The 230686-nt window shown below is 44.4% G+C and carries 209 protein-coding genes, 8 pseudogenes and 1 riboswitch (2 of these 218 only partly in view); of the genes and pseudogenes, 158 read left to right on the top strand and 59 right to left on the bottom strand.

Features of this window, described 5'->3' with window-relative positions:
• The 7 genes from MHB49_RS20695 to MHB49_RS20665 form a co-directional block, all read left to right on the top strand.
• On the top strand, positions 1-377 hold the 3' portion of the coding sequence (locus MHB49_RS20695) for a dihydrolipoamide acetyltransferase family protein (protein ID WP_405152821.1). Its footprint begins 937 nt before the window's first position; 377 of the gene's 1314 nt are visible here — the last part of the coding sequence; the start codon falls outside the window, past its left edge; its stop codon occupies positions 375-377.
• Positions 378-380: 3 nt separating this feature from the next.
• Complete coding sequence (gene lpdA, locus MHB49_RS20690) at positions 381-1796, top strand: dihydrolipoyl dehydrogenase (protein ID WP_247898002.1); 1416 nt, start codon at positions 381-383, stop codon at positions 1794-1796.
• A gap of 468 nt (positions 1797-2264) precedes the next feature.
• Positions 2265-3059 carry a thymidylate synthase gene (gene thyA, locus MHB49_RS20685; RefSeq protein WP_090899835.1) on the top strand — a complete coding sequence of 265 codons (795 nt, stop codon included), beginning with the start codon at positions 2265-2267 and terminating at the stop codon, positions 3057-3059.
• 55 nt (positions 3060-3114) lie between these two features.
• Positions 3115-3603 (top strand): dihydrofolate reductase, encoded by a 489-nt coding sequence (locus tag MHB49_RS20680; protein ID WP_405152820.1) that lies wholly within the window; start codon positions 3115-3117, stop codon positions 3601-3603.
• A gap of 622 nt (positions 3604-4225) precedes the next feature.
• Positions 4226-5713 (top strand): glutamate synthase subunit beta, encoded by a 1488-nt coding sequence (locus MHB49_RS20675; RefSeq protein ID WP_110001192.1) that lies wholly within the window; start codon positions 4226-4228, stop codon positions 5711-5713.
• 315 nt (positions 5714-6028) lie between these two features.
• On the top strand, positions 6029-6496 hold the full coding sequence (locus MHB49_RS20670; RefSeq protein ID WP_024633997.1) for a Fur family transcriptional regulator: 468 nt from the start codon (positions 6029-6031) through the stop codon (positions 6494-6496).
• A 125-nt stretch (positions 6497-6621) separates the two neighbouring features.
• Positions 6622-8961, top strand: coding sequence for a DNA topoisomerase 3 (locus MHB49_RS20665; RefSeq protein ID WP_405152819.1), 2340 nt, complete (start codon positions 6622-6624; stop codon positions 8959-8961).
• A gap of 112 nt (positions 8962-9073) precedes the next feature.
• Here the strand turns inward: MHB49_RS20665 and MHB49_RS20660 are convergent, their stop codons facing one another.
• Positions 9074-9838 carry an HAD family hydrolase gene (locus MHB49_RS20660; RefSeq protein WP_405152818.1) on the bottom strand — a complete coding sequence of 255 codons (765 nt, stop codon included), beginning with the start codon at positions 9836-9838 and terminating at the stop codon, positions 9074-9076.
• A 43-nt stretch (positions 9839-9881) separates the two neighbouring features.
• Positions 9882-10802, bottom strand: a complete 921-nt coding sequence (locus MHB49_RS20655) for a helix-turn-helix transcriptional regulator (protein WP_247897996.1) — start codon at positions 10800-10802, stop codon at positions 9882-9884.
• A 201-nt stretch (positions 10803-11003) separates the two neighbouring features.
• Here MHB49_RS20655 and MHB49_RS20650 point away from each other — a divergent pair, with 201 nt between their 5' ends.
• From MHB49_RS20650 to MHB49_RS20630, 5 genes are all read left to right on the top strand, one after another.
• Positions 11004-12203, top strand: coding sequence for an MFS transporter (locus MHB49_RS20650; RefSeq protein ID WP_405152817.1), 1200 nt, complete (start codon positions 11004-11006; stop codon positions 12201-12203).
• Positions 12204-12286: 83 nt separating this feature from the next.
• The gene (locus tag MHB49_RS20645) at positions 12287-13012 is read left to right on the top strand and encodes a phosphonate ABC transporter ATP-binding protein (protein ID WP_405152816.1); all 726 of its coding nucleotides are present in this window, start codon (positions 12287-12289) and stop codon (positions 13010-13012) included.
• A gap of 126 nt (positions 13013-13138) precedes the next feature.
• Positions 13139-14353: a hypothetical protein gene (locus MHB49_RS20640; RefSeq protein WP_247897992.1), complete on the top strand. Its 1215-nt coding sequence runs from the start codon at positions 13139-13141 to the stop codon at positions 14351-14353.
• On the top strand, positions 14346-15044 hold the full coding sequence (locus MHB49_RS20635; RefSeq protein ID WP_063562821.1) for a response regulator transcription factor: 699 nt from the start codon (positions 14346-14348) through the stop codon (positions 15042-15044). Before MHB49_RS20640 ends, MHB49_RS20635 begins: the two co-directional genes overlap by 8 nt.
• Positions 15041-16546, top strand: a complete 1506-nt coding sequence (locus tag MHB49_RS20630; RefSeq protein ID WP_405152815.1) for a sensor histidine kinase — start codon at positions 15041-15043, stop codon at positions 16544-16546. The genes MHB49_RS20635 and MHB49_RS20630 overlap by 4 nt, the downstream gene beginning before the upstream one ends.
• A 102-nt stretch (positions 16547-16648) precedes the next feature.
• Here MHB49_RS20630 and MHB49_RS20625 read toward each other — a convergent pair whose 3' ends face one another.
• The gene (locus tag MHB49_RS20625; RefSeq protein WP_405152814.1) at positions 16649-17875 is read right to left on the bottom strand and encodes a glucose-1-phosphate adenylyltransferase; all 1227 of its coding nucleotides are present in this window, start codon (positions 17873-17875) and stop codon (positions 16649-16651) included.
• A 194-nt stretch (positions 17876-18069) separates the two neighbouring features.
• Between MHB49_RS20625 and glgB the strand changes: the two genes are divergently transcribed.
• From glgB to MHB49_RS20610, 3 genes are all read left to right on the top strand, one after another.
• Positions 18070-20091 carry a 1,4-alpha-glucan branching protein GlgB gene (gene glgB, locus MHB49_RS20620; RefSeq protein ID WP_405152813.1) on the top strand — a complete coding sequence of 674 codons (2022 nt, stop codon included), beginning with the start codon at positions 18070-18072 and terminating at the stop codon, positions 20089-20091.
• A complete protein-coding gene (gene glgA, locus MHB49_RS20615; RefSeq protein WP_405152812.1) occupies positions 20088-21530 on the top strand; it encodes a glycogen synthase GlgA in 1443 nt (480 codons plus the stop codon). The genes glgB and glgA overlap by 4 nt, the downstream gene beginning before the upstream one ends.
• Positions 21531-21812: 282 nt before the next feature.
• Positions 21813-21998, top strand: a complete 186-nt coding sequence (locus MHB49_RS20610; protein ID WP_405152811.1) for a hypothetical protein — start codon at positions 21813-21815, stop codon at positions 21996-21998.
• Between the two features lie 276 nt (positions 21999-22274).
• Here MHB49_RS20610 and MHB49_RS20605 read toward each other — a convergent pair whose 3' ends face one another.
• On the bottom strand, positions 22275-24026 hold the full coding sequence (locus MHB49_RS20605; protein WP_405152810.1) for an alpha-glycosidase: 1752 nt from the start codon (positions 24024-24026) through the stop codon (positions 22275-22277).
• A 243-nt stretch (positions 24027-24269) separates the two neighbouring features.
• On the bottom strand, positions 24270-25445 hold the full coding sequence (locus MHB49_RS20600; RefSeq protein WP_405152809.1) for a M20 family metallopeptidase: 1176 nt from the start codon (positions 25443-25445) through the stop codon (positions 24270-24272).
• Positions 25446-25626: 181 nt separating this feature from the next.
• Here MHB49_RS20600 and MHB49_RS20595 point away from each other — a divergent pair, with 181 nt between their 5' ends.
• From MHB49_RS20595 to MHB49_RS20585, 3 genes are all read left to right on the top strand, one after another.
• Positions 25627-27084 carry an ABC transporter substrate-binding protein/permease gene (locus tag MHB49_RS20595; RefSeq protein WP_405152808.1) on the top strand — a complete coding sequence of 486 codons (1458 nt, stop codon included), beginning with the start codon at positions 25627-25629 and terminating at the stop codon, positions 27082-27084.
• Entirely contained in the window at positions 27071-27793 is a 723-nt protein-coding gene (locus MHB49_RS20590) for an amino acid ABC transporter ATP-binding protein (RefSeq protein WP_405152807.1), read from the top strand. Before MHB49_RS20595 ends, MHB49_RS20590 begins: the two co-directional genes overlap by 14 nt.
• Positions 27794-28078: 285 nt before the next feature.
• A riboswitch (cyclic di-AMP (ydaO/yuaA leader) is annotated at positions 28079-28274 on the top strand.
• Between the two features lie 2 nt (positions 28275-28276).
• Entirely contained in the window at positions 28277-28930 is a 654-nt protein-coding gene (locus MHB49_RS20585) for a 3D domain-containing protein (protein ID WP_247897983.1), read from the top strand.
• 132 nt (positions 28931-29062) lie between these two features.
• Here MHB49_RS20585 and MHB49_RS20580 read toward each other — a convergent pair whose 3' ends face one another.
• The gene (locus MHB49_RS20580) at positions 29063-29851 is read right to left on the bottom strand and encodes a polysaccharide deacetylase family protein (protein ID WP_405152806.1); all 789 of its coding nucleotides are present in this window, start codon (positions 29849-29851) and stop codon (positions 29063-29065) included.
• A 153-nt stretch (positions 29852-30004) separates the two neighbouring features.
• Between MHB49_RS20580 and MHB49_RS20575 the strand changes: the two genes are divergently transcribed.
• The 5 genes from MHB49_RS20575 (at position 30005) to MHB49_RS20555 (ending at position 32935) form a co-directional block, all read left to right on the top strand.
• Positions 30005-30349 carry a hypothetical protein gene (locus tag MHB49_RS20575; RefSeq protein ID WP_405152805.1) on the top strand — a complete coding sequence of 115 codons (345 nt, stop codon included), beginning with the start codon at positions 30005-30007 and terminating at the stop codon, positions 30347-30349.
• Between the two features lie 129 nt (positions 30350-30478).
• On the top strand, positions 30479-31150 hold the full coding sequence (locus tag MHB49_RS20570; RefSeq protein ID WP_090899779.1) for a PspA/IM30 family protein: 672 nt from the start codon (positions 30479-30481) through the stop codon (positions 31148-31150).
• A 95-nt stretch (positions 31151-31245) separates the two neighbouring features.
• Complete coding sequence (locus MHB49_RS20565) at positions 31246-31647, top strand: DUF350 domain-containing protein (protein WP_090899776.1); 402 nt, start codon at positions 31246-31248, stop codon at positions 31645-31647.
• A gap of 23 nt (positions 31648-31670) precedes the next feature.
• Positions 31671-32177 carry a DUF4178 domain-containing protein gene (locus MHB49_RS20560; protein ID WP_247897980.1) on the top strand — a complete coding sequence of 169 codons (507 nt, stop codon included), beginning with the start codon at positions 31671-31673 and terminating at the stop codon, positions 32175-32177.
• A gap of 11 nt (positions 32178-32188) precedes the next feature.
• Positions 32189-32935 carry a DUF4247 domain-containing protein gene (locus tag MHB49_RS20555; protein ID WP_405152804.1) on the top strand — a complete coding sequence of 249 codons (747 nt, stop codon included), beginning with the start codon at positions 32189-32191 and terminating at the stop codon, positions 32933-32935.
• 117 nt (positions 32936-33052) lie between these two features.
• Here MHB49_RS20555 and MHB49_RS20550 read toward each other — a convergent pair whose 3' ends face one another.
• Positions 33053-33343, bottom strand: coding sequence for an HNH endonuclease (locus MHB49_RS20550; RefSeq protein ID WP_405152803.1), 291 nt, complete (start codon positions 33341-33343; stop codon positions 33053-33055).
• A gap of 172 nt (positions 33344-33515) precedes the next feature.
• On the opposite strand from MHB49_RS20550, the gene glp reads away from it, so the two are divergent.
• Both glp and mobB read left to right on the top strand, forming a co-directional pair.
• Positions 33516-34784 carry a gephyrin-like molybdotransferase Glp gene (gene glp, locus MHB49_RS20545; RefSeq protein ID WP_405157198.1) on the top strand — a complete coding sequence of 423 codons (1269 nt, stop codon included), beginning with the start codon at positions 33516-33518 and terminating at the stop codon, positions 34782-34784.
• Between the two features lie 7 nt (positions 34785-34791).
• Positions 34792-35316 (top strand): molybdopterin-guanine dinucleotide biosynthesis protein B, encoded by a 525-nt coding sequence (mobB, locus tag MHB49_RS20540; protein ID WP_405152802.1) that lies wholly within the window; start codon positions 34792-34794, stop codon positions 35314-35316.
• 215 nt (positions 35317-35531) lie between these two features.
• On the opposite strand, the gene xerS is transcribed toward mobB, so the two are convergent.
• The gene (gene xerS, locus MHB49_RS20535) at positions 35532-36638 is read right to left on the bottom strand and encodes a tyrosine recombinase XerS (RefSeq protein WP_247897976.1); all 1107 of its coding nucleotides are present in this window, start codon (positions 36636-36638) and stop codon (positions 35532-35534) included.
• A 159-nt stretch (positions 36639-36797) separates the two neighbouring features.
• Here xerS and MHB49_RS20530 point away from each other — a divergent pair, with 159 nt between their 5' ends.
• Together MHB49_RS20530 and MHB49_RS20525 are read left to right on the top strand one after the other, a co-directional pair.
• The gene (locus tag MHB49_RS20530) at positions 36798-37286 is read left to right on the top strand and encodes a GNAT family N-acetyltransferase (protein ID WP_247897975.1); all 489 of its coding nucleotides are present in this window, start codon (positions 36798-36800) and stop codon (positions 37284-37286) included.
• Between the two features lie 153 nt (positions 37287-37439).
• Positions 37440-38333 carry an aldo/keto reductase gene (locus MHB49_RS20525; RefSeq protein ID WP_405152801.1) on the top strand — a complete coding sequence of 298 codons (894 nt, stop codon included), beginning with the start codon at positions 37440-37442 and terminating at the stop codon, positions 38331-38333.
• A gap of 504 nt (positions 38334-38837) precedes the next feature.
• On the opposite strand, the gene MHB49_RS20520 is transcribed toward MHB49_RS20525, so the two are convergent.
• Complete coding sequence (locus MHB49_RS20520; RefSeq protein ID WP_405152800.1) at positions 38838-39716, bottom strand: aminoglycoside phosphotransferase family protein; 879 nt, start codon at positions 39714-39716, stop codon at positions 38838-38840.
• Between the two features lie 350 nt (positions 39717-40066).
• Here MHB49_RS20520 and MHB49_RS20515 point away from each other — a divergent pair, with 350 nt between their 5' ends.
• The 8 genes from MHB49_RS20515 to MHB49_RS20480 are packed head-to-tail and all read left to right on the top strand — an operon-like array spanning position 40067 to position 47719.
• Entirely contained in the window at positions 40067-40342 is a 276-nt protein-coding gene (locus MHB49_RS20515) for an acyl carrier protein (protein ID WP_405152799.1), read from the top strand.
• Entirely contained in the window at positions 40323-41720 is a 1398-nt protein-coding gene (locus tag MHB49_RS20510; RefSeq protein WP_405152798.1) for a hypothetical protein, read from the top strand. The genes MHB49_RS20515 and MHB49_RS20510 overlap by 20 nt, the downstream gene beginning before the upstream one ends.
• Before the next feature lie 23 nt (positions 41721-41743).
• Positions 41744-42850 (top strand): hypothetical protein, encoded by a 1107-nt coding sequence (locus tag MHB49_RS20505; protein WP_405152797.1) that lies wholly within the window; start codon positions 41744-41746, stop codon positions 42848-42850.
• Positions 42822-43997 carry a radical SAM protein gene (locus MHB49_RS20500; protein ID WP_405152796.1) on the top strand — a complete coding sequence of 392 codons (1176 nt, stop codon included), beginning with the start codon at positions 42822-42824 and terminating at the stop codon, positions 43995-43997. Before MHB49_RS20505 ends, MHB49_RS20500 begins: the two co-directional genes overlap by 29 nt.
• 60 nt (positions 43998-44057) lie before the next feature.
• Complete coding sequence (locus MHB49_RS20495) at positions 44058-45041, top strand: ATP-binding cassette domain-containing protein (protein ID WP_405152795.1); 984 nt, start codon at positions 44058-44060, stop codon at positions 45039-45041.
• Positions 45038-45847, top strand: a complete 810-nt coding sequence (locus MHB49_RS20490) for an ABC transporter permease (protein WP_405152794.1) — start codon at positions 45038-45040, stop codon at positions 45845-45847. The genes MHB49_RS20495 and MHB49_RS20490 overlap by 4 nt, the downstream gene beginning before the upstream one ends.
• Before the next feature lie 24 nt (positions 45848-45871).
• Positions 45872-46663, top strand: a complete 792-nt coding sequence (locus MHB49_RS20485) for an ABC transporter permease (protein WP_405152793.1) — start codon at positions 45872-45874, stop codon at positions 46661-46663.
• A gap of 12 nt (positions 46664-46675) precedes the next feature.
• Positions 46676-47719: a hypothetical protein gene (locus tag MHB49_RS20480; protein WP_405152792.1), complete on the top strand. Its 1044-nt coding sequence runs from the start codon at positions 46676-46678 to the stop codon at positions 47717-47719.
• Between the two features lie 87 nt (positions 47720-47806).
• Here the strand turns inward: MHB49_RS20480 and nrdF are convergent, their stop codons facing one another.
• Genes nrdF through nrdI form a run of 3 tightly spaced genes read right to left on the bottom strand, consistent with a single transcriptional unit; the run spans position 47807 to position 51242 of the window.
• Positions 47807-48769, bottom strand: a complete 963-nt coding sequence (nrdF, locus tag MHB49_RS20475) for a class 1b ribonucleoside-diphosphate reductase subunit beta (protein ID WP_247897964.1) — start codon at positions 48767-48769, stop codon at positions 47807-47809.
• 42 nt (positions 48770-48811) lie between these two features.
• Positions 48812-50896 carry a class 1b ribonucleoside-diphosphate reductase subunit alpha gene (gene nrdE / locus MHB49_RS20470; RefSeq protein WP_405152791.1) on the bottom strand — a complete coding sequence of 695 codons (2085 nt, stop codon included), beginning with the start codon at positions 50894-50896 and terminating at the stop codon, positions 48812-48814.
• Positions 50883-51242 (bottom strand): class Ib ribonucleoside-diphosphate reductase assembly flavoprotein NrdI, encoded by a 360-nt coding sequence (nrdI, locus tag MHB49_RS20465; RefSeq protein WP_247897962.1) that lies wholly within the window; start codon positions 51240-51242, stop codon positions 50883-50885. The genes nrdE and nrdI overlap by 14 nt, the downstream gene beginning before the upstream one ends.
• A gap of 370 nt (positions 51243-51612) precedes the next feature.
• Between nrdI and MHB49_RS20460 the strand changes: the two genes are divergently transcribed.
• The 12 genes from MHB49_RS20460 (at position 51613) to cydC (ending at position 64719) form a co-directional block, all read left to right on the top strand.
• Complete coding sequence (locus MHB49_RS20460; protein WP_405152790.1) at positions 51613-52341, top strand: response regulator transcription factor; 729 nt, start codon at positions 51613-51615, stop codon at positions 52339-52341.
• A gap of 28 nt (positions 52342-52369) precedes the next feature.
• Positions 52370-53221, top strand: a complete 852-nt coding sequence (locus MHB49_RS20455) for a sensor histidine kinase (protein WP_405152789.1) — start codon at positions 52370-52372, stop codon at positions 53219-53221.
• Complete coding sequence (locus tag MHB49_RS20450) at positions 53218-53871, top strand: response regulator transcription factor (protein ID WP_247897959.1); 654 nt, start codon at positions 53218-53220, stop codon at positions 53869-53871. Before MHB49_RS20455 ends, MHB49_RS20450 begins: the two co-directional genes overlap by 4 nt.
• 153 nt (positions 53872-54024) lie before the next feature.
• Positions 54025-55410, top strand: coding sequence for a nitrous oxide reductase family maturation protein NosD (locus tag MHB49_RS20445; RefSeq protein WP_405152788.1), 1386 nt, complete (start codon positions 54025-54027; stop codon positions 55408-55410).
• Entirely contained in the window at positions 55407-55976 is a 570-nt protein-coding gene (locus MHB49_RS20440) for a nitrous oxide reductase accessory protein NosL (RefSeq protein WP_247897957.1), read from the top strand. Before MHB49_RS20445 ends, MHB49_RS20440 begins: the two co-directional genes overlap by 4 nt.
• A 25-nt stretch (positions 55977-56001) precedes the next feature.
• Complete coding sequence (locus tag MHB49_RS20435; protein WP_405157197.1) at positions 56002-56823, top strand: ABC transporter permease; 822 nt, start codon at positions 56002-56004, stop codon at positions 56821-56823.
• The gene (gene ccmA, locus MHB49_RS20430; RefSeq protein WP_405152787.1) at positions 56816-57529 is read left to right on the top strand and encodes a heme ABC exporter ATP-binding protein CcmA; all 714 of its coding nucleotides are present in this window, start codon (positions 56816-56818) and stop codon (positions 57527-57529) included. The genes MHB49_RS20435 and ccmA overlap by 8 nt, the downstream gene beginning before the upstream one ends.
• A gap of 32 nt (positions 57530-57561) precedes the next feature.
• Positions 57562-58092 (top strand): redoxin domain-containing protein, encoded by a 531-nt coding sequence (locus MHB49_RS20425; RefSeq protein ID WP_405152786.1) that lies wholly within the window; start codon positions 57562-57564, stop codon positions 58090-58092.
• 616 nt (positions 58093-58708) lie between these two features.
• Entirely contained in the window at positions 58709-60073 is a 1365-nt protein-coding gene (locus MHB49_RS20420) for a cytochrome ubiquinol oxidase subunit I (protein WP_405152785.1), read from the top strand.
• On the top strand, positions 60070-61083 hold the full coding sequence (locus MHB49_RS20415) for a cytochrome d ubiquinol oxidase subunit II (RefSeq protein ID WP_405152784.1): 1014 nt from the start codon (positions 60070-60072) through the stop codon (positions 61081-61083). The genes MHB49_RS20420 and MHB49_RS20415 overlap by 4 nt, the downstream gene beginning before the upstream one ends.
• Before the next feature lie 67 nt (positions 61084-61150).
• Positions 61151-62989 (top strand): thiol reductant ABC exporter subunit CydD, encoded by a 1839-nt coding sequence (gene cydD / locus MHB49_RS20410; protein WP_405152783.1) that lies wholly within the window; start codon positions 61151-61153, stop codon positions 62987-62989.
• The gene (cydC, locus tag MHB49_RS20405) at positions 62986-64719 is read left to right on the top strand and encodes a thiol reductant ABC exporter subunit CydC (protein ID WP_405152782.1); all 1734 of its coding nucleotides are present in this window, start codon (positions 62986-62988) and stop codon (positions 64717-64719) included. Before cydD ends, cydC begins: the two co-directional genes overlap by 4 nt.
• 198 nt (positions 64720-64917) lie before the next feature.
• On the opposite strand, the gene MHB49_RS20400 is transcribed toward cydC, so the two are convergent.
• A complete protein-coding gene (locus tag MHB49_RS20400; protein ID WP_405152781.1) occupies positions 64918-65361 on the bottom strand; it encodes a hypothetical protein in 444 nt (147 codons plus the stop codon).
• Between the two features lie 906 nt (positions 65362-66267).
• Here MHB49_RS20400 and MHB49_RS20395 point away from each other — a divergent pair.
• Positions 66268-67506, top strand: coding sequence for a saccharopine dehydrogenase family protein (locus MHB49_RS20395; RefSeq protein WP_090899692.1), 1239 nt, complete (start codon positions 66268-66270; stop codon positions 67504-67506).
• 1 nt (position 67507) lies between these two features.
• On the top strand, positions 67508-68635 hold the full coding sequence (gene nspC, locus MHB49_RS20390) for a carboxynorspermidine decarboxylase (RefSeq protein WP_247897949.1): 1128 nt from the start codon (positions 67508-67510) through the stop codon (positions 68633-68635).
• Positions 68636-68729: 94 nt separating this feature from the next.
• Here nspC and MHB49_RS20385 read toward each other — a convergent pair whose 3' ends face one another.
• Positions 68730-69503 (bottom strand): SDR family NAD(P)-dependent oxidoreductase, encoded by a 774-nt coding sequence (locus tag MHB49_RS20385; RefSeq protein ID WP_405152780.1) that lies wholly within the window; start codon positions 69501-69503, stop codon positions 68730-68732.
• Positions 69504-69612: 109 nt separating this feature from the next.
• On the opposite strand from MHB49_RS20385, the gene MHB49_RS20380 reads away from it, so the two are divergent.
• The 3 genes from MHB49_RS20380 to MHB49_RS20370 all read left to right on the top strand — a co-directional run bounded on the left by MHB49_RS20380 (position 69613) and on the right by MHB49_RS20370 (position 72186).
• Complete coding sequence (locus MHB49_RS20380) at positions 69613-69969, top strand: MerR family transcriptional regulator (protein WP_405152779.1); 357 nt, start codon at positions 69613-69615, stop codon at positions 69967-69969.
• A 125-nt stretch (positions 69970-70094) separates the two neighbouring features.
• Complete coding sequence (locus MHB49_RS20375; protein ID WP_405152778.1) at positions 70095-70967, top strand: YitT family protein; 873 nt, start codon at positions 70095-70097, stop codon at positions 70965-70967.
• 316 nt (positions 70968-71283) lie between these two features.
• A complete protein-coding gene (locus tag MHB49_RS20370; RefSeq protein ID WP_405152777.1) occupies positions 71284-72186 on the top strand; it encodes a cation diffusion facilitator family transporter in 903 nt (300 codons plus the stop codon).
• Positions 72187-72280: 94 nt separating this feature from the next.
• Here the strand turns inward: MHB49_RS20370 and MHB49_RS20365 are convergent, their stop codons facing one another.
• The gene (locus tag MHB49_RS20365; protein WP_405152776.1) at positions 72281-73144 is read right to left on the bottom strand and encodes a helix-turn-helix domain-containing protein; all 864 of its coding nucleotides are present in this window, start codon (positions 73142-73144) and stop codon (positions 72281-72283) included.
• 232 nt (positions 73145-73376) lie between these two features.
• Here MHB49_RS20365 and MHB49_RS20360 point away from each other — a divergent pair, with 232 nt between their 5' ends.
• From MHB49_RS20360 to MHB49_RS20330, 7 genes are all read left to right on the top strand, one after another.
• Entirely contained in the window at positions 73377-74600 is a 1224-nt protein-coding gene (locus tag MHB49_RS20360) for an MFS transporter (protein ID WP_405152775.1), read from the top strand.
• Between the two features lie 235 nt (positions 74601-74835).
• On the top strand, positions 74836-75315 hold the full coding sequence (locus tag MHB49_RS20355) for a DUF6530 family protein (RefSeq protein WP_405152774.1): 480 nt from the start codon (positions 74836-74838) through the stop codon (positions 75313-75315).
• A 1-nt stretch (position 75316) separates the two neighbouring features.
• Entirely contained in the window at positions 75317-76525 is a 1209-nt protein-coding gene (locus MHB49_RS20350) for an MFS transporter (protein ID WP_247897941.1), read from the top strand.
• A gap of 20 nt (positions 76526-76545) precedes the next feature.
• Positions 76546-77676 carry an AAA family ATPase gene (locus MHB49_RS20345; protein ID WP_405152773.1) on the top strand — a complete coding sequence of 377 codons (1131 nt, stop codon included), beginning with the start codon at positions 76546-76548 and terminating at the stop codon, positions 77674-77676.
• 8 nt (positions 77677-77684) lie between these two features.
• Complete coding sequence (locus MHB49_RS20340; RefSeq protein WP_405152772.1) at positions 77685-78767, top strand: vWA domain-containing protein; 1083 nt, start codon at positions 77685-77687, stop codon at positions 78765-78767.
• Between the two features lie 40 nt (positions 78768-78807).
• A complete protein-coding gene (locus MHB49_RS20335) occupies positions 78808-79167 on the top strand; it encodes a GIY-YIG nuclease family protein (RefSeq protein ID WP_247897938.1) in 360 nt (119 codons plus the stop codon).
• Between the two features lie 102 nt (positions 79168-79269).
• Positions 79270-79749 (top strand): DUF6530 family protein, encoded by a 480-nt coding sequence (locus MHB49_RS20330; protein WP_113054430.1) that lies wholly within the window; start codon positions 79270-79272, stop codon positions 79747-79749.
• 93 nt (positions 79750-79842) lie between these two features.
• Here MHB49_RS20330 and MHB49_RS20325 read toward each other — a convergent pair whose 3' ends face one another.
• On the bottom strand, positions 79843-80256 hold the full coding sequence (locus tag MHB49_RS20325; protein WP_247897937.1) for a MerR family transcriptional regulator: 414 nt from the start codon (positions 80254-80256) through the stop codon (positions 79843-79845).
• 181 nt (positions 80257-80437) lie between these two features.
• On the opposite strand from MHB49_RS20325, the gene MHB49_RS20320 reads away from it, so the two are divergent.
• Together MHB49_RS20320 and MHB49_RS20315 are read left to right on the top strand one after the other, a co-directional pair.
• Entirely contained in the window at positions 80438-81478 is a 1041-nt protein-coding gene (locus MHB49_RS20320; protein WP_405152771.1) for an NAD(P)-dependent alcohol dehydrogenase, read from the top strand.
• A 303-nt stretch (positions 81479-81781) separates the two neighbouring features.
• A complete protein-coding gene (locus MHB49_RS20315) occupies positions 81782-82075 on the top strand; it encodes a hypothetical protein (RefSeq protein ID WP_405152770.1) in 294 nt (97 codons plus the stop codon).
• Between the two features lie 77 nt (positions 82076-82152).
• Here the strand turns inward: MHB49_RS20315 and MHB49_RS20310 are convergent.
• From MHB49_RS20310 to MHB49_RS20280, 7 genes and pseudogenes are all read right to left on the bottom strand, one after another.
• Positions 82153-82777, bottom strand: a pseudogene (locus MHB49_RS20310) (SDR family oxidoreductase).
• A gap of 42 nt (positions 82778-82819) precedes the next feature.
• Positions 82820-83215 (bottom strand): cupin domain-containing protein, encoded by a 396-nt coding sequence (locus MHB49_RS20305; RefSeq protein ID WP_405152769.1) that lies wholly within the window; start codon positions 83213-83215, stop codon positions 82820-82822.
• A 21-nt stretch (positions 83216-83236) separates the two neighbouring features.
• A complete protein-coding gene (locus MHB49_RS20300; RefSeq protein WP_099856187.1) occupies positions 83237-83554 on the bottom strand; it encodes a carboxymuconolactone decarboxylase family protein in 318 nt (105 codons plus the stop codon).
• 36 nt (positions 83555-83590) lie between these two features.
• Positions 83591-84322, bottom strand: a complete 732-nt coding sequence (locus MHB49_RS20295; protein WP_405152768.1) for a dihydrofolate reductase family protein — start codon at positions 84320-84322, stop codon at positions 83591-83593.
• A 291-nt stretch (positions 84323-84613) separates the two neighbouring features.
• Positions 84614-85444, bottom strand: coding sequence for a carbohydrate ABC transporter permease (locus MHB49_RS20290; RefSeq protein ID WP_076289194.1), 831 nt, complete (start codon positions 85442-85444; stop codon positions 84614-84616).
• Position 85445: 1 nt separating this feature from the next.
• Positions 85446-86318 carry a carbohydrate ABC transporter permease gene (locus MHB49_RS20285; RefSeq protein ID WP_405152767.1) on the bottom strand — a complete coding sequence of 291 codons (873 nt, stop codon included), beginning with the start codon at positions 86316-86318 and terminating at the stop codon, positions 85446-85448.
• Positions 86319-86386: 68 nt separating this feature from the next.
• Complete coding sequence (locus MHB49_RS20280) at positions 86387-87694, bottom strand: ABC transporter substrate-binding protein (protein ID WP_405152766.1); 1308 nt, start codon at positions 87692-87694, stop codon at positions 86387-86389.
• 212 nt (positions 87695-87906) lie between these two features.
• Between MHB49_RS20280 and MHB49_RS20275 the strand changes: the two genes are divergently transcribed.
• From MHB49_RS20275 to MHB49_RS20260, 4 genes are all read left to right on the top strand, one after another.
• Complete coding sequence (locus MHB49_RS20275) at positions 87907-89670, top strand: sensor histidine kinase (RefSeq protein ID WP_405152765.1); 1764 nt, start codon at positions 87907-87909, stop codon at positions 89668-89670.
• An 18-nt stretch (positions 89671-89688) separates the two neighbouring features.
• Positions 89689-91212: a response regulator gene (locus MHB49_RS20270; protein ID WP_405152764.1), complete on the top strand. Its 1524-nt coding sequence runs from the start codon at positions 89689-89691 to the stop codon at positions 91210-91212.
• 91 nt (positions 91213-91303) lie between these two features.
• A complete protein-coding gene (locus MHB49_RS20265) occupies positions 91304-91819 on the top strand; it encodes a GNAT family N-acetyltransferase (protein WP_405152763.1) in 516 nt (171 codons plus the stop codon).
• Between the two features lie 158 nt (positions 91820-91977).
• Positions 91978-93111, top strand: coding sequence for a serine hydrolase domain-containing protein (locus tag MHB49_RS20260; protein ID WP_405152762.1), 1134 nt, complete (start codon positions 91978-91980; stop codon positions 93109-93111).
• 126 nt (positions 93112-93237) lie between these two features.
• On the opposite strand, the gene MHB49_RS20255 is transcribed toward MHB49_RS20260, so the two are convergent.
• On the bottom strand, positions 93238-94182 hold the full coding sequence (locus MHB49_RS20255; protein ID WP_405152761.1) for a DMT family transporter: 945 nt from the start codon (positions 94180-94182) through the stop codon (positions 93238-93240).
• 129 nt (positions 94183-94311) lie between these two features.
• Here MHB49_RS20255 and MHB49_RS20250 point away from each other — a divergent pair, with 129 nt between their 5' ends.
• Both MHB49_RS20250 and ppsA read left to right on the top strand, forming a co-directional pair.
• On the top strand, positions 94312-94497 hold the full coding sequence (locus MHB49_RS20250) for a hypothetical protein (RefSeq protein WP_405152760.1): 186 nt from the start codon (positions 94312-94314) through the stop codon (positions 94495-94497).
• A 136-nt stretch (positions 94498-94633) separates the two neighbouring features.
• On the top strand, positions 94634-97249 hold the full coding sequence (gene ppsA, locus MHB49_RS20245) for a phosphoenolpyruvate synthase (protein WP_405152759.1): 2616 nt from the start codon (positions 94634-94636) through the stop codon (positions 97247-97249).
• Positions 97250-97348: 99 nt separating this feature from the next.
• On the opposite strand, the gene MHB49_RS20240 is transcribed toward ppsA, so the two are convergent.
• A complete protein-coding gene (locus MHB49_RS20240) occupies positions 97349-97774 on the bottom strand; it encodes a MaoC/PaaZ C-terminal domain-containing protein (protein WP_405152758.1) in 426 nt (141 codons plus the stop codon).
• 326 nt (positions 97775-98100) lie between these two features.
• Between MHB49_RS20240 and MHB49_RS20235 the strand changes: the two genes are divergently transcribed.
• The 10 genes from MHB49_RS20235 to MHB49_RS20190 all read left to right on the top strand — a co-directional run bounded on the left by MHB49_RS20235 (position 98101) and on the right by MHB49_RS20190 (position 106755).
• Positions 98101-99090, top strand: coding sequence for a LacI family DNA-binding transcriptional regulator (locus MHB49_RS20235; protein ID WP_405152757.1), 990 nt, complete (start codon positions 98101-98103; stop codon positions 99088-99090).
• The gene (rbsK, locus tag MHB49_RS20230) at positions 99083-99964 is read left to right on the top strand and encodes a ribokinase (RefSeq protein WP_247897924.1); all 882 of its coding nucleotides are present in this window, start codon (positions 99083-99085) and stop codon (positions 99962-99964) included. Before MHB49_RS20235 ends, rbsK begins: the two co-directional genes overlap by 8 nt.
• Positions 99961-100362 carry a D-ribose pyranase gene (gene rbsD / locus MHB49_RS20225; RefSeq protein ID WP_405152756.1) on the top strand — a complete coding sequence of 134 codons (402 nt, stop codon included), beginning with the start codon at positions 99961-99963 and terminating at the stop codon, positions 100360-100362. Before rbsK ends, rbsD begins: the two co-directional genes overlap by 4 nt.
• A 15-nt stretch (positions 100363-100377) precedes the next feature.
• Positions 100378-101859, top strand: a complete 1482-nt coding sequence (locus tag MHB49_RS20220; RefSeq protein ID WP_405152755.1) for a sugar ABC transporter ATP-binding protein — start codon at positions 100378-100380, stop codon at positions 101857-101859.
• A gap of 1 nt (position 101860) precedes the next feature.
• Entirely contained in the window at positions 101861-102832 is a 972-nt protein-coding gene (locus MHB49_RS20215) for an ABC transporter permease subunit (RefSeq protein WP_024633200.1), read from the top strand.
• A 14-nt stretch (positions 102833-102846) separates the two neighbouring features.
• Positions 102847-103776, top strand: coding sequence for a ribose ABC transporter substrate-binding protein RbsB (gene rbsB / locus MHB49_RS20210; protein ID WP_405152754.1), 930 nt, complete (start codon positions 102847-102849; stop codon positions 103774-103776).
• Between the two features lie 190 nt (positions 103777-103966).
• Positions 103967-104335, top strand: coding sequence for a hypothetical protein (locus tag MHB49_RS20205; RefSeq protein WP_405152753.1), 369 nt, complete (start codon positions 103967-103969; stop codon positions 104333-104335).
• Positions 104336-104460: 125 nt separating this feature from the next.
• On the top strand, positions 104461-105033 hold the full coding sequence (locus MHB49_RS20200; protein WP_405152752.1) for a TetR/AcrR family transcriptional regulator: 573 nt from the start codon (positions 104461-104463) through the stop codon (positions 105031-105033).
• A gap of 307 nt (positions 105034-105340) precedes the next feature.
• Positions 105341-106096: an SDR family NAD(P)-dependent oxidoreductase gene (locus tag MHB49_RS20195; protein WP_405152751.1), complete on the top strand. Its 756-nt coding sequence runs from the start codon at positions 105341-105343 to the stop codon at positions 106094-106096.
• 251 nt (positions 106097-106347) lie between these two features.
• Positions 106348-106755 (top strand): NUDIX domain-containing protein, encoded by a 408-nt coding sequence (locus tag MHB49_RS20190; protein WP_405157196.1) that lies wholly within the window; start codon positions 106348-106350, stop codon positions 106753-106755.
• Between the two features lie 187 nt (positions 106756-106942).
• Here MHB49_RS20190 and MHB49_RS20185 read toward each other — a convergent pair whose 3' ends face one another.
• Positions 106943-107554 carry a TetR/AcrR family transcriptional regulator gene (locus MHB49_RS20185; protein WP_405152750.1) on the bottom strand — a complete coding sequence of 204 codons (612 nt, stop codon included), beginning with the start codon at positions 107552-107554 and terminating at the stop codon, positions 106943-106945.
• 176 nt (positions 107555-107730) lie between these two features.
• Here MHB49_RS20185 and MHB49_RS20180 point away from each other — a divergent pair, with 176 nt between their 5' ends.
• The 5 genes and pseudogenes from MHB49_RS20180 to eis all read left to right on the top strand — a co-directional run bounded on the left by MHB49_RS20180 (position 107731) and on the right by eis (position 113577).
• Complete coding sequence (locus MHB49_RS20180) at positions 107731-108468, top strand: SDR family NAD(P)-dependent oxidoreductase (RefSeq protein WP_405152749.1); 738 nt, start codon at positions 107731-107733, stop codon at positions 108466-108468.
• A 290-nt stretch (positions 108469-108758) separates the two neighbouring features.
• Positions 108759-111337, top strand: a pseudogene (locus tag MHB49_RS20175) (glycosyl hydrolase).
• A gap of 161 nt (positions 111338-111498) precedes the next feature.
• Positions 111499-111936 carry a ribonuclease gene (locus MHB49_RS20170; RefSeq protein ID WP_405152748.1) on the top strand — a complete coding sequence of 146 codons (438 nt, stop codon included), beginning with the start codon at positions 111499-111501 and terminating at the stop codon, positions 111934-111936.
• Positions 111937-111951: 15 nt separating this feature from the next.
• A complete protein-coding gene (locus MHB49_RS20165; RefSeq protein WP_405152747.1) occupies positions 111952-112230 on the top strand; it encodes a barstar family protein in 279 nt (92 codons plus the stop codon).
• Between the two features lie 132 nt (positions 112231-112362).
• Entirely contained in the window at positions 112363-113577 is a 1215-nt protein-coding gene (gene eis, locus MHB49_RS20160; protein WP_405152746.1) for an enhanced intracellular survival protein Eis, read from the top strand.
• A 195-nt stretch (positions 113578-113772) separates the two neighbouring features.
• Here eis and dapA read toward each other — a convergent pair whose 3' ends face one another.
• Entirely contained in the window at positions 113773-114669 is an 897-nt protein-coding gene (gene dapA, locus MHB49_RS20155; RefSeq protein WP_405152745.1) for a 4-hydroxy-tetrahydrodipicolinate synthase, read from the bottom strand.
• A gap of 111 nt (positions 114670-114780) precedes the next feature.
• Here dapA and MHB49_RS20150 point away from each other — a divergent pair, with 111 nt between their 5' ends.
• Positions 114781-115653: a LysR family transcriptional regulator gene (locus MHB49_RS20150; RefSeq protein ID WP_405152744.1), complete on the top strand. Its 873-nt coding sequence runs from the start codon at positions 114781-114783 to the stop codon at positions 115651-115653.
• 40 nt (positions 115654-115693) lie between these two features.
• A complete protein-coding gene (locus tag MHB49_RS20145; RefSeq protein WP_405152743.1) occupies positions 115694-116305 on the top strand; it encodes a DUF4304 domain-containing protein in 612 nt (203 codons plus the stop codon).
• A gap of 154 nt (positions 116306-116459) precedes the next feature.
• Here the strand turns inward: MHB49_RS20145 and MHB49_RS20140 are convergent, their stop codons facing one another.
• Both MHB49_RS20140 and MHB49_RS20135 read right to left on the bottom strand, forming a co-directional pair.
• Positions 116460-118766 carry an MMPL family transporter gene (locus MHB49_RS20140; protein WP_405152742.1) on the bottom strand — a complete coding sequence of 769 codons (2307 nt, stop codon included), beginning with the start codon at positions 118764-118766 and terminating at the stop codon, positions 116460-116462.
• 48 nt (positions 118767-118814) lie between these two features.
• Complete coding sequence (locus MHB49_RS20135) at positions 118815-119438, bottom strand: TetR/AcrR family transcriptional regulator (RefSeq protein ID WP_247897906.1); 624 nt, start codon at positions 119436-119438, stop codon at positions 118815-118817.
• Between the two features lie 224 nt (positions 119439-119662).
• Here MHB49_RS20135 and MHB49_RS20130 point away from each other — a divergent pair, with 224 nt between their 5' ends.
• Entirely contained in the window at positions 119663-119905 is a 243-nt protein-coding gene (locus tag MHB49_RS20130) for a hypothetical protein (protein WP_405157311.1), read from the top strand.
• Here the strand turns inward: MHB49_RS20130 and MHB49_RS20125 are convergent.
• Positions 119856-119984, bottom strand: coding sequence for a helix-turn-helix domain-containing protein (locus tag MHB49_RS20125; protein ID WP_405152741.1), 129 nt, complete (start codon positions 119982-119984; stop codon positions 119856-119858). The two genes, MHB49_RS20130 and MHB49_RS20125, sit on opposite strands and share 50 nt — an antisense overlap.
• 138 nt (positions 119985-120122) lie before the next feature.
• On the opposite strand from MHB49_RS20125, the gene MHB49_RS20120 reads away from it, so the two are divergent.
• The 5 genes from MHB49_RS20120 to MHB49_RS20100 all read left to right on the top strand — a co-directional run bounded on the left by MHB49_RS20120 (position 120123) and on the right by MHB49_RS20100 (position 127128).
• On the top strand, positions 120123-120509 hold the full coding sequence (locus MHB49_RS20120; RefSeq protein ID WP_405152740.1) for a DUF3888 domain-containing protein: 387 nt from the start codon (positions 120123-120125) through the stop codon (positions 120507-120509).
• Between the two features lie 189 nt (positions 120510-120698).
• The gene (locus tag MHB49_RS20115; RefSeq protein ID WP_405152739.1) at positions 120699-121625 is read left to right on the top strand and encodes a helix-turn-helix domain-containing protein; all 927 of its coding nucleotides are present in this window, start codon (positions 120699-120701) and stop codon (positions 121623-121625) included.
• Positions 121626-121720: 95 nt separating this feature from the next.
• Positions 121721-123625 (top strand): class I mannose-6-phosphate isomerase, encoded by a 1905-nt coding sequence (locus MHB49_RS20110; RefSeq protein ID WP_405152738.1) that lies wholly within the window; start codon positions 121721-121723, stop codon positions 123623-123625.
• 40 nt (positions 123626-123665) lie between these two features.
• Positions 123666-124589 carry an ROK family protein gene (locus MHB49_RS20105; protein ID WP_405152737.1) on the top strand — a complete coding sequence of 308 codons (924 nt, stop codon included), beginning with the start codon at positions 123666-123668 and terminating at the stop codon, positions 124587-124589.
• A gap of 25 nt (positions 124590-124614) precedes the next feature.
• On the top strand, positions 124615-127128 hold the full coding sequence (locus tag MHB49_RS20100) for a glycoside hydrolase (protein ID WP_405152736.1): 2514 nt from the start codon (positions 124615-124617) through the stop codon (positions 127126-127128).
• 203 nt (positions 127129-127331) lie between these two features.
• On the opposite strand, the gene MHB49_RS20095 is transcribed toward MHB49_RS20100, so the two are convergent.
• A complete protein-coding gene (locus MHB49_RS20095; RefSeq protein WP_405152735.1) occupies positions 127332-128105 on the bottom strand; it encodes a hypothetical protein in 774 nt (257 codons plus the stop codon).
• A 159-nt stretch (positions 128106-128264) separates the two neighbouring features.
• Between MHB49_RS20095 and MHB49_RS20090 the strand changes: the two genes are divergently transcribed.
• Positions 128265-128981, top strand: a complete 717-nt coding sequence (locus MHB49_RS20090) for a response regulator transcription factor (RefSeq protein ID WP_405152734.1) — start codon at positions 128265-128267, stop codon at positions 128979-128981.
• A 1-nt stretch (position 128982) separates the two neighbouring features.
• On the top strand, positions 128983-130446 hold the full coding sequence (locus MHB49_RS20085) for a sensor histidine kinase (RefSeq protein WP_405152733.1): 1464 nt from the start codon (positions 128983-128985) through the stop codon (positions 130444-130446).
• A 231-nt stretch (positions 130447-130677) separates the two neighbouring features.
• On the opposite strand, the gene MHB49_RS20080 is transcribed toward MHB49_RS20085, so the two are convergent.
• Positions 130678-131538, bottom strand: coding sequence for an AraC family transcriptional regulator (locus tag MHB49_RS20080; RefSeq protein ID WP_405152732.1), 861 nt, complete (start codon positions 131536-131538; stop codon positions 130678-130680).
• A gap of 127 nt (positions 131539-131665) precedes the next feature.
• Here MHB49_RS20080 and MHB49_RS20075 point away from each other — a divergent pair, with 127 nt between their 5' ends.
• The 6 genes from MHB49_RS20075 to MHB49_RS20050 all read left to right on the top strand — a co-directional run bounded on the left by MHB49_RS20075 (position 131666) and on the right by MHB49_RS20050 (position 139023).
• On the top strand, positions 131666-134131 hold the full coding sequence (locus MHB49_RS20075; protein WP_405152731.1) for a glycosyl hydrolase 2 galactose-binding domain-containing protein: 2466 nt from the start codon (positions 131666-131668) through the stop codon (positions 134129-134131).
• A 110-nt stretch (positions 134132-134241) separates the two neighbouring features.
• Entirely contained in the window at positions 134242-135135 is an 894-nt protein-coding gene (locus MHB49_RS20070) for an ABC transporter permease (RefSeq protein WP_405152730.1), read from the top strand.
• A gap of 1 nt (position 135136) precedes the next feature.
• A complete protein-coding gene (locus MHB49_RS20065; protein WP_405152729.1) occupies positions 135137-136033 on the top strand; it encodes a carbohydrate ABC transporter permease in 897 nt (298 codons plus the stop codon).
• A 76-nt stretch (positions 136034-136109) separates the two neighbouring features.
• Positions 136110-137741, top strand: coding sequence for a hypothetical protein (locus MHB49_RS20060; RefSeq protein WP_405152728.1), 1632 nt, complete (start codon positions 136110-136112; stop codon positions 137739-137741).
• 209 nt (positions 137742-137950) lie between these two features.
• The gene (locus tag MHB49_RS20055; RefSeq protein ID WP_247897891.1) at positions 137951-138172 is read left to right on the top strand and encodes a DUF896 domain-containing protein; all 222 of its coding nucleotides are present in this window, start codon (positions 137951-137953) and stop codon (positions 138170-138172) included.
• Positions 138173-138384: 212 nt separating this feature from the next.
• On the top strand, positions 138385-139023 hold the full coding sequence (locus MHB49_RS20050; RefSeq protein WP_405152727.1) for a sugar O-acetyltransferase: 639 nt from the start codon (positions 138385-138387) through the stop codon (positions 139021-139023).
• 100 nt (positions 139024-139123) lie between these two features.
• Here the strand turns inward: MHB49_RS20050 and MHB49_RS20045 are convergent, their stop codons facing one another.
• Positions 139124-140476 carry an MATE family efflux transporter gene (locus tag MHB49_RS20045; protein WP_405157195.1) on the bottom strand — a complete coding sequence of 451 codons (1353 nt, stop codon included), beginning with the start codon at positions 140474-140476 and terminating at the stop codon, positions 139124-139126.
• 170 nt (positions 140477-140646) lie between these two features.
• On the opposite strand from MHB49_RS20045, the gene MHB49_RS20040 reads away from it, so the two are divergent.
• The 5 genes from MHB49_RS20040 (at position 140647) to MHB49_RS20020 (ending at position 145353) form a co-directional block, all read left to right on the top strand.
• A complete protein-coding gene (locus MHB49_RS20040) occupies positions 140647-141327 on the top strand; it encodes a TetR/AcrR family transcriptional regulator (RefSeq protein ID WP_247897889.1) in 681 nt (226 codons plus the stop codon).
• A gap of 274 nt (positions 141328-141601) precedes the next feature.
• Positions 141602-142492, top strand: coding sequence for a helix-turn-helix domain-containing protein (locus tag MHB49_RS20035; RefSeq protein ID WP_405152726.1), 891 nt, complete (start codon positions 141602-141604; stop codon positions 142490-142492).
• 159 nt (positions 142493-142651) lie between these two features.
• Positions 142652-143716: a Gfo/Idh/MocA family protein gene (locus MHB49_RS20030; RefSeq protein WP_405152725.1), complete on the top strand. Its 1065-nt coding sequence runs from the start codon at positions 142652-142654 to the stop codon at positions 143714-143716.
• Between the two features lie 174 nt (positions 143717-143890).
• Positions 143891-144385: an RNA polymerase sigma factor gene (locus MHB49_RS20025; RefSeq protein WP_247897887.1), complete on the top strand. Its 495-nt coding sequence runs from the start codon at positions 143891-143893 to the stop codon at positions 144383-144385.
• Complete coding sequence (locus tag MHB49_RS20020) at positions 144382-145353, top strand: hypothetical protein (RefSeq protein ID WP_405152724.1); 972 nt, start codon at positions 144382-144384, stop codon at positions 145351-145353. Before MHB49_RS20025 ends, MHB49_RS20020 begins: the two co-directional genes overlap by 4 nt.
• A gap of 229 nt (positions 145354-145582) precedes the next feature.
• On the opposite strand, the gene MHB49_RS20015 is transcribed toward MHB49_RS20020, so the two are convergent.
• Positions 145583-146047 carry a VOC family protein gene (locus MHB49_RS20015; RefSeq protein ID WP_405152723.1) on the bottom strand — a complete coding sequence of 155 codons (465 nt, stop codon included), beginning with the start codon at positions 146045-146047 and terminating at the stop codon, positions 145583-145585.
• 107 nt (positions 146048-146154) lie between these two features.
• On the opposite strand from MHB49_RS20015, the gene MHB49_RS20010 reads away from it, so the two are divergent.
• Together MHB49_RS20010 and MHB49_RS20005 are read left to right on the top strand one after the other, a co-directional pair.
• On the top strand, positions 146155-147069 hold the full coding sequence (locus MHB49_RS20010) for a YafY family protein (protein WP_247897884.1): 915 nt from the start codon (positions 146155-146157) through the stop codon (positions 147067-147069).
• A 36-nt stretch (positions 147070-147105) separates the two neighbouring features.
• Complete coding sequence (locus MHB49_RS20005) at positions 147106-147621, top strand: AAA family ATPase (protein ID WP_405152722.1); 516 nt, start codon at positions 147106-147108, stop codon at positions 147619-147621.
• 232 nt (positions 147622-147853) lie between these two features.
• Here the strand turns inward: MHB49_RS20005 and MHB49_RS20000 are convergent, their stop codons facing one another.
• On the bottom strand, positions 147854-148816 hold the full coding sequence (locus MHB49_RS20000; protein ID WP_405152721.1) for a helix-turn-helix transcriptional regulator: 963 nt from the start codon (positions 148814-148816) through the stop codon (positions 147854-147856).
• 107 nt (positions 148817-148923) lie between these two features.
• Between MHB49_RS20000 and MHB49_RS19995 the strand changes: the two genes are divergently transcribed.
• From MHB49_RS19995 to MHB49_RS19985, 3 genes are all read left to right on the top strand, one after another.
• Positions 148924-149403: a GyrI-like domain-containing protein gene (locus MHB49_RS19995; protein ID WP_405152720.1), complete on the top strand. Its 480-nt coding sequence runs from the start codon at positions 148924-148926 to the stop codon at positions 149401-149403.
• An 18-nt stretch (positions 149404-149421) separates the two neighbouring features.
• On the top strand, positions 149422-149886 hold the full coding sequence (locus MHB49_RS19990; RefSeq protein WP_405152719.1) for a phage tail protein: 465 nt from the start codon (positions 149422-149424) through the stop codon (positions 149884-149886).
• 182 nt (positions 149887-150068) lie between these two features.
• Positions 150069-151148, top strand: a complete 1080-nt coding sequence (locus MHB49_RS19985) for an NAD(P)H-dependent flavin oxidoreductase (RefSeq protein WP_405152718.1) — start codon at positions 150069-150071, stop codon at positions 151146-151148.
• 191 nt (positions 151149-151339) lie between these two features.
• Here MHB49_RS19985 and MHB49_RS19980 read toward each other — a convergent pair whose 3' ends face one another.
• Complete coding sequence (locus tag MHB49_RS19980; RefSeq protein ID WP_405152717.1) at positions 151340-151867, bottom strand: DinB family protein; 528 nt, start codon at positions 151865-151867, stop codon at positions 151340-151342.
• Positions 151868-152016: 149 nt separating this feature from the next.
• Complete coding sequence (locus MHB49_RS19975; RefSeq protein ID WP_405152716.1) at positions 152017-154032, bottom strand: ATP-dependent DNA helicase; 2016 nt, start codon at positions 154030-154032, stop codon at positions 152017-152019.
• A 170-nt stretch (positions 154033-154202) separates the two neighbouring features.
• On the opposite strand from MHB49_RS19975, the gene MHB49_RS19970 reads away from it, so the two are divergent.
• Positions 154203-156467 carry a glycoside hydrolase family 3 N-terminal domain-containing protein gene (locus tag MHB49_RS19970; protein WP_405152715.1) on the top strand — a complete coding sequence of 755 codons (2265 nt, stop codon included), beginning with the start codon at positions 154203-154205 and terminating at the stop codon, positions 156465-156467.
• A 96-nt stretch (positions 156468-156563) separates the two neighbouring features.
• On the opposite strand, the gene MHB49_RS19965 is transcribed toward MHB49_RS19970, so the two are convergent.
• Positions 156564-157130, bottom strand: a complete 567-nt coding sequence (locus tag MHB49_RS19965) for a GNAT family N-acetyltransferase (protein WP_247897876.1) — start codon at positions 157128-157130, stop codon at positions 156564-156566.
• 197 nt (positions 157131-157327) lie between these two features.
• Between MHB49_RS19965 and MHB49_RS19960 the strand changes: the two genes are divergently transcribed.
• Both MHB49_RS19960 and MHB49_RS19955 read left to right on the top strand, forming a co-directional pair.
• The gene (locus MHB49_RS19960) at positions 157328-158950 is read left to right on the top strand and encodes a helix-turn-helix domain-containing protein (protein WP_405152714.1); all 1623 of its coding nucleotides are present in this window, start codon (positions 157328-157330) and stop codon (positions 158948-158950) included.
• A gap of 22 nt (positions 158951-158972) precedes the next feature.
• On the top strand, positions 158973-160718 hold the full coding sequence (locus MHB49_RS19955) for a sensor histidine kinase (RefSeq protein ID WP_405152713.1): 1746 nt from the start codon (positions 158973-158975) through the stop codon (positions 160716-160718).
• A gap of 116 nt (positions 160719-160834) precedes the next feature.
• Here MHB49_RS19955 and MHB49_RS19950 read toward each other — a convergent pair whose 3' ends face one another.
• The 3 genes from MHB49_RS19950 to MHB49_RS19940 form a co-directional block, all read right to left on the bottom strand.
• On the bottom strand, positions 160835-161725 hold the full coding sequence (locus MHB49_RS19950; protein WP_247897873.1) for a carbohydrate ABC transporter permease: 891 nt from the start codon (positions 161723-161725) through the stop codon (positions 160835-160837).
• Positions 161726-161743: 18 nt separating this feature from the next.
• Positions 161744-162634, bottom strand: coding sequence for an ABC transporter permease (locus tag MHB49_RS19945; RefSeq protein WP_405152712.1), 891 nt, complete (start codon positions 162632-162634; stop codon positions 161744-161746).
• A gap of 89 nt (positions 162635-162723) precedes the next feature.
• On the bottom strand, positions 162724-164325 hold the full coding sequence (locus tag MHB49_RS19940) for a hypothetical protein (RefSeq protein WP_405152711.1): 1602 nt from the start codon (positions 164323-164325) through the stop codon (positions 162724-162726).
• Positions 164326-164583: 258 nt separating this feature from the next.
• Here MHB49_RS19940 and MHB49_RS19935 point away from each other — a divergent pair, with 258 nt between their 5' ends.
• Positions 164584-165048: an NUDIX domain-containing protein gene (locus tag MHB49_RS19935; protein WP_247897870.1), complete on the top strand. Its 465-nt coding sequence runs from the start codon at positions 164584-164586 to the stop codon at positions 165046-165048.
• A 148-nt stretch (positions 165049-165196) separates the two neighbouring features.
• On the opposite strand, the gene MHB49_RS19930 is transcribed toward MHB49_RS19935, so the two are convergent.
• A complete protein-coding gene (locus MHB49_RS19930; protein WP_405152710.1) occupies positions 165197-165544 on the bottom strand; it encodes a winged helix-turn-helix transcriptional regulator in 348 nt (115 codons plus the stop codon).
• Positions 165545-165678: 134 nt separating this feature from the next.
• On the opposite strand from MHB49_RS19930, the gene MHB49_RS19925 reads away from it, so the two are divergent.
• Both MHB49_RS19925 and MHB49_RS19920 read left to right on the top strand, forming a co-directional pair.
• Complete coding sequence (locus MHB49_RS19925; protein WP_405152709.1) at positions 165679-166593, top strand: DsbA family protein; 915 nt, start codon at positions 165679-165681, stop codon at positions 166591-166593.
• Between the two features lie 136 nt (positions 166594-166729).
• The gene (locus MHB49_RS19920; RefSeq protein ID WP_247897867.1) at positions 166730-167305 is read left to right on the top strand and encodes a hypothetical protein; all 576 of its coding nucleotides are present in this window, start codon (positions 166730-166732) and stop codon (positions 167303-167305) included.
• A 503-nt stretch (positions 167306-167808) separates the two neighbouring features.
• On the opposite strand, the gene MHB49_RS19915 is transcribed toward MHB49_RS19920, so the two are convergent.
• Complete coding sequence (locus tag MHB49_RS19915; RefSeq protein ID WP_405152708.1) at positions 167809-169317, bottom strand: alpha-N-arabinofuranosidase; 1509 nt, start codon at positions 169315-169317, stop codon at positions 167809-167811.
• 209 nt (positions 169318-169526) lie between these two features.
• Here MHB49_RS19915 and MHB49_RS19910 point away from each other — a divergent pair, with 209 nt between their 5' ends.
• From MHB49_RS19910 to MHB49_RS19890, 5 genes are all read left to right on the top strand, one after another.
• Positions 169527-170459, top strand: coding sequence for an ArsR/SmtB family transcription factor (locus tag MHB49_RS19910; protein ID WP_405152707.1), 933 nt, complete (start codon positions 169527-169529; stop codon positions 170457-170459).
• A 229-nt stretch (positions 170460-170688) separates the two neighbouring features.
• A complete protein-coding gene (licT, locus tag MHB49_RS19905; RefSeq protein WP_405152706.1) occupies positions 170689-171537 on the top strand; it encodes a BglG family transcription antiterminator LicT in 849 nt (282 codons plus the stop codon).
• Between the two features lie 152 nt (positions 171538-171689).
• Complete coding sequence (locus tag MHB49_RS19900) at positions 171690-173627, top strand: beta-glucoside-specific PTS transporter subunit IIABC (RefSeq protein WP_405152705.1); 1938 nt, start codon at positions 171690-171692, stop codon at positions 173625-173627.
• Positions 173628-173714: 87 nt separating this feature from the next.
• The gene (locus tag MHB49_RS19895) at positions 173715-175181 is read left to right on the top strand and encodes a glycoside hydrolase family 1 protein (protein ID WP_405152704.1); all 1467 of its coding nucleotides are present in this window, start codon (positions 173715-173717) and stop codon (positions 175179-175181) included.
• 225 nt (positions 175182-175406) lie between these two features.
• The gene (locus MHB49_RS19890) at positions 175407-176480 is read left to right on the top strand and encodes a phosphotransferase enzyme family protein (protein WP_405152703.1); all 1074 of its coding nucleotides are present in this window, start codon (positions 175407-175409) and stop codon (positions 176478-176480) included.
• A 100-nt stretch (positions 176481-176580) separates the two neighbouring features.
• Here MHB49_RS19890 and MHB49_RS19885 read toward each other — a convergent pair whose 3' ends face one another.
• Positions 176581-177432: an AraC family transcriptional regulator gene (locus tag MHB49_RS19885; RefSeq protein ID WP_405152702.1), complete on the bottom strand. Its 852-nt coding sequence runs from the start codon at positions 177430-177432 to the stop codon at positions 176581-176583.
• Positions 177433-177608: 176 nt separating this feature from the next.
• Here MHB49_RS19885 and MHB49_RS19880 point away from each other — a divergent pair, with 176 nt between their 5' ends.
• Positions 177609-179015 carry a glycoside hydrolase family 4 gene (locus tag MHB49_RS19880; RefSeq protein WP_405152701.1) on the top strand — a complete coding sequence of 469 codons (1407 nt, stop codon included), beginning with the start codon at positions 177609-177611 and terminating at the stop codon, positions 179013-179015.
• A 90-nt stretch (positions 179016-179105) separates the two neighbouring features.
• Here the strand turns inward: MHB49_RS19880 and MHB49_RS19875 are convergent, their stop codons facing one another.
• The gene (locus tag MHB49_RS19875; RefSeq protein WP_405152700.1) at positions 179106-179993 is read right to left on the bottom strand and encodes a LysR family transcriptional regulator; all 888 of its coding nucleotides are present in this window, start codon (positions 179991-179993) and stop codon (positions 179106-179108) included.
• Positions 179994-180146: 153 nt separating this feature from the next.
• Between MHB49_RS19875 and MHB49_RS19870 the strand changes: the two genes are divergently transcribed.
• The 3 genes from MHB49_RS19870 to MHB49_RS19860 all read left to right on the top strand — a co-directional run bounded on the left by MHB49_RS19870 (position 180147) and on the right by MHB49_RS19860 (position 182784).
• The gene (locus MHB49_RS19870; protein ID WP_405152699.1) at positions 180147-180893 is read left to right on the top strand and encodes an acetoacetate decarboxylase; all 747 of its coding nucleotides are present in this window, start codon (positions 180147-180149) and stop codon (positions 180891-180893) included.
• 14 nt (positions 180894-180907) lie between these two features.
• Positions 180908-181942, top strand: a complete 1035-nt coding sequence (locus tag MHB49_RS19865; RefSeq protein ID WP_405152698.1) for a ketopantoate reductase family protein — start codon at positions 180908-180910, stop codon at positions 181940-181942.
• Positions 181943-182133: 191 nt separating this feature from the next.
• The gene (locus MHB49_RS19860) at positions 182134-182784 is read left to right on the top strand and encodes a hypothetical protein (protein ID WP_405152697.1); all 651 of its coding nucleotides are present in this window, start codon (positions 182134-182136) and stop codon (positions 182782-182784) included.
• 251 nt (positions 182785-183035) lie between these two features.
• Here MHB49_RS19860 and MHB49_RS19855 read toward each other — a convergent pair whose 3' ends face one another.
• Positions 183036-183950, bottom strand: coding sequence for a phosphotransferase (locus MHB49_RS19855; RefSeq protein ID WP_405152696.1), 915 nt, complete (start codon positions 183948-183950; stop codon positions 183036-183038).
• A 188-nt stretch (positions 183951-184138) separates the two neighbouring features.
• Here MHB49_RS19855 and MHB49_RS19850 point away from each other — a divergent pair, with 188 nt between their 5' ends.
• Positions 184139-185404, top strand: a complete 1266-nt coding sequence (locus MHB49_RS19850; RefSeq protein WP_405152695.1) for an IS110 family transposase — start codon at positions 184139-184141, stop codon at positions 185402-185404.
• A gap of 489 nt (positions 185405-185893) precedes the next feature.
• Here the strand turns inward: MHB49_RS19850 and MHB49_RS19845 are convergent.
• A pseudogene (locus MHB49_RS19845) lies at positions 185894-186199 on the bottom strand (IS1595 family transposase); the annotation flags it as partial.
• A gap of 496 nt (positions 186200-186695) precedes the next feature.
• Between MHB49_RS19845 and codB the strand changes: the two are divergent.
• A complete protein-coding gene (codB, locus tag MHB49_RS19840; RefSeq protein ID WP_405152694.1) occupies positions 186696-187976 on the top strand; it encodes a cytosine permease in 1281 nt (426 codons plus the stop codon).
• Entirely contained in the window at positions 187945-189213 is a 1269-nt protein-coding gene (locus MHB49_RS19835; protein ID WP_405152693.1) for a cytosine deaminase, read from the top strand. The genes codB and MHB49_RS19835 overlap by 32 nt, the downstream gene beginning before the upstream one ends.
• Positions 189214-189373: 160 nt before the next feature.
• On the opposite strand, the gene MHB49_RS19830 is transcribed toward MHB49_RS19835, so the two are convergent.
• Complete coding sequence (locus MHB49_RS19830) at positions 189374-190834, bottom strand: PLP-dependent aminotransferase family protein (RefSeq protein WP_405152692.1); 1461 nt, start codon at positions 190832-190834, stop codon at positions 189374-189376.
• A 163-nt stretch (positions 190835-190997) separates the two neighbouring features.
• Between MHB49_RS19830 and pdxS the strand changes: the two genes are divergently transcribed.
• Entirely contained in the window at positions 190998-191882 is an 885-nt protein-coding gene (gene pdxS / locus MHB49_RS19825; protein WP_247903204.1) for a pyridoxal 5'-phosphate synthase lyase subunit PdxS, read from the top strand.
• 151 nt (positions 191883-192033) lie between these two features.
• Here the strand turns inward: pdxS and MHB49_RS19820 are convergent.
• Positions 192034-192627 (bottom strand): annotated as a pseudogene (locus MHB49_RS19820) (HTH domain-containing protein).
• A gap of 106 nt (positions 192628-192733) precedes the next feature.
• Between MHB49_RS19820 and MHB49_RS19815 the strand changes: the two are divergent.
• The 15 genes and pseudogenes from MHB49_RS19815 to MHB49_RS19745 all read left to right on the top strand — a co-directional run bounded on the left by MHB49_RS19815 (position 192734) and on the right by MHB49_RS19745 (position 206658).
• Positions 192734-193213: a GyrI-like domain-containing protein gene (locus MHB49_RS19815; RefSeq protein ID WP_405157194.1), complete on the top strand. Its 480-nt coding sequence runs from the start codon at positions 192734-192736 to the stop codon at positions 193211-193213.
• Between the two features lie 63 nt (positions 193214-193276).
• Positions 193277-193415: pseudogene (locus MHB49_RS19810) on the top strand (phage tail protein); the annotation flags it as partial.
• Positions 193416-193448: 33 nt separating this feature from the next.
• Positions 193449-193844: a VOC family protein gene (locus MHB49_RS19805; RefSeq protein ID WP_405152691.1), complete on the top strand. Its 396-nt coding sequence runs from the start codon at positions 193449-193451 to the stop codon at positions 193842-193844.
• Positions 193845-194106: 262 nt separating this feature from the next.
• On the top strand, positions 194107-194436 hold the full coding sequence (locus MHB49_RS19800) for a PadR family transcriptional regulator (protein WP_079349093.1): 330 nt from the start codon (positions 194107-194109) through the stop codon (positions 194434-194436).
• A 14-nt stretch (positions 194437-194450) separates the two neighbouring features.
• Positions 194451-195314, top strand: coding sequence for a pentapeptide repeat-containing protein (locus MHB49_RS19795; protein ID WP_405152690.1), 864 nt, complete (start codon positions 194451-194453; stop codon positions 195312-195314).
• Positions 195315-195326: 12 nt separating this feature from the next.
• A complete protein-coding gene (locus MHB49_RS19790) occupies positions 195327-196088 on the top strand; it encodes an ABC transporter ATP-binding protein (protein ID WP_405152689.1) in 762 nt (253 codons plus the stop codon).
• Positions 196089-196856, top strand: a complete 768-nt coding sequence (locus MHB49_RS19785; protein WP_405152688.1) for an ABC transporter permease — start codon at positions 196089-196091, stop codon at positions 196854-196856.
• A 265-nt stretch (positions 196857-197121) separates the two neighbouring features.
• Complete coding sequence (locus MHB49_RS19780; RefSeq protein WP_405152687.1) at positions 197122-197862, top strand: LytR/AlgR family response regulator transcription factor; 741 nt, start codon at positions 197122-197124, stop codon at positions 197860-197862.
• A gap of 1 nt (position 197863) precedes the next feature.
• Positions 197864-199162: a GHKL domain-containing protein gene (locus MHB49_RS19775; RefSeq protein WP_405152686.1), complete on the top strand. Its 1299-nt coding sequence runs from the start codon at positions 197864-197866 to the stop codon at positions 199160-199162.
• A gap of 113 nt (positions 199163-199275) precedes the next feature.
• Positions 199276-201327, top strand: coding sequence for a serine hydrolase domain-containing protein (locus MHB49_RS19770; RefSeq protein ID WP_405157193.1), 2052 nt, complete (start codon positions 199276-199278; stop codon positions 201325-201327).
• 183 nt (positions 201328-201510) lie between these two features.
• Positions 201511-202887 carry an FAD-binding oxidoreductase gene (locus MHB49_RS19765; RefSeq protein WP_247897852.1) on the top strand — a complete coding sequence of 459 codons (1377 nt, stop codon included), beginning with the start codon at positions 201511-201513 and terminating at the stop codon, positions 202885-202887.
• Between the two features lie 275 nt (positions 202888-203162).
• Positions 203163-203636: pseudogene (gene tnpA, locus MHB49_RS19760) on the top strand (IS200/IS605 family transposase).
• A gap of 400 nt (positions 203637-204036) precedes the next feature.
• Positions 204037-205119: an ABC transporter substrate-binding protein gene (locus tag MHB49_RS19755; RefSeq protein ID WP_405152685.1), complete on the top strand. Its 1083-nt coding sequence runs from the start codon at positions 204037-204039 to the stop codon at positions 205117-205119.
• A 140-nt stretch (positions 205120-205259) separates the two neighbouring features.
• A pseudogene (locus MHB49_RS19750) lies at positions 205260-206087 on the top strand (glycoside hydrolase family 32 protein); the annotation flags it as partial.
• Positions 206088-206532: 445 nt separating this feature from the next.
• A complete protein-coding gene (locus MHB49_RS19745; RefSeq protein WP_247897844.1) occupies positions 206533-206658 on the top strand; it encodes a YjcZ family sporulation protein in 126 nt (41 codons plus the stop codon).
• A gap of 138 nt (positions 206659-206796) precedes the next feature.
• On the opposite strand, the gene MHB49_RS19740 is transcribed toward MHB49_RS19745, so the two are convergent.
• The 4 genes from MHB49_RS19740 to MHB49_RS19725 all read right to left on the bottom strand — a co-directional run bounded on the left by MHB49_RS19740 (position 206797) and on the right by MHB49_RS19725 (position 211040).
• Positions 206797-207660 (bottom strand): cupredoxin domain-containing protein, encoded by an 864-nt coding sequence (locus tag MHB49_RS19740; protein ID WP_405152684.1) that lies wholly within the window; start codon positions 207658-207660, stop codon positions 206797-206799.
• Positions 207661-207964: 304 nt separating this feature from the next.
• Positions 207965-208675, bottom strand: coding sequence for a DUF421 domain-containing protein (locus MHB49_RS19735; RefSeq protein WP_405152683.1), 711 nt, complete (start codon positions 208673-208675; stop codon positions 207965-207967).
• 201 nt (positions 208676-208876) lie between these two features.
• Entirely contained in the window at positions 208877-210391 is a 1515-nt protein-coding gene (locus MHB49_RS19730; protein ID WP_405152682.1) for a DHA2 family efflux MFS transporter permease subunit, read from the bottom strand.
• Between the two features lie 31 nt (positions 210392-210422).
• Complete coding sequence (locus MHB49_RS19725; RefSeq protein WP_405152681.1) at positions 210423-211040, bottom strand: TetR/AcrR family transcriptional regulator; 618 nt, start codon at positions 211038-211040, stop codon at positions 210423-210425.
• A 691-nt stretch (positions 211041-211731) separates the two neighbouring features.
• Here MHB49_RS19725 and MHB49_RS19720 point away from each other — a divergent pair.
• Together MHB49_RS19720 and MHB49_RS19715 are read left to right on the top strand one after the other, a co-directional pair.
• Positions 211732-212046: a helix-turn-helix transcriptional regulator gene (locus MHB49_RS19720; protein WP_163756837.1), complete on the top strand. Its 315-nt coding sequence runs from the start codon at positions 211732-211734 to the stop codon at positions 212044-212046.
• The gene (locus MHB49_RS19715) at positions 212043-214544 is read left to right on the top strand and encodes an FAD-dependent oxidoreductase (RefSeq protein ID WP_405152680.1); all 2502 of its coding nucleotides are present in this window, start codon (positions 212043-212045) and stop codon (positions 214542-214544) included. The genes MHB49_RS19720 and MHB49_RS19715 overlap by 4 nt, the downstream gene beginning before the upstream one ends.
• Before the next feature lie 211 nt (positions 214545-214755).
• Here MHB49_RS19715 and MHB49_RS19710 read toward each other — a convergent pair whose 3' ends face one another.
• Positions 214756-215115 carry a MerR family transcriptional regulator gene (locus tag MHB49_RS19710; RefSeq protein ID WP_247897828.1) on the bottom strand — a complete coding sequence of 120 codons (360 nt, stop codon included), beginning with the start codon at positions 215113-215115 and terminating at the stop codon, positions 214756-214758.
• Positions 215116-215216: 101 nt separating this feature from the next.
• Here MHB49_RS19710 and MHB49_RS19705 point away from each other — a divergent pair, with 101 nt between their 5' ends.
• Positions 215217-215927 (top strand): SDR family NAD(P)-dependent oxidoreductase, encoded by a 711-nt coding sequence (locus MHB49_RS19705; RefSeq protein ID WP_405152679.1) that lies wholly within the window; start codon positions 215217-215219, stop codon positions 215925-215927.
• Between the two features lie 120 nt (positions 215928-216047).
• On the opposite strand, the gene MHB49_RS19700 is transcribed toward MHB49_RS19705, so the two are convergent.
• Complete coding sequence (locus MHB49_RS19700) at positions 216048-216602, bottom strand: GNAT family N-acetyltransferase (protein WP_247897826.1); 555 nt, start codon at positions 216600-216602, stop codon at positions 216048-216050.
• A gap of 418 nt (positions 216603-217020) precedes the next feature.
• Here MHB49_RS19700 and MHB49_RS19695 point away from each other — a divergent pair, with 418 nt between their 5' ends.
• From MHB49_RS19695 to MHB49_RS19655, 9 genes are all read left to right on the top strand, one after another.
• Positions 217021-217488 (top strand): hypothetical protein, encoded by a 468-nt coding sequence (locus tag MHB49_RS19695; protein ID WP_405152678.1) that lies wholly within the window; start codon positions 217021-217023, stop codon positions 217486-217488.
• Positions 217485-218561: a CehA/McbA family metallohydrolase gene (locus MHB49_RS19690; RefSeq protein WP_405152677.1), complete on the top strand. Its 1077-nt coding sequence runs from the start codon at positions 217485-217487 to the stop codon at positions 218559-218561. The genes MHB49_RS19695 and MHB49_RS19690 overlap by 4 nt, the downstream gene beginning before the upstream one ends.
• Positions 218558-219310 (top strand): glycerophosphodiester phosphodiesterase, encoded by a 753-nt coding sequence (locus MHB49_RS19685; RefSeq protein WP_405152676.1) that lies wholly within the window; start codon positions 218558-218560, stop codon positions 219308-219310. The genes MHB49_RS19690 and MHB49_RS19685 overlap by 4 nt, the downstream gene beginning before the upstream one ends.
• Positions 219295-220359: a LacI family DNA-binding transcriptional regulator gene (locus MHB49_RS19680; protein WP_405152675.1), complete on the top strand. Its 1065-nt coding sequence runs from the start codon at positions 219295-219297 to the stop codon at positions 220357-220359. Before MHB49_RS19685 ends, MHB49_RS19680 begins: the two co-directional genes overlap by 16 nt.
• Positions 220335-221159 carry an ABC transporter permease gene (locus MHB49_RS19675; RefSeq protein WP_247897821.1) on the top strand — a complete coding sequence of 275 codons (825 nt, stop codon included), beginning with the start codon at positions 220335-220337 and terminating at the stop codon, positions 221157-221159. The genes MHB49_RS19680 and MHB49_RS19675 overlap by 25 nt, the downstream gene beginning before the upstream one ends.
• A gap of 42 nt (positions 221160-221201) precedes the next feature.
• Positions 221202-222242 carry an ABC transporter ATP-binding protein gene (locus tag MHB49_RS19670; RefSeq protein WP_405152674.1) on the top strand — a complete coding sequence of 347 codons (1041 nt, stop codon included), beginning with the start codon at positions 221202-221204 and terminating at the stop codon, positions 222240-222242.
• A 14-nt stretch (positions 222243-222256) separates the two neighbouring features.
• On the top strand, positions 222257-223423 hold the full coding sequence (locus MHB49_RS19665) for an extracellular solute-binding protein (protein ID WP_405152673.1): 1167 nt from the start codon (positions 222257-222259) through the stop codon (positions 223421-223423).
• Positions 223420-224259 (top strand): ABC transporter permease, encoded by an 840-nt coding sequence (locus MHB49_RS19660; RefSeq protein WP_405152672.1) that lies wholly within the window; start codon positions 223420-223422, stop codon positions 224257-224259. Before MHB49_RS19665 ends, MHB49_RS19660 begins: the two co-directional genes overlap by 4 nt.
• Positions 224260-224526: 267 nt before the next feature.
• On the top strand, positions 224527-225327 hold the full coding sequence (locus tag MHB49_RS19655) for an HAD-IIB family hydrolase (protein WP_405152671.1): 801 nt from the start codon (positions 224527-224529) through the stop codon (positions 225325-225327).
• A gap of 28 nt (positions 225328-225355) precedes the next feature.
• Here MHB49_RS19655 and MHB49_RS19650 read toward each other — a convergent pair whose 3' ends face one another.
• The gene (locus MHB49_RS19650; RefSeq protein WP_405152670.1) at positions 225356-226234 is read right to left on the bottom strand and encodes a helix-turn-helix domain-containing protein; all 879 of its coding nucleotides are present in this window, start codon (positions 226232-226234) and stop codon (positions 225356-225358) included.
• A 55-nt stretch (positions 226235-226289) separates the two neighbouring features.
• On the opposite strand from MHB49_RS19650, the gene MHB49_RS19645 reads away from it, so the two are divergent.
• The 4 genes and pseudogenes from MHB49_RS19645 to MHB49_RS19630 all read left to right on the top strand — a co-directional run bounded on the left by MHB49_RS19645 (position 226290) and on the right by MHB49_RS19630 (position 228611).
• Entirely contained in the window at positions 226290-227732 is a 1443-nt protein-coding gene (locus tag MHB49_RS19645; RefSeq protein ID WP_405152669.1) for an MATE family efflux transporter, read from the top strand.
• A gap of 59 nt (positions 227733-227791) precedes the next feature.
• Positions 227792-227971 (top strand): annotated as a pseudogene (locus MHB49_RS19640) (maltose acetyltransferase domain-containing protein); the annotation flags it as partial.
• 228 nt (positions 227972-228199) lie between these two features.
• On the top strand, positions 228200-228421 hold the full coding sequence (locus MHB49_RS19635) for a DapH/DapD/GlmU-related protein (protein WP_405157192.1): 222 nt from the start codon (positions 228200-228202) through the stop codon (positions 228419-228421).
• Between the two features lie 19 nt (positions 228422-228440).
• The gene (locus MHB49_RS19630) at positions 228441-228611 is read left to right on the top strand and encodes a hypothetical protein (protein ID WP_247897813.1); all 171 of its coding nucleotides are present in this window, start codon (positions 228441-228443) and stop codon (positions 228609-228611) included.
• Between the two features lie 169 nt (positions 228612-228780).
• On the opposite strand, the gene MHB49_RS19625 is transcribed toward MHB49_RS19630, so the two are convergent.
• The 3 genes from MHB49_RS19625 to MHB49_RS19615 all read right to left on the bottom strand — a co-directional run.
• A complete protein-coding gene (locus MHB49_RS19625; RefSeq protein ID WP_405152668.1) occupies positions 228781-230013 on the bottom strand; it encodes an exo-alpha-sialidase in 1233 nt (410 codons plus the stop codon).
• Between the two features lie 20 nt (positions 230014-230033).
• Positions 230034-230402, bottom strand: a complete 369-nt coding sequence (locus tag MHB49_RS19620; protein ID WP_247897811.1) for a hypothetical protein — start codon at positions 230400-230402, stop codon at positions 230034-230036.
• A gap of 205 nt (positions 230403-230607) precedes the next feature.
• Positions 230608-230686, bottom strand: the final stretch of a protein-coding gene (locus MHB49_RS19615; protein ID WP_405152667.1) for an SDR family oxidoreductase. 851 nt of this gene lie beyond the right edge of the window; 79 of the gene's 930 nt are visible here — the last part of the coding sequence; the start codon falls outside the window, past its right edge; its stop codon occupies positions 230608-230610.

The raw sequence follows: 230686 nt of genomic DNA, 5'->3' as shown, positions 1-230686 counted from the left end.
TTCCTGTTATCAAAGATGCTGATCGTAAATCCATCTGGATGATCGCTGATTCAATCCGTGATCTGGCTGCTCGTGGCCGTGATGGCAAATTGAGCGCCAATGAAATGAGAGGAAGCACAATCTCCATCAGTAACATCGGTTCTGCTGGCGGTATGTTCTTCACTCCAATCATCAACTTCCCTGAAGTTGCTATTCTGGGAACAGGACGCATCAGCGAAAAAGCGGTTATCAAAAACGGCGAAGTTGTTGCAGCACCTGTAATGGCTCTTTCCCTGAGCTTTGACCACCGTATCATCGATGGCGCAACAGCACAAAACTTTATGAATTACATTAAACAGCTGCTCGCTAACCCTGAGCTGCTTGTTATGGAGGTGTAAGATATGGTAGTAGGCGACGCTTCTCTCAATATCGACACATTAGTAATTGGTGCAGGACCTGGCGGCTATGTAGCTGCCATCCGTGCCGCTCAACTGGGCCAAAGCGTATTGATCGTAGACAAATCAGAACTGGGCGGCGTTTGTTTGAACCGCGGATGTATTCCATCCAAAGCTCTGATCTCTGCTGCACACCAATACGAGTCTGCACTTCACGGCGATGCTTTCGGTATCTCCGCTGAGAACGTAAAAGTAGACTTCAGCAAAACTCAAGAATTCAAAAACGGCGTTGTTAAGAAAATGACTGGCGGCGTAGCTGGTTTGCTCAAAGGCAACAAAGTTGAAGTTTTCAATGGTGAGTGCATGTTCATCAATGAAAACGAAGCTCGTGTATTTAACGATCACGAGTCACCACGTTACAAATTTAAAAATGCAATCATTGCAACAGGTTCCCGTCCAATCGAACTGAAACCTTTCCCGTTTGGCGGACGCATTCTGTCTTCGACAGAAGCATTGAACTTGCCTGAAGTGCCGAAAAGTCTGATCGTTATCGGTGGCGGTTATATCGGTGCTGAGCTTGGTCAAATGTACTCCAAATTCGGTGCTAAAGTTACCATCATCGAAGGTTTGGATACGGTACTGCCAGGTTTCGATAAAGACATGACTAGCCTCGTAGCTAAAAACATGAAGAAAACAGGCATCGAAATCGTAACGGGTGCAAAAGCAGAAAGTGCTGAGCAAACGGATAAAGATGTAACTGTTAAATATTCCGTAAATGGTGAATCCAAAGAAGTAACTGCAGATTACCTGCTCGTTACGGTTGGACGTCGTCCAAATACAGACGGAGAGCTGGGTCTGGACCTGATTGGCGTAGACGTTGACGAGCGTGGATTCGTTAAAGTTGATCACCAAGGCCGTACTAGCATTCCTCACATCTTTGCAATCGGTGATATCGTATCCGGTCTGGCACTTGCCCACAAAGCTTCTTATGAAGGTAAAGTGGCTGCTGAAGCGATCGCAGGACAACCATCTGTAGTTGACTACAAATGTATGCCTGCAGTTGTGTTCACAGATCCTGAGTGCTCCAGCGTAGGTTACACGGAGAAAGAAGCAAAAGAAAAAGGCTACAAAGTAAAAGCTGGCAAATTCCCTTATGCGGGTAATGGCCGTGCTGTATCTTTGAACCATGCTGAAGGCTTCGTGAAAATCGTTGCTGACGAAGAAAGCGGCCTCGTATTGGGTTGCCAAATCGTTGGTCTGGAAGCTTCCAACCTGATTGCTGAGCTTGGTCTCGCAATTGAAATGGGTGCTACTCTGGAAGATTTGGCGCTGACTATTCACGCTCACCCTACTTTGGGCGAAATCGTGATGGAAGCTGCGGAACTGGTTATGGGTCACCCGATCCACATCATTTCCCGCTAATATCGTCTAAGCTTCGGATTCGTCCGGCATTATACGTAAATCAGAAGAGACGAATGACGTTAACGCGTTGTTCGTCTCTTTTTTCTGAGTAAAAGCCGAGAAATTCAAGATACTAGTGTATATGATATGATGAAAAGTTACACACTCAAAAGTTTTAGTAATTGATTTTATCCCACAACTCAATTGTGGTACACTGTAGTAATGATCAGTTATGATGTGGCTCCAAGCCAATCGCGGTCTATATATTTAGTATTTAAGTTAGTAAACTAACCTTTTACACGAGAACGTAGAGAACAGAAAAAACCTGTAGAAGCGGAGCGTTCGCCTTTATCCCCGGATTTTATACTTTTGGAAAAGGAAATCAAAAAAATCTGGGGATAACAGTGATCGGAAGGTTGTTCTGTCATCGGAGTGGTAAGTGTAAATATCTTTAGTTTAGTATGAAAAAAAGTGGGAGGGGAATATAATTTGAAAAACTATCTCGATTTATTACAGGATATCTTGGATACAGGCGTGCATAAGGGAGATCGCACCGGAACTGGAACACAGTCGGTATTTGGCAGACAGCTCCGTTATGATTTGTCCGAAGGGTTCCCGCTGGTAACAACCAAACGAATCCATCTGAAATCAGTCATTCATGAGTTGTTGTGGTTTTTGAGTGGGGATACGAACATAGCCTATCTGAAGGAAAACGGTGTGAAGATCTGGGACGATTGGGCCGACGAGAATGGCGACCTGGGTCCGGTATATGGATCACAATGGCGTACTTGGGAAGCACCTAACGGAGAGAAGATCGATCAGATTGCTGCTGTTATTGATTCGATCAAAAATAATCCGGATTCACGGCGTCACCTCGTTAGCGCCTGGAATGTGGCGGAGATTAACCACATGAAACTGCCTCCTTGTCATTTCGCGTTTCAGTTCTACGTGGCTGAGGGTAAACTATCATGTATGCTTACCATGCGTTCTGTAGATACGTTCCTCGGACTGCCATTTAACATTGCCAGCTATGCGCTGCTGACACATATGATTGCACAGCAGTGTGATCTTGAAGTGGGAGAGTTCATCTGGTCCGGTGGGGACGTTCATATCTACTCAAACCATGTGGAACAAGTGAAAACTCAGCTGGAGCGCGAGCCATTTGCGCTGCCTAAGTTGGTAATCAAGCGTAAGCCGGATTCCATTTTCGATTATACGTTTGATGATTTTGAGTTTGAGAACTATCAGCATCATCCGGGTATTAAAGCTCCGATTGCAGTATAAGTGCGTGATTTGGAGTAACCTCTAAACAGACACGGATTGAAGGAGTGTGTAATCTTTGAGCATTGAACTTGTATGGGCGATGGGCGAGAATGGTGTCATTGGTTTGAATAATTCCATTCCGTGGCGTTTGCCTAAAGATATGGCCTTTTTCAAGCAACGTACGTTAAACAAAACAATTATTATGGGACGCAATACATGGGAGTCTTTTGGGGGAAAACCGCTTCCTCAACGCCGGAATATTGTCGTAACCAGAGATCTGAACTACAAAGCAAATCAGGCTGAAGTGGTGCATTCGATTGAAGAGGGTCTGGAAGTTACAAAAGGCGAAGAGCTTTGCGTCATTGGTGGCTCCCAGGTCTATCGTGAGTTTTTGCCGCTCGCAGATCGTCTGGTGGTGACCAAAATCCATGAGGATTTTGAGGGGGATACCTTTTTCCCGGAAGTGGATTGGTCGGAGTGGGTGCTAACCGAACAGATTGAAGGCGAGCAAGATGAAAAAAATGTTTATGCGTATACGTTTGAGTTCTATGAACGAAAACAGTAAAAGGGACATAAACTGAAGTAGAAGGGCCCCAACATACGTCATTTACGAAATAGAAGGGCGCTGATTTGCGAAACATTCGTGAACAGCGTTTTTTCTTTTAAAATTTTAATAAGATTACGAAATAACATATAAATAACATAAAGATGACGCTGTATTAACGAAAATATGAATATAATACATAGCCTCTGAAACACTCTGTGGTAAAAAAGTATAAAAAATGTAGGGTTTCACCGTTGTAAAGTCCTAAAATGAGATATTATTCGGATTTTCTAGCGTGAAACAGCATAAACTGTTGTTTTTAATGACAAATTACCTCACATTCAAATGACGTTTCAATCGTTTTTTCATTAAATAAACGCTTAATTTCATATAGCCATACCATAGAAATAACCATTTTAAGGGTATTGACCATGGGTAGACTTGGACGATATGATGTATAAAATACAAATAATTATTCGGATAATCCATTTAATATTCAGCATGCAAAGTGCTACTATAATTGAAATATCTTCGAGAAGATTTTGTGATACAATATACAAAAACTCAAACATGAGTAATCCATTTCATATAGAACCATGCAGATGAAGGGATTAAGACAAGAACGGATGGGGGAAAACGTAAGATGTCTACACCTACTGGATTTATGGAATACAAACGGCAGCTGCCTGCGGACCGCCAACCAGCGGAGCGGGTTAAGGATTGGGAAGAGTTTCATAAACATATGGCTGAAGAAGAGCTCAGAACACAAGGTGCACGATGCATGGATTGTGGTACCCCGTATTGCCATACAGGTATAGATATGACTGGCGGAACGTCGGGCTGCCCTGTGCACAACCTGATTCCAGAATGGAATAATTTGGTATATCGTGGATTGTGGAGAGAAGCACTTGACCGTCTGCACAAAACGAATAATTTCCCTGAGTTTACAGGTCGTGTCTGTCCTGCTCCTTGTGAAGGATCATGTACAGTGGGACTTATCGGTGAACCTGTAACCATCAAAACAATTGAAGAAGCGATTATTGAAAAGGGTTTTGAAGAAGGATGGGTGGTTCCTCAGCCTCCAGAGAAACGTACAGGTAAACGTGTAGCAGTTGTAGGTTCAGGTCCTGCGGGACTGGCTACCGCAGCTCAGTTGAACAAAGCAGGTCACTCGGTGACGGTATACGAGCGCTCCGACCGTGTGGGCGGTTTGCTGATGTATGGTATCCCTACGATGAAATTGGACAAAAACGTCGTTCAGCGTCGTGTTGATTTATTGGAAGCAGAAGGCATTCAATTTGTAACGAACACGGAGATCGGTAAAGATATTGCTGCGCAGCAACTGGTGGATGATTATGATGCGGTTGTTCTGTGTGGCGGTGCAACCAAACCACGTGAGTTCAACATTGAAGGCAGTGACTTGAAAGGCGTACACTATGCGATGGATTTCCTGAATGGCAGTATCAAAAGTTACCTGGACTCCAATCTGGAGGATGGAAACTATCTGTCAGCACAGGACAAGGATGTTATCGTTATTGGTGGCGGGGATACTGGTTCCGACTGTGTAGCTACATCGCTTCGCCATGGTTGTCGAAGCATTACACAATTTGGTACACATACTCAGGCTCCTATGGAACGTGATCGCATTAATAACCCTTGGCCGCAATTCCCGAACGTATATACTCTTGATTATGCACAGGAAGAAGCGAAAGCATTGTTCGGTGACGATCCGCGTGAGTTCTCCATCATGACGACCAAATTTGTGGGTGACGATGAGGGTAACCTCAAAGAACTTCACACCGTTCAAATTGAGCGTATTGTAGATGAGACAGGACGTAAAATCTATCAGCCGATTCCGGGTACAGAGCGCGTCTTCCCAGCTCAAATGGCCATGATTGCTATCGGTTTTGACGGACCGGAACAGACTTTGGTGGAACAACTTGGACTTGCAACAGATCGTCGTACCAACGTTAAGGCACGTTACGGCAAATACAATACCAATGTGGATAAAGTATTTGCAGCAGGTGACATGCGTCGTGGTCAAAGTCTGGTTGTATGGGCAATTAATGAAGGCCGAGAAGCTGCCCGTGAAGTGGACAAATACTTGATGGGTTCTACAGTTCTCGTATAACGAGTGGATAAGAGGCATGCATGGACTTGCATCAGCAACACTTGAGTAACAAGAATAAAAATATGAAATTGATAAAGTGAAACCCTCGCATTATGCGGGGGTTTTTGTTGTTTTGACAACATTCGGAGACGAATTATCAACGATTATTTTAGGCAAGTGTGAGGTAGAGCATTGCTTTTTAACTCATAAAGATTTATTATTAGATTATAATAATTATAAATAAGAAGTGTAATGTCAATTAATCTACAACTACACGAATGGTGAAATTATAATATCCGGAGGTGCAACCTTATGGCAAGTAACCGGGGCAAATGCATTTCAGAACAAATTGATGACATTAAGAAACAATTGGTTGCAAAAGGTTATAAGCTGACACAGCAACGAGAAGTGACGGTACGTGTGTTACTTGAACATGAAAAGGATCATTTTAGCGCAGAGGAAGTATTTCTGTTGGTCAAGGAACAATTTCCCGAGATAGGTCTGGCTACTGTATATCGTACACTTGAACTGCTTAGTGATCTTCAGGTTGTGGAAAAGATTAATTTTGGGGACGGTGCTGCGCGTTTTGACCTGCGAAGTACGGATGGCTCACATCACCATCATCATTTGATTTGCACAGAGTGTGGCACTGTGGAAGAGATTATGGAAGATGGATTGCTTCGTTTGGAACAACAAATCGAGCGTCAGTACGGCTTTGCCGTTACAGACCATCGGCTTGATTTTCAGGGCGTATGCAAAGAGTGCAGAGCGAAGCAGGCTTTGAATGAACAGGCAGCAGGGTAAATCCAATAGGGAGGATGCTCCCGCAATCAAAATCTGATATAATAAGTTTCAGAAGCAAGGGGCTTCCGTGGGCGGAAGGCCCCTTTTTGCCGTCATGTGGACGGTGAAGGAGGAGAGATGGACGGATGAAGACACTGGTTATTGCGGAAAAGCCCGACATGGGACGAACCATTGCCGCCGTCATAGAACCAAGAGCCAAGAACAATCGCAGTTATTTGGAAGGTGAGCATTATATTATCACCTGGGCGATTGGTCATCTATTGGGACTTGCTGAACCGGACGCCTATGATTCAAAGTATAAGCGCTGGAATATCGGCGACCTGCCAATCATTCCGGATCAGTTCAAGATTGTACCCAACCCCAGAACGAAAGATCAACTGAAAATAATCGGAGAACTTGCGAAAAGGGCATCGGCCATCGTTAATGCTTGTGATGCGGGGCGAGAGGGACAGTATATTTTTGCCTTAATTCAACAACAGTTGAAGCTGCGTCAGCCGGTAAAACGCCTGTGGATATCGGATCTGACGGCAGAGAGTATTAAACGTGGTTTTGACGGTTTGAAAGATGCGTCTGAATTTGAGAATTTGACTCATGCTGCCCGGGCTCGTAGTGAAGCGGATTGGCTCATTGGCATGAATGCATCCCGGGCTTTTACCACCCGACACAATGCTTTGCTCTCTGTAGGCCGGGTGCAGACTCCGGTGCTGGCCTTGATCTATGATCGGGAAATCGAAATTGAAGCGTTCCAGTCCCAGACCTTTTATGAAGTAGCCGCATGGTTTCGTCAAGAAGGAGTGGAGTACAGGGGTTTGCGTCAAGGGGACAAGCTAACCGACCCCGCCGTTGCTGAATCAATTGCGACCAGCGTGAAGGGGAAGACGGGACAGATTACCAAGTACGAAGCAAAACAGACCAAGGAGTATCCATATCGGTTGTATGATCTGACCCTTTTGCAACGTGAAGCAAATGCCAAGTATGGATATGGGGCGAAGAAAACGTTGGATATTGCACAGGCACTTTATGAGAAACATAAGGTGATCTCTTATCCTAGAACCAATTCGAACTATGTTACGGAACAGAATATTGAAGGTATGCACAAAACGCTGAATTTGCTTAAGAATGGATCATACAGTGAACTGGCGCAAGGAGCGAAGCCTGAACTCGTTCATAAAAATAACAAGGGTGTATGTAACCCGTCCAGAGTTGAGGATCACCATGCGATTCTGCCTACATTGAAACGACCGGGTACGTTATCCAAGGATGAACAGAATATTTATGATCTGATTGTAAGGCGTTTCTTATCCCATTTCTATCCGCCAGCAGAGTATAAGCAGCATACCGTGCTCACTGACGTTGAGAAGCACCAGTTCAAAACATCTGTGAAAGAGCTGCTGTCACTGGGGTGGAAGGTGGTACTGGGCTCGTCAGATCAGGAGCAGACAGGCAAGAAAAAGACAAAGAAGAACAGCAACGAAGAAGAGGAAGCGGAGGAATGGACGGACAAGGCATTTGCCGTTCAACCTGAATTGCCTGTTCAATGTACCAAAAGTGAATTCAAGGAGAAGGCGACACAGCCTCCCAAGAGTTATACTGAGGGAACGTTGTTAAAAGCAATGGAGAGTGCAGGGAAACAGATTGAGAATGAAGAGCTGCGTGATGCAATGAAAGACAGCGGACTGGGTACACCGGCGACTCGTGCAGCAACAATTGAAAGACTTAAAAACGTGGGTTACATTACGATGCAGGGTAAAAAGATGCAGCTGACGTTAAAGGGCCGGACAGCCATTGAACTAATCCGCAAGGCAGGCGTTGATCTGCTAACTTCGCCTGAGATGACGGGCCAATGGGAAAGAAGATTGTACCAAATCTCCAAAGGTGAAGCGGGTCAGGATAAGTTCATGGAGAACGTCAAGAAATTTACGATGTCCATTATTGATAAAGTACGTGTGCAGGCACCGGCACCAGCGGACGCTTTTGGGGAAGACACGCGGGGTAAAGGTAAGGGAGCCAAAGCCAAGAGAACCAGTTCAAGAGCAACTTCTGCTAAAACATCAAGTGCTGGCTTGGGTACCCATGCAGGTTCGAAGACTTCACGTCAAACGTCGGGAGCTTCATCCAGAACTGGTAGTGTTGCGAACTCGACGGCGCAAAAGCAATCTTCGAATTCGGGCCAACCGGGCGTTCGTGAAACGCTGGCATCTTGTCCATCACCGGGCTGCACCGGTCAGATTATAGAAGGCAAAAAAGGTTACGGCTGCACACGTTTCAAGGAAGGCTGCGGATTTGTCATTTGGAAAGAATACATCGGCAAGAAAATTACCAGTACAATGTTGAAAGCGTTGATTGAAAAAGGAAGTACTCAGGTATTGGCTTTTAAACGAAAAGACGGAAGTACGGTAAAGGCGCGTATTATTCTGCAAGATAAGACAACAGGCAAACTATCTGCCGAGAAACAAGAGGCATGATTTACAGGTGTTTAGGGTTAAATAAAACACGAAGAACGAAAAACAAAAAAACGCGAAGTTTGATGTACAAGCAGTTCAATTATTTTATAATTAAACAATAAGAAAGGGACCCTTAACTCAGGGTCCTTTGCTGTTGCTGCTGTTGTATATTTTCATGGATGACCTTCGGCACCTCTTCCAGTGCAGTGATCGTATACATCGATGTCTCGGGATTAGGTTGAAGCTCCACCATATTGTATTGCCATTCGTTCGGCTGTTTGATATAAATGCTATGGATTCCTGCCGTCACTGCTGGCATGATGTCTGTACGCAGTGAGTTTCCAATCATCCAAGTTGCACGACGTTCAAATGGGCCAGTAGAGAGAATGCCTTCAAGCGCTTCAACATTCTTATGTTGCCGAATGTAGATCCGGTCATCAAAATAGACTGAGAGCTTCATCTGGTCAATCTTACGCTGCTGGATTACGGTTTCTCCTCCAGTGTACAAATAGAGGGCATGTCCTGCTGATTTCAGGTTCTCTAGCGTTTCAACCATATGAGGATAAGGCTCAACCTCTTGGTCATATACACTCATTCCCAATTTGGTGAGGTAAGTCTCTTCTTTGCGAGAGGTGGGCTTTGCGAACTTTTGGGAAAAGAAACGATAGGTATCAATAAGGGATTGCGGGAAATGGTGACTTGCAAATCCCACTTTGTCTACCCCAGTTACATCAATCTCCAGCTGTTTCTCCCTAATTTGTTGAACCGTTAGGGCGTGTCCATCAAACCACTCCTGCATGTTCTCGAAAAATTCGCCAAGCACCAGGTTGAAATATTTGTTGCAATATACCAGCGTGTCATCAAGATCAAACAAAATATGTTGTTTTATAATTTTCATATCCAATTCACTCCTTGCAGCCAACAGCACAGTTGTTCATTATTTATATTCGAATATAGGATTCCAGAAACATGTTCAATTCAGATACGCCATCTGGCCGAATACTGTATTTCTCTTTGCGATTACTGCCGAGCAGATGGGTTCGCAGCAGTCCGGCGATGCGCAGTGCCATAACTTGATCTTTAACCATATCCTCGTCTTTGCCCAGCTTTTCACACATTTCAGCAAGCGACTTCGGTTCACCTGAAACGTAACGGAGCAGACGAAGTCTCTCGGGATCAGCCAGAGCATGTGTAAAACGAAGCAGACAGGTTGGGGGTTGGTCCTCATCCTCTTCTGGTGCATCCACAGGATACTGCATGATCATCATGCCTTCATAGAAACAGTACATATTAATGGGGCGGTTGTGAACGGTTGGAAACAGGATTACTTCATCCAGTCCAGGCATTGGTTCAACCAGAACCCCCGCAGTAGCGTATTCAATAAGGAGTTCAGGACCCATTTTGTTAAGCAGTATGCGTTTCTCTTCAGCGTCTTCTTCGAGCCAGATACGATAATCCTCACTCATTTGCTGGCAGTAATGCTGATCCCAGAGCCGCAGCAGTGGCACATAGCTATCCCGAATCCGTGTAGATTCCTCTATTGTGAGATGGGGCAGCAGAACAGATACGCGGGCGAACAACTCCTCAGGTGTCAGTCCAGCCAGCATATCCAGAAAATCAATATTCTCATTAGAAGCGTTTCGATAGGCTGCCCATGCAAACAAAACGTCAAAGTCATCAAAAGGCCAGGTGGCAGCAGGTGCGAGCGCTGCTCGAACATTGGAACTTAGTTTGCCTTCGACCTCAATAATCCATTCGGGGCCAACGTCCAAATGTTGAATCCACTTCTTCGTTACATATACCAAGAAGCTGTTTAGCATTTCATATATCGGTGAAACATCGATTTTAACATGATAAGCCATATGATGCAGAATCCTCCCGTCACATCTAAATGTACGCAGCGACTTAAGTACTATTATGGCTTGTTTTGCAGGGTGTTGTCCACTATAATGTTCAAGTCCAGGGCAAAGCCCTTGGCGTAACCATGCATGATCAATTGAATCTTTATAACATGCGAAAGGTCGTCAGTCATGGCGATTTTTCTTTGTATGCTTGCAGGAGGAATGATTTTTGTGTCATCTGTAATCACCCCAAAATTATCACATTCTACCACAAACTATCTCGTTCTGATTACTGTTATTGTTGTGGCTGGGATCAGCCAGGGGCTCTTATTGCCAGTGCTATCCATTTTTTTGGAGCAAAAAGGAGTTTCACCTGGTTTAAATGGATTGAATGCAGCCGCATTGTACGTTGGGTCTTTTGCGATGACCTTGGTAGCGGAACGACTGCTGGGAGCGGTTGGTTTCAAAAAGCTGATTATTGGCGGACTGTTATTTGTCATGATTCCCCTAATTTTGTTTCCTTATTTTCCGGATATCAAAATTTGGTTTATTTTGCGTCTCGTCGTCGGAATTGGTGATAGTGCACTTCATTATTCTGCCCAGTTATGGGTACTTCTGGTGACTGCACCAGAAAAACGTGGACGCTACATCTCTTTATATGGCATGTCCTATGGTTTAGGATTCAGTATCGGCCCGTTGGGAATCAAGCTGCTCGGGTTTGGGGATGCCGTTCCATTCTGGGTATTGTTTGTTTGTATGGCCGCAGTACTTATCCTTGTATTAATGAAGCTTCCGGATACGAAGCCGGAAAAGGCCGAACATGGACAACTCCCTGAACGTCGCTTCCGTCGTAGTCTAACCTGGGCATGGTATGCACTGTTGCCTGCATTATTGTACGGATACATGGAAGCCGGGATGAACAGTAATTTTCCGATATACGGGCTGCGTATTGGTTTGGATGCGAATCAGATATCGTCCTTGCTGCCTTTTGTCGGAATCGGTGGTCTGTTCCTGCAGTTGCCTCTAGGCATGTTGAGTGACCGTTATGGACGTAAGCAAACGTTAATGTTTGCAGGGATTACTGGGGGCATTATCTTCATGTTTGTACCAGTGGCAGGCACACATTTTTGGTGGACGCTTGTGCTATTGACCTTAGCAGGAGGTCTTGTAGGTTCATTTTTCTCGCTTGGCCTGGCCTATGCCGCAGATATTCTGCCCAAAGCGCTGCTGCCCGCAGCGAATGTGGTGGCCTCATTTCATTTTACGATCGGAAGCATTATTGGACCGAATCTTGGCGGGCAAGTGATTAACTGGATTTCACCAGGAAGCATGTTTATTTTGCTTGGATTCATGTATCTGCTTTTTGGTGCAGCAGGTGTATTATTTCGTCGTAAACCTATGCTTGAATCTGTGGTAAAATAGAAGCTGGTGTTCGCATGGAAATTGATGTCCATTTCCGAGTACACTAGTAGTAGGGAAAAACATGGACAAGAGGAGACATCGCGATGATCAGAGTTGAGGGTTTAAGCAAATCCGTAGGAGCGGACCGGGTTCCGGTTCTGCGAGATATACAATTCGATATGCAACAGGGAGAAATGATCGGCGTAGTGGGCTCAAGTGGCAGCGGGAAAAGTATGCTGCTTAAATGCCTAGCGATGATGGAGAAATGGGACAGCGGTCGATTTACGGTGGACGGAACCGAGATTATAAAAGAAGGTTGGTCCGGGAAACGGAAAATTAAACGGGAATGGGCATACTTGGAACAGAATCCGCAATTGTATCCGAGACGTACAGCTTTGAAAAATGTATTGATCGGTCGGTCTGGTCAAACCCCTTTATGGCGAATGGTAACAGGCATGGTTCGATCCGATGATTATATGGGCGCAATGGATTACCTGGAAGGGCTAGGATTGCTGGATAAAGCGCACCAGACGGCAGAGAAGCTCAGTGGTGGAGAGAAGCAGCGTGTTGCGATTGCCAGAGCGCTTGCACATGGTGCGAAAGTTGTTTTGGCGGATGAACCTGTAATTGGGCTTGATCCCCATACGGCAGATACGGTGCTTGAAACGCTGCGCAAATTGTGCGAAGAGGAACGTGCTACCGTGATTGCGGTATTGCCAATTGAAATGGCAGAGAAACATGCAACCCGCATCTGGGGACTTGCAGAAGGCAAGATTGCTTTTGATATACGTGGACGTCGGTTGACACAGCAAGAAAAAAATATGATTTAACTATTGAAAAGAGTGATGAATTTGCTTAATTCACGGTGGGGGCGCCTCTTAGCGGGGGGAGCAGTAAGTATCTTGCTCGGTTCAGTCCTTAGCGGATGTACTGTTATAAGCGACCCTAAGGGTTTGATGAGAAAACCAATGATGTCTACAGACAAGGAAAAATTATTAAATGTGGTTCAGCGGGAACAGCCACCCGAAAGCAAATTGATTCGCCCCAAAGACATGAATAATACCAGTATGATTCGTGTTGAAGACCTGAATGGAGATGGTACTCGGGAAGCCATCGTTTTCTATGAGACCCCGAATGAGAACGTGCGAATTCATGGCATGTTATTGGAGGAGCAGGGAGATTCATGGGTTAAGAAGTTGACATTCGATGTTCCGGGAAATGAACTGCAATCGTTCAAAGTATTGGACATTACCAATGATGGGAATCCGGATATTATCTTGGGCGTAAGTTTACAGGAACAGAAAGCGCTAACTGCCTATTCTTATAAAGCTGGAGCACTTGAACAAGTGTTGGGTGGTGTTCCTTATAATCAATATATTATAGATGATGTTCAAGGGAACACCCTCGATCTAAACGGGGACAAGAAAAATGATTTCGCAATCGTATCCCTGAACAATAGCGGATTTGCATCTATTGCGTTATATCAGTACGACGACGGAAGTTTTAAGGAAGTTGATAGAATGCAGACGGACTACACTGTGAAAGAGATATATAATGCTCTCGGTGGTCAGATTGCCAAAGATAAAGTGGGTATTGTACTGGATTCAGAGCTGGATGACCGAAGTACATTTTCACAGATCATATACGTAAAAGATAATAAGTTAGTGAATGCTTTTAAATCGCCTGATCAGACCTACAGAGATGACAAAATTTTAAGCGGTGATGTCGACAATGATGGTATTATTGAGTTTGGCTTGAAGGAAACGCCTAAAGGCTGGGAGCATTACGTATTTGATTCCCGGATGTGGTTCTATACTTTTTATCAATGGGATGGCAAGGATGATAAGAAATTTGTCTCATTTCAATATCGGGATGATGCTGATTTATTCCACTTGAATCTAAAGGCGGAGTGGTATGGGAAGATTACCATTGATACCAAGTCAGAAAAAGAAAAATACATCCGTTTTAAAATGATTGATACCGATGAAACCGTAGGTGAAATAAAATATTTCACGCTTTCTCAGTGGGAACAGGAAAAAGGAAAAAGTTGGAAAGAGATTACCCGGACGAATGATCGGGTCATTGCTTTCCGCGGTGCACAACTGGATGCCGATGGTGGATTGCTTGACAATATACCGCAACTGAATAGAAAGGAAGAACTTAATGAGTAAAGTACTTATTCTAGAGGATGAAGAATCCATCCGCAGTTTTATTGTTATTAATTTGAAGAGAAACGGGTTCGAAGTACTCGAAGCAGGAGATGGACACGAGGCGCTTCGTATTTTGCAGTCCGTACCAGATATCGACTTGGCTTTGCTGGATGTTATGGTTCCTGGAATTGACGGATTCGAAGTGTGTCGTCGAATTCGTGAAACGAATGAACGTTTGGGGATTATTTTCCTTACAGCCAAAGTACAGGAGCAGGACAAGGTATATGCGCTGTCCGTTGGAGCAGACGATCATGTAAGTAAGCCGTTTAGCCCAACCGAGCTGATTGCACGTATACAATCTTTGCTACGCCGGGTGAACGTTCACCGGGAGACAGCTGCCAAGGTTACATTCCAATCTGGTCCATTTTCTTTGGATCTGATTTCCAAGCAATTCAAGAAGCAAAATGAATTAATTGAGCTAACACCAACTGAATTTTCTTTGATTCAATTTTTTCTGGAAAAAGAAAATACACCGCTTAGTCGAGATGTGCTGCTGGACCACGTATGGGGCAAAGAATATATGGGTGATCCCAAAATCGTGGACGTAAACATTCGCCGCTTGCGCCAGAAAATTGAGAACAATCCTTCCGAACCTGAATACCTGCAGACTGTGTGGGGTCACGGTTACAAATGGAAGGGCCGGGATCAATGATCAAAAAAGGCATCACACGGCAGATTGTACTACATTACTTCATTGTAGTTTTTCTGGCTCTGCTGTTGGTGGAATTCGTATTTATGCTGGCGGTGCAACGATATTATTATGAGAGCATCTACAATACAATCAGTACCCATATCTCCAATTCGAAGGATTTTTTTGAGCCTCTAGCTCGTGAGAGTAATTCGGAAGATGGGAATAATCTTTCCAGACTACTTGTTAATTTGGAATTATCTAATACAGAACTTGAGATTCTGGATCTGAAAGGTCATGTGTTAGCGAGTTCGACTGCTTTTGAATCTGACCGGGCCGTGCTGCAAACGAGTGATATTCAACAGGCGTTGAATGGCAGTATGGGACGTTGGGTAGGCAGACAACCAGGTACAGGAGAGCAGGTCATGGCCGTTTCCCACAAGTTTGATCTGGGCGGCGAAAATACGTATGTTATTCGATACCTAACATCACTCGAAAATGTGAATTCCAAGTTATTGTTCATGGGGATGCTTGCGATTGCAGTAGGTGTTGGCGTACTGGCAATTGTCTTGATCATCAGTATAGGTATGGCCAATTCCATTGTACGACCGATTAACAACATTACGGCGGTGTCCGCTCAAATGGCTCGAGGACGTTTGGATGTGAGAGTTAAGGGCAACTACAAACATGAATTAGGTGAACTGGCATCTACTCTAAATTTTATGGCACATGAAATTGTGCGCAGCAATCAGATCAAAGACGATTTTATTTCTTCCATTTCTCATGAATTGCGAACGCCCCTGACCAGTATTAAAGGTTGGAGTGAGACGTTGGACTCCGGTGGATACGATCCGGATGAAACGAGAATTGGAATGAGTATTATCTCTAAAGAAACGGAGCGTCTGATCGGACTTGTAGAAGAGATGCTCGATTTCTCCAAATTGCAGCAAAATCAGATGAAGTTGGTAAAAGGAACCGTCAGCATTCGTGAGATTGTTCAGGAAACCATGTTAAATGTTTGGGCAAAAGCTGAGCAAAAACAGATACATCTCAAGTTGGAAAGCGATGAAAATCGGGCTTTCAATGTTTTTGGGGATGGTAACAGACTTAAACAAGTCTTTCTTAATCTGGTTGATAATGCGATTAAATTTTCTCATGAAAATTCGTGGATTTTCCTTTCTGTTAAAGAAGAGAAGGGGCAGATCATAGCTGCTGTCCAGGATACCGGTATTGGAATCAGTGAAGAACATCTTATCAAAGTACGTGACCGGTTCTTCCAGGTGAATCACCAAAACGGGGGAACAGGGCTGGGTCTTGCCATTACGCAGGAACTTGTGGAACTGCATGAGGGTACAATCACAATTCAGAGTGAGCTTGGATCGGGAACGACGGTTACCGTTTCTCTGCCAGCATTACCTGAGGAAGAGGCAGTGACAGGTGAAGCTCCCAAGCATGATAGTGACTCTAAAGAAGTACAGGAGACACAAGAACATCAGACAAAGTCCGATAAGGAAAAAGAAATATAATCCCTTGTTGGCAACGTTAAGGATCCGTATAGCGTTTAAAATAATATCGAGATCTAACACACCAAAAAGGCGAGCCATATATGGCTCGCCTTTTCTTAATAATTATGAAGAGAGTTCACCTGCGCGAAGACGCCCGCTTTTTTCATAAACATCTTTCAGCATACGTACAGGTTGTGTGCGTACAGCAGGTTTGGCGGAGACAATTTCATTAGGTCCGACAACCATGATTTCATCCGCCGTGCCTTTGACAATGGCACCGTCTTTAATAATGGCACCTTCACCGATAATGGCGCGTTCGATATGAACACCGCGACCCACACGAGCATTTGGCATAATCACGCTGTCTTTTACCTCAGAACCTTTACCAACTTCGGCTCCGCAGAAAACAACAGAACGTTCAGCACGGCCATCAATGGCGCAAGATTCATGGATCATGGATTGCAGAAGCTCACCACGCGTCTGACGTGCTTTATAAGCACTCGGTTTAGTTCTCCAGTCACGAGTAAACATCGGCCAATCTTCTTTGTGTAGACTCCAGTTTTCATCGTTATGAAGCAGATCCATGTGTGCATCCCATAAGCTCTTCACGGTACCCACGTCTTTCCAATAACCATTGAAGTTATATACGAAGAGAGGGGTATTCTCATTCAACATTTGTGGAATCACATCTTTGCCGAAGTCATGGCTGGAATCCGGATTGGCGGCATCTTCAAGCAGGTGGCGCTTCAGGTATTCCCATTTGAACATGTAAATGCCCATGGAAGCGAGATTGCTTTTCGGTTCGGCCGGTTTCTCGGCAAATTCGGTAACTCTTAGATTCTCATCAGCTGCCATAATGCCGAAGCGATGCGCTTCCTCCCAAGGAACCTCCATAACGGAAATCGTCGCTACGGCTTCATTAGCTGTATGAGCTTCCAGCATTTCACGATAATTCATATGATAGATATGGTCGCCCGACAAAATTAGAACATTTTCGGGGTTTTGTTGGTCAATATAGTCCATATTTTTATAAATAGCATCCGCAGTTCCCAAGTATTCGTCATTTCCTGTATGATAAGATGGAAGTAAGGAAATTCCTGCCTCACTTGAAGTACCATGTCCCCAAGGTTCTCCTCCACCAATGTGATCATGTAATGAATCAGCTTGATACTGCGTCAGAACACCTACGGTGTCAATTCCTGAGTTTACGCAGTTGCTGAGAGGAAAATCGATAATCCGGTAGTGCCCGCCAAACGGTACAGCGGGTTTTGCGATACTTGAGGTTAAAGGGTTTAATCTTTTCCCTTCTCCTCCCGCCAACAGCATAGCGATGCAATCTTTCTTAAACATAATCGTTTCCCTCCCAAAATTTTTGTGCAGTGTAGTACATACTTAACGCAATGCGGAGCTATTGAAACGATGTATATTGTGAAAATCCTGAAAAATTACAACATTTTTTTACACACCGCATTTTTCTTTTCAACTTGGCTAGAATGGGGTAATGGTTACTGTTATATCTATTTTCTGGAGAAGAAGGTGATCTCTTGGCCATTCAACCATTGACAAACCCGGAAATATCGCCGGAGCATATTTATTTGTATCATGAAGGAAACCTTCATCACAGTTATCGAATATTGGGCGCACAGCCTGCGATCGAAGATCATCGTCAGGGATATCGCTTTACCGTGTGGGCTCCGAATGCCAAAGAAGTCGGGTTAGCGCTTGATCGTAATGATTGGAAAGGTGAACAGGAACCATTATATAAGATACCCGATTCTGGATTTTGGAGTCGTTTTATTCCGGAAATTAGTGAAGGAACTTTATACAAATTCCGTATATTAACGGAAGACGGTACCGAATTGCTAAAAGCCGATCCTTATGCTTTCCAGGCGGAAGTTCGTCCGCGTACGGCATCTGTCACCAGCTCCATAGAAGGTTATAAATGGAATGATGGCGCCTGGAGACGCAAACAACGAGGTGTGTATAACAAACCTCTACATATTTATGAGATGCATGCTGGAACCTGGAAACGGAAAGAAGACGGTACACTCTACAATTATCGTGAACTTGCGGACTTGCTTGTTCCTTATTTATTGGAGATGAATTATACCCATGTTGAGATGATGCCCCTGAGCGAACATCCTTACGACCTTTCGTGGGGGTATCAAAACACAGGATTTTATGCTCCAACCAGCCGTTACGGACATCCTAAAGATCTGATGTATCTGGTGGATACCCTTCATCAAGCAGGAATAGGCGTATTGCTTGATTGGGTCCCTGCACATTTTGCCAAAGATGCCCATGGTTTGCGATTATTTGATGGAACACCTTTGTATGAATATGCAGATCCGCTGTTAGCAGAGAGACCAGGATGGGGTACACTCAGCTTTGACTATTCCAAACCCGAGATTCGTTCATTTTTGATCTCTAATGCGTTGTACTGGATGGAGATGTACCATTTCGACGGACTTCGGGTCGATGCCGTAACCAGTATGCTTAAGCTGGATTTCGAAAAGCAGCCAGGACAATATCGTACGAATAACGAAGGTGGCCTGGAAAACAAGGAAGCTGTTGCTTTTTTGCAGCAGTTGAATGAAACGGTCTTCAAGTACTTTCCCTATGCACTGATGATGGCAGAGGAATCCAGTGCATGGCCGATGGTTACTTCGCCAGTAGATCAGGGTGGATTGGGATTTAACTATAAATGGAATATGGGTTGGATGAACGATACACTTGACTACATGAAATCGGATTTTCACGAGCGCCCTTCCAAACATCATTTGCTGACATTCCCTGTCGTATACTCCTTTGCTGAAAATTACGTGCTTCCTCTGTCACATGACGAGGTCGTTCATGGCAAAAAGTCGCTCCTGGACAAGATGCCTGGAACATACGAGCAGAAGTTTGCCGGCATGCGTGCCTTCATGGGGTACTTTATGACATTCCCAGGCAAAAAACTGCTGTTTATGGGTGGAGAATTCGGCCAGTTTATTGAATGGAAAGATGAAGATCAACTGGACTGGTTTTTGCTGAACTACGACAGTCACCGTAAACTCCACAAGTTTGAACGGGATCTATCTGGGTTATACTTGGGCGAAAAAGCTTTATGGGAGCTTGATCATTCCTTTGATGGTTATGAATGGATCACTCCGGATGATCAGGCCCAAAGTGTCATTTCATATGTGCGCAAAGGAAAAAAACCTGCGGATACACTCCTTGTGCTCATTAACTTTCAGCCGGTCAAGCGGGAGCGTTACCGGATTGGTGTCATGCGTCCCGGTATGTATACCGAAGTTCTGAACAGTGATCATTCCGATTACGGCGGATCAGGCATTATCAATGATATGCAGCTTACTACAGAAAAGATTCCTTTTCATGGGCAACCACATAGTCTGGAAGTTGTTTTGCCACCGCTAAGTGTAGTTATTTTAAAAAAGAACACACGTCGGAAAACGGATGTATTGCCCCTTGAAGCTCAATCCGTTAAAGCAAAAGCCAACACAACTAAAACCAGTAAAACAAAAGATAGCACAACAGTAAAACCCAAAAGGAGGACGAAGGCATGAATATTCTATTTGCTGCGGCTGAAGTACATCCATTTATCAAAACAGGAGGTCTTGCTGACGTCATCGGAGCATTGCCACAAGCATTAAAGAAAAATGGGGCAGATGTTCGTGTTATTTTACCCAAATACAAAAGCATACCGGATGAGTATAAAGCGGCGATGGACCCTGTCATCACGACAGATGTCCCTCTTGGCTGGCGCAGACCTTATTGTGGAATAGAGATGCTGGTCCATGACGGGATTCCTGTCTACTTTGTAGACAATGAATACTATTTTGGCCGGGATGGCGTGTATGGGTATATGGATGACGGGGAGCGCTTTGCCTTCTTTAATCGTGCTGTTCTCGAAGTGTTGCCGCAAATTGAGTTCAAGCCAGATGTACTGCACAGTCACGATTGGCATGCAGGAATGATTCCTTTATTACTGGAGGCTCACTATGCTCATAATGCCTTTTATAGTGAAATGAGAACGGTTTTTACGATACATAACCTGTTATATCAAGGTGTGTTTCCACATGATTTATTCAGTGATTTGCTTGAGCTGGATGATCGGTATTTCACGGCAGATGGGGCAGAATATTATGGCAATGTCAATTTCCTGAAAGCAGGAGTGGTTTTTGCGGATCATGTAACGACCGTGAGTCCTACCTACGCCAAGGAAGTACAAACCTCCTATTATGGATATGGTCTGGATGGATTGCTCAGTTCATTGGGGGATCGTTTTAGCGGGATTGTCAACGGTATTGATACCAAGAGTTACAACCCGGCAGCGGACAATAAAATTGCAGTAAAATACAGAACCAGCCTGTCCAAGAAAATCGAGAACAAGATTGAGCTGCAGAAAGAATTAGGATTGCCTGTACGTCCCGATGCTCCACTTATGGTGATGGTTACAAGGCTTGTGGATTCCAAAGGTCTGGATCTGGTATGTCGTGTATTGGATGAATTATTGTACTATGATGATATTCAATTTGCAGTATTGGGTACGGGGGATCCGGCTTATGAGCACTGGTTCCGTGAGGCGGCTAATCGTTATCCGTTGAAAATGTCTGCCCAGATTACATTCAATGATGGGTTATCCCGCCGATTCTATGCAGGCAGTGACCTGTTCCTGATGCCATCGAGGTTCGAGCCATGTGGCATTAGCCAGTTGCTTGCACTCCGTTATGGCAGTGTACCCCTTGTCCGGGAAACAGGGGGTCTGAACGATACGGTGCAGGCATACAATGAATTCAGCGGTGAGGGGAATGGATTCTCTTTCACAAGTTTTAATGCCCATGACATGATGAACACCATTCGCCGTGCTGAGGGATTTTACCGTCAGCCAGAACACTGGAAAAAGATCGTGAAAAATGCAATGAGCGGAGACTACAGCTGGAACGTCTCAGCTGAAGAGTATATGGATATTTATCGCCGCATAACGCTTGAATCTGTGAAATAGATTTGCACAAATCAGCCGCAGTATATTCGTACTGTGGCTTTTTTTGTACGATCATAAGGAGGAGGCGAATTTAAAATGAACAACATTAATTTTTACCTCTACTTACAATCCTAATTTGCAGGCTTTAAGCAGTGCCGACGGGTGTCATGCTGTCAAAATGAATGAAATGTTTGGCCAGATCATGGGTAATATCGCCTCTGTGCGATCCACCTTGACAGACAGGCTTAAGGAATTTTGCTCCCGGAGATGGAAGCGATCAGACAGCACAGATCAAAGCTTTTTTTGACTCGGCAGAGGAATCCCGCTCGAAATGTCGTCATAAGAAACAATAAGCTTCATCACTTGGGAGAAGAGCCGATTGCAGTTCGGAGTCATTTGGTTTTTGTGGTGATTCGTGAGAATGACTGTTACCGCTATCTTGGGGATGGCACCCTGGTCAAGGGAACATGGCGGACAACAGGTAAATAATATGTCTACAGTCGGTGTATCGGTTTTGAAGGCGCATTTGTAATCTCCAATGTATTTAAGGATATTAAACTTACGTCTGTTATGTCAGTATCTTTCCTTCCTTCCCAATATAATCCTAACTGCCGGAGAGAAACATCATAAGAGATAACATGCTGATGGTTGCAGCAAGTGCGACGGGATGTTATCTCTTTGGCGCAAGTCCCTTTACAAATGGGAAAAACATATTCGTTATCAATCAAAGGGTCATTTAATATTTCAGGAATTTTCTGGCGCGTATTAACATGGTTCCAATTGTCTATACAAAATACGGTATCCATAAGGATCAAGTTTAATATTCATCATGCCATTGGTGGGAACAACAGCATCTTCGGTTAAGGCATCCTTCCAGTCCTTGGTTTCCATTGGATGTGACAGGGTACGTTCTTGCGGAGTATTGTTCATCCACACCGTAAAGTGAAGAGTGTCATCCATACGTTCATATATGATGCATGGATCGTTGTGATCGGCCTTCAGAAAACGGAAGCGGCCTTTGCGCAGAGCCTCATTACTTTTCCGCAAATCAATCATCAGACGGTAGAAGTCATAAAGCTCCTGATCTTGCTTGGCAGGATCCCATTGCATGCATTTACGACAATCCGGATCACCTTCTCCACGTATACCAACCTCATCCCCATAGAATATACAGGGCGTACCAATATAAGTGAAAAGAAACACAACCGACAATTTTAATCTGCGTTTGTCTTCTCCAGCCCGAGTAAGCAGACGTGGGGTGTCATGACTGCACAGCATGTTGAAGATGACTTCATTGGTTTGTTGAGGGTAACGCATAATGAGCGATCCCATTTCGTTAGCGAAGTTATAACCATCCATAGAACCACAGAAGAACTCAAGCACCTTGTCAGCAAAAGGGTAGTTCATCACGGAATCAAATTGATCTCCCATGAGCCAGGTCAGGGAATCACTCCATACTTCACCTACAATATAGGCCTCTGGATTAGCACTTTTGACTACTTTGCGGAAGTCACGCCAGAAATGGTTATCCACCTCATTTGCAACATCAAGTCGCCAACCGTCGAGTTTAATCTCCTTGATCCAGTATTCAGCCACATCAAGCAAATAGTCTTTTACTTCGGGATTGGCGGTATTGAACTTCGGCATATTGCCATAAAACCCAAATGTATCGTAGGTTGGAATACCATCCTTGATCTGTACGGGATATTCATTGATATGGAACCAGTCTGCGTATTTGGAATTTTTACCGTTCTTCAGTACATCCTGAAAAGGAGGGAAGTCTTCGCTGCAATGGTTAAAAACCGCGTCAAGCATGACCCGGATTCCACGGCGATGACATTGTTCCGCCACTTCTTTGAGTAGCTCATTATCCCCGAAATGAGGATCAACTTTTTTATAATCAACGGTATCGTATTTATGGTAGGAGTTTGCTTGAAACAGAGGAGTAAAGTAAATGGCATTAACACCGAGCTTCGTCAGATCATCCAGGTGATTGAGCACCCCCTGCAGGTCTCCGCCAAAGTAGTTATCCAGTTCAGGTTTACCACCCCATTCCTGGGTTCCTTCAGGATTCAGGTCGGGATTGCCATTGGCAAACCTTTCGGTCATGATTTGGTAGAACACGGCTTCTTTGGCCCATTCCGGAACCTTAAATACATCAATTTCATGGATGTAGGAAAATTCATAATATCCTCCGGTAGGATATGGCTGAGCATAGTGAATTCCGTTATCAGCCAGATATATATTGTCGGTGCCAGCGGTAATGCGGAAGATGTAAGTCAGGCGCTTGTATTTGGGCTTAACAGCAGTTTCCCAGTAATCAAACATACTGTCGGAAGCCGCTTTCTCCAGTTGAATTTCCTTATAGGTTCCATTCCAATCATATTTATCACCAGTCAGTGCAGTCACATATTGCACATCGTTTCTCTTCGTTCGTACACGCAGGTGAATCGTCGAGGGATTATAAGCATAGGCCCATTTATCGCGGGGAACGTGATACATCGCTTCGAGCAGCATGACAACACCTCCTGAACTCAAGATACAGTTATAGCTATAAATAACCAAGTTAGAGAGCATATGAACCATAAGTACGGCCGCTAAATGTAAGAATTTCAACATTTTTCAATGTTTTCTTTTCACAGCATCTCCAGCTTGTGTCCGTATATACGTACTTATCAAAACAAAAAGGATGCTCCTCAGGACCTGAAAAGCAGGTTAAGAGGAACACCCTAGATGAATATACAGCAGTTTACGAAAAACTTAGCGACTGGCTTGCTTAAACTCTGTTTGAATGGTTTGCAGCAGCCCAGGCTGTGTAAGAACATCATAAGCAGTTGCAGCAATTGCCTTGGCTCCAAGGATCATACCATCCAGGGCCCGTTCCTGAAGCGCCAGATCACGGAATTCAATGGAATGAAGCGTATGAACTTCGTCCACAACACGGATATACGGATGGATTGCAGGACATCGCAAGGATACGTTACCGATATCCATGGAACCATGGTCGTTGCCACTGACGATCTCCTCTTGTGAAATGCCAAGTTCAAGCAGGTTAGCACTGAAAGCAGCGGATAACGATTCATTCGTGACCATCTCATCATAGGATGTCTCGTAATTGGATGTCACAAGCCGGCATCCGGTTTGCAGAGCAGAACCTTCCGCAATCTGAATTACACGTTGAGTGAGAATATTCAACTCTTTTCTCGTCGAGGCACGTACATAGAATTGAGCAGAAGCGTAGTCAGGAATGATGTTGGCTGCCTGTCCTCCGCTATTGATAACCCCGTGGATACGAACCGTACTTTTCACTTGTTGACGGAACGCATTAATACCATTAAACGTCTGGATAACCGCATCCAGGGCATTGATGCCTTCATGTGGACTTGCGGCAGCATGCGAAGATTTCCCATGGAATTCAAATTGTACGGCATCAATAGCCAGGGAGCTGCCAGATTTCTCATACGCGTAATACGGGTGCGCCATCAGTGCGATATCACAGTCATCGAATAAACCCGCTTCAGCCATAGGCACTTTGGCGCCACGCGTTTCTTCCGCCGGTGTACCAAACACTTTCAATGTTCCGCCCACTTCATTGAGTATGGACTTCAGACCTACCGCAGCTCCGAGGCTCATCATGCAGATCAGATGGTGCCCACAAGCATGACCGATTTCTGGTAGTGCATCATATTCACATAACAGGGCAATCGTCGGGCCTGGCTTGGATGCAGCATACGTACCAATGAATGCGGTCTCCAAGCCAAGAACAGGAGCTTCTACGGAAAAACCATGGTAGGCGAGTTCTTCTTTTAACCGTGCAGAAGCAAGGTATTCTTCATTCCCAAGTTCGGGATTCGCACCAATGTATGATGAAATCTCTTTAAAACGGGAAGCATATTGATCAATTACAGTTAAAATTTGTGTTTTGGTATATGTCATGGTGGACTCCTTAAGCAAAAATGAAAATAATTCAATAATTATATCATAGTTGCGGTTATTTTTCAGAAACTAGTCAGGATTTGTAATGTCGAAATGCATTGCATAATCATGCATTCTACTTTATAATGACTCAGGCATCAACAACAGAAAGCATACAAAGTATTATAAGGGGAGAACAGGGTTGAAATTGATTAGTCGTTACACCATGATGCTGCTAGCTTTTGTGGTATTGCTAACTACGGTTGCTCCTGTTGCGTTGGCAACGGGAACTACAGGCAATTCAGGCAGTAAAAAGCTGGTGCTCGGTACAAGTGCCGATTTTGCACCATATGAATTCCATAAAGTCATTGATGGTAAAGACCAAATCGTCGGATTTGATATTTCGATTGCTAAAGAAATTGCTGCCGATCTTGGCGCAGAACTTGTAATAGAGGATATGGGTTTTGACGGACTTCTTCCTGCGTTGCAGAGTGGTCGTGTGGATATGGTCATCTCGGGTATGACACCAACGGATGAACGTAAACAAAGCATCGACTTCTCCGATACCTATTATAAATCAAAGCAAGTCATCATGATTCGCAATGCGGATAAAGATAAATATCCAACCATGGCTGATCTGGAGAATGAAAAAATTGGAGTACAAAAAGGCTCCATTCAGGAAACGATTGGTCAGGGAATCCCAGGGGCAAAACTGACAGCACTGGATAAAATATCCGATATCGTGCTGCAATTGCAAACCAATCGTGTAAATGCTGCGATCGTTGAAGATACGGTAGCTGCCGGTTATCTCGATGATATTATTGGACTAGCTCCGGCTATTCCGGATGAAGAGCAGGCCGAAGCGGCAATCGGGATTCGTAAGGGCAATACAGAATTGCTGAATGCAGTGAACGGAACGCTCAAACGTCTGAAAAGCGAAAATAAAATCGATCAGATGGTCACTGAAGCAAGCCAGTTGATGGCAGAGAAGAGTAAACAAAACATTTTCGAAGTATTCTGGCAGTACAAAAGCTTCTATGCAACAGGTGTGGGCTACACCCTCTTACTGTCTGCACTGGGTGTAATCTTCGGGGTCATTATCGGTTTGATCATCTGTCTGTTCCGTCTGCATGACATCGCCATTTTGCGCTGGATCGGAACAGCTTATGTTGAGGTCATTCGTGGTACGCCCATGCTGGTGCAATTGATGATTATCTATTACGGTGTTTCATTGACTTTTGGGATTAATTTCTCGGCTCTTCAGGCGGGGATTATAACACTGTCCATTAATAGTGGTGCCTATCTTGCCGAGATTTTCCGCGCTGGTATACAGGGTGTGGATCGCGGCCAACTGGAAGCAGCTCGTTCACTGGGGATGGGAAGAGGTGCGGCCATGCGTTTCATCGTGCTCCCACAGGCGTTCAAAGCGGTGTTGCCGGCGATCGGTAATGAGTTCGTGACCATTATCAAGGAATCCTCCATTATCTCGGTTATCGGTATGGTGGACATTATGTACCAGGCAAGTGTGGTCAAAAATATTACGTATCAAGGGATGAATCCATTCCTGATTGCGGCAGCCATCTACTTTGTGCTGACGTTCATTTTGTCCAAACTGCTGGGTCGACTGGAAAGGAAGTTGGGTGCAAGTGATAGACGTTAGACAATTATATAAATCCTATGATAAGAACGAAGTGCTCAAAGGCATTAACGTAACGATTGGAAAAGGCGAGGTTGTCGTGGTCATCGGTCCGTCCGGATCGGGGAAAAGTACCTTTTTGCGTTGTCTGAACTTACTGGAACAGCCTACTTCCGGTGAGATTAACTTTGAGGGAGTTTCGATCACTGACCCGAAACATAACATTAATGAAACTCGTGAAAAAATGGGGATGGTATTCCAGCATTTCAATCTGTTTCCGCACAAAACGGTGCAGCAGAACATTACGATTGCTCCGATTAAAGTGAAGAAACAGCCTGCACACGAAGCGGAACAAATCTGTGCAGATTTGCTCAAGACGGTTGGCCTCTCTGACAAAAAAGACGCCTATCCAAATCAGCTGTCCGGCGGACAAAAACAACGGATCGCTATTGCAAGAGCTCTTGCGATGCAGCCGCATGTCATGCTGTTTGACGAGCCTACCTCTGCACTGGACCCTGAAATGGTCGGCGAAGTACTGGATGTCATGAAGCGGCTTGCAGAGGGCGGAATGACCATGGTAATTGTAACGCATGAGATGGGCTTCGCACGCGAAGTGGGTGACCGCATCCTGTTTATGGATGGCGGGGTTATTGTAGAGGAAGGAACGCCTGCTGAAGTGTTCGGTGAGCCCAAGCATGCACGTACACGTGACTTCCTCGCTAAAGTGCTCTAATACATCCGAGTTATTAAGGATGAAGATCAGGATGAAATTGCAAAATCTGTACTTTGGATGAGAATTTCATCCCCTCAACCATCCCTGTCGACAGCCCGTCGGCAGGGATGGTTTTGTTATGTAAGGATACGCACAGATTTACATAAAAAGTAACGTTTCTGTCATCAACGATATAAGCTTAAATAGACATTTTTTTGAAAAAAACCGCTTAAATTCAGCCTAAATTTGAAATGAATTAGCCAGATGGTAACATTTACTACGACTCTTGGTTACAAAATTGTGATATATTTGTTCCTGCCGAAACTTCCGGAGTTGGGAGTGTGGGGGATGTAACGATGCAGAGTGTGCTTGGGGAAGAATCATTTGCACACGGCTTGGGGTGAATTAGGGCTACATAATTTTTAATGTAATTGAACCTATAGGGTGGTTTCCTCCATCCGAATCCGACAACTAACTTCGCAGGCATAATGAGGGAGGAAGACCATGATTAACAAGAAACGTATAGCCAAAACAGCAACAGCTTTGCTGACAGCAGCAATGCTCATTCAGGCCGTTCCGGCTCATGCCGATTCAGTTCATGTGGCCAAAGAAGGGGATACCTTCTACACCTTATCCAAACAATATGGAGTCGGGCTTAACGCACTTATTAAAGCTAACAATGACATTTCTGCTTACAACATTTATGGTGGTTTGAAAATTACGATTCCAGGTAAAACAACGAATACAGCTTCTGCTGCAGCTAAAACGGTAACCGCCGCAAGTCTTGATGTAAATTCGGATAGCAAGGTTGTACAGGCATGGGGAAAAACGTTTGATTACAGCAAAACTGTCGATGTAAAGGCAACAGCATACTCTTCTGATGCTTCCGAAAATGGAGGATGGGGTGCTGTGGATTACTTCGGTAATCCGCTTGAATTGGGTACCATTGCGGTAGACCCAAGTATCATTCCATTGGGTACAAAGGTACTTGTGACTGGTCATACACATCCAGGACTGCCAAAGCAGGCATTTGTCGCTACGGCCCGTGATGTGGGCAGCGCCATTAAAGGTCACAAGATCGATATCTTTATTCCTGGCAGCAAGCAATCTGTGAGCACATTTGGTATTCAGGATGTTGAACTTTACATTTTGAAATAAAATTAAAATGGAGCTGCACATTATCATAAGTGACTCCAATTAAATCTAAATTAAACACAAAAGGGTGTTCTCCAATCATGATTATGTGATTGAAGAACCCCCTTTTTAATATCCGCATTCTGGCATCTGATTCTATTTACCCTTTGGCAGTTCCAGCATTTCGTCCAAAGTTACCAGCTCGTACCCGCGGTTTCGCAATTCTTCGATGACTTCAGGCAACGCCTCGATAGAGCCACTCAGCTTCGAGCCGACACCGCCCCCTGCATGCTGCAGAACAATGGAACCTGGTTTAACAGCCGAGAGGATGTTTTTTTTAACTTCTTCTTTGGAGAGGCCCTTCCAGTCCAGAGAATCGACGTTCCAGTTCACGATGCTGTAATGTTGTTTGGCCGCCCATTGCAGCTGCTGCTCGTTAATATCGCCATAGGGTGGACGAATCATTTTGGGTGTGTAACCCGCCAGATTACGAATAATATCCCCGGTATGTAAGATCTGTTTGCGAAATGCATTCATGGACAGCTTACTGAATTCCGGGTGATTGTAGCTGTGATTGCCAACAATGTGCCCTTCCTTCACCATGCGTTTCACCAAATCCGGATGTTTCTCAGCGCGATGTCCCACAATGAAAAACGTAGCCCGTACCTTATATTTTTTTAAAATATCCAGTACCTGCGGGGTGAACCGAGGATCAGGTACGTCATCAAAAGTCAGTGCGACCTTTTTTGTTGAGGGACCATTGGTTTTAAATGTATCCGCATATTTCTGTCTGAGCTGTCCCAGTGTCAGCTGTTCCTCGTCGGAAGAATTAGACTTCGAAGCAGGTTCGGTTTGAGGGCTTGAATAAGCCCATAATTGAGCAGGAGCGTAACTTCCTCCCAGAAGCATGACCATGATGGATAACATGATGAGGCGTATACGCATGTTAGTGCCTCCTTTTCCCAAATTGCGTTCTCTTTGGTATGCCCGCGTCTTTCCGTATTTATGCATGATGTGAGATGTTTCATTGCTGACTCATCAAATCGGAGCCATAATTCCACCATATATATTACATATCAAAAGGACAGGTGGAGCAGGATGAGTACATACAACTTAAATTCCGTTCGTTTACAGGTGATTGAGGCTGGAGAAGATAAAGTTTTTATGATAACTGGAGGAAGATCACATATTGGGGCAGTAGCGACATTTTATCCGGATCGTGAACGGGTGAATGGGGCTACGGTGCATATTCCAGGGCATAAAGAGCAAGAACTGTGTGAGAGACTCGCACGCAGGGCTGCCTTGCATTTGAAGGTAACGGTAACAGTAATCATGGGAATTCACTTTGATGCCATTACGCGGATGCAGATTGATGAGATTGTGCAGACTTCAGAGAAGCTGCTTGATGAGGAGTTGTTCCAAACGGGTCGACTGATTCAATAGTTTAATTTGCGTTAAGTAGGCTTAAATCGTTTTTTATAATTTTTTTTGTTAAAATTGAAACGAGTAGAACACTGCCACGTATGTATGATTATATACAAGGATGAACTATCGACTAGGAGGAATACCATAATGTCCATTTTCAAACGATTACGCGATTTAACAATGTCTAACATTAACTCCATTATTGACAAGGCAGAAGATCCGATCAAAATGACGGATCAATACATCCGGGATATGCAGGAAGATCTTGAAGATGCGGAGAAAGCTGTAGCTGCACAGATCGCCATTGAGAAGAAATTCAAGCAGCTGTTTGAAGAACAGGAAGCCCTCGTGAAGAAACGTGAGGAGCAAGCACATACAGCAGCGCGTGCACAGAATATGGATTTGGCCCGTCGGGCACTGGAAGAGAAAAAAGTGGCTGAAGAGAAGATGGCCGAATACAAAACAAGCTATGACCAAAACAAGGCTTCTGCCGATAACCTTCGTGGCAAGCTGGACGAAATGCGCAAACAATTGACCCAAATGAAAAACAAACGTGAAACATTGGTTGCGCGCTATAACGCTGCAAAAGCCCAAACCGAAATCAACAAGGCGCTGAACGGATTTAGCTCCGATACAGCAAGTGCCGGCATGAAGCGTATGGAAGAGAAAATGATGCAGATGGAAGCTCAGGCCGAAGCCAGCAATGAGATGTCGTCCAAAGGTAAATCGCTGGATGATGAGTTCGAGAAGCTGGGCAAGGATCAGGCTGTTGAGGATGAACTGGCGGCATTGATGAAGCAATACGAAAATAAGAACTAAACCTTGTAAGCAAGCAGGGGCACCAGCGGAGGAGAGACCAGCGTTTCTCCTTCGCTTTTAATTGCGGTTCATGTTGAAATGTGGGGGCTATGTAGATGGATTTGAACATTTTGGCAATGCTGGTCTGGACGTTATCGGGTTCGGTTTTGCTGTTTGTCTTGATGTATGTGGATTCTTTATTCACAAAGTATAAGGATTTTGCCGAAGTGAAGGCTGGCAATATGGCCGTTACGACACGTATGGTTATGAAGCTGTTTGCTCAGGGATATGTACTCGCGACCTCCATATCGACAGCGGGTCACCTTGGAGAAGCGTTGCTTGTATCCGTTGTTTCCTTTGTCATTTTGCTGATTCTGGAGAGTGTGGTTCACTTTATGATTCGGAGATGGGCCAACCTCGATCTGGATACGGGAATACAGCAGGGTAAGACGGGTTACGGATTGTTCTCGGGTGCACTTCATATCGTTGGCGCATTAATTATTGCAGCTTGTTTATAAGATAAGGAACAGGAGTAATGGGCATGAGTATGTGGAAACGGATTAAAGGAATAATAGCCAAACCTGAACCGCCCCAGGTAGAGAAAACAATGCTTCAGCTGGCACCTGGTGATATCTGTGAGGTATCGCTGGTCACCTATGAAGTTGTTGGACGGGTACATCATCGAACACGGAATGCAGCTGTCCTCACGTTGCAGGATGGTACGGCAATCCGACATTTGCATATTGAAGAACGGGAAATGACCCGGTATGCCCTCTATACACCAATTGATGGTCGTCTCGATGCACCAGACGAGGTGCCAACGTTGCTGGATCTGGATGGACGTGCGTATCATTTGGAGGAAGAATACGGAGGAATGGTAACCACTGCAGGCAGGACACCCTATGGTCAGGCTGGGGAACAATTAGTATGGCAATATCAGTCTGATGATCACATGCTTTTACGTGTGGAGTGGCAAGACAGAAGATTTACGTTGTATGAGGGTGAGTCCATCCTTCCTGCGGATATCAAAGTGATTCGTTCGAGCTAGGAGAGGTTCCAATGGAAAAGCGCTTGGCACATGGATTAAAATTAATGCTTGTCCTCAGCCTTGTGATGTCGCTGCTGTCCGCGTGCGGAGCACCTTCGGTTCAGGACACATATCCGCTTGAATCGGTCAGCGGCAGTGGTAACACGACATCCTATGTGTATCGAGCTGCCGATCGTACCGTTCCAGAGGTCGCTCGGGAATTATCTGAACAGCGGAAACCGGACCAGATATCGGCGGAAAATACAGAGCGGATGTTCCTGGTGTATCAGGATCAGTATTATCATTTGCAGCAAGACCCGAATAAAGCGGAAGATACTTTGGTTGAGGTGGATTCCAAGGAATATGTTCGGCAGAATTATGATTCGTCCTTTTTGCAAGGGTACTTAACCGCAACATTGATTGGGAATTTGTTTGATTCTTTTGGAGGTAGAGGTTCTGGTACGTATCGGGGTTATACGAACAAGGACACATACAAACCAAGGGAAGGTTCCTATCGGACACCGACGAGCAGCGATAAAAAGGCTGCTCCGCCGATAACCGTTGACCGGAAGGGATCGATTACCCGGCGTGGCAGTGACAAGGATACGAGCGTTGGCTCGGGCGGAGGGCTATTCAGCCGAAACAAGGAACAAAGCAAAGGCACAATTGATCGTAATAAAAGCAGTGGTGGCCTTGGAGGATTGTTTGATTCACCGAAGAGCTCTTATAAAAAGCCAAAGACGAGGGTTGGCGGCGGCAGAATTATGAGGCGTAGATAGCAAGCACTACGCATGAATGAGGCCGCAATATTAAATCATTCGCAGAAGAACAGTGAAAAGGTATGGTGGAGAGCAAGCTCTGCCATAGAAATTACCTTGGACGCTGTTCTTTTTGTTTTAGGATTTGCGGACATGATGGGACTTTCGAACACGAGGAATGGTTGAAGCAGGTTGTTTGCGAATCCAGCGGATATAAGGAGCGATGCGCTCATCCTGCCTTAGAGCCTGTACCTCAGTTAAACCTAAGGTTATAATATCGCGATTGTTATAGAGAGAATGAATTTGTTTGTGGCAAGGGATACAGAGATCGGCAGTAGGCATATGCGTTCCACCCATTTCTTTCGGTGTCAGGTGATGGACTGTGGTTTCGACAGGTTCCCTTCCACACAATTCGCATCGTTGATTCATGAAGGTCATCTCCTTTTCTCTTACATATTGTGGTCTGCCAAGCCGTCTTTCATGTGGGAGGTAAATTGGTGAGTACTTGTCATGACATAGCTTTCGGGCTACACTTTCTAAAACGATCAAATGTCCCAGGGAGGTTCTATTACTATTGAAAATACATTCACATGCAACGGATATGACGACTGCGAAATTTAACCGTAAGGCTATACAAGTATCGGATGCGCAGGCGAAAGTTGCGGCTCATGTCAGCTCGGGTTCAATTGAAAAAGTAACACTTGAGGAAGCACATGGTCGAACGCTTGCTGAGACGATATATGCTCCTCATCCTTACCCATTCTTTCGTCGATCCGGAATGGATGGGTTTGCGATTCTAAGTTCGGATACGATTGAAGCATCCAGCGAGAAGCAGATTTGGCTCCGTATCATTGATGAAATTCCTTGCGGGTATACATCGGATCAACCGATTACATCCGGTACAGCTGCTCGGATCATGACAGGAGCTCAGGTGCCGGAAGGCGCTGATGCTGTTGTTATGATGGAAATGACTGAAAGCAAAGAAGAGCATGGGGAACAATGGATTGCTCTGAAGCGCCATATTCAGCCGAATGCCAACATTACACCTATTGGATTGGAAGTTCAAGAGGGACAACTGCTGCTTGCAGCAGGAACAATCATTCACGCAGGTGAACAATCCGTGCTGGCAACATTCGGTGTAGGCCAAGTGCCAGTATACAAACGCCCCAAGGTAGCCATTTTTGCAACTGGTACAGAATTGTTGGAAGTGGACGAGCCGTTGCAACCTGGGCGTATTCGGAACAGCAACAGCTATATGCTTCGTTCTTTGGTCGTTGAAGCGGGGGGTGAGCCAGTTATGTATGGTTCGATTGCTGATAATGTGGATACCGCACGTACGAAGCTTGCAGAAGCGCTTGAACATAATGATATAGTGGTCACAACAGGCGGAGTATCGGTTGGGGATTATGATATTATGGGTGACCTCGTTCGGGAAGGGAATATGGAGATGCTGTTTAATAAAGTGACGATGCGTCCCGGCAGTGTTACGACGGCTGCTGTGGTCAATGACAAGCTGCTATTTGCGCTTTCGGGTAATCCCGGAGCTTGTTTTGTCGGCTTTCAGTTGTTTGTTCGGCCAACGATTCGTACGATGCAGGCAGATGCTCATCCATATTTGGAAGAATGGACAGCCATATTGGAAGATGATTATACAAAGGTTAACAATTTCACACGATTTGTACGCGGACGAACAGAGATACGTAACGGAATGGTGTATGCTAAACCTTCTGCTGCGCGAGTGGACGAATCCAGTGTCATGATTACGATTAAAGACAGCGATTGCCTGATCGTGATTCCACCCGAAAAAAAAGGCATTTCTGCTGGTGAACAGGTTCGAATTCTCAGACTTCCCACGGGTCATGGCAGGTAGGTCATACATGGCTGAAATCAGCAGCACTTCACCACATATCATGCAGATTGTTGGATATAAAAACACAGGAAAAAGCACCTTAATTGCTGCACTTACCCGGTCCCTTACCTCTGCTGGACGAAGAGTGGCTGTAATTAAACATGATGGACATGATCATTTTGAGATGGATCACGAAGGAACCGATTCCTACAGCTTTGCTCAGGCGGGAGCCGATGCAGTCGTTGTGATGTCAGAGAAACGTACTGCACTCATTGAAAGACAAGCGACGTCGTTGGAGAACATGATCAACTATCTGTCAACGTATGACTGGATTCTTATTGAGGGATACAAACAAGCTCCATATCCCAAATTGGTCACGGTCCGTGAAGAGAAAGATCTTTCTCTAATAAAGACGTTACAGGATGTAGTTGGAATTGTTTCATGGCTGACGCATGACAAGAGGGGAAGCTTGGAGAAAAGTGGGGATCTCGTCTGGCATTCTGTTCATAAGACAGAGGAAATAGCAAGATGGCTGGTCTCACTTGAGCGTTAGGAAGAGAAAAGAACATTATGACGAAATAATTATTATGTAAACTGAATGATGTGAAATGTAAGGAAAAAAGTATGTTTTCATTAATTTTGCGAATGAATTAAAAAATAGAAAAAGCGATCCTTGCAGGACATTTTCCTGAAAGAATCGCTTTTTTTAAGTTCGTTTGATATCTTGTAAAGATTTGATTCAATGTTGAGTGAAAAGCAATAAGTAGGCTACATTCCATCGTCAGCGCGACGTTCAATGGCTTCAGACATCGTTTTATCCGTGAGGTGTGCGTAAATTTCGGTTGTTTCCGTAGAAGCGTGTCCAAGCTGTTCTTTGGTTTTATAGATATCATTTTGCAAATAATAGTCGGTCGCAAAAGAATGGCGCAATTTATGCACAGTCAGGTAAGGCTTGCCAAATTGTTTGGCGTATTTCATGATCATGGCTTGTATGGCTCGTTTGGTCATCCGACTTCCTTCGGAATCTCCATTACGAAGTGCAATAAACAGCCCTTTTTCCCGTTTGGGTGTGCGGTAACGTGACTGGCGCAGATTGATATAGGTTGCGAGTTCATCTTTGGCTTGTTCTCTAAAATACACAGGCGTCTTAAACGTCTCATCATTATTACCTTTGCGATATACATACAGCAGCTTGTTATTCAGATCCAGATCATCCACGTTCAGGTTCACCACTTCAGATACACGCAAACCCGAATTCAGAATGAGGCTGGCGATGCAGGCATCCCGTTCTTTGTTAAGCTCGTGCGAGTAAAGTGCTTGTTTGTTCTTTTCCATATCCACGGCGTATCCTTCAAGGATGTATCCGATAAACTCCAGTAACTCTTCTTCTTCCAGAAGTTTACCCTTTAGTTTGGCAGCTGTATCTTTGGGCTTGTGGGTACGTTTAATCTCAATTTTCGCCATAATGTTTCGTTTCAGCAGGGGGTAGAAGTCTTCGTCCTCTGCAATCTGACTCAAATAATGAAAGAGTGAACGCAGCGATGAAAGCTTACGGGATACCGTGATTCTGGAGTTGGCGCCTTCACGCTTGGTGGCCAGAAATAATCGATAAGATGTTACTGATTCCATTCGAAGTACTTCTAGCTCAGTCAATGTAACTTCCTTATTGGAGCTTGCCTCGGATAATCCTTCCGCGCGCAACCAGCCAAAGAAAGCTTCGTAATCCCTTAAATATTCAAGCAGAGTAGAAGGAGATAAGTCGGGTAATTTATAGTCAATGAATTGCTGAACGAACCAGGGCATGGAAGGCAGTTTGTCATCCAGCTTGCGTCGGTCGATCTCTTTTTGCACATTGGTCAAGTTCGGCACCCCCATGTTAAAATTATTTCTATAATATGCTATATCCTAGTTTACCATATTTAGATCGTCACAGCCTGTTCACGGAACCGGAATAAGCAGATTCATGCTTCCTTGCCCTTGGCGGTGTAAAGCTTTAAAGTATGAGTTATAAGTAGAGCAGAGGAGGTGAACCGGATGAATATAAAAATAGAGCTGGTTCCCCGGGAACGCAGTCAGGTGATTCGGCACTTAATGCAATTTTATCTGTATGACTTTACCAAATATTTGAATATTGATGTGGATAGTAACGGTATTTTCCCGGAATATCCCGGATTGGACGCCTTCTGGTCAGAGGAGGACCGTAAGTTTCCTTTTTTGATTACGAGTGATGAGGCACCGGCCGGGTTTGCGTTGATAGAGCGATGTGAACCAGGCAGCAAAGATAATGACTACTATTTGACCGAGTTTTTTGTAATGCAGAAATACCGGCGTAGTGGAGTTGGCACCCGGGCAGCTTATGAACTGTTTGAACGTTTTCCGGGAAGGTGGAAAGTAACCCAGGTTCGCAACAATGTCATTGCTCAGGCGTTCTGGCGAAAAATCATAGGCGAATACACAGGAGGCCGCTTTCGTGAGAAATTTCATCCTGAACTGGGGAACCCGAGTCAGTTTTTCGTAACCTGATTCAACGGATGTATCGGTGATGGAGGATATAAAGTAAGATGAACAAGTGGGTGTAATACCCAACATAAGGGTAATACATACCGAGGACTACTTTGTACTATATGAACTTTCATTATCTGTAACCAAATTCACGAAGCTTGGAGGAATTGATCCATGGAACTGCGTAATTACGGAAACACTGGCATGAAAGTAAGTACACTAGGGTTTGGTGGAGCGGAGATCGGCAGGAACGTATCCAAAGCAGATGTAGAAATATTGCTTAACAGTGCGCTGGATGCAGGATTAAACGTCATTGACACGGCTGAATGTTATGGGGATAGTGAAGAGTTAATTGGAGATGTGTTATCACATCGAAGAGACGATTATTATTTGTTTACCAAATGTGGACATGCCGCTGGGGTAGATGGCCCAGATTGGGACGCCAAAGTATTAGAGGAAACGATTGACCGTAGTCTTAGAAGACTTAAAACGGAATACGTTGATGTAATCCATCTTCATAGTTGCTCAGAAGAAGTACTTCGGCAAGGAGCGGTCATTGAAGTGCTGCAACGAGCCAAGGAAGCTGGGAAAACAAGGTTTATTGGATATAGCGGCGATACAACGGATGCCCTCTATGCCATTCAGACAGGCGTGTTCGACAGCTTGGAAACCTCGCTGAACATTGCCGATCAGGAAGCCATCGATCTGACGCTGCCTGAAGCGAGAAAGAGAAATATGGGCGTTATTGCTAAACGGCCTATTGCCAATGCGGCATGGACGTATGACTCGCTTCCGGAAGAAGCATATCCCTTTGTATACTGGAAACGCTTGAATGAACTTGGTTATGGTTTTCTGAGCGAAAATGCACAAGCAGCCGTTGAAATCGCATTACGTTTTACGCTCAGTACAGAAGGGGTAGATACGGCAATTGTGGGTACAGCCAAACCTAACCGTTGGCAGCAAAATGCTGACCTGGTCGCCAAAGGAGCTCTGAGTAAGGAGTTATATGACGAAATTAGAGAACGGTGGAAAGAAATTGCGGGAGCTGACTGGACTGGACGAACTTGATTCTTCCAACTAAAAAATAGCTTGAAATTATGCCAAAGTCGCCTTAAAGGCGGCTTTTTTATTGGCAACAACCTTATATTTTCAATATATGAAAAGTTCACAACAGTAAAAGCGTGCTGGCGATGTCCATGAAGAAGCATATGCTTCCACCATATTTCCATCCAAGAATGAAGGGAGAATTTTATCGAGTAGCCCCAAAAGTTATTCATCTGCACCTCTCTTCGTACACCATATTATTATTTCAATATATGAAAAATTCACAATAGAAAGAGCAATTTACGCTCCCCTGTTCATACCTGCATCTACACTACGTCATCTCACCAACCCGTTATAACGAACTGCTTTGTCCTAAGCTCAATGTCAACACTGATTTGTATTTAATATTGCAAGATTTAGAGGTTAAATGGGATGGCTAAAATAAAACGCATAACAAATCTACGGATAAGCAGAAAGAAATCCCAACACGGGACTATGCACCCGTTGGGATTGGATAGATTCGTAAGCTTATAGCGATTTATAGTCACGAATAATGACATCTAATACATGCTTTCCCCAATTCGAGGCTTCCGAGCCTTGTTCGTTCCAATCGTAAGAGATGAGTGCTTTCCACAAAGCCCAGCCACGTGCACGATCAACCGTATCTTGGTCAACATTCATGCAGCATAGGAATATCTCACGACTCACATCATCAAAAAAGTTCCATGCCATCACAAGATCACTAGAAGGATCACCTACGCCCATCGTTCCAAAATCAATGACTCCGCATAGCCGTCCATCTTGCACGAGCAGATTACCTACTGCTACATCACCATGGAGCCATAACGGTGACGCTTGAAATTTCGTTGCAAGGGCAAGCTCCCATATTTCAGTCAGGAGCTTTGGATCGTACTGGCCGGATACCTTTTCAATGACGGTCCTTGTATCTGTATCATAAACCGCCAAGTCGCCGCCGCGATGAAAATTTTGAATACCTGCCGGAATCCCATGGCTAGCATCGATGGCTTCCAGCTCTCTCAGAAATTTTGCGAGGTCTTCGGCAAATACACTTAGATCAAGTACGTTGGCATACGAGACAGTCTCGCCTTCAATCCATCGGTTGACCGACCAGGGAAGGGGATATTCGTCCGAAGGCTCGCCTTGTTCAATGGGAGCTGGAATGGGCAAGGACAGCAGAGGTTTGAAGATGGGAAGCCACTTCAGTTCTTTTTCAACAGCAGAGGCGTAACGTTCGTGACTCGGTAAACGAATCGTCATTTCGTCACCCAATCGATAAGTGCGGTTATCGTGCCCACTTTTTTCCACGGGTGTTATTGTTAAACCTTTCCACTTCGGAAATTGACTATCGATTAATTGACGTACCAATTCAATCGTAATTTCAATCATGTGCTCGCCTCATTTTCTATAAAATGTATGGGTTCTAACGTTAGTACATAAATTTTAACAATTTGTCTTGATTTGATCAAAGGGAGAAAATCGTCCAAAACGAAATGAGAAAGGCCGCCGCTGGGAAGCCGCTAAAATAGCGGTTTTTTAGTTTCTGGAAGGCTTGTTGGGAATGCGAAATCACTGGTTTTTATCCCTTGACATAAAATGTCATTATAAAGATAATAATTGTAAATTTGGAATCGAAGAGGAGGGGAGAATTCCAAACAGCTTTGTTTTGAATGGTCTCTGTAAGCGTAATAAGTTCGGTTGCACCCTCACAGAATTATCACTTTATAAGGAGTGTAGTTATGTACGATAAAATCGTAGATATTTTGTGCGCTATCAAAGAAGACCAACCGGAACTGCGCCAATCCCTGTCCCCAGCAACGGAGCTAAATAATGATATTGGTCTCGATTCTCTGCAAATGATTCAATTTATGCTCAAAGTCGAGGATCAGTTAAACGTAATCATTGACTATGACGAATTCGATTATGAACATCTCCAGTCGATTGACACATTTATAACCTTTCTGAAAAGCTGCCAGTCGCATGAGCAATTATTGTATGAAGATGCCCAGAAGTGAGGCCATGGGGATTCCAGCGATCGTCATGGGGACATTTGATCCAGAAACGCGATGGAGGGACCCGAACTTAGCCAAGTTACCGGCTATGCCTGATAAGGAGAGGGAAACCATTGTCTTATGTATGGACGAGCTGTTATTTCCATTTTGCGGGCCTGACGATATCCTCTACACCCGCTGCAAAATCAATCCAAAGCTGTACGAGTATCTGAACGGGTTAGGTTTTTCCTTTCGTACCCGTTATCACTTTGATTTGAACGATGAAGAGGGGTCCTTACCCGAACCGGACACTTTCAAGCAGTGCATGTTCAGTCTTGTTTCAGACAATCAACAGCGTGAAGAGAGCTTGACCCAGAACGTCAAATATCTCTCACCTTATGCCATTACGGCTGATATGGAGGAATACTTGCATGCCGAAGGATTGTTGGGTTCTTTGCCCAACCTTGAGACGGTTAAGCATGTAAATTCCAAATTGTACTCCAACCGACTCCTGACCAGGATCGGAGAGAAGTGTTATGGCACGGAAGTGAACAGTGCAGGAGAAGTGCAGGCTGTCGGAAATACGCTGCTGAAGCGAGGGGCGTATTTGCTTAAAGATCCATTCGGTGTTTCCGGCAAGGGCAACATGCTCATTGAAAATGAAGCCATGCAACGAAGGATAGCAGAGCACCTGGACAAGCAGGAGAGGAGAGGACTGCGCTCGCAATTCCTGCTGGAACCACTGCTAAGAAAAGCGATCGATTTCAGCTCACATTGGTTCATTCATAAGAGCGGTGAGAGAGAGTTTCTTTCGGTTCAGCGTATGTTGAATCAGCAGCAGAATTACGGCGGTTCTATTAGAGCAGATGAGTCTTTGCTCCTTCTGCTGGAGAACGAGGGTTATTTTGATACGATGGAAAAGGCACTTCAGGTATTATTCGAGGACGGGTACCATGGTTTCGTTTGCTTCGATTCCATGATTCTGGAGGACGGGGTTATCGTGCCCATTGTAGAGATTAACGCGCGAAAGTCTATGGGTCTCATTAATGCTTATCTCGATAAAGGCTGGGAAGCGAACGGCCATAGCGGCCTGCTTACCTTTCTATCTCTCGGTCTACCTGAAGGCTTTACGTTTGGAAGTTTACTGGACGCTTTGCAGGTATCCGGTCTTCTATTGAGAGGTCAAGGTGAGTACGGAATTATACCTATTTCATCTAACACTGTAATGGTGAACAGTATTATGGCCTCTCAACGTATTTCCGAGGGAATCCAGAGTCACCGTGGTATGCCCAAGGGACGGTTGTATATCTCGGTCGTGGGCCGTGACGACGAACATCGCAGTGAACTGATCGTGAGCCTGAGGCAGGTACTCGCTGACTTGTCCATTAAAGTGTACAACTAAATTCTGGAATGCGGAGGCTGCGCATGAACTCATCTTCGGTTACCCTGCTTGCATCGGGCAATTCGCTTGGTGCATATATTCCGGCTATGCATCTGCACACCTACCTGCAAGATAGAGGTGTTAGAACGGACGTTCACGTTCTGGAGAACCTGTACCATGAAGAAATCAGATGCAAGATTCATTCCACCAAAAAAGCATTCCATGCCGACTTCTCCGTTGCCCTTATGGGCCATAAACTGGCCAAGCCTGTAGACTCTTCCCTGAATGAAGAGGAAGTCCAGTTCTTGTTGGAATCCTGGTTACGTAAGGGTATATCTCATTTTGCTGTGTTTACCGGTTTTTGGCTGCCGATCCTGGAGCGGTACAAAGCCCTTGCGCACAAGCCTCTGGATATTCAGCTAATTCGTATGGATGTGTGCGATACGCCATCGTTTAAAGTACACAAGTCCTTGTATCCGGACTACGATAACGTCTGGCTTTACGAGTCTTCAAGGTTGTCTCCAGACTGTTATATTGCCTCAGATGAAAAAGAATTCCTCCCATATGGACAGCGTGACGGACGCATTCTGATCCATGGCGGCGGCTGGGGAATTGGGACGTACGCGGCAACGATTGCAGAGCTTCGTCAACTCGGTTATCCGCTGGATGTGATCGTCTACGATCTTTCCGAGGTGGAGGAGGACGATGGGAGGACACGCTATTTCGGAACGGAGGCATCATGGAATCCGTGGAGTCGGGATGCCCAGGGGCGGCATTCGTTTCCACCAATGATCCGTTATGTGCGTGAAGATGGCATTCTCCGGGCCATTCCGCTCCGAGATTACTCTGTTTACACGGACCTTATGCGCAATTGCGCTGCTATTATTAGCAAGCCGGGAGGAGCGACACTGAACGATTCGCTGTCCTACGGGATACCTTTTGTCATGTTAGAGCCTTTCGGCGATCATGAGCTTCAGAATTCAAACTATTGGCAATCCTGTGGTTTCGGTATCCGGTTCGCGGAATGGAAGGCCCTAGATTACTCGGAACAACATCTCGAAGAAATGCACAGACGTTTACTGGAGCAGCGATCAAAAATCAATCATTTGGGGAGGAAAACGTATGCAGCCGAAAACAGCAGTTACGTTTGATAAGCTGACATTCCAAAATATGAAAAGAACCCTCGTTCCGCTCGCAGAAACGGGAAGGAAACGCCGGGAGGACCCGACGTATGCCGCACCCGTGCCTTATGAGATCGGAATCAAGCTTAATAACGGCTGTAACCTGCGCTGCAAGCATTGCTTTGAGTGGAATCCAGATGGCTTCCATCACGGCTTTGCCAGTGAAGTAAAGAGAGACGAAATCGAGATTCCCGTCGTTGAGAAATTGCTCGCCGAAACGAGAGAACGCAAATCTCGTGTGTTCCTGTGGGGCGGAGAACCGCTATTCTATTCCAAGTTCGATGAACTGGCAGAGCTGCTAGCGAAGGAAGACCGGCATACGACCATTTGCACAAACGCGATTCTCATTGAACAAAAGCTGGATTCCATTTTGAAAATGTCTAAGAATTTAGTTATGCTGGTCAGCCTGGAAGGATTCGAAAAAGAGAATGACGCGATTCGGGGCAAAGGCACGTTCAAAAAAGTAATTCACGCTATACAGCTGCTGCTGGATTTGCAAAAGCAGGGCTTATACAAAGGTAAAGTGTCCGTAGCTCTGACCGTAAATGACCAGATGGTGGACCAGCTGTACAGCTTGATGGAATTCTTTGAAGAGTTGGGCGTTGATTCCGTGTACTTCTGCTTCCCATGGTACATCCCTTCCGATACGGCGGAAAAAATGGACACCTACTTTGATGCCCACTTTCCGCACCTTGCCTCCCGCTTTGCAAGTGATCACAAGAACAGCTGGCACTCATTCACGTTCCATATCTCACCGGACCGCTTCGAAACATTAATCGAGGAATTTAAACGAGTTAATTCACGTGTGTGGAATGTACGTATCCGCTATCAGCCTGCGCTGGAGCCCGAAGAGGTAGAAGGTTTTATACGGGGGAGCGAAAAGCCGGCCATGAATCGGACCAAGTGTTTCTCGATCTCGAACCGGATGGACGTCATGCCAGACGGTAAAGTCAATCCATGCAAATTTTTTCCAGAGTTCAGTGTCGGTAATTTATACGAAGAAAGTGTGGCAGATATTTTCCATGGTGAGGATCTGCGAAAACAACGCGAGGTTCTGGCCTGCGGCCTGACACCAATTTGCTCCAAATGCGTGCTTCTGTATAACAACGGAGTTTAATCGCTTTAACTTTAATCCGCCCAATATGGGAAAACATGCAATCATTCAGGAGGAGCGGGGATGGACTTTATCCGTGTACGGGAACTGCACAAATCATTTGTATATTACCGGAAAGAAGCAGGACTCAAACATTCACTGAAAAACTTGTTTGCTCGCAAATCACTTGTGAAGGAAGCGGTCAAATCTGTTTCCTTTGATATCGGCCCTGGAGAGTGCGTTGGATTTCTGGGTCCGAACGGAGCAGGCAAAACCACAACGCTCAAAATGTTATCAGGCATCCTTTATCCCACAAGTGGAGAAGCCGATGTACTTGGCTATGTACCTTGGGAGCGAAAGAACGAATTCAAACGGCTGTTCTCCATTGTAATGGGTCAGAAAAATCAACTTTGGTGGGACCTTCCGGCCAGTGATTCGATTTATTTGAACAAATGTATATATGACATCGAGGATGATATCTATCGTCGAAGTCTTGCCGAACTGTCGGAAATGCTTGATGTGCAAGACCTGCTGGATGTGCAGGTTCGCAGGCTGTCCTTGGGTGAACGTATGAAAATGGAGCTAATCGCCGCTCTGATCCACAGGCCCAAACTGCTGTATCTCGACGAGCCAACGATCGGCCTGGATTTCCCCTCTCAGAAGAGGGTGCGGGAATTTCTGAAATACTATAATGAGCAGTTTGGCGCAACAATCCTGCTGACGAGCCACTACATGAAAGATGTGGAGGATCTGTGCAAGCGGACAATTATCATTAACGAAGGAAGTCTTCTGTATGACGGGAATCTTCACAAGATTAACGATCTGTTTGGTGAACACAAAATTGTGAAATTGCGATTCTCGGAGCCGGTGGCCGAGCAGCGGCTGACCAAATTCGGGAAAGTAATCAGCGCAGACGAGTACAGCATTGTTCTGGAGCTGCCCAAACACCGCCTAAAAGAAGTGTCGCGCGCTGTGCTCGATTCGTTTCCGATCGTTGACTGGACGATCGAGGACGTTCCAATCGAGGAAAGTATTTCCATGCTCTACGCAAAGGAATCGGTCGGATGAATGGACGCAAATTGTATACGGCTGTTTTTTCGATGGGTGTGCAGCAATCGATGGAATACCGATTTCACTTCTTTCTCGGTCTACTCGGAGCTGCGTTTCCCATTCTTGTCCAGTATTTTATATGGACAGCGGTGTACCAACATTCTGGAGAAGCAGCGCTGTTCTCGTATTCATACAATCAAATCATATTGTATACCATCTTGGCAGGCTTGGTATCCAAACTGATCGCTACCCAGTTCGAGCATCAGATTGTCGACGATATCAAAAACGGAGGTCTCAACAAGTATTTGATCAAACCGGTCAGCTACTTCGGGTATCGGCTAGTTTCCTTTTTTGGACAGAAGGCGATCTATTACGGCGTTACAGCGATGCTGTTCGTCGCAATTATCTGGATTTCATCTGCCGGAGGTGTGCTTGAGTTCCAGATCATACGGCTGGTCTTGTTCGTTGTCTCGCTGTCGGGAGCGCTTTTGCTCAATTTCTTGATCTCCTACTGCATTTGTGCAAGTGCTTTTTATCTGAACGAAATCTCTTACTTTTTCGTTATTACGAGCCTACTGGTGAATATTCTGAGCGGAGGCATGTTCCCATTGGAGATTTTCGGGGATTCAATTGTGGGGGCACTTCAGTACACGCCGTTTCCGTATACGATTTATTTTCCGGTTAATGTGCTCAGCGGCAAAACGGAAGCGGCAGCGATGTATCAGGGATTGCTCATCCAGTGCGGGTGGATACTCCTGTTCTTATGGCTATCCCGTTTAACGTGGCGGATATCCATGAAGAAATATTCAGCGGTTGGGGGGTAGCGGGGATTCCATATGTTTAGAACCATGAGAAAATACGTGCATTTATACGGCATGTTCATCAAAAATTGTCTCATTGCCCAGATGGAGTTTCGAGGCAATTTCATGATGAGCCTGCTGGTGGAATCCGTCTACCTGCTCGCCAAACTGTTATATGTACTCGTTGTGTTCCGCACCGATCTTCATGTCGACGGCATACCGCCAGAAGGACTGCTTCTATTTATAGGCATGCACACCGTGGTGACAGGAATATATGTCGGACTGTTTTTCACCAATTTTACGAAAATTCCGGAATATATTAAGGACGGCTCACTTGATCTAATGTTAACGAAGCCGGTTTCTCTTCAATTTATGGCTTCCTTGCGTTATGTCGATCTGGCACTGCCAATCCCTGATATTTTGGTTGGTTTCGTCATGATTGGCATTGGCTGGCATGCCATGGACATACCCCTGACGTTTCTCCAGCTAGCCGGGTTTATGCTGCTGTTATTTGTCTCCGTTATCATCACATACTGTCTAATGATTATCCCTGCATTGCTGTCATTTCGGTTCGTTCAGACGGGCTCTGCGTCGGAGATTGCCCATTCCGCCTGGGACGCCAACAATTTTCCAATGGCGATATACCCAACTTGGGTCCGGCGGATCGGTACCTTTGTCATTCCGCTGTTCCTGATTACCAATTTCGGACCGATGTTCCTGCTGGGACAGCTCAGCTGGTTCTATACAGGACTTACACTGGTTGGTTCGCTCATACTTTTCACAATGATACGATTGCTCTGGAAACAGGCTGTGAAGGGATATAGCAGTGCAAGCAGTTAAGGGGGAAAAAGAATGAATGCTGTTCAACTGCCCGTGTTAAATCCGCCGCTTAAAGGATTTTTGCGATGGGCTTACACACTTTCAATTACCAGTGCACATGAAGAAACAATCCCTTGGTACTACAGCAATTTCATTCAGTTGTCCTGCAAGAAAACCTTTCTGGAGGATGGCAGACAGTTTTATATCGATTTTTTCCGGGGCAAACCCAACGAACTGAATTTCAATAATCCATTTCTACTCACATGCTCTGTGAATTATACGATTCTGGAGCACTTGGCGCTGGACGCCTGGCCTCAATTTTTCGCAGATCAGATTCGCAGCGGTTATTATTGCGTTGTGTTTTTGGATGAAGCTCAGCTGCCGCCAGCGGCGGCTTATCAGCAAGAACCTTTTCCTCATCATCTTTTTCTATACGGTTTCGATTGGGATAAACGTGTTTTTGATGCTTCTATGTTCGACCATACAGGCGTTTACCGCAATGTACAGATTTCGTTCACAGATTTCCTGGATGCTGTCCATTCCATGAGACATCTGCTGAGAGAGGGACTCACCGCAGATCATCATACGTATTTTTACAAATACGAACCGCATTCCCCGTATCCTTTTGATCGAATTGTAGCGCTCGACCAGCTGCACGACTATCTGAACGGAGAGACCCATCTGAACCGCATCAATTACATTCCTGACGAAGAACAGGCTTTTGGCATTAACGTCTATGACTATTTGCAAGTGTACTATGATGCCGTAGAGAGCAATGATCCCCGGCTGGGTGACCGTAACGATGTGAGGCATCTTCATGTACTCTGGGAGCACAAAAAAATGATGAGTGAACGGATTGCCTACTTGATAGATGAGGGGATAATCCCTTACGACGAAGAACTTGTGAATGGTTATCAGGATATAACCACTAGGGCAATGAAGCTAAGGGATCAATACATTCGTCATGAAATTCGTGAAGACAAGGGTGTGTTTGCGAAGGTAAGACTTCGGTTGGAGCAGTTCCGCAAGGAAGAGCCTGTTCTGCTGCAAAGACTAATTTCATTGCTCGAAAAGTAACTAAAGAAGGCTATTCCTCTGGGAGGAACAGCCTTCTTTAGTTATATTCATAGGCAACACGCTAGCCTTATTATGATTCTTTACGACTTATTCAAACTTGAAATCCTCATCCGTCAGGGGTTCCACATTCAATGTGCGAATATAGCCATTGCCTTTCTTAGAGAAAAAGTCATGCTGCTTAGTATGTGTACTGATTCCATTTAACACAATCGGATTAACCTCCTCGTCTTCAAATAATGGCTCAAACCCGAGGTTCATCATCGCTTTGTTAGCGTTATAACGAAGGAAGGTTTCCACTTCTTCAGTCAAATGAATAGGCGTATATAATTCCTGCGTATATTGCAACTCATTTTGATGAAGAAGCTGTACTAGATCAACCAAACCTTGATATACATCGTTCCGCTGCGTTTCATCAAAGCTTGCGTATATTTCCTGAGCTAACACACCCACATATACACCATGTATACTTTCATCCCGCAGAATCAAATCAATGATCTCACCACTGCAGGTGAGTTTACCTTGTCCAGCTAAATAGAGTGGATAGAAGAAACCGCTGTAAAACAAATAACTTTCCAAAAGAACAGAGGCAGCCATTGCCATATAAAGATCTTTTGAAGTTTCAATATTCATGTAATACTGACGTATAATCGTCGCTTTGGTTTGTAGATATGGATTTTCTTCAACCCATTTGAATACACTGTCAATTTCTTCGGTGGATGCCAACGTGGTAAAAATACTGCTGTATGATTTCGCATGAATTTGTTCCATCATCGCCATAAAACTAAGGACGGCCTTGCGCTGCAGTCCATCGACATGCTCCATAATCTGCGGCATACCTACACCGCCCTGAATGGTATCCAGAAGGGTTAGACCTCCCAAAACTTTCATATAAGCGTCTTTCTCTATATCACTGAGCATGCTCCAGGTCATTTTATCATCGGATAAAGGAATTTCGTCATCGGTCCAAAATTGCATAATATTCTGATTCCAGAACATTAGGGTGAAATCATCATCTGCTCGATTCCAGTTCACAGCTTGTATTGCTGGCATGGTATATCAAACTCCAATCGTAATACCCAAAAGGGAATATGTTTATATTGAACAAGCAATGCATTCTTCCATCGTCAGCTTGTTGGTTCTTGTGTAATACAGAGATTTCAACCCTTTATGAGCAGCATACAGGTAGCATCGTGCCAACTCTCGTGTGGATACATCACTGTTTACATGAAGAATGGTGGAGATGCCTTGGTCTACATGCGGCTGAATCTCTGCAATCAAATCAATCACCTTGAATTGATCCATTTGATACGCCGATTTGTAATAGAAGACGTTGTCCTTTTGCAGATAGGGCATTGGATAATACGTGGTTGAATTGGCATAGGTCCGTGTCTCAATTTGTTCCACGATGGGCATTACACTGGATGTTGCGTTTTGGATATAAGAGATGCTGGCCGTTGGAGCAATAGCCATGCGATAGGCATGATAGAGGCCATTTTCCATCACTCTAGATTTAAGCAGCTTCCAATCCTCGGGCGACGGAACATCAATTCCGTTAAACAGTTCTTGTACTTTCGATGTGTTAGGACGGTAATCTGTGGTTACATAACGATCAAAATATACGCCAGTTGCATAATCCGATTGCTCAAATCCATAGAACCGCTGCCCCGTCTGTACTGCAAACTCCATACTTTTCACCAAGGAGTGATAATTCATGGTCATAAAGAAGGTGCGTACAAAATCCTTGGCTTCCGGGCTCTCATAAGCAATCCTGTTTTTGGCCAAGTAACCGTGCAGATTCATGGCACCCAAGCCCACAGAATGCATTTCGGAATTGGCTTTGGCCACACCGGGAGCATTAGCAACATGTGTCATGTCGCTGACGGCGGTCAGTGCGATCATGCCCTCATGAACGGATTCCTTGATCTTACCACTCTCCATAACATTAACAATATTAAGGGAGGCCAGGTTGCAGCTAATATCTTTACGGATAATATCCGGTTGACCATAGTCTGTAATTTCAGAAGTCTCCTGAAGCTGGAAGATCTCTGTGCAGAGGTTGGACATCTTGACTTGTCCTACGTTTTTCAAGGCATGTGCTTGATTGGCATTGGTTTTATTAATGATGTAGGGATAGCCGGATTCAAGTTGAGTCATTGCTATTTTGGTCAGCATATCCCGTGCGCTGAGCGATTTTTTCTTCTTCACCCGGTCGTCAGCCAGCAAGGTATCATACATCACATCCAGATCCATATCATCCAAATGTGTTCCATACGCCTTATAGACACTATAAGGTGCGAAGAGATACAGAGGCTCATTATCTTGAGCCAGCTTATAGAAACGATTAGGAACAATAAGTCCGATAGAGAGAGTTTTCAGCCGGATTTTTTCGTCCGCATTGATCTTTTTGCTATCCAGCAGTTCCATAACGTCCCAACCGAAAATATTATAGTATGCTGCACCAGAACCCTTACGTTGACCCATCTGATCAGCGTAGGAGAAACCATCTTCCATCAGCTTGAGAACCGGTGTAATTCCTTTAGCAGCCCCTTCGACACCTTTAATGACTTCGCCACGAGCACGCAACTTCGACAGATTGACAGCCACTCCACCACCGATTTTGGATAACTGCATGCAAGTGTTTAGTACATAGTTTATGGAGTTCAGTGAATCGTCCATTTCAAGCAGGAAGCAGGAAACCAGTTCACCGCGCCGACTTTTTCCCGCATTCAGAAATGTGGGGGTTGCGGGTTGAAGGCGCTGTTCCATCATCGAACGGGACAGCAAACAAGCCGTATCAAAGTGTCCACGACCCAGATGAAGTGCAACGGCGGCTACCCGATCTGCATATTGCTCAAGGTATGTTTTGCGGTCATATGTTCTCAACGCATAATCAGTATAGAACTTGGACGCTGCCATATAGGAAGGAAAGTGATATTGATAGCCACGCGTAATTTCAAATACGGTTCTAACTTGGTCAGCTGTATAGGAAGCATAGAAATCCTCGTAATAATCATGATCAATCATGAATTGGACTTGATCATCAATGTTGGCGAACGCCATACTTTTATTTTTGATTTCTTTCATAAACTCCTCTACAGCCTCTTTATCCTTATGTAACTGGAAGAAGCCATCAGAGTCGCGCTTTAACAGCATGTTATTCAGTTCAATATGACGCAATACGGTTCACCTCCTGTTCAAAATACTCCACATCTCGTTTGGAACCCGATAATTCAAATTTACTAATCACCGGGACGTTATACGATGCAGATATCAAATCAGCACTTTTGGCAAAACGCTCACCCCAGTTACGGTTACCGCTGGCGGCCACGCCAATCAGGTATTGAGAGTTTTTTTGCAAAAAAGAAGACACCTTATCAGGTATCTGTCCAAAACCTGTTGTATATGTCACAAGTACGTACGGTTCATCAATCGTCATTTGATTTTGAATCTGAACAGCCGGCAGTTGAAGCTTGGAAATAAACCTCTTAACATTCCCGGTTATAGAATCATACACAATTAGCACTATCATATCCTCCTTGACAAATGAAAGGTGATCAAAAAGAAACACTATATATAGATTATATTTTTAATTTTATATCAATATATAGCTTTGTCAAATGCTAATCCGTATCGATTTTGTGAAAAAACCTGATGAATGGGCTCTATGACTAGGTTGAAAAAAACGGGGGCTTAGTAGATATCCATATTCGAAGTCAAGCTATTTGGTGCATGGAGAAATGGGGAAAGGACATTGAGATAAGCCTGAACATAATCGTTCATAGATTGTCTACAATTCAGAGATAGATTATAAGAGGCATGGCTCTATGGAGTCATGCCTTTTGAGTACGTTGAAGGTTATGCTGATTACATATCGCAAAGATTGGAGGTAAGCCATGAACGGGACCCTGCAGCAAAATAGAATATTGATTGTAGATGATGATAAACGGGTCCGAAGACTTCTTCGAAAGTACTTAGAGAAAGAACAATTTATCGTAGAAGAGGCTTCGCTGGGTTGGGAAGCGCTTGGGCAGCTTCATCACGGTTCTTATGCCTTGATCATTCTTGATTGGATTCTCCCTGATATCAAGGGGATTGAAATATGCCAGTATCTTCGAACAAACTTAAGCATACCCGTCATGTTTCTGACAGCCAAGTCAGAAGAAGGGAACCGGCTTGAAGCTTTCAAAGCCGGGGCAGATGACTTTGTCATGAAACCATTTAGTCCGAGGGAAGTTGTTCTCCGTATCAAAACCATAATGGCTCGTTATAATGGATTGGTTGATCCTCCGCCAAAAGATCATTCAGCGAGCGAGGTACTGATTGCCTCCATTTTAATCAATCCAACGTCACGAAGGGTCACAATAGAAGATTTGGAAATTCATATGACTCCCAAAGAATTTGATTTGCTTTATCATCTGGCGACACACACGGAAATAGCCTTCTCCAGGCAGGAGTTGCTGAGAATTGTTTGGAAAGTAGGGCATGATGAAGATCTGGATTATCGAACTGTAGATACCCATGTGAAACGGCTGCGTGACAAACTATCCGAGCATATGCCGAATCGGGAAGATCTGATTCAAACCCTGTGGGGGTTCGGTTATATTCTTCGTTTGCCACACTGAATCTTATCTTAATGTGTAGGAGGAGCATATGTCTTACAAACAAATCAAATGGATGATCCTGCTCATTCCTACCTTAACTGTTGGACTCTGGGAATATGTAAGGCATCAGTTTCTACTCCCCTATATATCGATGGATTTGGGCAACTGGCTTACGCCTGTCATTGTATATGTTGTGAGTATAACGTTGTTAACTCGACTGTTTCTCATGTTGGAACGTATTCAAAAAGAACTGGAGCAAGAGCGTGAAGCCAAAGCCGCATTTGAATCTCGCGAAAAGATGGCCAAGGAACTTCATGATGGAATCGCCCAATCTCTTTTTTTATTATCGGTGAAAGTCGGACGTCTGGAGGAGCAAGCCAAACAGGATCAACAGCTGGACAATTTGTATTCGATCAAAAAAACGGTTCATGAAGTCAATCGTTATGTGCGTCAGGCCATTGCAGATTTGCGTTATGATCCTTACGTTGATCAAGCTCAAGCCTTGGCTATGAACGAATCGGGCACACTGTTTGGTCAAATTCGAAGAATTGCCAAAGATATCCCTGTCCGAATTGAATTGGATTGGGCCATCCCGGATGATACATTTACTGACAAAGAGAAGGTAGAACTGCTCGCTTGTATTCGGGAAGCTCTTTTTAATATTCAAAAACACGCATCTGCTTCCCAAGCATGGATTCGGGGAAACGGAGACAAAAAGTGCTGGAATATCACGATTCGAGATAATGGAAAAGGATTTGAGATGAATCCCTTTGAACGAAAGGATCGATATGGACTGAAAATTATGAGAGAGCGGATGAATGAACTGAACTTTACCATGCAATTCCGAAGGGAGCAGCAGTTTACTGTTGTCGAATTTTCAAAGGATGGTGAGATGTTATGAGCCATACTCGCGTACTTGTTGTAGACGATCACGCTCATGCGAGGGAAGCCATATGTGAGATTTTATCCATGGATTCCGGCTTCGAAGTAATTGGCGTCGTATCGGACGGTCAACAGGCGATTGATTATACAGAACAGTGGCTTCCCGATCTGATCCTCATGGACATTCAGATGCCGGTGATGAACGGTCTTGAAGCAACACAACGGATCAAATTGGCCTTTCCTTATGTGAAGATAGTCATGATTACCGTCTCGGATGATGTACTTCACCTTCTGGAAGCGTTGAAGCGGGGAGCTCAGGGCTATCTTCTCAAAAACCTTGAACCGTCCATGTGGCTGGAGTATCTTCATTCCATCGTTACAGAAGAAGCTCCTTTGAGCCGAGAAGTGGCTTACCAAATCCTGAAGGATGTCTCGCTCACGGAGAAAAAAGAGCCTGATGTCCCATTAACCACAAGAGAAAAGGATATTCTCTATGGTGTGGCTGCAGGGTGGACCAACAAAGAAATCGCTGCGAATTATACGATTTCTGAGTATACCGTCAAAAATCATTTGAAAAATATTTTGCAGAAACTGCAGGTTCAAAATCGCGTTCAACTGACACGTTATGCACTGGAACAAGGGCTTATTACAGACCACAATCGTCTGTAATAAGCTTTTTTACTATATTCCTGGGGTACTTTCTGTGTAGTGGGATGTCATTCGTTTTGCTTTTAACTACATTGACCTCACAAATTGGACACAAAACGTCCAGCTCTATAGCCAGTTTGAGCTATATGGTAAAAATTTGTTTTTATGTACACTATGAGCAGTATGTTCATGAAGGAGGTTATGATGTTAAACGGACGGATTGTCCTGGGTATGTTGCTGCTTATAGGGATACTGGCGATCCCGCTATTTTACCCGCTTGACACTGCAAAGGCTGCTCCTGAAATCAAAGATGCTATCCCACTCCAGCCATTCATTGATGGTTCTGAATCTGGAGAAGTGCTCGTGCTGGAGCCGGGGATTTATTCTGGTCCCGTAATGATAGACAAGAATATATCCATTCGAGGGGACTCATCCGTAACCGTATTGAATACGGAAGCTGAATCCGCGATCACCATTCGTTCAGATGGAGTGACTTTGCAGGGTTTCACGGTTCAACACTTGACGAACGAACCCACTGCTGCGATTCAGGTTGAAGGAGATCGTGTAGAGATCACGGGCCTGGATATTCAGAGTCAAAGTTTCGGAATTGTGCTGCGGGGTTCTGTCGATGGGCTCATACATAGCAATACCATTTCATGGGCTGGACCGAAGTCTGCTACCAGTGGTCAGAAGGGGAATGGCATTGATTTGTACAATTCCCATCGTACCCAGATCGAAGACAACCAAATGACCGGCATGCGGGACGGCATCTATCTGGAGAACAGTCGCAATCTTACGGTTAAGGGTAACACGCTGCTGCATAACAGGTACGGCATTCATTGCATGTATATCGATGGTTCTTCTGTCGTGGACAATGTGGGGGAGAACAACAGTACCGGGGCCATGGTCATGGGCGTCAAAAATACGGTTGTATCCGGAAATTCCTTTCGTAAACAGAGCGAAAATGTGCACTCACAAGGGATTTTGTTGTATGACGTACAGCTGTCCAGGATTCAAAACAATGTGGTGGAAGGTAATCGGGTTGGCATGAACATTGCCGAATCCTCGGGAAATGCAATTCGCGGCAATGCGGTGCTACGCAATTTTATTGGTATCCAGCTCGTTCTGGCAGAGGACAACCAGTTTACCAGAAACCAATTTGTTTCGAATGTGATTGAAGCTTCGGCGATGGACAGCCAAAACAATGAGATGAACGAGAACTACTGGGATTCCTTTCAGGGTCTTGACCTGAACGATGATGGAATCAGTGAACTCTCCTATGAGATTAATCCTTTTTATGAGCAAGTGGTCAATCGGAATTCGGCTTATCAGCTTTTCTTTCAATCTCCAGGCATGCTCTTCATGAGCAGTTTGTTTACGGAAGGCAAGGAAGAGTGGACAACCGACAGATCGCCGTTAATGAGCATGAAAGCGGAATCACTGACGGCGGAAACAGGTGCACAATCGGTGAAAGAGACAACTGAGGTTTGGATCATCGGATGTATCCTGCTGGGCATGGCAGCTTTTATTATGATCTATACGGGGGTATTACGAAAATGAAAACACATTTGAGAACAGTCATGGTGCTTCTCTTTGGGGTGCTGTTATTAACCGCTTGCGGCAAAAATTACGAGGCATTACCTATCAATGAAGACGTGGATATCTGTGCCATATGCAAAATGCAGGTGAAAGATGATGCCTATGCCACGCAGCTTACGACGAAAGACGGTAAAAATTATAAATTTGATGACATTGGTTGTATGCACCAGTGGAAAGAAGAGAACGGAACAGATAACATCGGGATGGATTTTGTTCGTGACTATAATGACAAGGAATGGATTGAGTACAGCAAAGCTACTTATGTATATGATGCTTCACTTCGTACACCCATGGCGTATGGCATCCTCAATTTTAAGGACAAACAATCTGCCGAAGCTTTTGTTGCCGAGCAGGGTGTGGGAACGATCATGACCGCTGAAGACCTCGCCACCCACGACTGGAAACAAAACACCGAGATGATGGATATGATGGGTGAGCATGGGCACTCCGAAGAGGGAATGGGTGAAGGCATGCATGAAGGAACACATGAGGAAAGCGAATCAACGGAAGATTCAGGGCATAAGTAATGGCCAATGAAGATGGTGATCCATGATGGGAGATATGTTGCAAGTCGTTCGACGAGAAATGAAAATGGGATTTCGCAATCCCTGGGCCTATTCATTTTTGATTCTTTTCTGCGTATTTAGCCTGAGTTTGCTGATCATTAACTCTCAGAATTTTGTAGCAGGATACTCTGGCACGACAGGTTCCATGTTAAATCTTATTCTTTATCTTTTGCCGCTGATGACTCTCTTCCTGGGGTCCTTTTCTTTGACTTCTGAAAAAGAAGAGGGCAGCTGGCAATTGTTATCTATATACCCCATCGGCACGATGTCTTTTATCGTAGGAAAATATCTGGGGCTGTCGGTTGTATTAATGACTATAGTTACATTTGGATATGGTCTGATGGGACTTCTTAGCGGATGGGTGGGCAGCCCTTTAGATATGATGACGTACCTTTTGTTTCTGGTATTCTCCTGCGGACTGGTGCTGCTATTTCTGACGATTGCATTGTTCATCGGTTCGTTATCCAAAAATCGGTGGCAAGCATTAACGATATCCGTATCCGTTTGGTTTTTCGCTGTGATCGGCTGGCCGACGCTTCTAATCTCCGTACTGGGAATCATGCCGTATCAGTGGGTAAAACCCTTACTCACCGTTCTAACTTTCATCAATCCGGCTGAGCTGGTACGTTTGTTTGTAGTGATCAAACTTGGCGGGGGCTCCATACTGGGTCCTGAATATTATCAGTGGGTAGATTGGGTGCAGCCATCGAGCGGGAGCTGGATCTTCATGGGGATATGCCTGCTGTGGATTGCATGTTCCATCGTGGCAGTCTACGGGATCTGGGAGAGGGGGCGTTCTCATGGATAACGTGGAAGCAGAGATTGTTGGACTGTGCAAATCCATAAAAAAACAACAGATTGTTGAAGATATATCCTTTCATGTTTCTTCTGGCCATGTGCTTGCCTTATGTGGTGGAAATGGGGCTGGAAAGAGTACTGTGCTGCGTATGATGGCAGGTATTCTTCAACCTACCTCGGGTGAAATTATTGTAAACAAAATGCGCTGGTCCAAAGAACGAAAGCGGTATTCGGAACAGATTGGATATATGCCGGATGATTATCATTTTAATCAGGGTCTGACAGCAGAGGAAGTGCTCCAATTCTGGGCGGCACTAAGAAAAGTTCCCAAAGCACGAGTAGAGGAAGTGCTAACCCTGGTAGGCCTGGTGGATCAAAAAAACAAACGGGTCACGACCTTTTCCAAAGGCATGCGGCAGCGTGTTTTATTTGCCCAGGCTCTGTTGGCCAAGCCTCCGCTGCTGATCATGGATGAGCCGACGAATGGATTGGACCCCTTCTGGATGCAGGAATTTGCAAACCTGATAAAACAGATCAAGGAGGAGGGACACATGGTCGTATTCTCAACCCACCAGCTAGAGATTGCAGATGATGTTGCCGATCATATTGTTTTTATGAACAAAGGACGTAATGTGGGAGATGGCTCTACTGAGGAGTTTCGTCAACAATTCGGGTCGCTTCATGCTGCTTTTCATCATAGTCTCGGGTTGAAATAAAGGTGAAGCGAATGGGGGAAAAGAATCCGAAAATGAGACGTTTAATCACAATTTTGATTGGAATGGCTGCTGTGCTGGTCGCTGCGTGGACCATTTATCAGACTTCATCCTCCGAGCCCCAAAAAAACGGTGCCATTGAAGCTGGTGCAATCGCTCCCGAATTCACTGCGGTTAATTCAGCCGGACAACAGGTCAAGCTCTCCGATTATCAGGGCAAAGTCGTCATGATTAACTTCTGGGCTTCATGGTGCACCCCCTGTGTGAGGGAAATGCCGATGATTAATCAGATCGCTCAGACATATCAAAATGACGTAGAGACCCTGTTTGTCAATGTGGGGGAAGCGAAGGGCACCATTCATGAATTTATGGAGAAACAGCAGTTCGAGTTTCCTGTTATCATTGATGTGACCGGAAAGGTCTCCGGCCTGTATCGCATCACCGGGCTGCCTGCGACCATGATTATCGATCAAAAAGGCATATTCAGTCACATTCTGCTCGGTGAGTTGACCAAGGATATTCCCTTGCAGCAATGGCTGGAGCAGACCGTACAGCAAAAGAATTGAAGCATTGCAAGACTTTATGAACAAAAGAAGTCGAGAAGTCGCTATACGAGCGACTTCTTTTGTTTTATTTGTAAGTTGCTATAAGAATTCAAGCAACCGCGAATGGTTTTCTCGAACAACTTGCATACATATTGGAATTGAAAATCGTAATACCACGGTTGTGTCCATAGAATCAATAGCTCCTTTGGGTACTTTTTATGCTTTTCACCGAGTTGTCAGAAAGAGTTGATCCTTTCTTGAACATTTAGGGACGAAGACGTGTCAGCGATTGAATTGCTAATTCACAAAGATATAATAATTTTAACTATTAGGTCCCGTTAAGTACTTTGGCCCTTCAGTATCAGGTAAAACAAGCCTTGCCTATGCATGCTTAGTCCAGTAACTAAGTGCAGCAGCACACAATGATGGTGTGGTAAAGCTTCCTTCGTCTCTTACTTTGTGAAAAAATTCTCTTTATACATACAACGATGGAGGAACGGTTTGTAGATAAACTCTGATCAGTCTAGTGGGGCTTCCAACCTGATATAGAACGCAGTCCGAGGGCTGACTGACCTAATAAGTAAAAGATTCAAATCAGTACAAAAATCGAACAGAGTTTGAAAGGAGGCAGTAAAGTATGGCAATCGATACGGTAATGTGGAGCAAGCTGGTGACAGGCATGACGCTGGGATTCCACGCTATTTTTGCAACGCTTGGCGTCGGTGTACCCCTAATGATTGCTATTGCAGAGTTCATGGGGATTCGCAAGAAGGACCCCCATTACACACTGATGGCGAAGAGGTGGTCACGAGGTTTTGTCATTTCTGTGGCGGTTGGTGTAGTGACCGGTACAGCGATTTCACTGCAGCTGGCCCTGGTGTGGCCGAATTTTATGAAACTGGCAGGGAATGTCATTGCACTTCCGTTATTTATGGAAGTATTCGCGTTCTTTTTTGAAGCGATCTTCCTGGGCATTTATTTATATACGTGGGATCGATTCAAAAATCCGTATATCCACTGGCTACTGACGATTCCAATCGTCACCGGTGCAGGCATGTCGGCAGTCTTTATTACGACGGTGAATGGCTTCATGAACCAGCCTGGAGGCTTTGTGATGGAAGCAGGCCAATTCACAGCGGTTAACCCGGTGCAGGCGATGCTGAATACGGCGACGTTCTCCAAGGTGTTTCATGTATTAAGCTCGGCCTATTTGACAGGAGCTGCTCTGTTGGCCGGAATTGCAGCCTTTGCAATGCTGAGAAAAGGGGCATCTGCCTACCACAAAAAAGCCTTGAATCTCATGATGGCGGTGGTTCTGCTATTTGGCTTGCTGAACACGTTAGCAGGAGATGTGTCCGCCAAGTTCTTGGCCGAGCATCAGCCGGAGAAACTTGCAGCAGCAGAATGGCATTTTGAGACGGAAAGTGGCGCAGATTTGATTTTATTGGGATGGCTGAATGCAGAGCATGAAATTATAGGCGCTCTTCACCTGCCGAAAGTGCTCAGCTTCCTGGCCTTTAGTGACTTCAATGCAGAGGTAACCGGACTGGAGGAGTTTCCGAAGGACGAATGGCCGCCGCTGCTCGTTCATTACCTGTTTGATTTAATGGCTGGAATTGGATTTACGCTGCTGGCGATCTCAGTTCTGTATTTCCTGTTTGTGTTCTGGAAAAAACGCAATGAGCTGAACAAGTGGCTGCTTGGCGTTATTGCTTTGGGAGCACCGATGGCTTTTCTCGGGGTTGAGCTGGGCTGGTTCTATGCTGAACTAGGAAGGCAGCCGTGGATTATCCGGGGATATATGCGTGTAGAGGAAGCCGCCACTTCATCACCTAACATAAGAATGATCTTTTTCTTCTTCCTGCTTCTCTACATCGTTCTCGGAGTCATGTGTGTACTTGTGCTAAGACGTTTGTTCAACAATAATCCGGCAGAAGTCGAGATGGAGAAATGGATGAAGGAGAAGCATAGTCAGTCTACAGAAAAGGGGGAGCGCGCATGAGTTACGAGCTGATTGGCATCTCGGTGCTCTGGCTGTTCCTGTATGGTTATTTAATTGTAGCCTCCATTGATTTTGGAGCAGGCTTCTTTGCCTTCTATGCACGATTGACGAAACAGGATCACCTGATTAATCGTCTGATTTCCCGTTATTTATCACCGGTGTGGGAAATTACGAATGTATTTTTTGTCTTTTTCTACATTGGCATCGTTGGATTCTTTCCGGACACGGCTTATTATTACGGCTCAGCACTACTCGTACCGGGAAGCATTGCGGTCATTTTGCTCGCCATTCGTGGGTCGTTCTATGCTTTTGAGAACTATGGTTCCAAAAATAATATTGTATATCTGTTTCTATATGGAGCCTCAGGCTTGCTAATTCCCGCTTCGTTGTCAGTGGCGCTAACACTGTCTGAAGGCGGCTTTATCGTGAAGGAGAGTTCGACGGTTTCGCTGGATTACTGGACGCTGTTTACCAATCCGTTATCATGGAGCATCGTTGGACTGGCGATTGTCTCCGTATTGTTCATTAGCAGCTCATTTCTGGCCTTTTATGCATCTCGGGCAGAGGATCATTCTGCGTTGAAGTTGGTGCGGAACTATGCCCTGTTCTGGAGTACACCGACCATTATCATCGCACTGACCGCATTTATTTATTTGGGGCAGCACAATGCGCGACATTTTCAAAATATGATGGATTTATGGTGGCTGCTTGCACTTTCCGTTGCATTCTTCATGATTGCGATGTGGCTGTTATATAACGAACGCCGATACGGATTAGCATTTATATGCATCATGCTGCAATTTTTCTGTGCCTTTTTCGCTTATGGAATTGGTCAATATCCTTTTATTCTTGATCCGTACATTACAATTCAAAACAGTGTGACCTCACCAGCGATGGGCTTCGCACTGGTTGTTGTGTTTATCGGAGGCATGTGTATGTTGATTCCTTCCCTGATCCTGGTCTTCAGACTGTTCCTGTTTGATGCGGATTATGTAAAGGAAAAAAAATAAATTGAACTCATTTATGCGATGTAAGGCAGTAATCTCATAGGCATTCATAGAAAGGAGGAGCGTTTGCATGAAGAGGAAAACAAGCCTGATCTCTCAACAAATGTCTGGCCAGCGAAAACGTCTCGTGCTCCTGATAGTCATTTCACTCGCTCTGGGTATAGCCATTGTAAGTCAGGCCACACTGCTTGCTGAAGCAGTCCAACGGATTTTCGTGGAAAAAGCTTCCCTCTCGTCGGTCGCCATGTTGCTCGGATCACTTCTGGCTGTCATGGTCGTACGTACAGGATTGTCTTATGGGAACGGGAAAGTTGGTTTGCTTATGGCTTCCAGTGCCAAGACGAATATGCGGGCAGGCGTGCTGCAACATTTGACTCATGCGTCGATGTCTTCAACCCTTCGTGGACAAACAGGTGGAAAGGTCAGCATTGCTCTGGATGCTGTGGATGAGGCGGATAGTTATTTCAGTCTGTATATGCCGCGTATGATAGAGGCTGCCATCATTCCGATTCTGATTTTGGTGGTAACGTTTATGCAGCATGCCAATTCAGGCTTTATTATGCTGTTTACAGCCCCATTTATTCCTTTGTTCATGATTTTGGTAGGACTAAAAACGAAAAACAAGTCAGAGGAAAAATATGCGCAGCTGGCCGAGTTCTCCGGTACATTCCTGGATTCTCTTCAAGGGCTGGTTACGTTGAAAATATTCGGACGGGCACATCGCCAGCAGAAGAAAATTGAACGCAGCAGTCTGGATTATCGTGATGCCACCATGAGCATTTTGCGGATTGCGTTTACAAACACCTTTATGCTGGAATCGATCGTCATGCTAAGTATCGGTATCGTGGCTCTCGAACTGGCAATCCAGCTGCTTGTATTCAAATCGATGTCGTTCCACACCGCATTTCTCGTATTGCTGCTCGTTCCCGAGTTTTACAGTCTGTTGAAAAATACGGGAACCGCCTTTCACAGCGGGCGAACAAGTATGGGAGCGATTCGTAAGGTAGAGCAGATGTTTGGAGAAACGTCTGGGGAGAGCACGTTGACAGATGAAAAAGAGGAAGACGGTACATCCGATGGAATTGAAGAGATCGTAAGCATGGATCGGATTGAAAGAGAGAATAGGATAGGGACGTTTCAAATGGATGGCTCCAATGACATTTCCGTGCCGCCATCCATCCTATTAAACGATCTCCGATTTCGGTATGCACCAGAATCCTTCAAGCTTGAGACTGGTCGGATCCAGCTTAATCCGGGAGAACACATTGCGATTGTCGGCAAAAGCGGCTCAGGGAAAACAACGTTACTTCATCTCATTGCGGGTTTGTTGAAACCTGAATCAGGAGAGGTCCTAATCCATGGACAGCCGCTATCCAAATATGATGAGGCTGCATGGTTCGAACAGGTTAGCTACATTACACAGCATCCGTATATTTTTGCAGGTACATTTGCTGAGAACATTGCGATTGGTGCGGGCCGGAACGTGTCCAGGACTGAAATTGAGCAGGCGGCAGAGGATGCCGGGCTTGCCGAAGTTGCTTCCCAATTGGAGCTTGGCTTCGATACTTTAGTTGGTGAAGGAGGCCGAGGACTCTCTGGTGGGGAAAAGCAGCGGCTTGCCTTGGCACGTGCTTTTTTGAAGCAGCCTGCCATCATCTTGTTTGATGAACCCACGGTAGGACTGGATTTGCACACGGAGCAGATATTGCAACGTTCGATTGCCACATTGGCAGAAACCGCGACGATGATTACGGTAGCTCACCGGTTATATACGATTCAACATGCCGACCGTATTTTGTTTATGGACCAGGGTCTGTTAGTGGATACGGGACGCCATGAAGAGCTTCTGTCGCGCCTGCCTCAGTATGCCGAGATGATTGATGTACAACGAAGAGGGGGCTTAGCATGAACGAGCTAGCGATTTTGTCCAAAGCCATGCTTCAGGAACGCAAGGATATTATCCTGTCCATTCTAGGTGGGTTTATTGCCGGAATAGCAGGAGTAGCCCTCTTTTCCGCGAGTGGGTATCTGATTTCGCAAACGGTCTTTGCTCCACCGCTCTACACTTTAATTGTACTCACCTCGTTGGTCAAGCTGCTTGGCCTGCTTCGGGCGGCGAGCCGTTATGGGGAGCGTTTGTATTCCCACCGGGCGACGTTCTCCATGCTTAGCCGTTTGCGTACATCCTTTTTTGCGAGGCTCATTCCTTTAACGCCGGGTATATTAAACAAAAAACGAAGCGGGGACCTGCTTGCGCGCATTGTTGGGGATGTGGAGAGCCTGCAGCATTATTTTTTGCGCGTCGCTTATCCACCCATTATTGTTGTCATAGTCTTTTTGGCGACAGTCTTGTTTACTTCTGCCTTTTCATTCTGGATTGCGGGTCTGTTTGTATTAGGTATGCTCGTAACGGCACTGATTGTACCGGGAATGGTTTTGATTGGGCAGCGGAAAATACATGGACACGTTCGGGAGCAGCGGGCACTGCTTTCTACAGAAGTCACCGAAGTATTGTATGGGTATCGGGATTTGAAAGTGTACGGACAACTGGCACAGCGGGAGCATCAGCTTCAGCAAGCTTCAGCTGTGTTGACGGTTCTGCAGCAACGGGCTGCCGGGCATTTGTTGCGCGGGCAATCCCTGCATGCTTTGGTTACGTTCCTTATTTCCTGGGGCGTGCTGACACTTGGTGCTTATCTTATTATCGGCGGAGCGCTTGCTGGCGTGTTTCTTGCAATGCTGGTGATGGCCTCGCTAACCGTATTCGAAGAGGCTGCGGCAATGGCGACATTACCCTTGTATAAGCAGGATAGCGAACACGCTGCAAAAAGACTAACGGAAACAATACAGACCTCAGATGTACAGTCTGAGTCTGTGCAGTCAGAAGAGCTGTTAATGGGGAAACAGGCTGTTTCCCTTGAACTCTCGGGAGTTACGTTTCAATATGAAGGGGAGTGGAGACCGGCATTAAAGGACGTTTCGCTGCATATTGTACCGGGCTCCAAAACGGCGATTGTTGGACCGAGTGGGTCAGGAAAATCAACGATTATTGAATTGCTGCTTAAACTGCGAACACCCACGACTGGGGAAATCCGTATAAACGACATTTCGGTGAATGAACTGGATGAGACGAGCATTTGGCAATCGGCTAATGTCGTGCTGCAGCAAAGTCATTTCTTCCGGGGAACGATACGGGACAACTTACTGCTGAATGATGAAGAACATTCGGACGAACAACTGCTGGATGTGCTGGCTCAAGTCCAGCTGCCAAGCTCATCTTTATCGGATGTAGTATATGAAAAAGGGGAAAACCTGTCCGATGGAGAGAAGCAGAGGCTGGCTCTGGCACGGGCGATGCTTCGCAAGGGACGGTTATGGCTTCTCGACGAACCCACTTCCTCACTAGATTACGTTACAGAAGAACGTGTGATGAAACACCTCTTTGCACAAGCGGCAGAAGATACGCTGCTAATGATCTGTCATCGCCTTACTGGTCTGGAAGAGATGGATCGGATTGTGGTGATGGAACAGGGAAGTGTAGTGGAAACGGGCTCCTATGAGGACTTAATGGAGCTCAAAGGTTATTTTTATGAAATGAAGAAGATCGAGCGTCAAATGATCGGAGAAGTTGGAGAGTAAGAGAATAAGTTAAACACTGATGCGAGTGAAAGAGTATGATTCATCGCAGTTTGAACATTCTCCATACTAAAAAATACACTCGCACACGTTTACGCTGTGTGGAGTGTATCTTTTAGTTTGAAAATTCGAAAAGAATGAGGGCAAGCATCAATCAAATGAAGCTTCGATTAAACAGCTTGTGCTCCAATACAATAGAACTTAATGGCCGCCTGTATTGGAAGCCCAGACAGGATACCAGCCTGCACTCGGGGTTTCTGTATTGTACAGCACCAGATTTCCGTCGTTTTGAACGATGAGCACGTTACCTCTGAGGTTGGGTGGCACATTGTCCGCACCATAGTACGATGTAGACCATGCCTTGTTGTCTGACGTCCAGTAAGGTGTGTTTTGGGGATCCTGAAGTACTAGTTTTCCACTCCAATAATCAATCTTGAAATGGTTTATTCTTGTGTCACTGGTCTTGGTGTTCCATAACATCGTGCGTGTACGGTTGTCCCAGAGCTGTAGGTCACCATATACGTTGTATTGCAAAGAAAACCTGTTGTTGTTGGATACGAGTGGAATCGAGTTGTTATACATGATGTCATAAATGAGGCGGTCTCCAGCCGCAGACGCTGAAGGAGCGATGGAAAGTAAAAACATGAAAATTGCAGAAAATAGTAAAAATGCCTTTTTCATAACATCCTCTTTTCTGGGATATATTTTAAATTACACACCAAATATATCATATGTCTATATCAAAAATGTATAAAATTTCAAGTGAGAAGAGAATATTTTTCGAGGGACTTTTATTGGTTTTATGATTCGTCTAACAACTCTATTTCAAACATTTTCTCCATAGTTATCACATCATGTTAACTTGGAATTGAGCATGAGCCGGAGACGTTAAAGCAGTAATTGATTAAAGCGGTGAACTATCGAATGTTAACACTGTTATGATTTTGCCACAATAATCAGGTATGCCTAAGAGTGGAACGCGAGTTCCAAAAAAATGAAATAAATAATTTTTTGTGATTACTTGATTTTTTTCAATGTATCTGATATTGTAAGACCTGTGATTTTGGAAAGCAGATATATCAACATAAATCAGGTCTTTCCAGCAGATAATTTTTGACCACTTCTCTTAAGGAAGTTAAGGCCATACGGACAGCCGGGTCAAACGCCGATTGGCAACTTATGTTGCCTTATTGATTGAGTTAAAAGCTCAAATTTTATAAGTTGGTTACTTTACAACCAGTGCATCTGCACATCAACTTGTGAAACGGTCAATAAGAGTGGTAAAGGCGAATTATTTGCTATATAGACTCTGATCTGATATTGATATACATGAAGAAGCTTTCCGCTAGAGGGGTTCTTTTGGACTTTTTTAGTTATGGAAACTTTGCGTCTTTTTTATGATGTATATCGACAAGCAAGTGTGATGATGCGCGTTTGGGGCATTTTTCACCTTGCTTTTTTTGTTGGTTCAGAACGGGCGAAAAGTTGAAAAATGAGAAAAATAATGATGTTAATTTTAAAAAAATTCATATTGGGTTAGGAGAATGGAAAATGGGAAAAGCACTAATCATCGGCGCCGGCGGCGTAGCTTCAGTAGCAGTTCATAAATGCGTTCAAAACAGCGAAGTATTCGAGGAAATCTGCATCGCAAGTCGTACAAAATCCAAATGTGACGATCTTAAAGCCAAGTTGGACGGCGGTAAAACAAAAATTACGACCGCTCAAGTGGACGCTGACAACGTAGACGAACTGATCGCTCTTATCAACGAAGTTAAACCGGATATCGTCATGAACCTGGCATTGCCTTACCAGGACCTGACAATCATGGATGCTTGCCTTGCAACGAAAACGAACTACATGGATACAGCGAACTATGAGCCGGAAGATACGGCAAAATTTGAATACAAATGGCAATGGGATTACAAAGAGCGTTTTGAAAAAGCGGGAATTACAGCTCTGCTCGGCAGTGGATTTGACCCAGGTGTTACTGGTGTATTCTCTGCGTATGCCCTGAAGCATTACTTTGACGAGATTGAATATATTGACATTTTGGACTGCAACGGTGGGGATCACGGCTATCCGTTCGCAACCAACTTCAACCCTGAAATCAACATCCGCGAAGTTTCGGCTAACGGAAGATATTGGGAAAAAGGCGAATGGATCGAAACAAAACCGATGGAAATTAAACGTGTCTATGACTTCAAAGAAGTTGGCGAGAAAGACATGTATCTGCTTTATCATGAAGAGCTGGAGTCCTTGGCTAAAAACATGCCTGGTCTGAAACGCATTCGTTTCTTCATGACATTTGGTCAAAGCTACCTTACGCACTTGAAAGCACTTGAAAATGTGGGCATGACTTCGATCGAACCTATCGAATACGAAGGCAAACAAATTATTCCTTTGCAATTCCTGAAGGCGGTATTGCCAGATCCGGCGTCCCTTGGACCACGTACTGTGGGCAAAACGAACATCGGCTGCATTTTCAAAGGTAAAAAAGACGGCAAAGACAAAACGTACTACGTTTACAACATTTGTGATCACCAAGAATGCTTCAAAGAAGTCGGTTCCCAAGCCATCTCTTACACAACAGGCGTTCCAGCCATGATTGGTGCAGCGATGGTGATGACTGGAAAATGGAATAAACCAGGCGTATACAACGTGGAAGAGTTCAACCCAGATCCATTCATGGAAGAGTTGAACAAATGGGGTCTCCCATGGGTTGAAGATTTCAATCCAGTACTCGTTGACGAACTGCCGGAAGAAGTCAAAGAATCGGAGCTTGTTCGTTAAGATGCGATTTGAGCAATTACCGACGCCATGTTTTGTTGTTGACGAAGGGCTTATCGAGAGAAATCTCAAAATCCTGAACGGTGTCATGCAGCGTACAGGAGCCAAAATCGTGCTGGCTCAGAAGGCATTTTCCATGACCACGATGTATCCGCTTATTGGTGAATACCTGAGTGGTGCAACGGCAAGCGGGCTGTATGAAGCCCGCCTGGGTCATGAGGAGATGGGCAAAGAGAACCATGTCTTTGCCCCGGCCTATCGTGAGGATGAGATTGATGAAATCCTTTCGATTACCGATCATATTATCTTCAATTCATTCTCCCAACTGGAGAAGTTCAAGGGCAAAGCGCTTCAGGCTGGTCGCAAAGTAGGCCTGCGTATTAACCCTGAATGCTCGACTCAGGAGGGGCATGAGATTTACGATCCATGTTCTCCTGGTTCAAGGTTCGGTGCAAAGCAAGAAGATTTCCGCGCAGAGCTGCTGGAAGGTGTCTCCGGACTGCATTTCCATACCTTGTGCCAGCAAAATTCAGACGATCTGGAAACGACGCTGAATGCGGTAGAAGAAAAGTTTGGACAATGGCTGCCACAAATGGAATGGATCAACTTCGGCGGTGGACACCACATCACACGCGAGGATTACGACATTCCAAGGCTGGAAGCCTGCATAAAACGCATGCAGGATAAATATGGTCTGGAGGTATATCTGGAGCCGGGCGAAGCGGTTGCGCTGAACGCGGGCTTCCTGGTGACTTCTGTGCTCGATTTCCACAAGAATGGCATGGATATTGCCATTCTGGATACCTCGGCCACATGCCACATGCCGGACGTGCTGGAAATGCCGTATCGCCCACCGCTTATCGGTTCGGGAGAAGCAGGAGAAAAACCTCACCTGTATCGTCTGGGTGGACAAACTTGTCTGTCGGGTGATGTGATCGGCGATTATTCGTTTGATCAACCGCTCAAAACGGGTGACAGATTGGTATTTGAGGACATGGCGATCTACTCCATGGTCAAAACCAATACATTTAACGGCATGCCGCTGCCAGCCATCGCAGTGAAAAGAAAAGATGGCGATTGCGAAGTGGTTCGCGAGTTCGGCTATCAGGATTTCAAAATGAGATTGGCTTAATACTTTTTACAGATATAGCAAGAGCAAAAGGGAACCTGATCACAGGTTCCCTTTTGACGTTTACCATAGGATGAGTAAACGGTTGTGTTTATGATTAATCGTTGGGTTTCGAGGCTGCTCTCGCGGCATACGGAAAAATCGGTTCTTTCAATTCAAACTCATAGGTTAATCCATTTACAATACCGACGACGCTTTCGCTGTCATATAACTCAAGCAAAAATCCAGCCATTTGTTCTGCTGTATGGAATTGGGGAACACGGCCCTCATATTCGAACTGGTCCAGATCAAAAGCACGTTCCGCAAATTCCGTTTCCGTTGCCGCAGGCGCAAGTACTTTGGCTTGCATTGCTGCACGTTTTCCATTTAATTCCTGTGCGAGCCCTTCCGTAAAGGCACTTACATAGAACTTTGTTGCACAGTAGGTTACTGCATCCGCCACGATCGTATATCCACCTCCAGAGGAGATGTTAATAATCTGTGTGCCCTCAACCTCTGCATAATCACGTACATAGAGGGAAGAAAGAATGGTTAATGCTTCTATATTCAGATGAAGCATCTGTTCGATTTTAGGTAGATGCTGTTCACCAACCGAAGCAAAATTTCCGAACCCTGCGTTGTTAATCCATGTCTCGATTGAGTACTGATGGAGACTTTCATAAAATGCATGGACATTGGCAGCGATGGACAGATCCACCGTGCGAATGACAATGTCCAAATCAGGATCAATTTCAGTTACTTTTGATTTTAACTTCTCCAGTTCGTCGGTTCTGCGTGCAGCCAGGATCAAATGTTTGCCGCGAGCCGCAAAAGCCAAAGCTGCTTCATAGCCAATGCCCGAACTGGCACCGGTAATTACTGTATACTTCATGAATATTCCTCCTGGATTTCGGTTCATTATTTATTGTGATATGAGTACGAGTTGATTATACTGATTAGAGCTTACTCTAAGTCAAGCGGAATATAGAAGGAGGATCACTATGCATACAATCGGTGAAGTGGCTGAACTACTCGGTATCAGTACCCACACATTGCGTTATTATGAGAAGGAGCAGATTATCATACCGCTCCGTGATGCTAGTGGAGATAGACGATACAACGAGTCACATCTCAATTGGTTGCAATTTGTAATCAAACTAAAAGAGACTCAAATGCCCATCGCTATCATCAAAAAGTACGCATCCTTATATCAGGAAGGTGAGCATACGGCTGCAGAGCGTTTGAAGTTGCTGGAAGAGCACAAAGAGGCGATTCAACACCAGATGCACACACTTCACGCAGCAGATCAGATGCTAGAGAATAAAATTACGGCATATCGAGTATCAATCGGGAAATAATGTAATCTGATCGAGGAAACGAGCAGAGCGAATTCAGTGGTTACATATATGACGATCTATTGCCAAAATAGTGATATTTATTATAGACTATTTTTTATCGCTTAATTGTCCAAGGGGGAAAAGGAATGAATCAAAGGAACGTGCAGAAGTCTAACAAACTGAAAATCATCTCCAAAGTATTATTGATTATGATCGGGGCTTTTATTACCTCATATGGTCTGGAAGCTGTATTAATTCCAAACAATGTATCAGACGGTGGTGTGACCGGTCTTAGTATCGTTGGCTCACAGCTGTTTGGTTTACCTTTAGGGATGCTGATTGGGATCATCAACATTCCATTTGTATGGTTAGGCTATAAACAGATTGGTAAAAGCTTTGCTATTTATTCCGTTATTGGTATTGCCTCGCTAGCTGTCGGTACAAGCCTTATGCACCATGTACCAACAATTATTCAAGGGGATACCTTGTTAATTACCGTCGTGGGCGGGATTATTATCGGTTTTGGTATGGGTTTGGCATTGCGTAATGGCGGGGCATTGGATGGCATCGATATGCTGGCTGTACTGCTTTCACGAAAATTACCTTTTGGAACCAGTGATCTAATCTTATTCTTGAACATGTTTGTCTTTATTGTCGTATCAACCGTATTTGGACTGCAAGGGGCGATTCTGTCCGCACTTGCTTATTACATCGCTTCCAAAGTGATACATATCGTTGAAGAAGGTTTGAGCGGGTCCAAAACCTTCAAAATTATTACCAATCAACCGGAGATCATGGTCGAAACCATTCGTGACCGATTAGGTCGTGGAGCAACCTATACCGATGCTTATGGTGGCTATTCCAATGAACAATTCAAAGAGATTACCTGCGTCATCAACCGTATGGAAGAAAGCAAAATCAAGGATATCATTCACGAAATTGACCCCAATGCTTTTATTGTAGTGTACGACGTAGCCGAAGTGAAGGGCGGCAATTTCAAAAAGAAAGATATTCACTAATATCTAAATTGAGTAGCAGCTGCTTCCGGAGAGAAGAGGGCATAATAGATATAGAAGTCGCTAATATAGCGGCTTTTTTGTTTTGGGAATAGAAGTTATGGTATCAAGCCGTATCCAATAACTTCTACCCTGTGGAGTTCTTCATTCTTTGGCAATAAGTTTACTTATCGCAACTTTTTTTGGCCGAGGTCAAACTCTTTCGTTGTTCAGACATTGTTTTACTTGGTTCAAAACGTTTCTCTAGACCCACACAACATCGTGGTGATACCATCGTACAAGTGCTAGAAAACAGTTGGAATCAGGGGGATTATGTTTAGTGGAGCAAATAAAGTATGACAACTTAAAATTGGGTGAAAAGGGAGCAATCATCAGTATTATTGCTTATATTGGTTTGACTGCAATTAAAATGATGATCGGTTATATGTCTAATTCTGAAGCGTTGAAAGCCGACGGGTTAAACAATGCTACCGATATTATAGCTTCGATCGCGGTTCTTATCGGTCTGAGACTTGCTCAACGACCTGCTGATAAAGATCATACATACGGACATTGGAAAGCAGAAACCGTTGCCTCACTGGTTGCTTCTTTTATCATGATGGTAGTAGGTATACAAGTGTTATACGAAGCGATTACCTCCGTATTCCAGGGAAAAAGCGAATCTCCGGACATCTTCGCAGTATGGACAGGCATTTTCTGTGCCGCAGTGATGTATCTCGTATACAGATATAACAAAAGACTTGCTTTGAAGATCAAGAGCCAGGCGGTTATGGCAGCTGCAAAAGACAATATCTCTGATGCATGGGTTAGTATAGGGACAGTTATAGGGATTATTGGTTCACAATTCGGCCTACCATGGCTCGATCCATTAACAGCTGTAGCGGTGGGCTTTCTAATATGTAAAACCGCTTGGGACATTTTTCGGGAAGCAACACACCATCTTACAGATGGATTTGACGAAGAGCTTATCAAGGAATACAGGAGTACAATTGCCAATGTAGATGGCGTAGAGGCGGTTAAAGATTTAAGAGCCCGGAATTACGGTAATAATGCCGTTGTCGATGTGGTAATTCTTGTGCGATCGGATTTGGATTTACAGAAAGCTCATGATATTTCAACAAATGTAGAAGACGAATTGTTAAGAGAACATGAGGTATACACTGTTCATGTTCATGTTGAACCAGACTCTGATGAAGCCCCTAACGAAGCACTTCAATTATAAAACATGAGCGGCAAATATGAGAACTTGCCAGTAAACATACACATAGTCTCTTCTTGACGTATGACAGAAAAGGTAGCCCTCCGGCTACCTTTTTTTAGTTGAAAGAGGCATCGAACATGTCTTTTTGATTTCTTTTGCGGAAACTTCTCGGAGATTCACCGACCGTTTTGGTAAACAGAATTGTAAAGTAGTTCGGATTCTCGTAACCGACCAACTTGGAGATTTCCCATACTTTTTTCTTGGTCGAAACCAACAGACGGGTCGCTTCTCCCATTCTTCGCTGAATGAGGTAATGATAGGGGGAGGTGCCATAGCAATTTTTATACATATGGATCAAGTAGTAGAAGTCAATATGGAATTGGTCAGCCAAGTCTTTCAGTTTAATGTTTTGACGATAGTTCGTATCCAGATAGTCTTTGATGCTTTCGGCGAGGGTATTGCTTCGAACGATCTCGCTTGCTGTGCGCTGGTGGTGGGTCATGCGATCGATAATCAGCAAAACGGCATTCAGCAGAAGATGGGAAATCGAGTCATATCCGTCTTCCCGGATTGAAAATTCATTGAACATGGTCTGCATTAACGAACGGATCTCTTCCGAATAACGATTGGCACGAACGACTGGCTCGCTGCCGGGAGGAATAACCCAATCGTTGTTGGCACGGGTACCCTGTTTGAAACGAAAACCGCAATAAAAGGTGGATAAAGGGAATTCCGGATCCGATTTTTCCTCATGAAGTGTTCCTTTGTTATAGACAAGCAGATCTCCCTTTTGGGCTGAGTGCTTGATCCCATCAATCGTGAATGAACCCTGACCTTCATTAACGTAAATAATCTCATGCAAATCATCATGCTTATGGGTCGGAAAACTCCAATGGGGATTGTCTGGCAACTTCCCTACATAAATAATAATGCAATTTTGATCTTCATACAGTCGGTCAGGCTCATGGTGTGTATTCATTAATGTCTTCCTTTCAAACTTCTGTGGTGAAATGACAACATACATAATGTTTTGGATGAAAATCACAACAACCTTGATTGTCGCCGGGCATGTCTGACAGTACAATTTCACTATCAATAATATGTACTATATATCGAATTGAAGGGATGTGAAAGCAAATTTTGCTAAGAATATACTCCATTTAAGAAAATGAAACGCTTGCAACATTAGAGAGAATTGTGAGGGCTTATTATTGACTAGAAAAAGAGAAAATTTACTTATTTTAACACTTACATTGGTTAGCTTTGTATTGGGAACAACCGAATACGTGATTGTGGGCGTATTGAAGGAAATCGAAACCTATCTGAAAGTATCGCTGGCTGCCGCAGGCGCGCTCGTATCCGGCTTCGCCATTGCCTATGCGATCGGGACACCGTTTGCCGTTGCGTTCTTGGCCAAAATCCCCCGAAGAAACTCCATTTTAATCGGGTTTGCAGTCGTGCTTGCCTTGAACGTACTTACCATTTTCTCAACGACGTTCTATTCCTTGATGGTTATTCGGATCATTTCAGCCGTAGCATGCGGACTTACGATATCGCTTTCGATCTCGATTGCAAGCGACGCAGTTAATCGGGAACGGAGAGGGGAAGCAATCGCCTGGATACTTGGTGGGTTTTCCATCGCCAATGTGCTTGGCGTCCCGCTTGGCACCTTCATTGGACAGCATTTGAACTGGTCCATGACGTTTGTGGTTACGGCATGCATCGGGGTCGTGCCATTCCTATTCATGTTTCGGATACTTCCAAGGCAAACAACGACCATTGCCGGTTCATTCAGTGACCAGATGGCGCTATTTATGAAACCGCAAATATTGCTGGCTTGTTTGATTCCGGTGCTTGGAAACAGTTGTATTTTTGTGATCTTTACGTATATCACCCCGTTGCTCGGACAGTCCATGGGTATACCCGCAGGTTGGATTAGCGCTGTACTCCTCATCTACGGTGCCTGCAGCATACTGAGCAATTGGATCGGTGCTAAAATAGCCAAAGGGGACTTTTTACCCAAGCTCAAGTGGCTCTTCGTTGTACAAGCAGCGATCTTTTTGGGACTCAGCTTCACCGTGTCTCACCTGTGGTTGGGGTTGGCGTTCCTGTTCCTGATCGGTTGCCTATCGTCATCGATGAGCGCAGCGTCCCAGCTCTATCTTTTCGACATCTCTGGAGCGATTGCGCCGAATTCCAGACCGTTTGCCTCCACGTTGCTGCCCGTGGCAGCAAATGTTGGAATCGCGCTCGGCTCCGGAGTTGGTGGGCTTGCTGTTAATTTGGGTGGTGTAAATTGGGTGCCACCGGTAGCTGTAATACTAGCTCTCATGGCTTTTGGGATCACAGCGATCTGCCAGCGATCCATTCAATTGAAGCCTGAAGGAGGAGCCACATCTCCTAAAGTGGATTACTCGATTCCAAGTACCAATTAGCATACCCCTTTTAGATAAATTGAGTTACCATAATTATATATGTTCAAGCACGGAAAGCCGCTAATTTAGCGGCTTTTTTTGTTTTTACGGATACAGTTCATGTACGAGGTGAAAATGGTGAATTCAAAAAACGGTTGACGAAGGAAGATATCCTGTATAGAATGAAGCCGTTATTTAGTAAATTAGTAATTTAGTAAATTACTAAATAAAAAGTTGATGAATAGGAGGAAAAAAAATGAAAGATGCCGTTGCTCTAGAGCATAAGCCTGTTGTCGTAGTGAAGCACTATGAAAAGGTGGATGGCCGACTGGCCAGCAACCTGGGCGCAAAAGCTCTTTCACTGGGCTTGGCCCAGTGGGACGATCGGGGAAAGGTCAATATTTCGGCTAAGGTGTGGGAGAACACGGGAGAAAAATGCTCAGTGCAATCAGAAGAGCTGCCTCTTCATCGTGTGCTTGATTTGTCGATTCTGATCTGTAGATCCCTCGACCATTTTCAAGAAGCCTATCGACATGAGCATCTTTATGATCTACAGGAGTCTGTTATCGATCGCATTGCTCTCCAAGGCAATGCCATGACATTGGGAATTTCTATAGACGATGAGAGCATGAATGAGAACATTCAGTTATTCAGTCAGGCTCTGCAAGATGATGATGAAATGAATAGTGAACGGCTTCGTACGTTAACAAAAATCTTAAAGGATATGGGGTATTAACATGTTTGCCAATCTATATGTTCGAACGATTATCCTTTCCCGGGTGCTCTTGCAGCTCGGAATTTGGATCCGGAATTATGCCGTTCTTCTTTATGTTTCCGAATTGACGCATAATAACCCGGTTGATATATCACTGATTTCGGTAGCGGAATTTTCACCGATCTTTATATTTGGCCTGATTGGCGGTACCTTTGCCGACCGATGGCGGCCGAAAAAAACAATGGTATGGAGCGATTTATTATCAGGTTTGTCTGTTGGCGTAGTGTTGCTTGCAGTCATGAATGGTGGATGGATTGCACTTCTGATTGGATCTTTCGTTTCTGCCAGCTTGTCACAGTTTTCTCAGCCTTCGGCGATGAAACTGTACAAACGCCATGTACCAGCCGAACAATTGCAGGGCGTCATGGCCATGTCCCAAACGCTTGTTGCTGTCTTTATGGTTTTGGGGCCGGTTATCGGCACGTTTATATTCATTAAGTTTGGCATTAGCGTATCCCTCATCCTGACAGCGATCATGTTTCTGGGCTCTTCGCTTGTATTATCATTACTTCCCCGGGATGTGGAGGAGGAGAAATCAGGGGATACTGGCGGCTTCGTTAAAGAGCTGACAGATGGCCTGCGTTATATCGGGGCGAATAAATCCTTGAGAACACTTGGATTAACTTTCTCGGCAGTTGGTTTGGCATCAGGACTGACTCAGCCGCTTCAGCTCTTTCTTGTCATTGAAAATTTGGGTCAGGATAAAGAGTTCTTACAATGGCTGGTAATGGCAAATGGGGCCGCCATGTTGGTCGGAGGTGCTGTAATTATCACGATCGCTAAAAAAGTAAAACCACAGGTATTGCTTTTAGTCGGCTTACTTGTTAATGCGATCTGTACGGTTGGAATGGGCGCATCAACACAAATTTGGTTAACCATTATTCTGCTCGTAATCAGCGGTTTGTTCTTCCCGTGTATCCAAGGTGGAATTCAGACGCTTCTTGTGCGGAATACGGAAGGGGCATTTATTGGCCGGGTATCCGGAGCGATCATGCCGATTTTTATGGGAATGATGGTGATTGGCATGCTTACCTCCGGCTATCTCAAGGATACGTTTTCCCTCCTTAGTGTATTTATAGCGAGTGGTGTGTTTGTGATGATCGGTGCGTTATTATTGCTTCCCATTGTCATTGTAAGAAAAAATAAAGCCGAGGAAATTCCATCATCATGACGGACAGGGAGGAGAAAACAATGCAGGAACATCAACATGAAGAGTATTTTTTGTCACCTGAGCGAGTACTAACAGATGATGAAAAAAGGTTGGTGTGGAAAAAGCCACTGTCTCATAAGCCCAGCGAAGAAGAACGACGTATTAGTAAAGAAGTAAAACGGAACTGGCATCGTGGGGAAATGAAGATTGCCAATATTCTGTTAGAAGGAGATGCGGGTTCTGGCAAAACACAACTCGCAAAAGCATTATCCGCTAATTTCGGACTGCCCTATACAAAAGTGACCTGTTTTGCGGATATGGACAAATCGGATATTATTGGGGCTATTTTGCCGGTGATTTCTTCTGAACGATTAGAAACATTGGAACCTTCGGAGCAAACCGCTTTGAAAGCATTATATGAAAGCGATCATTTTCAAAGCACAACGGAAGTTATAATGAAAGCATTGGATATTTCAAAAGAACAAGCAGCCAACAAGATGAAGCAATTGCTGAAGCTTGTTGTAGATCATACGGACGGTGAAGCCGTTGAGTACCGATTTTATCCCTCGGAGATCATTAGGGCCTATCAACAGGGCTATCTTCTGGAAATACAGGAACCGAACGTCATTCGGGATGCAGCAGTGCTGATGGCGTTAAATTCTGCTTTGGAACTGGACGGTAGTATCAATCTTCCTACTGAAATCATACACAGGCATCCGGACTTCATTGCAGTCATTACAACCAATCGCAGTTATGTAGGGTCGAGGCATTTAAATGAAGCGCTGCGGGACAGGGTTCAACATTCGGAAAAGATGGATCTGCCGAGCAAGGAAATCATGATGGAACGTGCCAAAGTCAAGACCGGTTATCAGGATGAACAGGTGTTGAGCGTGTTAGCAGATACGATTATGATTTTGGATACTACAGCCCGGGCCAATGCCATCAAAGGTGTGGCGGGAATGCGTTCCTTTTTCTACTGGACAGATGCAGTTGCAGGAGGAGCCAGTGCCAAAGAATCTCTTTATCACAAGGTCATCTACAAAATAACCACCGATTCAGAGGAAGTTAAAATTCTGGAAGAAGCACTCCACAAGCATGGTCTGATCGCCAGTGTAGAGAGCATCACGAATGGAGTAAAAAAAAACGGAAATCCAATGATGACGCTGCCATAGAGATCAAAATGTGGGGAGATATAGGCGACATTGACGTTGAGCTTGGCAGTATTACAGATGAAGAGGGGATTACACTAAAGAAATCTGTGGATAGTGAAGAGACTGCTGCACATGTAACCTTTGACTCTATGGATACGAGAAGTGAGGATACCGGGGAAGACGGTTCTCCAATGCATCATAATAGTCCCGAACCCAAGCCAGAGGATGCAAAACAAAAAGAGCGCGATTTCCGTAAAAAACTCAATCAGGTCACAAGAGAGATCGTGGCGGATTCGATTCATGAAAAAGTAAAACTGATCGTTCACCGCCCGAATTACGATCAGGACTTCCAAAAGGAATATAACAATCTAAGCAGGGAGCTTATACCCATTGTCCAGGAGATTGCGAGAAAAACACTTCTGCTCCTGGAACATGAGTATTCTTCCGAATTTGAGAAGAATAAGTACTATGGCAGCAAGTTTCATGCAGACAGCGTCGTGTATAAGGATTATAGGAATTTTGCTAAAAAGCGCCCTCCAACGGAATTGCCATCCCTTGTGGTGGGTCTAAGAGTGGATGAATCCGCATCGATGTCATCGTTCGGGAGATTAGAAGCGGCTAAGCGTGCAGTCATCGCGGTATATGAATTCTGTCAAATGTGCAATATTCCTGTATTAATCTACGGTGATACTGCGGATGTTTCCAGGATAGAGCAGATGTCGATCTTTGCATATACCGACTTCGATCAGCCGAATACTAACGACCGATTTAGACTTATGGGAATACAGGCCAGAAGTAACAATCGTGATGGAATGGCTCTTAGAATTATAGCGGAACGATTAATCCTTGCACCGCAGCAGACCAAGCTGCTGATTAGTATCAGTGATGGACAGCCCAAAGCAATGGAAAATTACACTGGAAGCTATGCCAATAAAGACATGCAGCAAACCATAGAGGCGTATGAACGGAAAGGAGTTACTTTCCTTGCATCTGCAATTGGCCAAGATAAAGATGTCATTAGCGAAATTTATGGTTATGAACGATTTTTGGATATTACCCATTTACGTGAATTTCCTGCAAAATTAGTTCGGACTATCGCTCGGCATTTATAATTTCACAATCATTCATTAAAAAAGATAAGGAGAGAGAGACATGGATATGAATAAGCGTAAGGAGCTGCTTGAGGAATATAAACAGATTAAGACATATATGGGTGTAGCCCAAATTAAAAACAAAATTAACGGTAAAATTTATATCGACAGCTATCCCAACTTGAAAAACAAATGGTTTACTCTGCAGATGCAACTGGAACAAGGGCGATTTGCAAATGCCCAGCTGCAAAAAGAATGGAGAGAATTCGGAGAAGAGGCATTCACTTATGAGGTTTTGGAGCAGAAGGAAATTGATAAGGTGACAGATATGCGTTGGGAACAAAAACAAATCCTGAAGCCGTGGCTTCAGAAGTTACAGCCCTATGGAGACAAAGGCTATAATAGACCTCCAAAAAATTAAATAATGAACAGGAGACTGATTTGACTAACGGTTAAAATCAAGATAAGATGAAACCGTCGTTTAGTAAATTAGTAAAAAGGTAAACGGAATGAGGGAATGAAATTGAAAATACCTACAACGTTAAAACATAAACCTGTTGTTGTATCAGATAACTATGAAAAGGTTGACGGTCGAATGGCAGGGAACACGGACGCAAAAGGTCTTTCCCTGGGATTGGCTCAGTGGAACGATAGAGGCAAGGTTGATATTTCAGCCAAGGTATGGAGATACACTGGAGAAAAGTGGTCCAGACAATCCGAGGAGCTTCCTCTCCATCGCGTGCTTGATTTGTCCATTTTAATCTGTCGATCTTTGGAACATTTTCGCGAAGCCTATAGATATGAGCATTTATATGATCCAGAGCAGCCTGTCATCGATCGGGTTGGTTTACAAGGGGATGCGATGTCCGTGGAGATCTGTACGGACAATGAGAGAATTAATGAGGATATTAAGCTGTTCAGCCAAGCATTGAGTGATGACGATGAAATGATCGGCGAGCGTTTGCGCACATTATCCAAAATATTAAAGGATATGGGTTATTAAAAGGAAAACGTCATTGCTAAATTGGATTGAGTACAAAGAGCCTAAACGTCTATAGACGTTTAGGCTCTTTGTTGTGAGTTAAATATCACGTCATTAGTTAGCAATGAAATTTCCGATTCGATTGCTTTTATGAATCTCTTCCGTTCCAGCATCGAGAGCAGTCCTATAATATGCGCGTTTATGTTCAATGACTTCCATGGTCTTCCTGAGTTCTTCCATTTGCGCTTCCACACTAGCCTTGCGTTCCGTAAACATGTCATATCGTTCTTGCAAGGTGGAATCACCCTCGGAACACCATGCAATAAAATCTTTGATATCCTTAATTGGCATCCCGGTAGATTTCAGACATTGAATGATCTTTAAAAAATCAATATCTGATTCTTTAAAATTTCGTGCTCCGCCAGAGGTACGTTCTACAAAAGGCATGAGTCCTTCCTTGTCGTAGTAACGCAATGTATATACGGTAAGATTCAATTCTTTAGCAACTTCACTAATTGAATACGTCATTTGTTTTCCTCTTTTCGTACTAATATAGACTTCGAGCTAACTCTAGGATTATCTTTTGGGATTCTACCACGCAGGTTATAGAATGTCAAAGTTTCTAAAAGAGGGTTGACCTAGAGTTAACTAGAGGGATTAAGATCGTTTTGCAAGAGAAAGAAAGATGATAATCTTAGGAGGTTTTATTATGATAACTGCTAAAGCACGAGCTGTTGACGGTCCGGACCAATCGTTTCGGGCGGCTGAGATTAACCGACGCGATCTTGATTTGCACGATGTCCTGATCGAGATTAAATATGCCGGCATATGCCACTCTGATATCCATACTGCTCACGGCGAATGGGGCCCCGTAAACTATCCGCTCGTACCTGGACATGAAATTGCGGGAATTGTCACGGATATAGGAGCCGAAGTTTCCAAGTACAAAGTCGGTGACCGAGTAGGTGTCGGCTGCATGGTTGACTCTTGTGGCGAATGTGAAAACTGTCTCCAAGGAGAAGAGCAGTACTGTCTCAAAGGAAATATTCCTACCTACGCGGGCGTTGATAAGTACGGCGAACCCACCCAAGGCGGATACTCCACTCACATCGTCGTAACCGAGGAGTTCATTGTTCGTATTCCGGACAACATCGAGCTGGATGTCGCTGCACCTCTACTTTGTGCAGGTATTACAACATACTCGCCGCTAAATCATTGGGGAGCGGGACCAGGTAAAAAAGTAGCGGTTGTAGGTCTGGGTGGACTGGGTCATATGGCTGTCAAAATTGCACATGCCATGGGCGCAGAAGTAACTGTTCTATCACAATCACTGAAGAAAAAAGAGGATGGTTTGCAATTCGGGGCAGATCATTACTATGCTACAAGTGAACCAGAAACGTTTGGAAAACTCGCGGGGTCCTTTGATCTGATTATTAATACGGTAAGTGCGAATATTGATATCAATGCTTATTTCTCACTGCTTACGTTAGATGGCACGCTGGTTAATGTGGGTGCTCCTGGGGAGCCATTGTCAGTCAACGTGATGTCTCTCATCGGTCATCGTCGTTCGTTTGCAGGTTCAATGATCGGAGGCATTCGCGAGACTCAGGAAATGCTTGATTTCTGTGCAAAACACAGTATCGTTCCCATGATCGAAGTCATTTCGGCTGATGACATTGATGCAGCATACCAACGTGTATTAGCTTCAGATGTGAAGTACAGATTCGTAATTGACACTAGCACAATTTAAATTGTTATGAATTAGTTGGTAAAGCCTTTTACCATTTGATTTATAACTAGAAATTTAGAAAATCCAATTGCAAATTATTGCGATTGGATTTTCTTCTATCCGGATGAAGGCGACTGAGTCATAGAATCTACCTTCCTGGTTCACAAGCAATCGGGCTGGCGAAATACGGGTATAACGTAAGTGCGACTGACCTAAGTCCTGATTCTGTAAAAAGAGCTGAGAAAGAAGCCGCGACCGGCGGGGTAAACTAAAACTTTCAATCGGAATGGCTTGTTCATAGCTACGATAAGAGATTACGATGTATTGATAAAAGAGAAACCATCAACCACGCAACCGCGTGTTTTAGATGAGAGGAAGAAGATTGTTTTTCAGGTATGGGATTGGGCCGAAGATGGGAAAATGTATACGACAAACCAGTTTATTGTGCAAGAAATGAATGGTGAATGGAAAACCAAACATAATAGCACACAGTACAGAGCATTGTTGAGAGAAGATATAAACAACGTATTAAGTGCGACTGGTTTTAAGGATGTAGAGTGGCATTTCCCTGCGGACAAGGGGTATTACCAACCTATGGTGACAGCTCGAAAATTGTAAGATTAATATGTGAAAAGGAACGAAGCAGCCTCGATAAGAAGCTTGTATTCGTTCCTTTTGTGAGTAATTCAATACCATTAACCCACTTGAACCGTTGGGCGAATAATCATTTCATTAATCGCTACATCCGATGGTTGCTCAATTGCAAATGCGATTGCACGTGCGATGTTATCTGCATTAATAGCGGATTTGTAGAACTCATCTAAACCTGCTTTGGACTCAGGATCACTTGTCGTTTCCAGTAACTCGCTGCTGACAGCGCCTGGAGAAATATTGGTGACTCTGATATTTGTGCCGCTCATGGCTTCTTCCTGGCGCAAGCCTTCGGAGATGGCTGTAACGGCATGTTTCGTTCCACAGTATACAGTTCCACCCGGATAAATGTTATGTCTGGCTACAGAGGAAAGGTTCAAAATATGACCTGATTTCTGTTCTCTCATGGACGGAAGAACTGCTGCAATAGCATAGAGGACACCCTTAATGTTTACTTCGATCATATTGTCCCATTCATCAACTTTTTTCTTGAAAAGAAAGGCTTGAGGCATGATTCCTGCATTGTTGATTAGAACATCAATTTTTTCAAATTCGCTTAGCTGCCAATACCAGCTTGGCTCCTTTCGAAGCAAGAACTTTCGCGGTAGCTTCTCCAATCCCACTGGATGCTCCCGTAAGAATTACAACTTTACCCGCAATATTAGACATATTCAATTTCATTCCTTTCATTTAGATACAGATTCCTTCGCCTTAGAGCGCGTTGTACCACTCATCATTCACAGGTTCTAACCATTCCGTTTGTCCTGGTGTCATAGCCAGATGCACAAACCAGCTTTCGGCTGTTGCCCCATGCCAGTGCTTAACGTTCGGAGCAATATTTACAACATCTCCGGTTTTAAGTAATTGTGCAGGTTTACCCTCTACCTGGAACCAGCCTTCACCACCTGTAACAAGTAACACTTGACCTACAGCGTGTGAATGCCAATTATTGCGTGCTCCTGGCGCGAAAGTGACATTTCCAATGCTAGTGTTTAGTGGAGTTTCATCTGTAAAGACCATCTCCAGATACGCGTCTCCAATAAAATTGGCTTCTACTTTTTTTCCCAGCGGGAAGATGGTGCTGTTACTCAAATGTTCGTTTGTCATGATGGTTCCCTACTTTCTATTTTATTTAAAAATATCTTTTGCAATATTGAACGCAGACCATGCCTTAGGCCAGCCCACATAGAAGGAAAGGTGAGTAATCATTTCGGAAACTTCATTACGAGTTACTCCATTTTCCTTTGCTTTATGAAGGTGTGGGGTTAATTGTTCGAAATTTCCACCGGCAATAAGTGCAGAGACGGTAATCATACTGCGATCATGACTAGATAATTCTTCTACTCGTGACCATACCTCGCCAAATAGAATATCGTCATTCAACTCTGCAAATTTGGGGGCGAAGTCACCCAATATATCTCGTCCAGCAGTTTGTTTTTTTTCCATAGCTATGTGATCCTCCATTCGTTGTACATTTAAGAATTATTTAGAATTTCCTTCTACTCGATAAGTCATCCACAATCCGTTATGTTCCATTTGTTCGACTCTTTTCAATTCAAAATGAACGGGGAAGGTTTCTTTGAAACTCGAACCATTCTCAAAGATGGTCAAAGCTGGAGAGCTAGCCCCTGCAAAAGGAACGAATACGAGACTCAGCTCATCGATCAAACCTTCGTTCAGGAAAGAACCGTTTAAGACACCGCCGCCCTCCAGCAGTAATTGATCGATGGAGAACAATGCTTTCAATTTTTTTACAACCGTCACAACGTTCAGCTCTTTCGTTCCACCAAAGATATAAGAGATGCCCAATTCTTGCAGATATGCGAGATAAGCATCAGGAACTTCTTCAGTCAGGACTTCAATGATGTGATCCGTTGTTCTGTTGCCATTCTCTTCGGATATATAATTGTGGTTCCAAGCCAATTTGCCGTGTGGATCTATAGCGATGGCATAACTTTCAACGTCTTTCTGTGCAATATAGTCCGTTCGAGGAATGGGGGACTGCTTGTCTTGATTGGATGGAGGAATATATTCATGTGCAAAATGCTCTTGCATCGTGATTCGTCCGCACATCCAAGCATTACACTCGTAGCGGTCATGGATACGTTCATACTCATGAATGAAGTAGGCTGACCGATTATCTTCCAGAAAATCCCCGATAATTTTGCCATCCAACGAACTAAGCATATGACAAATCGTATAGGGTCTGTCCATCGTAGCATCTCCTTTCAACATGAATGGATTGCTTGGGATAAAGTGAATGGCATCCATTATTGTAGTAACACTGATGTATAATTTAAATTTACATTTATACAATAATGAACATCTATCTATTATTATATAAGGGAGAAATGTATAATCAATTGTTAGATTCATTGAATTTGTTCAGAAATAAACAAAGAAGTGTGTATTGTAAATAAACGTCAAGATAGTATGACAAAAAAACGCTTTGGGAGTTGATTTCCCAAAAGCGTCCTAAGTTTATTTCTATTTAAATACCAATGGTCACCCTTTGACTGCACCCGCAGTAAGTCCGCTAACGATATATTTCTGTCCAAACAAGTAGAGGATAAATACAGGAAGTGAAGTCAACACAAGATTAGCAAAAATCAAGTTCCAGTCTCGGCTGTATTTCCCGTAGAAATTATAGATCGAAAGCGGCATCGTCCAGGTTGAACTGTTCGTAAGGAAGTATACCGGAATTGTAATATCATTCCATACCGACATAAACACCATGATCGCTACCGTTGCGTTAACGGGCAGAATGAGCGGTGTAACAATACGGAAAAACACACCGAATACGCTGGCACCTTCCAGGAATGCGACCTCGTCCAGCGCTTTCGGAATGGTTTTGATAAATCCGCTGTACAAAAATACGCTAAAAGCGGTATTAAGCGCAGCGTAAATCAGGATGACACTTGATATGCTGCCGTAAAACCCCAATCCCTGTACGACCCGAATCGTCGTAATGATCGACATCGGCGCAATCAGTCCCATGAAAAAATACATATATATTGTGTTTGAAAGTTTTGTGTCCCGGCGTGCCAGAATGAAGGATGCTGCTGAGGACGCCACAATGTTGATAATAGACGAGATCCCTGTAATCCAGATGCTGTTCAGGAATGCTCGGGACAGACCGCCTTCTTCAAATACTCGGACATAGTTTGAAAACTGCCATTTATCCGGCAAACTCAAGGAGAAGCTGAGTACTTCAGCGCTCGTTTTGAACGAGCCCAGGATCAGAATCACCAGGGGCAGCAAAATGAGCAGAGAGGCGAGGAGCAGAAATCCTTCAACAACATAGTTGCGAATAGCGAGTTTGCGTGTATATCCCATGTTATTCCGTAACCTCCTTGCGCCGCATGAAAATCAATAGCGGTATAGCAATAATCGTGACAACTACAAACAGAAGGGTGTTGACCGCGGTACCAAGTCCCCAGTTTCCTTCCCCGAAGGAGCGTAGAATAATCGTACCAACTACTTGAGAAGCGTTCCCTGGGCCCCCGCCGGTCATGACGTATACTTCAGAGAATACTTTGAGCCCGCCAATCAGGGTCAACATCAGATTAATATTGATGGCTGGCAGCAATAAAGGCAGTGTAATTTTGAAAAAGCTTTTCCAAGAGCTTGCTCCGTCAATTTTGGCGGCTTCATAATACTCTTGGGAAATGGATTGCAAGCCGGCCAGATAGATGGCCATTTGAAACCCTGCGCTTTGCCAGATGGATACAATGGCAATGGTCCAGATGACAAGGGAAGGATTGGTCAACCAGGCTTGGCTCAATGAATGTAATCCAACCGCTTCCAATACGCGATTGATTGTACCCTCCGTCCGCAGCATTGGCGTGAACAGGATGCTGATGACAAGAATGCTCAGAATGGAAGGGGAATAGAAAATCGCACGCAGCAGATTTTTCGTTTTTAATCTCATGTTCAGGGCCACGGCCAGCAGCAGGCCAATAATGTTTTTGCCGGCAACGGTGACAACGGCAAAAATCGCTGTATTTTTAAGCGCTAAAATAAGTGTTTTGTCCGAGAAAATTTTCTCGAAATTGTCCCATCCGATAAACTTCAGATCCATTCGGTCGAGGCGCCAATCCGTGAAGGAGTAATAGAAAGCGGCGATTGCCGGAATTACAAAAAAGACCGAGTAGATGAGCAGTGCCGGAAATACCATGTAATACGAGTATAAATTTTTTGCCCTTTTCATGTCTCACGCTCCGTTATGGCTAGGCAGCACATCATTCAAAAATGACATGCTGCCCTGTATTTCACTTCTTAGAAACCGGAAACGCCCTTATCCTGCATCAGTTGACTGAACTTTTCATCCCAGGATTTCAACACTTCCTCCGGTGTCAAGCCGCCAGCGAATTGATCCTGAAGCAGTCTGTATAACTCACTGCGATCTACCAGCATGTAAGCATCCGTGGTCAGCACTGTCTTCTTCGGCGTGATGTAATTATCGACGATATCCTGCTTATACGCGGGCAATTCCGGCGTAGTAACGTCGCTAAAATTGGATACATAGCCTTTGGAATCGACGATTTCCTGTGCAATCTCTTTGGAGGCGATAAAGTCCAGGAACTGTTTGGCTTCGTTCAGATGCTTTGCCTTCTTTGGAATGAACAGCTGACCTCCAAGCGGACTTGCCCCCAGCTTGGCATCTTCAGAAGATGGAATAGGGAATACGCCGAGCTCCATGCTTGGATCCTGCTGTGCTACGCCTTCAATTAACCAGTCTCCCATAAACATCATGGCGACTTCCTTGTTCAGGAATTTGCCAACGGCCATGTCATAGCTGTCGCTAAGCACATCCGTATTGGTATATCCTTTGGTGTACACTTCATATTGCTGCGCCAAAAACGTTTTAAACTCGGGAATATCGGACCATTTTTTCTTGTTGCTGTTGAGTTCATCAAAAAAAGACGGATCATTCTTGGCTACAAAGTCGGCAAATGCTGCGGCGGGCCAGATGTTCGCAGCCCAGGCATCTTTATAAGGCATAAATACTGGAGTAATGCCGCCGGCTTTAATTTTTTCACAGATGGCCAAAAATTGATCATAGCTTGTCGGGATGGACAGACCCAGATCCGCAAAAATCTGTTTGTTGTACACCACGCCTTGCATACCCGTATCCTGACTGACATGAAAGCTGTAAATATGACCGGCAGCGGAGAGCACATCTTTGTTTACAATTCGGCTGGCCCAGGATTCGTTATCCAAAATTTCAAAATTGCGTTCAAGGTTCAGGTCCGTCACCGCGCTGGCCAGATTGTATTGAATGATGTCAGGAGTTTCATCTACAGCCAGCTTCGTTTGCAGCACAGTTGTTGTTTGCTCGGCCGGAATAAGCTGCAGATTGACAGAAATGTTGGTCTGTTTCTCAAACTCATCAAGGATATCCTGCTGGATAAAGGCTGAATCCTGTGAGCTCTTGGAAATGGCCAATTCCAGTGTAACCTTGGCGTTCTTATTGCCATTGCTTGCAGATGTGCCGGAATCCGTACCTCCCGATCCGCAAGCGGTCAGCGAAATGGATAACAGGCTGGCCAGAATCATGGATGCTGCTTTTTTTGTTTTATGCATAATCAATGCAAATCCCCCTCTGAAACATGTAATGAATCCGTTTACAAATTCAATTATAAAATCCCTTTTTGCTCCGGTACATGTCTGTGCTTGAATATTCATGTGTAAAATCCTGAACTTGAAATCGCTATCATTTCATGCAAACGCATGCTACAGTTAGACATGATACAGGGGAGTTACACAGCAGGACAAGACAGGAGGCTTCTCGAAGAATGGTGAAATTGATACATAGAGCCGCACAATTCAGCTTGCAGACCAAGGTGTTCCTGACATTTCTGGCACTGCTTTTGTTCGTGTTAGGCTGCTTCATCGTATATGTAAACCTTGTCGTTATCCGCCCGCTTACACAAAAAACGGAGGAAGACACACTTATCACTGCCACAAAGGTACGTGAACAGGTTGACCTATACGTAGAGCAGCAAAACCAGATGTCCCAGCGTATATTGTCTAACAAGGATATCTTTGCAACGATGGACAAGAGTTCCTTGGCTCCAAGTAATTATGAAAGACTAAAACAAATCAGGAAGCTAAAAGATATCATGTTCCAGGCTATCGGCCCCAGCATGAACATCAAGGACATGTCCATTTATGATAAACAAGGTGTGCTGCTCACATCGTATATTGGTTCAGGACATGCTCCACCGATCCTGAGTACCATGATGGAAAAAAGCAGGAGTGGACGAGAGTGGAGCGGAAACGGTTTTATACTGCTCCGGCAGGCAGACATCATCTCATTTGTCCGAACAATAAATGATCAGAATGGCAAGCTGTACGGATACCTTAGTATTCAAATGGATCAGGCTTACATTCAAAAACTTACGGAAGGAATTACAGCAGGGGATGTTTTTATTGTGAACAAGCAAGGTGAGCAAATGACTGGCTCGGAAGCAAACAAGAACGCGTTGGTGTTGAAGGACCCATTATTCGAAGAGGGACTGGCAGTTGATGAACAAAATAATTATGTTACACATTCCACGTCTCACCAAACGGGTTGGATTACTTTTATCGTAACACCGAAAAATTCGGTGTTAGGCTCGATTCATTCTGTACAAAGCATGTCCATTCTGCTGATTACAGCGTTAATGCTCATTTCTTTTGTGTACATTTTCTTCTCCACGCGCAACCTGTTGCTTCCGATTCGCAAGCTTCGCAGCCAGATATGGCGCATTAATTACAGCAATATGAAGCTGAAGGTAGAGGATCGGCCCAAAAATAATGACCTGCTGCTGTTGAATGAAGCATTTCAGGATTTAATGGAACGATTACAAGAGTCCATTGATCGTGAGAAAAAGGCATTACATGAAGAAGTTACCGCGCGGAATTCCGCACTGCAAGCGCAAATTGCTCCTCATTTCCTTCATAACGTCCTGTATTTGATCAGCATTGCTGCTCAAGAGGGGAGAACCCAGACCGTGTCTGAAATGTGCAAACATCTATCAGACAGTTTGCGTTATATTGTTTCATCTCCTTATGCACATGTGACAATGGCGGATGAGCTTGAGCATACGAGACATTATTTGTCGTTGGTACAACAGAAGTATGAAGAAGATTTGGAGTGGAACATCCATGCTGATGAACTGGCGAGTGAGATCCGGCTGCCGCGGTTGGTCATTCAGCCTTTTGTGGAAAACTGCATTGAGCATGCTTTTTTTAATATTACACCACCTTGGCGTATTCAAATTACCGTGAAGCAGTATAACGGATTATGGGCTTTGGAGATCAAAGATAACGGAGAAGGCTTCCCGCCAAACAAAATCGAAGAGATTTTGTCCAATATTCAGCAGTCCAGCACCGGAATGAATCAACCCCCCGATCGTCAGACAGCTCTTGGCAACATGGGGATCATCAACAGCGTTAATCGGCTTAAACTGATGTACAGCAACCGGCTTTTGTTTAACATGTACAACAATCATGCTGATGAAGAAAAAGGAGCAACCATTCAAATCATCGGCTCAATGACGAAGGATTTTTACTGATTACAGGAGGAACAGGATATGTATAATATCATGATCGTTGAAGATAGCAAACCCATATTACGCAATATTAAGATGCTTTTGGATAAGCTGAACTTTCCAATTCACGTGGCGGTTACGGCCACGAACGGGGAAGAGGCGCTGACAGCGATTCAGAAGGAACCAATTGATCTTCTGTTGACAGACATCCGGATGCCCAAGATGGATGGCCTATCCCTGATCGAGCAAGCGAAGCTTGTGCAGCCGGATTTGAAGGTCATCCTAATCAGTGGCTATAGCGATTTTGAATATGCGCGAAAAGCCTTGAATTTGCAGGTGTTCGACTATTTGCTAAAACCTGTTGAGCTGGATGCTCTGGAGGAAGTCATGGGCAGAGTTGTTAAAGAACTGGACCAACTGAGGTCAACTAACTTTCATGAGTTACAAGAAATCCTTGATCCCCATAGTTACGCTGAACTCAAGCCGGGAGAGTATTCTGCATTTTCGGCTCAATTGATGATTATTCTGCGCAGACAACCATTCACCCCGAAACGGGAAAGATGGGGACAACAGACGCTGCAGGCTTCTTTGGAAGACTTTTTTGCTCCACGTCCCTCTAAAGTGTTCCTGAGTCAAACTCCGCATCAATTCATTGTTTTTGTGAACAGAGGGATTCTTGATTTGTATTCGTCCGTACATGAATGTCTCGAATCGTTGCGGCGATATTTGGTTGTACAAGGTATGGATACATCAATTGGAGGACAACTGGTATGGTCGGAATCCGTTAATCTGTCTGAGCTTTACCACCAAGTATCGTCCCTTTTATCAATGCATCAGCGATTGAACAGTGGATTGGTGCTGGATAGCGGAAATCCTTTCTCCGTAGCAAGAACTGAATCAGGTTGCATGGATTCCGTATTGGAATCTGCTTTTGTTCATATGATACAAGCTCGCCAGAAGGAACAGTTTGCCCTTAAGCTATCCGAGTTGATGAATCGATGGACCGAGGAAAACGTGCATGTAAAAGAAATGGAACGATTTATCAACTTAGTAGTGGACGCATTCGCACATTTGGTTGAAGAGCAAGGGGCTGGCATTAGGCTTGGTCTGGATCTTAGAGCAAAAAAGTTATTTGATGAAGAAACATATGAAGACTTTTGCCGTGAATTAATGGAATGGATCAGTCAATGTTTTGAAATGCTGCAATCCCAAGGTCGGAAGAGCAGAGAAGTGCTGTTTGAGCAAATGGATGAGTACATCAAGCGGAACAAATATACCCAAATATCCATCAACGACATTGCAATGAAGTTTCACGTCAGCCCATCTTATGTTAGCCGAGTGATTAAAAACGTAACGCAAGTCACGTTTGTTCAGTATTATACCAATCTTAGAATTAAGGAAGCTTGCAGATTAATGGAGTGTCAGCCGGATATGAAGTTTAAGGAGTTATCAGATCTGTTATCGTTCAGTGATCAGCATTATTTCTCCAAGGTGTTCAAGGAATATACGGGATTCAGTCCGACAGAATATAAAGAAATTGTTGCAAACTATACAAATTTAGAGTAGATTAAGTGTATAATAATTGTTGTATATGCAACAAAAAAAGTGAGTTGTTTTTAAATACGTTATTGATTCATAGAAGGAGCGATACATTATAATGACAGTGGAAATAAAAGCGTGCAGTCGCGAGGATTTACAAAAACTACAAGAGATCAGCATAGAAACGTTCAACGATACCTTTAAAGATCAGAATTCTCATGACAATATGATAGCCTATCTGGAAAGAGCCTTTAACGCTAAACAGTTGGAGGATGAACTGTCCAATAGCTGTTCAGACATTTTTTTCGTCTACTACAACAATGAACTCGCTGGATATCTAAAGTTGAACAGGGATGGTGCCCAATCTGAAAAAATGAGTGATGCTTCACTTGAAATTGAGAGGATTTATATTAGAAAAGATTTCCAAAAGCATGGTCTGGGTAAAGATTTGCTTAATAAAGCTGTGGAGACCGCATTGGAATACAAAAAGAAGGAAATCTGGCTCGGAGTATGGGAAAAGAATGACAATGCCATTGCTTTTTACAGGAAGATGGGGTTTGTTCAAACCGGTTCACACTCTTTTTACATGGGGGACGAGGAGCAAATCGATTTTATTATGGTCAAAACCCTATAGCGGATTCTAAAAATTGTGCTAATAGTTTAAAGTTGCTTTCTATTAGATATGGTCAATGCATAGGAATGGTCGTATATTAATACTATGTGGGTCATGTGCATAAACACAGATCCACTTAGTGCAGTGATAAACGATTCTACATAGAAGGACGGGGAAGTATGGACTTTAAACCGCTTGCTACTTTTATTGACCGCATTACGTCATGGAGAATTCCGTGGGCAGAGGTGCTTGTGATGCATCAAAATGATACCGTTTTCCGTTACCGGAATGGTTACGCCAATCTGGAGGAGCAAACGCCAATCGGCGATGGGGCGATCTTTAATCTCTACTCCATGACGAAAATTATGACTTGCGTGGCAGCGCTTCAACTTGTAGAGAGAGGGCAAATGCTGCTGAGTGATCCGGTTTCCGACTATATGCCGGAATATGCCGAGATGACGGTGAAGAAAACTTTATCGAACGGCGAGCTCAGATTGGAAAAAGCTACAAGAGCGATTACGGTACGTGACTTGTTTACGATGACTGCTGGATTCTCCTATGACATTGGCTCACCAAGCATTCAGGAAGCCGTGAAGAACACCAATGGCCAACTGCCGACACGCGATTTCGCGAAAGCGCTCGCCAAGGAACCGCTTCTGTTTGAACCAGGTACACAGTGGAACTACAGCATGTGCCATGATGTTCTCGGAGCTTTGGTGGAAGTTGTAAGTGGCAGACGTTTTGGTACGTATCTGCAAGAAGAAATTACCGAACCACTCGGTATGAACGATACAGCGTTTGATCTGAACGCTGAACAGCAGGCCCGTCTGATCCCGCAGTATGCATACAATGATGAGCTTGAGAAAGCCGTTCGTATGGATGGGAACGGATTCCGGGTAGGGACTGAATTAGAGAGCGGCGGTGCCGGACTATTGTCCACCGTCAGCGATTATGCGCTGTTCCTGAATATGCTGACTGGACGCGGAACCAGTCCGGAAGGCGTGCGCATTCTGTCACCGGCTTCAGTGGAACTGATGCGCACAGACCATCTGAACGATATGACCCGTGGTGATTACTCCTGGGATCATATGGGCGGGTATGGTTATGGGTTGGGGGTACGTACACATGTCTGCAAAGCAGGAAGCGGTTCGTTAAGCCCACTTGGTGAATTTGGATGGAGTGGTGCTGCTGGCTGCATGGCCATCATTGATCCAGACTCCGAACTCACGGTCATGTATGCACAGCACCTGTTGAACAATCAGGAGCCTTATGTTCATCGCCGCTTGCGCAATGTTGTTTATTCCTGTTTGTAATGCGGAAAGATGAGGCTTAAATACAAAAAAAGGTCGCTAATGAGCGACCTTTTTTTGTATTTAGAGAGTAAGTTTCTTGTACCAAATCTTAGGTGGGTAGTCCCCATTCGTATGGAAAGAAAAACATTATTTTGACAAGGTTACTCGATTGACCATATAAATACCGATCGACACGAACAGCAATGCGATTAGATTTTTTACTTCCATAATCGTTTCTCCCAAGAACAACGCCGAGAGCAGTGTGCCAAACACAGGGATGAGGAAGTTATATACAGATACTTTCCCAACTTTGTTGTATTTCAGAAGCAGATTCCACAAGCAAAATGCGGCTGATGAAAGTAAAACTAAATAAATCAAGATACCCGCTGATTCAAGTGTAAAATGCGTAACCCGACCCCCGAGCATGAGGCCCAGTAGGGTGAGTGCCAGTCCGCCGACAAACAGGCTAAATCCGGTAATAACCAGAACGTCGATCGAGCCAGTTAAATGTTTTGCATAAATGGCCGTAATGGAAAAAATAAGAGCCGCAATAATAACGAAGCCTTCACCTGTGAGAGAGAAGGAGAACTCCAGCAGATCGGAGTGGAAATTAACAATAATTACGCCAATAAATCCCAGCAAACAGCCGACTACTTTATTTTTGCTCAGTTTATCATTTTTATATAGAAAATGAGCTAGAACAACACTGAAAAAGGTCGTTGTTGCATTCATAATTGAACCTTTGACACCTGTTATATTGGCTACGCCCACATAAAAAAACATATACTGCAGCCCCGTTTGGAACACACCAAGTAATACTAAGCTTGAAAATTGTCGTCTAGACAGCTCAAATTTCCGTTTAGTAATGACACGAAACAAAAACAGAAGCAGTAATCCCGCTAAAATAAATCGATAACCCGCAAATACAAATTTTGATGGGATATCTTCTGACAGGATGTCAAAAGCAATATATCCAAGCTTAATAAAGGGGTAGGCACTTCCCCATAACAAGCAACATACACTCGCAACTAACGTTACAAATAAAGGATCGCTAAATTTGATCGGTTTCTCCATTGCTTTGATCTCATTCACTTTCAATCTTCTCCTCGCATGATATGTAAATGTGTACGGGCTGATCGCACCTCACTGACCATATCACAAACTGCCAGTAGCTGTAACAAAAAAATGAAAAAGCGTAGACACTACAGGGAAGATGGCTATTTGAGTTTACCGCTCCTGGGAAAATACCGTAACGGAAAAAGCAACCCAACCTCATTCGAGGGCAGGCTGCTTTTTCTGTTGACTTCATTCGGAATTCAGAAGATGCTGACCGTAGAATTCAAGTTGAAGACAGGCAAAAAAGAACCTGGTGATTTAACCAGGTTCTTCAATATTGTAAATAAATAAACACAATGATATAATCAGATTACGCTTTTCTGATTTAAAATGAAACGAGTATCTTATCTTATATTTAAATCATAACATGGCGGTAAACTCTTTGTCAAATGTTTTTTTCTCAATTTATCGGTTAGGGGAGATATGAATGGGTTCTTTGGTTATCGGATTTCAGGAAATGGAAAAATTGCAGCTTGCGCTCGTTGGTGGAAAAGGGTTAAATCTAGCGAAGTTATCCAAGATTGAAGGAGTAGTGGTTCCCGAAGGATTTTGTGTGACAACCGTTGGATACCAAAAAGCCATAGAACAAAACAAAACGTATCATTCTTTGCTGGATCAATTAACGATGATGAAAGTAGATGAACGAGAGCAAATTGTTGAGATCAGCAGACAGATCAGAGAACTTATTATGAGCGTAGACATTCCTGCCGATGTTGAAAAAGAAGTTGCTGACTATCTCTCCAAATTTGGAGAAGGACATGCATATGCAGTGCGTTCCAGTGCGACCGCTGAAGATTTACCACATGCCTCTTTTGCTGGTCAACAAGACACGTACTTAAATATCATTGGGAAAGAAGCAATCATGCAGCATATTAGCAAATGCTGGGCTTCCCTGTTTACCGATCGCGCGGTAATCTATCGTATGCAAAATGGATTTGATCATGGTCAGGTGCATTTATCCGTTATCATTCAAAAGATGGTTTTCCCGGCGGCCTCAGGGATTTTATTTACGGCTGATCCGATCACATCCAACCGGAAACTACTTTCCATCGACGCCAGTTTTGGACTTGGTGAGGCGCTGGTGTCCGGCTTGGTATCTGCCGATTGTTATAAGGTACGGGAAGGTGAAATTGTCGATAAGAGGATAGCCACCAAAACGTTGGCCATCTATGGACGGAAAGATGGTGGGACGTATACCCATCAGGTCGATCCCGTTCTGCAGCAGACGCAAACACTTACTGACCAACAAATTCTAGAACTGGCAAGCATGGGAAGACAGATTGAAGCACATTTTGGTTTTCCACAGGATATCGAATGGTGTTTGGCGGATGATATGTTTTATATTGTCCAAAGTCGGCCAATCACAACGTTGTACCCGATCCCTGAAGCGAGTGACCAGGAAAATCATGTGTACTTATCTGTGGGTCATCAACAAATGATGACTGATCCCATGAAACCTCTGGGCTTATCTTTCTTTCTATTAACGACTCCGGCACCTATGCGTATAGCTGGTGGAAGATTGTTTGTTGATATTACGGCTAGGCTGGCTTCGCCTGTCATGAGAGAAAACTTCATAAATACCATGGAACAATCCGATCCGCTCCTTAAGGACGCACTTACAACCATACTCAAGCGAGAGAATTTTATAAAATTGGTACCTGCTGATGAGACAGCATCAAGTCCTCCTACTAACAATAAACTGGGCGCGTCTAAGACTTTTCAAGCAGATATTGAAAATGATTCAACTATTGTCTCTGATTTAATTAAGAGCAATCAAGACTCGATAGAAAAGCTGAAACGTAGCATCCAAAAGAAATCTGGGTTGCAATTGTTTGATTTTATCCTTGAAGATCTCCAAGAATTGAAGAAATTTCTATCGAACCCACGAAGTTCAAATGTGTTTATGACTGCCATGAAGGCTTCAGCATGGATCAATGAAAACATAAAAGAGTGGTTAGGTGAGAAAAATGCAGCAGATACGCTCTCTCAATCTGTACCTAACAATATCACTTCAGAAATGGGTTTGGCGTTACTCGATGTTGCAGATGTGATTCGTCCGTATCCGGAAGTTATTGCTTATTTACAGCATGTTAAAGAGGATAACTTTTTGGATGAGCTAGGTAAGATGGAGGGCGGACAGGAAGCACGGGGTGCCATTCAGGATTATCTGGACAAATATGGAATGCGTTGTGCCGGAGAAATTGATCTGACCAGAACCCGTTGGAGTGAAAAACCCATTACGCTTGTGCCAATGATTCTGGGTAATATCAAGAACTTTGAACCTAATGAAAGCCAACGGAAATTTGAGCAAGGGCGACAGGAAGCGTTGAAGAAAGAACAGGAAGTTTTGGATCAATTAAAACTATTGCCTGATGGTGAACATAAAGCCCAGGAAACGAAACGAATGATCGACCTGGTTCGTAATTTCATCGGTTATCGGGAATATCCCAAATACGGCATGATCAACCGTTACTTTGTATACAAGCAGGCTTTATTGAAAGAAGCCGAACGACTTGTACAAGTGGGCGTTATTACTGAAAAAGAGGATATATTCTATCTGACTTTTGAAGAACTTCGTGAAGTTGTACGAAGCAATAAATTGGATGGAAAACTCATCACTAAACGGAAAGAAGATTATAGATTTTATGAAAAACTAACTCCACCTCGTGTGATCACGTCTGATGGTGAAATCATAGCAGGGCAGTACCAACGTGAAAATCTGCCAGCGAATGCTATTGTAGGCTTGCCTGTTTCTTCCGGAGTCGTAGAGGGACGAGCACGTGTCATCTTCAATATTGAAGATGCTGATCTGGAAGATGGAGATATACTAGTCACTCCCTATACGGATCCGAGCTGGACACCCTTATTCGTATCTATTAAAGGTCTAGTCACCGAAGTGGGTGGATTGATGACCCATGGTGCAGTGATTGCACGTGAATATGGGTTGCCAGCCATTGTCGGAGTGGGAAATGCAACCCAACGAATAAAAGATGGTCAGCAAATTCGGGTACATGGAACAGAAGGGTACATCGAAATTTTGTAATGGTGCATGACTAAAATTGTGTAGCAACCGACCGTACATCAGGCCTGATGTGCGGTCGGTTTTATTTTCAATATCCTAACGAAACCTTATCGTACAAATTCAATTACTAATCAGAGCACTTAATTCTGCCTGAAAGACCTTTTCATTATGTTGATTAAAAGTAGTAAGCAATACGGTAACGATACCACCATAATTCCTTTTTGGAGCCAAATCAACTACTTCGGCTAGAACATGAATTTCATCATCTGGGAACACAGGTTTGATGAACTTTATGTGATTCATGCCCGTTCCTGCAACAATATCTTCTCCATATAACCCTAGTTCCACCCAAAGCTTGAAAGACGTGTTCATTGTCTGCATACCTGAAGCAATGAGGCTGCCAAAGCGGCCTTCTTTGGCTTTTGTTTCGTCAATATGCATATATTGAGGATCATAAAATTTCGCAAAATCAATAATATCCTTCTTCGACAATTGAATAGATTCTGTTCTATAAGACTTGCCTTTAACATACTCGTTAAATTTCAATGATCTACACCTCCAATATCTAATCTAATGGATAGGTCGAATTTAAGGCAAGCCTTGCCAACTAAAGCATGCATCTTAAATGTTCTATTATAACCATGCTACGCATTGATTTAGTATCCATGTTACAGTTCACCCTCGAAGGAAGTTGTTAATTTTGATTGAATATATAGATTGGTTCAAGGTGACGCTATGGCATAGTGTTACTGTCTTAATTAGGTCTTTATCTGATGACTAGGATAAATTTCCAGTCATAAAAGGATTGTCAAATTTAAATAAATGTGATATTTTCATATCTGTAACCGGTTACACATTAGGAGTGAACGTTCATGACAACGATTAAAGATGTAGCTAATCTGGCTGGCGTTTCGGTAGCCACTGTATCAAGAGTCATTAATGAAAGAGGTTATGTTCACGCGGACACTCGCAAGAAAGTGGAGGAAGCAGTTAAGCAGCTTAGCTTCTCTCCCAATGAAGTGGCCCGCTCTTTATACAAACGTAAGTCCAAACTGATTGGCCTGCTGCTACCGGATATTGCAAACCCTTACTTTCCGCAGCTTGCACGTGGTGTAGAGGACCGGATGCAGGAGCAGGAGTTCAGACTGATTTTCGGAAATAGTGATGAGGATGAACAGAAGGAAAAGGATTACATCCAGACTTTTATCCAGAACAATGTGGTGGGCGTAATCTCTTCAACGAATTACCCTCATTCTTCAATATATGAGAACTTGAAGATCCCTGTGGTGTTTCTGGACAGGACGCCGCTGGACAGTCCCTCGGTATATGCGGATGGCAGAGAGGGTGGGCGCCTGGCTGCGCGGGAGATCATCAAACGCGGAAGCCGCCGAATTACGGTTATGCAGGGACCGGCACATATCAAACCTGCGCAGGATCGTTTTGAAGGTGCAATCGAGAGCATACTTGAGGCCGGTCTGGATTACCGCGTCATCCAAACGACATCCTTTTCCTTTAATGATGTTGGCTTATGGGCGGATGAGCTTTTTAGCAAGTACGGTGATACGGATGGAGTTATTGCGAGTAATGATATCGCGGCTATGGCGGTGCTGCACGAGGCATTGCGAATCGGAAAAAAAGTTCCGGAAGATATGCAGATTATTGGCTTCGACGATATCCCAATGAGCAGCCTGCTATCGCCCGCCTTGTCGACCATTCGCCAACCGGCATACGAGATGGGAAGAGAAGCCGCCGGTTTGCTAATCAAACTTGTGGAACAAGCTCACATCGAAAACAAACACATACAATTGCCTGTCAGTTTCATTGAACGGGGCACAACAAGAAAGGTGAATTCGAATGGCTAAAATATGCGTAATTGGAAGCAGCTCCATGGATCTGGTTGTCACTTCCTCAAGACGGCCAGGGGCGGGTGAAACCGTCCTTGGCGACAGCTTCAAAACAGTGCCGGGGGGCAAAGGAGCAAATCAGGCAGTCGCTGCAGCAAGGCTGGGAGCCGAAGTTACGATGATCGGCCGGGTAGGCGATGATGCGTTCGGTACGGCCATTTTAAATAATTTCAAAGAAAATCACGTAAATACGCAAAATGTGAAACCGGTTACACATATGGAAAGCGGCACGGCTCATATCGTGCTAGCAGAAGGTGATAATAGTATTGTGTTCGTTGAGGCGGCAAATCGCGAAGTTACACCCGCGTATGTCAATGAAGCAGCAGAAGTAATCAAAAGTGCCGATATTGTGCTGATCCAACAAGAAGTCTCGGAGGAAACCGTTGTTCGTGTCAGCGAAATTTGCGCCTATAGCGGAACCCCTCTTTTGTTGAATCCAGCTCCGGCCAGAAAAGTACCGGATGAGGTCATCAACAAAGCTGCTTATATCACGCCGAACGAGCATGAGGCCGAGATTTTGTTTGAGGGGATGACCCCGGCAGAGGCGCTGCGCAAATATCCAAACAAGTTGTTTATTACAGAGGGCAGCAACGGAGTTCGGTACTTTGACGGAGAGCGGGAAATCGTTGTACCTACTTACAAAGTGGAACCAGTGGATACAACCGGAGCGGGTGATACGTTTAACGCCGCATTTGCGGTCGCTCTGGCGGAAGGAAAACCGCTGCAAGACAGCATTAGATTCGCCAACCGGGCTGCATCGCTATCCGTGACCAAATTCGGCGCACAAGGAGGCATGCCGACACGGGATGAAGTGGAGGAAAGCCTGAAATGAAAAAGCTGGGTATATTGAACAGTCACATCTCCAAGGTGTTATCTGATTTGGGTCATACGGACACGATAGTTATCGCGGATGCTGGCCTCCCGGTTCCAGAAGGGGTGCCCAAAATCGACTTGTCCTTGAAACTGGGAACACCAAGTTTTCAAGAGATCGTGGAGCTTATTGCGGACGATATGGTCGTTGAGAGAGTGATTTTGGCAACTGAGATCAAGGCAGGGAATCCAGAGGCATTGCAATTTATTACCGAGAAATTTGGCGATGAAGCCGTTGACGTTTCCATTAATCATGAACAATTTAAGGCAATGACCCGTAATGCCAAAGTGGTCATTCGTACGGGCGAAGCTACGCCGTATGCCAATTGCATTTTACAATCGGGCGTCATTTTCGGTTAAAAGGGGGACGGTATTATGCATATTCAGATGCAAGATATATATAAAGCGTTTGGCACCAACCAGGTGTTGAGCGGGGTGGATTTCGAACTGAAGGAAGGCGAGGTTCATGCCCTGATGGGAGAGAACGGGGCCGGCAAATCCACGCTAATGAACATTTTGATCGGTCTCCATGGGCGGGATCAGGGAACCATCTCCATTGACGGCAAAGAAACCTATTTTGCCAATCCAAAGGAAGCTGAGAAGATGGGTCTTGCTTTTATCCACCAAGAGTTGAACGTTTGGCCGGAAATGACGGTGCTTGATAATCTCTTCATAGGTAAAGAAATAACTTCGTCTTTTGGATTGCTGAACACAAGACAAATGAAAGCGCTTGCCCAAGAGCAGTTTGCAAAGCTATCCGTGCAAATTCCACTGGACCGTCCTGCTGGAGAATGCTCTGTCGGTCAGCAGCAGATGATTGAAATTGCCAAGGCGCTAATGACCGACGCCAAAGTCATCATTATGGATGAGCCGACAGCGGCGCTTACGGAGCGAGAGATACAGAAGTTGTTTGGCGTGATTGCTTCACTCAAGAAAAACGGCGTGTCCATCGTATATATTTCGCACCGGATGGAGGAAATTTTCACGATTTGTGACCGAATTACGATCATGCGTGACGGCAAAACGGTAGATACGAAGTCGATTCCGGAGACAAGTTTTGACGAAGTTGTGCGGAAGATGGTCGGACGTGAGCTTACGGAGCGATATCCGGCACGATATCCTTCGTATGGTGAAGTAGTCCTGGAGGTACGGGACGCCAGCAGCAAAGGATTGTTCCAAAATATTAGCTTTACGGTGAGAGCAGGCGAAATCCTCGGTTTCTCCGGGTTGATGGGTTCTGGACGAACAGAGATCATGCGGGCAATCTTCGGTTTGGAACCTCTGGACGGTGGCGAAATTATGATTCGAGGCAAAAAGGTTCACATTCGGAAACCTGCCGATGCGGTTAAACATGGAATTGGATTTATTACCGAAGACCGGAAGGATGAAGGGTTGGTATTAGATTTCTCCATTCGCGAGAACATGGCGTTACCAAATCTGTTCAGCTTCTCAAGCAAAGGATTTATCTCGACCCACAAAGAACAGGAATTCGTTGATACGCTCATCAAACGTTTGCAAATCAAGACGCAATCATCCGAAACGGCGGTACGAAACCTGTCAGGAGGCAACCAACAGAAGGTGGTTATCGCTAAATGGGTCGGTATTGGCCCGAGTGTGCTTATCCTGGATGAGCCGACACGTGGCGTCGATGTTGGGGCCAAACGGGAGATTTATCAGTTGATGAACGAGCTGACAGACCGCGGAGTTGCAATTATTATGGTATCTTCCGAACTGCCTGAAGTTCTCGGCATGAGTGATCGAATAGCGGTTGTGCATGAGGGACGTATTAGCGGTGAACTGACAAAAGAAGAAGCAACACAGGAAAACATTATGACAATGGCTACAGGGGGACAATGATATGACAACTTTGCAGGAAAACCAATCCGCCAAAAGCGGCTTCCGCTTGACGAATCTGACACAGAAATTGGGTCCGCTGCTCGGACTGATCATTCTGATTATCATCGTATCGGTATTGAATCCAAGCTTTTTGGAACCGCTTAATATTCTGAATTTATTGCGTCAGGTTTCGATTAACGCGCTGATTGCTTTTGGCATGACATTTGTTATTCTGACTGGCGGCATTGATTTGTCGGTGGGTTCTATACTTGCTCTATCCAGCGCCTTTGTAGCCAATATGATGCTTTCAGGTCTGGATCCGATTCTGTCGATCATTATCGGGGTTGCCCTCGGCGGTGTTATGGGTATGGTGAACGGATTGATGATTACGAAGGGGAAGATGGCTCCTTTTATTGCTACATTGGCAACGATGACGGTATTCCGGGGTTTGACGCTGGTGTATACGAACGGTAACCCGATTACAGGGTTGGGCGACAGCCTGCTGTTCCAACTGTTCGGTCGTGGTTATATGCTTGGCATCCCGGTGCCAGCGATCACAATGCTGATTACCTTCGTAATTCTGTGGACGATATTGCACAAAACGTCCTTCGGTCGTAAAACGTACGCGCTTGGTGGCAATGAGAAAGCATCCATTATCTCAGGTATTAAAGTTCACCGCGTAAAAATCATGATTTACTCCCTGGTAGGTATGCTGTCAGCGCTGGCAGGTGCAATTCTGACCTCCCGTTTGAATTCCGCGCAGCCAACAGCAGGTACTTCATATGAGCTGGACGCCATTGCTGCTGTAGTTCTGGGTGGAACAAGCCTGTCAGGTGGTAGAGGACGGATCGTCGGTACATTGATCGGGGTATTGATCATCGGCGTGTTGAACAATGGTTTGAACCTGCTCGGAGTGAACTCGTTTTATCAAATGGTTGTAAAAGGCGTCGTTATTGCCATCGCTGTCCTGTTGGACCGCAAGAAAACGGCTTAAGGAGAGAAGCGAACATGAAAAAACTAACCATATTGCTTGTAAGCGTAATGATGATCGTTCTGGCAGGATGCTCTCTGGAGCCTCCGGGTTGGGCCAAGCCAGACTCTGCCGGAAGCAGTGGACAGAAAAAAATCGGCCTGTCGGTCTCCACGTTGAATAATCCATTCTTTGTTTCCCTCAAAGACGGGGTTACTGCAGAAGCCAAAAAGCAAGGAATTCAGGTCATCGTAGTTGACGCTCAAAATGATTCAGCCAAACAAACGAATGATGTGGACGACCTGATTCAACAGGGCGTGGATGCCCTTCTGATTAACCCTGCGGATTCCGCGGCAATCTCTACGGCTGTACAATCGGCTAATAGTGTGGGTATTCCTGTGATTACACTTGACCGTTCGGCCGACAAAGGCGACGTGGCCGCATTGGTCGCATCCGATAACGTCAAAGGTGGGCAAATGGCGGCGGAATATTTCGTAGAACATCTTGGCGAAGGAGCAAAGGTGATCGAACTTGAGGGTGTACCGGGAGCCTCCGCAACAAGAGAGCGGGGGAAAGGTTTTCACGAGATTGCTGATCAAAAACTCCATGTGGTTGCAAAGCAGTCTGCCGATTTTGATCGCTCCAAAGGTTTGAATGTCATGGAGAATCTGCTGCAGGGCAATCCTGATGTACAGGCGGTATTTGCCCATAACGACGAGATGGCACTGGGTGCGATCGAAGCGATTCAAAGTTCTGGTAAAGACATTCCCGTAATTGGATTTGACGGCAACGATGATGCGATCAAATCCATTAAAGACGGAAAGCTGACGGCAACAGTCGCTCAACAGCCCGTACTGATTGGCCAGCTGGCGGTGCAAGCTGCTTTGGATGTGCTGGGTGGCAAGCAGGTAGAGAAATCAATTCCGGCTGAATTGAAGCTGGTGACCAAGGAAAACGCAAACGAGTAAATGATGATATGCATCCCGTTTTGGACGAAAATGTCTAGGGCGGGATTTCTTTTTTTATTAGTCCAGTATGGTGAGATCGATAGTTAATCATTGAAACTGGTAGTATTTTTTGGCACATTATAATATTGATTACATCTTGTTGGGCATGTAAATTAGTTGTATGCATGAGAAAAGGAGAGGACAGCATCGCATGGAAAATATATCAGATGAAGAAAAATTGGAATCCATCCAAGCCTTCCAATCGACAATTCGCAAATCGGAAAATGCCTTGACTAATTTAATCCAGAAAGGTAACAACACGACTCTAATTAAGAAACGCCTCAACGCCTTATACGTCGGCTTAGCGATGCTGGAAAAGGCCTGGAATCAAGGAGCTCATCATTACACCAAGGAAGAGTTAGCAGAAGCTCGCAATGTTCTGATGGGTTTATTCCCGTCACTTGAGAACAGTTATAATAAGTCAAAAGCGGGTAGCCCTCAAAAGACGCTTTTAAGAAAAAGAATTAAAGCATTCGAATTAGCTGTTCAAGCTATGGATGATCATCTTGCGAATAAATAAACAAAAAAATAAATAAATAAATAAATCTTCTTTTGCGCATGTCATCCCTGTAATCTATCCATTTGTTCATTTCCAGTTTGCCGATGGTTCACTTCAATGTATAATGATTATTCGAGGTGATGACAATGGCAAGATCCAAAGAATTTGAAGTGAATGAAGTATTAGATAAAGCCATACAATTGTTCTGGACTCAAGGATATGAGAAAACTTCAATGCAGGATTTGGTTGAATTTATGGGCATCCACCGCCGAAGTATTTATGATACGTTTGGGGATAAACATGCTCTATTTATGAAAGCTCTTGAACGATATGAAACGAAGCAGACCAACAAAATGAGCTTTTTGATTGATACACAGAAACCAATTAAAGAGATTATTCGGGCTTTGTTTGAGTCAACCATAAGAAATGAAGGTCAGCCTTTAGGCTGTTTTCTTGTAAACTCAGGCGTGGAACTGGGCGTATTGGACCCTGAAGTTTCCTCTTTGGTCAATGAGAGTTATTTGCGAACGGAGGAATTCTTGAGAAACCTTGTTCGGGAAGGCCAACAAAAGGGTGAAATTAAGGCAAACGTTGACCCTGTAGTTATTTCTCACTATTTAATGAATGCTTGGGTGGGGATACGTACGTTAGTTAAGACCACTACGGATCAGCAAAAATTAAAAAATATAATGGATGTGACATTATCCGTCTTAGACTGATAGAAGATTACAATATGACAAACAAAAGGATTTGCCTTCATAAAGGATGATTTGTTTTAGTGATACAGGTTCTTGTCCTCTTAACGTTGTGGAGAACTTGTATCGCATGTCTGGAAAGATTAATGTTCCCTGTTCAAGCGACATTAAATATGAATCAGAAAATAATTCTTTACTGTTCGTTCTAGAAATGCTATTCTAAATAGCAAGTTAGATCTGATTGTTTTTTTGCACTATTAAGAACGATCGTTCTAAATTAATTTTGAAAGCTTATCTACACTAAAATACATGTTGAGAAGGAGAAAATAGGATGAAATATACCGTTATTACAGGTGCAAGTTCAGGGATTGGATATGAGACAGCATTGGCGTTTGCGGCACGAGGCAAAAATTTAATCTTGGTAGCTAGAAGATTGGACAAATTAGAAGAGCTCAAATCAACCATTCAGAATAACGATCCGTCTGTAAATGTTATTGTTCATACAAGTGATCTATCGGATACAAGTCAAGCATACACGCTGTATAACACACTCAAGGAATACCAAATTGAGACCTGGATTAACAATGCGGGCCTGGGTGAAGGTTCTTTTGTAGCAGAACAGAATCTGGACAAAGTTGAAACCATGCTGCGTGTGAATATTGAATCCTTGACGATCCTTTCCACATTATATGTGCGGGATTATGCGGACGTCGAAGGAACCCAGTTAATTAACGTTGCATCCGCACTTGGATATGCCATTGCGGTTGGAAGTGTTGCTTACTCGGCATCTAAGTATTATGTTAGTGCTTTTACAGAAGGGCTTGCCAAAGAACTTGAAATAAAAGGTGCAAAACTAAAAGCAAAGGTCCTGGCTCCAGCTATAACGGAAACGGAATTCGTGAAGAAATCTTTAGATACAGAAGAATTTGATTACAAAGCAAACATGTCTAAATACCACACCGCCAAAGAAATGGCAGGTTTCATGTTAGATCTATACGATAACAGCGAAGTCGTAGGGATTGTAGACCTGAACTACAATTTCAATTTAAGAAGCCCCATCTATCCAATCATAGGAGCATTGCATTAATATTTCATAAAACATGGCGTACAACTAAACCTTGTGCGCCATGTTTTAATTTTTGAATTGAGTTGGCTACCAATTATAATCTATACTGGAAAATAAGTGAGTTTTACCAAGATACTTTAAAGCAATAAGTTGTAGTAACGTTTATAGTTCCTTTTCTGGTATCGCTGGTTCTTAATTTGTTGTCTAATTATATAAGGTAGGTGGAGAGTACAATGAATTCAGGCATTGAATGGCTGGAATGAGTTAAGAGAATTCAAGCTGTTGTTTTTCAGAATGATAAGATACTCTTGGTAAGAGAAAAGGCTGACAATGCATGGGCTTTGCCAGGTGGATGGGCTGACATTGGTTATTCCCCTTCAGAAGTAGTCGTAAAAGAAATAGAGGAAGAATCGGGGTACATTACTACTCCAAAACGAGTACTTGCTGTACTGGATAAGAAGTTTCATAATCATCCACCAGAACAATATCATGTATATAAAATGTTTATTCAATGTGAAATTGCAGCAGGTGAACCTAAAGGGGGCGTTGAGACCCTAGAGGTAGGCTTCTTTAATAGAGAAGAAATCCCTACACACTCCCTGGAAAGGAATACACCTGCTCAGATCCAAACGATGTTTCAATTTTTGGATAACCCACAGAAAACAACGATTATTGATTAATTCTTTCCAGCGATGTGTATCAGTCGTTTACCTCTTCAGTTATCCTTTAGCTCCTGCGGTGTACGGAGCAGCTTGTTTTAACTAATCTACTGGCACAACCAACAATACATCAATTACTGAACGGAGGAGAAGCGGAGAAGCCCGAGATGATGCTGATTGATGTCAACGTAAAAGTTCATCGGTACAATCACTCCAACTTGTCCCCCACATAATGAAAAGAATAAATATGTGTTTTTGACAGTTCGATCACGTTTTTAATAAACATATCACGCGATTCGAGAAAACCGCTTAATATCCAATTGTTTAATATCCCAAAAAAGCCGTAAGCCGTGTAGTACTTAAAATACTCCATGTTAACAGGGATATCGTTGATCGTCTCGAAAATAAACTGCTCCTCATAGATTTTCAGGATTGTCTGTGGGAAACCTGTATGCAGACCTGGTAACGTGTCATCATATCGAATCAGTTCGAAGAAGTCTCGGTTTTCATAGACATAATCGACGATTTGAAAGGATTCAAAATTAAGCTTGTTGGTGAAGACCTTTTGACCGTGAGAATAAGGCTTGCCTACGGCGAGTCTCAGACCTTCTAGCTTCGTATTCAACAAGTCTTCGGCGAGCACGAATTTATCTTGATAATGTAAGTAAAATGTACTGCGATTGTAACCCGCCTGATCAACGATATCCTTGACAGAAACGGCATGATAGCCTTTTTTCTTAATGATCTGGGTCAGAGCGTTTTTAAGATGCTCCTCGGTTCGATTGCGCTGTTGAGATTTCATAATTTGTTCATCATTCATACATAAAAACTCCTATAAAATAGACATTGTTTAACCAAGTGTCTATGTAGTAGACATATTAACTTATCTTAATGATTGGATTGTTACAATTTTAAGCATACAATTATATTTGTAAACGTCATATAGCACATATGCGAATAGGTGCTATTCAAAATAGTATACTGGAGGATTTAATCATGGGCAAACTTCAAGACAAAGTGGCAGTTATTACAGGAGGGGCATCCGGAATCGGCGCAGCGACCGCACGTTTATTCGTTTCCGAAGGGGCCAAAGTGGTCTTGGTAGACCTGAATGAAGAAAAAGGTAAGGCGTTTGAGCAAGAACTGAAAGCGCTTAAAGCTGACGCTCTCTTTATTAAAGCGAACATCACAAGTGAACAAGAGGTTGGTGAGATTTTCAAAAAAACCGTAGAGGTTTTCGGTAAAGTGGATATCGTATTTAACAATGCAGGAATCGGGCGTGTTCATCCTTCGCATGAGCTTGACTATGCTGAATGGCGCAATACGGTGAATGTGGATCTGGACGGCGTATTCTTGGTCGCACGTGAATCGATCCGAGAAATGCTTAAAATTGGAGGAGGGACTATCGTCAACACGGCTTCTATGTACGGATGGGTTGGTTCACCTGGTTCCGCAGCCTACAATGCAGCAAAAGGTGGCGTCGTGAATCTGACTCGTTCGCTCGCGCTGGAGTATGCTGAGAAAAATATTCGGGTGAACGCACTTTGCCCAGGCTTCATCGATACACCGATTATTCCAGAAGAGAGCAAACAGGCTCTTTCTTCGGCAACACCAATGAAGCGGCTCGGTCAAGCAGATGAAATGGCCAAAGCCGTACTGTTCCTAGCTAGCGATGATTCATCCTATATGACAGGAAATAGTCTAATCGTGGATGGTGGTTACACCGCCCAATAAGAGGATTAAATTTGCAGGAAGTGAATGGAAAAACATATTGAAAGCCGCAAAATTGCGGCTTTTTTTATCGTTCCAAGTTCTTTTCCTGGTAGTACAAATATAGAGGATATATGAGCCCTCCGGCAGTAGAATATAGCTGCTGAAGGAACCTTAATTGCCCAATTAAATATTTTTTTCGTCCATATATTTGCAAAAATTGATACATATGCTATGTTTACAATGAAAGCGCCATCATGAGTGAACAGAGGAATCATTCTTTATCATATTTTAAAATGGGAAGGAAGATGATAATGAAGATTTTGCTCAAAAAGACAGGCGTATTAATGCTGGCATTGACTCTGTTTCTTGGATGGATGACAGGACCCGTTCATGCCGATTCACCACTTTTCACGATCGAAAGCGAAAACGCTTTACTTTCCTCCGATCTTCAAGTGACGACCGAAATTTACGGGCAACCCAAGCCCGGATTTTCAGGAAGTGGATTTGTCTGGATGCAGAATTCCGGCACGATAACCTTTACTGTAACAGTACCGGAAACGGGCATGTATACCATCTCCACCCGATACATGCAGGAGTTAAGTGCTGACGGCCGACTTCAATATCTATCCGTTAATGGTGTTACTAAAGGGTCTTATATGCTGCCCTACACAACAACATGGTCTGATTTCAATTTTGGTTATCACAAGCTGAACCAGGGAAGCAACACGATTCAACTGAAGGCTGGTTGGGGATTCGCGTATTTCGACACCTTCACTGTGGATTATGCCAACCTGGACCCGCTGGATGTTCAGCCTGTACTTACTGATTCCCAAGCCACACCGGAAACGCAGCTTCTGATGAATTATTTAACGGACGTGTATGGTAACCATATTATCTCTGGCCAGCAGGAGATTTACGGAGGTGGTAATGATGGCAATACAGAGTTGGAGTTTGAATGGATTCATAATTTAACCGGGAAGTATCCGGCGATCCGCGGCTTTGATTTTATGAACTATAATCCGCTCTACGGATGGGAAGACGGCACCACTGATCGGATGATCGACTGGGTGAATAACCGGGATGGAATCGCGACAGCTTCCTGGCATATCAATGTGCCTCGAAATTTCACGACTTATCAGCTCGGGGATCACGTGGATTGGAAGGAGGCTACCTATAAGCCAACAGAAACCAATTTTAATACAGCTAAAGCCGTAATTCCTGGTACGAAAGAATATCAATACGTCATGAGTACGATTGACGATCTAGCGGAACAACTGCTGATTTTGCAAGATAACAATGTACCTGTTCTTTTCCGGCCTTATCATGAGGCAGAGGGCAACGGTGGGTTGAATGGGGAAGGCGCGTGGTTCTGGTGGGCTTCCGCAGGTGCGGATGTGTACAAACAACTGTGGAATATGCTCTATACTGAACTTACTGAAACGTACGGTTTGCACAATTTGATTTGGACTTACAACAGCTACGTGTATAACACTTCTCCTGCATGGTATCCTGGCGACGATCAGGTAGATATTGTCGGTTACGATAAATATAATACGATTTACAACCGCAATGACGGTTTGTCCGGCGTACCAAATGAGGATGCCATTACTTCGATCTTCTATCAACTGGTTGACTTAACGGACGGCAAGAAAATGGTAGCCATGACAGAGAACGACACCGTCCCAAGTGTACAGAATCTGACAGAGGAGAAATCGGGGTGGCTCTATTTCTGCCCATGGTATGGTGAGCATCTCATGAGTTCGGCCTTTAATTATCCGGCAACTCTGAAAACGCTTTATCAAAGTGATTATGTGATTACGCTGGATGAGCTGCCCAATTTGAAGGTAAACAATCCAACACCAAACGCGTCCATCACCCCTACAACCGTTGAATTCGACAAAAACACGACCACTCAAAGCGACAAAGCCATAAACGTGAATTTTAACGGTAATACGTTAACCGCTCTCCGAGTAGGTACAACAGTATTGACTGCAAATCAGGATTATACGTTAAGCGGAAGTAGCGTGCTGTTGAAAAAAGAATTCCTGGCCGGACTATCGGTTGGCGAACATTCCATCGTCTTTGATTTTAACCAAGGACAAGATCCTGTTTGAAAATTAAAATTATCGATTCAACACCAAGCGCAAGCGCTGTGATTTCTCCCGTGAATGCAACATTTGATAAAGCAGCGAATCTGGCGCAGGATGTTTCCTTGACCCTCACCTTAAACGGAAAACAGCTTACAAACATAACGAATGGAAACTATACACTTGTTTCGGGCCAGGATTATACGGCATCAAGCACGGCAATCGTTCTGCGTAAATCCTATCTTTCCACGCTGCCCCTAGGTCAGAATGCGATAACCTTTCATTTTAACGGAGGAAATAACGCTGTTCTTACAGTAAACGTAGTGGATACCAGCGTGCCTGTGCCTTCAGGCAACCTGACGATTCAGGCATACAATGGCAATACGAGTGCGTCCACCAACGGAATCTCACCTAAATTTAAAGTAGTGAACAACGGTAATTCGGCGATTCAATTAAGTGATGTGAAAATAAGGTATTACTATACAATTGACGGGGAAGAAGCACAAAGCTTCTGGTCTGACTGGGCCAGTATCGGGAGTGCAAATGTAACCAGCAAATTTGTTAAATTGGCAACTCCAGTTGCCGGAGCGGATTATGTTTTGGAAGTTGGTTTTACGAGTTCTGCCGGAACGCTTAATGCTGGACAAAGCGCAGAAATTCAAGCACGATTCTCTAAAAACAACTGGTCCAATTACAACCAGGCTAACGATTACTCGTTTAAGGCATCGAGTACCCAGTATGCAAACAACGAGCAGGTTACCGGGTATATTAACGGTCAACTGGTTTGGGGGATTGAGCCGTAAGCAGGTAAGAATAAAAAGGTTGGAGCGGGGGTTATCCCCTGTTCCAGCCCTTTTATGTTGAGATGGCTGAATGCCGCGAGAAACGAATATAAAGAGGAGTATACGATAGGAAAATGTTATGATAGGTAGGATGCTAATTTTTCAGAAGGAGATCAAAATCAATGATTGTAAAAAAATGGTTAGGTGCTTTGCTTATTATTCTCGCAACAATCCTGTTTACAGGCTGCTCACTCGAAACGGTTTCATTAAATGGCTTATCTCAAGAGAGTTCAGTTCTAACGAAATTTGATGAAGTAGCCAAGTATATTTCGGAGCATCATGAGCTTCCGGAAAATTATATAACCAAAAAAGAAGCTAGAGAATTAGGCTGGGAGCCTAGCAAAGGGAATTTGGAAAATGTGGCCCCAGGAAAAAGCATTGGCGGCGACGTATTTCAAAATCGAGAAGGGCTTTTGCCCAAGAAAAAAGGACGGACCTGGTACGAAGCGGACATTAACTATTCGGGCGGAACGCGGGGGAGTGATCGGATTTTATATTCCAATGATGGATTAATCTATAAAACAACCGATCATTATCGTACGTTTGAGCAGATGGAATAGGGAAAGGGTGATAATATGAAAACCGTAGTCATTAATGGAAAGGACATTCATGGGAAAGATGAATTACATGACGTGCTTCAGGCCAGACTTGAATTAGGTCAAACGTATGGTCGGAATTTGGACGCACTATGGGATTGCCTGACTGGATTTCTCCCTATGCCACTTACCATTCAGTGGATTGATTTTGAGGCAAGCAGGCAGTCCTTTGGAGAGTACGCAGATCAGTTGCTGGACCTGATGCATGAAGCTGAAGAAGAGCTGGAAGGATTTAAATTTGAGATCTTTGAGAGTTAATTGGTTTTTTTGTTCAAAAAATGTGTTTACAGAACTACCTGCAAAAGAATGAACGTAAAATAGGGAAGCGCCAGCATGATTCTGAAGCCATTGGTAAATAATATAATTTAAAACCAAGGGAGAAGAGCTGGCATGCATCGTAAGCAAAATTTAAAAATGAAAAAAGTGGATGTATCGCATTTAGAACAATATAGTGAGCTGTTACGTTATGTATTTCAGGTCACTCATAATGATCTTCACAAGCATGGCTGGAAAGAAAGCGAAATTCTCCATGAAAAGTCCCCTGTCTTACAACAAGCAGATGTACTTGGATGGTTCGATGGCGAAAAACTGATTTCTCAGGTATCCATATATCCATTTGAGGTTCGAATATTTAACCAAACATACGCTATGGGTGGAGTCACTGGTGTGGGTACTTTCCCTGAATATTCAGGCCAAGGCTTAATGAATAAACTGCTGCTTCAAGCTCTCACCAATATGCGTGAAAAGAAACAATCCATTTCTTACTTGTATCCGTATTCCATACCGTATTATCGGCGTAAGGGATGGGAGATCATTTCTGATAAAATTGTATTCGAGGTTCAAGATTTTCAGTTACCTAAAAACAAACCCGTTCCAGGTGATGTGGCACGTGTAGAACCCGAAAGCGAAGATGTGAGGACGGCTTATGAACGTTTCTCAATGCAAACCCATGGAGCCATGCTGCGAAAAGAACTTGCGTGGAGTGAGTATTGGCGATGGGATTCAGATGACTTAACTGCAGCTGTCTATTATGGGGAAGACGGTCAACCGGATGGCTACATCTTATATTGGATTGAAGAAGAAGTATTTCACGTCAAAGATATGATTTTCATTCATGAAGAGGCGCGAAGTGGACTGTGGAATTTCATTAGTGCCCATTTTTCAATGATATCTAAAGTAGTTGGCAATATTCATACCGATGAACAGCTTGCCTTTCTGCTGGAAGATGCTGATATTAAGGAAACCATTTCGCCTTATTTTATGGCACGGATTGTGGACATTGAGCAATTTATTTCAAAATATCCATTCAAACCCGCAGCGATGGCTAGAGAATGGACCTTTACCTTGCAGGACCCTTTGTTGTCATGGAATCAAGGAACATTCACACTGCAAATTGAACCGAATGGAAGCGGTAGAGTGATTCGGAGTCAAGGTCGACGTAGTGAAGACAGCATAAATATCCAAACCATGACAACCATGTTGTTAGGTTATAAACGTCCTGAATATTTGTATAAGATTGGCCGCATTAAGTGTGATCCAGAGACGCTAGATTTGTTAGAGGATGCTATTGAGCAGCAGGCGCCTTACTTTTCGGATTACTTTTAATATGCAACATGGTGATCAGCAATCCCTGATGAATGGTTTATTAGGACTCTCTTTCTCCCGTCTGGAGATTTGTGTTTAAAGTCAAAACAACCCGTATTGAGTTAATCAATACGGGTTGTTTTTAATTCCAATTAATTCTGTTTTAGTATATTAGACTAGAATTGTTCACATGTCATAGCGCACATATGCGCTTGTTTAAGAAGGTACGACCATCTCAGCGAGTGTAGCGGACAACCTTTGTGTTGCTTTTTCTGATGCGGCAGTCAGTGGCAAACGCAGTTTTGCAGTTGCAATCAGCTGCTGCTGAGCAAGCCACCATTTGATTGAGGCTGGAGCTGGCTCGGCAAATACATCACTAATCAGCGGCTGCAGCTGCTTGAAGCTGTCTCTTGACGCATTCACGTCACCAGACGTAAAGCGTTGATACACGTCTACATACCGTTGGGTATGAATATTGGCAGAGGCCACCATCCCGCCGGCGGCACCTTGACACAGCATGGCATGGAGATACGCATCTTCGCCGCAAAGTACAGGTTTCGTCTCATATTGGGTTAGTGCCAGCAGCAAATCCAAACCGCCCGTGCTATCCTTGAGGCCAATAACCCCGTCCAGATCCATAACTTTTCTCATTGTATCCAAGGTCATTCGACTACCGGTTCGAGCCGGAATCTCATAGACCAGAATTGGCAAGCCCGTTCGGGACGCACTGGAGAAATGTTCTAGAATACCTTCTTGCGTCGGTCTGTTGTAATAGGGAGTGACTACCATGGCAGCATCTGCGCCTAACTCAGCGGCCATTTCGGTCCGCTGAATCGTGGAATACGTATCATTTGTCCCTGTTCCCACGACGAGGGGGATGGTCTTGTTTAGACTATTCAAAATTTCTTTCGTAACTTGTACCATCTGTTTTACTTCATCCCAAGATACGGTCGGAGATTCTCCTGTCGTGCCGTTTACGACTAATCCCTGAATGTCATGTTTGGCAAGATGGGTAACATACTTCCGATACGATTCAATGTCCAGCTTGTTGTCATCCGAAAAAGGGGTAATGACCGGTATATAAATTCCTTGAACATGTTGTTCGTTCATCATACTCAACGACCTCTTCCCGTTATATTGAAACTAATGTAACATAGGAACTAGCATCACAGTTACCTATAACAAATGATCGTTGTCATCAATATTTTCGATGAGGTGAGCAAGTTGGATTTAATTTATCTTCAAACGTTCAGAGAAGTCGCCATTCGTGAGAGCTTTACCAGAGCCGCAGAGGTGCTGGGTTATGCTCAATCCAGCGTTACTACGCAAATTCAGAAACTGGAAAAAGCATATCAAGTTAAACTGTTTGAACGGTACAGCAATAACAAGATTCGTCTGACTTCTGCCGGGGAAGAGCTGTTCAAGCTTGCCGGACAGATGTTGGAATTGTTTGAGCAGTCCAAGGAAAAGATGGCGAAGCAGGGCGGTGGCTCCTTAACGATTGGTACGATGGATTCTATCGCTTCTTACTTTCTGCCTCCATATATGCAAGCTACCCGCAAGGAATATCCGGATCTGAACATACGATTGCATACAAATCGTGAGGGATTGATCTTGCATCAGGTCAGGGAGGGTGAAGCCGATATCGGACTAATTCTCGCAGATGATTCGAGCGATCCAGCTCTGCAGTGGATTACCATACGCCATGAACCGCTGCTGCTGATCGTTCATCCGCAGCATCCGCTGATTGCCAAAACGCAGATTGAATTGAATGATCTGAAGGAAATGGAATGGATTATGCCTGAGGATACCTGCAATTACAGGCAGCTGCTTGAACGGGTGCTTCGCACAAATTCAATTCCCTATCGGATCGGTCTGGAACTTGGAAATCCGGAAGCCATCAAAAGAAGCATTAAGTCAGGAGAGGGCATTTCGATCTTGCCGCAAATGGCTGTAATGGAGGAAATCGAGCGGGGGGAACTGAAAGTCTTGCCCCTTGAACATGCAGAACTTCAACTCGAAATTCAGCTCGTTCTTCATCCAAAGAAGTGGGTATCCAACGCACTGCACTATTTTATGGAAAGCTTGAAGAATTAAAGTACTAACTTTATGGACCCGGGTAGGAAAAGGAGGGATTATGTTGCAGCAGCTCTTTAACGATCTGATTAAGCAGGATGTAAAGCCGTTTCTTTCCAATTACGGTTATACAAAGAAGAGTTTGAATTTCAGTAGAAAAGCAGACGACCTTATCTGCATGTTCAATTTCCAAAAGTCCTCTGGAAATTCAGCAGACAATGTCATGTTTTATGTGAACTGCGGCATTTATTCAGCAGAGTTGGCGCATATCCAGTCGAAAGAGATTTTGACTGCACCCCGGGAAGTCGAGTGTCACTTCAGAGCAAGAATCGGGGAAATTGCCCGGGCCGTTCCGGATCGATTCGCTGTTACTCCCGATACGAATAGGGATGAATTAATAAAAATGCTGCTGCACGGGTTGGAAGATGTGATTCATTTCTATGATACGATGACCAGTGCCAGATCCATCGTGGATTATTACATATCGGGCCCATTCTTGCATCTGGGTGAAGAGAGCTTTCATCTACTTCTGAAATCCGGGGATGTAACAGCCGCTAACCATTATTTGAAGGCTTTGCATGGAAAGTATGGAGCAGAACATCGATGGACCATATTTGAAAATAAATACAAGGCCATCTTCGATACATATGGAGTGAAATTCGATATGTTATAAGCTTGGACATGAAGGACTGCATGGAATCATTTTTTTAAACGGAAAATAAACAAAACGAAAGCCCGTTGACCGAACTGGTCAACGGGCTTTTTTGTACTTTCATTAAATACTTACGATGTTGAATTCAAGCGAAGCCTATCAATAACATCCCATATCAAGACTTGGAGTTGGAATGATCTTCAGCATTAAGTGTAGCAATCAGTTTCTCGCCCTCAACGTCCAGATTTGGTAGAATGCGATCCAGCCATTTTGGAAGTGACCAAGCCTTGTCACCAAAAATAGCCATGATGGCAGGAACCAATCCCATCCGAATAATGAAAGCATCAATCAGAATGCCTACAGCTAATGTGAAACCAATCTGTTTGATCATGACGTCATCTGTGAAGATAAACCCAGCAAATACCGAAACCATGATCACCGCTGCGGCAACAACCACGCGACTTACCTGGTTATAACCATGAACAACAGACTCAGTTCCTCTATGACCGTGTACGTATGATTCCCGCATCGAGCTGACAAGGAAGACTTGATAGTCCATTGCCAAGCCATACAGGATACCTGTCACGATGATCGGCATAAAGCTCAGCAGCGGGCCACCGGTGTCGAAACCAAAGAGCGAATGGAGCCAGCCCCACTGGAATACAGCAGTAGTGATCCCAAACGTTGCCAGAATGCTAAGAAGGAAGCCGATCGTTGCTTTAATTGGAACAATAATCGAACGAAATACCAAGAGCAGGATGATCAGCGACAACAGGATAATAATTCCCACATAGATCGGGAATACCTGTGCCAATTTGGATGACATATCAATGTTAACGGCAGTGAGTCCGGTAACACCAATCTTAACGTCATTCATCTTTGCTACGCTTGATTCAGCAGATCGCAGCTCAGTCACCAGATCTTTGGTGATTTTATCGTTGGGACCCGTTTCAGGAATAAGACTAAAGATAGCCAGATCTTCTGTCATGCCTAGTGGTGTCACCTGTGCAACGTTATTTTGGCTTTGAAGTTCCTTCATGAGATTGCCCAAGAGTTCCGGAGTCACCTGAGCGGAAGAGTTATTAGGTTCTGCGACCAGAATAAGTGGTCCGTTAAATCCTTCTCCGAAGCCTTCGGATATGGCGTCATAACTTTGTCTTGCTGTGGTGTCCAGATTTGCTGAAGAAGCTCCCGGGATGCCCATTTCCATTTTTGTTATAGGTGTGGCTGCTGCCCCAAGAAGTACGACGATGGCAATAATTGTGATCCAACGATACTTGATAACGAATTTCACCCATCTGTGAGCGATCCCACGGCCAGCCGCTTTAGGATGTTTTGTGCTTTTCTCGCGTGCTTTAGGGGAACAGATGCGTTCACCCACCAATCCAAGTAAAGCGGGCAATAGAGTAAGGGCAACAAATACATTAATAAGGACGGTAGCTGCGGCAACTAAAGCCATCGTAGATAAGAATGTGAGACCGATGACAAGCATACCGCACAGTGCAATAATGACGGTTAATCCGGCAAAAAATACAGCGCTGCCCGAAGTTCCAATGGCTCTTGCTGTTGCCTCTTGTGCGCTCAATCGTTGATCAATAATCATTCGCCGCTGGCGATTGACAATGAATAGAGCATAATCGATTCCGACGGCCAGACCAACCATGAGAGCCAGAACGGAAGTGACACTTGGCATTTCTATAAACTTGGAGATTGAGAACGCGCCACCTACTCCAATGGCAACGCCGAGGAGTGCAGTGACCAGAGGCAGACCTGCCGCAACGACGGAACCCAGGGTGATTAACAAAACAATGACAGCAATGATCAGTCCGATAATCTCTGCTGATCCGACACCGATCGCTACCGTTTTGAGCGTTTCGCCTGGTAGCACGGTGATGTTGGTTCCTTGCTGGGCAGTCATCACGGAGTCAATTACAGAATCAAATACATCTTGAGTAATTGCAGACTGCTCAATGGTGAACTGAAATTGGAACAGAGCAATTTTGCCGTCAGAAGAGAGAAGGACACCAGGTACAGGAACGCCATTCACCATTAGAGGACCATAGGGCGGAGGAGAGGCTGTAGTAGATTGCTGCATATTGGCAGCCTGAGCCATGTCTGCAGATGCACCCGAACTGCTAGCTTCAGCTGCATAATCCGCAGGATTAAGCACATCGTTCAATCCGTAAACTTCACTGACAGCTTTCATTATTGCAGTCAAACGTTCAGGTGTATCCAAACGTTCGCTGTCAGGTGCTTTGAACACAACACTTCCTTGGCCGCCGGAGGCCGCTGGTAATTCTTTAGCTAATTGATCCAAGACTTTCTGTGATTCAGTGCCTTCAATTTTCATTTCAGAACTGATATGAACACCATTGATACTGATCATAGAAATGACAATACCCAGAATCAATACCCAACCAATGATGAAATACCCGGGTTTGCGAAAAGCGGTTTTCCCCACTCTGTATAATAATGTAGACATATATCTATTTTACACTCCCTCTATGGTGAATATAAATTGCTTAGCGCATCAGAATCCTTTGCGCAAATAACTAAACATAGTTTCTAAAAACTCATCGAATGCTACCGCTTCAGTGCTAGGATGGTCATTCTTCTTTTGTCCCGGGAGCAGCACATTAAGTCTTCCGTCAATTAAAGGAAGTATGATCCCGTAAACTGCGTTTATAAGAAGATAAGTATATACCTCGTCATCATTTCCGTTAGACAAGTCTAACAATGTTTCTTGAGCTTTCGTCTGCATCTGGTGCACTACTCCGAGGAAATGCGGTTCCAAGACCGGATATTTTTGGGAAAGCAACAAAAGTTCACGCAATCTTCCTATGAGATCCGCTGTAAGCTGCATCTGGATGAGTTGATACAGAACGTCAAGCAATGAGGTATTTGGGGGAATCTGGGTGAGCAAATTCTCGAACTCAGTCGTGTTATGAACAGCTGTAGCACCCATCGCAACTGCTTCTTCCTTGCATGTGAAATAGTTTGCGAAAGTTCTTCTGGAGTAACCGGCTTTTTGCACGATATCTTCAACAACAAAGCCGTCCAGACCGTGTTCAAGTGCAAGTTCAAATGCTGCAATCGCTAGAGATTGCTCTGTCGCTTCTTTTTTTAAATGTCGCAAAGTTGGTTTGGTCATCATTTTCCGCTATGCGTACACCTCCAAAATAGTTGTTACTTGGGGGAAGCAATCGTAATTTGTTGATTTCATTTTGGACACACGACTCCTTTCTCAGGATCATCTTAACTTAAATTTGCCCTTTAGGCAAATTTGCTCAAAGGGAAAGTTTCCGCCTGCACGATAAACGTAAAAACGTCGACCTTTGTTCAGGTTGAAGGTTTATAGAAAAGCTAAAGTTGAACGTTTTGAATATTGAAGATGTTCCCGAATCATTTAGTTCGGATGTATATAAACTTGGTCTTGTTAGTGGAGAAGACGTTTATGTAAAGATTCCATTTAACAAGGATAAGCTTTTTCGTGAATTTCAGATGCTTGAAACATTGAAGGATGTCTTACCTGTTCCTAAGGTATTGGACATTTGGTATGGGGATGAAATTACTACGGGGGCGTTTCCCACTTGGAAACAGACGCTTTGGAAACACCGATAAATGAAGCAACTGCATCCTGCGTTAATCCTTTTTCTCTACGTTTTGCAACAAGGATAGATGCTAAATTAATTTCGTTCATCAACGTCACCTCTGCTTATGATTATACGGTTTATAAAAATAACCCCCAAGCGAATTGTCGTTGACTTATGTTAAAAAAATCAACTGTTGGGAAACTTGATAGGTAAGTTCAAATCTCACTCACTAAGGAGCAGAACATATGAGGAAAGTATTCAACACCTTTGTTATTTATATTGTGATTTGTATTCTGACGCTAAATCTAAGCGCGTTAGCCTCTGCAGAGCCTAACACAGTGAATGAGGAGGAGTTTAAACCTTTAGCTTTAACGTTACTTAATCCGTCCATACACTTGGCGATTTCACAGTATTATCAAAAAATTCAGAAGCCTCAGCCAAGTTATGGTTTGTATGATATGAAAGTTCCAGAACTAAAAAGGAAATCGCCTGGCGGTTATGCCTTTCGAGTGGTTGTTGAAGTCAGCACTTACTATGGTCCACACAATCCTCCATATGCAAAGGAATGTATTACATTTGATGTCGATCCCAGCAAAGTAATATTGATTAAATATATCCATAGGAACGACTAACATTGAGTATAAGAACGATTTTAGAAGTGGTATTGGAGCAGAGACACAGAGTCGCAATAGTACCAGATCACATAAATTGAAGCATTTAAGGTACAAGCCGCATTGATGCGACTTTTTTCGTGGACCGACTTTCGGTTTGCCTTTTTGTTATGCAAACGTATAATGAGAGCTTGAAGGGAGAGGAACGCCATGACCATCGAAGCCAGCTTCCGCCGGGCCAATCACATATGCAATCGTTACATTACAAAAGTGGAGCAAACAGGGCTTTCATTGTCCATTTTGTATTGGGGATTCATGCCCGATCATTTCGACAATGCCTTCCACCGGCATTCCTTTTTCGAGGCCTGTTATGTGGTAGACGGTGAAGGAAGCTACATAGAACAAAATCAGCATTATACTTTAAATAAAGGAACAGCATTTCTATCTCTTCCAGGCGTATGGCATCAAATTCGCAGCCAGACCGGACTGACACTTTCTTATGTGGCTTTCGAACTGGATGAAGCCCATACAGACGTTTATTATACTGAATCCTTCCGTCGTCTTGCCGAGCTTGGGCAAAGCGTAGCCCAACAAGCGGACCGTACGCCAACTGGCCATTTATGGCAAGCGCTCATCACTTCTTTCGACCAGCCTGGGGCAACTCTTCCTCTTGCTGTAAAGCAAATTTCAACTTCTCTCCTGTTATCCATAGCGGATTTGCACGTTCCGGCACGAACAGACTCGGCCGACACGGGAGAGCAGCCCGTGGAAACGAATACATTGTTCCGCCAGGCCAAACGGTATATAGATGATAATCTGATCAATGAGCTTACACTTATGACGGTGTCAAGGCACCTCCACATTTCGTCCCGCCACCTGACCCGGTTGTTTCAGGAAAATCTGGGGCAGTCCTTTGTCCACTACATTCAGGAACGACGTGTTCAGCAAGCCGCTGGGCTCCTGTTAAATGAACAGACACCAATAAAAGATATCGCCATCCAGTGCGGGTTCCAATCCGTGCATTATTTTACCCGGATATTCACCCGCGAGCTTGGTGTTTCCCCGGCCAAATTCCGACGCAATCAGTTTGCCGAAGGCCGCTCTGGCAAAATGTACTACCCACCCCGAATGTCCTGATTGTACAAAAACACAGCTTGATCGTTTAAAGACAGCACCTCCAACTCCCTATACAATGATGAACATAAATCGATGTAGAGTTGGAGGTTTTAAACATGCCCCGAATAACCCCTTTGGCCTTTCAAACCAACCCAGTTAATTTCATTCGGCTTCAGCCCGACCAAGAGACCAAACCGGGGATCTGGAATGCATATGAAGAATGGCTTGATCAAATTTGGCCCGAATGTGTACAGGATGATTTGCTTCCTTTTTATATGGTCATTGATGGTACACATGGTGCCGCGTTCAACGAATGTCTGGCAATACTGCGGTCGCGCTGCCACCTAGAGAGCAGGGTTTTAATTGAAATAGACAGCGCTGATTATTTAAAGTCTTCTGCAGATTTGCTTCAGCAGTTTCACCCTTATCTGACGGATAACCGTGCTTTTGGCGTTGTGGCCTCGGACGTCAGCGTTAAGGATTATTTCCGGTCACATGCACAGTCGGCCTGGCTCAGTGATGTAGACGATCAACTTCGGCTTTATCATTCCGCTGAACATGCAGAGGACCGGTCGCCAAACGTGGAGCAGTTAGCTCCCCTCGTTGTAACCTATGGGCCAGGCTCTGGTTTCCTTTCTACAGCATCAGGCTTAGTGAACGTTTCTCTCTTTTGCGACTTATCCAGAGAGGCGCAGCAGAAACTGCATCAGCAGGGGATGGGTTCTCTGGGGTTAGGCCCTTGCCGGGATACAGTCGAAACTTACAAACAGGCGTTGTTTCTGGAGTGGCCCGTTTGGGAGGAATATCGGAAACGTCACTTGTACGATTTTGACTACTATGTGGATACGAACAACCAGAAACGTCACGTTTTGGTCACCGTCCCCATGCTGCGCCGACTCTTGGCTTCAGCAGCCCAGCAGCCTTTTCGGGTAAAGCCTTTTTTTGCACCGGGGATTTGGGGCGGACAGTATTTAAAAGAACTATGCGACCTGCCTAAGGATTGGAATAACTGCGCATGGGGGTTTGAACCGATCGCACCGGAGAACACGATATTAATCGGTTATCGGGAATTTATAGTGGAGCTTCCTTTCCCGCTGCTGCTGTCCGCTCATCCAGAAACAATTATGGGCGAGCGCAATGTGCAACTGTTTGGCGACTATTTTCCAATTCGGTTTGATTATCTCGATACGATCGACGGGGATCATCTGTCTTTGCAGGTCCACCCCCAGCAGGCTTACATCGAGCAGACCTTCAACGAAACGATGACGCAGCAGGAATCCTATTACATTATGGAACAGAAGGAAGGCGCCAAACCTTTTGTGGGACTGGGTTTCACGGAGGGGACAACCGGGGAGGAGCTGCTTCAGGCGGTTGAATCTGCCCACACCTTAGGAAAACCGCTGAAGATCCCAGAATTTGTGAACTTTTGGAATGCGAATAAGGGTGATCTGTTTCTGATCCCGCCAGGAGCCGTACATTTTTCGGGCAAAAACAATCTGGTGCTGGAGATCTCTTCGACAACCTGGTGGTTTACCTTCAAAATATACGACCATTTGCGGCTGGACAGAGACGGGCGGCCGCGTCCGATCAACGGTGATCATGCCAGAGCCAACATGCAGGAGCAGTTTGACACGGATTACGTTCAGAAGCATTTGATAGCGGTTCCAAAAGAAAGCCGGGTACAGGGAGATAGTAGGGAAGAGCTGCTGGGCGAACGGGAAGATCTGCTTTTTCAGATCAAAAGATTAAAGCTGGAAGGGGCGTGGATCGACGATACGGCTGGAGAGTTTGTTATGTTCAACATCGTAGAAGGCGACCGTGTGCGGCTGACTCCGCTGGATGATGAGGCAGCGGCTGTGGAGTGGGGGTACGCTGAAGCGTATATCGTTCCTGCCTCTGTCGGAGGTTTCCGTCTGGAGTCTCTGGGTGACCGATCGTGCACTCTGATCCGGGCACAGGTATCGCCAGACTGGAGCATGCCTCTGCTTCCGCATCACTGGAAATCTGGTGAGCGTCTATGAAACCTGACGCCACGATTCTATTGATGCCGGGGGGACCTTTTTGAAGGGTGCCGTTGTACTGAGTGACGGGAATCTTCTACCACAACTTTATGTCAAAAGGTCATCGCACTCCGACAGTAGCGCGTATGAAATCGCCTCCAATCTGGCTGGCGTGATCCAGGAGCTTGCTGCTGCATACGTCGCCTACATGGAGAGGCTAAGTACCGATAAAAGGACCCGGGCCACTTTTGCCAATTTTCACATCGGCTTTGCTTTCCCCGGCCCTTTTGAATACGACACAGGTGTTTCCCGTATCCAGGGATTGAATAAATACGGGCAACTTTATGAATTCAATCTAAAAACACTGCTGCGGTGTGAATTAACGGCGCTTGCAGCGGAGCCCACTGCTCCTACATGGATGACCCGGCTTGCTGCCGCAGATATTCGTTTTGGCAATGATGCTGCCTTGTTCGCTCTGGGGGTCAGCAGGCTTTATCCTCAGGAAAGATTGCTTTGCCTTACATTGGGAACGGGCCTCGGCTCCGCTTTTGTTGAGAATCGGTCTATTGTCAGCGGAAAATGGGGAATTCCCGACTCAGGCATGTTGTATGCCGAGCAATACAAGGGAGGAACCGTGGATGATCTGTTCGGAAGCCGAGGCATTTTGGCCTTGGCAGATAGCTATGCTGCTCGAAGGCAGGGAGAGGATGTGTACCAACTGGCGATAGCGGCTAGACAGGGGAGTTCCTCCGCCATCCGTGTATGGCAGCTTTACGGCCAGCGGCTTGGGGAAATGCTGCGTCCGTACGTGGCAGAGTTTCGCCCCGCTCGTCTGATCCTGGGGGGACAAATTGCCGAAACCCTTGATTTATTTGGCGGCGCGCTTTCGGAAGCGCTCTTGCCCGAGAGGATCGCTCAGCATAATGAGAAACATATGCAGGAGCATGTGTTCCACGGGATTTTCCAGCTCGTAAAAGGTACCTAATCCACCAACAAAGGAGAAAATAACGATGACACTCGAACAACAAATTAAACAGGCCGCCATCCCGACGCTTGAACGGAAATGGAAAATATACGTCATTCACCATTCCCATACTGACATTGGTTATACCGACCGGCAGGAGAAGATTGAACAATATCATATCGATTTTATCCGTCAGGCGCTGCGTATCGTTAATGATGCTCATAAAGGCGTACACCCCGAGTGGAAAGGCTTCCGCTGGACCTGTGAAACCTTCTGGGCCGTGGAACAATTCCTGAAGCAGGCTCAAGACGAGGAAAAAGTTGCATTTGCCGATGCCGTGCGGCGTGGCGATATCGAGCTCTCCGGCACGTATTTGAATATGACCGAGCTGCCCGACCTACAGTTGCTGAACAAAATACACAGCAAAGGTCAAACATATGCCGAATCTATCGGTCACCCAATAGACAGTGCGATGACGGCGGATATCAATGGCTACAGCTGGGGATACGCCGATAGCCTGCTGAATAACGGAATCGGACATTTATTCAGCTGTATACATACTCATCACGGCATGTATGCGTTGGGCCGCAAGCAGTCCCCTTTCTGGTGGGAAGCTCCAAGTGGGGAACGCCTGCTGGTCTGGAATGGAGACCACTACATGCTTGGCAACGAGCTTGGCTTCTGCCCTGGTGCGCTTGGCAAATACATGATTCGTGATGAATTCGGCCACAGACTTGTGGAACCGGCGAACATTCATGATCAAATTGCAAATATTCGTATCCACCGATACTTGGCCCAGCTTGAGGCCGAGCAGTATCCGTATGATTTCGTGCCGATGATGCTGTCCGGATTGCCCACAGACAATGGATCGCCCAACAGTGCAATCATGGAATGGATTGAGGCGTGGAATCAGCAAAACGGTGGGAGAATTACTGTAGAGATGAGCTCATTGAGCGGCTTTTTTGCCCGCTTGAAGGAGGAAGGGACGGATGGTCTGCCTGTGCATAAAGGGGATTGGCCAGACTGGTGGTCGGACGGTGTAAGCTCCACACCGATGCACACCCAGATTTACCGTGATGCACAGCGGACACTTCGCAAGGTGGAAAAGCTCGACCCTGAACAGAAAAGTGTTAGTCTCCAGGAAATCGAGGCTGTAGAGCAGGCGCTTACTCTTTATGCCGAACACACTTGGGGATACCACTCCTCTGTTTATGAACCGTGGCACAAAAATGTGCAGATGCTTGAGGTTCGCAAGACAGCTCACGCTGCAGAGGCAAGCAGGCTTGCTTACCGCGCGCTAGATCAGGTGCTGCTTGCCGATAATGCCGCCACCTTGTACCCGGGGCGTCCTTATCGCTTCAAGGTCACGAATCTCTCGGAGCGGGAGGTAACCGAATTGGTGCAGTTGAAGCTGGAAGGATGGGAACCGGAGCTATTGAACGGAGTAGAAGTAATCCGGGAAGACACGGGACAGGTGCTGATCCAGCAGTCAAGCCACCCACAGGCGATCATTGCGGAGCTTAAGCTCCAAGGCAGGGAGAGCTGCATACTGATCCTGCGTCCAATCATGGCAGCGCAAAAGAGTCTTTCTTCCGTAACGTCAACCTCCAATTCGAAGCTGATCGGCGCTGACCAGGTGTATGATATGGAGGATATGTATTCCTTAACGACAGGCGGACAGCAAGCGCCGGTCTCCGTTTGCCAAACGGGGCTGGAGTCACCTTTTGTACGCTTGACTTGGTCGAAAGAGCGCGGCATCGTGTCGTGGATCGATAAGGAGACAGGACGCGAACTGCTGAAAGCAGATGATCTGTATGGGGCGTTTACACCCATCTATGAGGTGACCAATCCAGCGAATCCTGCGGATGCTTCTCAGGTATGGAGCGTCCGTTCCAAAATGGGCCGCAACCGTAAAGGCCTTAACGTGGAGCGTTCGGTTGGTCAGCTCATCTCTGTGCGCACGGTGGATAATGGACCGCTGTATGCTACCGTTGAGCTTGGTTATCAGCTCAAGGGCATCGCCTATTTTTCACTGCATTTGCGGATCTATACCCGTCAAAACCGGATGGATATTTCGGCGCGGTTCCATAAAGAGAGCATCTGGAATCCGGAGAACGTTTATCTGGCCCTGCCGTTCACCCCGGGAGGCACCGGGCCAGTTACCCTGTTTGCCGACAAGCCAGGAGGCCTCGTTCGCCCCTGGAAGGATCAGATTCCGGGAACTTGCCTGGATTATTCCGCTGTACAGTCGGGCATTGCCTGGCAGGATCATGACCGCAGCCTGCTGCTTGCCGTCCCGGATACGCCGCTTATGCAATGGGGGACGCTGGATTACGGAACCAGAAAGGTCCACACCCAGCAAGTACCTGACGCCCAACCAGAAGTGTATGCCTGGCTGATGACGAATTATTGGGAAACGAATTTCAAAGCGACCTTGGGCGGCTTCTATGAGTTTCAATATCATATTTCGGCGGGTGGCAGACTTCCGGTTGAAGATATGGCCGCAGCCCTGCATGCGTTGAACGAACCATTTGTGGTTACCCGGGTTAATGAAAAATAAATCGAATGGAAAAAGCCCGGACTCATTTAAGATCAGGGCAGGCAGTAGATAGCACATAGCAGATATAAACTTATGGTCGATAAAACAACAACCAGCAGGCTTCCACATGGATGCCTGCTGGTTGTTGGCGTTCGGTCTTTTAGTTCGCGTAAGATTACGTGTTTTTGCTTAATGATGTTGTTAAAGCTGAAATGTATTTAAACCTACTCTTGAGCTGCCTCCAGCTCAGCAATTTGCGCCTTGTATTGCTTCAGAAGGTCGGCAAGGGAAGTCTTGATTGCCGCTTCATCCTTAGCTGTTACGGCCTTATTCAAATTACTTTGTGCTGAGAAGAAAGCACTGGCAGCTGTAGTACCGCTAAATTGAAGACTTTCAGCATTCGCTATAACCACGTTGGTTACTCCGGTAGTTTTTTCGTCAAGATTCAGAGGGCTGAGGGCAATTGCCACTCCAGATTCTGCATTCTCAGCTAATCCTTTCAGATCCGAACTGTTTGTGGTAATGGAGAAAGACAAGGTGTTCTTGCTTTCGGAATGAGGTAATTGTTCGGCTTTTACGGCCTTTACTCCCTCAATTGAGGTAAGCTTGCCTTCCTCAACCTTCAAGGCCTGCATTTCTTTGATCTCACCTGGTTTGGCGTTCTCGGAAACTTTCTTCCATTCGTCAGAGTCTACGTCAACAGCAACCAAAGTGGCCATTACTTGGGATGTAGAGTTTTGCGAAAGCAATTTATTGTAACGGGCCAGCGTTTTTTCCCATTCGCTTACTGTTTCTGGCGCGTACTTTTTGGCCAGCTCCACTGGGTTAGCCAATGTAAAGGCCGCAATGGCGGATTTCGCTTCTTTCAAGGTAGCTGTTCCGTTTGAAACAGCATTTGCGTTAGCGGGGCTGTCGGCATTCGCGACAATTGGTGCGGAGATCGCAGTAAGCAGCAGGGCGGACAGGGCAACATTTCTGAATTTTAAACTGTAGTTCATTTCGTAACACTCCTTGTGGTTTGGTTTGTCTTACAGTTATCAATTTACCGAAGGAGTGTGGCACAATATTGGTGTAATTGTGGAAAAAGAATGGCAAAGCTCTTCGTACCATTTTCCTTTGGTATACTCACTGTAGAGAAAAATACTGGAGGTCCGTTCATGAATAACGATTATCTCATCGCGGTTGTAGACGATGACGAGAATATACGTACACTAATTCAAGCTTATTTGCACAAAGAGAACTATCGAACGATAGGCCTCGCTAATGCGGAGGATGCCTGGTCCTTACATAGAATAAATCCGCCGAGCATGTGGGTGATAGACATAATGCTTCCCGGAATGAATGGCTATGAATTGTGCAAACGCATCCGTAATGAAGGAGAGGTTCCCATTATTATGATTTCGGCGAAGGATAATGAGGTGGACAAAATACTTGGCCTTGAGCTGGGCAGTGACGATTATCTGGTGAAGCCTTTCAGCCCCCGTGAACTGGTAGCCCGCATCAGGCGGCAGCTGGTACGTTGGATTAAACTTACCGGTGTGGAAGAAAGAGCTGTTGTAAGTGAAGCTGCTGCGCCACGAATCGATACCGGAGAGCTTCAATTAATGTTGGAAGAGAGGCGGGCCATATGGAGAGGGGAAGAGGTGGATCTGACCAGCAAAGAATTCACCATGCTCAAGGTACTGGCTGAACATCCGAATCGTGCGTTTACCAGAGACGAGCTGCTCAGTTTTGTCTGGGGAGAAGATTATTTTGGCAGTGACCGTGCCGTAGATCATTTAATTAAGCGGATCCGCAAAAAAATGGAGGAACTTCCCGTCGAGTCGGTATGGGGACACGGGTATCGAATGCGTACAGATCGGAGTGAAGTTTAATATGAAACTTGTTCATCAAATTAACCTTGCGTTCGGATTGTCACTGGTTTTGATCCTCTCCGTCACGGCCGTTCTACTCCATTATGTGCTATTGGATCATTTCATTGGGACAGAGAGAAATGATCTTAAGACGTTAAGTGCGGCGATGTCTGCTTCAATAACTGAAGCGGGTGATGTTGCAATGAGTCCTTTTCTTTCCACTGGAGCTGTAACCCAGCTTAATTCAAATATTACGGGGATGCAGTCCGTCCAGTTGGTAACGGGAGAGGCTACGAGTGCTCCCTCAACACTCATTCCTGCGGATGTTGAAGCATTTGTCACCGATTTTAACGGGAATGTGCTGTCAGGTACTACTTTGTCTGTGAATGGCATAAGCGGAAAGGTGAGCAGCGATACATTGACTGAAGCAGTTCCCGCCAACTTGCAGCAGTATACAGCGGTCACTTCGTCCAGCATCAAAGACCTGTGGAAGGGAACGGACGGGCGCTATGTGATGGATGTCAGTCCCATCCCCCAAGGAACCCTGACTCTGTTGACTCCCATGAGCAAGATCAAAGCGATCGAACAGGCACTTCTGGGGCGGCTCATCCTGGTGATTTGTATCGTTGGAGCCATGATGTTCATGCTCAGTTTGTTTATTACGAAAAGGCTGATTCAGCCATTGATGAATCTGAAGCAGGAACTTAAGAAGGTCAAACAACGTCATTTCACGGATGTGCAGCTGGTCAAGGCTGGCGGCGAGATTGGAGCAGTAGCACAGACGGTATACGAGATGGCTGGCGAACTGAACAGGTTCAATGAGGTGCAGAAGCAGTTTTTTCAGAATGCTTCTCATGAGCTGAAGACCCCTCTGATGTCCATTGCAGGCTATGCGGAGGGCATTCGAGATGGAATCTTTGAAGGTGAGAATGTTCGTAAAGGGCTGGACGTGATCCTGGGGGAGAGCGGCAGATTAGGAAAGATTGTCACCGAAATGACGCTGCTCGCGAAGCTGGATAGTGAAGAGGATATCTTCAAACCTTCCAAGGTCAGTCTGAATGAATTGTTGACGGAAACGTCCGAACGTGTCAATCCGCTGCTTGTAAAGAAAGGACTTACACTCCATATCGCCTGCCCGGAGAATAAAGAGTTGTTCGTCATGGCTGATCAGGATAAACTGCTGCAGGCATTGCTTAACGTCGTGACGAACGCGGCAAGATACGCCAAAGAAGAAATTCACATCACTGCGGACTTGGAAAAAGGGAAGATTTCGCTATCCGTATCGGATGATGGTCCCGGCTTTCCACAGGAGCTGCTGCCCACCTTATTCCACCGTTTTGTCAAAGGAAAAGACGGTGAGTCCGGACTGGGCCTTGCGATTGCCCGGGCCATTGTGGAACGCTGCGGCGGGCTGATTCAGGCCACCAACCGTAAGGAAGGCGGAGCTGTAATCTCGTTCGGCTTCCCTGCGGCACAACGTGTCTGAAGGAAAAGACGGCAACTATATCCTCCTAAGTTGCACCAAACCTCGAAGTAAGAGAAATAGAGGAAATGTACAAAGGGGTTCGTGTCGCCAATCGCCAATATAAATACTCCGCTTAAGTTGCTTTGTGTGTACCCTGCTCTCCCTGCATATAGGGGGAGCTTTTTTGAGTTTTGGGTACGGATATGATGGATGGCAAGCTGCAGATATCACCAGATGGGTGCTTTGAATTCCCTACGGCAGCAGCGATTCCTTATTCATTGTCGCGTTTTTACGGAAATCTAGCGGAGCTTGATTATAGTATTTTTTGAACTGATGGTAGAAGTGGCTGACGTTCTCAAATCCCGCTTCCAATGCAATCTCAAGCACGCGCAGCTCAGTCGTGAGCAGCAAGTTTTTGGCTACATTCAGCCGAAGCTGATTAATATACTCTGTTGGTGTCTGATTCAGATATTGACGAAAGGCACGGTTCACATGACCAACGCTTCGACCTGACAATTCATAGAGGGCATGAAGGCCTCGAATCATGTTTTCTTTCAGCTGCATTTTGGAGATCGCATGCTCAAGCCACAGCGGGAGAACGGGTTGTTCAATGGTTTCCAACTCAAAGAAATGCTGCGTGAAAATCTGAATAATCAACCCTTTTGCGTATACGCGAGCCTTCTTCTTATCCACTGTGGAGAGCATCATAATCCGTTCAAAGTTTCGAACCATCTCTGTCATTTCTAACTGAGATAACATGGAAATCTGGGGAACGGGAGCCTGCAAGAGTCCTTGCGCATACTTCTGTTCATTCAAGTAGGCCAAAGCTTCTTCTATTACTCCGGATCGACAAGGGCTATTCAGAAAACGGCAGTCCTGAGTGCCTTCCGGCTCATAACGGTGAATATCGTGCGGTCGAATAAAGACAAGGCAGCCGGGTCTTAAATGCTGGGTTCTTCCATTGACGATATGTTGGCACTGCCCTTCACTTAGAATGAAGAACTCGTAAAAGTCATGGGTATGCTCGGGTGACACTTTCGATAAGGAATCGACCCAGAATGGATCTACGAGCAGGTCGGGATGGATGTGAGTAGACGCTGTGTATTTGATCATGGCTCTAACCTCTCCAATTATTGTTAATGTCAAAATAGCACACGAATTCCGTGAACACAACATAAGAAAGTATGGAAGCCTCTTGATAGAATGAAATAGATTACAAAGACATCAGGAGGTATCACAAATGTTGCTTATCGATCTCAATGGCAGGTGGCAAATGAAGAGAGTGGATCATGCCGAATGGCTTCCAGCGACGGTTCCAGGCTCGGTCTTTCATGATTTGCTACAAGCGGGACAAATGGAAGACCCTTACTACCGCGAGCAAGAGCAGGCGGCACTTGAACTGTGTAATTATGATTATGAATACAAACACTCTTTTGAAGTAAGCGCAGCGGATCTCAAGCATGACCGGATCATCCTGTTATGTGAAGGGTTGGATACAATTGGCGAATTGTTTCTGAATGGAATGAATATCGCGAATGTAAGTAATATGCACAGTACTTATGAAATCGATATTACCTCCTTTATCAAACAAGGTGAAAATACCATACACATTGTTCTTCGTTCCCCTGTGGAGTATGTACTGCGTAAACAAGCCGAGCGCCCGTTGATTAACTGCAGTGATGCAGTAGAAGGAATCTCTCATTTGCGTAAAGCACACTCCATGTTCGGTTGGGACTGGGGTCCACAATTACCTGATTTGGGAATCTGGCGGAATATCTCCATTCAAGGCTATGATCATGCCCGTTTGGAAGATGTCTACATTACACAGATGCATAGCGAAGGTAAGGTAACCTTAGATGTTCGCGTAAGGGCATCTAGTTGGGTCCAAGAAGAGCGTGAGATCATGGTCACATTAGATACACCATCCGGGGAGACGTTGAAAGGATGCACGTCTGTCGTGAATGATGGGGATCATCATATCTGGATTGAAGTGGACCATCCCGAGTTATGGTGGCCGAATGGTCTGGGCAAACAGCCATTGTATCAGCTAAGCGTTGCGCTTATGGAACAAGGCGTGGAGCTGGATCGTGATGCTAAGCGCATTGGACTGAGAACATTAACTGTGAAGCAAGAGCAGGATCAATGGGGTGAGTCCTTCGAATTTGAAGTGAACGGTGTATCCTTTTTCTCGATGGGTGCTGACTATATTCCGGAAGATAATATCTTGCCGCGCTGTAACCCAGATCGGACAGAACGATTGATCAAGAGCTGTGCGCAAGCCCATTTCAATACAATTCGTGTCTGGGGTGGCGGACATTATCCGGAGAATTACTTCTATGATTTGTGCGACGAATACGGCTTAATTGTATGGCAGGACTTGATGTATGCCTGCGGTGTATATGAACTGACTGAGGAATTTAAGCAATCGATTACAAAAGAGACCATCGATAACATGAAACGCTTGCGTCATCATGCCTCATTAGGAATCTGGTGTGGAAACAATGAGCAGGAGATGGCTTGGGTTGAATGGGACTGGGCGAAGAAAACATCCTTACAGTTACAAGCAGACTATATTAAGCAATACGAGGTATTACTTCCGGCTATTGCGAAGGAATATGATCCAAACACGTTCTACTGGTTAGCTTCACCTTCATCCAAAGGCAGCTTTGACAATCCGAACGATGAAAATTACGGAGACATGCATTACTGGGATGTGTGGCATGGCAAGAAACCTTTTACCGAATTCCGCACATTGTTCCCGCGCTACATGTCCGAATTCGGATTGCAATCCTTCCCGAATCACAAGACCATAGAAACGTTTACGTTGCCGGAAGACCGCAATATCTTCTCACCGGTCATGGAATCTCATCAGAAGAATGGTACGGGAAATGAGAAAATTCTGTATTACATCGGGGAGACGTATCGTTTGCCAAAAGATTTCAATTCCCTGTTATACGCTTCACAGCTCATTCAGGCTGAAGGAATCTCATGTGGGGTTGAGCACTGGCGCAGACATCGTGGACGCTGTATGGGAGCACTGTACTGGCAGTTGAATGATTGCTGGCCTGTTGCTTCCTGGTCCAGTATCGATTACTTTGGTCGCTGGAAAGCACTACATTATGCAGCCAAACGCTTTTTCGCGCCTGTTCTTGTATCGGCTCGGGAAGATGGTTCGAAGGTAGAACTTCACGTATCGAATGAGAGTAGGAATGCTGTAAAAGGAGAATTGAAATGGAGTCTCATGGATTCGCAATCCAATGAAATCGTAGCTTCTTCAAAAGTGATTGAGTTGAAAGCGTTATCAACCTCATTATTCGAACAGCTTGATTTCACTGAGATGCTCGATACAACTATAAAAAAACGGAAAACGTATTTACAGTTTTCCTTTGTGGTGGATGGTGAAGTTGTCAGCGAAGGTACAGTGTTATTTGTGAAGCCAAAGCATTTTGGTTTTATTGATCCTGCAATTGAGACCACGATGACAGAAGAAGAGGATCGTTTTGTTATTACTGTTGATTCGAAAGCTTTTGCACGGTTTGTGGAGCTTGATTTCAGTGAATTAGACGGTATTTTCAGTAACAATTATTTTGACTTGTCAGCAGGTGGAAGAAAGACCATTTCTCTGAAGAAAGATGATCTCAACAAACCGGCATCCCTTGAAGAACTGCAATCACAGCTAATCGTACGCAGCGTATTTGATTTGTAAGTTGTTCCTTCGCTTTTTTCTGATATTGCCAATCCAATCGATAGAAATCCGATCGTTGTTGTATGTTACCGCTTTCAAATGATCTCTATACTGATGTCAGAGGTGGTTAAATGATTGAACGACTGGCAAAATACCGTTGGCAGTATGTAATGATTCTACCTGGTGCGATTCTTCTGCTTCTTTTCAGCTACATTCCGATGGTGGGCATCCAGGTGGCATTCAAGGATTTTCACATTGGCAGCACGATGTGGAGCAGTGAATGGGTTGGTTTGGAGAACTTCTCATTCTTGCAAGATGAACAGTTCTGGATTGTGGTGAAGAATACGATTTACATCGCGATTCTCAAGTTTGTGTTCGGATTTCCAGCTCCGATTATGTTGGCCTTGCTCATTAATGAGGTGAAAAACAACAAATATAAGCGGTTTGTCCAATCCGTGAGTTATCTTCCGCATTTCTTTTCATGGATCGTGGTCGCTTATATCCTGCAATCTCTGCTGACGTTGGACGGCGGATTGGTCAATCAGTTGATCGAGAAGCTCGGGGGAGATTCAATCTTTTTCTTGGGATCTACGGAGTGGTTCCGGCCCATGATCGTAGTGAGCGGTTTATGGAAGGAGATTGGCTGGAATACGATCTTGTATCTGGCGGCAATTACAACGATTGACCCGCAGCTCTATGAAGCCGCTAGGGTAGAAGGAGCAGGACGGCTTGCACAAATTCGCAACATTACACTGCCGGGTATAATGCCGACCATCTCCATCGTGTTGATTCTCAGTATGCCTGGACTGATAGCAGTAGGCATGGATCAAATCTATCCTCTGATGAATCCGGCCAATCAGCCAGTCGCAGATGTGCTAGACACATATATTTTACGAAATGGCTTGCAGCAAGGTTATTTTGGAATGGCCACTGCAGTGGGTCTCCTTTCTTCGGTCATCAGTCTGGTGTTGGTACTATGCACCAATCAGATGGCGCGAAAGTTCAACGGAGAGGGGCTTTGGTAATATGAGAACTTCTATGAGGGAACGGGTGGGCCAGACAATTATTGTGTTTCTATTGGCCCTTCTCTGTATCTCGGTAATCTATCCATTCACGTATATGCTCGCCGTTTCCTTAAACGTTGGCAGCGATGCGGCAAAGGGCGGTGTCTATCTGTGGCCTAGAGAGTTTACTTTGTACAATTATGAGATTGTGCTTGGGAATTCGGTTATTCAACATGCCTACTTAATTACGATATCCCGTACAATCGTAGGCACTTTTGTCGGCTTACTGATCACACTTCTGGCGGCTTATGGCTTGTCCTATCGGCAGCTTCCTTTCAGGAAATCCCTCCTGGGATACGTGCTGATTACGATGCTGTTTAGTGGCGGATTAATCCCTTTGTATATCCAGCTTAATCACTTGTCATTATTAAACTCATTCTGGGTGTATATCATTCCGTCCGCTTTCTCGGCGTGGAATATGTTTGTGATGATGAAATTCATCCAGGGGATTCCGGAAGCACTGATCGAATCGGCTGAGATTGATGGTGCCAATCCTGTCCGCATTCTCTTCGTTATTATTATGCCGCTTTCGAAACCCATGCTTGCAGCCATTGGCCTTTTTACTGCAGTGGGGCACTGGAATGACTGGTTTTCTGGCGCATTTTATGTTTCAGATCAGAATCTGATTCCGGTTCAAACGTTTTTGCAACAACTGCTGTCTGCCCAGGATATCTCGACTGTCCTCGGGTCCAACAATAATCAGGAAGCGCTTGCCCGGGGCACCATGCTCTCTAACGTTACACTGATGTCCATCAAAATGGCGACAGTTATGGTAAGCGCGCTTCCGATCCTGTGTGTGTACCCATTCCTGCAAAAGTATTTTGTAAAAGGTGTGCTTATCGGCTCAGTAAAAGGATAACCCAATGAAAAATGAAGCAACAGAATGGGTTTTCTAATCCTATACAATTTCAAAATAACCGAGGGGGACGTATGTGATGAGTTTACGTCAACAAAAGGGAAGAAAACTGGTGCTATTATCCTTGGCTCTACTGATGTTTGGGATAACGGCATGCTCAAGCAGCAGCACAGAGAGTGGCAGCAGTTCTGCAAATTCATTTAAGCTATGGCTGGGATGGAATGCAACCATTAATAACCAAAGCATGGTCCAAATGTATTGGAAAGAAAAGGAGCCGGGCATAGACGTTCGGCTGGAGGCTACGCAGGGAGATGTAATGACAGAGCTGAACCTGAAATTGAATACTGGTGGTTTTGATGATGCAGCTCTGTTCTCACGTAGTGATGTCGTGACCACTGCGATGACGCGTTCGGGCAGCGTTCTTCCGCTGGAGCAATACTTTGATATGCCGGATAAATATCCTGGATTGGCCTCCATTCCGAAAATCTATCTGGATCAGATGAAAGCTTCGGACGGACATATCTATTCCATTCCGACATGGTTTGATCAAAATCCCGATGATCCTTGGCCTGGTTGGGCTTCCTATGGCTGGTTTGTCCGTACAGATGTACTGGAGAAAACCGGCATGACGATGGATGATCTGAAATCGTTGGATGGTATAGAGAAGTATTTGAGATTGTCGGCTAAGCAGAAAGATGAAAACGGGAAACCGTTGATTCCCCTTAGTTTTCTCTCTGACGCAAGCGATGAAAATGTCATCCTGAGTACATTTGGCGTTACGGTCAGCACAGCGGGCGGCGTCATTCCAGTAGAGAAGCAAGGTAATGACTATCAGTTTATCTATGACAATCCACAATATAAAGCGGCTTACCAATGGATGAACAACATGTTCCGGGAAGGGCTTCTGGATCATGAAGCAATTACAGACAAGAAGGAGCGTTACAAAGAGAAAAACAAATCCGGACGTGTAGCCATGAATGCAGGTGGGTTCTTTAATATGGACGCACAGTTATGGGAGGTTCTTGACGGGCCAACCGATCCGGCATGGTACTATGATGTCATTCCCTATCCGAAAGTGGATGGCGTGAGTGAGATTGGCGCTAATCAGATTATCAATCCTTATCCTGCCAATGACGTTTTTATCAATAAAAATACTAAAAATCTCGATTCCATTCTTGCTTTCTTTGATTACACACTACAGCCTAAGCCCGAACAGCAGCAGGTTGTGAATGAAGGTCCGCCAGGAGTGTTCTGGGACTGGGTGGATAAACCGTTGGGAAAATGGGTGTACACGGATGAGAATTACAAGGCCTTGCATGATTCCGGAGATCAAGCGAAGAAGGCAAGCACGACGCCAGAGCTTTACGCGGCTTCTTCCTATAGTAATGACTGGTATCCATGGTGGAATTATGGGGTTACTGATCCGAAAGGAAGATTCAAAACGATCGAATTCACCGAAAAGATTGGCAAAATGGGTGGAACCAGGGTTGCTGAAAACTACGATATGGTGAAAGCCAAACCGGGTGGTTTATGGGAGAAATATTTGCCTGAACTTGATAATGTGCGAAAAGAATATAAAGCCAAGCTTGTTATGGCTAAGGATGACTCACAATTTGAACAGGCATGGAGTGATTTCCAGGCTGCGCTGGAAAAACGAGCACATTGGAGTGAACTCAAACAGGAATGGCATGAGGAGCTTCAAGCCAACTAGTAGTTAGGAGAAGAGGACTGTCGAATATGACAGTTCTCTTGTTGCTTTTGCATAATTATGTGGTGGTACGGACATTAAATAAATGTGAATCAAGAATTAGAGGGGAGAGTGGTGCCATATTCTCGGCATTATCTAATAAATAGGTGCAACGTATGCTTTTCAGTGCTAGACTACCAGTAAGATTAATTGTATTAAAGGAGAGGAAAAGGATGATTAAAAGTTTAGATCGCATTAATCAATTGGCGAAAAAACAGCGTGAAGAGGGTTTGACAAATGCGGAACGAGTTGAACAACAAGTATTGCGAGAAGACTATTTACGGGAAATTCGAGGGCAGGTTTTAAACACTTTTTCAACACTTACAGTACTCGATCCGCATGGAAATGATGTAACACCGGACAAAGTACGAAATGAAAAGGGAATCCGTTTATAGGAAGGAATAGCTTATTCGAAAAAAGAAAACCTACGAGTATTCATTGACAGAAAAGGATTGTATAAATACATTTTTTCTAGTTGATAACGTGGGGTTCTTCTCATATACTTTATAAATAATCTTTATAAATGTTGTATATAAAGCGGTTTAATTGTGGCCTTAGCAGACGGGTTGATACATGTATCGAAATATTTATAACAGGAGCTGATCACATGACGGAAGAAGAACGAATTTTTAATGGGATCTTATTTAGTCCCGGCCATTCTGACCTTAAGGCTATCAAGCTTCGCTCTCATAATCTTAGTAGTCAATACAGTCGTACATTCGAGGATCAAACAGAGGAACGCGAAACATTACTCCTGCAGATTTTGGGTCGAAAAGGAGAGGGGTGTTTCATTCAGGGGCCTATTTTCTTTCATTATGGTGTCCACACAGAAATCGGCAACTATTTTTTTGCAAACTATAATTTGACCGTCCAGGATGATGCCAAAGTTACCATCGGTAATCATGTCAGTTTTGGGCCTAACGTGACTATTGTTACACCGGTTCACCCATTCATTGCTTCCGAACGTCGACAAATGCTGGATCAAAACGGAGAGCCCAAGTCGCTCTGTTATGCAAAGCCTGTCACCATCGGGAATGACGTTTGGATTTCGGCTAACGTCACCGTGTGCGGCGGTGTTACCATCGGCGACGGTTGTGTCATTGGTGCTGGAAGCGTAGTGACGCAGGATATCCCTGCGGGCTCTTTTGCAGCGGGTGTACCCTGCAGAGTTATTCGTCCAATCACGGAAGCGGACAGCATGCGCTATAAGCCGGAAGTTCTGGCTGATTGCAGTGTAATTGAATAAATAATATTACAACAAATAAGAAACCATTCCTGGACAAAGGAACGGTTTCTTATTTTGATTGGAACTTTGTTGTTTGGCTGGAAAGCTTATTATATGTTCTCTAATGTACCAGGTTCTCTAAATCCGGCTGCAATTTGTTACGAAGAATATACAGCATGATCGCTCCAACAAGGAACGCGACGACATCCGCAATGACGAGTGACCACACTACCCCGTGAAAGCCGTTGAGTCGGTTGGCGATATAGAGCACAGGAATTAGAGTAATTCCTTGAATGACTGACATAATAAATGCGGCGGTTCCTTGCGCTGTTGCTTGAAAGATCCCCACAAACAATGAGGTCATTCCTGTAATAAACAAAGATAAGAACGTGACATGCAGAATGTAGCTGCCCATTTCAATTAATTGTGGGTCATTCGTAAATAAACCAATCAAGTGGTCGGAAATCAGATAGACGATAATGCCGAACACAACAGCTAACGCCACAATTGCTTTGATCGTAAATCCAATAGTGTGCTTCATGCGTAATTTATTTGCTGTAAAAGAGAAGGCAATCAACGGCACAACTCCCTCGCATAAGCCCATCAGAATAAACTCAGGAAATTGCAACAAACGTGATGAAATTCCGTACCCCGCTATGGCCTGATCCCCGTATTCGACAAGAAAATGGTTCAAAATGAGCGACATTGCACCCAAAAAAACACTCATTATAAAGACGGGAACCCCGATTTTGAATACATTGCTCATAATTTCCTTGGAAGCTTTGAACCATTTTACCGAGACGGTCAAGAATTGGCTCTTATACCCCATATGAAATGCGTAAAAGACACTGGCAACCAGGTTGGAAATGACCGTAGCAGACGCCACGCCAATCACACCCCAATGGAAGACGAAGATGACGATCGCATCAAGAATAATATTTACTGCCACACTGAGAATCATACCGATCATGGATGTGATTGCTGCACCCTCCGAGCGCACGATATTTTCCAGTGTAAAAAATAAAATGACGAATGGTGAACCTACAAGCATAACCGTAACGTAGTCCTTCGTAAATCCAAATGAATCAGGCGTTGCTCCCAATCCATGAACGATCGAATCAATCAGCGGTAGACCGACAGCCATCACAATAAGACCGAGAACTAAACTGCTGTAAAAGGCGAATGAAGACACATGCTTAAGATCATCATATCTTTTTTCTCCTAGCAAACGGGAAATAAATGTCCCGCTGCCCATGCCAATCAAGTTGCCAAGCGCCATAATTACAGCGAATAAAGGCAAGGTTAGGGCGAGTGCGGTTAACATAGCTGTATTGCCTAATGTACCAAGGAAATAGGCATTCAAGATGGAATAGATGACACTCATCGACGTGCCTAACATCATGGGTACTGCGAAGTGAGCTACGGCTTTTGCGATCGGTGCTTTTTCAAAATAATGGAGGTTTTCTGCATCCATGTGATTCACTTCTTTCTTCATTTAATTTTTGAACAGGCCTGGAATTCGAACTTATATTCATCTTCCAATCTAACAGTGTTAGTTTGTGCCTTACAGTGTTAGATGGTATCATGAACTTATGAACCTGTAAAGCATAATCTTACACTGTTAGATAAAAGGACGGATAACCGATGAAAAAACAACAGCCTCAGATTTCGGAGGATAGGATTTTGGAAGCCTCTTGGGAGCTACTTGGGGATGAAGGCATTGAGAAATTCAGTATGAGGCGATTGGCTGATCGGCTGGGTATTCAGGCTCCTTCTCTGTACTGGTACTTTAAGAGCAAGCAGCATCTCTACCAGCATCTGGCCAACCAGATATCGAAGATGATCTTGAACGAATTCCAATCCGACGGGGACTGGAAGGTGCAAATGGAGGGCCTTGCAATATCGATACGGAGTGTACTCCGACGGTATCCCTGCTCCACGCAGCTTATGATGCAGACGCTGCCACATGAGCCGGACATGATTCGCTTCACCAACCGTATGCTGCTCTGCATGGAATCGACGCCACTTGAGCAAGAGCAGAAATTGCAAGCCGTTCTTACGCTTGTGAACTATGTTTTCTTCTTCGTTCTGGATAACTATGAGCACCAGCGCACCGTCTCCGTTATGATTAAGGACAAGGGAGAGCTTTCGGGCGGGGAGATGATTCAGCTTCTGGACTCCATGAGCGAGACAGAAGCAGGGCTGTTCCGGAGAATGCACAAGGGCGGGCTGTTTGAGATGATGGGGAGCGACGGAGCGTTTGAGTTCGGTTTGAAGCTGATTTTGTCGGGAATTGAGCAGGTGATAAAGGAACAAGAAAATTAGAATGTCAAAAACCGCTCATCTGGTTATTGGATGGGCGGTTTTTGAAAAGGCATATTGCTAATGTTATATTGTAACTTTACCTTCAAATTCGAGTTGATGACGCAGAAATACTCAGCAACAATCCTTATGAGAAAAATGTTTATAAACATATCCTTTTGAATTATTATTAGGATCTACGGAGAAGGAACAGAAGGAATTTGCACAGGAAGTTGTATGAGAACGGTTACAGTATATATATTGAATGCAACATATATAAGGAGGACAGCTAGCGTACATGAGCTTATATCTGGAAATCCCGGAACTTGATAAAAGACTCCCATTTCGAAGTTTTATTCACAAAGGGGATGTGCTCTGTTATCCTCACTGGCATAAGGAAATTGAGATTATTTATGTTACCCAGGGAAGCCTGGATTTGGGATTGAATGACAAGGTGATCCGTCTGAAGCAGGGGGAAGTCCAATTCATCAATGGCGGTGACGTCCACTTTTTTTTGTCATCCCCAGATAGTGAGCGAATTGTTATTCAATTTGACCTGAGTCTGTTCCAGGACGTATCCACACTCATTTACGATGATCGGTCACTTCGTGACATTTTTACTCAAATAGAGCAATCCAGCAGGAACTGGCCTCGTGAAACGGCAACCAAGCTTCTTCCTCTTCTTCAAAACATAAGCACAGAAGATTACGAGCGCAAAGAGGGCTATGCATATATGATCAAAGCCAAACTTTACGAAATGTTGGCTTTTATTCTAAGAGAAGTACCAAGGGGGAGTGAGAAACATCGACCCCAAATCTCGGAAAATATCTTGACTCCGACCAAAGATATGCTTTTAAAGCTGGAACGAATTTTTGAATATGTAGAAAGCCATTACCAGGAATCAATTATACTAAAAGACGTTGCCGACTATATAGGGTTCAGTCCTTATTATTTCACTAAGTTTTTTAAGAAAAATACTGGGATGACCTTTGTAACCTTTCTAAATGAATATCGAATTAATAAAGCAAAATGGATATTGCTCAATGAAAATTTCTCAATTACCGAAATAGCAGAGCAGGCAGGATTCAATAGCGTTAAGACATTTCATCACTTCTTCAAAGAAGCGACGGGGACATCGCCTTTAAAGTATCGCATGACAATATCCGGGAATAAAACAGCAAGAAAATAGGAAGATAGTCTCTAATGAGACTTGTATGATAAGGGTATCAAATTAAGTTGAGGTGCTATACATCTTGCATACATCAAGGTCGCAGCCACTCATCTTTTTTACATAAAGTTTTGCTGTGAGAGTTCTATTCATATAGGCATATTCCAAAAAGGAAGGACGATGAAGATGAATAACCGAATTTATAATATAGCAATTGTTGGCTTTGGGGGGATGGGCAGTTATCATTGCCAGTTAATTGAGCCTGTATCACAGATCTCCGTCATCGGGGTATACGATACGGTTGAATATCGGATGGAATTGGGAAAGGAAGCCGGCTATAAAACATACGCAAGTCTGGATGCTGTTCTGACAGATGAGCTGGTGGATATCGTTTTAATTGCTACACCTAATGATGTTCACAAAGAAATAGCCATTCAAGCTCTGCAGGCGGGTAAACATGTCATTTGCGAAAAACCGGTTACAATCACCAGCAAGGATTTTGATGATATCGTCAAGGTAGCGAACGAGGAAAAACGCGTGTTTACGGTCCATCAAAATCGCCGCTGGGATGAAGATTTCCTGACGGCCAAGGACATCATCGATAAAAAGACTTTGGGCGAGCTGTTCCATTTGGAATCCCGAGTTCAAGGAGCCAACGGCATTCCTGGCGACTGGCGCCAGCTGAAAGATTACGGTGGAGGTATGCTGCTGGATTGGGGCGTGCATTTGCTGGACCAACTGCTGCAGATTACAGATAGCCAAATTGAAAGTGTAGCCGCTAATTTAAGTTATATTTTGGGAACCGAAGTGGATGATGGTTTTACGAGTTATATAACGTTTAAAGATGGCCTTACGGCACTTATTGAAGTGGGAACGACCAATTATGTGAAGTTACCGAGATGGTATCTCAAAGGAACGGAAGGTACTGCAGTGATTAGGGACTGGGATTTAAGTGGAGAGATTATCACTCGAAATCCGGATGTTGCTCATATAGAGCCGAAACCAATTCAAGCGGGGCAGGGATTGACCAAAACGATGGCACCGCCGTCCGAACAGTCCACACTAAAGTTTGCGATAGAAAAGCCCGACTTGGAGGAGCAAAGCTTCTATGAAAATTTCGTCTCTGTACTCGAAGGGAAATCTGAAATTGCAATTAAGAATGATGAAGTTCACAGAGTACTTGTATTAATTGAGACTATTTTTGAAGCAGCAGAGACCAAAAGTGTGATCCATAGAAGTATTTAACACGCTTTCTGTTATTGCTGTAACTACCATAGATGCGTTAAATCGTGTAAGCCGTCATAATGACGGCTTTTTGTTTGTCTAAATTTAATTACATCAAAACAATAAATTTACAACAAAATGTGACCAAATGCCGTCCTTGAGAGTGTTAGAGATATAAAGGAGGGCAGAACAACCATGCAGCGATCAGTGCCCCAACGGGGAGATCATGTGATGAAAGTCTATGAGACTTACGCGGATACGCTGTTCCGAATTGCCATGGTGCATCTCGGCAGAAGAGAGGACGCGGAGGAAGCCACTCAGGATACCTTTATCAAGTTAATAGAAAAAGCCCCTACGTTCAACGATGAAGAACATCAGAAAGCATGGTTGATCCGGGTCATCACCAATCATTGTAAATCCTTATTAGGCAGAGGCTGGCGCAAACGGGAGGTCAAGTTGGAGGGAGCAGATTCCCATACGACAGACGACCCCGAAGATCAGGCGCTGATCGAACTCGTACTGTCACTGCCCGTCAAATATAGATCGGTGGTTCATTTGTACTATTACGAAGATTATCCGATCCGGGAAATCGGTGAGATCCTGCAGATCAGCGAGTCTGCGGTGAAGATGCGATTGAAGCGGGGAAGACAGCTGTTAAAACTGGAGCTGGAAGGAGAAGAACCCCAATGAAAGAGGAACAATTCAAACGAAACTATAAGAAAGCGGTGGATCAGATGAAAACGAACGACCAAATGAAGAAACGGATAGAGCGTACTTTGAACACACAACGTCATGAGCAAAAACGCGAGCGAAAACCTCTTTATATTGCAGCAAGCGTCGTCATCGCTGCCAGTATTGGACTCGCGGCGCCAAGCATATGGAAGCAAGTGAGCGGACCGGCCGCGCCAGTGACGCAAGTGGCACAGGTCACTCCAGTCACGTCATTCGACCCGGTGATGATTCCGAAGATGGAGCTGCCAGGTTCAAAGGGGAGTGGCAAAATGGCCAATATGCTTCAACTAGTCGTTTATCAGGGCAAGGTTTATACGCAGTCCGCAACAACGCTTGCCGGTGCGGATGCGCTTGTCCTGCGAGGCGAGAAGCTGGGGACTACGACTGGTGGCATTGATGAGTTGAGCGTCCCAAATAAATACACGGAACTGGCCTCCAATATTGGAGAAGCGGACATCTACGCGGTTAACGGCTATGACACGGACTTCCGCATCATGTCCTACACCGAGATTGATGGCGAGGTGTATGCTCAACTATTTGACCAGAACAACGGCATTACCATCGGCAGCGGCGCAGATCTCATCGGCAAGCTACATCTCGAAGGCAACGTCACTTCAGCGCAGTGGGAGACCTTCGCCAGCTGGAACAATGGCTTGCAGCAGTTGCAGCCGCTTGCAGCGGATAAATCGCTAAACAGCTTTATTTCAGCGCTATATGTGGCTAAACCGATAGCAACGAGCCCGGAACTGGAGGAGCGCCTTTACGGGCAAGAAAATCGCAAAATCATTTACCTGACGCTTGAAGATAAGACACAGGTCCAACTGGTTCTGTTCGGGGAAGGTCTGATTCGCTACGGCAATGTACCGGTATTCTTCGAAATGGAGAAAGGTGCCTTCCAAGCGTTCTGGAACAATCTGAGCGAGTAAAGTGGAGCCAGTTAAAGATGAATTATGATTAGGAGATTTACTTCGTGCTGAATCAATAGCTGCAGGAGCAGATGGGCTAACCACTAACTAGTCGTATGAAATCAAGATAGCTCAAAGCCCACACAGTGCTCAAGTTGAGTATATACGGGCTTTGAGCTATTTGAACTTTCAAAGTTTGAGAACGAGAACAGCAGCAAGCTTAAAACCTTAATCTCTTTTATAGAAAGAGTTACTCTTTGCTAGAAATTACGCTATCAAGGAATATATCAGCGTCGCTATTAAATTTCCAAACGACACCAAATTTATCAACCAACATTCCGAAGCAGGAAGACCAAGGCATTTCTGATAAAGGCATGATTACATAGCCATCTACAGACAAATTAGAAAAGTAATTTTCCATTGTCTGCTTATCATCAATAATGATGCTAATGATCACATTGTTACCTTTAACCAACTCACCCGTTACGTTCTTCATCGAAGGAAGTATATCCGACATCATTATTTTTCCACCTGCAAATTCTAACGATGACTCCATAATCATATTTAACTCATTTTCTGGCAGGGGATAATTTGGATCTTGTGGAAAATTCTTGAATTTCACTTTTTTTACTTCACTTGCGTTTAAAGCTTCTGAATAAAACGCGATGACCTGCTCTGTGTTCCCATCAAAATTTAGATATGCGATAACTGACATGATAAAACCTCCTTCTTGTAATACATGAATTGTAAGCTATAATAGGTGACAGCTTTAATGTCATCTTTTATAGCTATATTCAAATTTTTTAACTAAAGAGGAGTACTATGAATAAGATTGAAAGATTAATATCCATCATAATGATCTTGCTGCAAAAGAATGTGGTTTCAGCCACCGAATTCGCCAAATTATTCAATGTGTCAAAAAGAACGATTCTACGTGATATGGAAACACTCGGATTATCTAACATTCCCATTTATTCTATTAATGGAGTGAACGGCGGATACGGAATTATGGATGAATACAAAATAGACAAACGACTTTTAAGTAGTAAAGACTTAGAAAACATACTAACTGCACTGGGCGGATTAGGAAAAATTTTATTTAGTGATGAAGTAGAATCAACGCTTAAAAAAATTGAATCGATGATCGGTTTAACGAATGTGGGACGTACGATTCAACTTTCATTTTATAATTGGGATGGCCGTCCTGAGATTGCCCAAATCTTAAAAACATGTCAGGAAGCAATAGTGCAAGGAAGGTTGCTTACATTCGATTATATAGATCGAAGTGGAGTCAAGACAAAGAGAAGGGTCGAGCCATACCAGCTTCATTTTAGAGAAATGAGTTGGTATTTGAAGGGGTTTTGTTTAGAACGAATGGAATATCGAACGTTTAAAATGTCTAGAACGGAAAATCTGAATATGGATATTAAAACCTTTGTTGCCAGAGACTATGTGACTGAGCAGAAAGCAGAACAATATTATCAACCAAAACTAATCACAATTAAAGCATCGATCACACATCGAATAAAAGATCATTTTATTGAAAGATACGGTCAAAAAAGGATTGAAGCCTATAATTCTGAACTCCTAATAGCCGAAATAGATTTGCCGCAAAACGACTTTGGATTCCAGTTTTTAGCTGGCTTCGGAACGGACTTGGAAATTATAGAACCTAAAGCATATGTTGAAGAATTTCGAGAGTTTCTAAATGCGATGGTAAATAAATATGCCCATTAACCTAAATCTAATAATGAAAAGAAGGAGCAGTTAACTATGGAAAAAGTGATTTACTTAATTACAGGCGTAATGGCTTCTGGAAAGTCAACAGTAGCGGAGCTGCTGGCTTCGAAGCTGGAAAAAGCTGTGCATCTGCGTGGAGATATATTCCGTCGCATGATTGTATCAGGACGCGAAGACATGTCCGCTGAACCGTCGGAAGAAGCAGTCCGTCAATTATATTTGCGTTATCGGTTAGCGGCAAATGCTTCAAAAACCTATTATGAGAATGGTTTTTCTGTTGTTTTGCAGGATAATTACTATGGTGGGGAATTAGTCTATATGATGGAGGAGTTAAAAGATTACCCGGTCCAGTTAGTTGTGCTGTGTCCAAAGGTAGAGGTGGTAAAAGAGCGTGAAAAATCAAGAGGAAAAGTTGGGTACTCTGGATTCATGGTAGAGAATCTGTATTCAGATTTTTTGCGAGAAACGCCTCAAATCGGATTTTGGCTGGATAGTTCGGAGCAGTCACCTGAGCAATCTGTGAATGATATCTTATTGCACTTTAGATGAAATCAAATTACTGATCTTAAGTTGCTAAAAAATCGCAGATTGCTCGATTATGGAGTTATGTTGAAGAGGTATTCCTCAATACGTTTTTATTTTATGAATCGCTAAACGTTACCTTAGGTTTCTTCTTTCGATGGACAATTGGGATAATGTCCCTAAGTTTGATCTTGATAAAAACAGCAGATAATAAAAGCACAGCCATGCTCCCAGAGATTTGGATGTAGCTATCCCCTAATTAGGGGCAGTATAAGCTTAATCTCTCTTGTACAAATGCTAAAATTTCTTCTGGCATCTCCTTGACCTTGATATCTCCACCTAAGAAAAGCAGCCAGTTGGTTATTTCGGTTAATTCTTCTGAATGATGAATATTGATAAACGTCTTTATTATGGCTGTTGTTTGGTAAGGGTTCGTATAGGATAGTGAAAACTGTAAAGGATGATATTTCTTGAATTGGGCAATGGCCTTTGGACCAAGTTCGATAACAAAGTTAATAGCTTCTTCCTGCTTACTTAGCTGTTCTAAAATCTTTTTCTTACTTCCCTTTTTTTTCGCAGGGAATGATTCTATATGGATGAGATTATCGACAGATAAAATCCGTCTCTTTTCTTCTTCTAAATCAAAGCCTTCAATGAGCCATAGACTTTTTTCACGATAAAGGTGCAGAAGATAAATCGGATAAGACTTTATTTCCTTCTCTTCTTTGACGGTAATTAACAAATAACTCTCAATAAGAAGAATCTGAATGAGTTTTTCTAACATAGGGTGGGGCAGATCTGAGAGATCAAGCAAGTCGGGATTATGTGGGTTGGTTCCTTCAAAAAGCAAGATTTGATTTAAAAGAACCAGGTCATCCTGCTGATTTTTGGAGATGAGACCCAGTAACTTTTCGGTTAAAGACTGACGACTTTTTAGATAAGGGAGTTGTTGATTTCTGGTTGCCATAAAGGCAATAAAAAGAGCTTTGATTTCGTTATCGGTAAAGCGGACTGTGGGCAGGACAGAGTTGTTCATGACAAAATAACCCCCCTCTCTCCCAACTTCAGCGACAAGCGGCATGCCCATGGCTTCAATTTCTCTAATATCTCGAATAGCGGTCGAACGTGAGATGTTAAATTCCCGCATGATTTCAGAAATGGTAAAATGGGCGCGGTTGTTGATATACCTCATGATGATATTAATCCGTTCAACTTTTTTCATCGGACCACCCCTAAACAGTATCATAATTTGACATGATTTAAAGTTATTATAAACCCATCAAGTGAAAAGACAAATCCATTGATAATTTAAAGAGGACGGTGTTAAAGATGAGTAATTATCATTTTGAAGAAAAAGACAGCTTTATTGTGTTAGGTATTGGAACGGAGCTTAAGAGCGACTACACCGACTATGCTGGTATTAACAAGGAAAAGGCTGATTTTTGGTCGACTGTGAAAGCAGACGGAAGCCTGGATTCTTTAAAAGCTATTGCGACCAATGACTACATTTTTGCTGTGAATGAAGCGGTGAATAACAAGATGATGCATTATGCAGGTGTCATGACGGAAGAAACACTGCCAGAAGCCACCAGAGTGATCCAATTCCCTAAGGGTGAATACCTGGTGGTTAAGGGGGAAGGGACAACAGCTGAAGAGTTGAGTAACAACCTTACTGGTGTTGCTTTTGGTCAAGTCCTGCCACAAGAGAAAAATTACGCTTATGTTGGCGGACCAAATACAACGGTAGAGATGGGACAGCGAAACGGCTTGGTGTTTGGTGAAATGTGGATTCCTGTAGTTAGGAAATAACGAGTAGGAGAGATGGAAATGTCATATATTGTTGATTTCAAAAATGTATCTACGGCTGGATTAGAGTCTTCACCGGTAGCAGCCGCACTTGCTGGTTTGCGTGCGAACGAAGCCCGTTATTTTATGAATAAATATAAGCATGAATTTACGGTTGTGCCCGCTAGTGAAAGCCAGGATACTCTTGATTACGTGAAACGAATTTTGAAGGAAGAACGTGATATTGAATTTTCGGCCAAGCCCTTGGAAACGTCGGCTTTTCAAGTGGAGAACATTCAATTTTCCTACGTCTTTTATGAGGATGGACTTGGTCTCAACGCCATGTATACGGTCGATGACCCTAAGAAAAGAGCCGTTGGTTTTAAACTTTCTGAAGGGATGGAAGTACCAGCGGAGTTAGAAGGGAAGTTTAAGTTTGCCAGACAGAAATCTAAGTTAGCTGGAACCATTCGCGGCTCGTATTTTGTAATCAAGAAAGAATATTAGAATGGGTAAAAGGCATGTGGAAGAAACAAAGATACTCCCATTAAAAGCTGCTGTTTTAGCGGCTTTTTTGTCTTATTACGTAAGTTTTTAATCAGATTAACAATTTACAAATTATACAAAATGGATAAACCCGGTGTAAACTATGAAGAAAGGAAGCTGGATTGTTAAAGGAGGAAACCTTGATGGCTATTCAATTAAACAGTAAGCTCTGTCAAATCTTCAATATTCGTTATCCAATCGTTCTCTCAGGAATGGCGGGGATTCCCAATATGGCTCCACTAGTGGCTGCGGTTTCCAATGCCGGGGGATTAGGAACACTTGGAGCTGCATACATGACTCCCCAGGAGTTAAGAGATGCCATACACGAGGTCAAAAAGCGGACGAACGCAGCGTTTGCCGTAAATATTTTTGCTCATGTTGGACCGGATCACTATACGAATTTTGATGCAGTAAACGAAGAGTTGAACCCGATTCGAGAGAACTTGGGTGTGAAGAAACGTACTCAAGATGAAATACGTACATCCAATCATTTTGAAGAACAGCTGGGCATCTTGTTGGAGGAAAAAGTTCCGATTATCAGTACCACTTTTGGACTACTTTCCGAGCATCATATGCAAAAGGTAAAATCGCTAGGGATCAAAATCATGAGTAAGGTCACAACGGTAGAGGAAGCTGTTCAAGCGGAGAAGCGAGGATGTGATGTCATTGTTGCACAAGGGAGTGAAGCAGGTGGGCATCGGGGAACTTTTGATGTATCATCTCGGCCCAGCGGAGCCAATATCGGAACTATGGCCCTTGTCCCACAAGTTGTAGATCATGTCCATATTCCTGTCATTGCTGCCGGCGGAATAATGGATGGCAGGGGGTTGGTGGCTTCACTTGCTTTAGGAGCACAAGGTGTACAAATGGGAACCCGTTTTTTGACATCAGCAGAATCTGGCGCACATGAGGTATATAAACGCGGGTTACTTGACAGTACAGAGGAGAGCACCGTAATTACAAATGCATTTTCAGGACGCCCAGCGCGTGGAATAAAGAATGACTTTATACAACATTGGGAAGCATCCCTTACTAAACCGCTAACCTTCCCTACCCAAAACACATTAACTCGAGAGATCAGAAATGCTTCTGCTAAGCAAAACAATCCAGAGTATATGGCTCTTTGGGCAGGTCAGGGAACCAGAATGTTAACCGATAACCACGCTGCGGGCGATATCATTAATCAAATTGTAGAAGAGGCCAGAGGTATCATTTCATTCTAAATGAATGACTAAACGAGAGAAGACTTTTGTATGGTTGGCGGAGCAAGTATGGGTCCCGAATGAAGGATCAGGACTTGCTCCTTTTAGTGTGTATGCTGATAAACCAATAAAGTCATCCGAGTGTACGTCCTCATTTAGGAAGAAGCCATAGAACATCGGTCGGGTCACATTTCGTTTGGTCGTTGTGTAGATTATAGTTTGACATTCAGCGAATATCGATCGCGTAACACCGACAAATGGTGGAGCTCATGTCCAGCGATAATATAGGCGATCGATCGAGCTGAAGCAGGGTTATCACTAACGATTCCTTTGCGGAGCCAAGCCTCTGGCGTAAGGCGACGGAGCATAAGAATGGTTGAGCGGCGTGTGACGGCATATTCTTCGTTTAAATCGGCCACGGTATACACATCGAAGGGATGGGTTTGCATAAGCACGTCCTGATCGTAGCCGGGATGATTCGTTTTATCTCCTCTGGCTATTCGTAACAGTCGGCTGCTCATGATGCGTTCGTTATCCGTGAGGTGGCCAATGACCTCTTTCACGCTCCATTTGCCTTCGGCGTAACGATAATTTGCCTGCTCCTCTGACATTGTAGAAAGCAGCATATGTACGATGTTGGCCTGTCGCTCCAACCGTTCGATAATGTTCCCTTCAGGAACAAGCTGGATGTAGCCTTCATAAAAAGCTGCATACTCCTCTGTAGCTGGTCTGTCAACCATGTGAATGCCTCCTTTGGGATTCATAGCTCTGAATTATATTCTAGCATAAATTTTACTTCAAGCATTGAAAAGTAGGCCCTCCGCGATATGGGCGGAAGAATCTATTCATGTGATTGGCGCAGTTGTATGGTGTGGTTGTTCCATTTTCACTAGGTAGGTCGCATCCTCTTTTTTTGGACAAACTTCTCCAAATCCGTAAAATCCTCAGTCACCTCTTTGAATGGCAGCGTGTCCAACACCTGCTTCCGGTAATTCTTTTTCGCCGCTGCGCTTAGGCGGGAGTCAAGGATGCTGAGAATGCCAAGGTCCGTTTCGCTGCGAATCAAGCGTCCAGTTCCTTGCCGTAAGCGCAGGAGCATATCAGGTACATACACTTCCATAAACGAATTCTCCGTTACAGAAGCCTTGTACTCATAAACAGGATCTGAAGGGACAGGGAAGGGCAGACGGAAAATAATGACCTGTGACAGATCGGGACCCTCGATATTCACGCCTTCCCAGAATACACCTGTACTCAGGAGTACACCTTTGCTTTTCCTGAATTCGGCGATGACACCGTCCTGGGAAGAGCCCTCTTTTTGAACATGGACTGTCCATGGATACTCATTAGTTCTTGATATCAGCTTGTTATGGATGTACTTCATGTCTTCCTTTGCCGAAAATAGGACGAGGGTTCTTCCTTGCGTCAGATTACAGAGTTCAACCAATTCATTGTAGGCTGCTTCAAGATAATGTTTGCGCTGATCATGCTGGTAATACGGAACTTTGTTTGAGATGTACATCATCGCATGATTGGTATAGTCAAAAGGCGAAGATTTTCGATCCATAAAATCCCCCCTATAACCGATGGATTGCGTCATATAAGAGTACTGTTCCTCCAGCGTTCCCCCGCCTTGGCACAGGGTTGCTGACGTTAGGATAACAGGTACTTTGCCATTAAATAAAGCGTATTTCAGAAATTGGCTTATATCTTTGGGACAGATGCTGATCGTAGCTACCTGGCGGGGATTGCTTGCCCATAAGAGATAGTTGTCTTCTAGTTCAGCCAAGACATTTATGAAGGTAATCAGCCCGTTTATGGCTTCAAAAGCGTCATCAATTTCCCGTTCATGACGGGATGACAAAATGGAAAGGCGAAGGCTGAGGTCTTTCAAATCGTTCGAAACTTGGTTTAACGGTATTCCTTTGATATCCGACACTTTTATACGGTCACTATCCTGCTTGTCATGGTGGAGCAAATCCTCGTTTATCTGTTTAAAGATACGCTGGGCGCAGTTTTTTATAAACTTGGATTGGGAAAAAAGACCCTTATCCCCGGACTGCTTCGAAAGAAGCTGCACAGTAGCATCCAGAATGCGGCAGATTCCCCGGAAAGTGAACTCAAGCGTTCTTGCATCTCGAACTTTTGTTTCCAGATTATGCGCTTCATCAATGACGATCAGAGCCGGCCGTTCGGTAATGATGCTTTTGGTTCCTTCTTTTTTCTTCATCAGATCACGTATCAGCAGGTCCTGATTCACAATAATGAAATCAATCTCGTGAGCCTTTGCATTCAATTTAGCCCTCATATCGTAAAACAAACACCCATTTTTATGGTGACAACGTTCAAATTGGCAATCGTTCACGGAAACGTTGGACCACTCGGCATCGCTAATTCCACCTTTAATATCCGCTCTTTCATCAATTTCAAAGTTTAAAATACGCTGGGCAAGGACATTCAGAGAGGAGTCCGGATCGGGTTTTAACAATTCTGCCGCCCTGCTTCGGCAAGCATACTGGCCCATGCCTTTTCCGACGACGGAGCGAACCGTTGTGAATCCCAACCGGCTACCAATAACCCTTAGATCTTTATGTACCTGTTCCGAAAGCTGAATGGAGGATGTAGCTATAATGACCGGTTGATGCGACATTTGATTCGTGAGCAGGCTTGGTATGAGGTACCCAAAAGACTTTCCGATTCCGACACCGGCTTCGATCATGGCATTACGTCCATAGATATAAGCATCAGCTATATCGAGAGACATTTCTTGCTGCCCGATTCGCTCTCGAAGTCCGATTCGTGGAAACCGGTCATACACCCGAAAGATGGCATCAACCAAAGAACGTTCGAGATCCTTTTTCGACTCATGCTTTTGTGATTTATAGAGTTCATTCAACCAATTCATGACGATCACCTCACTCCGCAATGTAAAATGGATCTGTATGGATATTTTTAGTGAAACCTATATTATCTTTGAAGCGGATACAACAGTCAAGTGTTCGCTTACAAGCGCAACAAAATATATATTGAAAGCGTCTATTTATCTTACTAAGAACAGCAATAGGAGTGAAACAAATGCAACTAAAAATGATGGCAATATGCGGTGCCGTTCTCGGTTCATTGCTCGTATGGGCAGGTAGCGCAGCTGCGGAAGAACGTTTTAATGATCTGCAGTATTCAAAGTGGGCAGAAGACGGTATAGAGTATATGGCGAAACGGGGAACAGTCGCGGGAATTGGCAACGGGAAATTTAAGCCCGGAGGGTTAGTAACAAGATCGCAAGCCGTCACTTTTCTGGTGCGTGAGCTTTATCCAGAACAGTTAGAGAAGCCGGTAGAAGGCACGACATATTCGGATGTGTCTACAAAACACCCCTTCTATAGAGAAATAACCATAGCTGCAAAAAACGGGCTGGCTAGCGGGTTGCCAGATGGCACTTTCCGTCCCGATAAACCGCTTAGCCGCGCTGAGACCGCAGCATTCCTTACTCGCGCATACTCACTTTCGGAAGGCAAACAATCCGTCCATTGGTCTGATTCAGCAAAACATTGGGCGGCAGCGCCCATTCTCATCATGAGCTCGAACGGTTTGGTCGGCGGATATTCGGATGGCACCTATCGTCCCAATCAGACGGTCACACGGGCTGAATATGCCGTATTTATGTCGCGAGTGATTCGGTTCGAACGTCAAGATGCGATACAGAGCCAAGATTGGGACAAGCTAATTTCATATATGACCGTAAGCGAGCAAGTCGGCCAGATGCTTATGCCGGACATCAGGCAATGGAACGGTAAAGTGACTACGACCGTTAATGAAGGACTGAAAGAAATTATTCACGATCAAGATTTGGGTGGCTTTATTCTTTTCGACAAAAATATTGTAGACACTAGGCAAGTCGCCTCATTCACGCACACTCTGCAAACAGAAGCAGGCGACATTCCTATGTTTCTTGGCATTGATCAAGAAGGAGGCGTTATTAAGCGAATACCGGGCGGGACGAATCTGCCAGGGCAAATGGCGCTTGGTGCAACCGGAGACACGGGACTAGCCGAAGCGGCTGGAAAACTGACGGGGGAGGAGCTGAAGGCGCTTGGATTGAACATTAATTTTGCCCCGGTGCTTGACATTAACAGCAATCCGGACAACCCAATTATTGGCATGCGATCTTTTGGCTCAGACGCAGATTTGGTGACGCAGCTTGGTCTAGCAACGATTAGGGGGCTACAGCAATCAGGGGTAATCGCGGCGGTCAAGCATTTTCCAGGGCATGGGGATACAATGGTAGACTCCCATCTCGGAATGCCGGTGCTGACACATAACCTTGAGCAGCTCAATTCGGTAGAATTGAAACCATTTCGGGCTGCGATTGAAAACGGGGTAGAGATGATCATGACTGCGCATATTGCTTTCCCTGCCCTTGACAACGAACATGTCACTTCACTCAAAGACGGTAGCAGCGTGCCGATACCTGCTACGTTGTCTCATAAAGTATTGACTGGACTGCTTCGTGAACAAATGGGATACAAAGGTCTTATCATTTCGGATGCCTTTACAATGAATGCGATCGCAGAGCATTTTGGAGAGAATAACGCCGTGGAACGTGCTGTTTCCGCAGGTGTTGATATCATCCTTATGCCAAAAGATTCGGCAGCTGCACATCAAACATTGGTGAACGCAGTGAAAAGCGGGAAGATCCCGGACGAAAACATTCATGCTTCAGTGAAACGAATTTTGGAGCTGAAAGCCAAATACGGTTTGTTTGAACGGAGCCAGACTCTTGCGCAGAAGCTAACCAAGCTTAACGGGATCATTGGATCGAAGCAGCATCGGGCGGTGGAACAGGAAATTGCAGAGCGAGCAGTCACCGTATTGGCCAGCCGCGAGGGTGTGCTTCCGGATCAAATTCAGCAGGGCGACCGGGTCGTTATTCTCGCAGCCGAACAGGAACAGGCACAGCAGCTTGAAAAGCAACTGTTACTGTCTGCCAACAATTTATCCCTAAAGACAGAAATTTCTCTTATTGGACAAGGGAAGACGAATGAAGAACTTCAGGCGATTGCACAAGCTGACTACGTCATTCTCGCTTCTTACCAATTCCGCAACGTGGCCAGTGAGTTCGGTTGGTCCACTTATCAAACCTTGATTGATACGATGAACAGGCGTAATCAGCGCTACTCTCTAATGTCGCTTGGCAACCCTTACGAGTTGATTTACTTGCAGAATGTACGCTCAGGACTAGCCGTATATGGAAAGCAGGAGCCCAATACGAGAGCAGGGATCAAAGTGATGGTTGGACAAACGAAAGCTGCGGGCAAGTTACCTGTGAGGACTGGTCCGTGACCGGAAAGTTTTTGAGGGAATGGCGCTTGATTACCACAAGAGCGGACAGGGCACACCAGTGCTTTGTTCGCTCTTTTAATCCATGGTTGGAATATATTAATTGAAATTTTTGTAATAAACGAAATGGTCTGTCCATTCATCATTTTCGTATATAAACCCTTTTCGAACACATTCAAATGCCATGCCCACACTTTCTGCGAGTTTCTTGGAGGGTATATTATCCAAATTAATATGGGCTTCAATACGGTGGAATTTTAAATGTTCAAATGCAATATGCAGAGCCTCACTTACGGCTTCTTTGCCGTAGCCTTTTCTCCAATACTGATTATGGATCGTATATCCGAAGCTTCCCCATTGAAAATCAGCTCTTGCTAAGGTAGCGATATCGATCATACCCAGATGCGTACCATCTTTTTTTCTAAACACTCCAAAAACATAAACGGCATCTGTACGTGCTAACTCTTGATGTCGATCTACCAGATGATGAAACCAATCCAGTGTACATTCGCTCATATCCATCTTGCCTTTATCGTGGCGGTGTTGGGAGGGTAAACGATTTTCAAACTCATTTAACCAGTTTACATAGTCGTCTTTCTTTAAAGGTCTTATTATTAATCGTTCTGTCTCTGAAATATAATCAAATTTTTCCGCTTTCAAATTCAACGTAACATCTCCTCTGGGGTGTCTTACTTTACCAAATGAAACAACCCAAGTTTATCATAGGATATATCTGTTGAGAACAACAACGAAAGGGACATCCATTTTGATTAGATATTACAATTAAAAAGGGAGGTTAGACATCTTTGCAACAATGGGTTTAATGGTAAAATAGTGAAAATGGTTCATGTTGGAGGATGCTCATGTATAAATTGATGATCGTAGATGATGAACTGCTCATGCGGGTCGGAATTCGTTCCATGCTGAATTGGGAAGAGTACAATTTTTATGTTGCTGGTGAAGCGGGGAACGGGAAAGAAGCATTGGAACTCGCACTAGAAGTGACCCCTGATCTAATTATTACCGATATCAAGATGCCAATCATGGATGGGTTAGAGCTCATACAAAAGGCATCTTGTTTAATGAAATCCTGCAAATATGTCATCCTCAGTAATTTTGACGAATTCCATTATGTTAAAGAGGCATTGAAGCTTGGCGCTGTAGACTACTTGATTAAAAGTGAGATTACAGAAACCTCTCTAATCGATCTCCTTGCAACCATGGAAGAGAAACTACAAAGTGAACGTGGCAGTCAGAACAACGTACCTTTGATGGCCCATGATTATTCCAAGAACCTGAGACATCTAAAGGATAGTTTTTTTCAGGATATTGTAAGCGGATTCATAAGTGGAAAGGATATGGCCTCCAAAACGAAAGAATTACATTTTCGTATACGATCAGACAAGTTGGTTGTCATCAAGTTTATTGTGAACTATTACGAGGAAGCGAAGAGGAAATATGTCGAGAAGGGGGAAAAACTACTCCGATTTTCGATTCTGAATATTATGGAAGAGATCATGCCATCCAAATGGGAGAAAGAGATTTTCGTGGAAAGCTCATCTGAATATTGGGTTATTGTCAATGTTCTTCCGGGCAGTGAGTCCGTGCAATCCGATCTAAACAAACTATGTAATAAGCTTATGTCTTCAATCAAGGATTTTATGAATCTGTCACTCACAGCGGGCGCAAGTACAATCGTTTCCGGCTTCCATGGCATAAGAAGGGCATGTCAGGAAGCGGAATTCGCCCTAAAACAAAGTTTCTTTAGCGGCAGTAACCAGATACTGTATTACGAGGATGTGATTCAAGCTCCACCCCGGAAAGAAGTGAATGGAATGCTCAGTCCAGAGCAAGAACGAGATTTCCTCAAATTATGGGTGAGTAAAGACAGCAAAAAGGCGGAGGAATTCCTTGAAGAGATTCGCTCTGATCTGGAGGTTCAACGAGCGGATGAGAGCAGTATTCGCAAGCAATATATTATGGTGATGGAAACCATACACTCCCATCTTTCACGAGCCATTGAAAGAGGAAAGTCTTCATTAACGGAGAGATCGCCATACGAAATTGTTCTGAAGGGAGAGTACTGGAAGGACATTCACCAAGATATGCTGGCTCATATTACGTATTACTTTCAAACGGATTCGCGGATCATGCAGGAGCGTTCATACACAGACCTCGCGATTGAGTTAATGGACAAGTATTACGCCGAGGATATTTCATTGCAAAGTATCGCTGGCCAAATCAGTGTCAATCCTTCGTACCTCAGCCGATTGTTTAAGCAGGAAAAAGGAGAGAACTTTATCACTTACCTGACACGAGTTCGGATTGAACATGCCAAGGCTTACCTATTGAGCAGGGAACTGAGGGTATATGAAATCGCTGAAAAGGTGGGCTACCATAATTACACGTACTTCAGTAAGATTTTTAAAAAATCGGTAGGATTCACTCCTGAGGAATATCGAGAACGACAGCAGGGGTTAATGTAATCCGTGAATAGAGGTGCAGCATATGAAGCATGCCCGGCTCTTGCGAATCAAGTACAAAATCATGGTGATATGCATAACAGTCATCATCCTTCCAGTACTTGTGATGACGATCAGTTCGTATTACTCCTCCGAACGGTTATTGGCGCAAAATTATACGAATCTGCTCACCGATCTGGCCAAGCAGACGAATATCCGCATCGACGAGTTCCTGAAGGAGATTGAAAAAATCACGCTGCTTGCCAGTAACGGACTTAGCGACAATTTATCTGCAACCCATGAAGGAAGCTTTCCGATCCAGGATTTTCTGCGAGATGGTGATGAACAAAATGAGATTGCCGCATACAATATTCTGATGAATTATATCATGATGAAGGATCGTGTATTCTCCATTTATCTCTACAATTTGAATGGAGGGCAAGATCTGTTCGTGAGCCCGAACCAGCCTATTGACCCGGACTTCAAAGTGGCGAACGAATTGTGGTTTAAAAAGTTCATGCATGATAATGATCGAACCATCACGTTAACAACCCGAATCGATGAGCAATTGGAGAATAAAATTCTGGCAGTGTCACATGCTCGCAAAATTCATGATGTGGCTAGCGGGGAACTGCTTGGCGTGATTGTCGTCAGCATTGATATAAAGTTCATTGAAATTGTTAATCGTAACTTGCAGGAAGGGCTGCGCTCCAGGTTCATGATCGTCGATGAGAATGACAAGATCGTATATAACGTGGATGACCGCTTAATCGGTACGTTGTTCCGGGACAATGTCCGTCCACCCGAATCAATGAATGTCGTAGTGACGAGTCCCCTTAGTCAGCAAAAATGGACAACCTACTTATACATGCCTTTGGATGAGTTGACTGCCGACGGCAAAATATTAGGACATAATCTGGTGACACTGGCCATTGTCATGGTTCTTTTTGCTGCGATCCTTTCAATATTTCTATCTCATGTTATCACCACTCCCATAAAGAAACTGCTGCGTAATATCGCTTTGGTCGAGAAGGGCCAGTTTGAACAAGTCGAACATATTCGTTCTCGCGATGAGATCGGGCATTTGTCGGTTCGATTCAACAAGATGTCATATGAATTGAAGCGTATGGTCGAGCGGATGCAGCAGGAAGAAATAGAGAAAGCAAAGGCTGAGATGCGTGCACTTCACGATCAGATCAAGCCTCATTTTCTGTATAACACGTTGGGCTCAGTGAAGTGGATTGCCTCCATGCAGCAGGCTGACAAAATCGTGGAAATGACAGATGCATTGATTTCAATGCTTCGTTATGCAACAAGATCCGATGGAACCCTTGTAACCATTCGTGAAGAAATCGATAATATAGCAAATTACGTAAGGATCCAGAATGTCAGGTACTACGACTGTATTCATATGAAATATGAGATTGAGGATAGACTGCTAGATTATCATATGCCCAAAATGATTCTGCAGCCCATTGTGGAAAATGCGATTTTTCACGGTCTGGCCGAACTCGAAGAGGACGGGATTATTACCATTCGAATTCATGCTCAGGACAGTAATATTGTAATTGAAATTCGCGATAATGGTATCGGAATGGATCAGTATACAATGCAGAACCTAATGGAAGAAAAGTCCGGTGCAGGTACGGGAACCAATGGGATTGGCCTGCATAATGTGCAGCGGCGTATTCAACTTCATTTTGGCAATTCCTACGGAATACAGGTGGCTAGTCAAATCGGGGAAGGGACGATTTTTACCATGCTGCTACCTGCCATTACGAAAACAATGTAATTTTAGAAGAATTTTTGCATACGTTTGCAATGATTGAACGATTTCAAGGATGTCTCGTAGAGTGAACACACCAAAAGAGCTTGCAGGATTATCTGCAAGCTCTTCTAATTATCCTTTTATCCTTTGACGCTACCGAGAACCAAACCCTTGGTAAAGTATTTCTGCAGGAACGGATACACGAGTAAAATCGGAATGGCACCCAAGAACATTTGAGCAGCACGTCCAGTTCTGGCGTTCATCATGGATAGAAGTTGAGTATAGTCGGATCCAGACTTCAACATGATTTGCTCAAAGCTCTGCAGCAGGGTCTGCAGGTAGCTTTGTAATGGATAATTGGCTGGATTGTTCATATAGATAATGCCATCGAACCACGAATTCCAGTGGGCGACGATACTGAACAAACCAACGGTTGCGAGAGCTGGTTTGAGGAGCGGGAGGAGTATACGAAGCAAAACCTGTACAGGCCCAGCACCATCGATAATGGCTGATTCTTCAATCTCCTCGGGCAACCCCCTAATGAAATTCATGAGGATAATCATACTGAATACGGGGAGAGCCCCAGGCAGGATCAGAGACCATATGGAATCGATCAGCCCCATTTTGACGACAACGAGATAGGTTGGAATTAGTCCTCCACTGAATAACATGGTTACTATGAAAAATCCCATATAGATATTACGCCCCATCAATTTTTGCTTGGATTTGGAGAGGGGATAAGCCGTGAGTACGATCAGAACCAGATTCACCAAAGTTCCGATAACGGTTCGTTGAATGGCTACCCAGAGAGAGGAGAAAAATGATCCTCCCGTTAGTGCAAATTCATAGGCCTTTGTTGTAAATTCCACCGGCCAGAACGTAACACTCCCCGCAGATACTGCTGCGCTGCTGCTGAATGATACAGCCAACAGGTTAATAAACGGCAGGATACACAGGAGAGAGATTAGAAGCAATATGAAGTAGTTTAGGATAAGAAACACACGCCTGCTCAGACTTTTATCATAGATCATAGTATCCGTTCCTCCTTCTTAGAAGATGCGATAGCCTGCCACCCTGTAGGCCAGGATGTATGATACGGCAACCAGAACACTGGAAATGATGGATTTGAACAATCCGACAGCGGTACCAATCGAATACTGTGCCTGCTGAATTCCCAGACGGTATACATAGGTGTCAATAATATCACCGGTCTGATAGACGACAGGGGAGTAGAGATTATAGATTTGGTCAAAGCCAGCATTGAGGACATTTCCAAGTGACAACACGGTCATTAAGACAATCGTTGGCATGAGGAGGGGCAACGTAATGTAGATGGTCTGCTTCCAGCGTTTGGCTCCGTCAATCACCGCGGCCTCGTAAAGTCCCGGATCAATACTGGTCAGGGCTGCCAAATAAACAACCGTGCCAAACCCGAAGCCTTTCCATATGTCACTTACGATCATCGTCCAAGGAAAAATAGAGGGTGTGCCAAGAAAGGAGATCGGCGCAATCCCGAATACGCCCAGAAACGTATTGATAATGCCATCGGAGCTAAGGATATCCAGCATGATGCCGGCCATAATGACCCAAGAGAGGAAGTTCGGAATGTAGACGAGTGTTTGGAATGTACGTTTGATTCCACTGTGAAGTACCTCGTTGAGCAGTAATGCAAAAATAACGGGCACGATTATACCACCAATAATCTTGAAGACAGACATGTACAATGTATTCCAGATCGTTCTTACGAAGTTCGGCTGATTAAAGATGTGCGTAAAATTATCCCATCCTACCCATGGGGAATTGAAACCGAGGCCCGGATTGTACTTCTGAAACGCGATAATAAGTCCGTAGAATGGGATGTAACTAAAGATGAAGACCAGGACCAGGCTTGGGATCAACATGAGGTGGTAAGCTTGCTGTTGCTTCCATTTTCTCAGCATTCGTATTCCTCCGTTCTTGGCGCGATAAAGTTGTAACCGCTGCCAAGAAGAGACGAGAACATTCCCATCCCTTCTTGGCAACAGACTTATTATTTTCCGTATGCCTCATTGACGGCCCGGGTTGCGTCATCGCCTCCGGCTGCTCGCCAGTTCTGAACAATCACATCGAAATAATCGATACTTTCGCTGCCCATAATGATCTTGGTGAAGCCCTCCGTCAGGATATCATCCAAGGTGGTTCCATAGCTTGAAAGGATCTCTGGTGTAACACCCCATAAGGCTGTCTTCGTATAGTTTTCGCTGTCGAGTACTTTTTTGGCAAGACTATACGCATTTTTAGGAGCACCTTGTTGCAAATAATCACCGACCGCTCCTGGTGTTGCGTTCTCCATGAATTCAACACTATTATTATATTTTTGCCACATACCCGAAGTCGTGAGTCCACTGGTATCCTTGGATTCAAGGGCAGCCGACACTGCCTCAAATTGCTCGTAATCCGAATTCGGATTCAGTACACGAAATGCTCCCACCACATGAGCAATATCATTGTCCAATAGGGCGGATAACGTTTCTTTCGATTCCTTGCCATTGCCTTCATCCACGATATAAGCATAATCGTTCAAAATCTGGATCACTTGTTCAGGGCTCTTGAACCCCTTCTTCATGACAATATAATTGTTGTTAGCGAAAAAGATGGATTGTTTGGCTTCCTTCCCATCGACGGTAGGAATGATATAAGGATAGAAGATAGCGTCCTTACCCAAGTTGGATACCGTATCGACACCCGGATTATAACCCCACCATTGGTAATAAGGCTGCATTCCCACTTTGCCAGCGACAATGTCCGCGTTCATCGCGTTGAAGTCTTTGATTGCAAATTCCGGATCAATGATGCCTTGCTTGTACCATTCTGACCACTCAGCCAGCGCATTCTTCATCTCAGGCTGCACGGAGCCATACACGAGTTGTCCACTGTTATCCTCCATCCACATATCCGGATGCGCATTCCATGCGATAGCGAGCAGGTTGAGGTAATCCAACGATTGGTCTACTGCTATGCCATAACCGCCGTGCTTTTCCATGAATTTCAGTGCGATATTCTTAATGTCTTCCACAGATTTTGGATCCTGGAGTCCTAATTCTTCTTTCCAGTCGTTCCGAATCCAGATGAAGTCTGGTTGTTCAATTAATCCCCAGTGCATCTGCGGTATGCCGTACAGCTTACCGTCCTTCTTTCCGGACTCGTAACTGTCTGCATCCGCTTCCATATAACCTTTGAGACGATCCGAAGCGTGTTGATCAAAGACCTCGGAAAGGTCCATGACCATATCGGCTTCGACCAACTGCCTCAGTTGAGATGGGTTAACCCTGAAGACGTCTGGAAGATCGTTCGATGCGATAGCCAAATTCAATTTGGTATCGTACTCATCGCTGACCCAGTCTGTTTTCACATCGATATTAAACTTCTCTTTGTAGCGCTTAATCCACACATTGTTGGTGATATCGTCGCCCTTTGGATATTTTGCAGAAGAGTATTCAGATGTTACGGTGTGAATGGTTGTCGTTCCAGCCTCGTTGGAATCCGGATCCGTCGTTGAACCTTTCTCAGCACCGCTTCCATTGCTACAGGCTGCGAGTAATAAGGTTGACATGCACACAGACAAGACTAAAGCTTTCGTTTTCTTGTTCATTTCTTTTCCCCCTTATCAGTCAGAATCAATAACGCTTTCTTTGAAATATTCTAAACGAGAAAGGTGGAACGTGATATAAAGGTTATTGACGAGAACCCGTATGTTTTTTTACTTTTGAGTCGTAGTGAAGAAAAGATAAATGAGCTTTGTGTACTTTTTTTACTTTATACTCCTTCTTTTTTTACTCATGTTAATTGTTCAGAATTTGTTTAGATGTATGTGTTAAAATATTCTTCACAAAATATATGGGGGCTTACAATGGAGAGGAAGATTAGAAATTCTGCAAAAGCATTAATTATCAAAGATGGGAGAATGCTGGCGATTAGGCAGGAAGATAATGGTGATATAATCTATACCTTGCCTGGTGGAAGCCAGAATGCAGGTGAAACACTGACTGAGGCTGTGAAGAGAGAAGTCGCAGCAGAAGTCGGAGTAGATGTAGAGCCTTTATCATTGGAATTCGTCATTGAAGGTGTCTATGGTGCAGCTCTTCATCGTGTAGATTTTGTTTTTTTATCCGAATACATAGGTTTAATGGACAATGACAGTGCTATTCTGCCAAGTGACGAAAATCAAATAGAGTATGAATGGCTTGAACTTAAAAATTTGATCCAATTGCCTTTATTGCCCTCAAAATTACGGAAGCAGATCGTTAGGTTGGTTGAGGGAGAACAAACGGTTATGTATTTAGGAAACGAGGAAGATGACGACCTGAATCGTTAGATGTGCACACGGCAGCCTTGTATGTATAAAGGAAAGGCTATTTCATAGGACGTAATGGTCCAGTGAAATAGCCTTTTTGCCGTTGAACAGAGTGTACTGAGTGATTCGGAAATGAACATCCAGACGAAGGCGTTACACAAGGTCAGAATTATATATCTTGTTCCTTCATACCTGCTGTCATATTTTTCTGACCCCACATTACCACGGATTCGATTATAGGAACCAATTCCTTGCCCGATTCTGTGAGCGAATATTCCACTCTCGGTGGTACCTCATTATATTGCTCCCGATGTACGAGGCCGGAATGAATCAAATCCTTCAAACAGTTTGTTAGCATCGTTCCGGTAATGCCAGGCAGTCTTCTTTTTAATTCATTGTAACGTATACATTCATTTTCACTGAGGATTGCCAGGATTGGAAGATTCCACTTGCCTCCAATGACCTGAAATGCATAAGTCGCAGGACATAACTGATCGAAATTAAACTCGTATTTCACTTGATACCCTCCAATAGTATACTTTTTGATACTAAGTCAGAAAAAGAATCGTACTTGTTCAGAAGATTGTAGATATTATAATCAAACTAACACAAGAAAATCAATTCTTAAGACAAGATAAAGGCGGGATATACGTGAGTAACGAATCTATGATGTGTGATCTGGAAACAGGCATATGTGGTGTGAGCGAAGAAGAGGCTATGCAAAAAATCAATCTAAATCGCGTTGAAAAAAGGATAACTCTTTATTACGCAACAGATCCGATCTGCTCTCACTGCTGGGCGCTTGAGCCTGTGCTTCATCGGTTTGTTGAGGAATACGGCCATTATTTTTCGATGCAAACCAAAATGGGCGGGTTACTGGCTAACTGGAACGGTTTCTCGGATGGTGCTAACGGGATTCAGAAGCCTTCGGACGTTGCAGAGCATTGGAAGGAAGTGGGTGAGCATTCACGCATGCCGATCGACGGTTCCTTATGGCATGATAATCCAATACTTTCTTCCTATCCTCCATCTCGCGTTTTTAAGGTCATTCAGAGTACACACCCTGGTAAAGAGCATGAATTTTTAAGACGTGTGCGTGAAGCCGTGTTTGCATTTAATCGAAATATTGGAGAAGATGATGTGCTGAACGATATCGTCAATCAACTGGGCTTGAATGGAAAAGAAGTGGTTGAGGCGGCTGCACAGCAATCGGCACAAGAGTTATTAGAGGAAGACTTCGAGCATGTCGCTAGTTTGGGAGTTAGAGGTTTCCCATCCATTATCATTGTAAATGAAGAGAACCAAGGTATGAAAATTGTCGGAGTGCGTTCTCTTGAAACCTATGTGCAAGCACTTCAGATGGTGTTGGGAGTTGATCTGCAACCCAAACAGATTACCTCGTTGGAGCAGAAAATGAATGAGGGACACCTTCTTTTTTCTAAAGAAATAGAAGTCATGTACAATATCGAAAAGAGTGATGTTGCTTCATATGTGACATCTGAATTGGCAGAGAACACATATCGTGTGGGTCATATTTTGAATGAGATGTATATTGAGCATATCTGAGGAAAAAACAAGAAATCTGTAGTAGCACGTCGCGTAGGAATCTTCCTGCTTCGGCACACGGATGTGTTATTCGCACAGGCAAGTCGTCCACCCATTGCGTAGACTGAAGTAGATCAAGTCAAGTGAGGTGAATTCCATGGCGAAGACCACTGAAATACACGTCAAGGCAAAACGGCTTAAGGATCGTCCAGTCTGCGTGACTCTTCATAATGGCGAAACGTACGTTGGCTACATCTCAGATGTCAATCACGCAGGAGTAGTGATTACCGGGGGCGGAAAGCTTACTCAGGCCGCAATTACAGCATCCTCATCTGAAGGCAGTACTCGCAAAGCTAAACCTAAAGCAGGTGCTGTGAGAAAAACAGCATCCTCTCGAAACCGTAAACGGGGCAACAGCACTCGAAAGTCGCAGGTACGATCCCGGTCGATGTCTCGTTCAACTTCCCGGCAAGCTCAGGTATCTTCATTCATGCCTATGTTAGGCTCATTGTTAGGTGGCTTTGGCGGACTTGGCGGTGCAGGCTCGATTGGAGGTATGTTAGGCGGGGGTATGCGGTTGTTTGGCATGATCCAGCGGTTTACACCTGTGGTCAAAATGGGGTATGGCATGATTAAGCAGATTAAGCCATTTATGGGGGCTGTTCAAGGGCTGATGACTCCAGCAAGCCAAGCAGCTCAGGGTGAAGTCGAAACGGAAGAGAACGAGGACTAAACCATTGCTCATACAAGAAAGGAAAATGAAAGCTGCTTCCCGTGCTCGATGGAGGCAGCTTATTTGCATACCGTTGAAACCCAAAATGGTGCTCTCGAAAAGAATTTCCCTTGGCAGCAAGTGCTAACGAACCTACCACATCTTATTAGACCGATAATCAAGATATAAAAATTGTAACGAACCTCAGTAAAGCTATTGCTCTATAAAATGGCTTCTGATCCTGAAAGGGTAGTGTGTTTGCCGAAATAACGTCTCTGTGATTCGTTACACATCAAATCTGCGCAAAAGAAAGCGAATAGCATGTGTGAGATTCATTAGATCATTTTCAGCGATTCGCGCAAAGCAGGTTTCCTTGGAACAGTGAACGCGAATAAGGGGCCTTCCCAGTCATCGGTATGACTCATGGGACGGCCCCTCACTATATTGATCTTGCGTAGCATTGAAACACGCATGGTAATTTGGGCTATTTTAACAAAAAAAGATAGTTCGCTTACTAATTTTAATTAAGCCTGTTTGGTTTTCAGGCGAATCACGTTCCATGACGCTTTGTTCAGCACAGCTTGAACTTTACCTTGATCCACTGTTGTGTGTCCGCCATTGTGTGGAAGGACGTTGCGTGGATTTTCTTTGGTATTCGTAGCCTTCAGATCGTTGTTTTCCAGTACGATGTGCTCTACAAATGTGGTTTCTCCGAAAGAACGCAGATCCACATTCAATTCCAATTGCTCATCCAGATGTCTGTTCACCGCAAAGATCGTGATCGTGCCGTTCTCTTCATCGTGCACACTGATCGCTTCGAGATAAGGCACATCTGTAAAGTCTTTGGAATCATATTTAGGAGAAGTTGTGATGGAACGCAGAACCGTTCCGCGTCCAAAGTTGGATGCATGCAGAAACGGGAAGTATGTTGTCTGGAACCAGATCGCGCCGTTATTTTCCGTCATGATTGGTGCAATGGTGTTAATCAGCTGAGCAAGGCAAGCCATTTTAACACGGTCAGCATGTTTGAGAATGGTGATCAGATAACAGCCCACTGCCAGTGCATCTTCATGTGTATACACATCTTCAAACTCTGGAGGGGCAATCTGCCAGCGCTCTTCCATACGGCTTGTGCCAATGGATTTCCACACATTCCATTCATCCAGCGACAGCATCAATTTCTTTTTGCTGCGTTTCTTGGCTTGTACAAAATCACAGATCGAAGCCACACTATCAATAAATTGATCCAGATCCAGCGAGGTCGCGAGGAAGTCATACGTGTTGTCTTTGTTGTTATTGTAATACTGATGCAGGGACAAGTAGTCCACATTTTCATAGGTGAGATCAAGCACAGTTGCTTCCCAATCTGCAAATGTCTTCATGTCACGGCTGGAGCTGCCACATGCGACGAGTTCGATGTCTGGGTCAACCCACTTCATCGCTTTGGCTGTCTCGTTCGCAATACGGCCATATTCATATGCGGTCATCGCACCAATCTGCCAAGGACCGTCCATTTCGTTGCCGAGGCACCATGTTTTGAATTTATGTGGATCTTTATATCCGTGAGAGATACGCAGATCACTCCAGTATGTGCCAGATGGGTGGTTGCAGTATTCGACCAGATTTCTGGCCGCATCAATGCCGCGAGTACCCAGATTTACAGCCATCATCACTTCGGTTCCAACCCGTTTGGCCCAATCTGCAAATTCGTTTGTTCCTACAGCATTCGTTTCGATCGTCCACCAAGCCAGCTCAAGTCTGCGTTTGCGCTCCGCTACCGGACCAACGCCGTCCTCCCAATTGTAACCGGATACGAAATTGCCACCCGGGTAACGAACGATGGGCACGTTCAGCGCCTTGATCGCTTCAATAGCGTCCTGACGGAAACCTTGAGCATCCGCAGTAGGATGACCTGGATCATAAATACCGCCATATACAGCCCGTCCCAAATGTTCTACAAATGAACCGTATACACGAGGGTCTACTTCCGCAATCTGGAAATCTTTATCAATAAGCATCTTGGATGTAAGCATGGGAAAACCTCCATAGAATTAATTTTAGATGTATAAGAAACTTTATTTGATGATGAGTTCGCATAAAAGCAAAATCAACTCATTGATTTGTTATCTAATGTGTATCATAATGCTATTATATTGAGCAAGTTCATTTTACAGGGTTCGCTAAATAACGAATCCTAAACCACTAGTATATTGGGTTTTATAGAGATAAGGGAGTGAAGTTCATGATGCTTGGCACGGATGCCTCATCCTTGATTATATATGAAGCGCTCGCGAGCGAGGCTCGTTTAAATATCGTTCGTTTATTATTGCAAAACAGGGAAATGCATATCAATGCGCTTGCCAAAGAGCTGTATCTGAGCAAAGCCATCGTTAGTACACATGTGAGCAAATTGCAGAAAGCGGGCATCGTAGGCAGCCGCATGAAGCGTGAGAACGGTGGAACGTACAAATACTGCTATATTCTGCAAGAATTCATGACGATCAATCTCTCTCCTGAACCAGTCGATGCTCCGTACCATGAAGTCTCTATTCCGGTTGGTCATTATACAGATTATGAAGCTTGGCCGACCTGTGGCATTGCCACTACAACGCAAATGATTGGTCAATATGATACACCAGCCTGTTTCATGGACCCGGATCGGGTCAACGCGGGCATTCTTTGGTTCGCACGTGGCTTTCTGGAATATAAGATTCCGAATTATCTGAATACAGAACAGCATCTCCAGGAAATTGAAATTTCACTCGAACTCAGTTCGGAAGCACCCCAAGTCAATGAAAACTGGCCTTCCGACATTCGCTTTTCCCTTAATGGCAAACACCTGGGAACATGGACAAGCCCAGGGGACTTTGGCGATCGGAAAGGCAAGCATACACCGCTATGGTGGAAATTGGACGTCAACCAGTATGGTGTTCTGAAGGTGCTGCGTATTAACGGAGAAGGAACGTTTATTGATGGCCAGCGTATCTCGGATGTGCGTATCCATGATCTGCAGCTGGATTCTTCCACGTACTGGACATTGGGATTAAGACCGGAAGAAGGGGTACCCGGTCGTGGCGGACTTACGCTGTTCGGGAAAGGGTTCGGTAACTTCGATCAGGACATTTTGATTCGGTACTATTACGAGGCAAGGGAATCTACAACTCCTAATGTATAAAATGCCGTCTTTTATGTCATTTTAATAAGACAATAATCACCTAGACGAAGTGTAAGAAAAATCCTTTGTATTGGTATTGACAACGATTACATCAGTGGTGTAAGATACAGCTAAATAAGGAGTGTCACTGATTCGATCAGGCACCACCACAGTCTGGATTTCACAAGTTTGTTTGACTTGTGTTCGGGACCATGGTGGTGCTTTTTTGCATATTGGGGGTGAGAACATCATGAGGTTCAAAAAAACGTTAAACAACAACATCGCCCTGGCAGAGGATGCCGAAGGCTGTGAAGTCATTGTGATCGGAACCGGAGTTGGTTTCAAAAAAGTGAAAGGACAACCGATTGCACGGGAACAGATTCAAAAAACATTTCGAATCGGCTCAAATGACAAATACCAGCGATTGGAGCAATTTTTTAATGACATCCCGCTGCAAGTCATAAACGTCACCGATCAAATCATTGAGCATGGTCGGAACCAAATCGGTAAAAAGCTGAACGATTCCGTCCTGCTCACCCTGGCTGATCACATTCACTTTGCGCTGGATCGCTACAAGAGTGGTGTGAACATGCAAAATCCGCTTCACTGGGATATCCGTCATCTGTATCCTGTGGAATACCGTATCGGAGCCTATGCCGTCGAACGAATTAACGAAGCTTTTGAGGTATGTTTGCCATCGGCAGAGGCAAGCTCCATCGCTCTTCATTTTGTGAATTCGCAGTTTGATTCCGGCAGTATGAATCAAACGATCAAGATAACCCAAATGATTAATGACATTTTAGGTATCATGACGGATCATTTTGGAATGGCACTGGATCAGGAAACCACTGATTTTTCCCGTTTTGTTACCCATCTCAGATACTTCATCGTTCGACAATTGAACAGGGAACTACTTTCCTTCAAGGATCAGCAGTTTCTGTATGATGTATTGTCGGAGCGATACCCGTCCAGCTTCCAATGCGCACTTAAGATAAAGGAAGCGATGGAGCAGCAGCGCGGATTCGCGATTACTCCCGATGAGATGGTATACCTCATGATTCACATCGAGAGAGTGACATCCCGTTCCGACACGGGTTGATCTCTATAAACCAGCTTGGAGTTATACCACATGATTATGAATATGGAGTGTTACTGATTCGATCAGGCACCACCAAATGTTTCCGACTCCGCTACCTATGGCGGGCCGGGTTGGCATTTGGTTTTTTTTCGCCCAAAAAAGGAGGAAGCAGCATGAATCATCGGGAGTTGTCGAAAGAAATCATTCACTTAACAGGAGGGCAAGGGAACATAACACAAGTCTGGCATTGCATCACACGGCTGCGATTCAATGTTCGTGATGAAAATGAGGTTCAGCTCGAGCAGATCAGAGCATTGGACGGTGTGCTTGGAGCCCAGTTTCAGAGTGATCAGTTTCAAGTCGTCATCGGAAATAAGGTCGCGGCAGTGTATGAAGAGATTGAGGATCAACTGAAACAGGATGGCAAACCGCAACCCGAAGCAAGTGCTCCCCGTTCCAGAGGCATTAATGCAGTACTGGATACAATCTCGGGTATCTTCACTCCCATCCTTCCTGCCATCATAGGCACAGGTATGCTGAAGGGTATTCTGGCTTTACTGGTTACACTCGGAGCAATCCATGAGACAAGTGGAGAATATCAGATTCTGTCATCTGTAGCGAATGCAGCCTTTTATTTTTTACCTTTTCTGCTTGCTGTCTCGTCTGCCCGCAAGTTCAAAGTCAATGAATATATTGCCTTGACCCTCGCAGGCACGTTATTGTATCCAACCATCCTGAATGCATATCTGGCAAATCAGCTGGAGCCGATACGTTTTCTATCACTGCCCGTGTCCATTGTGAATTATACCCAGTCTGTCATTCCAATCATTCTGGGTGTGTGGCTTCTGAGTTACGTTCATCGCTGGGTGGATCGATTCATTCCTGGCCCGGTCAAAGTGATCTTCACCTCGATGATTGTATTGGTTATCACGGTTCCCATTCTGCTCATTGCCATTGGGCCACTTGGGAATTACATCGGTATCTATCTGGAAATGGGTACATCCTGGCTTTTTGCTCATTCAGGTCCGTTGACCGGAATTGTTCTTGGTGGATTAATGCCATTGATCGTCATGACAGGCATGCATTATGCGTTTTTCCCGGGTACGCTGCAGAACTTGAGCAAACTCGGATATGACGTGCTTTTGCTGCCGATCAACCTTGTGACCAATATGAGTCAGGCGGGTGCAGTTGCTGCCGTGTTTCTCAAAACGAAAGACAAGACTATGAAATCCATAGCCTTATCCAGCGGCATCTCTGCCTTGCTCGGCATCACGGAGCCAGCGCTGTATGGGGTAACACTGAAGTTGAAAAAACCATTTTATGCTTCACTGATCGGTGGGGCCGCTGGTGGCGGGTTTATTACTGCAGTTGGTCTAAAGTGCTTTGGTTTTGCCGTGCCGGGACTGCTGGCCCTCCCGTTATACATTGGCCCAGGGGGAGGCATGGCTAACTTCTGGTATGCTCTGATCGGCATCGGCATCAGCTTTACCGTTTCCTTCATACTGACTTTACTGCTCAAGTGGGATGAGCCGAACACACATCGTATTGCCGTATCCGGTTCATCCCAGCATGAATCCCAGACGCAACAAGCCACAACAACTGTTTTGACTGATGAAGAGGCAAGAGCCGTAACCGTGCATTCAATTGAAGAAAAGAAAGGCGAAGTATTCAGCCCGCTCACTGGCGAAGTCGTGCCGCTTGCATCGCTACCGGACAAAACCTTTGCTGAGGAGATGACCGGAAAAGGTATTGCCATTCTTCCGCAGGAAGGACGCGTAACAGCCCCATTTGATGGGATCGTCACCATGGTTGCCAAAAGCAAACATGCCGTCATGTTAACGTCGACGAGCGGGATTGAAATTCTTATTCACGTTGGATTGAACAGTGTATCGCTCAAGGGGAAATTTTTTGACGTGAAGGTTACTGCCGGACAAGAAGTGAAGAAGGGTGATCTGCTTTTGGCGTTCGATATGGATGGCATCCGGGATGCTGGGGTTAATCCGGTCACACCGGTGATCGTAACAAATACGCCAGATTACCTTGACGTGGTACCGGTTCAGGTGAAGGGGGTGATTCCGATGAATGAATTACTTCTCCTCACCGTTCGTTAACAGCTGTATGAAGGCGTACCTTTTTTAAAAGCACTCACGAACAATATAAAACTAACTTGTATTCACCCAAAAAAGGAGAGAAACCACATGACAAAAACAATTAAACACTCATTTCCTAAAGGATTCTTATGGGGAGGAGCTACCGCAGCCAATCAGCTCGAAGGGGCATATGATGCAGATGGCAAAGGTCTCTCTACTTCAGACATGGCACCTTATATCCCTCATGAAGAGCGTAATGGTAAAGATTTTACTTTTGATGTGGATTCCGTTCAGCTGGAAGAATATCTGAGCGGTAACTCAGACGTCTACTTTCCAAAACGGAATGGTGTGGATTTCTATCATCGCTATCAAGAAGACATTGCATTGTTTGCAGAAATGGGTTTCAAAGTGTTTCGTCTTTCGATCGCGTGGACACGCATCTTCCCGACAGGAGAAGAAGCTGTTCCCAATGAAGCTGGACTTGCCTTCTATGATAACGTGCTCGACGAACTCTTGAAATACGGCATTGAGCCGCTCGTAACGATCTCGCACTACGAAATGCCTGTAGAATTAACTCGTAAATATAACGGCTGGGAAAGCCGAGAAATGATCGACCTGTATCTGAAATTTGCCAACACACTTTTTGACCGTTACAAAAACAAAGTGAAATACTGGATCACCTTTAACGAGATGAATATGATGCTGACAAGCCTGTACACCGGCGGCGGCATTCTCGAAGATAAAATTAAAGGTTCGCAGGAACAGGTGGCATATCAGGCGACTCACCATCAATTTGTGGCAAGCGCACTGGCTGTTAAGAGCGGTAAAGAGAAAATGCCGAATGCTCAAATCGGCTGTATGATCTGCCGCCTGGAGACGTATGCTGCCTCCAGCAAACCGGAAGACGTTCTGCAAACACTGAAGGAAGATCAGATGAACTTGTTCTATCCGGAAGTACAGGCAAGAGGTGAATACCCGTCTTACATGCAACGTTACTTTGCAGAACAGGGGATCGAACTGGTCAAAGGACCCGAGGATGATGCGATTATCCGAGATAACACAGTGGACTTTATCGCGTTCAGCTATTACATGACGTATATTGGAAAGTACGATCCGAATGATAACAGCAACTCCGGCATGTTGGTTAGTCAGATTAAAAATCCGCATCTCAAAGCTACCGAGTGGGGATGGCCTATCGACCCAATCGGTCTGCGTATTGCACTTAACCGGTTGTATGATCGTTACCGGATGCCACTCTTCATCGTGGAGAACGGACTGGGTGCAAAGGATACACTGGAAGAGGATGGAAGCGTACATGATTCCTACCGGATTGAGTACCTGCGCAGTCATATCGAGCAGATGAAAGAAGCTGTAGCTGATGGCGTGGAATTGATGGGCTTCACCAGTTGGGGTCCAATTGATATCATTAGCTGTTCAACTTCGGAAATGGGCAAACGATACGGATTTATTTACGTGGATCAAGACAACGCAGGACACGGTTCACTAGAAAGAACCCGCAAGGATTCGTTCTACTGGTACAAACAAGTTATTGAAACGAACGGAGAAATCCTGTAATTATAAAAAAAATTCATAAGCCGCCCATATGGGCGGTCTTTATTTTTGTACTAGCCAATTAAGGGATATTTACGTAAAATTGTGATATTCAAACAATAGGAGTGAATTCAATGTCTAACAAGGTGATTGTGCTTTAGGTTCACAAAAGGATAGCTCGTTACAGAATTCCTTTTGTGAACATTGCAGTGCGGGAAACCGTCCCAACAATGTTTACTGGAGGAGATCATGATTAACTTTAACGAAGCTGTTAACATTAGCAATACGCATGTACTCGCATTGGTATCCGAGCTGTTTCATCTGGAGGGTTACAATATTCAGCTTATTCCTCCTCATGAGGGTGGGCGGAATGTCGTTTACACTTGCGAGCAAGAGGGATGTGAATCGCTAATTCTCCGAGTGTCTTTTATGCCTGACAGAAAGCGGGAAGATTACATTGCCGAACTGGAATATGTACGGTATTTATTTGAGCACGGTGCAAGTGTCTCGAATGTAGTCAGCTCGAAAAAAGGCCATCTGTTCGAAGAAATCACTTATGATGAGCATACGTTCTTTATCTGTATGTTTGTGAAGGCCAAGGGAAAGTTGCTGGTAGAGAATCATTATCAGTATCGTGAAGGGGTTCCGCTTACCGAATACTATTATAATAGCGGCAAAGTTCTGGGCAAAATGCATCAGCTATCCAAAAGCTATGTACCCCTTCATAGCAGGCATCATTTTTTGGACAAATATAATACGGAGTATATCGAGAGGTTGGTCCCTGAATCATACTCTCTGCTCAGAAGCAAAATGGTGGAACTTCTCCAAGCAGTAAAAGAATTGGGGTCGAGCCAGGAGACATTGGGCATGATTCATTTCGATTATAATGACGGGAATTATTCGATCGATTTTGATACGGGACAAATCACGGTATATGATTTCGACAATTCCTGTTTGGGCTGGTACATGTTTGACCTCGCAAGTTTGTGGATCAACGGAGTCGGTTGGATTCAATTTGAAGCTGAAGCGGACAAACGTAAACAGTTCATGGATGAGTATTTCCAAACCGCGCTCGCCGGATACACATCAGAAACCCAGGTTTCTGATACCATGCTGGAGAAGCTGCCTTTATTTATTCAAGTCAGCCTTTTGGAGAATATTGTGGATCATTTTGAGGTGATGCAGCGCGAAGGGGAGGAGCCGGAAGAGGATGACGAGGTTCTGTTATATCTGATTAAATGTTTGGAAGAAGATATACCCTACAAAGGATTCTTCCGTGAGATATATTCCACTGAGGCTCCTTTTGAATATGAGGAACGTTGAAGGAATCTATACTCAATCTTAAACGATGAATAATCCATAATGCAGCAAGTAAAGAGGCAGCCGGCATAAGCCGGTTGCCTCTTTGTGTAGCTACAGGACTCTATTCAAATTTGGAAGGAGGTACGTTGTAAAATTTTTTGAATGCTTTGGAGAACGTAAAGGGATCAGGATAACCCAGAAATCCGGCAATTTGCTGAATCGTATATTTTTTCTCGTACAGGTAGTCTCTGGCCCGGTTCATTTTGATTTGATTGATGTACTGCCCTGGTGTAATACCCAGAATTCTCTTGAACAAAGAAATAAAATATTTTTCGGAGACGCCGGCAATAACCGCAAGCTCGTTCACTCGGATGGCACGATGCAGATTCGTATCCACGTAGGGGAACACGTTCTGTAGAACTTCCAGACTTGCTTCAATTTTCCTCGGTTTTCGGTCTTTCAAGAATTCACCGTGATAGAAGCCTTGCCCATGTAATTCGAAAATTTTGGCGATCACGAGAAGAAGAGCGGCTTTCATGTAAAGTGTACTTCCGGAAGCGCCGCTACTCTGCTTAAACCTTCGATAGGACGAGGTGAACAGCGTTGATTCCTCCTGAATCAGGTTACCAGGTACGATGCCCGGGAGTTGAAACTCGCCAAGAATGCGCTTCTGCTCAGCGATGCTGAAATCAAAGTGCATGTATACAAATCGGCACAGATCTCCGGTCGTCGAAGCAATATAGGGCATATCTGGATAAAAAAACACGACGTCACCCGTTTGCGCCATATGTTCAATTCCATCGATGGTGATCTTGACGGCTCCCGATGTAATGAACCACAGATCATAATCGGAATGAGACTTGTGTTCCGTCCAATTGCTATCGTGCGTTTGCTCCAAATAAGAGCTCATGCGAAGTGTGATATACTCCGAAAGTTCATCGATTATACTCATCTTTACAGTTCCCGCATGCATCTAATCCAACCTAATCCTCTCCACTTTATGACATCCTTTATTTTTCACTATCATAACAAAGGATTTATCTCTTGTTAACTATCGTACGATATGACATGTTTTGAAAACTATCACACATTCCGATTCCAGCCTACTCCCCTATAATGAACTTATATCGTTACGAGGAGGGGTTATGGATGAATGTTACAAGCACACAACATCCAAAGGTAGTCGTAATTGGAGCAGGAAGCCTGTTTTTTGGTCGTCAGTCCATCTGGCAGATGGTTCACTCCCCATATTTGAATCAGGGAACGCTGGCTTTGGTGGATACGGATGAGGAACGGCTCTCGAAAATGGTAACACTGGCAGACAGGGTTGCCCGGGAGAACAACGTGTCCTTAAAGATTGAGGGTTCGGTGGATCGAAGACAGGTGCTTCCGGGAGCCGACTTCGTTGTGCTAAGCTTTGCGGAGCAATCGGTGAAATATCGGGGTATCGACTGCCAGATTTCTCTAAAGTATGGCATTCGCATGTGTTCTGGCGATACGATTGGCCCGGGCGGAATCTTTCGCGCGATGCGGGAACTGCCGGTTATTATGGAATGCGCCAAAGACATTGAGGAGCTGTGTCCTGATGCCTGGGTGATCAATTATATTAACCCGTCTACCGTGCATGGCATCGCATTACATCGCTATGCACCGAAGCTTAAATCTTTTGCACTGTGCGATAGTCATCATATGCCGCATAAAAAAGCCTATTACGCCGTACGAGCCGGGATCATTGGAGACAATAGCCAGTTTACGGAAGAGATCAACCAGAAATTCGATTTTCGTATCGCTGGTGTCAATCATTTCACTTGGCTGCTCAAAGCCGAATATGAAGGAAAGAATGTAATGCCCACAATCGCAGAAGCCATGCGTAAGCTGGCAGGTGACGAGAACAACGGCGGTGATCGGGGCGCAAAAGCTCTTTTTAACGATGCAATTACTTACGAACTGTATGATATTTTCGGAATCATTCCTACCTGTACGGCCCATACGAAGGAATACGTTCGGTATTGGCAAGGACTTGGCAAAACTGCGGACACAATCCCCCCATTATCGATCTGGGAGACAGAGGACAGGTATGAGCGTCACGATGAAATGTGGCGTCAGGTGGAGGACTTTCTTGCTGGAAATATCCCGATTGCTGATTACATGAACACGTTCGGACCGGATCATGCGACCGATATCATCGAGAATATGGTGGGGAACTTGGGCAAAAAGTTCTTCATCAATACACTCAATCAAGGCGCGGTAACCAACATGAATGCGGATTCGTTCCTGGAATTACTGTGCGATGTAGATATGGACGGAGTGAAACCACTCCATGTAGGCGAGATGCCGCGTGGGATAAGAGGGATGCAAGAACTTGTGCTGGATACCCATGAGCTTACGGTGGAAGCTGTGCTGGGACAGAGCTACGAGAAACTGAGAAGGGCGATGCTCACCGACCCGCTCGTGAATTCCATTAGTGATGCAGACAAGATCATCCACGAATTGTTGGAACTGGAGCGTGAGATGATTCCGGACGTTTGGTACAAGGATAGACTGCAATACAGCTAAGAGTAGATAACGATCAAAGACCATGTTCCCTTCAAGAGGAGTAGCATGGTCTTTTTTTATTATTTAACATTTTTCATTTGTTAAGATATTCTACTCCACTTTATATAGGCCCGCATTTTCTGCATAGTACGAAGTAATAAAATCACGAAATTCTCCAACAGAAGGAGATAACCATTTTTGTTTGACCCAGGATAGACTAATTGGATATATCGCTGAATCATCAGCAATTTTTACATAACTTAACCCGAGTGTTCTACATACGGAGATAGGAAGCAATGCAACACCCTGATTAAGCCTGATAATTTCGAGCAGGGTATGGGAATCAACTTCAAATGCAAGATTAGGGAGAAAGCCTGCTTTTTCACAGAGCATGGTGGTAAATCGGCTGTACTCCTTATTATCCGCAAGGGAAATAAAGGGCTCACTAGCAACAACACGTAATGAAATGCTTGTCTCCCCGCCGTATGCATGATTTCTGGGCACAACCAAGACAATATCCTCCTCGACCAGGACAACACTCTCAATCTCCTCATCCTGAATCGGATGCCCTGTAATGCCCAGATGCATGTCACCTTTCTTCAATCCTGTAATAATTTCACTGCGGGTCCCGATACCCTGATGAAGCTTGGTTTCGGGAGAACCGTTGATGTAGTCACTAATGAGGCCAGTGAGAAATCGGGTGTTCGTAATGGAGATCCTGATTGTATTGGATAATTGCTTTTCCTCCGCTTTAATCTCCATCTCAGCATTTTCAATTTCGATAAAAATTCGGTTTACGTGCTTCAATAGAATCTCACCTGAGGAATTCAATTGAATGTTTCGTCCTCTTCTATGAAATAAGGGGGTACCCAGTTCATCCTCAAGTCTTTTGATCGTCAAGCTTAGGGAAGGTTGAGCAATATTCAATTGTGCAGCTGCCTTGGAGATATGTTCAGTGTAGGCAACGGTCTGAAAATATTTGAGCTGAAGCAATTCCATTCACGCGCACTCCTTATTTATTATGATAAATATATATAGTACTTATTATGTATTATATTAAATTTAAATATTGATGTAGAATTTTTTTTATGAGATACAGTTCAAATTTTTATATAACAAAACTTAATTAAATCTATAAGGTAGGTGTCTTTGATGAAAATCGATGTGAATAACATAGCTAAAAATCTGAATACACCCCTAACGGCTCCGGCTTACCCGATGCCACCGTACAAATTCGTGAATCGTGAATACTTGAATATTATTTACCGAACCGATGAAAAAGCGCTGCGGGCCGCCGTACCAGAACCCCTGGAAATTACTGAACCTTTGGTTAAATTCGAAGTGATGTGGATGCCGGATGTTTCCGGACTGGGTGCCTATACAGAGGCTGGACAAGTTATCCCTGTGCAATTCAATGGGGAGGAAGGCGATTATGTGCATTCGATGTATGTAGACAATTTCCCCGCGATTGCAAGTGGTCGAGAGCTCACCGCCTATCCGAAAAAGCTGGGTGCGCCCAAGTTGTATACCGATTCAGATACACTTGTCGGCACACTTGATTATGGAACGCTGCGTGTAGCCACGGCAACCATGGGATATAAACATGTGGAGATGGATAAGGAGCTCGCCAAACGCGAAATATGCCGACCTAATTTTATGATTAAGATTGCTACCGACTATACCGGGAATTTAAGAATATGTGATCTGATCCGTACTCAAATTACGGATATCGAAGTGAAGGAGGCCTGGACAGGACCTGCCAGGCTTCAACTGTTTGAACATGCGTTGGCACCTCTTGCAGATCTGCCTGTGTTGGAAGTTGTGTCCACTTCTCATATCCTCACCAACTTAACCTTGAACGCTGCACAACCTGTATATAACTACTTGGAAGAGAAATAAGGAGGAACAATAAAATGAGAATTGCAATTGTAGGAGCAGGATCTTTGGGAACCATTGTAGGCGCATACCTTGCGGATGGCGGAATGGACGTTGAGTTAATTGATGCATATCAGGAACATGTAGATGCTTTAAATCAGACGGGCGCTAAAGTGACCGGTACCACGGAGTTTCAGGCAAAAGTAAAAGCCATTACTCCTGAGCAGAAATCAGGACAATATGACCTCGTTTTACTTTTGACCAAACAACTGTATAACGATTCCATTCTTCAGGAATTACTTCCATTCTTGAACGAAGACAGTATAGTGTGTTCCTTGCAGAACGGGATTCCGGAAGAAAAAGTGGCTTACATCGTGGGTGAACAACGCGTCGTTGCAGGCTCCGTTGAGTTTGGCGCTACGTTCATTGAACCAGGTGTATCCAGTCTCACAACGGAGTATACGCAATTTAAGCAGTATGCTTTTCAGATTGGCGAATTAAATGGTGAGATGACCGAACGAATTCAACGCGTGAAATCGGTGTTGGACCTTGTGGGTGGAACACATATTTCTGATAACCTGGTGGGAACCAAATGGTCCAAATTGCTGATCAACAATGCATTCAGTGGATTATCCGCTGCATTGAATGGGGAATATGGGAACATTATGGATCATGAAGCTGGCATTGCGAGTGCGGCTCATATTGCGGACGAGACGATTAAAGTTGCTCGCGCCAATGGAGTCACTTTGGTTAAAATGAATGGATTCGACATCGCCTCACTTGAACTGAACAGCGAAGACGATATCCCCGAGCGGGTGAAAACATTACGTTATGTGATGGAGCCCTCCAGACTGCTCAAAGCAAGCATGCTTCAAGATCTGGAGAAGAACCGCAAAACGGAAATTGATTACATTAACGGAGTAGTTTCAAGCAAAGCAGAAGGCACCGGAATTGCGACACCTTATAATGATTTAGTTGTAAAACTGGTCAAATCTGCTGAAGAAACACAAACCGTTCCTCATTTTGACACGAACATAAAAGCTTTTGAAGAACTATTAGGTGCACAAAAATAAATTCACATGTTTACACTGAAAGTCGCTATTATAGCGACTTTTTTGTTGTAGGGGTTAATCTTCCCGGACTTGATTTTAAGACGGGATAGAGTGTTCTTCATGATTTTTATTTCCTAACATTATACAAAAAGGGAAATTAATTTTGATATAATATAACTTGCTTGTTATTTTACTATTCGAAGGAGAGACATATGAGGAACTCTTGGGGTGAATTCGTCTTTTATTTGGCTGTGTTTGTCTTTGTTTTGTTTATGACCTGGAATGATTATTCTCTAATTTTGACATTAGGGGTTGTGCTTGTAGCCGCTCTTATCATGTTTATGTTGCGCTATTATTATCCTTTATCATTGGAAACACGTATAGACCGTGTGGAGAGTTTCTTACGCAAACAGCAAAATACACCTGGGGTTTACATTTATTATGTTTTTGCGAACAGACTCGATGACGAGGCTGAGCTCATTATGGAACAGATCAGAAGCAAGTATACGCAGAAAGCGACGAAGGCAACATATAGTGCAGCTTACGGATTTTATCGCAAGGACATGATGGCCGTTCACGAAGCTGTGCAGAACATGCACTTATCAGACTACCGTACATATTACGAAACCATTCTACTCTTGGAGGACGGGAAAAGTGATGAAGCGCGAGAAACACTTCAATCCATTAAAAAACAGTGGATGAGATCAACACTGCTCGCAGGAATTGAACACAAAGCAGGCAATCGCGAAACTGCCGTCCAGCATGCTCATGAAGCACTTCACTCATCCAGAGGTGTTAATCGTTATGTCTTATTTAAGGAATACGAGAGAGTATTACCAGAAGCTGTTGAACACATTTTGTAAAATCGTAAAAATGTTTTAAAAAATGGCTATGATAAATTCTAATGTTGATATTTGACCATAAGAAAACCGCCTTCGTTGAAAAGGCGGTTTATTGCTATCGTGTCCCGTTAGCGCAACGACTTACTCTGTTGAATTTCGTGTTTCTCAACATAAAGCGGCATCAGAGAAGGCGGATCGTACCTTATCGCGGACTTTAAACGACAACATGGTGCCGATAGCCATAGCCCCATAGCCGAAACGAAATAATGAGCCTAATCCGACAGTGCCCGCATGATGTTGGATTTCGCTTCTGCCGCAATCGTTTCATTCCCGTCATCGACCGCTTGCATTAAGATCAGTATGGGGATGTATACCGCGATCAGCCGCGCCAGCAGCTTCGTTTCCTCGTCCGCTCCTCCGTACGTTTCGAAAAACACGCCGCGAGCGTAAGGTGGTAAAAAGCTATAAGCAACGCTCAAATCGCAAGCCGGATGACCTACGCTCAGATCGCCCCAATCAATGATGCCGGAAACGATCCCGTTCTCATTCACAAGCATATTTTTGAAATGAAGATCGCCATGTAGCAGTGCATTCACCGCCTCGACACGGTCCTTTTGCAGCCTGCTAATATACGCTTCGATCACACCGGACTCCTCCGGTGACAAGTGTTCAACCACCTTCGATAGAAAGCCCTCCAATTTCACTTTGCGCGATGCTATGTCCGTCAAGTTTCGATGATCTTGCTGAACTCCGCACTTCAGCGCCGCCTGCACCGGAAACTCATGCAATCTCCGCAAAAATTTCGCCAGCGTCTCTGCCGATAAAGCCCGGCGTTCTTCCGTCAAACCGATTGGGAAATCTCCTGGCACGTAGGCATAGCCAAGAAATGGTGCCGGGTATTCGTCACTTGCTTCGCCATAAAACAACGGTTTCGGATAGGGGATGGTCATATATGCCTCCAGCTTCGGCAGCAGCTTCCCTTCCATACGAATCGAGCCAACTGCAATCGTTCTTCTTGGAAACCGGAACACATACTCGTCACCGATGAGAAAAACCGTATTGTCCCAGCCCCAGCCCAATCGCTTCACTTGCTTCGATGACAGCTGAGGGAATTGTCTGCCGATCAGCGTCCGCGCCTGCTCTTCGTTAACCTCCCACTCCGCATCCCATACATTCGTTCCTCCCATGAATTGTCTGCCTCCTCGTTCCTTACGTTATTTAGATGTTTAAATTCCCAGAAAGTTACGCATAACTGCCCGTTAGAATTCCTGTAAAACGAATAATTTGGCGTTTGAACAAAAACGAGCGCCTCCAGTACGATGGGATTACGCACGAGGTCATTGCCTCAAAAAGCCCATCAGGAGGTCGCTCTACTATGAAGTTTAAGGCACAGGATAAGCAAAATCAACTCATTGAAAACATTACCGTTCACCATCTAGTCGTTGGCGTCGACATCGCTCAGGAAACCCATGTTGCCCGGGCTGTCAACTTCCGAGGAATTGCTTTAGGTGCTCCGCTCGAGTTCGGCAACCATCGCGAGGGGTTCAAGTTGTTCGAGCGTTGGGTCCAAGATCTTTTCAAGACCCACAATCTGAGCAGCAGCATCGTTGGCATGGAGCCGACCGGCCACTACTGGTTCAACCTAGCACGCTGGCTTGTGGGGAAAGGAATTGAGGCTGTTCTGGTTAATCCCCATCTCGTCAAGAAAAACAAAGAAAACCGGGACAATACGCCTTCTAAAAGCGATCGTAAGGACGCGCTGGTCATCGCAGATATGATCAAAAACGGGTACTACTCTCCCGTTCGTTTTCATCCCGAAGCCTACGAGGAGCTACGTATTCTCATGGCAAACCGCGAGACAGTTACCAAACGCCTTAACAGTGCGGTTAACCAAATTCATCGCTGGGTAGACATCGTCTTTCCGGAGCTGCGCCAGGTCTTTAAAATCCTTACCTGCACCAGCGCAATCGCAACGCTCAGACTTTTTCCTTTGCCGAGCGAAATCAGTCTGTTAAGCACCGAACAGGTTTTGGCCGGTTGGAAGCAATACGTGAAGCGGCATGCTGGCGTTAAACGTGCTGAACTGCTCATTACACTCGCAAAATCCAGTGTTGGCACCATCCAGGCCCTCCACGCATACAAGCTTCATCTTGGCCAATTGCTCGATGAATATGACCTAGCCCAGCGTCAGCTTGAACAGATTGAGAGCGAGCTGAAGAGCATTCTTAAGCGTATTCCTTATACAAAGAAACTGCTTGAAATACGAGGCGTAAGTGCTACGTGTCTTGCTGGTGTTCTCGGTGAGACCGGTGATTTAACTGGTTATTCGCATGGAAATGCACTGCTTCGGCATGCTGGACTGAATCTAGCGGAGGCTAGTTCTGGGAAGTGGCGTGGAAAGATGGTGCTCAGTAAACGAGGGCGTCCACGTCTGCGTCATTTTCTCTATCTCATGACGATGTGCATGGTCATGACAAATCCGGAAATTCAGGCTTTGCACCGTTACAATGTGGAGGGAAAAAAGCTAAAGAAGATGAAGTCCATCATGAAGTTATGCAGCAAAGTAGCTCGTCTACTAGTCGGCCTGGCTAAGAGTAGCGAAGCCTATGATTCAACAAGAGTTTTCCCGCAAGCAGTCTAAGGTCGGTCGATCCTCACCAGCTTATGCATTCGCAGGATGACAAGAAGCACGGAGTATCGGGAGACGTTACGCAAAAGGGCTATGACCCGTTCCGTTAGAAATACCGACCTCCACCCCGTAGTTAGATGTGACGAAGGAATGAAAGGGCTATGACCCGTTGAGACATGGGAGCGAGAATCGCTAGGGCGATGTGGAGACGTGCGCATAATGGAACAATATGGGTGGAACCGTACTCACCTTTATTCCCGCATGCCTATTTTTACGTCTCTTCGCCACCGGCTCCGCCCACATCCTCTTCTTCGTACTAACTACAGGATGAAATCCTGCGAATTCATGAGCCTGAGTGAGGAAACTGAATCATTTCGAGGGAGCTTAACAAGAATAAGCAGAAAGCCGAAGTTTGGTGTTCGTGTCGGTCACAGTAAACAGGCACGATTTGACCAACATATTTTTCTTATTCGATGCGGTATTCTCATATTCCTTGCTGTGCCTCGTTCGTTGCAGAGGGGTGTTCGTAAGGTCATTGAATGTTTGGCGACAGGACTTACAACGGTAACGTTGACGTTTAACCTCTCCAGTGCGTGTTCTTACAGCGTACTTTCCAAATCGAACAACAGAATGGTTTTTGCAATGCGGGCAAACAAGTCCATCTTTATGCTTCTGCTCTTGAATTTCATCAATCGCTCGAACTGGAAGTGCCACTCCCTTGGTTCGGGAATGCAAAAAGTAGATAAGTTCTCGCTTACCATTATCGTCCAATGTATCAGCAAGCTTTTTCAGTTCCTTTAAATCCATGGGCAAATCATCTCCGAACAGTATATTGCCCTTATTATAGAACGCTTGTTCGTAATCATCAAATATCAACAACAAAGTTTAACATAGCCATTTTTTCATTTGCTAGCACAGGTACCAGTCCTTTCTTAGTAAAAATAGAAGGGAGAACCAGAACCGTCAGTACCTCTCATGGGTAATCGGAGTATCCGTGATCAAAATAGTTTGCTGTATAAGGAATTAATAAGCGTTGGATAATAATGACATTGACAACTGCAGGTTTTTCCAAAATAATAGAATGTAATTGAATACTGGTACCTTTAATTCAGTCCAGAGAGGCTGGCAAGGGCAGCGGATTTTATAATCACGCGTGATTCGGGGCATATACCGTTAGGGATGCTCTGTGTCTTCGCGCGGATTATGATGCAAAAAGAGGCTACTTGTCAGTGTGTAACTTGACGAGTAGCCTCTTTTTTCTGCTTTTTTGGTATCAGATACACTTTAACTTGGAGGTATTCTGATGAGCAAACAAGATCAAGAGTTTTCATGGCAGGAAGTGCCAAAAACGCAGAGAAACCATTTTTGGAAGACGTTGTCCGTCATGTTGGGATTCACTTTCTTCTCGGCAAGCATGCTGGCAGGAGGGACGCTTGGAGTAAGCTTAACGTTTATGGAATTTATTGGCATCGTGCTTGCGGGTAACTTGGTGCTCGGGATTTATACAGGAGCACTGGCGCATATTGCTGCCAAAACGGGACTGTCTACACATTTGCTGGCAAAATATGCGTTCGGTAATAAAGGATCGTACTTACCTTCCTTCCTGCTGGGCTTCACGCAAGTCGGATGGTTCGGAGTAGGGGTGGCCATGTTCGCAATTCCGGTCGCCAAAGCGATGGATTGGAACGTGTACCTGTTGATTTTACTGTTTGGTCTGGCCATGACGGCATCAGCCATCTTCGGTATGAAGTCACTCGTTATCTTGGGTTATATCGCAGTTCCGGCTATTGCCATTCTCGGTGGTTACTCCATGTTCAAAGGTGCAGGCTCGCTGGGTGGTCTGCAAGGATTACTTGATTACACGCCGACTGAGACGCTTACCGCGGCAGCAGCATTGACCATTTGTATCGGTTCATTCATTAGTGGCGGAACGCTGACGCCTGATTTTGCCCGATTCTCCCGGACGTCCCGCCAAGCGGTTACGGCAACGGTTATCGCCTTCTTCCTTGGAAACTCGCTCATGTTCCTGTTCGGGGCAGTCGGTGCGATGGCATATAATCTGGCTGATATCTCTGAGGTCATGTTCCTGCAAGGTTTGCTCATTCCCGCGATCATCGTTCTTGGACTGAATATCTGGACAACCAACGATAATGCCTTATACGCTTCGGGCCTGGGTTTTGCCAACATCACCAAAATTTCGAAAAAATTCTTCGTCATCGTAAACGGCATTGTGGGTACTGTATTTGCCATGTGGATGTACAACAATTTCGTCAGTTTCCTGAATGTGCTGGGCGCAGCGGTACCGTCCATTGGGGCGATTATCATCGCGGACTACTTCTTTGTAAAGCGTAGAAACTATAAACCGTTTGCTGACATGAATTTCAAGACGGTAAACTGGGTAGCGATGGTCGCTTGGGCCATCGGCGTTGCTTACGCCCAATTAGCTCCAGGAGTAACTCCATTAAATGCACTGATCGGTACGGCAGTGGCCTACATCGTGTTGATGCTGATCATTCCTAACCAAGAATCCAACAATGAAAAGGGGAAAATAAATGATTATCCAGAACGCAAAATTGCGGGGTAAAGAAGGTTTATGGAATATCGTCGTGAAGGAAGGGAAGTTCGAACAAATCACGCAGGAGCTGCAAGCAACTGTAAATGAGGAAGTGCTTGACGTCAATGGTTCACTTGTACTTCCGCCGTTCATTGAGCCTCACATCCATCTGGATACAACGTTAACGGCTGGTGAGCCTGAATGGAATTTGAGCGGAACGCTGTTCGAAGGCATTCAGCGCTGGTCGGAACGCAAGGCATTCCTGACGCATGAAGATGTTAAAACCCGCTCCAAAACAGCACTGAAATGGCAGATGGCACAAGGAATTCAACATGTTAGGACACATGTAGACGTTACAGATCCTAGCTTAACGGCAGTCAAAGCGATGCTTGAAGTAAAAGAAGAGATGGCACCCTACATCGATATCCAGCTTGTGGCGTTCCCACAGGAAGGCATTCATTCCTATCCGAACGGTGCAGAGCTGCTTGAAGAGTCACTGAAAATGGGCGTTGATGTGGTCGGCGGCATTCCGCACTTCGAATTCACGCGGGAATACGGCGTCGATTCGATGAAGGTTGCCTTTGACCTTGCTGAAAAATATGACCGTCTTATCGATATCCATTGCGACGAGATCGATGATGAGCAATCCCGCTTCGTGGAAGTCGTTGCCAAGGAAGCCTACGAACGCGGACTAGGATCTCGTACGACTGCAAGTCACACGACTGCGATGGGATCATATAATGACGCATATACGTACAAATTATTCAGATTGCTGAAGATGGCTGACCTCAATTTTGTCTCCAATCCGCTGGTCAACATTCACTTGCAAGGACGCTTCGACACGTATCCAAAAAGAAGAGGTCTGACTCGCGTCAAAGAGCTGCAGGAAGCGGGTCTTAACGTATGCTTCGGCCATGATGACATCTTTGATCCTTGGTATCCGCTAGGAACGGGCAACATGCTTCAAGTACTGCACATGGGAATCCATGCTTCGCAGCTGCTCGGTTATGATCAAATCGTAAACTCAGTCGATCTCATTACGAAGAACAGCGCAAGAACGCTGCATATTGAGGATGTATACGGGATTGAAGAAGGTAAGCCTGCCAACTTCATCGTTCTAGAAGCAGAGAATGAATACGAGGCCGTTCGCAAACAGGCTGGCGTACTCTACTCATATAGAGGTGGCCGCAAAATCGCGGAAACGAAGCCGCGGGACACGTCAATCATTCTTGATGGCGCTTCGGAGAAGGTTACTTTCAATAAATAATCGAATGAAAAGTGGGATGCGTTAAGCAGAACCTACACATTAGTCAATAAATCCCCTCAGGGTGACAGGTCAATAGAGATTCCATAACTGTGGACTCTACCTGTACAAAAGAGGGGATTTTTTGGTGTTCAGTTTGGAGAGACGAAAGAGACATAGTACCTTACAATGGCGCTGTGACGGCATTTTTTAATTTGGATACACCACCCTGTAATTGAACATCTGACAAATGTGCAAATGATAAATATATACCATACTTCATACCGTCAGGTGTTGAACTGCTGACTTCTGAGTATACTACCCCTTCTGACCTGGCCGATGCCCGAAAGAGTTCATAAGTGGAGGCATCACCTCGCCACCAGCCAAACACATGAAGACCCGCTTCATTTTCCACCCAATCAAACCATGTCGAGAGCTGCTGATTCAAAAGTTTGAGTAACAAATGAAATTTGCGACTGTATAGACGATTCATTCTCCGCAAATGACGCTCGTATTGACCGCTTGTCATAAATGCAGCCAATGCCCGCTGTTCGATTAGATTGACGGGTCTTGGCTCGTATAATGCTTGTGCCTTTCTAAAGGTGTCCGCCAGTGCGGATGGTAGAACCACATAACCAAGCCGAACTTCAAAAGGCAAGGTTTTTGTGAAGCTGCCCAAGTAGATTACACGTCCCGCTTTATCCAGGGTTTTCAAAGGTTCAACATGCATCCCGCGGTAACGGAATTCACTGTCATAATCATCCTCGACAATCATCGCATCCTGACGATGTGCCCAATCCAGCAAGGTTTGTCTGCGTTCAAGGCTAAGCATTTCGCCCGTAGGGAATTGTCGTGACGGTGTGACAAACAACATACGTGCATCCCAGTTTTGGGGTACAACTCCCTGACCATCGAGATTGGCTTCAATTAGCCTCGCACCTGCAGCCAAAATGGCTTTTGAAATTCCGACATAACAAGGGCTCTCCGTTACGACATAATCCCCTGGATCTGCAAGTAATTGAGTGAGCAGAGCTATCGCTTGCATGGAACCTGCAGTCACTGCAATATGGTCCGCATCGACTTGTATCCCTCGCATCCTCCGAAGGTAGGCAGCAATGGCTTCTCTCAATTTCGGATCTCCTGTTGAACTAACCGCGGAGTTTGATTTCATGTGATGCTCACGATGACGTATCTCTGCATACAATCGATTGTTCCATTCATCATATGGAAATTTGGAAAAATCAGGCTGATATTTGCTAAAATCGATAACAGCTTCGCCGCTCTCAATTTTGGGATCACTTGTTTGTGCAATGGTTTGTGTATTTCTTTGAGTGGCCTGTTGTTCAAACTGCTGAATACGATTTCCCCAAGCAGATAAATGATGAGTACAAGTTTTCACTGTGGATGCATCATTGCTTAAATCCAACTGATAAGCAACAAAGGTTCCTCTTCCATGCTCTGAATGGATGTAACCTTGAGCAGTCAACGTATCATATACCTGATTCACTGTACCGCGGGAAATGTGATACGTCGCAGCTAGCTCTCTTGTAGAGGGTAACTTCTCGCCATGCACCAGATTACCTTCTTGAATAGCGTCACGAATGGCTTGGTAGAGAGCTTTCATCTTGGTATATTTTCGGTTCAAATATGAACTGTAAGCTACATGAAATTGCATATGCCCTCCAGAGATTATTTTATAAGTGGTACAATAAAAACCGAAAATATTGGATCTTTTTAGTTGTCCATTCTCATTTTATACTAAATCATAGTTGGAAGTGAAACAATAAAAGTTAATTAGGAGGAATACAATAATGCAAACAGGTACAGATCGTGTAAAAAGAGGAATGGCTGAGATGCAAAAAGGCGGCGTCATCATGGACGTCATGAATGCAGAGCAAGCTAAAATAGCCGAAGCGGCAGGAGCAACAGCTGTTATGGCTCTTGAACGGGTACCCTCCGATATTCGGGCAGCCGGCGGTGTAGCTCGTATGGCAGATCCAACCATCGTGGAAGAGGTTATGAAAGTTGTATCTATTCCTGTTATGGCTAAAGCGCGTATTGGTCATTACATAGAAGCCAAAGTGCTTGAGTCACTTGGGGTAGATTATCTCGACGAAAGTGAAGTTTTGACGCCTGCAGACGAGGTATTCCATATCGATAAACAAGAGTTCACCGTACCATTTGTCTGTGGAGCCAAAGATTTGGGAGAGGCTCTTCGCCGTATTGGCGAAGGCGCATCGATGATTCGTACCAAAGGTGAACCTGGAACGGGCAACATTGTTGAGGCCGTTCGTCATATGCGTCTGATTAACAGTCAGATCCGCAAAGTGACAAACATGTCCAAGGACGAGTTATACGCTGAAGCGAAAAATTTGGGTGTAGCTTATGAACTGCTGCGTGATGTTCACGAAAATGGAAAACTTCCTGTCGTTAACTTTGCAGCAGGCGGTGTAGCCACTCCAGCAGACGCAGCACTTATGATGCATCTGGGAGCAGACGGAGTGTTTGTAGGATCCGGTATTTTCAAATCCGATAACCCTGAGAAATTCGCTCGTGCCATCGTTGAAGCTACAACACATTACACGGATTACAAACTGATTGCCGAAGTATCCAAAAACCTGGGAGCTCCTATGAAAGGGATTGAAATTTCCAAATTGTCTCCTGAGGAGCGCATGTCCAACCGCGGTTGGTAGGAATAATAGCATTCAGCTTGAATAAATGAGAAACAGGTATCAAGCAAAGCCGATCAATGGAGAAAAATTGATCGGCTTTGTTGTTATTTTGACAATGAATTGAAATGCAATATATGTGGCAAACAGAGAAGAGGGGGAAGCTGAACATGGTTTATGGGCAGAATAAGCTTAATCTCTCTTGTATACCGTTTAGGATTTCTTCCGGAATCTCCTTGACCTTGATATCTCCACCTAGAAAAAGCAACCAATTGGTTATTTCGGTTAATTCTTCTAAATGATTAACATTGATACATGTCTTTATAATAGCTGTGGTTTGGTAAGGATTCGTATAAGCAAGTGAACAGTTTAAAGGATGGTGTTTTTTGAACTGAGCAATCGCCTTTGGACCAAGTTCAAGGACAAGGTTGATTACCTCTTCCTGCTTGCTGAGTTGTTCTAAAATCTTTTTCTTACTTACCTTTTTTTTCTTTGGGTATGGTTCTATTTGTGTGAGATTGTCGACGGATATAATCCGTCTCTTCTCATCCTCTAAGTCAAAGCCTTCAATTAGCCATAGACTTTTCTCGCGATACAGGTTCCCTCCCGACTTCAGCGACTAGTGGCATGCCCATGCCTTCAATTTCTTTAATATCACGATAGCTGTCGAACGAGAAATGTTAAATTCTTGCATGATTTCAGAGATGGTAAAGTGGGCGCGGTTGTTGATATAGCGCATGATGATATTAATCCGTTCAACTTTTTTCATTGGGCCCCCTAAACAGTATCATATTTTGACATGATTTAAGTTTATTATAAACCCATCAAGTGAAAAGACAAATCCATTGATAAATTTAAAGAGGACGGTGTTCATGATGAGTAATTATCATTTTGAAGAGAAAGACAGCTTTATCGTTTTAGGAATTGGAACTGAGCTTAAGAGCTCCTACACAGACTTTGCTGGCATCAACAAAGAAAAGGCGGATTTTTGGTCGACTGTGAAACAAGATGGAAGCCTCGACACTTTAAAAGCACTAGCGACAAATGACTACATTTTTGCTGTGAACGAAGCGGTGAATAACAAAATGATGCATTATGCTGGCGTTATGACAGAAGCATCTCTGCCAGAAGCAACCCGAGTGATCCAGTTCCCTAAGGGTGAATACCTGGTTGTTAAGGGTGAAGGGGAAACGGCTGAGGAGTTGAGTAATCACCTTACTGGCATTGCTTTCGGTCAAGTCCTGCCACAAGAAGAGAGTTATGCCTACGTTGGTGGACCAAATGCAACGGTTGAGATGGGGCAGCGAAACGGCTTGGTATTTGGTGAAATGTGGATTCCAGTTGTTAGGAAATAACGATTAGGAGAGATGGAAATGTCATATATTGTTGATTTCAAAAATGTGTCTATGGTTGGTTTGCGGGCCGTTGGTTTTAAGCTTTCTGAGGGGATGGAGGTACCAAAGGAGTAAGAAGGGAAGTTTAAGTTTGCCAGACAGAAATCTAAATTAGCTGGAACCATCCGGGGGTCGTTTTTTTGTAATTAAAGGAGCGTATTAACGTAAACAAAAGTGTATGTGAAGGGGTGTACCCATGAGGACATTAGGATCAATGAATGTGGATGTTATAACGTTGTTTGTGGAGGATTTGCCTCAGGTGAGGGCATTCTATCAAGACGTATTCGGAATGTTCGCTGTATATGAAGACGATGTTTCTGCCGTATTCAACTTCGGAAATATGAGTATTAACCTCCTGAATATTTCCGAAGCACACGGTCTGATCCATCCTGGAACAGTCGCAAGTCGAGAATCCGGATCTCGTTTCCAATTCACCATCCGAGTGGAAGATGTGGATGCAGTGTGTAACGAATTGAAACCACTTGGTGTTGCTCTGCTTAATGGTCCGGTGGATCGGCCTTGGGGAGTACGTACAGCCACCTTCACAGATCCTGCAGGACATGTCTGGGAGATTGCGCAGCAATTAACTTAGAGATAATGTATGGACATTAACTTAACTTATATCCATAGCTGATCAGATGATGTATCTAATGTTGATTAACACGAGATAAGCCGACAAGAGTATACACGATCAAAAGCCGCATAGTTGCGGCTTTTTTGAGTTTTAACGCTGTATGTCCTTGACCAAACCGTACAGACAAACACAGAGGTGCATTCAACAGAGTATTATAATTAAAACACTACCTTGACAGTCACAGTAGTATATCGTATGATGCAGATGTGGAGGTGCTTACATGAGCGATAACAAAATCACATCCGACCTGCTGCGCGGCCATACCGACACAATGATTTTACGACTTTTATCCGAAGCTGACCGATACGGCTATGAAATAGTCAAGCTGATTGGCCAGCGCTCGGGTGGAGAGTATGAATTAAAAGAAGCCACGATGTACTCCAGCGTACGTCGGCTTGAAGCCGACGGTGATATCGAGTGGTATTGGGGCGATGAATCTCAGGGCGGACGGCGTAAATATTTTAGGATTACTGAAAAGGGCAAATTGGCTTATGCCCGCAACAAAAGCAACTGGGAGTATGCAAAGCGTGTGCTTGAAAATTTATTATAAGGAGAGTTGATGTGATGAATGACAAATTGAACAACTATTTGAACGGTGTGTTCGCACCATACGATGGGGTAAAAAGTGTCACCGAATTAAAAGCTGACCTGCTTTCCGATCTGCAGGAGCGGTTCCATGAACTTAAAGCCGAAGGCAAGGACGATGAAACCGCTTTTGAGATGACCATTGAAAGCATCGGCGACATTGAGCAAACGGTACAAGAGGTGGCTAACCTTTCCCGATCGCTGGAACGGCAGGTGGTAACCAATTTAAGCGCGAGCAACCTGGTGAAGAGTGACTTTGCGGGTGTTATCGCGCATAAAGGGAAATTTGAAGCGAGTGCGTTACAGGGCTCTGACTTTACGGGTGCTGACTTGACTGGGAGCACATTTGCGAGCAGTGATGTCCGTGAAGCTATTTTTGACCAGGCCAATCTGACGGATTGCAGCCTTTCCACCCTTGACCTATCGCATGCGAGCTTCCATAAGTCCATCCTTGTTCGTACCAATATCAGCAAATCGGGGCTGGACGGAGCAAAATTCAAAGATGTAAAACTGACCGACGTTAAGCTGACCATGAACGATCTCAGAAAAACCATCTTTGAAAACTGTATCTTTGACGGCGTGGAGTTCAAATCTTCCGATCTGGGAGGGGTGTGTTTTGACGGGCAAACCTTTATCGGCGTCAAGTTTGACAAATCGGCGCTAAACAAAGTTACGTTTAAGGACGCGACCCTCAAAAATGTGTCTTTCCCTGTGTCCGTGCTCTCCAAGAAGTATTACCGTGCCATCAATACCATCTGCTTTGATGGCGCGATGATGGATAAACTGACCTATGCCGCCCTTAAAGGCATGGATGCCGATTTGTCAAAGGTAACCGTTATATAAGGAGGGGAAAACATGCTAAACAAGTCGATTCAAGTGATTGGGCTGCAAAAGTCCTACAAGCAGCTGCAAGTTCTAAAGGGCGTAGACTTTGAGGTGGATAAGGGCAGTATTTTTGCCCTGCTCGGCTCCAATGGGGCAGGCAAGACAACGGTTGTTAAAATTCTCACCACGTTGCTCAAACCAGACAGCGGAACTGTCACCGTAAACGGATTCGACGTTGCATCCAAACCCGACAAGGTGCGACAGGAGATCAGTCTGACCGGGCAATTTGCCGCCGTGGATGAAATGCTGACCGGGCGGGAAAATCTGATCATGATTGCCAAGCTGCGTTACCTCAAAAATCCGCGTCAGGTTGCAGACGATATGCTTACACGTTTTGGTCTGACTGAGGCTGCCGACCGCAGGGCATCCATGTATTCAGGTGGTATGCGCCGCAGGCTCGACATCGCCTTGAGTCTCGTGGGAAAACCACAGATCGTTTTCCTCGACGAGCCGACCACTGGGCTTGACCCCGAGTCGCGGATCGAGGTTTGGAATATTGTCCGGGAGCTTGCCGCCGGAGGTACGACGATATTTCTCACTACACAGTATTTGGAGGAGGCTGAGCAGCTTGCTGACCGAATTGCCATTTTGCACGAAGGCAGGATTATCGCGAATGGCACGCTCTCGGAGCTGAAAAAGCTGTTCCCACAAGCCAAGGTGGAGTATGTTGAAAAGCAGCCGTCATTAGAGGAGATATTCCTCGCAATCGTCGGTAAGAAGGAGGCCATGTAAATGGAAGTCGTAAAGAAACACTTGTTTAGCGATATGGGTGTTATGCTCGGGCGCTCCATGCGTCATATTACCCGCAGTATGGACACCATCGTCACGGTCACCGTCATGCCGATCGCAATGATGTTGCTGTTCGTCTATGTGTTAGGCGGCGCCATTCAAGCCGGAACGGATAACTATGTGAATTACCTGTTGCCCGGCATACTCCTGATTGCGATTGCCAGCGGAGTATCCTACACGGCTTTCCGTCTGTTCACCGATGTGCAACGGGGCATAATGGAGCGGTTTCATACTATGCCGATTTCACGATCCGCCGTTCTGTGGGGACATGTGCTGACCTCACTGGTATCCAACGCCATATCGGTCATTGTCATCATTCTCGTAGCGCTTGTTATGGGCTTTCGTTCATCGGCAGGAATTCTGCCATGGCTTGCGGTAGCCGGCATACTCTTGCTGTTTACGCTGGCATTGACTTGGGTCGCAGCAATTGCAGGTCTGTCCGCTAAAACGGTGGATGGCGCAAGCGCCTTTTCCTACCCGATTATCTTCCTGCCATTTATCAGCTCGGCCTTTGTGCCGACCGAGTCGATGCCATCGGTTGTTCGCGCCTTTGCCGAAAACCAGCCGGTGACGGCGATCGTGGAAGCCATTCGTGCGTTACTGTCAGATCAGCCGGTTGGCAATGATATATGGATCGCTCTTGCATGGTGTATTGGGATTTTGCTCGTAGCATACTTTTTTGCAATGAGGGCGTACAAAAAGGGAATATGAACTAACTAAGGAAGCATTTAAAAAGAAAAATACCAAGCCGGGAGACATAATCGCAGGCTTGTGTTGAGGGGCCAAGAAACATTATCCCATTAAAAGTCGCTATTTTAGCGGCCTTTTTGTTTTATTGGGATACGTTTTTATGGGTCCAGCATTTTAGGGTCTGAATAATGCATTTCATCCCATATTTGCTCCGAAACCTATGATAAAATAGTATATTCGAGAGTGAAATTCAGAGTGTATAACAAGGAAAGGCGGATGTTCAAGCATGTTCAATGTTGCTATCTGTGATGATGAGGAGAAACAAAGAGAGCTTGTGAAAACGATGTTGATCTCTTTGTCTCTCAAAACGAATATTGATTTCCAAATTACATTCTTTGCTTCAGGTGAACAGCTGGTCTCTCATTATAAAAACGTTGGGGACACGTTCCATATTCTCATTATGGATGTGGAGATGAGCGGAATGAACGGAATCCAGACAGCCAAAGAAATCAGAAATATGAAACAGTTGGACGTACAGATTATGTTTCTGACCAGTTACCCGGAGTATATGGTTGAAAGCTTCGATGTGATGACGTTTCAATATCTAATTAAGCCGATTCAGCCACAGATCTTTGAAGAAAAGATGATTAAGCTGTGCCAATATTTCCAAGCGATGGACAAAAAGTATGTACTGATCAAGTCAGACTATGAAGAGTTGCTGCTGAAATATGATGATATTCTCTGGATTGAGGTCATGAAGAGTTTAACAATCAAAAACAAATTGAATTTTGTGACCCAAGAACACACGCATGAGACCAAAGGCATTCTTTCCAGTTATGCTGAAGCTTTGAAAGACCACGGCTTTTTGCAAATTCACCGCTCAATTATCATCAATCTGATGCATGTGCAGAAGTTTGCGGGCACCCAGGTAGTCATGTTAAATGGAAGTGAATTGCCCATAGGTCGTTCCAAAGTCAAAGAAGTCAAGGATGCCTATACCAAATATATGATCATGAGGATCCATTGATATGGATGCATATATGATCTTGTCCGTTATCGTTGTTCCCTTACTTATGGCGTTCCAGGTGAATTTTTATTTCGATTCAGTGCTGGGCAAGTCCAAACGAAAGCCATACAGAGCCCTATATTTCACTGTATTTATTATACTGGGTTGTTTCTATTTAACCTCATCATTTTCACCGCTCATTTCATCTGCTTTTGCTCTGTTATTCATCTTCAGCCTGGCGCAATCCTATAAAGTGGAATTCATAATTAAACTTGCATTTACCGTCTTGTATGCGGTACTGCTGACAACAGCGAATTACATTGCTGTATATATTATCAGTACACTGGACTCCAAGGATTACAGCATATGGGATCACTACAATGGGGAGTATTATTGGGTGTTCTCCAAGGTGATGTTGCTTGGTTGCAGTATCATGTTCATTGTCATCCAGATTGTGCGTTTAATCGCCAAACGCAGAAGTTTCGCTGTTCATTATCGTTATTATTTCTTGTTTTTGGTTGTACCCACCATTACGATCTATCAGATCAATGTGGCTTCGACTTATAGTGAAAAAAACCTCTTTTATGTCATTTCTGTGCTAGGCTCCCTTTTTCTTAATGTGTTCATTGTTTATGTATTCGATAATATGGTAGAAAAGGTTCAACTCGCGCATGAAAATGCTCAATTGCAGCGTCAAATGGATTATCAGGATGCCAACTATGAGAAGACCGTTCACAGTTTCAAAAACATTAAAAGCATCATCCATGATATTAACCAACAGTTTCTGTACATTGACGAATGCATCAAGCAACACAAACTTGATGCTGCCGGTGATCATATTAGACTCACGTTAAACAAGATCGAAGGAGCATACCAACGGGTGAACTCCGGCAATCTTGTGATCGATGCTCTTGTTACGAACACCATTGCCATGGGGCAGGCAAACGGGATTCGAATCGATACCCGAATTGGGCTTCATTCACAGCATGTGCATATCGATCGATATGATCTATGCGTTGTTCTCGGCAATATGCTGGATAATGCCATCGAGGCTTCCAAAAAGGTCAGGCATGCCGAAGACCGATATATTCTGATTGCCATTCACTCCACGGCATCTGCACTCGTAATCCAAATTATGAATCATGTGGAGGAGCGAATAACTCACTTGAAAAGCGAGAAGGCCAATCCGGAGTTTCACGGGATCGGACTTACCAACATCGCGAGAATGAGCGAGAAGTATGGCGGACATATGAGTATCGAGAATCAACATCGAACATTCAATAATATGGTTGTGCTTCCGTTTCACACAAACAATCCCTGAAGATACCGTTCAGGGATTGTTTTTTTCCATTCAGGGTTCATTAGATCACGATGTACATCTTCCCGGATATGATGAATCTATCATATAAACAGTAGTTGAGGGAGGAAGTTATGATGAAAAAACTAATCAGTATGTTATGCACGGCAGTGCTAGTGATCACTCCAATGACGAACGTCATGGCAGAGGCGAACGCGGGTTCAACAATTGAGGTTAGGGCGAATAGTATTGCCACGGAGTTGATGAAAAATTACGGAGTCACAAGTTTGCAATATGCCATTATGGATGAAGGAAAGCTCATTTTGTCAGATGGCGTCGGACTTCACGACAAGGCATCACAGCTGCCAGTGGACAAGGACAGCATGTTCGGGATTGGCTCTGTAAGCAAGATGTATGTCACCGCAGCTACCATGATGCTGGTCGATTCTGGAAAAGTAGATTTGGATCAGCCTCTTACTTCCTATATTAAAGATTTTAAGATGGCGGATGAGCGTTATACCCAAATCACACCTCGCATGCTGATGAATCACTCATCCGGACTTTACGGTACACATTATGGGAACAGCATGTTGTTTGACGATAATGACACCCGCAATCATGATGAATTATTGCTCAAACTCAAGACAGAGCAGCTTAAATCAACTCCGGGAGCCTATTCGGTCTATTGTAATGATGGTTTTCAGTTGCTTGAAATATTGGTTGAACGGGTGAGTGGATTAAGTTACAGCGAATACATTGCCAAGTTCATCAGCAATCCGTTGCAGTTGGAAACAACCAAGACCCCACTGGATTCATTCAACAGAGATCAGTTATCCGAGACGTATTGGCCTGGGATTGAAACGAAAATGCCTGTCGAAAATGCCAACATTCTTGGTACAGGTGGAATCTATTCAACTGCAGAAGAATTAACCGAGTTCGCAGAAGTATTAATGGGGAAAAGGACAGACATTTTGTCCAAATCTGCGGCAAAGGCCATGCAAAATCATGAATATCGTCAAGGAATCTGGGTATCTGAAGACAGAAACAGCTTCAACTACGGACTAGGGTGGGACGCCGTTGAACTTGCGCCTTTCAGCGATTACGGCATTACTGCACTTACCAAAGGAGGAGACACCATGATGTATCATGCATCGTTAATCGCAATACCTGAACATGATATTTCAATGGCTGTTCTGTCATCAGGAGGATCTTCGATCTACAATCAGATGTTTGCCAGTAATGTTCTGCTTGAGGTACTGGAGGATCAAGGCATCATAGATGAGATCAAGCCGGATCAGACATTCACATCACCCGTTAAGGTGACAATGCCGACAGAGTTGACTGCGTATTCCGGTCTGTATGGAACGGTAGGCGAAACGCTGAATATAGACATTCAAAATGGTGAGTTCAAACTGCCTGCTTTGCAAGGGGGGATTATCCCGGAGCAGAGCTATGTGTACACAGGTGATGGACAATTTACGAGTCCCGATGGAAGCGTAAAGATCGGTTTTGTGAAAGAAAAAAACGACAAGGTTTATGTTAAAGTTATGGCGAATATTACGTTACCTGGTTTAGGTCAAATGTTGATGAACACCTATGATTATCAGAAATTGGAGCATAATGCCCTGGACACAGCAACGACAGAGAAGTGGGCGGCTCGCAACGGATCGAAATATTACGCACTGGATGAAAAAATAACGTCGATCTTCTATCTGCTTCCTTCGATGCTCATCAAGAATCTGACCGTCGATATAAATAACGGTTACGCCAACGGCACATTAGTCGTTGATCCAGACAATGCAAAAAATATCGCTCAGATTCCTGTTATGAATGGAAGAGATGTATTCGATTTGCAATTCTACACGAAGAATGGTGCTGAAGTATTGATTCAGAACGGACAGGAATATGTTGCAGAGGATTCCATTGCTCCAATCTTTGGCGGGAAAACTGGAATCACCACCATTCCGTCAAGCGGTCAAGCTAGATGGTATGCCATCGACTCCCGCTCAGCGAACAAATCATTAACGGTGGATTCTCCAGAAAGCGGAGGTTTTGCGGTGTATAACGATAAAGGTGAAGTAGTCCATTTTTCCATAGCATCCAAACAACAATCAACGCTGCTTCCCAAAGATGGTTTTATCGTTTTTGGTGGTAAAGCAGGAGATACCTTTAAGATCCATCTGAAGTAAATGGATTAAAAAATGATTTCATTCAAAAATATCGGATTTTGGGCATAGGTTGCTCGGGATCCGGTATTTTTGTATTTTTATACGCCCAAACGTAACACGATTTATCTACATACGTTATATGGAATCAGCCTAATTTGTTAATGAAAGGTATTTAATTCTATTGCTGAGGAGTTGGACTGAGACGTGAATTCAAAAATTAAACTTACAGGGCGAGTGATCTTTAAAGGTGATCCTGGTTATGATGTAGCCCGGAAAAATTGGGATCCCCATACGGACAGATTTCCTAAAGTTTTTGTATTCGCTCAAAAAACACAGGATGTAGCTAACGCTATAAGATGGGCGCGCCAGAATAAGGTCCCTATTCGGCCTAGAAGTGGGAGGCATGCTTTAGAGTCCAACCTTTCACAAGTCAATGGTGGTATAGTCATCGATGTTAGCGAAATGAAGAAAATCAAGTTAAACAAAAAAAGCGGAACGGCCGTCGTTGAGACAGGTAATCGGGTAGGAAGAATCGTGGATACGTTGGCTCGACAAGGATATATGGCCCCATTTGGTGATAGTCCAACGGTTGGGATTGGTGGAATAACACCTGGTGGCGGAATTGGTCCACTGCAAAGGACAACGGGTCTCATCAGTGATAATCTAATCGAACTCGAAATGGTTGACGCTAAAGGGCGGATTATTCGGGCGAACAAAAAGCAAAATTCCGATCTTCTCTGGGCTACACGTGGCGGCGGAGGCGGCAACTTCGGTGTATACACTAAATATAAATTCAAAGTAAGGCGCTCTCCAGCCAAAGTTACTGTATTTAGTATCACATGGCCATGGGATCAGTTCGAAAAAGTTGTGAAGAAATGGCAAGTATGGGCGCCTAAGGCCAGTACCAAGCTGGGAAGTGAATTAAGCGTTGGTCCCAAAAAAGGCGGAAATGTAAGCATGCTAGGGGTATACCTCGGTTCGAAGAGTGAAGCCCTCCGTCAGTTGGAGCCCATTCTTAGCGTAGGCACACCTACTAAAAAAACAATTCTTTACCTGCCATACAGGGCAGCCACGAAGTTTTTGCTAGCCCCAGATCCTGTGCTCAAGCAAAGGTTCAGTAACCAGTTTTCCAGTGGCTTTGGCAGACGCCCATTCCCGGATAAAGCCTTCAAAGCCATGCGCGAGTTTCTGGAAAAAGCAGAGGAAGGCACACCAGCCGGTTTCTACTTCCTTAACTGGGGTGGAGCTGTAAGTCGAGTCGCTCCTCGAGCCACTGCATTCTATTGGCGAGACGCTGAATTTTATGTTGAGTGGAACAGTTCATGGGTGAAGCCATCCCATGCGACCAAAAATATTGCCTTGGCTCGGAATACCAGAAAGAAAATGCAGCCTTATATTGTAGGGTCCTACATTAACGTACCAGACCAAGGTATTAAAAATCCAGGGCCAACCTATTATGGAAAGAACTATGCCAGATTGCGGAAAGTAAAAACGAAATATGATCCGAAAAATGTATTTAATAACCCACAAAGCATTCCACCCCTTACAGATAGCATCCGTTCTCGCACAGGAGGGCGTTAGGTTTCTGTCGACTGCCTGCCCATGAGTTGTTAGCCAACACGCTAACTAACAAGCCTTTAGTCAGTAATGTTCGTGGCTTCTTACACAGCTGAATAATGAAGAGGAACCGTGACAATGGTTCCTCTTTTTTTATTATGGCTTTAGCCAGTTGAGTGCGTGAAACGCGCTAAAAAAAAAAACCACCCGCATGCGGGTGGAGGGATCGAGGGTTTGACCACCAAGACCATTCCAATAAAATTGAGATGTTCAGGCTCAAAAGAAAGGAATGGTCATTGATGGCAAACAAGAGCTACAGCCTAGCTCACACAAAGTGGATGTGTAAATACCACATTGTGTTTACCCCGAAGTATAGACGGAAAGAAATCTATAATCAAGTAAGAAAAGATTTAATTGAAATCTTCAAACGTTTGTGTAAGTACAAAGGAGTAGAGATTATAGAAGGTCACATGATGCCCGACCATGTCCATATGTTGGTAGCGATTCCACCGAAAATTGCAGTCTCAACGTTCATGGGATATCTAAAGTGAAAAAGTTCGCTCATGATATTCGAAAAACATGCCCAGCTCAAGGATAAATACGGCAATCGAAAGTTTTGGGCAGAAGGGTACTATGTGAGTACAGTGGGTCTAAATGAAGCAACGGTAAGAAAGTATATTCGTGAGCAAGAAGCACATGATCAAGCGTTAGATAAGCTGAGTGTAAAAGAATATGAAGATCCATTCAGCAGTAATCGGAGCAAAAAGAAGTAAAACCAGTTTAACTGGTAAGTGAAAGAGACAAATAACACTGAGCCTGAACAGCCCTGCTGTCAGGCTAGCGTCTTTAGGCGCAGTTTGGCAACAGGGGGTTATACCCCAAGAGCAAACCACCCGTTGGACGGGTGGTCATGATTATTTGTTCGATAGCCATTGATCGAAGTTTGACTGCTTATGCGTTTCGTATGGAAAAGCTTGTTACTAACATGCGCCAACACAGACAGGGACCGCTCGTCCTGCTGGGAGATTAAGAGAATAAGGAAAATAGAACAACCAAGTAAATGAGAATGATTACAATTCTCATTTACTTGGTTCGACAATTGCTGTATACTGACCATAACTGTTATACATAATGGCCAAAAAGAGAAATGAATTGAAAAGGGAGAGATTTTGAATGTTTTTAACAGTAAAAAAGGGAGCGATCCTATGTTTAATTGCTGCATTTATTTTTGTGCTAGCAGCTTGCTCCAGTAACAATGGCAGCAGCAAAGATGCAGATACAAGCTCACAGGAAGCAGTGACGGATAGCGCTACAAATGTGTCTACAGATGAGAAAAAAACGGATTCAGACGATTCAGGCGCAGCTCAAACTACGTACCCGTTAGTCGTTTCCAACTACACAACTGAAAACGGTGCATGGGTGACAAAGGAACAGACTTTTGAAAAGGCACCTGAACGAGTTGTTGCAAATACACAAGGTGCAGCTGAGTTATTAATTCGTCTAGGCTTGACTGACAAGATTGTTGGAGTAGCAGCATTGTTTGGCAATGTACCTGATGATATTGCAGAAGAGTTCAAAAAAATCCCTGTGCTGGCTGAAGGGTATGTAGGAAAGGAAGTCACCATAGGTGCATCCCCTGATCTGGTTATGGGGCGCGGTGGATTGTTTGAGGATGCTGACTGGGGGGTTGGTACGGTAAACAGTCTGAATGAAATGAGTATCAAAACGTTTGTACAAAGTACCAGTGTCACTGATGCAACATTGGATAATCTATATCAGGATATTACTGAGCTAGGTGAAATATTTAATGTACAAGCGAATGCAGCAGCATATATTGAGCAGCTAAAAGAACGTGAAAAAGCGTTATCGGCTCGAGCAAACGCTGAAACGATCAATTATGCATCTTTTTTTGATAATGGAGATGGAACCATTGGAGTTTACAACGGGAATGGAGACACGTTTATTGAAAGTGCAATGTCTTTAATAAATATGCATAATATGCTAATTAATGAAGAAGGCACGCTCAGTTTGGAAAAGCTAATCGAGATCAATCCAGATGCCATGATTATTTCTAAATATGCCGGGGGTATTGATCCGGAACAAACAATTGAAAAGCTGCTAGCTAACAAGCAATTGCAAAGTATAAACGCGATTAAGAACAAGAAAATTTATGTTATTGATTTCAACAACTTCTGGGGTTATGGGGATTCGATTTTCACAGGAGTTGAAGCACTTGCAGATGATCTGAACTTGTAAGGGCAGATGAGCTCGCTTGATCACCATGCATGCAATTAATATCATGTTTATTTTAACGACAGAACAGTAATTTACTGGACTGTCGTTTTAATTTGAGCCAAGATTCAATATAGGCTGGAGCATGTCCTTTCACGTTTAACCATGTATTTGTATTCTCTGCTCAAGGTATTGATGCGCAAGGAGATGACTACAATAACTTATGCCAGACTGGATACTATGTTGGGGAATATGATTATGAACATAATAAATACAAACATGGAGAGTTCATTGAGCTTGATCATGGTCATGACTTCTACGCGGTCCAAACTTTCTCAGATGATCAAGGTCGCCGGATTGCGATCGGCTGGATGGATATGTGGGAAGCCGATATGCCAACAAAAGCAGACGGTTGGTGCGGTGCACTAACGATTCCACGCGTGCTTACATTGGATGAGAATGACAAGGTGCTGATGAATCCGGTAGAAGAAATGAAGCTTCTTCGCCAAAGTGAACATGTTGTGTATCGAGATCATGTGATTTCTGGAAGTTCCTTGACAGAAATTGAAGCGGATCTGATTGAAGTGAAAGTTGTATTCGACCTGACGAAGACAAGTGCGGAACGGGTAGGCTTGAAGCTTCGCGGTACAGGTCATGAGGAAACGGTTATCACATATTCCATTGCGGATCAGAAGCTTATGCTTGATTGTTCCAAATCAGGCAAGAAGACGGATGGTGTTCGTCGTGCAGCCTTAAATGCTGAGGGACTGCTCACATTACATGTATTTCTGGATCGTTCATCCATTGAAATGTTCGCAAATGAAGGGTATACGATGTCAAGTCGTATCTATCCGAGTGGGAAGCTCTCAGGTATTGAACTCATCACTGAGGGCGGAGAGACTCATGTAAATGGTTTGACATATTGGAAGTTGAACCCGCATAGACAAGACGTGGGGCAGGTATTCCCGCTTGAATACTCGTTTTCCATATAGCCGTTTGACTGCTACTTCCAATGTAACTGATCTTGTTATCCTTAATGATGATGGTCTGATCGCGGGTTAACTTTCCGGATCTTACATCTACAATCGTCGCATGCTCAAGCGCTAACGTCTGCCTTGTCGCAGGTTCAATGCTTGCATAACCGGTACCTGCACCGCATGCTACCACAATCCATAATGCCATGAACCCTACTATGTACTTCTTGAAGCTGCCCAATTCTCTCGTTAAACTCATTGTTGTCCTCTTAATAGATATGAATGATATCAACCGATATATCTTCATTCTAGAGTGTGAATCCTAATTTTTTATTAATTCATTCTTACAAAAAGCTTACGGTTGAAAGGGAAGAGGAAGCAGCAGCCTATTTTTATTTTTAGCCTTGTCAAATGAACAAACCCTGAATAATCTAACACATACCACAAAAGAGGGGGAAGAAACATGAGTGAAGTTGGATATGGAAATGTAGGCGGACTTGGTGGAGGATACGGTGCTTTCACGTCCGTTGGTGCAATTCTCGTATTGTTTATTCTGTTGGTTATCATCTCTAAAGCCTTCTTGATTTAATAGTAGCTTTAGCATTTCCGCTAGCTTTCGCTGGCGGTTTTTTGTTATATAAAGGTCAACAAAAACAAATTAAAATAGGGAACGTTGTGTCATGATTAACTGACATAAAATTCCCTAATATGATCCTACATTTCTCGCTTATACTACGGTGATCGTTCCATAATACATGTACATGCCACAGTTAAAGTTGTACGTTCCAGGTTTCAGATCTTTTAAGGTAATGAAGTTGTCTCCTTTTTCTAGATACACATCTATTCCTAAATCTTTAGACTGAACGCTTCTTATACATGTATAACCTGAATGTTTTATAAAATTTATTTTCGTTGGAACGCCAGCTTTTACTTTAATATTTTCTTGACTAAAACCATCTGATTTTACGTCGACGGAAACAATCTGATATCCTGAATTTTCTTGAACAGAATTAGCTTGCTCACGCTGTGAGTCTTGTGATTTAATTGCCGATGTATCATTCGGTTGAAATTGGTAAAATAACGTTGCACCCACAGCTACAATTCCAAAAGCTACAGTAAGTATACCTCCAATAAACGGCATACCTATACCATTTTTATTTGTTTTATCACTAGTATTCGCTTCTTGATTCGACAATTGAAAAGCTACGCTGAAAATAAAAATGAATAGGATGTCAACAAATATCATCATGATATAGGAAGGACCAATCATTACCCCGAGCATTGCTCCCATCATACCGCCCATAATTCCTGCCAACATTCCATCCAAAGATGCCAATATGCTGATAGGCTTGCCTGTAAAATATCCAGCTCCTAATCCGAACAATATAGCGGCAATGGATGGGACTGTTAAATCACGTGGAAATACAATGCCTAATTGTACACCGAGTACAAGGCTCGACATCATGCCAATGGTCATAGCGATCATCATGCCAGGCATACCTGTAAGTTTTTCTTTTCGCTTATACGTTTTCAGAACAATAAATGCTGTAAACAGTACGACCATTACAATACTTAATATCGCTAATAACACAATCTTATTCCTCCTAATATCCTTACAGTAATGATGGTAGGTATCTACTCATTAACATTACGATCCAGATCATTAATCTCATGAAATAATATATCAGAACTATCATAACAACATGACTATTGTCACAGACAAGTCAATGGATTGTCTCAATAGTATGAAGAAAGTTTGACATTTTGTAGATAGCTCTTTCTTTAAAATTTATTTATATTTAAACGGATCTCAAGTGTTCCCCCTAATAGGTTAATTATGATCCTGGAGATAAATGGACTTAATGTACTTTTTAGGTAAAGGGAAAAATTGGATTTCATGTCATATTTCTGATGATCTTTCGGTTTTTCTTTCTCTTTCTCGGTATGATATAAAGCGTTCCATCCTCGCCATACTCCGCGTAAGCTATATCCTTAATATTGTCATATCCCTGTTTTTGCATCTCGATTCTTACTTTATCCATATCAATGTGCTTTCCTCTCATCGACATTTTCAGCAATTCCCCTTTATCAATCACGGTAATAGCAAAACTATCGGAATGTGTTTCGAGGCCCAAATCTTGAGCAGATGGTGGTTCATATTCAGGTTTACGAAGAACGGATAGAGAACCGTCTATTTCTAAGACGGCATGTTTGACCTCTTGAAGCGAAAAAACATTCTGTTTTCGAAGCATGGAGAGCAATTGTTTAAATTCAATATCATATTTCTTGAGTAAACTTTGATTCACCTCTCCATTATCAATTAAAAGAGCAACCCGGCCTTCTGCCACATAGCCGAATTTTACAAACCGGGTAGTTACTTTCTCAAAAAGGTAAGAGAGCGCACTCCAGACTGCCAATGCATATATAAGTTGAGATATGTTTACCTCGTCATCATAAAGCGTATTCCCAACAATTTCACTGAGTACTAATGAGGATAGGAAATCTAGCGGTGTAAGTTGGCTGAGCGTTTTTCTGCCGGTAATAAAAGTGATGGCCCATAGCCCAAAAAAGCTAATCACCAGCTTGATGGTTAATTCCATAAACATATTGACCTAACCTCCCAATTGAACAAATCATTGATGAATATTTACCCGGTCGATTAAATTGAAAACATACATAACATGTAACTTTAGAGGGAAGAGAAAATGGAGCCTGCTATCTTAACGATAGTAGACTCCATTTTTATTATATATTCTTTGATTTTTTTCTTAATTTGTCTGTATTGTTTTTTGATCAAATGCGTTTCATTAATTTACCGCGGGTTTTGTTTTGGTTTTACCCTGCTGATTTTTTAAAGCCTCGACAGGTTCATCTTTGACTTCCGCACGTTTAATGAAGAAAACTAATATTAATGCGACAATATTAATGCCAAGTGTTATATAGAATGAATATTGGATTCCGGCTAATAACGCTTCTTGGGTTAATAGAGCTTTATTGGCTGCTGTCAAAGTTGTTGGATCAACACCAGTCATTAAATCTTCAGCTTTTGTTTTTGTTGCCGAATTCATAATCGTAATCAGAATAGCCGTACCAATCGAACCGGACACCTGTTGAGCGGTATTGTTGACAGCTGTACCATGTGGATTTAAGCGTGTTGGCAATTGATTCAGGCCGTTAGTCATAATAGGCATCATCACCATAGCCATACCAAACATACGCAGAGTGTACACAAGGATAATATAAGTGTGAGTCGAGTCAATTTGCAGGTTTGCCAACATGTACGTTGAGATCGCTGTAATCGTAAGCCCGATTATGCCAAGAACACGAGGGCCGTATTTATCAAACAGTTTACCTGTAATAGGTGACATAATCCCCATGATGATCGCACCAGGCAGCATCATTAAACCTGAATCAAGTGGTGTAATACCTCTTACGTTTTGGACGTATGCCGGTGTTAAAATCATACCGGAAAACATCGCCACTGCGTTTACAATTGCAATAACAGAGCCAAGGGCAAACATCGGATACTTGTAAACCCGTAAATCCAATAATGGTGTATCCATTTTCAATTGACGGACAACAAAGGTGATCAGGGCAATAGCTCCAACGATTAAAGTGATTAAGACAACTTGATCTGTCCAGCCATCTGAACTTGCAGAACTGAACCCATATAACAAACCACCAAAACCGATGGAAGATAATATGATCGAGAAATAGTCCAGTGTTGCATTTTTGTTTTGCTGCATTACATTTTTGGATTTCCAAATCCCTAACAGTAAACTAATGACGGCTAACGGTAAAATCATTTCGAAAAGTAAACGCCAGTCATAATATTCTACAATAAAACCTGATAGCGTTGGCCCGATTGCGGGGGCTGTAATCATAACTAATCCGAAAATACCCATTGCTGTTCCACGTTTTTCTCGGGGGAAGCTTACCAGCATAATATTCATTAACAGTGGCCCCATTACTGAAGAGCCTGCTGCTTGAACCATTCTTCCTGTAAGCAATAAACCAAAATTTGGTGCAATCGCTGCTATGGCTGTACCTAAAGTGAAAATAGCCATGGAGGTAATAAATAAACTTCTATTAGAGAAACGTGTTAATAAAAATGCTGACGCCGGAATCAATATACCACTGACCAGCATATAGCCAGTAGACAACCACTGGATCGTGGAATAGTCTTTAATGTTTAAATCCACCATGATGGATGGGAGCGCTACATTTAAGAGCGAGTTATTTAGAAATGAAACAAATGCACCAATAAAAAGAATTGCAATCATTAAGTAGGGCGGTTTTTTTTCTTGTAAAGCTGAATCCATATATTTCTTTTCTCCTTTTTTGCACTTCTGTTTATTGTATTTTTTTAAATCCTCTTTTTAATAAATCCATTTGCTCACTATAATTTTTTAACGCTTCTTCATACGTTAAATCCTTTACGAATACTTGAATAAGGTTATCAAAAGTTACGGCAATAATGATTTTGAGAATATGCTGCAGTTCCCGTTCCCCTTGTATATTTAAATTTTCTGTATTCATTAAGCTAAAAATAGCTAAAAGCTGACTATTTCGATTTTCTTCATAAATATTATTCGTAAATGTTTTTTCCGTTTTATAATTCATATTTAAAAAGGCATTTCTGAAAAAGTTTTTGTGTTCCTGATTGGTGTGATTCTGAATCATAAATTGAAATGAAACGATGAAAGCTTCAAAGAGATCTCCGTTTTTCTCCTTTAAAGCCGCGATAAATCGTTCATTATTTTTCTGTGAAGACTGGTTCAACAGATAATAATATAGATCTTCTTTTTCCTCGAAGTATTGATAAAAACTTCCTCTGGAGATTCCCGCGGCTTTGATAATATTGGCGATGGAAGCTTCATGTAATGGAACTCGAGAAAATTCCTTTTTAGCACATTGAATTAAAGTGTCCTGTTTATCCTTAGATAAGTGAAAAAAAGTTTTTTTTGGCAAATATAAACCTCCAATCTTAATAAGTGACACTGTGTCACAATTGCTGATTAATGAATTATATATGACACCGTGTCACACGTCAACAATAAAAATGACATCGTGTCATATGGGGGGACGAGGAAACCGAACAATTCAGAAATTTCCTCATATCTTAATGACCCATTTTTTTCGCTTTGGCATAAACCAATTATAAAGGTATTTCAATAAAGTTGAAGAATACCCTTTTTGAGATAGAATATAAATTTTAAAAGGGGATGAAATGATCAAAAGGCTTGCCAAGGATATGCCGAAATGGTTTCTTTTTGTAGGGATCGTGGTATTTATTCTACTTTGTATCAATTTTGTTGAAATGAATACTAGAATTAATATGCTTGCATTGGTAATTTTGAATATTGCTAATACATTTCGATTGTGGAAGAATGAGCGTCAGTCAGCTAAGATGTTTCTATTGTTGGGTGTTCTGTGTACTTTCTTTTTTATCAGATCTTTAATTTTGTATTGATTCCAAGAACAGGAAATTGTCATTCGTGATAAGATGGAAAGTCAAAAAGCCGATAAACACACAGCTTCTGTGTGTTTATCGGCTTTTCTTAATGGTTTTTGGTATTTACTAAACAGAAGGGTGAGATAAGTTTGACATTCCAATAACTATATCGTATTATTACGATATAACGATTCAGGAGGGGTAATTTTGAATACTGAAGCTTTTGATAGCACTAATCTAAAACAGTTCGACGAACCAGCTAATTTACTGAAAGCTCTATCTCATCCGATTCGTCTGTGCATTGTGCGCGGTTTGATGAGAAAAAAGAAATGTAATGTTTCATATATGCAGGAGTGTCTGGGCCTCCCGCAATCAACAGTGTCTCAGCATTTGCAGAAGCTACGCAGTGCAGGTATTGTAGCGACTGAGCGCAATGGCCTTGAAGTAAATTACGTGCTTGCCGACCAACGGATTGAACAGATGATACCTATTTTGTTTGGAGAGGAAGATTGTGAATCATGAGCAAAAAAGTACTGATTGTAGGCGGAGTAGCGGGTGGAGCATCAGCAGCTGCCCGTCTGCGTCGTCTCGATGAACATGCCGAAATTATTATATTCGAAAAAGGACCCTATATATCATTTGCCAATTGCGGCTTACCTTATTATATTGGTGGCTCGATTGAGGATCGAGAACGTCTGCTGGTCCAAACGCCCAAGGGGATGGCTGATCGATTTAATATTGATGTGCGTACACGAAGCGAGGTCGTCGCTATTGATCCACAAACTCGTACAGTTCAGGTACAAAGCCAGGAGCGTGGTCAATATGAAGAAAGCTATGACGAGTTGATTTTGTCACCAGGTGCAAAGCCAATTATTCCCGATCTGCCAGGTGAGGATAATCCACTGATTTATACAGTGCGCAGCATTCCAGATATTGATCGCATCAAGAAGCAAATAAATTCGTCTAACAACGTGTCATCAATTGTTATTGGTGGAGGGTTTATTGGTGTTGAAATGGCGGAAAATTTAAAGGAAGCCGGATTGGATGTAACGTTGATAGAGGGTAATGGTCAGCTGCTGACCCCGTTTGATACTGAGCTGGCTGCAGCATTGGCGCAGGAAATGGAGCAAAATGGGGTAAAGCTGCTGTTCTCCCAGCGTGTACAGGGCTTTCATTCACTTGAGCATGGCATTGGTGTTGAGCTTGCAGATGGTGGTGTTCTGACGGCTGACCTGGTTATTCTTGCGATAGGAGTAACTCCAGATACAGCTTTTCTGAGAAATAGCGGAGTTTCCCTAGGAACACGTGGACATATTATGGTCAACGAAGCGCTGGAAAGCAGCGTGCCGCATATCTATGCTGTTGGTGATGCCATCGAAGTAACTGAGACCATTCATGGCACAAAGACAGCTATTCCGCTTGCTGGACCTGCCAACAAACAGGGACGCATTGTTGCAGATCGAATTGCCGGACTAAGTTCCATCTACAAAGGAACACAAGGGACAGCCATTATTAAAGTGTTTGGAATGACCGGAGCAGCTACAGGCAGTAATGAGAAAACACTAAAGCGTCTCGGCATCGATTATCGAACTGTAATTGTGCATCCTGCCTCTCATGCATCGTATTATCCGGGTTCCAGCGCGATTACTCTTAAACTGCTGTTTACACCGGCAGGTAAAATTTTAGGCGCACAAGCCGTTGGTTATGACGGTGTGGATAAACGGATTGATGACATTGCTGTAGCCATTCATTTTGGGGGTCACATCAGTGATTTGACAGAGCTGGAGTTGAGTTACGCGCCACCGTTCTCCTCTGCGAAAGATCCAGTGAATATGGCTGGTTATGCAGCTGAGAATATTATGGCTGGACGTGTTGAAACATTCACCTACAATCAGCTATCTGAACGCCAGCCGGAGCAGTCGATATTGCTGGATGTACGCAGTGAGCTGGAGCATCGTAATGGAAATATTCCGGGTTCAATAAATATTTCTGTGGATGGGCTTCGTCAGCGATTAGATGAATTAGATTCAACCAAAGATATCTGGGTATACTGCCAGGTTGGTCTGCGTGGATATACAGCTTCGCAAATTTTGCGACAACATGGCTTTAATGTGAAAAATCTGAGTGGAGGCTATAAAACATACCGCCAAGCACAATTTCGGCCCGCTCCAATGTCTACCGGAAATGATGAAAATAATGACGGACAGGATCAGAACAATAATTCGAAACATGCTGTAGTAAAGGAAACAGAGCTCTCCAATCCAATCTCTGCACAGCCAGAGCGTATCGATAACGAGTTGAACGTGTGCGGTTTAAGTTGTCCGGGTCCGCTGATACAACTCAAACAGAAAATGGATCAATTATCGAATGGAGAGACCCTGCGGGTGAAAGCTTCCGATCCAGGATTTTATGAAGATGTGAAAGCATGGGCAAGCATGTCTGGTTCCTCACTTCTACACTTGGAACGATCCAAAGGCGGTACTATTGAAGCTGTAATTGCCAAGAATACCACGCAGCCCCTATCTTCAGATGTGGGAACTCCCAAAGAGGAGCCTGCCAGTACGATGGTTGTCTTCAGTGGCGATCTGGATAAAGCGATTGCTTCTCTTATTATTGCAAATGGGGCAGCAGCAAGTGGACGTAAAGTAACCATGTTCTTTACATTCTGGGGATTGAATGTTATCCGTAAACATCAGCCACAGCCTGTGTCCAAAACAATGATTGGCCGCATGTTTGACATGATGCTACCACGTGGAAGCCAGAAGCTTGGCATGTCCAAAATGAATATGTTCGGAGTTGGCCCAAAGATCATTCGTGGCATTATGAAGAATAATAACGTTGCTTCTCTGGAAGAACTGATGGAGACCGCATCTGCGCAGGGAGTTGAGTTTGTCGCTTGTCAGATGTCCATGGATCTAATGGGCATTCAGCGTGAAGAATTAATGGATTCGGTTAACATTGGTGGGGTGGGTTACTATCTGGGGCAGGCAGCTCAAGCAAACCACAACCTGTTCATTTAATCTTAAGTGATAAGTTAATCTTAGAATTCGAAGGAAGTGGGCAACAAAATGAAGTCGTACATGTAAATGCTATCCAACATAAACGGGGAGGCAGCCGGAAAGTCTGGCTGCCTTTTTCATTAAGGCACGGGGAAGTGTTTACTTCTTTTTAGGCTCCATCAACATGATATGGCATTCCCTCCGCTGAAGAGGTAATAGGACACAGCTTATCTTAATAATTTTCTCCTCGATAATAGCGCTCCAATTTGTTATCCAGATGAACGATCTGTGCTTTTTTCTCTTCAATATCTTCAAGCAGCTTTTGCCTTTGATCCTGTATCAGTTTGGTTCTTTCCGGCAGGGTTGAGGTTCCTTCATTTACCTTGTCATAATACTTTTTGATATCCTCCACACTCATTCCGGTTTTCCGAAGACATTTGATAAAAACCAGCCAGTTTAGATCATCTTCCGAGTAAAGACGGTTATTCTGCTCGCTTCGCGCAGCAGGCTTCAACAGTCCCTTTCTTTCGTAAAAGCGGATCGCTCCGATCGTGATCTCTACTTTTTTCGCTACTTCTCCAATCGTTAACATGCTAACCCTCTTTTATCAAAATTTATGGTTGACCTACACTAAGTGTAGCATAGTAACTTATACATTGTTAATGAAATCAAATTAGAGAAAGAAGGATTCATATGAAAAAGATCGCTTTTGTAACCGGAGCAAATAAAGGAATCGGATTCGAAATTGTTAAGCAATTAGGTCAAGCTGGCTGGAAAGTTGTTCTTGGTGCACGCAGTGCCGAACGGGGCCAAGCGGCTGTTTCCGAGCTAACTTCCAAGGGGTTAGACATCGAATTTGTGCAAATTGACATGAGTGACTTGAAAAGCATCGAACGGGCAGCTGCTACAATTACTAAGGATTATTCGGACTTAAAACTTCTGATCAATAATGCGGGTATGCCTGGTGCCTTCTCCCGTTCTTTTACGGACACCCAAGAGGAGGATCTGAGGAATGCTTTCGAAGTCAACTTTTTTGGAACCTTCCGTCTGAACCAGCGTTTGTTCGCGTTAATTCAAGATAATGAAGGCACAATTGTTAATGTATCGACTGACATGGCTTCTTTGGATCATATGCAAAATGCTGGCTTTGCTTTAAACGCTTTCGACTACAACTCGTCCAAAACGGCAAACAATGCCATGACCGTTTCGATGGCTTATGAACTCAAAAACAGTAAGGCTCAAGTATTTGCGGTTACGCCTGGATTCACAACAACAGACCTTAACGGTAATGCTGAAGGCGGTAAATCGAAAGAAGCGGCAGCTGCGATTATCGTAGGTTATGCGACAGATGGCAAACACCATAACGGGGAATTCTTGGATGAGAGGGGCGTGTACGCCTGGTAATTCAAAGCTTCAAAGCAACAATATTGAAAAGTACTTTGTTTACTCATTAAATAACAGACGTACTATGGGGCGCTCGCTTGGAATATCCCGTATTACGTCTGTTATTTTATAATGAAGAAATCAGTCCATTAACCACTCCGATTGAAGAATGGCGTACTGATACTCGTCCACCCAGTGTCCTTTTGACATATAGTTTTGCAGCATATGCCCTTCACGCCTCATGCCCAAGCGTTCGAGAACATGAATGGATTTTTGGTTCCGTACATCAGTAAATGCATTAACCTTGTGTTTACCCAGTGTTCTAAAAATATAATCCAACAGTGCCCTAAGCGCTTCATGGATATATCCATGCCCTTGATACTCGGGTGAGAGGGTGAACCCAATCTCTACAATTCTCGGTTCATGAAGTGGTGTATGCAGCGCGCAATCCCCGATAAGCAGATCCGAATCCGTTAAGGCAAGAGCGAATTGAAACCATGTACCTGGCTGGTTAGGCGTGTGGTTCATTTGCTTTTCAACAAACAATTCGGCATCCTCATACGAAAAGTTTTCCCAGGACTGGAACTGGGAAACGGTTGGATTAGCTCGGTACTCGTAGAAAGGCAGCGTATCCTGCGAGCCAAATTGTCTGATATTTAAACGATCTGTTACTGCATATAACGTAGACTCCTTCATATTATCGCTCCACTCTGAAATGTACTTAATTTTGAATATCTATGCTTTCCCTCTCCTGATAATAGTATTTTACTTGCAAAATACATAAAAGTGAATGAAATAGATATTTGTTAACAGCTAGTCTCTTGTTATTCGCACATCAATAAAAGTGATTTGCTCCACGATCGCTGCAGATTTGGTCTGGGACCCTTGTATGCAGTACGAAAACAATCTAGCGATAAAAAGATAAGAGAGACCGTCTTCTTTTAATAGAAGTCCGGTCTTTTTTGCATTTACAGAATATTAACACGATACAGATACAGACCTGATTTTTTACCCGTAACATATGTATTAGATGTGGGAACGGTCCCACATTCAGCAAAAAGCGCATAACGTATATCAGGAAAATAACGAAAAAAATGAAAGGTGGTGCGGCGTAATGAAGCTGCTGGATCTACAAGGGTATGCATCTCCGAAGGATTCCAAAACGCATATCCGCATACCTTTTGAGTTGGGTGAGGACTGCGGAAAGCTGAACCTGCGATTACAATATTCGCCGAAGACGCTTGAGAATCGGGATACGGCATTACAGCTGCTCAAGGACAGTTACGATTTATACATTCTGCCGGAAAATCGGGAATACGCAATTGCCAATGCTGACCGGCATCTCCCGCTGAAAAATCTGATGACACTCTCGCTGGATGACGCACGGGGATACCGTGGAGCGTGTCATCGCCATGATGAGGTGCAGGATCTATTTGTATCGGAGCGAGAAGCTTCTCCAGGACTAATGGCGGGCAAATTGGCTCCCGGCCCTTGGAGTGTCACATTAAGTCTGCACTGCATCGTGACGGATACATGCGCTTACCGGTTGGAAATCTGGACGACAGAGGAGGGCTCGATATGAAGTGGTTCGCCTGCGAACTGCATACACATACGCTGCACAGCGATGGCAGTCAGACGCTGGGAGAATTGGCAGCGGGAGCAGCCAATCTGGGCTTTGACGCCATCGCACTAACCGACCACAACACAATGTCTGGCCTGAGTGGGAAAACAGAAATCGAACAGAAATATGGATTGCGAATTCTCCCCGGCATGGAGTGGACAACTTTTTATGGCCATATGGTGACGATAGGACTTAGTGCTTTCGCCGACTGGCGTCAAGCGGATCGGGATGGGATCGATGAGGGAATGGAGACCGTGCATCGCCTCGGCGGAATCGCCGGGCTTGCTCATCCCTTCCGAATCGGCAGTCCGGCCTGTACCGGTTGCTTCTGGGAATATGAGATTGGGAACTGGTCCGCCGTTGATTATATCGAAGTCTGGTCCGGTACGTTCCCTTCCATTCAGACAAACAATCGCCGGGCATTTGATCTGTGGACACAGAAACTGAATGAAGGTTATCGGATTGCCGCCACTTCGGGCCGGGATTGGCACGGGCAGGGCGAGACAGACGAGCCAATCTCGGTTACTTACCTTGGCATAGAGGACGATGCATTGGCGGGAAAGGGAGATTCGACAGCAGCCCTTTCGATCCATGAAGCAACGCTTATCCAATCCCTGCGGGAAGGGCGTGCTTCTGTAACGTTAGGACCACTTCTGACCCTGACGCTGGACGCCGGAGGTGCAGTCTATGCAATCGGATCCACGGTTCCATCGGTAAGTGGGAAACGCAAAGTCGCAGAGGAGCCGATACGGGCGAACTTGAGGGTGGACTTCTCGGTCCGTGCCGGACTGTGGTCGCTGACAGAGCAGATCTGCAGATTGAAGCTGTACTCCAATCTCGGCGAGGAGCTTAATCTGGAAGTTCCGTATTCATCGGACGGACAGACGATGCAATTCGAAGCTCAACTTGGGGAGTCCGCTCCAGATAATCCCCGCAGGTGGCTTCGTGCCGAGCTGTGGGGAATCGTACGAGGATTCCATGTGTTAATCGCCTTTACCAACGTGATTTATTTCGAAGAAGGAGGCCCACAATGAACAAATTCCCGCTGATTACAGCCCATACGGGCTGCATGGGCCATCCCGATCATTCTTTCGAGTCACTTCAGGCGGCCCTGAGACTTGGCGCAGATATTTACGAAGATGATATCCGTGCAACCAGGGACGGAGTACTGGTACTCGCCCACGATAACGATATCACGTTGGCAGACGGAAGCCACGGAAGCCTTGTAGAAATGAAGCTGGAGGAACTGGACGCTCGCTTGTCAGCCCCGATCCCGAAGCTTCAGGATGTGTTGGAGCATATTCGCGAAGCCGGTAAAATCATGAATCTTGATATCAAAACGGATAGCGTTCTGGAGCCGGTCTCCTCCCTGGTTGATCGGATGGGAATGACGGAGAAGGTGTTCCTAAGTGGCTGCGAATATGGGACGGCGATCCAAGCCGGGCAGTGGGTGCCGCACATCCGAAGATTGCTGAATGTGAACACCCACAGTTTCAGGAGCCTTCCTTATGGCGAGGCAGTTACACAGGCTTGTGCAGAAGCCCGCGAAGCCGGATGTTTCGGGCTCAACCTACCGTATCAGTTTGTGCGGTCAGAGCTGCTAGAAGCCGTGCGTCGCAATGGTCTGGATATCTATGTTTGGACGGTTACAGAAGCGAACGATATGCGACGTCTTGCGCAATGGGGCGTCGATTCGATAACAACCCGCGATCCGGCGAAGCTGATCGCTATCCAGAGAGAAACGGAATTTGCAGAGGAGAATAGGGATTGGACAATAAGCTGATTTATAGTTTGCGGGAGCTCGCCCAACTGGCCGGTGTATCAAAATCGACTGCTTCTCGGGTCATCTCCGGTAACGGATACGCAAGTCCCGAGGTCAGGGATCGCGTTCTCAAGGCGGTCGAGCAGCTTCGCTATAAGCCGAGCGCTGTCGCACGGGCGATGGTCGCCAAGCGCACGTACAACATCGGAGTAATCGTTTTCCGTGACAGGCTGCCGATCGTGTCTCACACGCTGTACGGCAGAATCATTGACGAGATTCTAATGGCCGCTGAAGCGATGGGCTACTCCATTTTCCTGAAGACTGATCGGGAAATGTCGCTACGATCGACCGACTATATGCTGGAACAGCGGGTGGATGGACTCATTCTGGTCAGCCGGCTGCAGAAAAACGTCATCGACTACGTCAAAAACTTCAATATCCCATATCTGATGGTGAACGGATCGACAGAAGATCCAGAAGTGGTGCACCTTGTAAGCAATGATGAAGCTGGTGGGGGACGGGCGGCAGATCATCTGTATGACTGCGGACACCGCAAATTCTTCATCATTGCCGGACCAGGCGAGCATCGCAGCCATTCTCTGCGGCTGGCGGGCTTCCGCAAACGGCTGGAATTTCTCGGGATTTGTTTAGGCCAGGAAGGGGTTGCTGTCGTCGAGTCATCGGAATCGAGCTTTGATTCCGGCTGGAAGCTGATGGAGGAACATTATGAGACATTTCGGGAGGGACAATACACCGCACTTTTCAGTACCAATGACATGCTGGCACTGGGTGCGATGAAGGTGCTCATGGAGCGCGGTGTCCGCATTCCGGAGGAAGTGTCAGTTATGGGTTACGACAATACCGAAATAGCGGGCATGTACCACCCGTCGCTGACTACCGTTAGCGTGGATGCGGCTGGTATCGGACGAGATGCTGTATCCATTCTCGACCGCCTAATCAGTGGCGAGGATAGCGTACCGAATCTAATCGAATACAAAAGCGAAGTGATTATTCGTCAGTCGACGAATGGAAAGGAGGATCGGACATGTTGTGGTACTGGAAACATGTAGGACCGAGAAGAATTATCGAATTTGTATTGCTGACATTGTTCGCCGTTTTTTTCGCGGGTCCTTTAGTCAACCTGCTTGTGCTTGCCTTTAGCGAAAGGTGGAATTATCCAGATATTCTGCCCCAGGTATGGGGCTTCAAATGGTGGGAATTTGTGCTGGCGAAGGACGATATCGTCTCATCAATCTCGCTGTCATTCCTCATTGCCACCCTGGTAACGCTGCTGTCCATCGTTGTCTGTATCCCAGCAGCATACGCCTTCGCAAGGCTCCAGTTTCCGCTGAAGCGGATGTTCCTGTTTTCGTTCTTGCTGACACACGCCTTTCCAAAAATGGGGCTGTACGTCTCTATCGCAGTCCTTTTCTACCGGATTGGATTGATGAATACGCTGCTTGGTGTTGTGCTAATTCATATGATCAACGTGTTGATGTTCATGACCTGGATTCCGACCTCCGCTTTCCGTAATGTGCACCGTGCGCAGGAGGAATCCGCTCGGGACGTTGGAGCGAGCCCGTTCAAAGTGTTCCGCAGCATCACGCTGCCAATGGCAATGCCAGGCATCATGGTCGCTTCAATCTTCACATTCCTCAATTCACTGGACGAAGCGCAGGGGACGTTCCTGGTTGGCATTCCCGATTTCAAAACCATGCCAATCGTCATGTATTCCATCATTTCCGACTTTCCGAGCAGCGCCGGGGCTGTATTCTCGATCATCCTGACGCTGCCGACAATTATTCTGTTGGTGGCAGCTCAGCGGCTGGTGAGTGCGGACGTGCTGGCGAGCGGTTTTCAAATGAAATAAAAATGCTTCGGTGTATAGATCGGGGCAGTGGGAGGCAGAAGAATGCAGTTGTCTGTACGAGAGTTAGCCAAACGCTACAAAACCGGTGAAGGGGTCAGTGGCATCAACATTGATATTGAAAAAGGCGAGCTGGTCACCCTTCTTGGCCCTTCCGGGTGCGGAAAAACCACCGTGCTGCGGAGCATCGGCGGGTTTCTCGAACCGGACTCCGGTGACATCCTGATCGAGGGCAAGAGTGTCATTCAATTGCCACCGGAGAAACGGCCCACCTCAATGGTGTTCCAGAGTTATAATTTGTGGTCCCATATGTCGGTATACGACAATCTGGCGTTCGGCCTGAAAATTCGCAAAATGTCGAAAGCAGAAATCCGCATGGCAGTTGAAGATGCGCTCAAATTGGTCCGACTGTCGGGCTTTGGGAAGAAGTATCCAGCCGAGCTCTCGGGTGGACAGCAGCAGCGGGTTGCACTGGCTCGGTCATTGCTGTTGAATCCGGCGGTACTTCTGTTGGACGAGCCTTTCTCGGCGCTGGACGCCAAGCTGCGGCACGAAATGCGCGAGGAGCTGCGTGAGATCCAAATGAAGACCGGACTCACGATGGTCTTTGTCACGCATGATCAGGAAGAAGCCCTGTCGTTGTCCGATCGCATTATCGTCATGAACCACGGGCACATCGAGCAGATTGCTCCTCCGCAGAAGATTTACGATGAGCCCGCCTCATTATATGTCGCCGGTTTCATTGGCAAAATGAATTTCTTGAAGGGGGTGGCGGAAGGAGAGCGCATCCGGATTGGAAAGCTTCGCCTGCCAAATGAAAAGGGGTTAAGCGGACAGGTGACGGTCGCGGTACGACCGGAAGACGTTCAGGTAAGCGGTACGACAAAGGGTGAAGGGGTTTTGGAGGGCAAGGTCAAACAGGTGATGATTCTTGGACATTACGCCGAAGTTACCGTGGAACTGGTGGAATTCGGCATGATACGTGCTTTTCTGAACAAAGAGTTCGTTGATCAACTGCAGGTAGGAAAAGATGTCGGCGTCTCAATTTCAAAAATGACCGGATTTCCGGTCGATGAACTGAACTGAGGAGGAAGAATGATATGCGTTTGAAGAAGCCATTGTTATCATTGTTGACGGTTGTGGGATTGTCCATGTCATTGTTGGCCGGGTGTGGAAACGGAAGCGACAGTAAAAGCAGTACCCCGAACGATGGAAGTGCTGCGGCTGCAAGCGATCCAGTATCTTTTAACTTTTATTTTACCGGTTCGCAAAACGTCAAGGACCTGTGGGATTCGCTCGAGCCTATGTTTGAGAAAGAGCATCCGGATATCGACGTGAATCTGGTCTATATCCCGTCCGGTACTGGAGCTGAACCGACTTATGATCGGATTGTAGCCGCCAAGCAAGCGGGCAAGGGCTCAGGAGATATTGACCTGTACGAGGACGGAATCAACTATGTCGCGCAGGGCACAAAGGATGGTACCTGGGCACAGCTGAACGAGAACGACATTCCTAACCTGAGCAAAGTCAATGCGGGCACGATGAAAGATGTGGATAACTATGCAGTTCCATATCGTTCATCCGCCGTGGTGCTGGCCTATGACAGCAGCAAAATTTCCAATCCGCCAACGACGCTGGACGAGCTGTTGCAATGGATCAAATCTAATCCCGAGCAGTTTGCCTACAATGACCCGTCAACAGGCGGCTCGGGCAGCTCGTTCGTGCAGACGATCGTCTATAAGGACCTGCCGGAAGAAGATATTCACAACTCCGATCCGGCGATCATGGAGAAATGGGATGGCGGCTTTGACACCCTCAAAGAACTCGGACCATACGTGTACGGAAAGGGCATCTATCCGAAGAAGAACCAGGGTACACTGGATCTGTTGATGAATGGCGAAGTGTCTTTGATTCCGGCCTGGTCAGACATGGTACTGCAGCAGCTGAACGAAGGTTTGCTGCCGGATACCATCAAGATGCAGCAGATCACACCGGGGTTCAATGGCGGACCAACTTACCTGATGGTCAACCAGGAGTCGGACAAGAAGGAAGCAATTAATGAATTTCTGAACTTTGTCCTGTCCCCTGAAGCCCAGGAAGTCATCGTCGACAAAATGAACGGCTTCCCGGGCATTGAGCTCTCCAACATGTCACAGGAAATGCAGGATAAGTTCGATGGTGTAGCCGAAGGCTTCCGTACGTTCAACATCGGGGATCTGGGCACGGAGATTAACAAACGCTGGCAGAGCGACGTAGCCTCGAAATGAGTAAGGAAGCCAGACAGTCGATTACAGGCCTGGCGATGGTGCTCCCCTCTTTTGCCATCCTGTTGATCGTCGTCATTATCCCGATTGTGCAATCCTTCATCATGAGCCTGAGCAACGGTTCCGGCGGCTACGATCTAAGTCGGTATACGTATCTGTTCACGGATAAGGGAATGCGAAGCAATATCGTATTTACGCTCCGGGTGACCGCCATTACGTGCGTTGCCGTAATATTAATTAGCTACACACTCGCGATCTATATGCGCTTTAATCAGGGGCCGATTGTCAATCTGATTCGTAAAACGTACATGATACCGTTGTTCATCCCTGGCGTTATCGCAACTTACGGACTACTTAACCTGCTTGGCAACCACGGATGGCTTGCCCGCATGCTTGAAGTGGTCGGGATCACGCTCCCGCGCATCATCTTTGACGAAAAAGGAATTATCATCGCCAACCTTTGGTTTAATATTCCATTTACGACAATGCTGCTTAGTTCCGCATTGTCGGGCATTCCTTCGTCGGTTATTGAAAGTGCCAAGGACGTGGGCGTAGGCAGACTGACCCTGTTTACCCGATTTATTTTCCCATTGTCGTACAAGACATTTCTTGTTGCCCTGACCTTTGTCTTTATGGGGGTCATCGGCTCGTTCACCGCGCCCTATCTGATCGGAGCCAACTCTCCGCAGATGCTTGGAGTCTCCATGCAGCAGGTATTCAGCGTTTTCCAGGAGCGAGAACAGGCTGCGGCGATTGCTTTCTTCTCATTCCTGCTCTGCTCGGTGCTTGGTGCATTCTACATCCGGTCAATGGCGGAGGAAGAAAAGGCGAAGATTTAGACGAGGCTTTAATTCTTCATTCTTAAAGATTCATAAAAGCTGAAGCGCTCCTTTATCGGGAGCGCTTTTTTATCGAATAGTGGATTAACTGATATTGGCATATTGACATGAAACCAGTTACACGCTTTACACTTGGCTTGTAGCGCTAACAAAACAATTTTTCACATACACTTTATAAAGAGTAGTTATAAAGTATGCAGAATAGCGTTGCACTATTTTTATAGCTGCCCAAATGAATGGCAGACCAAACATTAGGAGGATTTTCAGATGATTAAACTGGTAGTTAGCGATCTAGACGGAACATTTCTCAACAATCAAGGGTTATTTGATATGGATCTTTTTATTAAAGTACAAGCAGACATGGAAAGAAAAGGAGTTACCTTTGTAGCCTGTACCGGAAAACAATGCGAGCGTGTAGAGAAGTTGTTTGGGGAGCATGGAAAAGGAATCTGGATTCTCGGTGATAGTGCGGCGCGTGTAAAGAAAGATGGCCATGTAGTGAAGGAGTTCAGTATTGAGCGGGACTTGGCTCTGCAGGCAATCGACCGGATTCAAAATTTTGCTCCTGATATGACACTTATTATCTGTGCAAGTGAAGCTGCTTATGTTCATTCTTCGATTCCAGACGATATGTATCAAGTGGTTAAAGGATCATACGAACATGTTATAAAAACAGATTCGTTTGAGAATATTGACAGTCGTTTTATTAAAATAACCGTCTTCGACAAAGAGGGACGGAGCACAGCATTACGAAAACATGTGGAGCATACCCTGGGTGGACAAATTTATATTGTTGATTCCGAAGCCAGATGGCTTGACATTACGGCGTTGCATACGCATAAAGGTGAGACTGTAAAGAAACTGCAAGAAATGCTCGGGGTGACCTATGAAGAAACTATGGCTTTCGGAGATGGAGAGAATGATGTAGAGCTTATGGCAATTGCCAAATATAGTTTCGCAGTGAGTAATGCTTGTGAAAATACAAAAAAGGCGGCCAGTTTCATTACCAAATCGAATGAGGAAAACGGGGTTCTTCTCACGATTCAAAAAATACTGGATTTGTACTGAAGAGAAATGACAGGAATAGTAGTAAACATCATGATTTTTGTTTCCGGTAAGTTTGTGGTATTAAGCCCATTTGTTTGCGGAAAATGGATGAAAAATAGCTCGCACTTTGGAATCCGCAAGCGAGTGCAATTTCGCTTATTGATCGTTTAGTTTCCTTTAACATTTCGCAGCTCTTCTGAATGCGATAACGGGTGAGATAACTGTTAGGGGTTTGACCCACATATTTATTAAACAATGTGCAGCAACGGCTTCTGCAAACAGCCCCAGCAGATGCGATATCTTCAAGCGTTAGTTTTTCATCATAATTTTGATGAATATAATGCGTCATCTTCTGAACATGGATTAACACAGGAGCGTCTGCAGACTGTTCGGAATTTAGTTGAAGGTGATCACCGATGGTAGCACATATTGACAAAGCCTGTGAGGCCAGGCGAATTGGATTAGGTGAAGGAGCACAGTGTGCTTCTTCATATATATTCTGAAGAGATGCCATTAGATTCCGCTGCCAATCAATTTGATCCGTGAGCACAACAAAGTCATCCATATTCGGTCCTGATTTTTCCGCCCAATAAGTTCTAATAAACGAAGATGCTTCTCCTAACAAGGAGGGATGGATGACAACAACGATGAATGAACAATCGGTATTATCCGGAGAAAACCCGTAATGCAAACGGTGGCTGTTCACAAAAATACCGCTTCCATTATCCAAGTGAATAACATGACCATTAACGGAAAATTTCATCGATCCTTCCAATAAAACAATGAATTCAATGTCTGCATGCCAATGAGCTGCAGCAGCATAATCGTTGAATTGATGGAGATTCCCTTTTCGAATATAAAGAGGCATATCAGGAAAATTATAATCCAACCGTTCCGAGAAGTCAGAGAACACTTCTAAATTCATCATGTATTGAACACCTTCTTAAATGTATACGATTTTTATAAAATTATAGCCAATATTGATGGATCAAACAATAAAAATATCCTATCTTGATATTGTGGAAACTAACGGAAAGGACAGGATATGTTTGGGGAAGCGGAATCGAGTTGCATTATTTACTGATCATGGGTTTAATCGGGAATTAATGACTCTGGTTATACCCATTGCACTACAAAATCTTATTTCAGCTACAGTAGTATCGGCTGATATCGTTATGTTGGGTATGATTAGCCAGTCGGCAATGTCAGCAGTATCCCTTGCCGGACAAATTACCTTTGCATTGACATTGTTTTATATGGGGATGTCAACCGGAGCAGGTATTCTTACTGCGCAGTACTGGGGGAAAAAGGATGTGCTGACCATACAGCGTGTTCTAAGCATTGCATGCATGTTTTCATTTTGTATTTCAATCTTGTTTTTCTTGTCCTCATTTATGTTTCCTGAGACATTAATGCGTTTTTTTACGAATGATCAGGAGCTGATTCAGTATGGTTCAAGATTTTTGCAGATGAATTCGTTCTCTTATCTTGCAATGGCCATCTCTCAGATGTATCTCAGTGTGATTAGAAGTATGGAAAATGCAAAACTCAGTGCCTGGATTAGTTCCTTATGCTTAAGCCTAAACATCTTTTTTAATGCCATCTGCATATTTGTACTTTTTCCATCCAACCCGGAAATGGCTATTATAGGAGTAGCCCTCGCTACAGTTCTATCACGTATCATCGAACTTGTGTGTTGTATGGTCCATTCCATAACACGGGGCACAATTCATTTCCGACTTCCTGTACGTGATGGAGTTCAAGTAAGCTTGCTGAAGGATTTCTGGAAGTATACGTTGCCTGTTCAAGGCAACTATATTGTGTGGGGAGGTGCCCTGACTGCTACTACTGCCATCATCGGTCATGTGAATTCTGATATGGTTGCCGCAAATTCAGTAGCTTCTGTAGTTAAAAATTTAGCTGTAGTTCTGTGTGGAGGTATAGCAACTGGAGGTTCTGTACTCGTTGGGAAGTATTTAGGGCAGGGTGCGGTTGAAAAAGCAAAGCAAGCTGGCAATCGAATGTATCTATATGCTCTCATATTTGGTATCATTGCCGGTTGTACGATTTTGTTCTTAAAACCGTTCGTGTTCTCCATGGTAAGTCTGAATGTAACTGCTCAGAGCTATCTGAATGGCATGCTTTACATTAGTGCATTTTATTGTATCGCGAAATCGATGAACTCCACTACAATTGCTGGAGTTTTCACGGCCGGAGGAGACTCGAAGTTTGGATTTTGGTGCGATGCTATTGTCATGTGGGTAATCATCTTACCGCTTGGTTATCTATGTGCTTTTGTTTGGCAGGTTCCTCCTCTTGTCTTGTACCTTATTATCAGTTTAGATGAAGTAATTAAGCTGCCGGTTGCCTTCATTCGGTATCGTCAGTATAAGTGGCTAAACAATATTACACGAAACTTTGCATAGAGCCTTTTTAGAAAAGAAGAGATCAAATATTTCTTATATCATAACTAGAGGTGAATTATATGAATATTCAAGAACGAATGGAAAGCAAACAGTTATTTACCGATCACGATGCGAATTATCCGGAGGAAGCTGCTGCCTTGGCACGTGCACGTCAGCGTGGAAAAACGCTGTGTTATGAAATCAATCGGTTGCATCCTGATGATTTGGAAGGACGAAAAGTGTTGATGAAGCAGCTATTTGGAAGCATGGGGGAGAATGTATGGATGGAACCACCCATCCGGATGTCTTACGGATCGAATACAACTGTAGGGAATAATGTCTACATTAACTTTAATCTAACCGTTGTTGATGATTATAAAGTCAGTATAGGAAATGATGTCATGTTTGGTCCAAACGTAACAATTGCTGTAACTAATCACCCGTTGCATCCTGAAAAGCGTAAAGAAGGTGGTATGTTTGCATTACCCGTGGTCATTGAGGACGGAGCATGGATCGGTAGCGGTGCCATTATTGTGCCTGGTGTTACCATTGGAATGGGAAGTGTTATTGGTGCTGGAAGCGTAGTGACCAGAGATATCCCTGCGAATGTCATTGCTGTTGGGAACCCTTGCAGGGTACTTCGAGAAATCTCGGATCATGATCGGGAATACTATTATAAAGATATGCGTTTTGACGAAGTGGATTGGTAAATTCAGAGGGAGAACATATATGGCATTCATTTTTGAAGTTATTTTGGCATTGTGCATGTTAACTGGGATTTATATTGGAATAGACAGGTTGATTCAATCTCCACGTACGTATGAATACGCCAGACATCTATATGAACAGTTTGAGGCGAATGTATACGATACAGATATTGAAAAATCAAGAGATGATTAAATGATTCAGCTTCTCTAGAATTATTCATTTTTTGCCATAATGGCGTTTGATGGAGCGGTTTTTCTAGAAACAAGTTCTTGTCCTCAGCTTGGAATAAGAACTTGTTTCTTTATGTCTAAAGGAAAGTAACAATGCTATTGTTGATTGTGATTTTTCTTTTGGCATAGATTTAACTACCGAAATATACATCCAATTTCCCGGTAGGAGGCGTAGTAGCCATCCAAACCGCAGCCAAATTATCCGGCGCTTGAGTATAAGCAGTGATATAGTCTCCGATGAGCTGGGTGGGTGTCGATGAATTCCCATTAGGATTAAACGATGTTGTTGTCAACCTTCGTTGAGCAAACGTTTGTCCACCGTCAAATGATTCCGCTGCATATACATCAAGCAAAAATCCATCGATTTGATTCGAATAATAAATTACACGGACTGTTCCTGTGAATGGAGAAACGGAGATCGAAGGAAAGAAATTCTGCGAGCCCGCTGGCGCATTCGTAATACTTACCGGTTCACTCCATAACAAGCCATCGGGAGATTGACACATAAAGACATCCGTGTATCCGTTTCTTGCATCATTCCAAACCGCATAGACCGTTCCGCTATAGATACCGTTGGATATGTCTGCTGCCAAATTCAAATTGGTTTGTACACGAAATTGATAATTGGTCACAGGGAGGGGGGAAGGGGATGGAACAACAGAACAAATCAGTGTAGATTGGTTGCTCACCGGAGGTTCGAACGTAGCACCTCCATCATAGGATATGCGCAGCAATGCGTATGGAGAGTCCGGGCCAGTAGTGATATAGCCTGCATAAACTTGACCTGTAAACCCAACGGCGATGGTTGCACGATCATGAATCCCCCTTGGGTCTGAAATGCGGCTAGGTGTCAGCCAGCTTCCGCCCTGATCCAAAGATCTTTGGACGAAAATGGAGGATGCAGCGGTAGCCAAGGGCGTGTAACCTACGTAGGTATTTCCTCGATATGGGCTGCCGGGCGTTCGATCGCATGCTACAAAAGGCTCATCGTTATGAACGATAAGACCGTAACCTTTATTAACAAAAACAGGAGCCGACCAAGTGAGGCCGTTATCCATGGAAGTATAACTGATGATGGTTCCGTCATTATCCCCGTTAAAGATATGAACCGTCACGACAAAGCTGTTTGGAAACGTGTAGTCAATCGTGGGCGCCTCTGCTCCCGCATACCCCGCAGGCTGGGCCAAGGTGGTCGTAGACCAGGTTTGCCCTCCATCCTCTGAACGATATAAGCCGATAAGAGTAGGCCCCGTACTCGTGTCGACGGCAACAACACACATAATATTCGGAAGGAGTTCATTTACAGCAATGGAAGGTTCAAACTGATTTCCAGCCAAAGCTCCCGTAATATTTACAACAGCCACTGTATCACCCCTTTTATTAGTTAAGGAATATTGGTGAACCGATCCACCCAGACCATTTCAGACTGGAGTACACGCTGCAAAATAACTCCCGTGGAGTCAAGAGTGTAAGCATGAATGACCGTGCTGGTTGCACTGAAATAATCGCTTTGTACTTCAATATATGCGGCAGAAGTGAGTGGATATAAAAGTGTTTCCGAAACCTGAGGTCGAAGTTGAAACAAATTATGTCCAATGGGAATTCTAGCGGCTTGTGAAGTATCCCAACGGAACACCTGAATTTCAATATTCGCAGGAATGTTGAGCGAATCATTAACACAGGTAACAATAAGTTGGGTAGCTTGATCAGCACTTGAGGGAGGGTTGTAGATTAAACCGGTTGAGAATGGCAAATGTAAACCTCCTTTAAATGTAAATAGGCGAATAGGCAATCAAAGAACTTATATGCTCTGTATACATAAAATATCCCACCTCAATTAGACTGGAATATGCAGATCAACTGATGGCGCCACCTAGTCAAGCCAAAGAGGAAGAGGCATGATTAGAGTATTAAGCCCCTTTGAAGAAGTAAGGGGCTTTTCTTTTTAGTTCAAGGTGTTATTGATAAATCAAGTTTTTTAAAAAATCCGTAAAATTCATTGGGGATCTGCCAATCAGGTTTTTCAAAGCCGGATGG

It is taken from the genome of Paenibacillus sp. FSL K6-0108 (genome assembly GCF_045040695.1).
Lineage (GTDB): Bacteria > Bacillota > Bacilli > Paenibacillales > Paenibacillaceae > Paenibacillus > Paenibacillus pabuli_B.
Note: the sequence above shows the minus strand (reverse complement) of the source record. Positions and strands in the feature narration are given on the sequence as shown.

Coding starts and splice junctions, on each gene's coding strand:
- MHB49_RS19655 (WP_405152671.1), top strand. CDS start 224,527: ATGATTAAACTGGTAGTTAGCGATCTAGACGGAACATTTCTCAACAAT.
- MHB49_RS20600 (WP_405152809.1), bottom strand. CDS start 25,445: ATGACATATACCAAAACACAAATTTTAACTGTAATTGATCAATATGCT.
- MHB49_RS20215 (WP_024633200.1), top strand. CDS start 101,861: ATGACAACTTTGCAGGAAAACCAATCCGCCAAAAGCGGCTTCCGCTTG.
- MHB49_RS19790 (WP_405152689.1), top strand. CDS start 195,327: ATGCTAAACAAGTCGATTCAAGTGATTGGGCTGCAAAAGTCCTACAAG.
- MHB49_RS20050 (WP_405152727.1), top strand. CDS start 138,385: ATGACGGAAGAAGAACGAATTTTTAATGGGATCTTATTTAGTCCCGGC.
- eis (WP_405152746.1), top strand. CDS start 112,363: ATGCATCGTAAGCAAAATTTAAAAATGAAAAAAGTGGATGTATCGCAT.
- cydC (WP_405152782.1), top strand. CDS start 62,986: ATGAACGAGCTAGCGATTTTGTCCAAAGCCATGCTTCAGGAACGCAAG.
- MHB49_RS20645 (WP_405152816.1), top strand. CDS start 12,287: ATGATCAGAGTTGAGGGTTTAAGCAAATCCGTAGGAGCGGACCGGGTT.
- MHB49_RS20090 (WP_405152734.1), top strand. CDS start 128,265: ATGAATAACGATTATCTCATCGCGGTTGTAGACGATGACGAGAATATA.
- MHB49_RS19850 (WP_405152695.1), top strand. CDS start 184,139: ATGAAGTTTAAGGCACAGGATAAGCAAAATCAACTCATTGAAAACATT.
- MHB49_RS20655 (WP_247897996.1), bottom strand. CDS start 10,802: ATGGCTTATCATGTTAAAATCGATGTTTCACCGATATATGAAATGCTA.
- MHB49_RS19700 (WP_247897826.1), bottom strand. CDS start 216,602: ATGAAGGAGTCTACGTTATATGCAGTAACAGATCGTTTAAATATCAGA.
- MHB49_RS20300 (WP_099856187.1), bottom strand. CDS start 83,554: ATGGAAAAAAAACAAACTGCTGGACGAGATATATTGGGTGACTTCGCC.
- MHB49_RS19775 (WP_405152686.1), top strand. CDS start 197,864: ATGGATGCATATATGATCTTGTCCGTTATCGTTGTTCCCTTACTTATG.
- MHB49_RS19660 (WP_405152672.1), top strand. CDS start 223,420: ATGAGTAAGGAAGCCAGACAGTCGATTACAGGCCTGGCGATGGTGCTC.
- MHB49_RS20505 (WP_405152797.1), top strand. CDS start 41,744: ATGAACTCATCTTCGGTTACCCTGCTTGCATCGGGCAATTCGCTTGGT.
- MHB49_RS19645 (WP_405152669.1), top strand. CDS start 226,290: ATGGATCAAACAATAAAAATATCCTATCTTGATATTGTGGAAACTAAC.
- MHB49_RS19940 (WP_405152711.1), bottom strand. CDS start 164,325: ATGAACAAGAAAACGAAAGCTTTAGTCTTGTCTGTGTGCATGTCAACC.
- MHB49_RS19690 (WP_405152677.1), top strand. CDS start 217,485: ATGAAGTGGTTCGCCTGCGAACTGCATACACATACGCTGCACAGCGAT.
- MHB49_RS19745 (WP_247897844.1), top strand. CDS start 206,533: ATGAGTGAAGTTGGATATGGAAATGTAGGCGGACTTGGTGGAGGATAC.
- MHB49_RS20065 (WP_405152729.1), top strand. CDS start 135,137: ATGAGAACTTCTATGAGGGAACGGGTGGGCCAGACAATTATTGTGTTT.
- MHB49_RS19770 (WP_405157193.1), top strand. CDS start 199,276: ATGAAAAAACTAATCAGTATGTTATGCACGGCAGTGCTAGTGATCACT.
- ccmA (WP_405152787.1), top strand. CDS start 56,816: ATGGATAACGTGGAAGCAGAGATTGTTGGACTGTGCAAATCCATAAAA.
- MHB49_RS20005 (WP_405152722.1), top strand. CDS start 147,106: ATGGAAAAAGTGATTTACTTAATTACAGGCGTAATGGCTTCTGGAAAG.
- MHB49_RS20520 (WP_405152800.1), bottom strand. CDS start 39,716: ATGATTGAAATTACGATTGAATTGGTACGTCAATTAATCGATAGTCAA.
- MHB49_RS19865 (WP_405152698.1), top strand. CDS start 180,908: ATGAGAATTGCAATTGTAGGAGCAGGATCTTTGGGAACCATTGTAGGC.
- MHB49_RS20200 (WP_405152752.1), top strand. CDS start 104,461: ATGGCAAGATCCAAAGAATTTGAAGTGAATGAAGTATTAGATAAAGCC.
- MHB49_RS20340 (WP_405152772.1), top strand. CDS start 77,685: ATGTGGGGAGATATAGGCGACATTGACGTTGAGCTTGGCAGTATTACA.
- MHB49_RS20560 (WP_247897980.1), top strand. CDS start 31,671: ATGAGTATGTGGAAACGGATTAAAGGAATAATAGCCAAACCTGAACCG.
- MHB49_RS20480 (WP_405152792.1), top strand. CDS start 46,676: ATGAATGCTGTTCAACTGCCCGTGTTAAATCCGCCGCTTAAAGGATTT.
- MHB49_RS19975 (WP_405152716.1), bottom strand. CDS start 154,032: ATGAATTGGTTGAATGAACTCTATAAATCACAAAAGCATGAGTCGAAA.
- MHB49_RS20630 (WP_405152815.1), top strand. CDS start 15,041: ATGATCAAAAAAGGCATCACACGGCAGATTGTACTACATTACTTCATT.
- MHB49_RS19630 (WP_247897813.1), top strand. CDS start 228,441: ATGGCATTCATTTTTGAAGTTATTTTGGCATTGTGCATGTTAACTGGG.
- rbsD (WP_405152756.1), top strand. CDS start 99,961: ATGAAAAAGCTGGGTATATTGAACAGTCACATCTCCAAGGTGTTATCT.
- MHB49_RS19785 (WP_405152688.1), top strand. CDS start 196,089: ATGGAAGTCGTAAAGAAACACTTGTTTAGCGATATGGGTGTTATGCTC.
- MHB49_RS19870 (WP_405152699.1), top strand. CDS start 180,147: ATGAAAATCGATGTGAATAACATAGCTAAAAATCTGAATACACCCCTA.
- MHB49_RS19945 (WP_405152712.1), bottom strand. CDS start 162,634: ATGCTGAGAAAATGGAAGCAACAGCAAGCTTACCACCTCATGTTGATC.
- MHB49_RS20585 (WP_247897983.1), top strand. CDS start 28,277: ATGATTAACAAGAAACGTATAGCCAAAACAGCAACAGCTTTGCTGACA.
- MHB49_RS20285 (WP_405152767.1), bottom strand. CDS start 86,318: ATGAAAAGGGCAAAAAATTTATACTCGTATTACATGGTATTTCCGGCA.
- MHB49_RS20335 (WP_247897938.1), top strand. CDS start 78,808: ATGGATATGAATAAGCGTAAGGAGCTGCTTGAGGAATATAAACAGATT.
- nspC (WP_247897949.1), top strand. CDS start 67,508: ATGCGATTTGAGCAATTACCGACGCCATGTTTTGTTGTTGACGAAGGG.
- MHB49_RS20015 (WP_405152723.1), bottom strand. CDS start 146,047: ATGTCAGTTATCGCATATCTAAATTTTGATGGGAACACAGAGCAGGTC.
- MHB49_RS19960 (WP_405152714.1), top strand. CDS start 157,328: ATGTATAAATTGATGATCGTAGATGATGAACTGCTCATGCGGGTCGGA.
- MHB49_RS20095 (WP_405152735.1), bottom strand. CDS start 128,105: ATGAACTACAGTTTAAAATTCAGAAATGTTGCCCTGTCCGCCCTGCTG.
- MHB49_RS19890 (WP_405152703.1), top strand. CDS start 175,407: ATGATTAACTTTAACGAAGCTGTTAACATTAGCAATACGCATGTACTC.
- MHB49_RS20665 (WP_405152819.1), top strand. CDS start 6,622: ATGAAGACACTGGTTATTGCGGAAAAGCCCGACATGGGACGAACCATT.
- ppsA (WP_405152759.1), top strand. CDS start 94,634: ATGGGTTCTTTGGTTATCGGATTTCAGGAAATGGAAAAATTGCAGCTT.
- mobB (WP_405152802.1), top strand. CDS start 34,792: ATGGCTGAAATCAGCAGCACTTCACCACATATCATGCAGATTGTTGGA.
- MHB49_RS20165 (WP_405152747.1), top strand. CDS start 111,952: ATGAAAACCGTAGTCATTAATGGAAAGGACATTCATGGGAAAGATGAA.
- MHB49_RS20135 (WP_247897906.1), bottom strand. CDS start 119,438: ATGATGACCAAACCAACTTTGCGACATTTAAAAAAAGAAGCGACAGAG.
- MHB49_RS20675 (WP_110001192.1), top strand. CDS start 4,226: ATGTCTACACCTACTGGATTTATGGAATACAAACGGCAGCTGCCTGCG.
- MHB49_RS19665 (WP_405152673.1), top strand. CDS start 222,257: ATGCGTTTGAAGAAGCCATTGTTATCATTGTTGACGGTTGTGGGATTG.
- MHB49_RS20635 (WP_063562821.1), top strand. CDS start 14,346: ATGAGTAAAGTACTTATTCTAGAGGATGAAGAATCCATCCGCAGTTTT.
- MHB49_RS20555 (WP_405152804.1), top strand. CDS start 32,189: ATGGAAAAGCGCTTGGCACATGGATTAAAATTAATGCTTGTCCTCAGC.
- MHB49_RS19885 (WP_405152702.1), bottom strand. CDS start 177,432: ATGCATGCGGGAACTGTAAAGATGAGTATAATCGATGAACTTTCGGAG.
- MHB49_RS20035 (WP_405152726.1), top strand. CDS start 141,602: ATGAGCTTATATCTGGAAATCCCGGAACTTGATAAAAGACTCCCATTT.
- MHB49_RS20435 (WP_405157197.1), top strand. CDS start 56,002: ATGGGAGATATGTTGCAAGTCGTTCGACGAGAAATGAAAATGGGATTT.
- MHB49_RS19995 (WP_405152720.1), top strand. CDS start 148,924: ATGAGTAATTATCATTTTGAAGAAAAAGACAGCTTTATTGTGTTAGGT.
- MHB49_RS20510 (WP_405152798.1), top strand. CDS start 40,323: ATGAAGATGCCCAGAAGTGAGGCCATGGGGATTCCAGCGATCGTCATG.
- glgA (WP_405152812.1), top strand. CDS start 20,088: ATGAATATTCTATTTGCTGCGGCTGAAGTACATCCATTTATCAAAACA.
- MHB49_RS20355 (WP_405152774.1), top strand. CDS start 74,836: ATGAAAGATGCCGTTGCTCTAGAGCATAAGCCTGTTGTCGTAGTGAAG.
- MHB49_RS19755 (WP_405152685.1), top strand. CDS start 204,037: ATGTTTTTAACAGTAAAAAAGGGAGCGATCCTATGTTTAATTGCTGCA.
- MHB49_RS20045 (WP_405157195.1), bottom strand. CDS start 140,476: ATGGATGCAGAAAACCTCCATTATTTTGAAAAAGCACCGATCGCAAAA.
- nrdF (WP_247897964.1), bottom strand. CDS start 48,769: ATGCCAGCAATACAAGCTGTGAACTGGAATCGAGCAGATGATGATTTC.
- MHB49_RS19955 (WP_405152713.1), top strand. CDS start 158,973: ATGAAGCATGCCCGGCTCTTGCGAATCAAGTACAAAATCATGGTGATA.
- MHB49_RS20460 (WP_405152790.1), top strand. CDS start 51,613: ATGAACGGGACCCTGCAGCAAAATAGAATATTGATTGTAGATGATGAT.
- MHB49_RS20550 (WP_405152803.1), bottom strand. CDS start 33,343: ATGAATCAACGATGCGAATTGTGTGGAAGGGAACCTGTCGAAACCACA.
- MHB49_RS20295 (WP_405152768.1), bottom strand. CDS start 84,322: ATGGACAGACCCTATACGATTTGTCATATGCTTAGTTCGTTGGATGGC.
- MHB49_RS20350 (WP_247897941.1), top strand. CDS start 75,317: ATGTTTGCCAATCTATATGTTCGAACGATTATCCTTTCCCGGGTGCTC.
- MHB49_RS20185 (WP_405152750.1), bottom strand. CDS start 107,554: ATGAATGATGAACAAATTATGAAATCTCAACAGCGCAATCGAACCGAG.
- MHB49_RS20345 (WP_405152773.1), top strand. CDS start 76,546: ATGCAGGAACATCAACATGAAGAGTATTTTTTGTCACCTGAGCGAGTA.
- MHB49_RS19735 (WP_405152683.1), bottom strand. CDS start 208,675: ATGTTTATGGAATTAACCATCAAGCTGGTGATTAGCTTTTTTGGGCTA.
- MHB49_RS20385 (WP_405152780.1), bottom strand. CDS start 69,503: ATGAAGTATACAGTAATTACCGGTGCCAGTTCGGGCATTGGCTATGAA.
- MHB49_RS20030 (WP_405152725.1), top strand. CDS start 142,652: ATGAAGATGAATAACCGAATTTATAATATAGCAATTGTTGGCTTTGGG.
- MHB49_RS19715 (WP_405152680.1), top strand. CDS start 212,043: ATGAGCAAAAAAGTACTGATTGTAGGCGGAGTAGCGGGTGGAGCATCA.
- MHB49_RS19895 (WP_405152704.1), top strand. CDS start 173,715: ATGACAAAAACAATTAAACACTCATTTCCTAAAGGATTCTTATGGGGA.
- MHB49_RS20525 (WP_405152801.1), top strand. CDS start 37,440: ATGGAACTGCGTAATTACGGAAACACTGGCATGAAAGTAAGTACACTA.
- MHB49_RS20575 (WP_405152805.1), top strand. CDS start 30,005: ATGAGTACATACAACTTAAATTCCGTTCGTTTACAGGTGATTGAGGCT.
- MHB49_RS19855 (WP_405152696.1), bottom strand. CDS start 183,950: ATGGGAGGAACGAATGTATGGGATGCGGAGTGGGAGGTTAACGAAGAG.
- MHB49_RS20140 (WP_405152742.1), bottom strand. CDS start 118,766: ATGTCTACATTATTATACAGAGTGGGGAAAACCGCTTTTCGCAAACCC.
- MHB49_RS20220 (WP_405152755.1), top strand. CDS start 100,378: ATGCATATTCAGATGCAAGATATATATAAAGCGTTTGGCACCAACCAG.
- MHB49_RS19650 (WP_405152670.1), bottom strand. CDS start 226,234: ATGATGAATTTAGAAGTGTTCTCTGACTTCTCGGAACGGTTGGATTAT.
- MHB49_RS19815 (WP_405157194.1), top strand. CDS start 192,734: ATGAGTAATTATCATTTTGAAGAGAAAGACAGCTTTATCGTTTTAGGA.
- MHB49_RS20490 (WP_405152794.1), top strand. CDS start 45,038: ATGAATGGACGCAAATTGTATACGGCTGTTTTTTCGATGGGTGTGCAG.
- MHB49_RS20170 (WP_405152748.1), top strand. CDS start 111,499: ATGATTGTAAAAAAATGGTTAGGTGCTTTGCTTATTATTCTCGCAACA.
- MHB49_RS19880 (WP_405152701.1), top strand. CDS start 177,609: ATGAATGTTACAAGCACACAACATCCAAAGGTAGTCGTAATTGGAGCA.
- MHB49_RS19900 (WP_405152705.1), top strand. CDS start 171,690: ATGAATCATCGGGAGTTGTCGAAAGAAATCATTCACTTAACAGGAGGG.
- MHB49_RS20530 (WP_247897975.1), top strand. CDS start 36,798: ATGAATATAAAAATAGAGCTGGTTCCCCGGGAACGCAGTCAGGTGATT.
- MHB49_RS19910 (WP_405152707.1), top strand. CDS start 169,527: ATGATGCTTGGCACGGATGCCTCATCCTTGATTATATATGAAGCGCTC.
- MHB49_RS19695 (WP_405152678.1), top strand. CDS start 217,021: ATGAAGCTGCTGGATCTACAAGGGTATGCATCTCCGAAGGATTCCAAA.
- MHB49_RS20640 (WP_247897992.1), top strand. CDS start 13,139: ATGAGAAAACCAATGATGTCTACAGACAAGGAAAAATTATTAAATGTG.
- MHB49_RS20275 (WP_405152765.1), top strand. CDS start 87,907: ATGGTGAAATTGATACATAGAGCCGCACAATTCAGCTTGCAGACCAAG.
- MHB49_RS19805 (WP_405152691.1), top strand. CDS start 193,449: ATGAGGACATTAGGATCAATGAATGTGGATGTTATAACGTTGTTTGTG.
- MHB49_RS20120 (WP_405152740.1), top strand. CDS start 120,123: ATGAGGAAAGTATTCAACACCTTTGTTATTTATATTGTGATTTGTATT.
- MHB49_RS20440 (WP_247897957.1), top strand. CDS start 55,407: ATGAAAACACATTTGAGAACAGTCATGGTGCTTCTCTTTGGGGTGCTG.
- lpdA (WP_247898002.1), top strand. CDS start 381: ATGGTAGTAGGCGACGCTTCTCTCAATATCGACACATTAGTAATTGGT.
- MHB49_RS20570 (WP_090899779.1), top strand. CDS start 30,479: ATGTCCATTTTCAAACGATTACGCGATTTAACAATGTCTAACATTAAC.
- MHB49_RS20110 (WP_405152738.1), top strand. CDS start 121,721: ATGCCCCGAATAACCCCTTTGGCCTTTCAAACCAACCCAGTTAATTTC.
- MHB49_RS20060 (WP_405152728.1), top strand. CDS start 136,110: ATGAGTTTACGTCAACAAAAGGGAAGAAAACTGGTGCTATTATCCTTG.
- MHB49_RS19705 (WP_405152679.1), top strand. CDS start 215,217: ATGAAAAAGATCGCTTTTGTAACCGGAGCAAATAAAGGAATCGGATTC.
- MHB49_RS20235 (WP_405152757.1), top strand. CDS start 98,101: ATGACAACGATTAAAGATGTAGCTAATCTGGCTGGCGTTTCGGTAGCC.
- MHB49_RS20305 (WP_405152769.1), bottom strand. CDS start 83,215: ATGACAAACGAACATTTGAGTAACAGCACCATCTTCCCGCTGGGAAAA.
- MHB49_RS19990 (WP_405152719.1), top strand. CDS start 149,422: ATGTCATATATTGTTGATTTCAAAAATGTATCTACGGCTGGATTAGAG.
- MHB49_RS19920 (WP_247897867.1), top strand. CDS start 166,730: ATGGCGAAGACCACTGAAATACACGTCAAGGCAAAACGGCTTAAGGAT.
- MHB49_RS20420 (WP_405152785.1), top strand. CDS start 58,709: ATGGCAATCGATACGGTAATGTGGAGCAAGCTGGTGACAGGCATGACG.
- MHB49_RS20070 (WP_405152730.1), top strand. CDS start 134,242: ATGATTGAACGACTGGCAAAATACCGTTGGCAGTATGTAATGATTCTA.
- MHB49_RS20080 (WP_405152732.1), bottom strand. CDS start 131,538: ATGATCAAATACACAGCGTCTACTCACATCCATCCCGACCTGCTCGTA.
- licT (WP_405152706.1), top strand. CDS start 170,689: ATGAGGTTCAAAAAAACGTTAAACAACAACATCGCCCTGGCAGAGGAT.
- MHB49_RS20605 (WP_405152810.1), bottom strand. CDS start 24,026: ATGCTGCTCGAAGCGATGTATCACGTTCCCCGCGATAAATGGGCCTAT.
- MHB49_RS19685 (WP_405152676.1), top strand. CDS start 218,558: ATGAACAAATTCCCGCTGATTACAGCCCATACGGGCTGCATGGGCCAT.
- MHB49_RS20500 (WP_405152796.1), top strand. CDS start 42,822: ATGCAGCCGAAAACAGCAGTTACGTTTGATAAGCTGACATTCCAAAAT.
- MHB49_RS20085 (WP_405152733.1), top strand. CDS start 128,983: ATGAAACTTGTTCATCAAATTAACCTTGCGTTCGGATTGTCACTGGTT.
- MHB49_RS20485 (WP_405152793.1), top strand. CDS start 45,872: ATGAGAAAATACGTGCATTTATACGGCATGTTCATCAAAAATTGTCTC.
- rbsB (WP_405152754.1), top strand. CDS start 102,847: ATGAAAAAACTAACCATATTGCTTGTAAGCGTAATGATGATCGTTCTG.
- MHB49_RS19675 (WP_247897821.1), top strand. CDS start 220,335: ATGTTGTGGTACTGGAAACATGTAGGACCGAGAAGAATTATCGAATTT.
- MHB49_RS20195 (WP_405152751.1), top strand. CDS start 105,341: ATGAAATATACCGTTATTACAGGTGCAAGTTCAGGGATTGGATATGAG.
- MHB49_RS20320 (WP_405152771.1), top strand. CDS start 80,438: ATGATAACTGCTAAAGCACGAGCTGTTGACGGTCCGGACCAATCGTTT.
- MHB49_RS20375 (WP_405152778.1), top strand. CDS start 70,095: ATGAATCAAAGGAACGTGCAGAAGTCTAACAAACTGAAAATCATCTCC.
- MHB49_RS20100 (WP_405152736.1), top strand. CDS start 124,615: ATGACACTCGAACAACAAATTAAACAGGCCGCCATCCCGACGCTTGAA.
- MHB49_RS20010 (WP_247897884.1), top strand. CDS start 146,155: ATGAATAAGATTGAAAGATTAATATCCATCATAATGATCTTGCTGCAA.
- MHB49_RS20205 (WP_405152753.1), top strand. CDS start 103,967: ATGGAAAATATATCAGATGAAGAAAAATTGGAATCCATCCAAGCCTTC.
- MHB49_RS20625 (WP_405152814.1), bottom strand. CDS start 17,875: ATGTTTAAGAAAGATTGCATCGCTATGCTGTTGGCGGGAGGAGAAGGG.
- MHB49_RS20495 (WP_405152795.1), top strand. CDS start 44,058: ATGGACTTTATCCGTGTACGGGAACTGCACAAATCATTTGTATATTAC.
- MHB49_RS20325 (WP_247897937.1), bottom strand. CDS start 80,256: ATGACGTATTCAATTAGTGAAGTTGCTAAAGAATTGAATCTTACCGTA.
- MHB49_RS20395 (WP_090899692.1), top strand. CDS start 66,268: ATGGGAAAAGCACTAATCATCGGCGCCGGCGGCGTAGCTTCAGTAGCA.
- MHB49_RS20580 (WP_405152806.1), bottom strand. CDS start 29,851: ATGCGTATACGCCTCATCATGTTATCCATCATGGTCATGCTTCTGGGA.
- MHB49_RS20180 (WP_405152749.1), top strand. CDS start 107,731: ATGGGCAAACTTCAAGACAAAGTGGCAGTTATTACAGGAGGGGCATCC.
- MHB49_RS20565 (WP_090899776.1), top strand. CDS start 31,246: ATGGATTTGAACATTTTGGCAATGCTGGTCTGGACGTTATCGGGTTCG.
- MHB49_RS19670 (WP_405152674.1), top strand. CDS start 221,202: ATGCAGTTGTCTGTACGAGAGTTAGCCAAACGCTACAAAACCGGTGAA.
- MHB49_RS19915 (WP_405152708.1), bottom strand. CDS start 169,317: ATGCTTACATCCAAGATGCTTATTGATAAAGATTTCCAGATTGCGGAA.
- MHB49_RS19980 (WP_405152717.1), bottom strand. CDS start 151,867: ATGGTTGACAGACCAGCTACAGAGGAGTATGCAGCTTTTTATGAAGGC.
- rbsK (WP_247897924.1), top strand. CDS start 99,083: ATGGCTAAAATATGCGTAATTGGAAGCAGCTCCATGGATCTGGTTGTC.
- MHB49_RS20450 (WP_247897959.1), top strand. CDS start 53,218: ATGAGCCATACTCGCGTACTTGTTGTAGACGATCACGCTCATGCGAGG.
- MHB49_RS19710 (WP_247897828.1), bottom strand. CDS start 215,115: ATGTTAACGATTGGAGAAGTAGCGAAAAAAGTAGAGATCACGATCGGA.
- MHB49_RS19730 (WP_405152682.1), bottom strand. CDS start 210,391: ATGGATTCAGCTTTACAAGAAAAAAAACCGCCCTACTTAATGATTGCA.
- MHB49_RS19780 (WP_405152687.1), top strand. CDS start 197,122: ATGTTCAATGTTGCTATCTGTGATGATGAGGAGAAACAAAGAGAGCTT.
- MHB49_RS19860 (WP_405152697.1), top strand. CDS start 182,134: ATGAGGAACTCTTGGGGTGAATTCGTCTTTTATTTGGCTGTGTTTGTC.
- MHB49_RS20660 (WP_405152818.1), bottom strand. CDS start 9,838: ATGAAAATTATAAAACAACATATTTTGTTTGATCTTGATGACACGCTG.
- MHB49_RS20380 (WP_405152779.1), top strand. CDS start 69,613: ATGCATACAATCGGTGAAGTGGCTGAACTACTCGGTATCAGTACCCAC.
- xerS (WP_247897976.1), bottom strand. CDS start 36,638: ATGGGGGTGCCGAACTTGACCAATGTGCAAAAAGAGATCGACCGACGC.
- MHB49_RS20145 (WP_405152743.1), top strand. CDS start 115,694: ATGTTGCAGCAGCTCTTTAACGATCTGATTAAGCAGGATGTAAAGCCG.
- MHB49_RS20025 (WP_247897887.1), top strand. CDS start 143,891: ATGCAGCGATCAGTGCCCCAACGGGGAGATCATGTGATGAAAGTCTAT.
- MHB49_RS20400 (WP_405152781.1), bottom strand. CDS start 65,361: ATGTTTTTACTTTCCATCGCTCCTTCAGCGTCTGCGGCTGGAGACCGC.
- MHB49_RS20425 (WP_405152786.1), top strand. CDS start 57,562: ATGAGACGTTTAATCACAATTTTGATTGGAATGGCTGCTGTGCTGGTC.
- MHB49_RS20365 (WP_405152776.1), bottom strand. CDS start 73,144: ATGAATACACACCATGAGCCTGACCGACTGTATGAAGATCAAAATTGC.
- MHB49_RS20125 (WP_405152741.1), bottom strand. CDS start 119,984: ATGAACGAAATTAATTTAGCATCTATCCTTGTTGCAAAACGTAGAGAA.
- MHB49_RS19795 (WP_405152690.1), top strand. CDS start 194,451: ATGAATGACAAATTGAACAACTATTTGAACGGTGTGTTCGCACCATAC.
- MHB49_RS20115 (WP_405152739.1), top strand. CDS start 120,699: ATGACCATCGAAGCCAGCTTCCGCCGGGCCAATCACATATGCAATCGT.
- codB (WP_405152694.1), top strand. CDS start 186,696: ATGAGCAAACAAGATCAAGAGTTTTCATGGCAGGAAGTGCCAAAAACG.
- MHB49_RS20260 (WP_405152762.1), top strand. CDS start 91,978: ATGGACTTTAAACCGCTTGCTACTTTTATTGACCGCATTACGTCATGG.
- MHB49_RS19950 (WP_247897873.1), bottom strand. CDS start 161,725: ATGATCTATGATAAAAGTCTGAGCAGGCGTGTGTTTCTTATCCTAAAC.
- MHB49_RS20415 (WP_405152784.1), top strand. CDS start 60,070: ATGAGTTACGAGCTGATTGGCATCTCGGTGCTCTGGCTGTTCCTGTAT.
- MHB49_RS20650 (WP_405152817.1), top strand. CDS start 11,004: ATGATTTTTGTGTCATCTGTAATCACCCCAAAATTATCACATTCTACC.
- MHB49_RS20290 (WP_076289194.1), bottom strand. CDS start 85,444: ATGGGATATACACGCAAACTCGCTATTCGCAACTATGTTGTTGAAGGA.
- MHB49_RS20265 (WP_405152763.1), top strand. CDS start 91,304: ATGACAGTGGAAATAAAAGCGTGCAGTCGCGAGGATTTACAAAAACTA.
- glp (WP_405157198.1), top strand. CDS start 33,516: ATGACGACTGCGAAATTTAACCGTAAGGCTATACAAGTATCGGATGCG.
- MHB49_RS20040 (WP_247897889.1), top strand. CDS start 140,647: ATGAAAAAACAACAGCCTCAGATTTCGGAGGATAGGATTTTGGAAGCC.
- MHB49_RS19800 (WP_079349093.1), top strand. CDS start 194,107: ATGAGCGATAACAAAATCACATCCGACCTGCTGCGCGGCCATACCGAC.
- cydD (WP_405152783.1), top strand. CDS start 61,151: ATGAAGAGGAAAACAAGCCTGATCTCTCAACAAATGTCTGGCCAGCGA.
- MHB49_RS20445 (WP_405152788.1), top strand. CDS start 54,025: ATGAGCAGTATGTTCATGAAGGAGGTTATGATGTTAAACGGACGGATT.
- MHB49_RS19935 (WP_247897870.1), top strand. CDS start 164,584: ATGGAGAGGAAGATTAGAAATTCTGCAAAAGCATTAATTATCAAAGAT.
- MHB49_RS19875 (WP_405152700.1), bottom strand. CDS start 179,993: ATGGAATTGCTTCAGCTCAAATATTTTCAGACCGTTGCCTACACTGAA.
- MHB49_RS20055 (WP_247897891.1), top strand. CDS start 137,951: ATGATTAAAAGTTTAGATCGCATTAATCAATTGGCGAAAAAACAGCGT.
- MHB49_RS19985 (WP_405152718.1), top strand. CDS start 150,069: ATGGCTATTCAATTAAACAGTAAGCTCTGTCAAATCTTCAATATTCGT.
- MHB49_RS19970 (WP_405152715.1), top strand. CDS start 154,203: ATGCAACTAAAAATGATGGCAATATGCGGTGCCGTTCTCGGTTCATTG.
- MHB49_RS20000 (WP_405152721.1), bottom strand. CDS start 148,816: ATGAAAAAAGTTGAACGGATTAATATCATCATGAGGTATATCAACAAC.
- MHB49_RS20020 (WP_405152724.1), top strand. CDS start 144,382: ATGAAAGAGGAACAATTCAAACGAAACTATAAGAAAGCGGTGGATCAG.
- dapA (WP_405152745.1), bottom strand. CDS start 114,669: ATGATGAACGAACAACATGTTCAAGGAATTTATATACCGGTCATTACC.
- MHB49_RS20280 (WP_405152766.1), bottom strand. CDS start 87,694: ATGCATAAAACAAAAAAAGCAGCATCCATGATTCTGGCCAGCCTGTTA.
- MHB49_RS20515 (WP_405152799.1), top strand. CDS start 40,067: ATGTACGATAAAATCGTAGATATTTTGTGCGCTATCAAAGAAGACCAA.
- MHB49_RS20075 (WP_405152731.1), top strand. CDS start 131,666: ATGTTGCTTATCGATCTCAATGGCAGGTGGCAAATGAAGAGAGTGGAT.
- MHB49_RS19835 (WP_405152693.1), top strand. CDS start 187,945: ATGATTATCCAGAACGCAAAATTGCGGGGTAAAGAAGGTTTATGGAAT.
- MHB49_RS20270 (WP_405152764.1), top strand. CDS start 89,689: ATGTATAATATCATGATCGTTGAAGATAGCAAACCCATATTACGCAAT.
- MHB49_RS20455 (WP_405152789.1), top strand. CDS start 52,370: ATGTCTTACAAACAAATCAAATGGATGATCCTGCTCATTCCTACCTTA.